The organism is Roseobacter cerasinus (genome assembly GCF_009811755.1).
GTDB classification, from domain to species: domain Bacteria; phylum Pseudomonadota; class Alphaproteobacteria; order Rhodobacterales; family Rhodobacteraceae; genus Roseobacter; species Roseobacter cerasinus.
The window spans coordinates 114149-344834 of sequence record NZ_BLIV01000003.1 but is presented as its reverse complement, the minus strand read 5'-3'; the positions used below and the strand labels follow the sequence as shown (position 1 = coordinate 344834).

Here is a 230686-nt window from a genome sequence, read left to right as displayed (position 1 = left end):
CAGCGTTAAAGATAAACAGCGTCTCGCCATTGATCGTGTAGCCGTTGATGAGATCCGCTGCGCGTCGGCTGGTGAGCCAGCCTTCCAACTGCACGGCCAGATCATGACGCACGTGGCTGTGCCGTTCGGGGTTCACCGCGAGAAAGGCGTATTGGTTGAAAAGCGCGGGGGCTCCTGAATAGAGCAAAGCCAACCCCGCCGGATTGCCGAAGTTCAGCCAGCTCGCGCGATCCGCGAGGATATAGGCGTCAAGCCCAGCGGCGGTGTTGAGGCTGGCGCCCATGCCTGCCCCCACTTCTCGGTACCACGCGCCAAACGTCTCAGGTGACAGCCCGGCCTCCGCCCACAGCGCGCGCTCTTTCTTATGCGTGCCGCTTTCATCACCACGGCTGACGAAGGCGGGCTCCGCCGCACTGATCCGCTGCAGCGCCTCGGCGGCAGAGCCCGCCACAGCGATCCCCGCCGGATCCCCCGCTGGCCCGATGAAGACAAAGTCGTTGTACATGATCTCGCGGCGATGGGTGCCATAGCCCTCAGCCACAAAGGCCTCTTCTGCCGTGCGGGAGTGCACGAGGATGGCATCCACATCCCCCGCCTGCCCCAGCCGCAGTGCCTGCCCGGTTCCAACGACCAGCAGTTGCACATCAAGCCCCAGATCCTCCTTGATCGCGGGCAGCAACACATCTGCCAGACCTGAGTTTTCAAATGACGTGGTGACGGCCAGTTTCATCTCTTCGGCCAAAACTGCGGTTCCAAGCGTCACTGCCGTCGCCAAGGCGAGAATGCGGTGGATCATGCGATGATATCTCCTCTGAAAAATGCCTCTAGCTCCTCCGTGCATGGCGCGCCGAAGAAACGCGCGGCAGAGCCTGCTTCATGCACCACGCCGTGCAGCATGAAGATAGCATCGCTGGCCAATCGTCTGGCTTGACCCAGATCATGTGTGGTCATGATAATGCGGGTTTTTTCATCAAGGGCGGCCTGTAACAGCGCCTCAATGGCCCGGGTCGAGGCGCCATCGAGATTGGCGCAGGGTTCATCGAGAAACAGCACATCCGGCCTGCGGATCAGCGCCCGGGCGATCGCCAGCCGCTGTTTTTCACCGCCAGACAGGCGCGTGGCCTGCAGGCTCGCACGCTCCTCCAGCCCAATCCGGGCCAGCCAGTCGGCCACACGCGCGCCAATCTCGGCGCGCGGCAGGCGCAAAAGCTGCAAGGGGTAGCGCAGATTGTCCGCCACGGAGCGGCGCAGCATGATCGGGGTCTGGAACACATAGGCCTGCCGGTGCTGCGCCTGCTCATCTGGAACCGACCAGCGCACGGCGCCCGTGCTCAGCCGTTCCACCCCATGCATGGCACGCAGCAGCGTGGTCTTGCCGCTGCCGTTGGGGCCGATGATGATCGTCAGGCCCGTGGCCTCCAGGCTGAGATCAACCGGCCCAAGCAGCGTTTTGCCGCGTCTGCGCACGGCGACATCCGTCAGGGTCAAAGGCAGGATGCTGCTCACCACCGCCCCTCCCGTTCTGTGCGCGAGAGCCAGTGAATGGCCACATTGATCCCGATGGCGAGCGCGATCAGTACAAAGCCCAAGGCCAGAGCGAGAGCAAAGTCGCCTTTGCCTGTCTCCAACGCAATCGCCGTGGTCAGCACGCGGGTTGCATTGTCGATGTTGCCGCCCACGATCATAATCGCACCGACCTCGCCAATAGCCCGGCCAAAGCCGGCCAGCGAGGCGGTCAGCAGGTTGCGTCGCCCGTCCCAGATCAGCGTGCGGATGCGCTGCCAGCCGCTGGTGTTCAGGGAAATCAACAGATCGTGGTATTCGGCCCACAGCTCGCGCATGGCCTGATGGGTGATCGAGGCGATGAGTGGCGTGATAATGATGACCTGTGCAATGATCATGGCCGTGGGGGTAAAGAGCAGCCCCAGCACGCCAAGCGGCCCCGAACGCGACAGCAGGATATAGACGAGGAGGCCGACGACCACCGGCGGCAGCCCCATCAGCGCATTCAGCAACGATATCGTCAACCGCCGATACCGAAACCGGCGGATCGCGAGTAACGTGCCCAAGGGCAGCGCAATGGCTGAGGCGATCACCAGCGCTGTCAGGCTGACTTGCAGCGAGCGCAGCGAAATCTCCAGAAGGTCAGCGTCAAGCGTCACCACCAGCCAGAACGCGGACAGCAGCCCGTCATATATGTCGTTCATGGGTCAGGTCGGGTCATGTGCTACGCATTTTGTGCTCAGTTGCACTGTCCTACGGCATGGCCGCATGCTCTGCAATCAAATGGGGGGCAGCCTGCAACCGCTGCAATTGTCGAGGGTGCGGTCCCTCACTTGTCGGAAGGTTTGCTCAGCAGATCGACGACTTTCTGAGCAAGGCTCAGCACCGCAAAACATCCTAACGCCCAGACCAGAAGCTCAAAGGGTGCGGCATCAGTGCCACGCAGCCATTGGCCGACCAGACCGCCCTGCGGGCGCAGCGCGTCCCATCCAAATAGTCCGGGCCTGTCCCAAAGCGAGAGATACCAAAACCGCGAGAAATAGAAGAAGACAGCCGCAATCCCCGCGACCAGCAACAGCATTGGCACGCGGCGCATCACCGCAGCACCTCCAGCGTGTCCGGATCCAAGCGCAACACCAGCAGATCACCCCGCCGCTCCACCTCACCTTCCAGTGAGATGAATTGCGCCACGTAGTGATAGGCCTTCTCGGGCAGATGCTCCCCATTGGGGCCGGTGATCAGCAGGAACTCCGACCCGTCCACCGGCTGGGAGGAGACAAAGACGGGTGGCACCTTACCCAGCAGACAGAGATTGGCGCAGGCCTTATGCGCCAGCCCGCGCCCAGGGCGCATGGCGCCTGCGAGGCATTTGCCGTCGCAAATCTCGCCCGCCAGTTTCCAGCGGCCCAGCGGCACGGTCCCCATCTCCGGCACAGCACCCTCGACCGCCTGAAGGCCATTGCGCCCGCCGCGCAGTTGCAACATGTCCAGCGTTCCGCGCTCCAGCATCACACCCGACGCCTGCGCCAGCTGCCCCTCAAGCGGGATCGCCCGATCCTCCACATTGGTCTTGCCGCCCCCGGCCAGCATCAACGTATGCCCCGCCGGGATCCGCTCATTCCCTTCGGTTACGCGCAACAGCGGATAGGGTGTCAGCTCCACCACCCCGGTCACGGTCTGGCGCCCATAGTCGAAGCGAAAGGCCCCCTCGCCCGGATCGTCCTGTGCCACACCAAGCGCCAGTCCGAAGCCCGCAAGGCCCGAGACAAAGAGCACACAAACCGCCAGCAACAGCCCCCGCAGCGCCTTGGGCGCGGGCAGGTAGCCAACGAAGAAACTGTCCTTGTCGCTCATCCGGTGGCTCCTTGCGGGACGGGCACCGGCTCCACATAGGTCCCCGGCACATTGGCCCGCGGGTCAACCAGCACGGCGGTGCCCTCCAGTTTCAGATTGTAGGTCGGGACCTTCTCGGTGAAGGGTGCGGGTGAACGCCCATTGGTCACATCGTATTGGAAACCATGCCAAGGGCAGGTCACCAGGCAGTCGATGATACGCCCCTCCCCCAGCGGCCCGTTCTGATGCGCGCAGGCATTCGAGATCGCGCTGAGCTTGCCGGCGTTGAGATAGACCGCAACACGTTCACCACTCGCCAGAAGCTTGATCTTGGCAAAACCGTCCTTCATCTCGGCGATGTCGCAGACGGGCACCCAGTCGGCAGCCGCTGCCAACAGCTTGGCATCCGTGCTGCGCTCCTGCAGGGCGGCAAGCAAATGCAGGAGGCCCACTGCCGCCGCCCCTCCGATGAAGATCACCGTGACCGCGTGGTTTTGCTGGTCCTGCAGAATGCCGAAGGACACATGCGCCACGACAGACAGATAGGCGGGATAGATCAGATAATGGATGCGCTTCCACACCGGCGGGCTGAGGAACTTCATCCAGAAGTCATGGCTTGTCGCCGCCAGCAGGATCAGCGTGACGAGCGCAAAGAGGCCAAAGACCTCAAAGGGAAAGCCCGCCAGTTGCCCGTAGCTCGTGTTGGCAAAGAGCAGCGCCTCGTATTTGTTCGATGCGGAAAAGGCGAAGTACCAATCCACGATATAGCCCGCATGGGTGGTCGCCACAAAGGCCGTCATCACGCCAAAGTGCCGCCGGTTGTAAAGCAGCGGCAAAACCCGCGGGTCGAGCCGCGCCAGCGGGCCGATGCACAAGATCACCGTCAACATCACAAAGGCGCAGGCGCCAAAGGCGCGCGCGTTGTGGATTTGCGGGTTGATCGGTCGCTCGTGGCTCAGAATGCCGGGGGCGACATAGAGGAACACATAAAGGAACAGACCCACGCCCAGCAGCATTACCGCATCGTAGATGTATTTATTCGTATTCCACTGGACGGGGATGTACTTCACACTCATTGGGCAGCCTCCACTTGGCCGGAGAGCTGCAGCGGTGCGATGTCGGTGGGCCAGGTTTGCCGCTGGCTAAGGCCAATGACGATGATTGCGCAGATGCCAATGGGCAGCAACCAGCCCACCACAAAATGCGCCCGGCGCGGCGGGTCATAGCGGCCGGGCCAGCGTTCGCGCCCGCTCTCGAAGAGATACCAACGCCACAGCACGAGCGGCCAGATCACAAGAACGCCCGGGATCAGAAGTGGCCGAAAGATGTAGGCCTCACGCGCATCCTCATCGATGCGGTCCATGCCGATGGTCAGGAAGATCGCCGCAACCACAGCGCCGATGCTCCCCCAGATGCGCAACCCCATGAGGATGGCTTCGGCTTGGGTCATGTTTCTGGCGCTCCGATCCTCGACACAGTCTTGCGCTCCAAGGTGCACGCGGCTCACCCTTTCGACCAAATCACATTTTTGGTTATTTTTCAGTTACCGCTGAAATGTCTGCCCGTGTGGCCTTTGCATGTCACCCCTGCGGCGGCTGGCCCAACAGCGGGCCCGCTTTCACCGCGCGGATGCCCGCGCGCGCAATGGCGATGATTGTCAGCAGGGTCATTGCCCAGAAGAACCATGTGATCGGCCCACGCACGAGGATGGCCGGATCGCTGCCGGACATCAGCATGGACTGGCGGAAATTATCTTCCAGCAGCGGCCCAAGGATGAAGGCAATGAGGAAGGGCGCGGCAGGCACCCGGTAGCGCATCATGGCAAAGCCGATCCAGCCCATCACGAACATCACGCCCACGTCGAAGATATTGTTGTTCACCGCAAAGACCCCGTAGATGCAGAGCACCAGCACGGCGGGGATCAGGATGCGCTTGGGCACATCCGCCACGTATTTGAAGCCGCGAATGGCGATGGACCCGATGAGGAACAGAAAGACCGAGCTGACGATCAGCCCGATGAACAGCCCATAGATGATGTCGACGTTGAGGATGAACATCATCGGGCCGGGTTGCAGCCCGTGGATCATGAAGGCACCGATGATGATGGCGGTGATCACGTCTCCCGGCACGCCAAGGGCCAGAAGCGGGATCAGCGTCGCACCGGCCACCCCGTTGTTGCCGGCCTCTGAGGCCGCGACGCCTTCGATCTCACCCTTGCCGAAATTCTCGCGGTTCTTTGAGGTCCGGCGCGCTTCGGAATAGCTGAGGAAGGCCGATGGGGCTGCGCCAATGCCGGGGATGGAGCCGAGGAAAACCCCGATAAAGCTGCCCCGCACAATGGATTTGAAACTGCGGCGGTACTCCCCGAAGGTGACCCAGTTCTTACCCAAAGAGCGCGCCTTGCCCACATGCGCGGTCGGGTGCCGGACCATGGCGAGGATTTCGGGGATGGCGAAGAGCCCGATCAGCACCGCGATGAAGTTCAAGCCCCCCATCATATTCGGGTCACCAAAGGTGAAGCGGTTGGTGCCATAGACCAGATCCAGCCCGATGGTTGCCAGCAGCAGGCCCAGCAACGCCGAAAGCGCGCCGCGCAGCAGGCTCTCGCCTGAGACACCGGCGATGATGGTCAGCGAAAACAGGATCAGCGTGAAGAACTCCGGCGGGCCGAAGCTGAGCGCGAAAGACGCAAGCCACCCGGCAAAGAGGATCAGCGAGAGGTTCGAGATCACATCCGCCGTGCAGGACGCCCAGAGCGCCATGCCAAGCGCGCGCCCCGCCTCACCCTTCTCAGCCATCGGGTAGCCATCGAGGATGGTGGCGGAGGACGCAGGGGTGCCCGGCGTCTTGATCAGGATCGCCGGAATCGACCCGCCGAAGATGCCGCCTTTGTAGACGCCCAGCAGCAAAAGGATGCCCGTGATCGGCTGCATCGCAAAGGTGAAAGGCAGGGTCAGTGCGACGGCCATGGTGGCCGACATGCCGGGGATCGCCCCACCAATCACGCCAATGGCCACACCGAGAAACAGCGCCAGAAAGGCTTCGATATTGCCGACCAGGCTGAGGCCAGCGGCGAGGCTGTCGACAAAGCTCATGGCAGCCTCAAAACCTCACCCTGCGGGATCGCAACGCCCGCCACATGGGCAAAGAAGGCGTAAAGCACCAGCGGCACCAGGACGGCGCAGACCAGCGCGGTCATCGGATGACGCGTGCGCACCAGAAAGGCGGTGGCCGCGAATATCAGCATTGAGGTCAGCACCATGCCCAGACCCGGCAGCAAAAGCATGGTCAGCACCATGATCACCGCCATCAGGGCCAGCCGCACCCAGGCGGCACCGGCCTCGTCGCTCGGCTCTTCCAGCGGCGCGCCACTCTGGTCCAGCCGCAGGCCCGAATAGATCAGCCCAAAGCCCGTCAGCCCGGTGAACCCCGCCAGGGCGTAGGGCCAAAACAGCGGCGACAGGATGATGTTGCCCACATTGCTGGGCGAGGACACCCAGGCCGGAATGGCATAAACCGCCAGAAAGAGCGCGGCCAGCACCGCGCCCACCCCCAGCCGCATTTGCACCTGTCGCTGTGTCATCGGCCCCCTTCCCCGGTCACGCCTGACGCAAAGCGCCGGGCGATCTGAACGCCCGGCGCGTGTCTCTATCGACGGGCGGTCCGCCTAGCCTTCAATCCGCATGCCCAGATCGTCAACAAGTTTCCGGAAGGTGTCGTATTGGCCCTGAATGAAAGCGTTCGCGTCTTCAGGAGACATCAATTCGATGACAGAGCCGCGCGCGGTCATCTTTTCCAGGAAATCGGCATCCTCTGTGGCGCTGGCCATCCAGGTGCCCCATTTGTCAGCCACCTCGTCCGGCAACCCGTCCGGGCCCGCAATCCCGGTCCAGCCGACCAGCTGGTGCAGCGCGGGCTTGCCCAGATCCGCTGCTGTCGGCACGTCGAACCCTGGGACCGGCTCTGCCGTGGTGACCATCAGCGGCACGAGCTGCTTGTTGGCCACAAAGCTCGCGATAGAGGAGGAGTTGGTGCAGAGAAACGTCGCGGTGCCGTTCAGCACCGCTGTGGCTGCGGCGCCACCGCCCTTCTGCGGAATATGCGTCGTCTGGGTCAGCGGTTCCTCGACCCCGAACTCCGACAACACCATGACAGCAGCCAGATGCAGCAGCGATCCGACGCCCGAGGAGGAATACGTCACGCCGCCCTGGTCCACCTTGGCGATCAGTTCCTCCATCGAGGTGATGCCCGAGGACGAGCTGACTGCGCAGGCCACCGGGTTGATCTCGTAGACCGTGACAAAGCGGAAATCTTCCAGCGTATAGGGCAGCGTCGCCTTCATCGCCGGGTTCACGGAATGCGAGCCGACGCGCGCAAAGAGCATCGTATAGCCGTCTTCCTTGGCGTTCTGCACCGCAACCGACCCGGTCGCCCCTCCGGCGCCTGTGACATTCGCCATGACCAGCGGCTTGCCCACCGCCGCCCCCAACGGTTCGGCAATCGTGCGGGCCGAGATGTCCGTGGCGCCACCCGCGCCATAGGGGATCACCATATTGATGGGCCGTTCGGGGTATTCAGCCAGCGCCAACCCGGCCAAACCAAGGCTCAGCGCGCAGGCCGCGCCAAATGTCTTGCCAAATGTCTTGAAAGTCATCGTTGTCCTCCCAGTCGTCTTGTTTCGGAGCGTTCCGGGCCAAGCCGACCGCGCCCTTGACAATTGGTAACGTTAAGACATGCTTTATAGAAGTAATAATAAATTACACCTCTAGTAAGGCCAAGTGACGAAAAGGACGGTCGCCACATGTCCATCCGCACCCTGCGGACCCTGATCGCCGTACATGATCACAAGACCTTCAGCGCGGCCGCAGGGGCCGTGCATGTAACCCATGCCGCAGTCAGTCAGCAGATGCGCACGCTGGAGGACAGCTGGGGCGTTCAGCTCTTTGATCGCTCGCGCCGCACGCCGGAGCTGACACCGCTGGGCCGGGCGCTGGTGGCCAAGGCGCGCGATGTGGTGCAGGCCTATGACCAGATGCTGCCCTCGGTGCTGGGCGACAGCGGGGTCAGCGGCGAGGTCAGCCTCGGCGCGCTGCCCACGACGCTGACCACGCTGGTGCCCTCCGCGATCTCGATGCTGGTTGCCGCCTCTCCGCAGGTGCGTGTGCGGCTCTTTCCCGGCCTCAGCAATCAGCTGGTCTCGCAACTGGAACGCGGCGCGCTGGATGCGGCGATCATCACGCGGCCTGACCTGCTCTCAGCCCGGCTGGCCTTTCTCGACATTGCGGAAGAGCCGCTGCAGCTGCTTGCCTCACCCGACATCGCCTGCGACGACCCGTTTGAGCTGTTGGCCAAATACCCTTTCATTCGCTTCAACCGCGATGCCGTGGTCGGCCATATGATCGAAAGCTGGCTGCAAAAGAAAGGCATCCGCGTGCATGAGGCGATGGAGCTGGACGGGCTCGAAGCCATTTCCAGCATGGTCTATGCCAAGCTGGGCGTGGCCATCGCGCCCCGACGCTCGGTGCAAAACGGCAGCCCCCTGCCGCTCAAGCGCATCTCGCTGGGAGAGGACGCGCCGATCCGCCGCCTAGGCCTTGCCTTCCCGCAGGAAAGCGCCCGCCGCCCGGTGCTGACCGAATTGCACCGCGTCTGTCTGCGCGCCGTCGAGATCGGCGCCTTTGGCCCCGCGCACGAATGACCAACAGTGACATCCTCTATCTGGTCATCGGTGCCTTGGCGGGCGGCTTCATCAACGGGCTGGCAGGCTTTGGCACCGCGCTTTTTGCGCTGGGATTTTTTCTCAGCGTCATGCCCGCGCTGGAGGCCGTGGCCATCACGCTGCTGATCTCAGTCCTCAGCGGGCTGCAAGGGCTCTGGATTGTCCGCCGCGCCATTGCCGATAACCCCCGGCGGCTCGCGCGCTTCCTTCTGCCCGCGCTTATTGGCATCCCGCTGGGGGTCGCCTCGCTGAAACAAGTGGATGTCTCGACCCTGAAGCTGCTGATTGCCGCCTTCCTGATCCTCTACGGCGGGTTTTTCACGCTGCGCCGGACCTTGCCGCAAATCGACCGCCCCACCCCGGTGATCGACTGCGTGGTGGGGTTTTTCGCGGGCATCCTGGGGGGGGGCGCCTCGCTCTCCGGCGCGTTACCGACCATGTGGTGCTCCATGCGCGCCTGGCCGCGCTATGAGACCCGTGCGGTGCTGCAGCCTTTCAATGTGGTGGTCTTGGGCCTCTCGGCGCTGATGCTTGCCTGGAATGGGGCCTATCACGCACAAACCATGCTCTACGCGGCCATTGCCTTGCCCACAGCGCTGGTGGCGGCGCAGCTCGGCATCGCGGTCTTCAAACGGCTTGAGGATGCGGTCTTCCGCAGGCTGTTGATTGCCGTGTGTTTTCTCTCGGGCGCCGTGCTGCTGGTCCGCGAGCTGCTCTAGGCTCAGGACTCATACCCAGTAAATGACGAGAGCTGCGAGGGCGATTGCCGACAGGAATACTTTTGGGCATCTGTCGTAACGGGTTGCCACACGCCGCCAGTCCTTCAGCCTTCCGAACATGATCTCGATCCGGTTGCGACGTTTGTAGCGGCGCTTGTCATATCGGATTGGTGCCTTCCGCTGTTTCCGACCAGGGATGCAGGGACGTATCCCTTTGTCTTTCAACGCTTCTCTGAACCAGTCGGCGTCGTAGCCACGGTCTCCAAGCAACCAATCGACCTTCGGCAAACTGCCTAGCAATGCCCGCGCGCCGATATAGTCGCTGACTTGCCCGGCGGTGACAAACAGGTTCAGAGGTCGGCCCTGGCTGTCGCAGATGGCATGCAGCTTGGTGTTCATACCGCCCTTTGTTCGGCCGATTAGGCGGCCACGCCCCCTTTTTTGACGCCTAAACTGGACGCCGTGCGGTGAGCTTTGAGGTAGGTGGCATCGATCATTACGGTTTTAGTCTCGCCATGATCTGCGGCCAATCCGACCAGCATCTGAGCGAAAATACCCTTCTCACTCCATCGCTTCCAACGGTTGTACAACGTCTTGTGCGGACCGTATTCTGTGGGCGCATCACGCCATCGTAAGCCATTGCGATTGATAAAGATAATACCACTCAACACCCGCCTGTCATCCACACGTGGCTTGCCGTGAGACTTTGGGAAGAAGGGTTCCAGACGCGCCATTTGCTCGTCGCTCAGCCAGAAGAGATCAGACATGTTCACCGCTCGTTTTCGGACCGTGAAGCACGCAGCCAGTCGAAAATCAATGGGTCCTGAGCCTAGCCGATCACCTCATCCGAACGGTCATCCGTCTCGCCATAACGCTTGAGCACGGCGGGTTTGGTGCCTTCATAGACCCGCTCCAGGTTCTCGGCGATCTTGACGTTTTCGCGCTCGAAGAGGCACTCGCCCTCAAGGTTCGAGGCCACAATGAATGGCCCCATGCGCCGGGCGCGCATCACCCACATGGCTTGCGCGATGCCCAGCTCCTCATGCCAATGCACCGCCTCGACCGTCTCGACCCCGCGGCCCAGCAGCGCGCCGGTGCCATAGCCCACGGTCGAAAGGTACACCGCACCATTCGGCACGAAATACTCCTTATAGTCCTTCGACGACATGCCGCCCTTGCCGATGATCAACCGCGCGCCTGTCTTTGCCATCCACTCCGGCAGCCACTTGGCAAAGCGAAAGCTGGCCGTGGCCGTGACTGCGCCCAGATCGAAGGAGCCGTCCTCGCGGATCACCGCCGCAGGGGAACAGTGGAAGTTGGCCGCGCTCTCAGAGGGCAGTTCCATCGGGATGTTGGCCTTGTCCTCCAGCGCACGCATGTAAACCCCTTCGCGCGCGGTGTAGATTAACCCGTCAAGGTAGACGATATCACCGAGCCGCAGGTCCGCCACAGCCTCCGCCGTGGGTGTGGTCGACAAGGTGACCTCGCGGATCTTCATTCCGCCGCCTCCCGCTGGGGATTCCACTCAATGGTCTCGCGGCGCTGATAGGGCGTGAACCAGTCCGGGTCTGTCCGGTGTTCAACACGCCCATCGGGGAAGAGCCGTGCCACTGCCCTACGCGACGACAGACAAAACGCATGCACCGACATCTGCATGCCGCCTGTGTGGCAATATCCCACTTCAATATTGCAGTCTATCACCATGTTTTTGCCAACAAATCCCATAGCACCCATGCCAATGGAATTGCCCAGTTCCTTGAACTCATCCTCCATAGCCGCGATCTTCGGATCAGAGTTGCGACTGCCCACGGTGCGCAGCACCGAGGCGCGTTTGCCCAGCACCATGCAGGTGTCCTTGGAGCCCCCCAGCCCAATCCCGATGATTGCGGGCTGGCAGGCCAGCCCCCGCTTGCCGAAGGCCACAAGACTGTCCAGATAGAAGCGCTTGATCCCTTCAATCCCGTCCGACGGAAAGAGCATCCGGTAATCCGTGCCAAAAAGCCCACCCTTGTGCACGGTGATGAGGTCAATCCACGCACCCTCCGGCTCGAATCCGTATTCGATCTCAGGCGCGCCGATGCCGACATTGTTGTTGTGGTCGGTCCGCCAGAGCGGGTGCACGCGGTTCGGGCGCAAGGGTACGCCGGTCGTCGCCGTGGCCGTGGCACGGCGCAACGCCGCCTCAAGTGCTACAAACCCACCCTCGATGCGGGCCTCATTGCCCAGCTTCACGAACCAGCGCGGCACGCCGGTGTCGCCGCACATCGCACGACGGTCTTCCTTGGCGGCCTCGTAGTTTTCCAGCATGGCCTTGAGCACAAAGGATGACAGATCGCCATCTTCGGTCCTGGCCGCTGCCTTCAGCCCGTCGAGATAATCCTGCGGGATCTCAATGGCGGCTTTGTCCATCAGTGTTTCCGCCGTGGTCTCTATCAGATCAATCGGGATCATTGGGCTGCCACCAGTGTCTCAGGCTCACCCTCGGGAAGGATCGTCCCCCCGGGGAGAACAATTGAGAAATCAACATCTTCTCGGGTGACATTGATGTTATCTCCATCTGTCTTGGCGACCGTGAAATAGGAGGCTTCCATCGCACCCGCCTCTGGAAAATCCTCGCGGTAATGCGCGCCGCGCGAATTCTCCCGCGCCAGCGCCGCCTTTGCGATCACCTCAGAGATGTCGCAAAGGCTCGCCATGTTCAGCCAGTCGTGCCAGGTCAGATTGAACGCCAGAGTGTCCGGCGCCACACCCACCTGCATCAACTCCTCCCGAATGGCGGCAACCCGCTCCACCCCACGGCGCATGCCCGTCGCCGTGCGCATCACACCTACATCTTCCCACATGGCGTCCTGCAGCTGCGTGCGCAGCGGCTGCACCAACCCCGGTTTGCGAGACAGCGGATGCATCGCCCGGGCAACTTCCGCCGCCAGCACATCCTCGTCCGGTTCGCGCAGGCTGGGCATTGCCCGGATATCCACGCCCATCACATCACCTGCGATCCCACCGTAGACCGTTGAATTTGCGACACCATTGCCGCCCAGCCGGTTGGAGCCGTGTGCCCCGCCCGCATCCTCGCCCGCCACATAGAGCCCTTCGAGCGCCGTGCGCGTATCCACATCAACGACCACGCCGCCCATGAAGTAATGCGCGGTCGGCACCACCTCGACCAGCCCGCCCGCCAAATCGAACCCACAGTCTTCGCAGCGCTTGACCATGCCCTTGAACTTTGCGCGCACGTTCTCCGGCCCCAGATGCCCCATGGAGATGAACATGCCGACCTGATCCGGGTCATTGCTCTTGCGCATCTCGGCATAGATCCCACGGCTGACCACATCGCGGGTCGCGCGCTCGCCCTTGGCATCATAGTCGAACATGAAGCGCTGCCCGGCGGCGTTCAGCAACTGCCCCCCGGCCCCGCGCAAACCTTCTTCGAGCACCGTGCCCGTCATCCGGCTGTGCGGACCGGCAAGCAGCCCGGTGGGGTGGAATTGTACCATCTCCATATCGCGCAGCGGCAGGCCTGCGCGCAGCGCCATGGCGAGGCCATCCATCGTCTTGTCGCCCGATGGCGTGTGATAGCGGTACATCGTCGGCCCGCCGCCCGTGGCCATCAGCACCGTCTTGGCGCGCACAAACCGAAAGCGCCCCGTGAGCATGTCGATCATCAGCACCCCCGCAAGCGCGTGACCGTCCTGCGTCGGGATCAGCCCAATCGCACGATGCTCCTGCAACTTCTCGACCGGGCGACTCAGGACCTGCTCCATCAGGCGGTTGATGATCTCGATGCCGGTCAGATCACCCTTGTGCACCGTGCGGTCAGCCGTCTGCCCGGCGAAGGCCTTCTGGTGCAGCGTCCCGTCCGGGTTGCGGTCAAAGAAACAGCCGATCTCATTCTCAAGCTCGCGAATGCGCACGACCGCCTGCTCGCATAGCCGCCAGGCCATGTCCTGATTGGGCAGCCACTTGCCGCCCTCGATCGTGTCCATGAAGTGTCGCTCGACCGTGTCGCCGCCGCCCAAAGCGACGTTGTAGCCGCCCTGCACCATGCGCGTGCAGCCGCATTTGCCGATCAGCCCTTTCACGGCGATGGTGATCCTGGTGCCCTCGGGCGCAGACTGCTGCGCGTGCAGCGCCGCAAAGAGGCCTGCACCCCCGGTGCCCAGGATCAGAATGTCGGTGTCATGCCGGTCAATCTGCACTGTCACACCACCTGCAAAAAGAATGTGCCTGAGATCAAGACCGCGACCCCGACCGCACCGGCGGCGAGGGTTTTTTGCGGCACCGACCAGGGCAGCCACTCCAGAGCCATCAGGCGCAGCCCACCAAACGCGTGTACAGCGAGCAGGAACACCAATCCAAACTCTGCCAATTTTACAACAGGTTGCTCGGCAAAGCTGAGAAACTGATTGAGCGTTTCAGGCCGCGTCAGCGCCAAAGACAGCACCCAAAAGTGCAGCGGCAGGAACAACGCCAGTGCAATGCCAGACACACGATGCAGCACAAAGGCCAGCCAGAGCGGATGGGCGCGGGCCGGCCTCATGCGGCCCCGCTCCAGGTGACGGCGATGACCGCCTGTCCGCCCATGGCGAGCAGCAGCGCCGCGATGCCCCATGTGACCCCGCGCAGCGCGAGGCCCGTCAGCCCGAATGTCTCGTGCAGGATCACCCGCAGCCCGATGGCGGCATGGATCGACACCGCGACCACAAAGCTTCCGTAAAACAGAAACCAAAAGACGGAGCCCTGCGTGCGGCCCAGAATCTCTTCAGCAGTCAGCCCGCCCTGTACCGCATAGATCATCACCGCAATGTGTCCCAGCACCAGCGGCGCCATCACCAGCGCGGTGATCCGCTGCAGCATGTAGAGACGCAGATCGAGCATTAGCGCCCGCCCCGCAGGAAGCGCCGCGTGGTGGCGCGCTTCAGCCCCGCGATAGCTGACATCGGGTCAAGATCGTTCGGGCAGAACGCCGTACAGCTACCCATCGAATGGCAATTGTGGCAGCCACCGCTGCCAGAGACCGCATCAAGGATCTTGTCTTTGGCGTCGTGCTTGGCGTCGTTCAACAGGGTCCACGCACGCTGCAGCGCTGCAGGCCCCAGATAGTCCGAGTTACCCGCCACCGTGTCGCAGGCCGCATAGCAGATCGAGCAATTGATGCATTCAATCCCCGCGCTGGCCTCAACGCGGATCGGGTCCTGCGGGTCAACCGGCGGGATCGGCTCGGTGCGCGATGCACTGGGCTGATGCGCGCCGCCTGCTGCCACCCATTTGTCGAAAAACGGGTCCATATCTGCCGCCAAGTCCTTGATAACCGGCAAATTTCTCAGCGGTGCGACCTTCAGCTTGCGACCTTTCAGTACCTTCTTCACATGCGTGCGGCAGGTCCAGCGGGGCTGGTCATTGACCATCATCGCACAGGAACCGCACATGCCAACACGGCAGGCAAAGCGGTAGGTCAACGAGGCGTCCGCGTAGTGCTGGATCCAGGACACCACATCGAGGATGGTCTGGTTTTCATAGGCTGGCACCTCGAAGTCCTGATAGGCGCCGCCTGACGTCGTACCGCGCCAAACCGAAACCTCCAGCATCGCGTCCGACCCGTTCACACCCGTATCCTGACTTGTGGCTGTTCCCATTGGCCGTATGGTATAGCTGCGAGATGTTCTAACGAAAAGGAATATGTCCTAATGATTTCTGTAAGAAATCTTTACGTTTTGGTGGTGACCTTCGATGTCTGAAAAGACGCTGGACTCGCGTCTGTCGGATCGCTTTGGCAGCAGCCCTCAGATGCCTGAAGAGCTCGCGACCATACCAGCGCTGACGCAATTGGCGGCGCGCGGCTCCTGCCGGTCGTTCAGGTCCGACCCGGTTGATCTGCCGACCCTGCAGACGCTCTGCGCCACCGCGCTGTGCGCACCGTCGAAAAGCGACCTGCAGCAGCGCGACATCCTCATAGTGACCGACCCGGGTTTGCTCAAGGCGCTCAAGACCCTGCTGGGGGCGCAGGCGTGGATCGCCGATCTCCCCTCGATGGTGGTGTTTCTGGCCAATAATCGGCGGCAAAGGCAGATCCAGCATTGGAACAGCCAGCCCTTTGCCAACGATCATCTGGACGCCTTCTTTAACGCCAGTGTCGACGCCGGGATTGCCTTGGCGACCTTCATGATCGCGGCTGAGGCGGCGGGGCTGGGCTGCTGCCCGATCAGTACGATCCGCAACCATCTGCCGCAGGTGCAGGAGCTGCTACAGCTGCCGGATCACGTTTTCCCGGTGGCGGGCATGGCGGTGGGGCATCCTGAAGCGCCACCTCAGACCAGCGCCCGCCTGCCGCTGGAGAATACGGTGCATCTGAACCGCTTTTCCGACATCAGCGAAGCGGAGGTGCGCGCCTATGACGACCGCAGGCGCGCCGGAACCGATGCGCCCGCATGGTCCGAAGCCAAGGCGAAGATGTATGCCGAACCGCAGCGCACCGACTTTGGCGCATTCATGCGCAAGATCGGGTTCAACCTCGACTAAAGCACCGCGTCGAAGATCTTCTTAAGCTTGCTGACAACCTCATCAACCTGATCATCTTCCATGATGAAGGGGGGCGCTAGAAGCACGTGGTCGCCGTGCTGTCCGTCGACCGTACCGCCCATGGGATAGCAGGCCAGACCATTGGACATGGCCGTCTTCTTGATGAGCTTGTTGAGGCCCTTCGCGGGGTCGAAGGGCGCTTTGGTTGTGCGATCCTCAACAATCTCCAACCCGCGAAAGAGCCCGCGCCCGCGAATGTCGCCAATATGCGGGTGTTGACCAAACTCGGCCTCCAGGGCTGCTTGCAGCTTGTCCCCCATGACTGCGCAGCGTTCCACCAGCCCACCGGTAAGCTTTTTCACCACCGCATTGCCTGCCGCGCAAGCCGTCGGGTGACCGATATACGTGTGCCCATGCTGGAAAAACCCCGAGCCATCGGCAATCGCCTGATGGACCCTGCCGGTGCACATCATCGCTCCGATGGGCTGATAGCCCGCGCCAAGCCCCTTCGCGATGGTCACAATATCAGCCGTGATCCCCTCCTGCTCATGCGCAAAGAGCGTGCCGGTGCGCCCCATGCCGCACATCACCTCATCCAGGATCAGCAGGATGCCATAGTGATCGCAAATCTCGCGGATGCGCTTGAAATAGCCCTCCACAGGCGGCACCGCGCCCAATGTGGCACCGACAACCGGCTCAGCCACAAAGGCGATCACCGTCTCCGGCCCAAGCCGCTGCAGTTCCGCCTCCAACTCGTTGGCGACGCGCTGGCCATAGTCGAAGGAACTCTCGCCATTCTGCTGACCGCGATAGGCGTAGCAGGGCGAAATCAGGGAGGTCTCGACCATGATCGGCGCGAAGGCCTGTTTGCGCCAGACGTTGCCGCCCGTGGCGAGTGCGCCCAGCGTATTGCCGTGATAGCTCTGTCGCCGGGCAATGAAATGGCGCCGCTCCGGCTGGCCGACCTCGACAAAATACTGCCGGGCGAGTTTCAGCGCAGCCTCCACCGCCTCCGACCCGCCGGAGACGAAATAGACCTTGTCCAGATCGCCCGGGGCTGCAGCCACCAACCGGTCGGCCAATTCCTCGGCGGGCTGGGAGGTAAAGAAGCTGGTGTGCGCATAAGCCAATTGCGCCACCTGCGCCTGCACCGCCGCGATCACATCCGGATCGCCATGCCCGAGACAGGACACTGCCGCCCCGCCCGATCCGTCGAAATACTCTTTGCCATCAGCATCATAGAGATACGCACCTTTACCTATAGACGCCTGTCGAAGATCGGTTCTAGAGTGTCGTGCAAACACGTGTGACATTGGGACTCTCCCCCGTTTTGCTGCCAATTGTGAAACAAATGGAGCCTTTGTCGAGAATGTATCGAAATTGGTGATCCGTGGCGACGGGGTTTACAACGATTTTGGGGGCATGAGTGATCAAACCACTCGTCAGCACACCATCAGCGGGTCTCGGCGCGCCTCGGTCTGCCGGGAACGGTCGCCTTGGCGCACAGACAGGCGTCGCGGCACAGCCTCCGCGCGCATCATCTCTGGCCTTTTCGCCCGGCAAGCTGCGCCGGAAGACCTGCGGGAAAAGTCACAGAAGTGGCGCCCACCCTACGCTGAAAAACCGATCACCGGCGCAGACTTCTGCGCGCCGGTGCAGGCAACAGCCGTTTACAAGAGAGTCTGGACGGCTGATAAATAATCCATAAACCAAATAAGGGAGACAACTATGTTCAATGGATTGAAGATGACAGTCGCTGGTGCAGCGGTTGCGGTTCTGACCGCGCCGGTGGCCATGGCTGAGGAATTCATCACCATCGGCACCGGTGGCGTGACCGGTGTCTACTACCCCACCGGCGGCGCGATCTGCCGTCTGGTGAACAAGGGCCGCAAAGAGCACGGCATTCGCTGCTCGGTCGAATCCACGGGTGGCTCCGTCTACAACATCAACACCATCCGCGCAGGCGAGCTGGAGTTCGGTGTGGCGCAGTCCGACTGGCAGTACCACGCCTACAACGGCACCTCGCGCTTTGAAGAGCAAGGCGCGTTTGAAGACCTGCGCGCGGTGTTCTCGGTGCACCCCGAGCCCTTCACTGTTGTGGCACGGGCCGATGCGGGCATCTCCACCTTTGCCGATCTCAAGGGCAAGCGGGTCAACATCGGCAACCCCGGTTCGGGCCAGCGTGGCACCATGGAAGTGGTGATGGAGAAGATGGGGTGGGAGACCTCCGATCTCGCACTCGCTTCCGAGCTGAAGGCGGCGGAGCAGTCCGCAGCCCTCTGCGACAACCAGATCGACGCGATGATCTACACCGTGGGTCACCCCTCCGGTTCGATCCAGGAAGCCACAACAGCCTGCGATTCCGTGCTGGTTGAAGTCTCCGGCGCCGAGATTGACGCGCTGATCGGCGACAACTCCTACTACCGCTCGGCCAAGATCCCCGGCGGCATGTACCGCGGCACCGATGGTGACGTGGCAACCTTCGGCGTGGGCGCAACCTTCGTGACCTCTGCTGCCGTATCCGAAGATGCGGTCTATGCGGTGGTGTCGGCTGTCTTCGACAACTTCGAAGACTTCAAGAAGCTGCACCCGGCCTTTGCCAACCTGACCGCCGAAGAAATGGCGACAGCCGGTCTGTCCGCCCCACTGCACCCCGGTGCAGAGAAGTACTACAAAGAAAAAGGCTGGATCGAATAATCTGATCCGATGCCGAACCAGAGGGCGGTGCGCCGCCCTCTGACGCCCACCAACGGGCACCACACGACATAAGCCACACCTTCAAAAAACAGTGGCACGTCAGGGAGACAGTTACATGACAGAGAATACCAGCGGGGGCCGTGCGCTCACCGAAGAAGAACTCCAAGACCTCGTCTCGTCCTCTGACGCGGGCGCGCGCAACCCGGCCGGGTCCGTCGGCACCTTCCTCGCCATCGTCGCGATTGTCTGGTCACTGTTTCAGGTCATGCTGGCCTCGCCGCTCTCGAACCAGTTGCTGCCCGGCTCTGTCATCAACAACTCGCGCCAGATCCACCTGGCCTTTGCCATTTTCCTTGCCTTCATGGCCTACCCGATGCTCAAGTCGAGCCCACGCCATTACATCCCCATTCACGACTGGCTGCTGGCGCTCGGGGGCGCGTTCCTCGCGCTTTACGGCTATATCTTCTACGACAAGATCGTGAATTCCGGCGGCCTCGCCGATGACACCGACAAATGGTTCGCGCTCATCGGTCTGGTGATCCTCTTCGAGGGCGCGCGCCGCGCGCTTGGCCCCGCGATGGCGATCATCGCCACGATCTTCCTGCTCTATGTGTTCTTTGGCTCTTCGCAAGCCGTACCGGACGTGATCCGCTGGAAAGGCGCCTCGCTGCAAAAAGCGATGAGCCATATGTGGATCACCTCTGAAGGGGTCTTCGGGATCGCCTTGGGCGTCTCCACGAAATTCGTCTTCCTCTTCGTGCTCTTCGGCGCCCTGCTCGATAAGGCGGGCGCGGGCAACTACTTCATCAAGATGGCCTTTGGCGCGCTCGGTCACCTGCGCGGTGGCCCTGCGAAGGCTGCCGTCGTGGGCTCAGCCGCGACGGGTCTGATTTCAGGGTCCTCCATCGCGAATGTGGTCACCACAGGCACCTTCACCATCCCGCTGATGAAGCGCGTGGGTTTTTCGTCTGAGAAAGGCGGCGCGGTTGAGGTGGCCTCGTCCGTGAACGGTCAGATCATGCCGCCCGTCATGGGGGCCGCCGCCTTCCTGATGGTGGAATATGTGGGCATCTCCTACGTCGAGGTGATCACCCACGCCTTCCTACCTGCGGCGATTTCCTACATCGCGCTGGTCTACATCGTGCATCTGGAAGCGGTGAAGAACAACATGCCCACGATTGGCGATCGAGAAGTCGTACTAACCCGAACGATCCTAGGCATGTTCTCGTTCTTCGCGGTCTTTGCGGGTTTGTGCTACGGTTCTCAATTTCCAGTTCAGGCCGTCAATGCATGGCAACCGAGCCTTGCGGGCGTGATCATGTCGCTCCTCATTTTCGCAATCTATGTCGTTCTCGTTGGGATGGCCGCTTCTGTGCCGGATCTGGAACCAGATGATCCCAATGCCGAAGAAGTGCACTTGCCGGTGATTGGCGAGATCTACAAGGCAGGCCTCTACTTCCTGCTACCGATCATCGTGCTGGTCTACTTCTTGATGATCGAAAAGAAATCACCCGGGCTGTCCGCCTTCTGGGCGACGACACTACTTTTCGTGATCCTCGTAACTCAAAAACCGTTAAAGGCGATGTTCCGCGGAGAAGGAAGCGCGTTGGCTTCCAGCATCGCAGGTGGAGTTGGCGACCTCATCGCAGGCCTAATCGACGGTGCACGCAATATGATCGGCATTGGTCTCGCCACAGCAACTGCCGGCGTGATTGTGGGTACTGTGACGCTGACAGGTATCGGTCAGGTGATGGCAAATCTTGTCGAAAGCATGGCTTTCGGTTTGACCTATCTTTCGGCAGCCGTGGTGCAAATGGCCCATCCGCTAACCGGTTTCATTGGAATGACGTCGGATTTTGCAACCATCGCCGACCGCGCATCTGATATGACCGGAACCATCCTTGTTTTTGTTCTCATGTGCGTGGGGCTCTTGAGCCTTATCCTCGGCATGGGCCTGCCCACCACGGCGAACTACATCGTGGTGTCCTCGCTGATGGCAGGTGTGGTTGTGGAACTGGGCGCGCAGTCCGGGCTGATCGTGCCGCTGATCGCTGTGCACCTCTTTGTATTCTACTTCGGGATCATGGCGGATGTGACGCCACCCGTGGGTTTGGCGAGTTTCGCCGCCGCCGCCGTCTCAGGGGGCGATGCGATCCGCACAGGCTTCGTGGCGTTCTTCTACTCCTTGCGCACGGTCGCCCTGCCCTTCGTCTTTATCTTCAATACCGATTTGCTGTTGATCGATGTGACCTGGGCGCAAGGCATACTTGTCTTCGTCACGGCGACCATTGCCATCCTGGTCTTCACAGCAGGCACCATGGGCTACTTCCTGACCCGCAACCGGATTTATGAGAGCATCGCGCTGATCTTCATCGCCTTTGCGCTCTTCCGTCCGGATTTCTTCATGAACCGCATCCAACCGCCGTTCGAAGACATCGCCCCGGCGCAGTTTGCCGAAACGGTGGAAGCCGCAGAGGCGGGGCGCGAGTTCCGCGTCGTGGTGAGCGGGCCGGATTTCGACACTAGCGAGATCACCGAGACCACGCTGCTCGTGGCCATTGGTGATGAAGAGCAAGGCACCCGGATGGACGCCTTCGGTCTGCTGACGCTGGAAGAAGGGGATCAGATCGTGCTGGAAGAGCCACTCTTCGGCACGCCCTATGCCGAGACCTTCCAGGACTATGATTTCTACGGCGATGACTTCGTCACCATCAAGGAAGTCAAAGCGCCTGCGGATCAGATGCCCAAAGAGCTGATCTTTATTCCCGCCCTGCTCCTGCTCGGTCTCGTGGTGCTGCTACAACGCGGTCGTATGGGCAAAGAAGACACCCCGGAAGGAGCCACAGCATGAGCCGCCCCGTTCTCTGCGCCATTGACGTCAGCCACAAGGGGCAGGACGCGGAGGTCCTGCGCGTGGCCAAGAAGCTGGCCGATCTGGATGGCGCATCGCTCGACGTGATGACGGTGGTGCCCGATTTCGGCGAAAGCCTCGTGGGTGGGTTCTTCGAGAAGGACCATCATGAGAAAGCAGTGGCCGAGGCGCGCCAGTTGCTCAGCGATGAGGTCACCGCGGCGATCGGAGCAGATGTCGATGCGATGGTCCGTCATGTGGTGGCGACCGGCAAGGCCTATGAGGAGATCCTGCATGTGGCGCGGGAGACCGGCTGCGGGCTGATCGTGATCGGCGCGCATAAGCCGGACTTCAAGGACTATCTGCTTGGCCCAAACGCGGCCCGGGTTGTCCGGCATTCCGATTGCAGCGTGCACGTCGTGCGCCCCTAGTCTGGTGCGACGCTTAGGTCAGGCGCGTCCGGCAACGGGCGCGCTTTTTTTTGGGTTAGGCCCGGATAGCGCCACGCTTCAACATCAATGGACCATCACTATAGCACCCACGTGTCGCACAGGGCAGCACGTGTAAGAATATTGCGATTTCGAGCTGACTCAATCTTGTGTCGCTCATTAATTCATATATTCATGAAATATGGAAAAAGATTCGATTCTGCGCCTGTCCACCCTCAGCCACCCGCATCGGTTGGCCGTCTTCCGGCTGTTGATGCGGCGCTATCCGGACAAGGTGCGCGCAGGCGAGATTGCCAGCGTTCTGACGCTGAAGGCCTCCACAACCTCCGTCTACCTCTCGGCGCTGACCGATGCGGGGCTGATCCGGCAAGAACGTCAGGGCACCTCCCTGCGCTACAGCGCAAATACGGGTGCTGCGGCGGAACTCATCGACTTTCTCTTCATTGACTGCTGCCGCAGCCGACCCGACCTTTGCCCCCCTCTGACCAAAGGAGCACAACCGATGACTGACACGACCTACAACGTCCTTTTCATCTGTACTGGCAATTCCGCCCGCTCGATCTTTGCTGAGGCCATCCTGCGCGATCTGGAAGGCGGGCGATTCAAGGTCTTTTCCGCCGGGACAAACCCGGGTTCCAAACTGAACCCGCTGGCGGTCGAGATGCTGAAAGGTAAGGGACACGACACATCGCTGTTACGCTCCAAGCATATTTCGGAGTTTCAACAGCCCGAAAGCCCCCAAATGGATTTTGTCTTTACCGTCTGCGATCAGGCCGCAAATGAGGACTGCCCAGCCTGGGACGGCCAGCCGATCAGCGCGCATTGGGGTCTGCCGGACCCTGTAAAAGCAGACGGCAGCCTGGCCGAGCGGCGGCTCGCCTTTCAGCAGACCTATGGGGCCTTGCGGAACCGGCTGAAAGCCTTTGCCGCGCTGCCCATCGACACACTCGACGCAATCTCTTTGCAAGCCGCCGTGGACAGCATCGGCCAAGACCACCTGGAAGGAACACCTGCATGACCACCTACGCCCTGAACGGTTTGGGCCGGATCGGAAAGCTCGCTCTGCGCCCGCTGCTGGAGCGTGGCGCCAGGATCGCCTGGATCAACGACGCGGTGGGCGATGCGGCGATGCACGCGCATCTGCTGGAGTTCGACACCGTGCACGGGCGTTGGCCTGCCGCCTTCAGTGCGGATGCAGACAGTATTACCATCGACGGTGTGCGGCTGCCCGTACACGGGGCCCGCGATCCCAGCACCCTGCCGCTGGAGGGTGTGGATGTGGTGATCGACTGCACGGGCGCCTTCAAGAGTGAAGCTGCGCTTGCGCCCTACTTCGCGGCGGGCATAAAAAAGGTTGTTGTCTCGGCACCTGTCAAGGACGGCCCAACCGCCAACATTGTCTATGGCGTGAACCACGAGATCTACGACCCGGCGCAGCACCAGATCGTGACAGCGGCCAGTTGCACCACCAACTGCATCGCGCCAGTCGTGAAGGTCGTGCATGAAAACCTCGGGATCAAACACGGCTCCATCACCACGATCCACGACGTGACCAACACTCAGACGATTGTGGACCGCCCCGCCAAGGATCTGCGCCGCGCGCGCTCGGCCCTGAATTCGCTGATCCCCACCACCACGGGCAGCGCCACGGCCATCACGCTGATCTACCCCGAACTCACCGGGCGTCTCAACGGCCACGCCGTGCGCGTGCCGCTGCTGAACGCGTCGCTGACCGATTGTGTCTTCGAGCTGGAGCGCGAGACCACCGTGGAGGAGGTCAACGCCCTCTTCAAAGCCGCCGCAGATGGCGAACTGAAGGGCATTCTGGGCTATGAGACCCGCCCGCTGGTCAGCACCGATTACACCAATGACCCACGCTCCGGCATTGTCGATGCGCCCTCGACCATGGTGGTGAACGGCACGCAGCTGAAGGTCTACGTCTGGTATGACAACGAATGGGGCTATGCCAACCGGCTGGTGGACGTGGCTCTCATGGTCGGCGGGAGCCTCTGAGCATGCAACGCGCGGGCGCGGCTTATGTGGCGGTGACGGCGGCCTATTGGGCCTTCATGCTGACCGATGGCGCCCTGCGCATGCTGGTGCTGCTGCACTTTCACACGCTGGGGTTTTCGCCGGTGCAACTGGCCTACCTCTTCGTGCTTTATGAGATCGCAGGGGTGGTCACCAACCTCAGCGCGGGCTGGATCGCGGCGCGGTTCGGTCTGACCTCGACGCTCTATGCCGGGCTGGCGCTGCAGATCGGAGCGCTGATTGCCCTCGCGCAACTCGACCCCGCGTGGACTGTCGCGACCTCGGTGATCTTTGTGATGGCCGTTCAGGGTGCGTCGGGCGTGGCCAAGGACCTCTCTAAGATGAGCGCGAAGTCCGCCGTGAAACTGCTCGCGCCCTCCGAACAGGGCGGACTTTTTCGCTGGGTCGCCCTGCTGACCGGGTCCAAGAACGCGGTGAAGGGGCTGGGCTTCCTGCTGGGCGCGGTGCTTTTGGGTTGGGTCGGGCTGAAAGCTGCAGTGCTGGGTATGGCGGCGGTGCTCGCGCTGACCCTCGTGCTCATCGTCTGGAAGATGCCTGCAGGGCTGCCCACGGGCCGCAAGGATGCGAAGTTTCGCGAGGTCTTTTCCAAGAACGCCAATGTGAACTGGCTGAGCTTTGCCCGCGTCTTCCTCTTTGCCGCCCGCGACGTCTGGTTTGTCGTCGGCATCCCGATCTACTTCTACGCCGTGCTCTCGGACGGCACGCCCGAGGGCAACCGCGCGGCCTTCTTCACCATCGGCAGCTTCATGGCGCTGTGGATCATCCTTTACGGCGCGGTACAGGCGGCGGCGCCCAAGCTGCTCAGCGCCAAGGACCGGCCCGAAGCCGACATCATCCGCGAAGCCCGCCTGTGGGTCGTTTCGCTGATCGCCGTCCCCGCTGGCCTGGCCTTGCTCAGCTTTGTCACACCTGCGCCCACCACATGGCTGACCGTCACCCTGATTGTCGGGCTGTTGATCTTTGGCGGGCTTTTCGCGGTGAACTCGGCGCTGCATTCCTATCTCATCCTGGCGTTCAGCACAGGTGATCGGGTTACGATGGACGTGGGCTTTTACTATATGGCCAATGCAGCTGGCCGCCTGCTTGGGACTGTCCTGTCCGGGGCGAGCTACCAACTCGGTGGCCTGCCGCTTTGTCTGGGAACAGCCGCTGTTCTGCTTGCGCTCAGCACCATCGGGGCGGCCAAGCTACGGTCCACCTCCGCTCAAACGGAAGAGCGCGCCAGCTAGCCGATGCTGGTGGCGAGAATCCGGCTGATCTCTGTCAGCGACCGGCCCGAGCTCTGATGCCACTCCAGAAACGCGGCCTGCACCGCGCGCATGGCGCTTTTGGAGGTCGGCTGTTTGTCGATGACGCCTTCGGCAATCAAACGGGCCACCACATCACGCGACAGCAGGAACCCATCAACGCCCATGACGCGCAAGACATACTGCCCCGTGGTCCCGCCCAGACGCGTGCCTTCGGATTTCAAATGCGCCAGTAGATCGACAAAGCCTTCGGCGGGCCAACTGGCCATGAAGGCCCCAAAGCTACCATGTTCCGCGGATTGTTCCTGCACATAGACCGCGTTTTCCTGCACGGCGCGGATCTTGGGGCCATGGCGCACGATGGACGTGTCGGTGACCAGACGATCAAACCACGCGTCATCCATCATCGCGCAAGCCGCAGGGTCAAAGCCTTTGAACGCCGTCTCGAAACCCGGCCACATATTGTCGACCACTTTCCAGTTGAACCCCGCACAAAAGATCGCCTTGCTCATCGCAGAGAGCCAGCGGTCATCCGGTATGGCGGCCAAAGCCTCCGCTGATTTCGGGGGGTCAATGTCCTGAAGGATCGCCGCTTCGGAGCCCTTCCGCTCCACACTTATGGCAAGGATCTCGTCGAGGCTGCGCATGTCTCTCCCCTCCGGTGCTGATTTGATACAGTTCTATACCGTCATACCTCCGGGACATAGGATCAATCGGGCACATCGGGCTGTGCGAAAATTGAAGTCTATGCACCGATGGTCCTCTTGCAACGCCCCCGCAGGTGGCGGAATGTGTCGGCATGACGCTCCGCTCTCACCGCCGCCGCCACACGCGACACGCCGTCCAACAGGCCCACCATGGGTAAGAGCGTCCGGTTCTGGGGCTGGGCTACAGCCCTTGTCCTCAGTCTGTCCGGCCCCGCGATGGCGGAGCGGATCACAGTCTTTGCCGCCGCGAGCCTGAAGACCGCGCTCGACCAGATCGCAGATAGCTACGCTCTGACAAGCGGGGATGAGGTGGTGATCTCCTATGCCGGAACCCCGGTTCTGGCCCGGCAGATTTCCCTGGGCGCCCCGGCGGATATCGTCGTGACCGCCAGCACGGAGTGGATGGACTGGCTGGAGGCGCGGGGCGCCATCGCGCCTGAAAGCCGCTTTGATCTGGCCGGAAACCGGCTTGTGCTGATCGCACATGACAGCAGTCATCCAGCCGTTGCACCTGAGCACGCAGCCCTGGACAAGGCGCTTGGCGAGGCCCGGGTCGCCATGGCGCTGGTAGAGGCTGTGCCCGCAGGCATTTACGGCAAGGCCGCGCTGTTGCATCTGGGCCTGTGGGAGCGTCTGTCCCCGCAGGTCGTACAAACCGACAACGTGCGCGCAGCCCTGGCGCTTGTGGCGACGGGCGCCACGGCCTTCGGTGTGGTCTATGACAGCGATGCACGGGCAGAGCCGCGCGTATCGCTTGTGACCACCTTTCCAAGCGAGAGCCACCCCGCCATCACCTACCCCGCCGCACGCGTCGACAGTCGCGACACCCCCGCAGCGCAGCGCTTCTTCGCGCATCTGCGCTCCCCTGAGGCTCGCGCGCAGCTGCGCGACATGGGCTTCACTGCCCCCCCGGGCGCACCATGACAGACTGGCTCGGCCCCGAGGAATGGCGCGCGGTTGCGCTGTCCCTGAAAGTGTCAATTTGGGCGACGCTGGTCAGCCTGCCCCTTGGGCTCTGGGTGGCCTATCTTTTGGCGCGCAAGGAATTCCCGGGCAAGCAGCTGCTGAACGGTCTGGTGCATCTGCCGCTGATCCTGCCTCCCGTGGTCACGGGGTACCTTCTGCTGGCCAGCTTCGGCCCGCAAACCGGCTTTGGCCGCCTGTTGGAAAGCTTTGGCATCGTCTTCGCCTTCCGCTGGACCGGTGCCGCGCTGGCCGCCGGGGTCATGGCCTTTCCGCTAATGGTGCGCGCCATCCGCCTCTCCATCGAGGCGGTGGACCAGCGGTTGGAGCAAGCCGCCGCGACCCTGGGTGCCTCGCGCATCTGGGTGTTCGCCACCGTCACCCTGCCCCTGATCCTTCCGGGGCTGACCGCCGGCGCCATTCTGGCCTTCGCCAAGGCGATGGGGGAATTTGGCGCCACGATCACTTTCGTCTCCAACATCCCCGGCCAGACCCAGACGGTGCCCTCCGCCATCTACGCTTTCCTGCAGGTGCCCGGTGGCGAGGCCTCCGCTTGGCGGCTCGTGATCGTCTCCATCGTGATCGCCATGAGCGCGCTTTTGCTGTCCGAGTGGCTGGCCCGCCGGGCGGCGAACCGGGTGCGCGCAACATGAGCCTGTCGGTCACACTGCAACACCAGCTGGGCGCCTTCACGCTCGATGCCAGCTTTGAGGCACCTGAAGGCCTCACGGTGCTCTTTGGCCGCTCCGGCGCGGGCAAATCGACCATCGTGAATGCGGTGGCCGGGTTGCTGCGCCCGGACGCTGGGCAGATCACCTGCGACGGCGCACCCCTCTATGACAGCGCCACCGGGCGCCACGTGCCCCCGCACCAGCGACGCGTCGGATACATCTTTCAGGACGCGCGGCTCTTTCCGCACCTGACCGTGCGGCAAAACCTGCTCTACGGTCGCTGGTTTGCACCGAAATCCACCCCCGGACCGGAGTTTAACCGGATTGTCGATATGCTCGGCATTGGGCCACTGCTCGGGCGCCGACCCGATGGTCTTTCTGGCGGTGAGAAGCAGCGCACGGCTATTGGCCGCGCCCTGCTGGCCAATCCGCGCATCATTCTGGCGGATGAGCCGCTCGCCGCGCTTGATGAACCGCGTAAGGCGGAGATCCTGCCTTACTTCGAGCGGCTGCGGGATGAAGTATCGACGCCCATCCTTTATGTCAGCCATGCCGCCAGCGAGGTGGCGCGGCTGGCCACAACGGTGGTGGCCCTCGACGCAGGCCGCGTGATCCGTCAGGGGGCGGCATCGGACGTGCTGAGCGATCCGGCGGTCACGCCGCTGGGCGTGCGCGCCGCCGGCGCCATGCTGGAGGCGCGGGTGCAGGCGCATCACGACGATGGCCTGAGCCAGCTGGACGCGGGCGGCGCGTCGCTGCTGCTACCCCGCGTCGATCAGGCGCCCGGCACAAGGGTGCGCGTCTGGATCGAAGCACAGGACGTCATGCTCGCCACGGAGCGGCCCCAGGGCATCTCAGCGCTCAACGTGCTGGAGACAACCGTGCGCGCGCTGCGCTTTGGCGCGGGTCCCGGTGTTCTGGTGCAGTTGTGCTTTGGCGACACACTGCTTTTGTCCCGGATCACCCGGCGCTCCGCCGATGCGCTGTCGCTGCAACCGGGCCTGCGGGTCTTCGCAGTGATCAAGGCTGTCTCGGTCGCGCGGGATGCGGTGGGAGACCAGCCCCGTCCTGAGCTATGACTGGGCCAGCAGTGCGTCTACCTCTTTGCGCGTTGGCATCGCAGGTGCTGTGCCCGGTCGGGTCACCGAAATCCCGGCAGTGGCACAGCCAAGCCTGACCGCCTCCAGATCCGACTTGCCTTCGGCCAGAGCGGCCGCAAAGCCGCCGTTGAACGCATCGCCTGCGCCCGTGGTCTCAACCACTTCACCGGCCTTGACCGCAGGCACCAACCCGTGCCCGTCGAGATACGCGCCCTGCTCGCCCATGGTGATGATCGGTGTCCGCACACCCAGATCCCGCAGCGCGGAAGTGGCCCGGGCGGCCTCCTCTTCCGTCTCGACCGCAATGCCGGTCAGGGCCTCGCACTCGGTCTCGTTCGGTGTGACATAGTCGCAAAGCGCCAACATCCCGTCCGGCAGGTCCGCAGCCGGTGCGGGGTTGAGGATCGTCCTCACCCCGGCCTCCCGCGCGATCTGCAGGGCGCGCAGGGCGGCGGGCATCGGTTGCTCCAGCTGCGTGACAAAGACATCCGCGCTGCCAATCAGCTCCGCCTGTGCTTCAATGTCTGCCGCGCCGATCAGCGCCGCTGCTCCGGGAGCGATAATGATCGCATTGTCGCCGGAGCTTTCCTCAATGAAGATATAGGCCGCGCCGGTGTAGCTGTCAGCCACCTGATCCACATGCGGCGTGACCCCAGCCGCCGCCCAAGTATCGAGTGCCAGCTTGCCAAAGTCATCGCGCCCCAGTTTCGAGATCATATGCGTGTCGGCCCCGATGCGCGCACAAGCCACCGCCTGGTTGGAGCCCTTGCCCCCCGGCCCCAGCGCGAAACTGTTGCCGAGGATCGTCTCCCCCATGCGGGGCATCCGGTCCGCCCGGTAGGCTGTGTCCGCCACAAACACGCCGAGGATCACCACCTTGCCCATGGCTTAGCCCTCCTCATCCGGCGGCACCACGCCCTTGCGCAACGCAAAACAACCGTAGAACCGCCGCTCCCCCGTCTGGATCACCGCATAGGCCTGCTTGGCCCGGTCATAGAAAGCAAAGCGCTCGATCCCCAGCATCTTCGGGCCCTCAACCGCGTCAACCTCCGCCTGCACCTCCTGCATCACCGGCAGAACAGTGTCGGGCTCGCCCACCACCTCCATGCGCGCGGCGGCATCCTCAACAAAGGTGTCAATCGGATAGACCGACAGCACCGCGCGCACGACCTCCGCCGCCGGGCGATCAATGCGCAGCACCTCGCCCAGAACCGTCTCCCGCGCAACACTGTCGGAGGGGAAATTCGTGTCGGCAATGATCAGGTCATCGCCATGGCCCATCGCGCGCAGCGCATAGAGCACATCCGCATTCAGGATCGGATCCAGTCCCTTGAGCATGTCTTGCCTCCTTGCTTTTTCACTCTTCAAAGATGTCGCGCACGGCTTGGGCCATCGCGGCGCCCATCGCCGCATGAGCGTCGGCCGACAGATGTATCCCATCCACCGGGTCGACCTCGGCCACCGTATTCATATCCGCAAAATGCACCGCCTCGCGCGTTGCCACCGCCGCCAAAAGCGCAGGCAGCGCCGCAGATTTTGTCGCGGCCCCCGCAAAGGTCTCCGCCAGAACGCCGCGCTCCTGCGCGCAGACAGGGGCCACCAAAAGCACACGCGGCGCGGCACCACCCGGCCCGCTGTCGCAGCGCAGAATATCCAGCACCAGCCGCCGTAGCCCCAGCGCGATATCATGCGCCGACTGATTAAACCGCGCCTTGAGGTCATTCGTCCCCAGCAGCACGATAGCCAGATCGAGAGGCCGGTGGCTCTCCAACAGCGCCGGCAGCGCAGCCTGCCCGTTTTTGTGCGGCCCCTCGATGGGGTCGTCAAAAACAGCTGTGCGCCCCGGGTGCCCCTCGGCGATCACCTCCCAGCCGGGGCCAAGCGCCGCCGCCATGACATTCGGCCAGCGATGCTCTCGTGGATGCCGCCGCCGGTCATCGGCTGTGCGCATCGCACAGGTGCCATGGGTGTTGCTATCCCCAAAACACAGGATCGTCCGGGCCTGCATCGGCCTACCCGATCCGCTGGCCGGTTGTGGCATCGAAGCAATGCAGATGCGCCGGATCAGTGCGCAAATGAATGGTCTGCCCCGGGGCAAAGGCATGCCGGTCCCGGAACACCGCCGTGATGTCCTGCCCGGCAAATGTCAAAAACACCATGGTCTCGGACCCTGTGGGTTCCACCACCTTGACCTGCATGGGCAGCCCCTCACCCTCCCCCACAAGCGCAAGATGCTCCGGTCGTACGCCCAGCCGCACTGGCCCGGAAGCCGAATTGCCCGGAACCGGCAACTCATGCCTGCCGAGGTCCACCACACCGGTCTTCAACCGCCCGTCGAGCAGGTTCATCGACGGCGCTCCGATAAAGGTCGCCACAAACTCATTGGCCGGGTTGTCATAAAGCTCCAGCGGTGTGCCGATCTGCTCGATCCGGCCCGCCTGCATGACCACAATGCGGTCCGCCAGTGTCATCGCCTCGATCTGATCATGGGTCACAAAGACAGTCGTGGTCTTGAGCCGCTGATGCAGCTCCTTGATCTCGGTGCGCATCTGAATGCGCAGCTTTGCGTCGAGGTTCGACAGAGGCTCGTCAAACAGAAACACCTGAGGGTCCCGCACAATCGCACGCCCCATCGCCACCCGCTGCCGCTGGCCCCCCGATAGATGCCGCGGCTTGCGGTCCAGATATTCGGTCAGGCTCAGGATCTCGGCTGCCTCTTTCACGCGCCGCGCAATCTCCGCCTTGTCGGTCTTTGCGACCTTGAGCGCAAAGCCCATGTTCTCGGCCACGGATTTGTGCGGGTAGAGCGCATAGGTCTGGAACACCATCGCAATGTCGCGCTTGGCCGGGGGCAGGTTATTCACCACCCGACCGCCAATAGAGATGGTTCCGCCATTGATCGGCTCCAACCCCGCAATCATGCGCAGCAGCGTGGATTTCCCGCAGCCGGACGGCCCCACAAGAGCCACGAATTCTCCATCCGCGATGTCGACATCAACACCATGAATAACCTGTGTCGCACCATAGGATTTTGTGATGTCCGCAATTGTGACACCGGCCATGTGCTGCCTCCCCCGCCTTCGGATTTGGATGCTAGAGAAAGGGGTTTGCCTTGTCCACGCCCGGCATCATGCATTTGTTGACTTGAGGTAAATCTCAACCATAGTGGCTTCTCGTGTGGGTTTATCTGGCATTGCGATCAAGAACGCGGGACGCCAAAACCGCGCGGCCATCTGCCCACCGACAAGATTTGTCACGGAAATCCAGGGAGGATGGATATGAAAGTAGAGCTCTATAATTACATCAGAGCAGCCCAGAAAATGAACCGCCGCCAGATGCTGAAAGGCAGCGCGGCCCTTGGCGCCGTGGCGATGATACCAAAAGCGTCAGCGCAGGCCGCAGCCCACGGCAGCGTGCGCGCCGAGATCCTCAAGATCCCAGGTGTGGGCGCGGGCTCCCCGACCGACAGTGATTGGCAGAAAGTCGGCGAGATGTGCCTTGGCGCCACCAAGGAGAATGTGGCTGAGGGTGAATTCGCAGGCGTTGAGTTGACCTTCATGGGGCTCAACAACCAGAACCTGCACAACTTCCTGTTCCGCGGTTTCCTGAAGCCCTGGGAGGCCTACACCGGGGCCAAGATCAACTGGATCGACCTGGCGCAGGCCGACTACAACGCGCGGCTGCAGCAGTCGATTGCGACGGGCACCGTAGACTTCGACATCATCGAGATGGGCGCACCCTTTGAAGGCGATGTGCTGGGGCGCGGCATGGCCTCGGAAATGCCCGATTGGGTGAAAGAGCAGATCGACATGGACGACTATGTCGACTACCTCAAGGATCCCGTGGGCACCTGGGACGGCAAGACCTACCGCGTGTCCATTGATGGCGATTGCCATACGTTTGCGTATCGTAAGGACTACTTCGGCCCCGACGGCATCGGTGGCGCAGAGGTGCCAACCACCTGGCAGGACATCAACGCCGTCACCAAAGAACTTGTCGGCAAGGAAGACCCGCTGACCGGGCTGCCCGCGCACGGCTATCTGGACCCGTTGAAAGGCTGGGGCGGCTTCGGCTTCTACTTCCTGGAAAACCGCGCAGCGGCTTACGCCAAGCATCCGAACAGCCCTGCCTGGCTCTTCGATCCGGAGACCATGACGCCGATGGTCAACAACCCCGCCTGGGTGCAGGCCATTCAGGACGTGATGGACCTGATCGAGGCAGGCGCCTATCCCGCCGATCAGATCAACGCGGACCCAGGCACAACCGCCTTCCAGCAGTTCCTCGCAGGCACCGGCTCCATGCTGATGTGGTGGGGCGACGTGGGCTCGTCCGCACGCACCTCAGACACCTCGGTGGTGGGCGATGTAGTCGGCTTTGGCATCAACCCGGCCTCTGACCGCGTCTACAACGCGCAAGCCGGTGCTTGGGAAGAGACCCGCAATGAAGCGCCCAACATGGCCTACATCGGCTGGGGCGTTTACGTCATGGCGACCGTCGAAGGCGACGAGAAGAAGAAGAAAGCGGCCTGGTCTGCAGCAGCGCATCTGGGCGGCAAGGACCTGTCGCTCTGGGCCTCGGCCTACCCGTCGGGCTTCCAGCCCTACCGGCAGTCACACTTTCAGTTCGAGGAGTGGGAAGAGGCCGGTTACGACCGCGCCTTTGTCGAGGACTACCTTGGCTCCAATGCGGACAGCTACAATCATCCGAATGCCGCGATTGAGCCGCGCATTCCGGGCATCTTCCAATACTACTCCGTCGCCGAAGACGAACTCGCCAAGGGTTATGCAGGGCAGTATGGGTCGGCACAGGAAACGGCAGACGCCATCGCTGCAGCCTGGGAGAAGATCACCGACCAGATCGGCCGCGAAAATCAGATCGCGCTCTACAAGGCGTCGCTTGGAATTTAGTCCGGCAAAAAGAAGACAGGTGCGCCCTCCGGGGCGTGCCTTTCAGCAAACCGCAGATGTCCGCTTGGCGGACCAAAGTTAGCTGTCGCTGCGGCTGTGCCAATGTCTGCTTTGACCAGCCACGGCGGGGCCAAAACTGTCATTTGAACCGTCGTGGTACACCAAAAAAATGGTCGTCTCTTGACCTGCCCAGAATGACTTTTTCAAAGGACGTAGTGCAGAGCTAGAGATGGCATGCTGTCGGTTCTGTGGGTCCCGAGACAAGGGGTTTGTGAAACTGAGGAATCCAAGTCGCAACAAGAAGGTTTCACCGCGAATCCAAGCGGACGCGGTGAAATTGGTGACGACGCGTGACGTTGGCACGGCATAAGCAACACAGGATCATTGAACGACCTTTTTGCCCGGGCTCAAGATTCAAACTGTCGCATCAAGGCAGCCTTGTCCTCCGCCCCCGGGCCTCTCGCTGTCAGGCTTTCCAAAACACTTGTTGCCGTTTTCAGGCAAGGCATCGTCAGGCCATTTGTACATGCAAGTTCCATTGCGCCATTCAAGTCTTTCAACATGTTGCCCAGCCGGCCCGTTGGCGAGAAATCGCGACGTGCCATCTTGCCCATGAACTCCTGCATCAAGACTGAGTCTGCACGCTCTCCGCTGAGCGCCGCCGGGGTTTTCTGGGCGTCGACACACTGGCTGAGCGCAAGTTGCGTCGCTTCGGCAATTGCCTTGAAGGCGATCCCCGCCAACACCTGATTGACAGCCTTCGTCACCTGGCCTGCCCCGCTGGGCCCCATGTAGCTGTCGTTCGAGCCCAAGGTCGTCATGATCGGTTTGGTTTCGTCGAAGTCCTTCACAGCCCCCCGGCAAACAGTGCGAGATCTCCGGTCGCGACGCGCGGGACACCACCGGAAAGCGGGCAATCCAGCCAACGAAGGCCTGCCTTTGCTGCATCCTCTGACAAAGCGCGGGTCGATACAGGATCAATCGAGGACATGTCGATAATCAACGTGCCCGTGTTTGCACCCGATGCGATCTCATCCGGGCCGAAAACCGCACATCGCACGATGTCAGCGGGATTCAGGCTGAGGATAACGGCATCGCCCCCCGCGCAGGCTTCGGCTGCAGAGCCAACAAGGTGTTCCCCACCTTCAACCAACGACATGGTTTTGCTGCTGTCCGCGTCAACGGGCCGAACAGACAAGCCGACAGACAAAAGACGCCTGCCAGTCAATTTGGGACGACTGCTATGCTGATCGCCCCCTTGCATACAGCCTCGTCTGTAGGCAATTGGTGTGGGCCTAGACCCCGTCGGACGCCGCGAACGGCATCTCAAGAAACACACGGCGCTTACCAAAGGAGCCGTCTTCCTGCGGATCATATGCATAGATCGCCTGTGTGTCCTCGATGTAGGCTGGCGTGGCCCCGTCGCCTTCCGGCACGCGGATGAAATCGTAGGATCCATTGCCCCAAGCCCCGACATAAAGCGTCTTTTGATCGAGTGAGACCAGAACGCCATTGATTTTACCGGCGTCCGAAACCAGCCGTGTGACGGAGCCATCCAGATCGATCCGAAAGACCGAATGCGGGGCCTGTGTCATTGGCTCATATGTCTAGCCCCCTATTTCGGGTCGACGAACTAAATGCGACCTGCCTCGTCAATCGTCAGATCGTTCGGGCCATTGTATTCGCGACCTTCGAAAAGATGGGGCAGGATGAAGCTGCGGCCTGATCCGCTGTGCACGCCATAGATGCTGTCGGTCATGCCCGCAGGGTCATAGATCTTCTCTTTCAGCACATTGGCGTGGTCTTGCCCTGTCACCTGCTCAATGAGCTTTTGCAGCAGCAGGAAATTGGTGTTCGGATACTCATAGGCCTCGCCGGGAGCAAAGGACGCTGCCTCTCCGGTGGCAATGGCCAATATCTCATCCGGGCCCAGGGGCCGCGGCGGGTCATCCATGATCAACTCGATGAAGGCTGGCAGGTCGCCATCCCCCGGGACAGTGTCATAATCAAGGATGCCAGAATGGTTCGACAACAGCTGGTGCATTGTCACGGTGTCGATATTCGCGATCTCCGGCAACGCGGATACATCCATCTGCGCGCTCATTGGGGCGTCGAAATTGATCGGTCCCTCCGCCACCAGGTCGAGCACCAGCACCCCCACCATCATCCCGACCTGCGATCCGATCTGAAACTGATGGTCTGTGGTCACGGGGTCGCCGGTTTCGGTATCCTCGACGCCGCGCGCATCTGTGATGGACAGCCCGCCTCGGGCGATCTCCATCAAGGCGGCTGGCGCTGTCTTCTGGCGATCAAAGGCGTCAAGGTCGGTGTCCGGCGCGGCGGGGGTAAATGTCGACATTGTCGGTATCCTTATTGGCATTTGAATCAGGGGGCGCAGCCCCGAGGTCGGCTATGGCAGGAATGCTCCTGTTCTGGCGTCCTCTTCGACCGGGCAGGACAAAATTCACCGCAAACGCGCAACGCCGGTCCGGCATCACCCATTGCGGCCCGAGTGGCAGAACAAAGCCACCACCAACAATTGTTGTGTTTTGACCGCAAAGCAGAAACCATGTGAGGTGTCGGCAAAGGCAAAGCCCATGGCTCCGACAGACCGCGCAGCACCGGTGGGATGATCCACCACACGCGCACTCTAGAAGGGAGGACCTGTCATGACATCATCCACCATAAGGCGCACCAGGGGCCGGGGCCGCCTGTTCGGCTCGGTGCTCGACACCGTGGGCGATACGCCCACCATTCGCATCAACCGGCTCGCCCCTGAGGGCGTGGAACTTTATGTGAAGGCGGAGTTCTTCAACCCAGCTGCCTCGGTCAAGGACCGGCTGGCGCTGAACATCATTGAGGCGGCAGAGCGTGAGGGCCTGTTGCAGCCCGGGCAAACCGTGGTCGAAGCCACCTCCGGCAACACCGGTATCGGCCTTGCGATGGTCTGCGCGCAGAAGGGCTATCCGCTGGTGGTGACCATGGCCGACAGCTTCTCCATCGAGCGGCGCAAGCTGATGCGCATGCTGGGGGCCAAGGTGGTGCTGACACCCCGCGCCGAGAAGGGCTTTGGCATGTACCGCAAGGCGGTTGAGCTGGCCCACGCGAACGGCTGGTTCCTCGCCAGCCAGTTCGAGACAACGGCCAATGCGGACATACATGAGGCCACCACCGCGCAGGAGATCCTCGGCGATTTCGAGGGCAAGCAACTGGACTATGTGGTCACTGGATACGGCACCGGCGGCACGGTCACCGGTCTGGGACGGGTTCTGCGCAACGCGCGTCCTGACACCAAGATTATCCTCAGCGAACCGGCCAATGCACAGCTTGTGGGCAGCGGCATCGCGCAGGAGCGTGACGCCAATGGCGCCCCCGCGGTGGGGCACTCCGCGTTTGAACCGCATCCCATTCAGGGCTGGACGCCGGACTTCATCCCCGCCGTGCTGCAGGAAGCGCTGGACAAAGACTACTATGACGAGCTGCGGCCCGTTGCGGGCAGCGACGGCATTCACTGGGCGCGTGAGCTCGCCAGCAAGGAAGGCATTCTGACAGGCGTCTCCGGCGGGTCCACCTTCGCCATCTCGCAGGAAATCGCGAAGGCCGCAGCTCCGGGCACCGTGATCCTCTGCATGTTGCCGGACACGGGTGAGCGCTATCTCTCCACCCCGCTGTTCGAAGGAATCGCCGAAGAGATGGACGCAGAGGAAGTGGAGATCTCCAAATCAACCCCAGGCTATCAGATGCCCTGATGGCGTGGCGGGTGCCCCGTGCAGGTCATGCTTACGCAGCGAAATGCTGACGGAAGGCCGCTTCTCCTGAGGGCGAAAAAAACACCGCGCGGCTGTCCGTTGCACGCCGGGCCCAACCACGCACCTCGAAAGCGGCCAAAAGCGCGCGGCCCAGGCTGCCCGCCAGGTGTGAGCGGCGCTCGCTCCAGTCCAGACATTCCCGGCAGAGGGGCGATTTTCCACGTCTCAGCCCGTCCACATCAACGCCCAACTCGGTGACGAAGGCCACCCCATCTGGCGTCAGGTGCAGATCATCGTCTTGCCCCATCAAAAAGCCGCGCTGCTGCAACCCGTCAAACATCTGAATGCCCATATCTCCAGCCAGATGGTTATAGCACACGCGGGCTTTGCGCAGCGACGCGTCGCGCGGCCCGGTGCGGGTCCGCAGGTGGCCGGTTTTGGCGGCCAGCCCCATCAACCCTTCGAGCACGGCGGCCACATCCTCGCTAGCCAGCGACACATACTTGTGCCGCCCCTGTTTGCGCATACGCAAGAGCCCGCCTGCGTCCAGCTTGGCCAGATGAGAGCTTGCGGTCTGCTGGGTCACCCCGGCCTCTGCGGCCAGCTCGGTCGCGGTCAACGCCTTGCCGCTCATCAGCGCGGTCAACATATTGGCGCGCGCGGGGTCACCGATCAGCGCGGCGATGCGGACGATATCAGGACCTTCTTTCATAGTTCGATGTTAGCCGAAGCATGAGGCGCAGGCAATGCGCTATCCCTTGGGTGAAACCAAAGGAGACCTCATGCTGACCTGCATCATCAAATATCACATCGACCCCACCAAACGCGAGCAATTCGACCAATACGCCCGCACCTGGGGCCAGGCCATTCCGCGCTGCGGCGCCGATTTGATCGGCTATTTCTCTCCGCACGAAGGGTCATCGACCCTCGCCTACGGGATTTACAATACCCCCAGTCTCAGCGCCTATGAGAGCTACCGCGCGCGGCTGGCGGCGGACCCGCTGGGTCAGGAAAACTATGCTTTTGCCCAGAAGGAGAAGTTCCTGCTGCGTGAAGACCGCACCTTTTTGACACTGGCCTCTGCGCCGCATGGAGACCCCGCGTGATTGCTGTGATTTTCGAAGTCGAACCCGCAGAGGGTCGCCAACAGGACTATCTGGATATCGCCGCCAAGATGCGGCCCATGGTCAATGAGGTCGAGGGCTTCATCTCGGTGGAGCGGTTCCAGAGCCTGACCGACCCGAAAAAGATCCTGTCTCTATCGTTTTTCGAGGATGAAGCCGCCGTTGAGCGCTGGCGTGCCCTGAGCGCACACCGCGCGGCGCAAAGCGCGGGTCGGAAGGGTATTTTCGCAGGCTACCGGCTGCGCATCACTCAAGTCATCCGAGACTATGGCATGTTCGATCGGGCACAAGCGCCGGATGACAGCAATGTCCATCATGGCGTGACGCGGGGCCCCGGCGCGAAATAGGCAAAATCTGTCATAAATGCAGGCGCTTATCTGGGTTGGCGCTATCAATGTATTTACCCGATAAGTGGAGACTGACGGGCACTGCTTGATTGACTGCCGGCCCCTGATGAACCGACTTATTGACTGCCTGACACAGGATCACGACTACAAGCTGGTTGCGCTGGCCGCGACGATCTGTCTGATCGGCAGCTGCCTGAGCGTTCTGCTGTCGCGACGGCTGCTGTCGGCCAGAGGCACCCGCCGGCTGATCCAGATTGCGTTGAGCAGCATGATCGCGGGCGCCACCATCTGGACCACGCATTTTGTCGCCATGCTGGCCTATGATCCGGGTATGCGGCACGGCTATGAACCGATCGCGACGGGGGTGTCGCTGCTTATCGCAGTGCTTGGCCTGTTGGTCAGCAACGCGATCTTTACCTTTGCGCCAAAAGGCATCTACACGCTGGTCGCGGGGGCGATCTTTGGGCTGACAGTGGCTGCGATGCACTATGTGGGCATGTCGGCCTATCTGCTGCCGGGGCAGATTGTCTGGGATCAAACCTATGTGATCGCATCGGTCCTGCTGGGCGCGATCTTCGGCGCGGGCGCTTATCACCGCATGGCCTTTCCGATCACACGCTATTGCTGGCTCGGCGGCGCAACCCTCATGGTACTGTCCATCTGCGCGATGCATTTCACCGGCATGACAGCGGTGACCATTGAACTCAGCCCGCTCTACCGGGTGCCTGCACAAGTGGTTTCGGACGAGACCCTTGGCCTTTTGATCATCGGGATCATGGCCGTGGTGCTGCTGGTGGGCTTTGCGGCCGTCAGCATTGAAACCGGAATCGAGCAGGAGGCGCGGGGCAAGCTGGAGCAAGCCGCACTGCAGGATCCACTCACCGCTCTGCCGAACCGCATGCACCTGAACGAGAAGATGACCGAGCTGTCAGCGCGCCTGACCGCGGATGAGACGGAGCGTCTGGCCGTGCTGACCATCGATCTCAACCGTTTCAAGGAGATCAACGATATCTACGGCCACTCGGCGGGGGATGCGGTGCTCTCGGCTGTGGGCAAACGATTTTGCGCAACGCTGGAGGAGGATGAATTTGTTGCCCGCTCCGGCGGGGATGAATTCGTAGCATTGAAGCGCGGGGTGCGGCGGCAGGAACAGGTCATGGCCTTTGCCAAGCGGCTGCACGCGCTTTTGATCGAGCCCATCCAGATCGATCAGGCCTCTGTCGTGGTTGGCGCCTCCATCGGCATTGCGACAAGCATGCACGATGGGCGTGTGCTGCATGATCTGCTGCACAAATCCGACCTCGCCATGTATCGTGCCAAGATGGAGCCTGAGCGCCACATCTGCATATACAACGCGGAAATGGATCAGCAGAGCCGCGAGCGCATTGTGATGATCAACGACCTCAGGGAGGCGGCGGCCAGGGGGGAGTTCGAGTTGGTGTACCAGCTGCAAAATGACATCGGTTCGCTGGACCCGATCGGCTTTGAGGTTCTGCTGCGCTGGCACCACCCTGATCGTGGGATGATCCCCCCGGATGTGTTCATTCCGATTGCAGAGGAATCCGGTCTGATCCGCGACATCGGGCTGTGGGTGCTGCGCACCGCCTGCTTCGAAGCGATGACCTGGCCCAAGCCCTTTAGCGTCGCTGTGAATGTCGCACCGCAGCAGCTGGTGCAGCCCTCCTTCCTCGAACATGTGTCGGATATACTGATGGAGAGCCGACTGCCTCCGGAGCGGCTTGAGCTTGAGGTCACGGAGGCCAGCATCATCGATGATCAGGCGCATACGCTGCGTGTCATGCACCGGCTCAAGGATATGGGGGTTCGCATCGCCATGGATGACTTTGGAACCGGGTATTCCTCGCTGGCCACGCTGCAGACCTTCCCCTTCGACAAGATCAAGATTGACCGCAGCTTTGTCCAGAACGTGCATCTGGATCAGCAGCGCGCGGCCATTGTGCGCTCGACACTGCTCCTGGGCGCGGCTCTGAACATCCCGGTTCTGGCTGAGGGCGTCGAGGTTGAAGACGAGTTGGCCTTTCTGAGGGCGGAGAAGTGCAATTCCGCCCAGGGTTTCTATTTCGGGCGCCCGATGAGCCGCGATGACGTGCAAAGCCTCTTTGACGCAGACCGCCGCGACAAAGCCTCCTGACATCCACCATTGCAAAATCCCGTGCAGCGCGGGCAGGATATCCTGGGCCAAGGGAATAAGGGAAGACGGATGCGCACTCAGGTTGTGATCATTGGCGGCGGGCCGTCGGGTCTGCTTTTGGCGCGGCTGTTGCACACCAAAGGGATCGATACGGTTGTTCTTGAACGCAGAACCGAGGCGCATGTGCTTGCCCGGATCCGCGCGGGGGTGCTGGAGCGCGGGCTGGTTGATCTGATGGCGCAGGCGGGTTTGGACACCCGGCTACGCGCCGAAGGCATACCTCATGACGGCACGCTGATCAGCTATGACGACACGCTCTTTCGCATTGATTTCAAGGCGCAGACCGGCACCTCCGTGATGGTCTATGGCCAGACCGAGCTGACCCGCGATCTCTATGCCGCACGCGCGGCCTGTGGTGGAGGGATTGTGTTCGAGGCGGAGGCGGTCCAGATTCATGAGGCTGACGGGCACGCGCCCTATGTCACCTACCACGTCGACGGGCAGCAGCGGCGGATCGACTGCGACTTCATCGCCGGATGCGACGGGTTTCACGGGGTGAGCCGCAGATCCATCCCCGATGGGGTCCGGCGCGACTATGAGAAGGTCTATCCCTTCGGCTGGCTGGGTGTGCTTAGCGAAACGCCGCCTGTCGCGGACGAGCTGATCTATGCCAATTCCAGCCGGGGGTTTGCCCTTTGTTCCATGCGCAACCCGCAGCTCTCGCGCTACTACATCCAATGCAGCATGGCCGACAGCCCCGACGATTGGAGCGACGCGGCCTTCTGGGCGGAGTTGCGGCGGCGCATCCCGACAGCGCAGGCGGACGCGCTTGTGACTGGCCCCTCCATCGAGAAATCCATCGCGCCGCTGCGGTCGTTTGTGACCGAACCGATGCGCTGGGGGCGTCTGTTTCTCTGTGGCGATGCCGCCCACATCGTGCCGCCCACCGGCGCCAAGGGCCTCAACACCGCCGCCTCAGACGTGCAGTACCTCTTCCACGCTTTGGTGCGGCACTACGACGACAAGGATGACAGTGGCCTTGACGGCTACTCCGAAAAGGCCCTGGCACGGGTCTGGAAGGCGGAGCGGTTCAGCTGGTGGTTCTCGTCCCTGATGCACCGCTACCCCGACCAGTCGGAATTCGACCTGCGCATCCAGCGGGCCGAGCTGGAGTTTCTGCGCAGCAATGACGCCGCGCAGAAGGCCTTCGCCGAGAACTACGTGGGGCTACCCTACTAGCCCGCGAGCGACGGCAGGAAGAGCACGATCCCCGGGAAGGCCACCAAAAGCGCGATGGTGATCGCATCCGCCACAAAGAAGGGCGACACGCCTTTGAAGACGTCCTGAACGGTCAGGTCTTCGCGCACCCCGGCCACCACAAAACAGTTGAGGCCAATGGGCGGCGTGATCAGACAGAACTCCGCCATCTTCACCACCAGAATGCCGAACCAGATCGCACACATCGGCCCCGACATGCCAAAGGCACTGTCGGCGGCACTCACAAACTCGCCTCCGTTCAGCGCCATGACCGCCGGGTAGACGACCGGGAGCGTCAAGAGCAGCATGCCGATGGCGTCCATGAACATGCCCAAGACCGCATAGGCCAACAGGATGCAGATCAGGATTAGCATGGGTGACATCTCCAGCCCCGTAATCCAATCGGCAAAGGCCTCCGGCAGTTCGGCAAAGCCGAGGAACCGCACGTAGATCAGCACACCCCAGATGATGGAGAAGATCATCACGGTGAGCTTGGCGGTGTCCAACAGCGCGGTCTTGAGCTGCCCCCAGCGCATGCCACGATAGAGCGCCATCAGGAAGATGATGAACGCCCCGATGGCGCCGCCTTCGGTGGGTGTGCCCCAGGCATCGCCAAAGGGATTGTAGACAAAGAAAATGATGATCACGACCACCGCCACGATGGGCAGCGCGGGCGGCAAGGCTTCGAACTTCTCCCGCCAGGAGAAACCGCCCACGGGCGGACCGACCGATTTGAAGATCACCGCGATGCCGATGATCAGCGTGGCGTAGACCACCGCCGAGAACATACCTGGCAGAAAACCCGCGAGCAGCAGCTTACCCACGTCCTGCTCCACAATGATGGCGTAGATCACGAGGATCGCCGAGGGCGGGATCAACGAGGCCAACGTGCCGCCCGCCGCCACGACGCCCGCTGCGAATTGCTTGTTGTAGCCGATTTTCAGCATCTCGGGTATGGCGATGCGCGCAAACACCGCCGCCGTGGCCACCGACGCGCCCGAGACGGCGGCAAACCCCGCCGTGGCAAATACGGTGGAGACGGCCAGCCCCCCCGGCACCCAGGCGATCCAGCGTTTCGCCGCCGTAAAGAGCGCCGTTGTGAGCTTCGCGTGATAGGCCAGATAGCCAATCAGGATGAACACCGGGATCAGGCTGAGCACCTGCGCCGAGACCTTGGAATGTGGCGTCAGCCCCGCGACCTTCACACTGATCTCAACCGCTTTCCAGAACCGCTCCGGGTCATAATCAAACCCATTCCAGCGCAGCCAGACCAGCCCGACAAAGCCCGCAAGCCCGGCCGCAAAGGCCACGCGCATGCCCAAAACGACAAAGACGAGCAGGCCGCCGCTGACCCACAATCCGATTTCAATGGGTTCCATCAATCCGCCCCGTCCAGCGCTTCGGCTTCAAGCCGGGCCTGTTCGGCCACCGAGAGGTTCAGCGGCACGGCGACAGGGCTCTCCAGCCCCAGGATCAACGCGCGCCCATAGCCCCAGGCCTGCAGGACCAGCCGCAGCGCCAGCACAGCAAAGGCAATGGGCACCACCAGTTTTGATGGCCAGATCGGCAGGCCGATGTCGATGGAACTGTCGCGGCTGCACAGGGGTCGTGCGCAATCAAAAGAGCGGTCAAAATGCTCCCAAGCGCCCCAGGTGAGCGCCACGATCAGCAGCAGGATCAGCAGTACCGAGACCAGCTCGAAGAACCACAACACCCGCCCACGCAGGGCGCTGACCAACATGTCCATGCGCACATGGCTGCCGTCGCGCTGCACGTAGGCCACACCCATGATCGCGATGATCGGCATCGCGGCCTCGATATAGTCCACATATCCGGCCATCGGCGCGCCGAAGAACTTACGCCCGGTGACCGAATAAGCCGCCAGAAACATCAGCGAGAAAATTGCAAACCCGCTGAGCAGCGCGCAGAATTTCTCGATGGGTAAAAGCGTGCGGTCCAGCCTGCTGAGCAGACTGGAGTCTTCAAGCACGGCGGCTGATCCGGCCATACCCCTGCCCCCTGTTTGTTATGGATTGGGGCCGCGCCGCAGACCGGCACGGCCCTGATGGGTCAGCTGCCGCCTTTGGCGTCCGCCAGTGTTTCGACGACGAGATCATAAAGCTCCTGACCTGGGAGGCCCTGGGCTTCCATCTCGGCGATCCAGGCGTCTTTGGCCGGGTCTGCCGCAGCGGTCCGGAACTCCGCGATCACGGCAGGATCGATCTCGACCTTGGTCACGCCCTTCTCTTCCAGCACGGCATCCCAGCGCTTGATCAGCTCGGCGTAGTTGGCGAGGTAGTGATCAATTGCCTCCGACACCGAACTGTCGAGCGCTTCGCGGTGCGCATCCGACAGAGACTCGTAGGCGTCAATATTCACAACCACAGGGCAGTTCACTGTGCCGGGGTTCAGGTTCGCCGTCCACCAGTCCGCCTGATTGATGGTGCCAAAGCTCAGATGCGCGTGCTGGGCAAAGGCCACGGTGTCGACCACACCGCCTTCCATCGCCTGATAGGCCTCGGTGGCCGTCACGGAGGTGGGCACAGCGCCCACGGCCTTGAACGCCTCGCCCAGACCACCGGTGGCACGCACGCGCATGCCTTCGAACTCGGCCAGCTCATCGCGCGGCTCGCCGGTGCCCACAAGATTATACTGCGGCATGGGCGAGGTCATCAGCAGCTTGGCATTCCACTGCGCCATCTCTTCGGTGGCGGCGGGGTGGCTATATACAGCGGCGGAGACCGCCACTTCTTGCTCCAGATTCTCAACGCCCAGGAACGGCAGCTCCAGCACAGTGATCACGCGGTTCTTGTCGGGGTGATAGCCTGCGCAGAACTGCGCCATCTCAAACGCGCCGATGGAGATACCGTCGAGGTTTTCGCGGTTCTTTGACAACCCGCCATAGCTGACGTTCATCGTGAATTCGCCACCGGTTTTTTCGGCGACCAGCTCAGCCAGCTTTTCCACGTGCTCGGTGAAGGCGCGGCGCTTGCCCCAGACCGATACGTTCCATTCGGTGGCCGCGGCCTCCGAGACAAATGCAAAGCTGATGGCGGCGACAGCGGCGCCGGACAGATATGTGTTCATGTGAGTTCTCCCTTATGACGTACCCTATATGGGGCACGCTTGGCGCAAGGCTACCCAAGCGGATCGGGCCTGCCAAGCCCAGAAAGCCCGCCGCCCATCCACATCCCTCAGAGCGGCGCAGGCTATTGTCCTTTCGGCTTATTCCCTTCCATCACGATCCCGCTATGATCCGGGCGTGGGAGGAGTCGCGTTCGGGCCGGGAAGACGAACGCAGGACGGCTTCTTCGCAAGATGACGACCCAAGAGAGGAGCCTTCATGTCCGACGCCAGCACCACTGCAAAGACCTATCCGCCGTCCGCAGACATGGCCGCAAAGGCGCATGTGAACGCCGCGAAGTATGCGGAGATGTACGCGCGGTCTCTTTCTGATCCCGAGGGGTTCTGGCGCGAACATGCGGGGCGCGTCGACTGGATGACGCCCTTCACCAAGGTCAAGGACGTCGACTATACGCTGGGTCAGGTCTCGATCAAATGGTTCGAGGATGGCACGCTGAACGTGTCGGCCAACTGCATTGATCGGCATCTTGAGACGCGCGGCGATCAGACGGCAATCATCTGGGAGCCAGACAGCCCTAGCGACCCGGCGCTGCATATCACCTACCGCGAACTGCATACCTCCGTCTGCAAGATGGCAAATGTGCTGAAAGATCTCGGCGTCAGCAAGGGTGATCGGGTGATAATCTACATGCCCATGATCCCCGAGGCCGCTTATGCGATGCTGGCGTGCGCGCGGATCGGTGCGATTCATTCCATCGTCTTTGCTGGGTTCTCGCCGGATGCTTTGGCCGCACGGGTCAATGGATCAAACGCCAAAGTTGTCATCACCGCAGACGAGGCGCCGCGCGGCGGGCGCAACACGCCGCTGAAATCAAACGCGGATCAGGCGCTGTTGCACACGGCTGACGATGTGAAGCTGCTGGTGGTCAAGCGCACCGGCGGTCAGACCACCTGGATCGACGGGCGCGACTTTGACTACAATGCTCTGGCAGCGGAGGCCTCCGCCGACTGCGTGCCTGAGGAGATGGGGGCCGAAGACCCGCTGTTCGTTCTCTACACATCAGGCTCAACCGGGCAGCCCAAGGGCGTGGTGCACACCACCGGTGGCTATCTGGTCTATGCGGCGATGACCCATGAGATCACCTTCGACTATCACGACGGCGACATCTATTGGTGCACGGCGGATGTGGGCTGGGTCACGGGCCACAGCTATATCGTCTATGGCCCGCTCGCGAATGGCGCGACCACGCTGATGTTCGAGGGTGTGCCCACCTACCCGGATGCGAGCCGCTTTTGGCAGGTGTGCGAGAAGCACAAGGTGAATCAGTTCTACACGGCACCGACCGCCATTCGGGCCTTGATGGGTCAGGGCAACGAGTTTGTGGAGGGGTGTGATCTGAGCGCTCTGCGCCTGCTCGGCACCGTGGGTGAACCTATCAACCCCGAGGCCTGGACCTGGTACAATGAGGTTGTCGGCAAGGGCACATGCCCCATCGTCGACACCTGGTGGCAGACGGAGACGGGCGGGCATCTGATGACCCCCCTGCCCGGCGCCCATTCGATGAAACCCGGGGCCGCGATGAAGCCCTTCTTTGGCATCAAGCCGGTGGTGCTGGAGCCGGCCTCAGGCGCGGTGATCGAAGGCAATGATGTAGAAGGCGTGCTCTGCATCGCTGACAGCTGGCCGGGGCAGATGCGCACGGTCTGGGGCGATCACGACCGGTTTGAGAAGACCTATTTCAGCGACTACGCGGGCTATTACTTCACGGGCGATGGCTGCAAACGCGATGCGGATGGAGACTACTGGATCACCGGCCGCGTGGACGACGTGATCAACGTCTCCGGCCACCGCATGGGGACGGCGGAGGTGGAATCAGCACTGGTCGCCCACGCCAAAGTGGCTGAGGCCGCCGTGGTCGGCTACCCGCATGACATCAAGGGTCAGGGCATCTATTGCTACGTCACGCTGATGAACGGGGAAGAGCCCACCGAAGAGTTGCGCAAGGAGCTGCGCACCTGGGTGCGCACCGAGATTGGCCCGATTGCCTCACCTGACCTGATCCAATGGGCGCCCGGCTTGCCAAAGACGCGCTCCGGCAAGATCATGCGGCGCATCCTGCGCAAGATTGCGGAGGATGATTTCGGGGCCTTGGGTGACACTTCAACACTGGCCGACCCCTCGGTAGTCGATGATCTGATCGAAAACCGCATGAACAAGAGCTGACCAACCTGCAGTCAGTGGCCAAGGCCGGTGCGCTGCATCGGCCTCTTTGTTATGGTCAGGTCACCTTGTCACTTGTACAGCGCGCTTTAGATCACTCCCCAACACAAGAGATGTGACGGCACCCATGACTGCTGAGCCCAGAAATTTCACTCCAAGTGCTGACCGCCACGCGGAGCTGCGCCGCGCCTTCGGGTGTTTTGGCACCGGGGTGACCGTGATCACCACGCAGACCGCTGACGGCCCGCTTGGCATGACGGCGAATTCCTTTTCATCGGTGTCGCTGAGCCCGCCGCTGGTGCTCTGGTCCCCCGCGCTGTCGTCCGGGCGTCACGATGCGTTTGCGGACGCGGAAAGCTTCTGTATCCACGTGCTCGGCGAGACCCAGCTTGCAATGGCCAGACACTTTGCAAAACACGGCGATGGGTTTGACATGTTCCCGTGGGACACAGGGCCATTTGGCGCGCCCCGGCTGCAGGGCTGTCTGGCCGAGTTCCACTGCCGTACACATGCGGTGCATCCGGCGGGCGATCATTCGCTGATCCTCGGAGAGGTACAGCATGTTGCGCAATCCGCAGAGGATCAACCCGGGTTGCTGTTCGACCGTGGCCGATTTGGACGGTTCACAGCAGATCTCTGAGGGCTGCTCAGTAGTCCCGCTCGAAGAAAATCCCAAGGCCGGTGTTGCCGTCTTGACCAACGGTACCTTTGGCGGTCAGCGCATCCGTCACATCGAGGTTGATCGACAGCTCCGTCTCTCCGCCACCCGTTGTGACGTCAGTGTAGACGTTTTCCGAGATGTATTTTCCTGCGCGCAGGGCAGCCTCTCCATCATCGGTGGTTGTGATGTCGAAATCATCCAGCCCAAAGCCCTCACGCAGATTTCCGATCACATCGGATCCTTGCCGCCCAGCCAGAACCGCCACGGCATTGGCCAGCTGCAGCGCTTGAAAGGCGCTGATGTCACCAATGTCCCGCCCGAAGAGCAGCTGCGACAGCACCTGATCCTGCGGCGAATCCGGCGTCGAGACAAAGGAGACATCCGGCGTCGTGGCCGGCCCGTCGAGCACAACGCCCGCTGTGCCGCTTTCGGTGCTGGTTGAGGTCACGAACCGGATGTAGGGCACCAGATCCCCCTGGAACTGGATCGACCCCTCGACCAGATCGAAACGTTTTCCAAGGATGTCCAGACGCCCGCGCACCAGATCGAATTGCCCGACCGATATCACCCGCGCGGTGGTTCCACGGATGTCCAGCGCGCCGCCCAGCTCCGCATCCACGCCGCGACCACGCACGAAGATCTGCCGGGGGGCGTTGATCCGGATGCCGAGAGCATAGGCGTTTGCCGCGCTGTTGCTGGGCCCGGACGCCGCAGGTCCAGGGATCACATCGGCACGCCTGCGCGTCGCGGTCACAGCCGCCGGGGCGTTGACATGCACGATATCGGGGATCTCGCCGATGCTCGTCACACCGGAGGATGGCACCGTGATCAGCGTCTCACCCACGTTGATCTCACCGGCGATGCGCGCCCCGCCTGTCAGCGGACCATTGACCGTGATCGCCCCGTCCAGCACCGTCGAAAACAAACTCGGGTCTGCAAAACCCATGCTCTGCAGCGCAACCTCCAGATTGGCCGCCAGCGTGCCGAGGTTCAGCGACCCCGAGGCGGCGATGCGCCCGCCGCTTTCCACCGCACTTTGCGCATCGATGCGCAGGGTGCCGTCCGCCAGGTCCAACGTGCTGTCGAGATCCGACAGAACAAGCCGCAGGTTCGGAGCGGCAAAGCTGGCCCCGTTGGTTGTGATACGGCCAGAAACCGCGTCCAGCCCGGGTGCCCCCTGCACCGCCAGATCGAACCGGGCCTGACCTTGCAGGCTGCGCGGTGCCAGGAACGGCTCCGCCAGCCCCAGCGGCAAGGCGCCTGCAACGTCAAGATCCAGCGTGCCATCCTGCGCCACCCGCCCGGCGATCGTGGCATCCGTGCCAGCAGGACCTGCGGCAACCGTGTCAATCTGCCAGTCCGTTCCGGCCCGCGCGGCCTCCCCTTCGATGGAGAATGGCCCCCGGATCTTGGGCACAAAGACCCCGATGTCCGGCAAGGCGGCGGCAAAGGTGACAGCGGCCTCCGGCCCGGTGGCCAGCCCCGCAACGCTCACGTCTGCGCCATAGGGGCCGCTGGCATCCACATCCACGTTATAGCCCTCAGGGGTCAGCCAAAGGCGCCCCGCTGCCTTTAGAGGCCCCTGCACGCTCTCCACAAGCGGTTTGATCTCGGGCACCGACAGATCGAAGGTCACATCGGTCTGTGGCCCGGTGGCGCGGCCCTGAACCGCCAATTGGCTATCGTAAGGTGCATCCGCATCCAAATCCACGCTCCAGCCCAGAGCGTCCTGCGTGGCCTCCGCCACAAGGGTTACCGGCCCGTCGTATTGCGGCAGCACCAGGGCGATGTCGCGCAGGGCCGCACGCAGGGCGACCTGACTGTCGTCGGTGCGCAGGCTGGCATCCGCCGTGACCTCCAGCGCGTCATTGCTGAGGTCCAACCCGTCTACAAAAGTGCCCGAGACATCGCGGCGCGTGCCCAGCGACAGCTGCGTCCGTCCGGCGAGCACCGCGTCCGCTTGCGGCACGCCCACGGTCAGGTCGGTGGTGCGGCCCGAAATAGTCAGATCGAACATGCTGCTGAGCGGTGTCACATCCCCCGCCACGTCCAGCCGCGCCGCCCCCGAGAGGGGTCGCCCGGCCACGGCGGCAAAGCGGGCAAGGTCTTTCGCCTCGACCAGCAGGTCGAGCGCCATGGGGAACCCGCTGCTCAATCCGTCAATGGTCACATCCCCCGCGAGGCCATAGTCTTCGCCGTCAAGCGTTAGGGCTGTGATGCGGATGGGCTCATCCTCCACATAGTCGACCCGCGCCTGGCCCGTCAGATCCTGCCCCACCGCCTGCGCGGTGGCGGGATCGGCAAACTCCAACCCGCGCGCCGCAAAACCCACATCCCCCAGGAAACGCCCAACAGTGCCGACGGCGCCTTGCAATTTACCATCAAGGTCCAGCTGCGCGGACGCGACACTCAGATCCGGGCGGTCCAACCCGGTGACATCGAAGCGGCCCAGAAACGCGTCGCCGTTCTCTGCATCATAGTCGACACTCAGCAGCACGCGCCCCACGGTTGTCGGCACATCGCCACCCGGCAGGGTGACAGGCTGCGTGTCGCCGCGCCCGATCTGCCCGTCGACATCCACAAACACCGGCCAGTTGTCAGCGTTCAGCCGCAGCTCCCCCGCCAATTGAGCGGATTGCGCCGCAAGGCTAAAGGTGCGCACATGCATACCACCACTCGCGATCAGGATCGTATCGGCCTGGACCTGCACGTCCGGTCCAAAGAAATCACGCGACTGCGGGGCCACAAGCGCGGTGATATCGCCGCCGATATCCGCCTGTATGCGGCGATCAGGCGCGGCCCCTTCCACATCCACGGGCAGTGCGCTCAGCATGACCTGCCCGGCCACCCGATCGGTGCCGTCCGTGGCGAGCGCAATGTCGGCAGTAAAGTCATCGAGCGGCCCGGTGCCCGCCACCGTTAGATCCAGCGCCGGCTGGCCCGGCAGATTCAGAATCCGCCCCGCCAGACCGCCTGCCGCCTCGTCCAGCTGAATCTCGACCGAGATGTCGGAGCTGTCGCGCGCAAAGCTGCCCTTGAGCACATAAGTGCCCGCGCTGCCATCCAGGCGACGGGCGTCCAGATCCAGAACCGCCCCGTCGTCATCCAGACGCGCGCTGGCCGCGATGCCCAGCTCCGCCGCCACACCCAATATCGGTTCCCCCAGCGCAATGCGTTCCAGCGCGATCTGCTCGATATTGATCGAGACGGGCAGATCGGGCAGGGCAAACTCCGTGGCCTCCGCCGAGGGGATCTCGACCGTCTCCTCCACCTCAGGCAGGCGCGGCAGCTCCAGCGCGGCGGCGCTCAGGCGGTTGACCTCAAGCCGCCCGCGCAGCAACGCCAGACGGCTCCAGTTCAGCCTGACGTCTTCCAGCGTGAGCCAGATGCCCTGATCATCTGCGATTGTCATCCGCGCAAAAGACGCCTCCGAACTCAGCGCCCCTTCGAATCCTTCGATGTTGACCTCCCGCCCCGCACCCGAGAGCAGATCCTCGATGGTGCGGGTCAGAAAGCCGCCGTCATCGTCCTGCGCGGCGGACAGCTGCGGCAGGTGGAGCAACGCGAGACAGAGAAGAAGAACCCTGAGAGACCGCATCAGAACGCTTGCCCTATGCCAATGTAGACTTGAAGCGAAGACCCATCATCATCGCCCGATGTGGGCACCCCGACGTCCAGCCGGATAGGCCCGACGGGCGTGTTATACCGCAGGCCGACGCCCGCACCGCTTTGCCATTCGCCTGACCCATCCGGGAACACCTCCTCGCCAATGTAGCCTACATCAAAAAAGCCCACATATCCGAGGTTTCCGTTGCTGCGTATGCGAAGTTCAGCCGACAGCCCAAGAAAGGACCGCCCGCCCACGATCTGCCCGCCCCCCACATCAACGCCGAGCGATTGAAAGTCATGTCCGCGCACGGTATCGCTGCCGCCGGAGTAAAACAGGAAATCGGCAGGGGCGACCGACAGGCCCGGCCCCACAAGCGAGCCGAGTTGCCCCCGCAGCGCCAGCGTCGTCGGTCGGGTCTGACCAAAGGTGCGGTAAGCGCGCACATCCACTGAGGTGAGCGCCCCATCGGCCGCGCCGTCAATGGCCAGAAACGGGCTCACCTCAGCATTGAAATAGTAGCCTTCGCGCGCATCCAGCGCCGCGTCGCGGTAGTCAAACGTGGCGCCGAGCGGGACAAGAAACAACGTATAGTTGTTCTCGCCAAAGGCATCGCGGGTGTTGGCCCGGCGCAAGCTTACGCCCAATCGGTACCGCCGCTCTTCCGAGGCAAACCGTTCAATCCCGGTGCCTATGGTGCCCTGCCGGGAGAAAAAATTGAGCTCATCCTGCTGCTCAATCTCGGCCAATAGGAAGAAGTTGGTGTCCTCATTGAATGTCGCGGGCCGTTCAAAACGCGCGCCCAGTCGAAAGTCGGTGCCGCCGGTGTCGCCACCGATGCCTTCGATCTCCGCATCCAGACGCAGACGCTCCGCCCCGCCAAAGAGGTTGCGATGCATCCAGAAGGCGCTGACCGACACCCCCTCGACCGTTGAGACCTCAGCCCCGAACCCAAAGCGCCTTGGCTTTTCCTCATTCACACGCGCAGTGATAGGCAGCGTGCCTTCGGCGGTTGGCGTCTCGGCTTCCAGCATGGCGACAGAGCGGAACGCCCCGGTGCGCCGCAGCCGTGCGGTGGCCCGCTCAAGCTCTTCGGGCGAATAGACCGTTCCGACCGGCAGACCGGCGATCTCCAGAATGCGCGCTCCTCGCACGGCGTTGTTGCCGGTGACAGACAACGGCCCGAACCGCAGCCTAGGGCCCGGATCAACCTGCAGCCGCGCATCTAGCTGCCGATCCGCATGCCGCGCGGTGATGGTTTGATCGCTCAGCGCCGCCTTGGCATGGCCCCGATCGCGCCACGCCTCTGTGGCCGCGCTGCTGGCGTCGCGCAGCAGGCTCAGCCGGGCAGGCTCTCCCGTCCGAAACCCGTCGGGCAGCTCGGTGCCGGGGGCCAGTGGGGCGACATCCGCCGTGCGAAAGCGGAACGGGTTGCCCGGCTCAATTGTGATCTCGGCACGGTTGACTTGCGGCGGGGGAGACACGGATTTGATGGTGGACGCCTCGCGCCCGTCCAGCCGGATGCGGATCACGGCGCCATAGTAAGCGTGGTCATAAAGCACGGCCAGAAGCCGCTGATAATCCGCCTGCGCAACGGCTACGATTTCCTGAGTGGAGGCCTCTGTCTCTGACCGTGACTGCTCAAACAGCAATGAGCCGCCTTCAAGATCACTTCGCAGATCGTCTTCCAGCGTCCCGGTCAGGACAACATCCAATGCGTGACCGCTTGTTCCCACGCACATCAGCAAGACGGCAAGCAAACCGCGCGTGCAGGCCAGAGTCAGTCTGCCCGTGGTCATGATGTGTCATCCCCCGTCACGCGCCTGATTTAACGCATATGTCCAAACAGGCAACCGGCGCGCTACAGACTGTTGTTACCCACCGTCTTAGCGGAAAAGCCGGGCTGCCTGCAAACGGACAAACGCGCAGCACGCCAAAGGCCGCACATCGGCGAGGTCATAACCACACCAGGGGCCAGCCTCCCTACGGCCAAAATGCACCAAAACCGACATCCACGTTTCACGTTCAAACGCGACACAAAGCTACGGATGATTGACACCTCAGCAAAGCCGGTCCAACCCTGAAGACAGCCAGATGTCGATAAATCTCTGATATTTTGCGGAAAAAATGAGCTTTAGCGAGTCAAGGCAATCCAAATGCCCGCAAATCAGGCTCTGCTCCATCGCCAGAGGTTCAGCATTCCTTTATCACTTTGAAGGCAAACCCATGTCGCAAACAGACATCATATCCTTGAAGTGCAGGCCGATCCGGTTACGTCTTTTCATAAGCAAACCTTCAACTTTGGATGGTTTAACCACCCTCGACCACACGATTGGAATGCCCAGATGACACTGCCCGAGCCGACCCAAGGGTCAGACCTTCACAGCGCACCCTACGGTCGCATCGCCGTTGTCGGTGCGGGGGCCTGGGGCACTGCGCTGGCCTGCGTGGCTGCAACGGCGGGCCGTCAGGTGCGGCTGTTCGGGCGTGACGCGGCGGTGGTCGCGGCAATCAACGCCGGGCAAGGCAACCCGGCGTATCTGCCTGATGTGACCCTGCCCGCCGCATTGGTGGCGACCACCCAGATCTCCGAAGCCGTGACAGGCGCTGATGCGGTGCTGCTGGTCGTGCCCTCCGGCGCTGTGCGGAGCGCGGCGACCAGTCTCAAATCCTTCCTGCTGCCGGGAACGCCCGTGGCGGTTTGCACAAAGGGGATTGAGCCGCAGAGCGGGCTGCTCATGTCGCAGGTTGCCGCCGAAGAGCTGGGGGATGTGCCGGTTGGGACCATATCCGGCCCGACCTTCGCCCGCGAAACCGCGCTTGGCCATCCCACCGCCGCAACCGTGGCCTTTGATTTCAGCCATGCGGACCGGCTGTCGCCCACGCAAAGCCCCGCCGCCCGACTGGCCGTGTCGATGAGCACGCCGTCATTCAAGACCTTCATTTCCGACGATCTGGTCGGCGTGGAAATCGGCGGGGCGATCAAGAATGTCATTGCCATCGGCTGCGGTATGATGACCGGCGCGGGCTTTGCCGAAAACACGCGCGCGGCGCTGATCACCCGGGGCATGGACGAGATGAAGGCACTGGCCGAGGCGCTTGGCGGACGACGGGAAACCGTCACCGGTCTCGCTGGTGCGGGCGATCTGACGCTGACCTGCTCCAGCCAGACCTCGCGCAACATGTCGCTTGGCGTGCAGCTGGGCCAGGGCACGCCGCGCGCCGCCTGTTTTGACGGTCAGGCCGTTGTCGTCGAAGGTGAAGCCAATGCCGCCTCCATTGTCGATCTGGCCCGGCGCGTTGGTGTCTCGATGCCAATCTGCGAGACCGTGCATGCCATCCTGCATGGTGGTGCGGAGCTGCATCAGGCCTTCGCCGATCTGTGGACACGACCCATTGAGGCGGAACCCCGCGCGTTGGAGATATCGCTCAACAACCCCGCACAAAGGCCTGTGTCATGACTGCAGACTATGCGAACCGCCGGTTTGTGCTGGCCACCGATCTTGACGGCACCTTTTTGGGCGGCAGCGAAGCCGACCGCCGCACGCTTTACGATTGGATCGAAGCGAACCGTGCCACGGTCGGGTTGGTCTTTGTCAGCGGGCGTGATCCGGAGTTCATCACCGAGCTGTGCACCGGCGGTGTCCCCTGGCCGGAATACGTGATTGGGGACGTCGGAACCACCATCGCCCGCGTCACGCCGGACAAACAGATCGCCCCGATCCACCCGCTGGAAGCTGAGATCGCCGCAAAGTGGGACGAAGCCGGACCTGCTGTGAGGGACGCGCTTGCAGATGCGCCGGGCCTGACACTACAGCCCACGGCATTCCGCTACCGGATGAGCTATGACTATGATCCCGACGCGTTTGACCCGGACGCCCGTCGGCAGATCGAAGCCATGGGCTTTGATGTGCTGATCTCGGACAACCGCTATTTCGACGTGCTCCCCAAAGGCGTCAGCAAGGGCCCCTCGCTTTTGCGGTTGATGGGCCACCTGCACCTCTCGCGGACCGCTGTTCTGGCTGCTGGCGACACGTTGAATGACCTGTCGATGCTGGTCGCAGGCACACCTGCCGTGGCTGTCGGTGGCTCCGAGACACCTTTGCTGGAGGCTTTGCCCACCGCCCCGCATATCTACCGCGCCAGTGGGATCGGCACGGCCGGTATCCTTGAGGCCATCGCCCATTTCGACCTTCACCCCACACCAGAGAGAGTTTGATCCATGCCGTCTGACCTTGTGATCGTCTACCACCGCCAGCCCTATGAAGAGGTGGAGGAGAACGGCAAGATTGTCTTCCGCGAGAACAAGAGCCCAAACGGCATTGTGCCGACGCTCAAAAGCTTCTTTGGCACCGCAGAACACGCCGCCTGGATCGCCTGGAAGCTCGCCGATGATCCGGCGAACCCGGACTTCGAAAAAGTGGTTGAAATCAGCGATGCCCACGGAGATTACACCGTTTCAAGGCTGCCGCTGACCGAAAAGCAGGTCAAAAGCTTCTATCACGTCTCCTCGAAAGAGGCCTTCTGGCCGATCCTGCACAGTTTCAAGGAGAAGTTTAACTACGACCCGGTCGACTGGCCCACCTTCCGCGAGGTGAATTGGGCCTTTGCCGAAGCCGCCGCGCGGGAGGCTGCGCAAGGAGCACGGGTGTGGATTCATGACTACAACCTGTGGCTTGTGCCGGGGTATCTGCGGCAGCTGCGCTCCGACGTGACCATCTCGTTCTTTCACCACACCCCCTTCCCCGCCGCAGACATGTTCAACGTGCTGCCCTGGCGGCGCGAGATCGTGAAAAGCCTGCTCGATTGCGACATCGTCGGGTTTCACATTCCCCGCTACGCCTCAAACTTCGTCTCGGTGGCGCGCAGCCTTTTTGATGTGAGCGTCAAGACCCGCGAAACCGTCGTAGACGAGCTGGTCTCGGACGGCACCGCCCTTAGTGAACGCACGTTGCCGACGCTGTTGTCTTTCGAAGGGCGCGACGTGGCCATCAGCTCGGCCAGTGTCGGCGTGGCGGTGGAGTTCATAGAAAGCCGCGCCAATGACCCGGCGGTCAAGGCCGATGCCGCGCAGATCAAGGCCGATCTTGGGGAATGCCGGTTGATCCTGTCGGTCGGGCGCACCGATTACACCAAGGGCGGCGTCGATCAGCTGGAAAGCTTTGAGCGGGTTCTCACTGAGAATCCGGACCTGCGCGGCAAGGTCAAGCTGATGCATGTCTCGGTCAGTGCCAATCGCAACATGTCGGCCTACGCCCTCACGCAAACCGGCATTGAGGAAACCGCCGGGCGGATCAATGGCCGCTTTGGCACGCTGCACTGGCAGCCCATCGCGCTGATCTCGCGGGCGATCCCCTTTGATGACCTCATCAAGTATTACCTCGCCGCAGATGTCGCCTGGATCACCCCGCTCGTCGATGGCATGAACCTGGTCTGCAAGGAGTACCTTGCCGCGCGCACCGATGGGGACGGCGTTCTGGTCCTGTCGGAGTTTGCAGGCGCCGCGGTGGAGCTGCACTCCGCGGTGATCACCAACCCGTTTTCGCATCGCTCCATGGATCAAGCCATCCTGCAGGGGCTGGAGATGCCCGAGCGCGAGCGTCGGGACCGCATGGCCGAACTGCGCCGGGTGGTGAAGAAGTACTCGGTCAAAGCCTGGGGTGACGCGCAACAACGGCAGTTCAGCGCGGCGATTGCGCGCAAGGACACGGCCGCGCAGCCCGAGCCAGAGGCTGTCAGCTGACCGTCACGGCCCCCGTCACCTCGATCTCGGTGTCGACCCCAAGCGTGGCAAGCACATTGCCGCCCTCGATGTAGGAGTAGATGTCGAGCGTATTTCCTTTGCCGTCCGAAACAGGCGCCTCCGACGTTTTCTGAAACGCGCCGCCCTCACCGCTGAGAAGCACAAGGCTGTCAGACGCATCGCCATAAATCACGGCGCTTTCCGGCAGGGCCTGATCCAGCAGTGTCTCCAACTCGCTGTCGCTGGTCGAGGACAGCTCGATCACATCCTCCAGTGAAATCTCAAGTGTATTGGCCTGCGCATTGTCCAGATCAATCGCCTCGATATCCCGCAGCTCCAGCACGGGGATCAGCTCGTCCGAGACGTTGCCGCCCAGATCAATCTGCAACACATCGCGGCCTGCGCCACCATCCAGCAGCTCACCGATCTGCGGCACATCCGCCACGCGCAGAATGTCATCCCCGTCTCCGGCGAGGACCACATCGTCGCCCGCGCCGCCGTCCAGCGTGTCATCGCCATCGAACCCAAGCATCACGTCATCGCCTGCACCGCCCTCGATGCGGTCGCCTGCGTCACTTCCAAAGAGAAGATCCGCGCCGTCCTGTCCGCTGAGGTTCTGAGCCGTCTCCGCCTTACCAATCAAATCGGAAGAGAAATGCTCGACTTCGCTGGTCGCGTCGTTGCCGTCGGTGTCAAAGCGGGCCGTCACGTTGATCCGGTTGCTCTCACCCAGCAACGCTTCGATATTCTGAATGCTGGCCAGCGGCAATTCATAGCCCGCGCCGTCTTCGGCAAAGCCCATGCTGTCTTGATCGGCGATGCTGCCCTTGTCCGCGCCATCCGCCTCCAACGTGACGTCCAGCTCAATCAGACGGGGTGAGAAGACCGGTGCCTGCGTCACCGCCCCAGCCAGATCCGCGCCGGTCGCCGCAAACGTCGGATCCGCGTCGATTTGCTGGAGCAGCGCGAGGTCGTCGCCACCTCCCAATGCAAAGGCCTGGATATCCAGATTGGAACCGCCTGCGGACCCGGTCAACTCTTTCAGCGCGCTGCGCCAGCGCCCGTCGGGGGGCAGGCCCTCCGTGATGAACAGCATCAGGTTTTCTTCGCCGGCTGGCTGGGTTGCCAGGAACCTGTTGGCCTCATCAAGCGCCTGATCCCAGGCCGTGGCACCTTCAAGAAACGGCAAAGACAGGATGGCTTGCGGAAGGGCTGGATCCTGCAAGTCAAAGGGCTGCAAGGCGCGCGCCGCATCGGCGTATTGGATGATCTGCACATCCACCGACACCTCGGACCCGTCGAATTGCTCTGCCAGTGAAACGACGGCGTCGCGGACGGCTTCGCGCTGCGCAACCCAACCCGCAGCTCCGGTGCTGTCTGAGCTGTCCATGGCAATGACAAGATTGATCGCCACGGGTGCGGCGGGCACGGTCTCAACCTCGATAACCCCTGCCGTCACTTCCCCGCCTTGCGGGGTCAGAGCGACCGTCACCTCCGCCCCGTCAGACGCCCCTTCAACCGCCGCGCTGATCTGCCCGGTGGAGACACCGCCCTCCTCATCCGTCACGGAGTAACTGAAGCGGTCGATCCCGACAAACCCCTCTGCAGGCGTGTAGGTGAAGCTGCCGTCGGCCGCGATCACCACAGTGCCATGCGCAGGGCCGTCTCCGCTCAGCGCAAAGTTCAGCGGGCCGGTGCTGTCGATGTCGGTTGCGGCAAGCTGGCCCTCGACAGTGCCATCGCGCGGCACCTCGATCACGGTGTTGGGGGCGACCGTCGGGGCATCATTTGTGCCCTTGACGGTCACTTCAATGATCTGCGTGACCTCGGCGCCAAACTCATCGCGTGCCGTCGCGGTCATGGTTTCGACCACAGTTTCGCCCGCACCCAATTCGTCCGCCGCCGCGTTGTCGAGCACGTAGCGCCACGCCCCCGATGCAGAGATGACAAAGGTGCCAAAGAGGGCGCTGGAGGTCCCGCTCCAGGTGATCGTGCTGCCCGGGTCAGGGTCGACTGCGGTGAGCCGTCCTTTCACGCTTGAGGGCGCCACGTCTTCAACAACCGTGCCGCGGTTGCCGCCGGGCGCCGTGGTGATCACCGGCGCATCGTTCACCGGGGAGACGGTAATGGACACGGTGGCCTCTGCGCTCTCACCCGCTGGATCGGACACCAGCACGGTGAAACTGTCCGTGCCAAAGAAATCGGCATCCGGGCGGTAGCTGTAGCTGCCATCCGGCAGCAAGGCCACTTCTCCCGAAGACGGGGTATCACCCAGCACATATGTGAGGGTGTCGCCGTCCACATCGCGCGCGGCAATCTGCCCGACCAGCACCCCATCTTCTTCGACGCTTGCGGTCTGATCGTCGGCAACCGGCGCATCGTTGACCGGCAGCACCTCGACCACGACCGTGCCCTCGATGGTCTCGCCGCCGGGCACAACCGCCTCGAAGGTGAAGCTGTCGGTCCCATTGAAATCCGGCGCGGGCACATAATCGAACTGCCCGTCGGCGCCCAGCACAACTGCGCCGTTCGAAGGGCCATCCAGAAGCGAAAATACGGTGCCCGCGCCGCCGCCGATGGCATCTACGCTGCCACTGATCGCGCCCTCTTCGCCCGCATCCTCTGGGCCGCTGACAACGATGACTGGCCCCTCCTCCGATCCATCCTGCACCGGCGGTGTGATCAGGCTCTCGTCCAGGCTGTCAGGCGCCTCCACATCGCCGGTTCCCTGATCCGTCTCCACCGGAGGCGGCGCGGGCACGGCCTCGACCCCATCGGAGCCGTCAGGCGTGGCATCGGGATCAAGCTCCTCGATCTCGGCAGGGGCCTGCGGTGGCGCAGGGGAGGCACCGGGGGCTGCGGGCGCATCCGGGCCACCCGTCTGGCCAACGGTGCTGCGGTAGGCTGCAAAGGCCTCGGCGATGAGCAGATTGTCCCCCGCCGCATCCGCGAAGCTGCGCGGCACCTCCTGGGTCTCGCCACTTGCCGCAGAGACAATCCATTTGGTGTCCGTATCCGTGATCGTGGCCACCAGGTTGCCATCCACATCGCGGACTTCAACACGGCCTGTGCTGCCATCGGGGTCGCTCGTCAGCGAAATTTCGGTGGTGTCGACCCCATTGACCGTGCCGATCTGCACCACCACTGTGGTGCCCCGGATGCCCATGGTGGAGGACGGGGTGTTCACCTCCATGCCGCCGGTCTTGGCCACCTGCCCCGCGATAAAGACAAAGCCCCCCTGGATCAGGCTGAAGGTGCCCGAATTGTCGGTGCCCGCAGGATCGTAGATGAGCGCGTCAATCACCATCCGGGATGAGGCGGACAGGCTGAAGATCGTGCCATCGGTGAACGTCACCGACAGTGACGCATCCTCTGCCGTGACAATCACATCGTTCTGATAGATCGGGCTGCCCGGTTCCAGCAGCTCCTCTGTCCCGTCGGTGCGCTGCACCGTTGCTTCCCCTTGCGCGGCTTCCACCTGGCCGATGGGGGCCGCACCCGAGGTGGTGCCCGCTTGGGCGTATTGCCCGGGTGCGATGGGCCCCGCCAGGCGCTCAACCAGATCGCCGCGCAGGATCGCCCCGTTCGGGTCGCGCAGGTCGACGGCCTCTCCCCCGGCAAAATAGTCGGGTATGCGATAATTCGCGGCCCCATCATTCACGATGTAGAGATCCGGCCCAAGCCGGTAAAACGCACCGTTGAAGAGCAAGGCGCTGTCGGGCACAAGAACAGCCTCCGGCGCGTCACCCCAAAGGGTCACGACATCATCGGTCTCTTCATCCTTTGCCTCGTGGTTCAACGACACGCAGACAGTCCTTCGTCGGCAAGTTTCATCTTGTCTTAACCCAAAACCTCCGGTGGGTATGTGATCCAACGCACGTTTTGCCCAATTATCGCCACAAATCGGCCTTATTGCGACCAACTACAAAAAAAATCCGAGATTATCCTGAGATGAGCAACAATCTCAAGTAGAAGCAACCTCTTGATCCGCGAGGCGATTCGGCCAGAATGATCTGCGGGGCCGGCTATCCGGGCCGGAACAAGGCGAGGCCGCGCGAACCATCGGCCAGGGGGCGGGTGACTGGCGCGATGCATCAGTGGTTTTCAAGATGGGTCGGGTGGATTCGCATCGTGGCTGTTATCGGGCTGCTGTGCGGGCTGACCATTCGCTACGGCGACCCGCTGCCCATATCCATGCTGCGCCACGCCTCGTTTGATTTCTATCATCAGAGCAAGCCACGCGATCTGACGTCTTTGCCCGTGAGCATCCTGGACATCGATGATCGCAGCATCGAGGAGATCGGCCAGTGGCCTTGGCCGCGCAGTCAGTTTGCAGACCTGGTGGACCGTGCGACTGCGGCGGGTGCGATTGCCATCGGCTTCGATATCGTCTTTTCCGAACCTGACCGGCTGTCGCCGGGCCAGATTGCTGCGGACAATACGGACATGCCGGATGAGTTGGCCACCCAACTGACACAGCTGCCTGACAATGACGACCTTCTTGCGGCGGCCTTCGCCCGCTCCCGCGTGATTGTAGGGCAAACGAGCGTCCGGACGTTGGCCGGCAACCGGCGCGAAAAGCGCGAGATGGCGCTGGCCCCGCATGCGCTGATCGGGCCGGACCCGATGCCCTATCTGACCCAGTTTCCAGACATTGTGCAGAACCTGCCCCAGCTTGAGGCCAATGCGGCAGGACGCGGCATGTTCAGTACGCGACCGGATGCAGATGGGGTCTACCGCCGCGTGCCGCTGGTCATGGCCGTCCAGGGTCAGCTGCGCCTTGGGTTGGCGGCAGAGGTGTTGCGCGTCGCCACCGGCGGCGCCCCTTTTGCGGTGCGCACAAATGAGGCGGGTGTGGAGGGGATCGTGCTCGCCCGGCAGCTGGTGCCGACTGCACAGGACGGCACCGTATGGCCTTACCTCACACCCTCGTCGCAAAGCCGCTACGTTGCCGCAGCGGACCTTCTCAAAGACCGGCTGCCAGGGGGGCGCCTTGCGGGGCATCTGGTGTTGGTTGGTACATCGGCCATCGGGCTGGAAGATTTTCGCGCAACACCGCTCGGCGTGGCGATGGCCGGGGTCGAAATCCATGCGCAGGTGCTTGAGAACATCATGGCGCAGACCCTGCTGGTGCGCCCCAACTATGCCATTGCGGTTGAGCTGGTGGTCACGTTTCTGCTGTGCCTGCTAGTCATCATCTTTGCCCCGGCGCTGTCGGCGCGGGTGCTGATCGTGTCATCACTTGTGCTGATGGTCAGCTACGTCGGCACCTGCTGGTATCTGTTCTACGACAAGCGCATCCTGCTGGATCCGTCCTTCCCGGTGCTGGCCATGGTGCTGACGACAATCCTGATTTCCACGGTCAACTACCTGCGCGAAGAACGGAGGCGCCGCGAGATTCGCAGTGCGTTTGGCCAATATGTCTCCCCCGATCTGGTGGACCGGCTCAGCCGCGATCATGGGCAGCTGACGTTGGGCGGCGAGTCGCGGACGCTGACGCTGCTGTTCAGCGATGTGCGCGGCTTCACCGCCATTGCCGAAGAGTTCCGGGATGACCCGGAGGCGCTCACCACGCTGATGAACCGTTTCCTGACCATCCTGTCGCGGGCGATCCTCGAACAGAAGGGCACAATCGACAAGTTCATGGGTGATGCGGTCATGGCGTTCTGGAACGCACCGCTCGATCATGATGACCACGCCCGCGCCGCCTGCCGCGCCGCGCTCAAGATGATCGCAAATGTGGAGGCCTTCAACGCCAAGCGTGACGCCGCCACCAAACGCCGGGGTATGGCCCGCAAGGGCGGCGCGGCGCGCGCGCACCGCCTCAACGTCGGTATCGGCATCAACACCGGCCAATGCGTGGTTGGCAACATGGGCAGCGACATGCGCTTTGACTACACAGCGCTTGGCGATCCGGTGAATGTGGCCTCGCGACTGGAGGGCCAGTCGCGCTACTACGGCGCGTCGATCATCCTCGGTCAGGCCACGGCGCGTGAGGTCATGGAGGATTTTGCGGTGCTGGAACTGGACCGGATCACCGTGGTTGGAAAGGCCCTGCCGGAGACAATCTTTGCGCTTCTGGGAGATGACACGCTGCGCCAGTCCTCCGCTTTTCAAGCCGCTTTTGACCGGAACGCCAAGATGCTGGCAGCCTATCGCGCGCAAGACTGGGATACGGCAGAAGCTGCCCTACCCCACCTGCGCACCGACTTCAGCGCGCTGGCTTTGCCCCTGGACGACTACCTTGATCTCTACGCCGAGCGGATTGCAGGGTTACGCCTCGCGCCTCCCGGGCCGGATTGGGATGGCGTCTTTGCCTCAACTAAGAAGTAGTCACCGCTCACGCAGCGCTTCGGCCTGTGCGCGCAGGATCGGCTTGGCGAGGTAGGACAGGACCGTGCGCTCCCCGGTCTGGATATCGACGGAGGCGACCATCCCCGGCGTGATCGGCAGCGGGTTGTCCTCCGTTCCCAGGTAGGAGGTGTCAGTGCGCACCACAACCCGGAAAAATTCGGTGCCACCTTCGCTGGCGATGCTGTCCGCACCGATGCGCACGACCTCTCCGTCGAGCGCGCCATAGATGACGTAGTCATAAGCCGAGATCTTGACCGACGCACGCTCCCCCGGGCGCACGAAGGCGATGTCGCGCGGTCCAAGATCCGCCTCGATCAGCAGGCTGTCGTCGATGGGCACAATCTCGACCAGCGGCGCCCCGGGCTGCACCACGGCGCCGAGGGTCGTGGCGTTGACCCGGTTGATCGTGCCGCGCACCGGCGCGCGCAGCTGCGCGCGTGTGACCCGATCATTGGCGCTGCGCAACGTCTCCTGCACCACGGCCAGCTCCAGTTGCAGCTGCGCCAAGCGCTGACGAGCAGAGAGCACATAGGCGGAGCGCGCCGCGTTGATCTGGTTCTCCGCCTCCGCGATGGCGGCCTCAAGGCGCGGCGTGCTGGCGCGACCTACCGCCAGGTCGCCATTCAACTCCGCCAGCCGCGACTGCAGCCGCAAAAGCTCGATCTCGGGCACCAGTCCGCGATTGAACATGTCTTCGGTCAGCGCAATCTCGGAGAGAAGCGGCGCGATGATGCCATCGGTGCGCGACTGCTGCGCCTTGACCTCCTCCAGCTCAGCGCGCCGTTGCAGAAGCTGCGCGCGCAGCACCTCCAACTCCCGCGTCAACTGCTCGCGCCGGGAGATGAACACCTGCTGCTCCGCCGCAACCGCAAGCGGGGCGCGCGCACGCAGATCCTCGTCAAAGTCCAGATCTTCGGCAAACTGCGCCTCGGCGCGCAGCCGCGCCGCTTCGGCCCGCCCGGCGGCCTCCCGTTCCCGCAGCTCGCCCCGTTCGGCGGCAAAGCGGGTGTCGTCGATCTGCATCAACACGTCGCCCTGCTCCACGATATCGCCTTCGGCGACGGCAATGTCGCGCACGATACCGCCCTCAAGGCTCTGCACAATCTGCACTTGCTGCGACGGGATCACGCGGCCCGTGGCACGCGCGGTCTCTTCAATCTCGTAGGTCGCGGCCCATGCGACGAAGGCCGCAAGCCCCGCAGCAATCGCCAGCAACAATCGCCATGGCCCACCTCGGCGCAAGGCCGCATTGGCGCCAGCGATATCATTCACGAATTGGTCTTCGATCCGGTTGCCAAACATCCTATGCCCCGCCCCTCGCCGCACCCATGGCGCGCAGCTTGTCCAGCACCTCGCTGCGCGGGCCATCGAGCACCGCGCGTCCCTGATCCATCACGATCAACCGATCCGCCATCGCGGCGAGCGACTGGCGATGCGTGCACACGATCAGGCCGACACCTGTGGCGTTCAGCTCCTGAAACCGCTCAATGATCTGCCCCTGCATGCGTTGGTCCATGGCGTTTGTCGGCTCGTCCAGAAACAGCGTCTTGGGTTTGCGCAACAAAAGACGCGCCAACGCCACGCCCTGCTTCTGCCCGCCCGACAGCCGCTGCCCCTGCTCACCGATGAACATGTCCAGCCCGTCGGGCGCCTCTGCCATGAACTCATCCATGGCCGCGAAATAGAGCGCCTGCGCGATCTCGGCATCACGCGCATCCGGCTGCCCAAGGGTGAGGTTTTCGCGCAATGTGCCGGTGAACAGCTCCGGCGTTTGCGGCAGATACCCAATGCCCCGGCGCAGCTCCGCCGGATCATATTGCGACAGGGCCACGCCGTCGACAAGCACGTTGCCGCTGTCCGGCGTGATCAGCCCGGCCAGCAGTTTGCCCGTGGTGGTCTTGCCCGAGCCCACCCGGCCCAGAAGCGCGACAGATGCGCCAGCGTCCACCGAAAAGCTCAGGTCTTTCAATGCGGGGCGTTGCGCTTCGGGGTAGCTGAAGGTCACCTCCTCCAGGCGTACCGCGCCCGCGCTGACCCGCGCATTGCCCCGCAGCACAGTCTCCTGCTCGACCGGCAGCGCCATGAAGCGGTTCAGCGCAGCCAGCGATTTGACGGCATATTGCGCCCGGAAAATGGTCTGCGCGATGGCGCCCAGCGGGGCCAGAACACGCCCGGCCAGGATATTCGCGGCGATCAGCGCACCGATGCTGATCTGACCCTCCGCCACAAGAAACACACCCCAGACGATGATCAGCACCGACACCATCTGCTGGATCAAGGCGGTGCCCGTGGTGGCGACGTTTGACCAGAATCGCGTGCGGCCATTGATCTGCGAGGAAGCCGCGACCGCTGCCTCCCACTCCCGCTGCATGACCGGTTCGGCGCCCACGCTTTTGATCGTCTCCACGCCACCCAAAGCCTCAACCAGCACCACATGCCGCTTTGTCGCCATGCGCTGCGCGTCAGCCGCACTGCGCCCCAGTGGAAGCTGCGCGATCACCGCCAGCAACAACACCACCGGCACGGCCAGCAGCGGCACCAGTGCCACCGGCCCCACCACCCAGAACAGCGCGGCGACAAATATTCCGATGAACAGCATGTCGATCACGGCGACAAAGGAGGCGGAGGCAAAGAATTCCCGCACCACCTCGAAATCGCGGATCGTGCTTGCAATGCCAGCCGCGCCACCGGGGCGAGACAGAAGCTGCGCGTTCATGGCTTGGCGGAACAGGCTGGCGGCCACGGTCATATCCACGCGGCGCCCGATGTTTTCGAGAATATTGGCGCGCAGGATCCGCATCACGAAATCGAGCGCCAGCGCAATCCCAACTCCGATGGCCAATGTCCAAAGCGTGACATAGGCGAGATTGGGGATCACCTTGTCATAGACGTTCATCACAAACAGCGGCAGCGCCAGCGACATCACGTTCAACAGCAGGGCCGCCACCAGGATCTGCATCCAGCTGCCCCAATTGGCCCGAACCGGCCCCCAGAACCAGCTGCCCCGATCAGGCGCAGGGGCGCTGTCGGGTGCCATCATACGGCGGGCGTGATCCGCGTCGCGGGTGACAAGCATCACCTCGGGCTGCAGATCGCGGCGCAGCTCTTTCAGGGGCACCTCCTGCACCAACGGGCTTTGGGACGGGTCAATGATCTGGGCCAGCTTACCCCCCTGCGCAACGGCCTGCACCACCACCGGCGCGCCGGATTTGCGCCAGACCAGCACGGGCAGCACCGCAGGGTCGATGCTCCGGATGTCCCGTTGCAGCAGCCTTGTTTTCAACCCTATGGCCCCCAACGCGCGCGCCAGAGGATGCGGGTCTGACAGGTTCAGCTGTGACGGCAGGCGCGCCATGACTGCATCCGCTGAAAACGGCAAGCCAAACCGCTGGGCCATCCAGACCACCACCGCCAGATCCGAACCCGGCTCCGGTGTATTTTGCGGGGGGTCTCTCCGCGCTTCGGCGTCATCTGTCTCTGGAGGCCGAAGATCGTCCGGTGTCATTTCAGCGGCTCGATCGTCACGTCAAAAATCGCACCGGGCTTGTTGTCGACCCGGCTCTGAAACGCAGGCTCCAAGGCGAGATCGCTCTTGGCCAACCCGAAATGCGCCGCCAGCAGGCTTTGCGCTGCAAGCGCGCGGTAGCCGCTAAAGGCCAAGCCAGCGCGCGCGCCCACCGCTTCGAACTCAACATTGAACCGCGCGCGTTCCACATCCAGCAGATCCAGAAGGGTACGTTTGGCGGCCAGAAACTCATCGCCATAGACTTCCACGATCAGCCGGTTGATGCGCAGCTGGTCGTTCAGCTGTGCCGAGCGGTCTGCATTGGTCCGGTAGCTGTTCCAGCTGCGCGCCGCCAGCTCCCTCACGTCACGCACGGCAACCGCCTGCTGCGCCAGCGCCTTGCTGTTCCGCTCAGCCAGGGCGCGGCGTTCAGCGGCACGACCGCCCTGATACAGCGTCCAGCGCAACCCCAGACCAAGGGTCTGATCCGTGCGCGTGCCATCCACACCGTTGCGGTTGATGTCCCGCACCACACCGGCGTTCAACGACAGCTCCGGCAGACGGTCCGACAGCGTGACCTCAGCCTGATAGCGGGTCTGGTCGATCTGCGTCCGGGCAAACTGCACCCGGTAGCTGTTTTTGACCGCAATCCGCGTGAGCTGATCAAGCGACGGCGGCGGGCCCGGCATCGGCACATACATACCCGGGCCTGGCCTCCGTCCGATCACCCGTTCGTAGCGGGCATTGGCGTCCCGCAGCGCGCGTTCCACATCCAGCTGGGCCAGCCGGGCGGCACGCACCCGGTCGTCAATGGTCAGCTCGTCGCTGTAGGGCAGACGGCCGCCCTGCACCAATTCCCGCACCTGCGTGCCGATGTCCTCGTGCGTGGCGACATTGCGTTTCGCAACCTCCAGCAGCTGCCGGTGCCGGTGCACGTCGATATAGGCTTCGGTCGCATTCAGTGCCATGGTTTCGGAGGCATCCAGCAAACTGAAGATGCTGCCATCGACGCGGGCCGCGTTGGCATAGACAAGATTGGCCCGCCGAAAGCCGTCAAAAATCACCAGCTCCGCACGCAGCCCCAATTGGTGCCGCGAGGTGGTGCGGTCATTTTCAGCCGCTGACAGAGAGGTCGGGTCATCGACGCGTTGCCGACCGGTCTCACCCTGCAAAACCACCCTCGGTTCAAACTCACCGCGCAATTCGAGCAGCTCATAGGCAGAGGCGCGCATCTCGGCCCGCGACGCTTGAATAGACGGGTTGGTCGTGACCGCGTGGCGCACGGCATCCGCAAGCGGCTCCGCGCCCCCATGTCCGGCGGCCCAGATAAATCCCAAACCGACCCACAGCACTTCGCGCATGCGTTTCACGCCAACATCCCCAAACCACCCACAACTCTTTGAAAAAGAGTAATCCCAAGTTACCTAGATCGTTTCAAAAAGCAATGTGAGACGGTATCTGTCCCAGACCGTAAAACCGATGCAAATGATTTGGCCAGCCGGCCCCCACGATCTCAACCGCCGGTCTGAGACAGCAGCCAGACCCAGATCATCCCGATATAGGTCAGCTGGTGCAACGCCTGATCAATGCCCGACGCGCGCCAATAACCCGCATCCGCAGGCGTGAGATTCTGATCGGAGGTATGGCGTCCTTTCCACCAGTCGATGTGGAAATGGATCGCCCATTCCGCCAGCACGGCGGGCACCACAAACGCCAAAGAGGCACCGACAAGACTAAAGGCAATCAGCGATCCGAGTGCATGAATACCTGCATGCAAAAACGTACCCCAGTGCAAATAGCGGCCCCGGCCTTCCAGCATCGACCTGGTCTGCAGGAAGTAATCCGCCAGCATGTGCTTGACTTGCAATAGACACAACACGATCAGCAGTGTGCTGTAACTCGCTACCAAAACGTTCCCTTTCACCCCCCGGCGATGCGGATGAGCCTACTGCGGCCGGGGTTAACCTGTAAATCCGGCATTTGCGCAAAAATGCCGGTTGGCCACCAAATCTGTCCCACCCGGACCCGTGACCGACCCAGCCGGGCCCTACTCGCGGTAAAGCAGCGACCGGCCGTTTGCAAAGAGATGCACCTTTGCGGGGTCCGCCGTCAGCTTCAGTGTCTGGCCCCGCATGTTGGTGTGAATACCCGCCAGCTTGGCGATGACGGTATCCGTGTCCTTGGAAGAGCTTGGCGCCTCGAAGTAAAGCTGCGTGACCTCCCCCAGCGCTTCGACGATGCTCACCTGGTGGGCGAAGGCATAGTTCTCACCGTCGGTCGGCACCATGTCTTCGGGCCGGATGCCCACATTGACCTTCATGCCCTTGTCTGAGGCCTGCGTTGGCACATTCGACTGGAAAGTGCCGCCGCCCTCGGGGCAGGACACGGTGGTGACCGCGCCAGTCTCGACAATCTCGGCCGCCAGGAGGTTCATCGCCGGGGAGCCGATGAACTGCGCCACAAATTCGTTTTCAGGGCGTTCGTACAGCTCCAGCGGGGTGCCGACCTGCGCGATGCCCTTGTTGGCCAGGACGACGATGCGGCTGGCCAGCGTCATCGCCTCCACCTGATCGTGGGTCACGTAGATCATGGTCGAGTTCGGCATGCTCTCTTTCAACTGCGCAATTTCGATCCGGGTCGCGACCCGCAGGCTCGCGTCGAGGTTCGAGAGCGGTTCGTCAAAGAGATAGACCTTCGGGTCGCGCACGATAGAGCGCCCGATGGCCACCCGCTGCCGCTGTCCCCCCGACAGCGCCTTGGGCAGACGGTCGAGATATTGGTCAAGCTGCAGCACCTTGGCCGCACGGCCGACGGCCTCGTCAATCTCCTGCGGCGATTTCTTGGCGAGCTTGAGGGCAAAGGCCATGTTGTCGCGCACCGTCATATGCGGGTAGAGCGCGTAAGACTGGAACACCATCGCGATGCCGCGTTGCGCGGGTGGCACGTCGTTCATGCGAGCCTCATCAATGGTCAACTCGCCCGAGGTGATCTTTTCCAGCCCCGCGATCATGCGCAGCAAGGTCGACTTGCCACAGCCCGAGGGGCCCACAAAGACGATCAGCTCACCGGTGGTGATGTCCAGATTGATGTTCTTGAGCACCTCGACGTTGCCGCCATAGGCCTTGCCCACATCCGTCAGTTTCAGATTGGCCATATGCGTGTCCCTCCCAAGACGTGCGGCTTAGTCCTGTTTCAGCGCGAGGCAGACCTGCCACGGCCCCAGGTGCAGTTTGAAATCCGGCGACGGGGTGGCCCCGCCCAGCTCATGCCCGATGGTGACCCAATCCCCCGGTGGCATCCCGTGCAGTGACGGCGTATCCGACAGGTTGAAGGCGCAAAACAGCGTCTCATCCCCGTGTTGGCGGGTGAATTGCAGCACGTCGCCATAAGCAAAGACACCGCCGTGTTCGCCCTTGATCAGCGAGGGGTGCTCCTTGCGGAAGGCGATGGCACGGCGGTAGTGGTGCAGGATCGCGCTGGGGTCGTCCTCCTGCAGGCCGACGGAGCGGTTCAGGTGGTCATGGCTGACCGGCAGCCAGGGGAACCCTTCGGAAAACCCCCCGTTCTGGTTCGAGGACTCCCAGACCATCGGCGTGCGGCACCCGTCGCGGCCTTTGAACTCTGGCCAGAACTGTTTGCCGTAGGGGTCCTGCAGATCTTCAAAGTCCACGTCCGCCTCCGGCAGGCCCAGTTCCTCGCCCTGATAGAGGCAGACCGATCCGCGCAGGCACATGATCAGCGTGGCAAACAGGCGCTGCGCCGCGGGCGGCAAATCCCACCGTGAGGCGTGGCGTTCCACGTCGTGGTTCGAAAACGCCCAACAGGGCCAGCCATTTTTGGCCACCCGGCTCAGCTCGTCGAACACTTGTGCAACGCGCGTGGCATCCAGCTTGGTTTTGGCCAGGAACTCGAAGGCATAACACATATGCACCATCTCGGGCCCGCTGGTGTATTCCCCCAGCAGCTCCAGCCCGCGTTGCGCGTCGCCAACCTCACCCACACAGGCGGCGGCGGGGTACTCGTCCAGCAGCGCGCGGAAGCGTTTCAGGAACTCAAGGTTCTCCGGCTGGTTCTTGGAGTAGATGTGCTCTTGGTGGTTATACGGGTTCACCGAGGGTGCGATATTGGCGTTGCGCCGTTCCGGCGGGAGTGCGGGATTGTCGCGCAACTCCTTGTCCGCATAGTAGAAATTGATCGTGTCCAACCGGAAGCCATCGACGCCCCGATCCAGCCAGAACCGCGTGGTGCTGAGGATCGCATTCTGAACATCTTCATTGTGGAAATTCAGGTCGGGCTGCTCCACCAGGAAGTTGTGCAGATAATACTGCTCGCGGCCCGGGTCCCACTGCCAGGCAGGCCCGCCAAAGATCGACAGCCAGTTGTTGGGCGGCGTGCCATCTGGCTTGGGGTCGGACCAGACGTACCAATCGGCCTTGGAGTTGGTTCGGTTCGACTGGCTTTCCGCAAACCACGGGTGCTGGTCCGACGTGTGGCTCAGCACCAGGTCGATCATAACCTTCAGCCCGTGCTGATGCGCGGCCTCGACCACCACGTCGAAATCCGCCAGCGTGCCGAACATCGGATCGACGTCGCAATAGTCGCTGACGTCATAGCCGAAATCCTTCATGGGTGACGTAAAGAAGGGCGAGATCCAGATCGCGTCGACGCCGAGCGAGGCGATATAGCTCATGCGCTGCGAGATGCCGATCAGATCGCCGATCCCGTCGCCATTGCTGTCCTGAAAGCTGCGCGGGTAGATCTGGTAGATCACCGCGCCGCGCCACCAGTCCTTGTCGATCACGGGCAGGTGCAGATGGTGTTCCATCTTTGTCATTCTTGTTGCACTTTCCTATTTCACCGAGCCGGCCAGGAGACCGCGCACCAGGTAACGTTGCATGGTAAAGAAAACGATGAGCGGCACCGCGATGGAGATAAAGGCCGCAGAGGCCAGAATACCCCAGTCGCCACCACGCGAGCCCAAAAGATCATCAGCGATCTTGACGGTCATGACCCAGCTTTCCGCATTCGAGGGCAGGAAGACCTTGGCCACCAGCAGGTCATTCCACGTCCAGAGGAACTGGAAGATTGCGAACGACGCCAGTGCGGGGAAGCTGAGAGGCAGCACGATCTTGGTGAAGACCTGAAAATCCGTAGCGCCATCGACCTTGGCGCTCTCGATGATATCACGCGGCAGGCCGACCATGTAGTTTCGCAGCAGGTAAATCGCGAGCGGCAGTCCAAACCCGGTATGCGCCATCCAGATGCCAAGGAAGCTCTGCCCGATGCCGATCTTGTTGTGAAACTGCAAGAGCGGCACCAGCGCCAGTTGCAGCGGCACCACGAGCAATCCGACCACCACGGCGATCAGCAACCCCCGGCCCGCAAAATCCATCCACGCGAGCGCATAGGCGGCAAAAGCCGCGATCAGGATCGGGATGATCGTCGCCGGGATCGTCACCGTCAGCGTGTTGATGAAGGCGATATCCATGTTGTTGGAGAAGAGGATGGTCTGGTAGTTGTCGAGCGAGAAGTCCGGTGGCGTGGCGGTCGAGTAATAGACGCTCGGATCGCGTTTGATCTCCGCCGGTGACCGATAGACGAAATCGCCGTTCTCCTGCACTGTCAGAGACCGGTCCCGCGTCAGCTCGGCGGTTTCGCCCGCTGCCGCCGCAGTCGGGTTAGAGCGCGCGCCGCCAAAGCGGATCACCTCGCCTTCGCCGCCCGAGAAGATATTGCCTTCGATCACGAAAAACGCGCCATCCTGCCGAACCTCGCCCGCCGGGATCTTGGCCTGGAAGTTCTGTTCGACCGCGAAGGGCGACAGCCACCAGCCGGAGGCCGAGATTTGGTCACGATCCCGGAAGGAAGAGACCAGAAGACCCACCGTGGGGATCAGCCAGAGCACCACAAGGAATATGACCGAGAGGTTTACGGCCCAGGTCAGTGCGGGTTTTGTACCGGCAATATTGTCCATCACTTCATCTCCGCACGGGCTTGGCGAATGTTCCAGATCATCACCGGCAGCACTACGATCATGATCACGAAGGCCACCGCCGTGGCGCGCCCGTCGTCACGGAACATATACGACATCATGTAACTGGGCAGGATATCGGTGCCGAAATTGCCGCCCGTCATCGTGTAGACGATGTCAAAGACCTTCAGCACAAGGATCGTGATCGTCGTCCAGACAACCACAATGGTGCCCATGATCTGCGGCACCTTGATCTTGAAGAACACCTGAAACGGGTTCGCGCCGTCGATGATGGCCGCCTCGATGGTCTCTTCCGGGATGCCCCGCAGGGCAGCCGACAGGATCACCATGGCAAAGCCGGTCTGGATCCACACCAGAATGAACATCAGGAAAAAGTTGTTCCAGAACCGCACCTGCAGCACATCCAGCGGCTCCGACGCACCGAAAAAATCGCGGATCGCGTTGATCAGACCAATATCGGCGTTGTTGGCATAGACGAACTTCCAGATCAGCGAAGCGCCCACAAAGCTGATCGCCATGGGCATGAAAATCAGCGATTTCGCGATATTGCCCCATTTCATCCGGTCGGTCAGCTGCGCCACCAGCAAGCCAAAGAAGGTCGCTGCGGCGGGCACAAAGAGCACCCAGAGCATGTTGTTGAAAAATGCGATGCGGAACCCATCATCGGCGAACATGGTGGTGTAGTTGCCCAGTCCGATAAACTCTTCGCCAGATCGGTTAAAGAGCGAGCGGTAAAACGACCCCACCACTGGATAAACCAGATAGAGCCCCAGCGCCGCCATCGCCGGAAACAGAAAGAGCCACGGGCGCACCAGATTGGCGCGGTTGATGTTCTGGCCCGGATTGTCCGCGCGCGGCGGAAAGATCACCTTGTCAAGGATCAGATTGGACAGGAAAAAATAGCCAACGCAGCCCCCCACGCCGAGGACGACGGTCAAAATTCCCTGAAGCAGCGGTGACATGGCGATCCCTCCCCAGACGCATGTGCGGGTTCGACCCGGCGGTGATCACCGCCGAGCCCGGTGTCAAAAGTCTACTGGATCGTATCCCAACGCTCTTGGATGCCTTTGGCGACGTCCTCGGCACTTGCCCCGGTGGTGTAGTCGACCATACCGGTCCAGAAGGCACCTGCGCCGATTTCACCCGGCATCAGGTCGGACGCATCAAAGCGGAAGGTGGTTGCGTTCCGCAAGATGTCGCCCTGCGCGCGCAGGCTGTCTTCTACATAGGTCTCAGGGTTCACGCCTGCATGGGCTGTCAGAAAACCGCCCTGCGCCATCCAAAGCTCATGCGCGATGGGCGCCTTCATGAATTCCAAAAAGGCCGTGGTCGCCTCAGATGGGTTGGTGATCGCAAAGAGCGTGCCTGCTCCCAGCACCGGTTTGCCGAGGTCCTTGTCGGCAAAGGCCGGGAAGTAGAAGAAATCCGCATCCTCGCCCAATTCGGTGCCTTCAGGGAAGAAAGCCGGGATGAAGGACGCCTGACGGTGCAAGTAGCACTTCGGCGGGATCGAGAAGAGGCCCGTCGGGCTGTCGCGGAAGTCGGTGTTGGCCACAGCGGAGGCACCGCCATCCACATAGGCGTCATTCCGGGCGAAGGCGCCGAATTCCTCGATGGCCGCGATCACCTTGGGGTCGTCGAACTTCATCTCATTGGTGACCCAGGCGTCATAGTCCTCGGGTGCCTGGGTGCGCAGCATCATCTCTTCGACCCAATCGGTGGCTGGCCAGCCCGTCGCCGCCCCTGATCCCAGACCGATGCACCAGGGCGTGCCGCCCTCCTCTACGATCAGGTCGGTGAGGTCTTTGAGCTCTTCCATGGTCTCGGGAATGTCGTAGCCCGCTTCGTCAAAGGCCTCGGGGGAATACCAGACCAGCGACTTCAGATCCACGCGGTAGAAGAGGCCAAACATCTGATCTTCACCGTTCTGATCCGCATAGGTGCCCAGATCGACCCAGGATTGACCGGCTGCATAGTTATCACGCACCCAGTCCGCCGTGCCATCTGCAAGAGGCGTCAGCAGGCCCTGGCTCGCCATGTCAGCGGCCAGACCCGGCTGCGGGAAGACCGCGAGGTTCGGAGCCGAGCCGGAGCGCGCCGAGATCACGATATCCTGCTCAAAACTGTCGGACCCGGAATAGTTCACCGTCGCGCCGGTCGCGCTGGTGAAATAGGAAAAGACTTTGTCGGCTTTTGCCTTCTCATCACCGGTCCACGGGCCAGTGATCTCCACCGTCTGGCCGCTCAGATCATAAGCGTCCGCAATCTGGTTATAGCTGTCCCAGTTGAACGCACCTTCGCCTACGGCGAAAGGTTGGTGCCCATCCGCATGGGCTGTCCCGGCGAAGAGAGCCAGTGCAGCCGCACCCGCGTAAAAACGTGCCTTCATGATGTCCTCCCGTAGCAATGCCTGTTTTGGCATCATCTTGATCATTTTTTATGCGCAAAGAATCACTTCAAAGCGCTTTGAATGGCGGAAAACTGGAGGAAGGCGGCAATTGTGTCAACTCGGGGTTGGGTTTGCAGATCATATTTCAAGGGGCTCGGGTGCCGGCGGGCGAAGAGATGCTTTCCGCTTTGACCTGGCCCGCGCGCCTGCCTAGGCTGGCCGGTGTTTCGAGGATAAAAATGACACCACAAGTCTTATGAATCTACGCGAGCTTTCCGAACGGCTGAACCTGTCGCAGACCACGGTCAGCCGGGCGTTGAACGGATACCCGGAAGTCAACGAGCAGACACGCGCCCGGGTGGCCGCCGCCGCCGCGAAGTTCAACTACCGCCCCAACGTGCGCGCCCGGACGCTGGCCACGGGTCGCGCCATGGCTATTGGGCACATCATTCCGTTCTCCAACCAGAATGAGATGGTGAATGTCGTCTTTGCGGATTTCATCGCCGGCGCGGGGGAAGTCTATGCCGGGCACGGCTATAGCATGAGCCTGGCGCTGGTCCGGGACGAGGATGAGTTGAGCGCCTATCGCGGTGTCGCGGAGAAAGGTGCCGTGGACGGAATCATCGTGCACTCCCCGGCGCGGGATGACCCGCGTATCGCTGTGCTGGCCGATCTCGATATCCCGTTTCTGGTGCACGGGCGCGTCTCCGAAGTGAAAACGCCCTACGCGTGGCTCGACGTGAACAACACCTGCGCCATCGCAACGGGCACAGGCCATTTGCTCGACCTTGGACATCGCCGCATCGGGCTGATCAATGGCGAAGAACGGCTGGATTTTGCGCAACGGCGGCGCGATGGGTATCTGGCCGCCCTCGCGGCGGCAGGCCTCGCGCCGGACCCGGCCTTGATGCACTCGGCAGAGATGAGCGAGCCGCGCGGCCATAGTGCGGCTCATCGCATGCTCGATTTGCCCCAGCCGCCCACAGCGCTTGTGGCCTCCTCTCTTGTGCTGGCGCTTGGGGTCCGGCGCGCCATCGAAGAGCGCGGGCTGCGCATGGGGCGCGATGTCTCCGTTTTGTGTTTCGATGATGAGCTGTCCTACCTGCCCAACGGGACAGACCGCCCGCAGTTCACAGCGATGCGCTCCTCCGTCCGCGCGGCTGGGCGGCGGTGTGCGGAACTGCTGATGGGGCAGATCGCGGAGCCTGACCAACCCCTGCCGACTGAACTCTGGGAGGCGGATCTGGTGATCGGCGCCTCCACCGGCCCCTGCCCGCAAAGGGACCTGTGATGGATTTCAAACGTTCGGATTTTCCCGATGGCTTTCAGTTTGCCGCCGCCACCTCCAGCTATCAGATCGAGGGACACAGCTTTGGCGGCGCGGGCCCGACGCATTGGGACAGTTTCGCGGCCACACCGGGCAATGTGGTCCGGGCGGAAAATGGCGCGGTGGCCTGCGATCACTATCACCGCTGGGAGGAAGACCTCGACCTCATGCAGGCGCTTGGATTGGATGCCTACCGCTTTTCGACGAGTTGGGCGCGGGTGCTGCCGGAGGGGCGGGGCACGGTGAACGAAGAGGGTCTGGACTTCTACGACCAGCTGGTCGACGGGCTGCTGGCGCGCGGGCTGAACCCGATGGTCACGCTCTATCATTGGGAGCTACCGGTGCCGCTGGCCGATCTGGGCGGTTGGCGCAACCCGGACATCGCACATTGGTTTGCCGACTACACCACTGTGATCATGCAGCGGATCGGAGACCGGATCTTCAGTGCTGCCCCCATCAATGAGCCTTGGTGCGTCGGCTGGTTGTCGCATTTCGTGGGGCATCATGCGCCCGGTCTGCGCGACATCCGGGCGACGGCCCATGCGATGCACCACGTGCTGACAGGCCATGGCCGGGCCATTCAGGCGATGCGGGCCTTGGGCATGAAAAACCTCGGCGCCGTCTGCAACTTTGAATACGCGCATCCCGCCGATGACACACCCGAAGCGGCGCAGGCAGCGCAGCTTTACGATGGCTACTACAACCGCTTCTTTCTTGGAGGTCTCTTCAAAGGCGCCTACCCCGAGGATGTGATGCAAGGTCTCGGCCCGCATATGCCAAAGGGTTGGGAGCAGGACTTTGACCTCATCGGCCAGCCGCTCGACTGGTGTGGGCTGAACTACTACACCTGCAAGCGGATTGCGCCGGTGGGTGGCCCCTGGCCTGCGCATGAAGAAGTCGACGGCCCCCTGCCCAAGACACAGATGGGCTGGGAGATTTATCCCAAGGGGCTGCACCACTTCCTGACCTGGGTGCATGACACCTACACCAAGGGCCTGCCGCTCTACGTGACAGAGAATGGCATGGCCAACGCGGATGAGGCGGGCGTACCCGATCAGGCGCGTATCGACTATCTGGACGCCCATATCGCGGCTGCGCAACAGGCGATGGCCGAGGGTGTGCCCTTGAAGGGCTATACCTTCTGGTCGCTGATGGACAACTACGAGTGGGCGCTGGGGTATGAGAAGCGCTTTGGCCTCATCCACGTGGATTTCGACACGCTGGAGCGGACCCCGAAAGCCTCCTATCATGCGCTGGCAAAGGCGCTCAGGGCGTAAACCCCTCCGGCACGCCAAAGGGCGGGTGGGTCACGCTGCGGGTGCCCGTGAGGCTTTCCAGAAAGGCGATGATCTGGGCGATTTCCACGTCATTCAGCTCGGGGCCTTTGGCGGGCACCACGCGCGCCTGACGCGCCATCTCACGCACGTCCGACCGGATCACGAAATCCGCCGCCGCCAGCCAGGGCACCTCAGGCAATCTCGCATCCTCGGGCTGCCACGCGGCGCGCGACTGCGCCGGGTCGAGGTGGTGGCGCAGGATGCCCTCCAGCGTCGCAAAGGCACCGTTATGCCCGTAAGGCGCCGTCAGCGCCACATTGCGCAGCATCGGGGTGCGGAAGGCGTAGGCGTCTTCCAACCGGTTGCTTTCGCTCATCCGGCCCACATCCCGTGCGTAAGGGTCAAAGAGCCGCGTGCGCCCCGGGCCAAAGGCTGGCAGACCCAGCGCATGGAACTTTTGGTCACTCATCAATGACCCGAAGTGGCATCTGGCGCAAGCGGCTTTGCCATAGAAAAGCTGCATCCCCGCGCGTTGGTCCGGCGTCAGAGCGGCGTGGTTCCCGGCCAGATACTGGTCAAAGGGGCTGTCAAAGCTGGTCCACTCCAGGGCCATGAAAGCGGCAAGCGCATTGGCGATCTCGACAATAGTGACCTCTTCGGATGCCTCGATGTGATCGAAGGCGGCCACAAAGCGCGCACCATAGTCATCCTCCGTACGGACCCGTTTGGCGAGGATTGGCCAGGCGTTGTCGATGCGGTCATGCACCGCGCCGATGACCTCATTCTCGCCAGGGTTGCCCGCCATCTCGAACTGCGCCACCAGCGGAAACAGCGCCTGTGCGGCGAGCAGCGTCTCCAACCCCTGCGGCAGCCATTCCTCCGCCGGAGAGTTGAAGCCATTGCCGAAGAGATCAGACTGGCTGAGCCGCCCATCGTGGAACATCACCGTCAGATCTCGCGCGCCGAGGTTCCACAAGCCCGGCGCGTTGCGCGGGATGCGTTTGGCGATGCGCGATAGGCCGATGCCCGGCGTGCGCTCCGGCCCCAGCCCCTGCCCGCCTTCGCCAATCCCCAAAGACAGCCCGTCGCCTGTGCCAAACTCCGGATGGTGGCAATGCGCACAAGAGATATTCCGGTTGCCCGAGAGGATGGTATCGTAGAACAAGTACTGGCCCAGTGCGGCCTGCTCCCGGTCGAAGTCGAGAAAATCCGCCTGGGTCAGCGGCGGCGGCAGATCGCCCGCAGCCGCCCATGTCGCGAAGCAGGAGAGAAGAACCCCATGCGCAATTTTTGCCTTGCCCTTGCGCTGCTGACCGGCCCGGCCTTTGCCGAGATCGAAGAGGCGCGCGACATGATGGAAGAGGGCCGCTTTGAAGAGGCCTATCAGGCGCTTTGGCCCGCCGCGCGGTCCGGCAACGCGGATGCCGAAGAGCTGATTGGCGTGATGTATGCGATGGGCCTTGGCCTCCCCCGCGACGATATCCGCGCCTTCGAGTGGTACCTGCGTTCGGCCATGAAAGGGCATCCGGGCGCGCAGTCGGGCGTTGGCTGGTACTATGAGATCGGGCGCGGCATGCCTGCCCCGGACCTTGTGCGCGCCTATATGTGGTACACGCTTTCGGCCATCGGCGGCGACCCGGACGCCGCAATCAGCCTGGAAGAGGTCGTGAAGAAGATGACCAAGGCGGAGATCGAAAAGGCGCATGAGTTGGTGGCCGACTACAAAGTGTGGATGTATCCGTTTCGCTGACTGTGGCACGGGCGCACAGCGGAAAAAAGCCCGGATGTTTCCGGGCGCCGACGACCGGCACGAACACAGCTTTGTGATCCGGTCGGTTGGGCTTGTGTCGTGGCACCGGGTCGATAAACCTTGGAAGGTGCGTCGCCACGTTGGCGACACCAATAAGGGAGAAATCATGTTTTTCAGAGTTTTGACGCACAGGCCGCTTCTGGCTACGATCACGGTCACCGCAGTTGCAGCCCAAGCGGCCTATGCGGCCTCGGATGTCTCGGACGCAGTGATCGCGGAGCAACGCGCGGCGCTGGCCGCCGCCACCAAGGATGCTGGCTTTGGCCCGCAGGCGCCCCGCGATCTGGGCACCGTTACGGGCGAGAACCAGCGGATCTTTGCGACCGCCCCGGCGCATACGGAGATGAATCTGTGCAACATCCACTTTCATGAAGGGGCTGAGCACAAGGGCGGCAACTTCACCACCTACGCCGGGAACGGCGACGGCAAGGGGTATGGCACCGGGTTTCTCTATGATGGCGAACTGACGGACGCCGAGCTTGCACCGCTTGATGCGCCCATCGGCGATCTGGCCCATGGCGGGCTGGAGCCGGGCGACACCATCGAGATCCACTTCGTGCATTCCTCGGCCAAGGTGACCCCGGGGCCGACGCTCGGCTCCTGCATCAGCGAGGCCATCGGCAACCCGCAGCTGCGCGTCGAGACGGTTGTGGCGGTGCTGGTAAACGACGATGCGGCAGCGGATTTCACCGAAATGGCGACGATCTCCACCGATGCCGGCCTGGCACAGGTGCCGAATCTGCCGACCGATCTGGGGGATCCAATTGTCTATGCAGGCTCCACAACCGGCCCCAGCTTCAACGAGAAAGGCTCACCCTTTCAAGTGACCTGGAGCGTGCGGCCCGATGTGGTCAAGCTGGATATTGCAAGCGTCGATGCGTGGTTCAAGGACAATGTCTTTGATGAGAATGCCGCCCATGGCGTGCGCAACCTGGTCATGAACCCTGCGCTGCTGTCTACCATCGAATAGACTGGACAGACGAAAAACGGGCCGCCACGGTGGGCGGCCCGTAACATTTACGGATCTGAAAGATCAGTTCAGATCAGCTGCCCGTGCCGCGCCTATCTCTTCTTCGGCTTCGGCCACCGCAGAGGTCAACGCGTCAAAGATTTCTTCCCCACGGCCCACGTTGCCTTTGAACCAGTCAAACACCGGCGCGGCACCTTCTTTAAAGGCAGCTTTCTGTTCAGGCGTGGGCACGTAGAGGTCACCGCCTTCGGTTACGAACTGCTCATAGGCCGCGATGGACTTGCGCTTGGGCGAGGCAAAAGTCGCCTGTTGCAAGGCATAGAAGCCATCGACCACCACGCGGCGCAGGTCTTCCGGCATCTCCTGGAAGCGGGCGTTGTTCATCCACCACAGCGCGCCCATGTAGGCGTGGCCGTCGAGTGTGACGTACTTCAGCCCCGCGTCGGGGAATTTCATGCCCATGATGTCGGTGATGCCATTCTTGGAGCCTTCTACCACGCCGGTCTGGAACGACGTGAAGAGTTCAGGCCATGGGATCGGCGTGGGGGCAGCGCCAAGCGCTTTCACAAGCTCTTGCGGCAGGTCGGCCACGACGGTGCGGATTTTCAGGCCTTCCATATCGGAGGGCTCTGCAATGCGCCGCTTGGTGTTGGCGAAGTTGCGCCAGCCACCCGTGTTGCCGATGGTCATCAGACGGATCGCGTCACCGGAGTCCTCCAGCGCCATCTGCCGCATTTTGCGGGTGAAATCGCCAGAGAGCACATGCTCAGCAATCCGGTCATCTGCCATGAGATACGGCAGGTCGAGCACCTGCACATAAGGGAAGATGCCCGAGGCGCCACCTGAGGTGGAGACATAGATGTCGATGGTGCCGTCGGCCACGCCCTGCAGACACTCCGCGCCGTTGCCACACAGCTGTGTGCCGATGAAAAGCTCCACCGCGATGGCACCGTTGGACGCGGCCTCAACGTAGTTCTTGAAGACCACGAGGCCGTCGTAGTCTTCATCATTCTCGTTGGAGTTCGCCGTGGCGCGCAGCGTGTAGTCCTGCGCCGCCGCCGCCATCGCGGACCCGGCCAGCATGGCCGCCACGGTCAGCGATTTCAGGGTGTTTTTGATCATGATTTTCCTCCCATTGGATGTTGTCTAGTTTGCAAAGCCCGTCAGACGCGGAACCGTCATGGAGATGGCCGGTATGTAGGTGATCAGGAATATCACCAGTATCTCTACCGCCAGAAACGGCAGGATCGCCTTTGAGATGGTCTCGACCCGTTCGCCCGAGACCGACGAGGCGACAAAGAGCACCAGCCCCATGGGCGGCGTGGCCAGCCCCACGGTCAGATTCACGCTCATGATGATCGCAAAGTGGATCGGATCGACCCCAAGGCTCACGAAGATCGGGCCCAGGATGGGGCCAAGGATGATGATCGCGGGGCCTGCGTCGAGGAACATGCCCACGATGAACAGCAGCAGGTTGATTAGGAACAGCAAGATCAGCGGGTTGCTTGTCAGGCTGAGCACAAACTCCGCCATGGTCTCGGGCGCATGGCTGAGGCTGACCACCGTTTTGAAGGCCATCGCGGCGCCCACCAGCAGCAGCACCACGGCCGACGTGATCCCGGCCCGGTTCAACACATCCGGCAGGTCGCTGAATTTCAGTGTGCGCATGACAAAAAGCCCGATGATCAGCGCATAGGCCACGGCCACAGCGGCCGCTTCGGTGGGGGTGAAGACGCCGGCGAGGATGCCCCCAAGGATGATCACCGGGGTCAGCAGCGGGAAAAATGCCTTGAGGCTCGCCTGCCCGCGTTCGCCCCAGGAGTGCTTTTTGGTGGCGACCGGGAAGTCGTATTTGTCGGCCTGGAACTTGACCATCAGCATCAGGCCAAGGCCCACCATCACCCCCGGCACAATGCCTGCAAGAAAGAGGGCCGCGACGCTCTCGCCCATCACATAGGCATAGATGATCATGATGCCCGACGGGGGGATGATCGGGCCGATCACCGAACTCGCTGCCGTGATCGCCGCTGCGAAGCGGCGCTTATAGCCCTGCTTCTCCATCGCCGGGATCAGCATGGACCCCAGCGCAGAAGTGTCGGCCACAGCCGAGCCTGACAGGCCCGCAAAGAGCATAGACGATAAGATGTTCACATGGGCCAGACCGCCCCGGAAATGGCCCATCATGGCCTGGGAGAACTCCACCAATCGCATGGTGATGCCGCCCCGGTTCATCAGCTCGCCCGCAAGCATGAAGAAGGGGATCGCCATCAGCGGGAAACTGTCCATCCCGTTGTAGAGGTTGCGGTAGAGCAGCGTGATATCACGCTCCTGCCCGTTCAGCCACAGCAGGATTCCGGGCGCGGCCAGCAGGCCGAAGAACACCGGCAGGCCGATCATCAGGAACAACAAGAAAAGCGGAAGAAACCAGACCAGCATTACTCCGCTCCCACTTGTTCTTCGACCGTGATCGCGGGCAAGTGATCCGCCCCGCCCATCATCTTGATAACCGCCCGCAGGATCAGCTCGATATTCACCGAAATCAGCGCGATCACCCCAAAGAGCAGCGAGGCCATCATCCAGCTGCGTGGCACGCGGTACCAGTTTTCAAAGCTCAGATTTGTCGGCAGATACAAGGACGCAGTTGCGAATTTCCCAGCAAATCCAGTCACCTCAGACCAGCCGATTTGCACGGCCACAACGAGCACACCAAGGCTGAGAAACAGGAGCATCAGAGAAATCAGAGCGCCCAGACGCTCTGGCAGAAGGCGAACCACTGTGTCAATGGCAACAAACCCGCCGCGCCGGAACGCCGTCGGCGCCATCAACCCGGTCATCCACAACATGCAAAACCGCGCCGCCTCATCGGGCCAGGGCAGCGCGTTGTTCAGCACATAGCGGTAGAACACCTGAATGAGGATCGCGGTGACCATCAGTGCCACAGCCACCACCCCGAGGCTCCTGCCCAGCTTGAGCACGACCTCGTTGACCAGCCGGAGCGGTGTCATCACCGCCAGCAATGCCCCCATTCCGGAGCCTCCTCCCTTGTGCCCGGGTACTCCAGGTCACGACGTGCGGGTTTTCCCCGCACGCTTCATTGGTTGGCCTTTTAGGCCGGTTTGTCAAACCGTCCGAAGCGGCCTTGGCAAAAAATCAGCGCGTCCCCCTCCCGGAACGCGGCTGACCCGACACGGCCCACGACAATTGCGTGGTCGCCTGCGTCATGAATCTGGTGGGTGGTACACTCGAAGCGCGCCAGACAATCGCCCAGCAATGGTACGCCATGGGCGTTGTGCGTCACGTCGAGCCCATCAAAGGCCTGCCCCGATTTGGCAAAGCCCATGGCGATGCCCTCGTGCTCTGCGCCCATGACATGGATTGCAAAATGCTCGGCGGCGGCGAAATGCGGATAGCGGCTTGAGGATTTCGCCGGGCACCAGAGCACAAGGGCGGGGTCCACCGAGACACTGGAAAAAGAATTGGCCGTCATGCCAATCGGGCCCTCCGCCGTCTGAGCCGTCACCACCGTCACGCCGGTGCTGAATTGGCCGAAGGCGCTGCGCAGCTGCCGCTGCGTGTCCGGGCCGGGTGCAAAGCTGTGAAGCTGGGCCATTTGCCGTGTTCCGTCCGCCATCATGGCACCTCCTGGCCGTTTGCGGCCTCGTAAAGCTCAAACCAGGTCTGCCGGTCCATCTCGACCTTGAAGGCATCTGAGAATGCGGCAATGCGCGAGAGCGTGTTCGTGCCCATGACCGGCAGGATGCCCGCCGGATGCGCCAGCAACCACGCCACGGCGACTGCCGCCCGGTCCACGCCCTGCGCCTGCGCCACCGCGTCCATCTTCTGTGCCACAGCGCTGCCTTCGGTCATCAGGCTGCCACCGCCCAGCGGGGACCAGGCCATCGGACTGATGTGATGCTGCTGCAAATGCGCCAGATCGCCGTTGGTGAAACAGTCGCGCGCGGCGAGGCTGATCTCGATCTGATTGGTGCCCAGTTTGTTGGTCATGCAGGATTGCAGCAGGTGCCAATCCCACGGGCGGAAGTTCGAGACACCCGCCGCCTTGATCTTGCCGCTCTGGATCAGCGCATCGAGCGCACCACCCGTCTCTGCCGCGTCCATCATCGGATCGGGGCGGTGAATGAGTAACAGGTCAATCTGCTCGATGCCCATGTAGGTCAGCGAGGCCTCGACACTCGCCTGAATATGCGCCGCCGAGGTGTCGTAGTATTTCACCCGCCGGTCGGCATATTTGCCCATGGGCGCGATGATGTCGCATTTGGTCACGATCTCTAGCTGATCACGCAGGCCAGGGCTTTCCTTGAGTGCCGCACCCAGCACCTCTTCGGCCGCGTAACCACCGTAAATGTCGGCCTGGTCCATCGTCGTGATGCCCTGCGCAAGGCAAGCGTCGATCTTGGAGCGCACATGGGCGGGCGAGGTGTCGCTGTCATCGGCCAACCGCCACATGCCATAGACAATGCGGCTGAACTCCAGCGTGTCGGAGAGGGCTACGCGGTCCATCAGCGACGCTCCCCTGCGGCAAGGGGCGTGGCAGGAGCCGCTTGCGGGACACGTCCGTAAGCCTCCGGCAGAGAACAGGTTTTCAAATGCGGCATGACCAAGCGGCCAAAATGCTCCGCCTCTTCCTTGTGAGGATAACCCGAGAAGATGAAGGCGCGAATGCCCATCTTCTGATAGGCTTCGATCTCGGACAGAACCTGATCGGCAGAGCCCACAAGCGCCGCGCCACAGCCCGAGCGCGCACGGCCCACACCCGTCCAGAGATGCGGCTCCACATAGCCGAACTCATCGGCGATATCGCGGTTCTTGGCTTGGTGCGAGACGCCCAACGACGTTGCATCCAAGGCCCGCTCGCGGATCTTGCGACCATACTCGTCATCAAGCTTCGAGACGATATAGTCCGCGTATTCCTTGGCCTCAGCCTCGGTGTCCCGCACGATCATGTGCACCCGCAGACCATAATCCAGCGTGCGCCCCTTCTCTGCCGCGCGGTCATGCACGGCCTGCATCCGGCCCACGATAGCCTCTTTTGGTTCCGGCCACATCAGGTAGACGTCGCAATGCTCAGCACACAGATCGAGCGCGGCGGGGGAATAGCCACCAAAATACAAAAGCGGCCCGCCGGTCTGATAGGGTTTCGCCGGGTCGGTGGTCAGCCCCTTGAAGCTATAGACCTCTCCCTCATGGTCGATCTCATCCCGCGTCCATGCCTGTTTGAGGATCTCGACCACCTCGCGCGAGCGCTGATACCGGTACTCACTCTCGGCCTTCTCGCCCGGGAAGTCCGAGCTGATGATGTTCACCGTCAGCCGCCCCTGCAGCATGTGATCGAGCGTCGCGATGGTGCGCGCCAGCATGATCGGCTGCATCTCGCCACAGCGCACAGCCGCCAGCAAATTGATCTTTTCCGTGATGGGCGCGCAACCAGCCACAAAGCTCAGCGTGTCCTGCCCCACCTGATAGGAGGATGGGCAGAGGATGTTACGGAACCCCTGCGCCTCAGCCGTCTTCACAATCTCCGAACAATGCGCCCAGCTAGAGCGCAGATCCCCATCCGGCACCCCAAGAAACTGGTAGTCATCCGAACACAAAGCGGCGAACCAGGAAACTTCTGCCGCATCGAGATCAGCAGAGGTGACGGGCACAACGGTCATGGGGATCCTTTCGCATGTCTCGCACTGAATTTCCTGTTGCATAGCATCGGCAAATCAGTAGATCAATGGTGTATCAATTTTCAAAAGACGCCACCCAGCATGACCACCCCGCCCGCCCGCGGCACAACGCTGCCCAAATACATACAGCTGAGTGAGTTGCTGATCCGCGACATTGATGCCGGGCGGTTGCTGGAAGGCGAACGCTTGCCGCCTGAGCGGCAGATGGCCGTCGACATGGGCACCTCCATCGGCACGCTGCGCAAAGCCCTTGCCGATCTGGAGCAGAAAGGCCTGTTGGAGCGGGTGCAGGGCTCCGGCAACTACATCCGCAAGCCCGGCAAGGCGGCGGGCGTCTATGCGATGTTCCGGCTGGAGCTGCTCTCGGGCGGTGGGCTGCCCACAGCAGATGTCATCGACGTGAGGGGCTTAGGCAAACCCGACGACCTGCCCACCTTCGGAACCAGCACGCAGGCCACACGTATCCGCCGCCGTCGCTACCTCAATGATGTACCAATTGCGGTGGAGGAGATCTGGCTGGATGGCAACGCCGGCACGCTCAGTGCCGATATGCTCGCCGAATCCCTCTACCAGACATACCTCAAGCGACTTGGATTCTGGATCACCCGCGCCGAAGACCGCGTGAGCATCGGCACCCTGCCCGCCTGGACGCCGGATGATTTCGGTGCCTCAGGCACGCCTTGCGGCTTTATCGAACGGTTCAGTTGGGCTGCCGGGCCGGAGCCTATTGAGTTTTCCCGCACCTGGTTCGATACGGGCAAATCCGTCTACGTACAGCGGCTCAAATAAGGACACGACCATGGGACAAACCACCCGCTACGGCATGATCGGCTGCGGCATGATGGGGCAGGAGCACCTGAAAAACATCGCATTGCTGCCGGACACCGCCGTCACAACGATCTTCGAGCCGGATGCCGCCATGCGCGCCACCGCCGCCAAGATTGCCCCGCAGGCCCGGTTTGCCGACAGTTTGGACGACCTTGTGCGGGATGACGCGGTGGATTGCCTTGTGGTCACCAGCCCCAACCACTGCCACGCGGCGCAGATGACCCAGATTGCGGCGCTGCGCCCCCTGCCCTTGCTGATGGAAAAGCCGCTGCTGACGGATCCGGCGGATATTCCGGCTCTGACGGCCTGTGCCGCCGCGTATCCCGCACCGATCTGGGTTGCGATGGAGTACCGCTACATGCCGCCCATCGCGGCACTTCTGGAGGAAGTCGATCAGGTCACTGGCGGCATCAAGATGCTGACCATCCGCGAGCATCGCTTTCCGTTTCTGCATAAGGTCGGCAACTGGAACCGCTTCAACGCGCAGACGGGTGGCACCTTTGTGGAGAAATGCTGCCACTTCTTCGACTTGATGCGGTTGATGATCGGCACGCGACCTGTTCGGATCATGGCAAGTGCTGCGCAATCGGTGAACCATCTGGAGGAGATCTATGAGGGCGCAGTGCCCGACATCCTCGACAACGGCTTCGTGATTGTCGATTTCGAGTGCGGCGCGCGCACCCTGCTTGAGCTGTGTATGTTTGCCGAAGGTGCGCGTTATCAGGAAACCATCTCGGCTCTCGGCGCCTCAGGCAAGATCGAGGCCTTCGTGCCCGGGCCCACCCGGTTCTGGCCGGAGGATCTTGGCCCGGCGCCCACGCCACTGCTCGAAGTCAGCCCCCGCATGCCGAAACGGCCAGAAACGCGCGCCATTCCTGTGGACCCTGAATTGCTGGAGGCCGGAGACCACAACGGCTCGACCTTTTACCAACACCAGAAGTTTCTGGAGCTTGTACGCGGCGGGCGGACACAGCCGGAGGTCTCCTTTGAGGACGGGCTTTGGGCTGTAAAAATGGGGATGGCAGCGCAGGAGTCGGCGCGGACGGGACAGGCCGTTCTGCTCTGAGAGAGGGTCATATCCGCCACAGGACGGCCGGGGCATATCGGACAATACACGCCGATCTGAGCATACCTTAAGCTGATCAGGGCAGAATCACACGCACCCCCGGCAGCCGCGCAATCTTGTCGACGTCCGCGTCATAGGCCGCAGTCAGATCATCCACATAGGCTGCTGTCCAGCCGGGCATATCGAGCTCTTCCTCGATGGCGTCCTGAAGCGCGAATTCCTCCAGGCAGGCGATCATGGCGCGGCGGCGGTGCACCTCCGCCGCATCTGGGTTGCGTTCCAGAAACCCCTCAAGGGCGGCCATCCCCTCTGGAGCCATGATATCGCTCAAGAGTTCATGGGCCCCCTGTATCTCCTCCGCGTCGGTGACTTGGCCAATCTCGCGCATGACCTCAGACCAGATCAGGGGCGCATCCTCGCTGCACCAGACCGTGATCGCGATACCCGGAACAGCCTGAAGAATGCGAATGAACACCTCCGACCATTTGAGCTGTTCCAGATCGTCCCCCTGCATCATGCTCTCAAACGCGCCTTGCCCAACCTGCTGGCGGAGCGCTGGCAAAAAACTGGCTGGATTCTTGACGGCCATGAAGAGCTCGATCTCGTCCGCGTCGAAAACGCGCTGCATCTGTCGCAGGCTTGTATCCGCCGCAGGGTAGAGAACCCCGCGCCCGAGCGCGTCTTTGTGCGGGCCAAAAAAGTCGCCATCAGAGAGCACCACCCGGTCGGCGGTGGCATCATCAAGGATCACATCCAGAAGGACATCACGTGCATTCTCGGCAGGCGCATTCGCCTGCAGCGCGCGAATGGTGTCTTGCAGCAACCTGCGGTACTTGCCCGGCCCCGGCACCGCAACGCTCTTGGCGCTGAGCATGGCCTTGTTCTTGAGCAGGCATCTCAACAGGCGCTCCTCCTCGGTAAAATGCGCGCCTGTATGAAAGACCAGTTGCATGTCGTCTCGTGCCCATCAAAAGCGTCCGGAGGCGCCATCCTTCGCGCCACTGCCCGTCAAATGCAAGAGGGCTCGACATCTTCGCGCCCACGCTGGTGGAATGGAACTAAGAGGGGTGCCCCAATGCTCCAAGATCGACGTGGCGGGTGCGGTGTCATCGACCAACACAACTACGCAGCGGTGTTGCTGCACGTGAGGACATGGCGTATCCATTGAAGGCGACGCAATCGCCCGAAATCGGTTGAAATTGCGGAGAATCACAGAAATGGACATGTCCTCTGGACTGAACCTGAAGGGCAGCGTTGCTCTGGGAGAAATCCGCAGTTTTTGCTTGGAGGACGAAGAGTTGCCCCCGCCGAGCGGGCGAGCGACTATCCGCAGACCCAAAGCCGCACAGGAGCCGGGTGTCTTGTCCGATAAGTCGGTCGAAACGAGAAAGAAGGCTGTGGACCGGGCATGTAAGGCTCTGATCGAAGGTGGCTTGATGGTGCAGGATGGCGATTCCTACCGCATCCCCGGCCAAGGCAATGATGAATGGGCCGAAATAGTGGAAGAGCCCAGCACAGCCGACTTGGTGGCCGCATCCGTTGCAAACCATGGCCGTGTGAGCCAAAGGCAACTGCGTGGCTCTGTGGACGGTCTGACCCGGGCCATGCTTGAAGAGTTGGTTGATAGGCTCAAAGCCGAACCGCTGGGAATTTCGACCCCATCAGGCGTTCTCATCGCCGCAAAGGGGCGGCAGGCGGGCGGCGTCGATTTGATGATCGAAGAACCCCTTGACTACAGCATGGTCTAAATCATGGTCGAACTTTGAAATGGGGAAAGGGGGCCATGTGTCCCCTTTTTCATTGCCAAACGAGTGGGCAGACGAGTGGGCAGCAGATTTTGACCTGCCCACTCGTCTGCCCACTCAGTTTCTTTACAGTTGTTTCCCACAAGACAAAGCCGGGCAAACTATGCCCACTCATGCTGCCCACTCGAATTGCATGAAATCAATGATTTACGGGCGCATCAGACAAGCGGACAAATCCAGACATTTGTTACCCACTGACTTGTCCGTCCAAAGACATTTTACAGATGCGGCCCGGACAGACAGGACAACACCCTAAGGGTTGTCCATGTCGGGCGCGCTGTATGTCCGAATTTCTGAATTGATTGATATGGTCGGGATTGTTCGATCTATCCCCCCGCTTTGTCCTCGACACACTTTTCCCAGGCTGCTACCGACATGGCAATTAACTCTTTGATTAGGTACTTTAGATGAAATTGAAATCAGTCCTGTTTCCCGTCTTGTCGTTTCTGGCAATTGCCGGATGCCAAATTACACACGAAGTCGAAAACCCAGTTGAGCGCAGTTCCGTTTGGTATAAGGAAACGGCTGTCGCGACAGTGCAGCAAAGACTGCGCGACCCGGAGTCTATGAGATTGATTTCTGTTTCAGAGCCATTCGCAATACAGGCAGCTCTGCAAGGACAGACAGGCGTTTGTGTGACTTTGAATGCTAAGAACGCCTACGGCGGCTATGCGAGCGCTAGCACCTACTTGGTGAGCTTCCTAGGCGGTCATTTGCGTACTTGGCAAGGCACGAGCCCCGTTGAGGACATATCAGCTTCCGCAGGCCTCATCTGCCCTTAGCTTTGGTCTCAGTTCCAAGCGGGCTTATGCGCGATGCGTGGGCACCGTTGCGCCGAGCAATTCGAAAAGTAAACTCCCCCCGTGGCTGTGCGTCTCTTGCTTCACTGGTGGGGTCGGTTTGCATCGGTCGGGGCTGTTTTATGTAAATCGGATTCACATTGACAAACGATACATTTTTTGCACCGAATCATATTTATTTTATAAAATAACTTGACTCTATTTCGAATTACTTTCGGTCAAATCGAATCGAGCGAATGATATATAGTCAAGCGGTTTTTTGCCATTGTCGTTTAATATCAATGACTTGAAGTCTTCTAGGTTCAAGCTGGGTTCTGACATCTCGCGAATCGTCGGGGCGCACCCCCAAAATTCTGTCAAGCTCTATTTTACCTAGGGCCCTTCAATCTTTGAACGCGAGACGCCTTAAAAGACGCTTAGAAGTCCCGATTTAGCGACACTTTAAGCCGTGCTGGCCCCTCAAATCCGCCAAATCTCGACCCAGATTCGCTATTTTGTAGCTCGGTTTGGTACGATGTGCGCAAGTTAAATAGAGGCCTACATGCCACGTCATCGACACTACACACAAACCGAACGCAATAAAATAGTTCGAGCAGCCAAACGTGGCGCGCCAATTGCTCATTTGGCCGAAAAGTATGGGGTGACCCGTGTTTCCATCCATGGCTGGGTCCGGGATCATGACGAATGGCACCGTCTAAAGCGATCTGGACAGATACCCCCGGCCATTTCCCGGCACCTTGCCGCGATCAAAGCCGAAAACCGGGCGCTAACCGCAGAAATTTCCGAATTGCGCGCTTCCTTGGCCGAAACAGAAGCAATGGAGCTGATCTGATGGCCAGACCCCGCACAAAACTCGATTCACGTTTGTTAAAGAAAGTCCGCAAATGGTTGCTGACCGACGAAAAGCCGCTTTCTTTCGTGCTGAAAGAAATTGGCATGACAGTGAAGGCTTGGGACGCACTGGTGAAGACTGACACCGCGCTGCAAGATAGGGGCTGTGATGGCGGTTCACTCTGGTGGTTCTTGCGGAACGGTGACACTCATGACGTGAACACGTTTTTGGGAGCTAAAAGATGAGCAACGACTATCCGCGCGAAAAATACCAGGCAGCAATCTCGGAACTAACGGGGCTTGGAACCATCCACAAGCGCCTCAAAAACGCCTACGGTTGTTTTCATCCGGTGAGGGAAGATCACTTTTCCGATGAGCAACTCAAGGGAAGGCACAATGCTATCATTGACGCACTGACAGCGCACGAGACAAAAGACGTGGAAATTGGACACGTAAACAATACACTAGCAAAAATCAGCGAGGACGAAGCTTTGGATATCGCTACGATGATTGTCGAGCTTCACTACGATTTGATGCGGCGATAGAGGGAGACGAGGCATGGCAGATTACAATGATTTTTCAGAGTTCTATGAGATCACTAAAACGCTCGAAATCGTGGCAAAGACTGATTTTGACGGCGGCGGGGGGCCGTCCACCCTTCGGCTCGAAATAATTCAATGTCTCCATACAGGCAACTACAGCGTTCGCTGGAGTCAGCACACAAACTTCCATTTGCAACCATCCTACCCGGTCACTCACGGAGAGTTTGCCACTGCTGCTGGGGACTTCTCGGTTTGGGTGCCGTTCGAGGATATGCCCTATGTGCATGAAAAAACTGAGAAGCAGGCGGTTCAACGTGCTCTCGGCTGGCTGAAAGATCGTGGTGGGTAGCGTTGACTTCAGAGTCCCGGTGACATCTTTTCCAGCAGCTTATTCAAAGCTCGTGGTGAATGTCTGGTTGGTTCAGAATTGCTTGAAGTGTAGGCCAATATTGGGTAACGCACCCTGTTGAAAGGATTTAGAAAACCGCTGTATCGAGCCGAAAGTGCGAGACGGTCCGCATCTGTGGAACTCGTTAAAACCTTCTGCGCTTTTGATAACCGCGCCCGGTGGGTTCAGCAAACTGGACCACCGGCAACGATCTCCCTTCACTGATCAATCTGGCGAACTCCACTTTCGGAAAATCGAATAGATATCGGCTTCTGCCCTGTGCGGCTGTAAGTAAGCACAGATTATCACCGCCAAAGTCAAACCCGATAATCTTGCCTAATGATCCCCATTCCTTGAGAAGCCGGGTTTCCTCGCAATAAACGGTGTAGATGTCCACGCCATCGAAACGTTCGGGGTGGTTTTCTAAAAGCATCCGTTCATATTGGATCAGATCAGTTGGGCGGCGGGTTCCATCGATGATCCAGATCACCTGACCATAGAATCTAGTGCGCTTTTTTACTTCGTCCGGCTTAATAGCAGAGTGCTGAAACTCGATCACAAGGCCATAGGGTGTTTTGATATCGGCTATATGAAGCTCATCGGTTTCATCACGAGCTGGCACCTCTTGCCATTCAACAACAAACCGGTTCTTCCAGTCGCGGTGCCATTCGGTTTCATTTTCCCACCAATGGTCACAGTGACGGCGGCCTTTATGTGCCCAGTGCCAGACCTTCTTAGTGCCGCATCGGGCGACCATGTCTGCATTGCAGCCTGGACAGACACCGAGGGCACCCGGCGTCGCCTCGACTCGTCGACCGTTCAAAAGTGCAAAACGCATCTTGAATAGTTAGTAGCTCAGTTACGCAATACAATTGCGAAAACAAATATAATGACCGACGGTACAGACAACCTATTGCCGATTGGACAGTTGATGTTCAAACAACGTCTGAAGAGCCGAAATTGCCTTTTCGTATCGATAGGTGGAATGCTGCCCGCACAGAATTTCCCTGATGAAGCGACCGAACCGGCTTGCGCGCTCAAATTCCTCCTGTGTTTCGGCCTCGCTCACCGTATTGGGGGTATTACATACTTGACCATCTCGACCGATCCGAACATACAGCGCATCTTGTTTGCGGCGATCCTTTTTGCCGCGCGCAATTTGCAAGGCTTCTGTGTCGTACTCGGGGTCTTCGGCCCAAGACCAATTGTTGGCTTCCCAGCGTCCGATCTTCTCGTAGCGAAGCAGTTCAATTGCACTTCCGACGTCATTGGGAAGTCGGTCTCCAAGTTCAACATCTCTTTTGACCGCGGCCTCCAGCTCCTCGTATTCCTCCCAATGCATGATCATGTAGTCCATGATCATCCCGACCAGCTGTTTGCATGAGTGATCGCGGATCGCTCTTAGTACCGCGCTGCTAAAGGGGGCAATGTTCTCCCTTACAAGAAACAAGATGAAGGCCTTCGCGAATTCTTCCTGCGCGATCATGATAAGATAGAAGCGCGACGACGGTGGGTCGGCGTCGATCCCAGAGAGATAAAACAGGTCTTTCAAGATGCTTGGGCGCAATCTGATGATCTGAAATCCCTCAAGCATGCCCTTTCAGACAAAGGCCTGTATCTGGCCAAGGGCGACCGGCGCGGTGTTGTCGCCCTCGACATCAACGGCAATATCTATGCCCTGGCACGTTGGACCGGCATTAAAACCAAAGAGCTCAAAGCCCGGTTGGGCGACACACCCGGCTTAGAACCCGCCGCCGATGTTGGCGCATGGCTACAATCGCGCAAAACGGATCAGGTGAAGGGCTACATCAACCAAGTCAAAGACCAGCACCGCAAAGACCTGCTGCCGTTCATCAATGAACGCGCGCAGATGGTGATGGCGCAACGGCAAGAGCGCGATGATCTTAAAACCAAACAATACCAACGTTGGATTGCAGAAACCAAAGCGCGGCAAGAGCGCCTCAACAAAGGTCTACGCGGTATCTTTGACCGCCTGACCGGCGCGCACAGCGCTACCATCAAGCTCAATGAACGCGAAGCGCTTAACTGCCTTCACCGCGATCAGGAGCAGCGTGACCGTCTGATCCTGGCGCAAATGACAGAACGCAAAGACCTCCAAACCCGAGCCCGCACCATCCGCGATAGACACAAAGTCGAACGCCAACACCTCGCCAAGACTATCGCCACGTACCTCAAACGACCAAAGCCGAATATCCCTGGCCTCGACCATGCATCGAGGCAGCGCAATCGTTCACCCGGATTGAGCTTTGATCGGTGATGAGGGTGTAGAGTTCAATCTGCTAGAATATGAATGTCTCAAATAGAATTGGTCTAAATTTGCTTAGCTAACGCAAGGTCAACTTTGTGATCTGCAGACCAATTTTGACTGCCGTTAACCATGATTCAAATTTTTTTGTTTTTGTTAACCATTTCACTTGCTGCACGCATCAGTAGCATGTTTATGTCCACTTGTGGTTGAGGTGATCTCGTAACGAACAAGGGTCCTCAATAGCTTACATCAATTCGTCTGGTAGACGCTGGTCAACAGGGGTGCGGGGGCATTTTTGTGCGCAATAGGGTTTTGCCAACTATCATCTTTGAGTCGGCAATTTCTCCGTTTGGGGAAACTGTCAAAATTGTTCACGCCATTCGCGCTCAACTATTGAGAGAAGCTGTAGATGCATCAGTTTTCGTATAGCTCCCCAATCTTACTTAAGAGACGGTTCGCTCAGTTCCTAACGGCGGTGTTTCTTACTGCATCACAATCCTCCGCCAGTGAAGATTTGCCGAACTACCTTCGTTTTTCTGGCGATCAATGCCCCTCTTGGATAACCGAAGAGAAAAATATCCAAAGATTCTTGGTTAACCGAACAGGAAACCATCGGTATTCTTCATCCCCATTTCGGCTCGATGATACAATCGTTTTGGTTGTCAATGGGGTGCGTTACGCGTTGCCTTTAGGCCATCAGGCCGGAAAATCAGACCTTACTTTTTATGAAGAAGCTCTTAGTGCCGATGGCGTTGAAGTCTCGGGGATTTATGGCCTTCAGTTCTGGATGCCGTCGCTACGCTATCCTGAAGCGCCTGGAAATAGGTATCAAAGGCATTGTGAAGCAGGCCGCGAGGCGCCTGGACCCGATGAATATACTATTGTCGCTAATGTTCTCCCGATGAATACACCTGCTGCTAGTGAACTAAGGATGGAGCGACTGCGGTGGCTGGATCGGACTGAGGACGCTCTTAGTGCGGAGTTAGAGGACGTAATCTCGGGGAAATCTCAAGAGCATTCTGGTCGCCTTGTCCAAGGCATAGGTGATGTCATCGTCTATGACGGCCTAAGCTGGATCCGAGGTGTGGAAGAAACAGATCCAAGTTCTGATGCACTTGAGTACGCTAGCCTGCGTGCTTGGGACGGCGAACTCTTCGCAGTCATACGATGTACTGCTCCTAGCATCGCAGCACGCTCTGACAGAGTGCGAGCCTCATATGAGCCTTGCCGCAGTCTCAGCGTTGGCCCACTGGATCCTGCGTCAGATCTACCTGAAATGACATATTCGCTTCCTCGTCGCAGCCTAGCTGATTGGAGCGAAGTATACTGGAAAATCATAAAGTTAATGGGCGATTGGAGAATGACTCGTGACTGAGCAAGCAATTTCAATTTCAGATCAAGAACTTTTGAGCGAACTAAGCTCAATTGCAAATAGCAATACTGATCTGCATGTCGGTTACGATTTGATAGCTCAACATCTTCGTGGGCAAGGGCTTGATGAAAGCGATGCCCGTGTATTTTGGCTGGAGAATGCATCAAAAGTTAACCAGTTCATTCACGGTCGAGAACTACCCACCAATCAAGATGCTGAAGCTAAATTTATTTATGCTGCTGCAAGTATATCGCATGTTTGGAACTCAGCCTCAGGTCAATCCATTCAAGACATCTCCGATCAGATAGCGAAGAACGCATTGAGAGATATCGTTGAAAAAGGTAGAGTTCCGAAATTCAATGAGTTAATTCAAAATGACATTCAACCAGCGATCGATGCTGGCGGCGGCACAAAGGAAGGGGCTGTCAGGGCTCTTGCAGGCTGGGGTGGGTCGCTGTTTTATCAGAATGTAGAGGTGGAGATCGAAGGCGAAACCCGTTCAATCGGCCAATGGATTGAATCAGACGCAGTTGCGCAAGATCGGTATACCACGACTGTTGCCTTTGCCGCCGGACAGACAGCAAAGTCGGAAGTCTTTGGCATTACGTCGTTCGTGGAAGGTAAGCGTTTTATTCAAGAAGGTGAGCGTGTTCTGCAAACGGCTTTCGACTCCTTGGGTGCCGGAGCCCTATCTCAAGTGCGAGATATCATTCCCAGCCTGTATGATCCAACGAAACCTCCAAATCAAGTTGGACTCTACTCCTATTCAGAGACCGAGGATGCTTGGTTTAGGCGACCAGATGATTTCTTCAGTAACCGGTCTATGATACAAGTGTCGGAGGGCGATATTGTCAACGACCTGAATAGTATTCGTAATGAACGCCTGCGAGTAAATGATAGTATTGATGTATTTCGCGGAAATTTTTCCTTCGACAATCGCTCACAGAATGAGCAAAGCTTTAACTCTTTTAGACTAAATGACCTCGAGGAGGCCGCTCGCAGTTTTGGCCTGAGTTTTGATCAAGCAAGCTTTGCCCCAGGTTCATCGCAAAGTGTAAGCGGCATCTCGGCATTTAACCTCGGAGGTGAGACGGTCTTTCTGGGGAATAGCGATGCAGCGCTAGACTTTGGTCTTGATGCTGATCTGCTCGACGACAATCCCGCTAACCAACTCAACTTTTCGTTTGGTGCGGTCCAGTTTTCATCTGGTGAAGAGGTTGAAGTTCGTCCGACATCAACGATTGATGCATCGTTGCAATTTTTTGGCGGGGCGATGAACCATGTTTCTCCGCTGGTGTTGGACCTTGATGGCGATGGCGTAGCAGCGGACCTTCGGCACATTTACGATGACGGGACTGTGTTCTTTGACATTGATGCGGATGGGTTTGCGGAGCGTGTCGGTTGGGTTGGCGCTGATGATGGTCAGTTGGCCATGGATCACAATGGCAATGGCACCATCGATGACATCACCGAGCTCTATGGCGACGATCAGATGCCAGCCTTCGTCAAACTTGGGTTGCATGACAGCAATGGTGACGGACGCATCACAGCTGCCGATGATGATTGGGGTGATTTCCTTGTTTGGCGTGACCTCAACCAGGATGGCGTTAGCCAAGCTGACGAGCTCAAGTCACTTGATCACTACGGCATTACGTCCATTGACTACACGGAGACATCCGATAACCGGTATGTGAAGGAAAACTATATCTCCGGCATATCGACCTTTGTCATGAACGGGCAGACCCGAGAGGTGGCGGATGTCCACTATCTCAATGATAACGTCAACACGTGGGAGCTGGGTGCACAAAGCCAAGTTTTTGGCGCGACAACTGAGCTGAACGTCGAGGCTCTTCTGCTGCCGTTGTCACGCGGCTATGGCTCGATGCCTGCACTGCATCTGGCGATGACCAGGGATGACGAACTCCGGGACTTGGTCCGCGAACTCGACCGCTTGCCGCTTGATCAGTTGGGCCGGGCTGCAGAGCTCACCCGAGACATTCTTTTGAAATGGGCGGGCGTTCTCGATAACGATCCTGATGCACGTGCGACAGGTGACGGGTCGAACATTGATGCTCGTTTGGTCGACTTCATGGAGGTCTTTTCTGGCGTCGAGTGGGCGCAGCGCGGTAGTGGAGGTTTTGTCGGAGAAAACGCCTCCTTGGGCATCAAGGTTGCGTGGCAAGGCATCCACGCCACTCTCACAGCACGTCTAGTGGCGCAGGGGCCGCTAGAGCGCGTCATTGGCGAAACGAGCTATGATTTTGCGACCGATACACTCAATCTCACGGAAGATCTCAATAGCATCGCAGTCCGGGCGGCGGATTGGGCTGGCCTGCTGACGACTGATGAGGCGAATGCGTTTTGGACGTTGCTGGGCGATACGCTCGTTGCACTGAGGGAGAGCCTTGGCGAGACGGTTTCAGACATTAACACAGCTCTTTCCGATGCTGCTGGTTTTGACCTGCTCCTTGGAAGCCGGGCGCTCGCTGATGAAGGTGGCGTCTTGGGTGGACTTGAGACCGAGACTGTCAGCGATCTTTTCGAAGGCGTACGCGTTGGGACAAGTCAGGGCGACTCGATCTCAGGCGGTGGCGGCGGGGACGCTATCTTTGCGGATGGTGGAAACGACTCTGTCGATGGCATGGGCGGCGACGACATTATCGTCGGAGGCGCCGGTTCCGATACATTGAATGGCGGTATTGGGGATGACGTTATCGATGGCGGAGATGGCGCAGACCTCATTACCGGCGGAGTTGGCAACGACGACCTGGATGGAGACGCAGGCAGCGATACGCTGATCGGTGGCGCGGGCGACGACGATCTTGGCGGTGGAGCCGGGGCAGATAGTCTATCAGGTGGAGAGGGTAAGGACCGACTTGCCTATGGGGCGAGCAACGCAGGCGTGTCCGTTGATCTGGCGCTTGGAACTGCGAGTGGCGGTCATGCAACGGGCGATACCTTCTCTGGATTTGAAAATATTCAAGGCTCCGAGCACGCTGATACTTTGCGAGGCGACGCAGAAACGAACCTTCTAAATGGCGAGAACGGTGCTGATCTCCTTGAAGGCAGAGGCGGTGACGATATCCTGTTTGGTGCCACAGGGAACGACACACTCCGAGGTGGGGCTGGTGATGATATTCTGGCTGCGTTGCAGGGGCGAGAGACTTTTGACGGGGGCGATGGGGTTGATCTCGTCACCTATGAACACGGGTATCTGAGCACTGGCGTGCATGTGGATCTGTCGCAAGGCCGAGGTTTTGCGGGAGAAGCTCATGACGACACCTATACGAATATCGAGAACGTCACGGGCTCACGTCACAATGATATTTTGATTGGCAACTCCTCAGCGAACGTCCTGAGCGACGGTGGCGGTCATGCGAACGATGTCTTGCGCGGCGGCGGTGGCGCTGACTGGCTGATCAGCACGGGCGGTTTTGACCGCTTGTGGGGTGAAGGTGGTGGGGATCGATTTAGAATCCAACGTGAGGATGGCGATGGCATTGCTCCTGGCCCCCGCGCGGCGATCATTGTTGACTTCGATGGATCGACCGGTGACCGGATCGATTTAAGGGATTTGCCTCTTTCGACGCTTGTCTTGCAAAGAATGGGAAGCGACACCTACGCCGATATTGGGGGCGGTCGCGCGCTTGTCATCAGAGATGTAATACCGGCAGCTTTGAATGTCGCGCATATTTGGCTGCCTGATGGTGCCAGCGTGCAGATAGGTGCTGATAAGACGTCAGTGCCAGCATTCTTGACCAGCCCAGATGTCGCAACCCCATATGCGGCCCCTGGGCGGTTGATCGAAGGCAATCCTTACTCAAACACGCTGGGTGGTGACGGAGGTGCAGATACGCTCATTGGGCGCGGCGGAGATGATGTTCTCATCGGCAATGGCGGTGCAGATATTTTGGACGGAGGCGCAGGGAATGACAGCGTCGATTATCTGAGCAGCTGGGCGGGTGTTACCGTCGATCTGTCCACTGGAAGTGCCTCTGGCGGCGATGCGACCGGGGACACGTTGGTCTCTATCGAGAATGTCGTTGGTTCGCACTATGCTGATCGGATCACAGGGAATGCCGCAAACAACAGCCTTCAAGGCTTGAGTGGATCTGACACGCTCATCGGGCTTGACGGGAACGATACGCTCCGGGGTGGTGATGGCAACGACACATTGAACGGTGGTGCGGGCGATGATTTTCTCATTGGTGGTGCGGGCGCAGACCATTTTAATGGAGGCGCTGGGACAGACCAACTGACCTATGACGGCGCGTTGTCAGGCATTACACTTGATCTACTGAACTCCAGTCTGAACCGTGGTGATGCGGCTGGCGATACCTATACTGGCGTCGAGGTCTTTGGCGCATCAGCGCATGGTGACAGCCTCTCTGGCGATACCGGAGACAATACGTTCTTCGGTCTGGATGGCGACGACAGCCTTGCTGGTCGTAACGGCAATGACGGTCTTTTTGGCGGCAGAGGGAACGACAACTTGCACGGCGGCGGCGGTGATGACTTTCTGATTGGAGGAGAGGGTGCGGACGCCTTTGATGGTGGATCAGGATCCAACGACATTGTCCAATATAATACCGCGACCTCTTCCGTTGTTGCGAGCCTTCGCGACGCCTCAGTAAATCGTGGCGAGGCGACAGGCGATACATACGTTAACGTTGAGCATCTTCTTGGATCTTCCTTTGATGATGTTCTCTACGGCAATGGAACAACCAACCAGCTCCTCGGCGGTGACGGCAACGACACGCTCGATGGCGGTGCAGGCCAAGACTTCCTGGCTGGCGGTTCCGGGGCAGATTGGTTTGTCTATGACACTGGACGTATTCAGGACGTTGTGTTCGACTTCAATCCTGAAGAAGGCGATAAATTGTCCTTCTTTGGAGAAGCAGCGATCACATCGCTCTCAGACCTAAAAAGCAATCACCTCCATCAAAGTGGAGCGCATCTGCTCATCGTCATCGGCTCTAAGGTTGTCTGGCAACTGAACAATACAACCGCATCGGACCTGACCGCGACATCTGTTACGTTCAATGCACCGACGCTACCCAGCTTCACGGATACATTTGAGGGGACGGATGTCGCTGACCATCTGATTGGCAGCGCATATGGGGACATTCTGAAGGGTCTGGACGGCTCCGACCTCCTGGTTGGAAAAGGCGGGAACGATACTCTGGAAGGTGGTACTGGTGTTGATACGCTGTCTGGTGGAGCCGGAGATGACATACTTGATGCCGGGGAAGGGTTGGATAGTGTTGACCTCTCCCAAGCACAACATCTGCGCGGCGGCGCGGGAAATGACACATATCTAATCAGTGCCTCAGCTGGCGATGTCCTTGTTGACGGAACAGCGGAGAGCGCAGGCGGAGGTCAAGACCGCGTCGAGTTTACGGATCTTTCTGTATCTGACGTGAAGTTCTCAAGATGGGTGTCTGGCGACGCGTCAAACGGCGAGATGTTGACCATCAGTTGGCAGGGGAACGGACAATCGGGCACAGCATACTTCGCTCACCTGGGCGTGCACATAGAGGCCTTCGCATTTGCAGATGGTATCGTATTCGCATCAGGCGCGTTTACAGCAGCGGGCCTGATGAGACCTGGGACGACGGGTGCTGACAGTATCGGTGGTAGCGCAGGCGCAGATAATCTCGCTGGCAATTCTGGAAATGACACCATCGAAGGGTTCTCTGGGGCCGACACTCTCAGTGGTGGCGAAGGCAATGACAGCCTTGATGGAGGTGCTGGGTCCGATTCTCTGAACGGGGATTTTGGTGACGATACCCTCCTTGGAGGCGACGGACACGATACACTTGATGGTGGCGATGGGTTTGACAGCATCGAGGGCGGTGATGGCAACGACCAAATCCGTGGCGGCGCACAGGCTGATGTGATCCGCGCAGGTGATGGTGATGACATTGTTTGGGGAGATAATGGTCTCGATACTGTTCATCTTGGCTCGGGCGCAGACATCTTCAACGACAATGAACAAACCGGCATCAATGCACTGGACGTCGTCTATGGCGGAGAGGGCAATGACACGATTAATGGTGGAGGTGGCGACGACACATTCTTCGGTCAGCAAGGCGAGGACGTTATCCTTGGTGGCGATGGCGATGACACCATCGACGGTGGCTCGGGTAATGACGTTTTGACCGGTGGGTCCGGGGGCGACACCTTTGTGCTTGCGGCGGGTGACGGACAGGATGTGATCGAGGATTTCTCGGTTGCAGAGGACCGACTCCAGTTTGCGGGTATCCAAGGTCCCATTGAGGCCAGTGATGGCCCCGATGGGGTCGTTCTGAAGCTCGGGGGGGACAATCAGGTCCTTCTGCGCAAGGTGAGTTTTGCAGAGCTAGAGGGATCAGCCGCACTTGGTGGCGTTCAGATTGTTCTGGAGCAGACGGCTCCGACAACCTCCTATGTGCAGATTGGCAGCCTTCCGGTAACGCAGGCGAGCAGTGCTGATTGGTATACGGTCGCCTTTGATCAGACCATCGAAAACGCTGTTGTCGTCATGGGGCCGCCGTCGTCGGAAGGGGATCAGCCGCTAAACATGCGAGTCCGCAATGTGACCGACCAAGGTTTTGAGTTCCAGGTGGACGAGTGGGACTATCTTGACGGGGCGCACACGGAAGTCTCGGTCAGTTGGATGGCGGGCAGCCTGGGCAGCCACACGCTGTCGGACGGCACGCGGGTGACCTTTGGTCAGCAGCAAATGAGCTCGGCGGCGCCAACCACTGTAGCGTTGAGTGGCTTCGCGTCGGCACCGATTGTGATGGCTCAGCTGAGCGGGAACGCCGAATCGCGGGCACTCACGCATCGGCTCGAAGTTGGTACAAATGGCTTTGATGTCACCTTGCAGGCTGAGCAAGCGCAAAACGCCGGGTTGTCCACCATCGCGCCCGAGCAGCTTTATTGGGTGGCGTTGGACATTGCAAACGGCAGCTCGATCTTCCAAAGCGGGCGGCTGGATGTCACGCATGACTATGCGGGCACTGGCACCAGTCTGGATGCGCCCGAAGCCTTCTTTGCAGATATGCAGTCCTTCAACGGGATCGACCCGGCGGCGCTGCGATATGACCTGGGCACAGGTGGTGCGGTATCCGTGAAGGTGGAAGAGGAGCTGTCAGGAGATGATGAGACCCATCACATCCCCGAAACCGTCGCTTGGTTCACGGCAGACACGGGTGTGTTCCAAGTCGGCGGTACGGGTGCGCCCGTCCCACCGGTTGGCGTGAATGGAACGGCTGCTGATGACAACATAGTCGTCGGGTTCACCGACGGGGACGGCGATAGTGTGACCATCGGGGATGACACGATCTACGGAAATGATGGCAATGACACACTTGACGGCGGCGCTGGTGACGATGTTCTGACCGGCGGTCAAGGCGCGGACACTTTTGTGTTCTCGGTTGGCAGCGGGCAGGACGTGATCGAGGACTTCTCGTTGGCTGAAGACCTCATCCGGATCGACGGGCAACTGCCGTCCTTCGAGATCACCGACGGTGCCAATGGGGCAGTGCTGCGGATTGCTGATGCTGATCAGGTGGTGGTCAAAGGCGTCACGGCGGCAGAGCTGGAGGGCTCCTCCGCGCTAGCACCGGTTGATGTAGTAACCTCGGGCTTGATGCAGATTGGGGATCTGAGAGTGTCCCAAGCGGACAGCACTGAATGGCACACAGTGCTCTTTGATCAGACGATTGAGAACGCAGCCGTCGTCATGGGCCCGGCTTCTTCGGAAGGCGACCAGCCGCTCAATCTCCGGGTCCGCAATGTGACCGACCAGGGCTTTGAGTTCCAGGTGGACGAGTGGGACTATTTGGATGGTGGGCACACAGAGGTTTCAGTCAGCTGGATGGCGGGCAGCCTTGGCAGCCACACGCTGTCCGACGGTACAGAAGTGACCTTCGGCCAGCAGCAGGTGAGTTCAGCGGCGGCAGCCACCGTTGCGTTAAGCGGTTTTGGCTCGACACCCATCGTGATGGCTCAGCTGAGCGGCGATGCGGAGGCGCGAGCGCTCACGCACCGGTTGGAGAACGTCAGCACCACGAGCTTCGACTTCACACTGCAGGCGGAGCAGGCACAAAACGGGGCGTTGTCCACGATTGCAACGGAACAGCTCTACTGGGTGGCGTTGGACATCGCGGCGGGCAGCACGATCTTCGAGACCGGGCAGCTCGATGTCACCCACGAGTTCGCCTCCACGGGGACAACTCTAGATGATCAAGAAGCCTTCTTCGCAGAGATGCAGACCCTGGTTGGTCCTGATCCAGCAGGGCTGAGGTATGATCTGGGTACCGGTGGTGCTGTCTCGGTCAAGGTTGAGGAAGAGCAGTCGGCAGACGACGAAATCAACCACGCCGTTGAAACCGTCGCCTGGTTTACGGCAAATGAAGGGGTGTTCGACTTTTTATAGGTCTGTATCCCCATCGTTTGTCCTGCCCGGCATCCTTTCGGTGCTGGGCAGGAGCGTGAGCTTGGTGCGGCTAGCTTAGAGAGGGTGTGTCTTGTCTTGGCGATGTTTCCGACCAATTCCAGCAATACCAATATCCCCGGTGCATGTTTATGCGCCGTCACGAAGTGATGGTCCTGCAACCAGTCATAGATCGCTTTGGCGCGCACATGTGAGAACTGGCCGCTGCGGATATTTCGTTTGTAGTCCGGGCTTCTTGCCCAAGGCTGATCAGAAGACAAATCTAGCACATCCTCATATCGCAGGTCAGTCAACTGCGCGACGGCGATGATAACCGGGTGAAGCTGCGCTTTGTGCGCTGTGTTTTTCGGATCGAATGCCATGCACTCTGGCTACCGCGTGAACTGCTGTCAGCCAAGGCATTGCTTGGATTTCCACCCGCATTCACCCTCTGAACACCCGGCATTTCGCTGGCGTGGCATGCTACCTTTCCCGCAAGCCTAGGAAAATATTCACAAATTTTCCTTGTGCTGTGGCGGAAGATGTGAGAACATGTTCTATATTTGTTCTGATTGTGCGCCCGATTTCGGAGAACGCCAATCGAACCACATTTTCCCAAAATCTATAGAAGAAAGGAGCGCCCTATGCCCGCGCCAACCAACAGCTGTGATGATTTGCCATCACGCCCAACCTTAAGCATCGACTGGGAAGTCTATGCCGCAATGCTCAAAGAGAGCGACATACCTCTGGATCAACAGAAAGAGCTGATCGAAACGCTCTGGTCCATTGCTGTGATGTTTGTGGACTTGGGCTTTGACCTCAATCCCGTGACCCAAATCTGTGGAGAACCGGATGATCCTTTGTCCGATGATCCGCCCGATCTGCTATACTTGCTGGAGCAAGACACCACCCATCAAGACAAACACGAGGAGGCCCCATGGACGGATCAGTAAACACCACAATCAAACCCACTAAAGCGGTGATCTACACCCGTGTCTCCGGCGCAAAACAGGTGCGGGAGGGGGATGGTCTGGCGTCTCAGGAAAATCGTTGCCGGGAATACGCGACCTACAAAGACTATGACGTTGTTGAGGTCTTTTCTGACGATATGTCCGGCAAGTTCGAACGTCGCCCTGCCATGGATCGCATGTTATCCTTCCTGCGTCTGAACAAGAAAGACAGCATTGTCGTCATCATTGACGACATCAGCCGCTTTGCCCGGAACGTGCAGGCCCATATCAAGCTGCGCGAAACCTTGGCCGATGCGGGTGGCATCCTGGAAAGCCCGTCGATTGAATTTGGTGAAGACAGCGACTCGCGGCTGGTCGAGCATATGCTGGCCTCGGTTGCGCAACATCAACGTGAGAAGAACGCAGAACAAACCTCCAACCGCATGAAAGGCCGTATGATGAACGGCTACGCCGTATTCTATTGCACGGTAAGCCTCGCCAAGGTCTATGAAGACCGCAACGGCAAGCTACAGGAGACCAACTCGTTCTCCGATAGCGAGCTTCCGCGGGTCAAGGATCTGATCAGCGAAGTCCGCGCCCATGCGCTGCATCTACGCCGGGAACAGGCTCTGACACGCAACCAGCAACAGTCTTACGACCAGGGCGAGTCGCGCCAGTCTGATCGTCGCGGTGGCGGTACGCCAGAACGGTTTCGTGAACGCTCCGGGCAAAACCACTCTCAGCCGCGCATGGAACGCTGAAGCGTGCCCATCATGACCTTAAGCAGGCGCTGTGCTCTGAAAACGGGCCAGCGCCTCTTTTATGAAAGGACCGATCCATGACAGATAAGGAACAAAACAACGATGTGGGCTGCCCATCAGAGACGCCCGCGCAAAGGACATTGGAAGATGAGCTTCTGGAAGAGTTTGGAGACGATCCGCTTTGCGGTGATCTGGATGAAGAGCAGGCGCGCGCGTTTTTGATGACCTTCTGGAACATCGTCACCATCTTCGCCGAACTCGGCGTTTCCGTCGCACCGATTAACGGTGAGGCTGTTGATAACACATCAAAAAATCTTCGCGCACTCCGCGTCGATGTGCTATCGTTGCTTACCAAAGAAGATACAGCGCATGAAACAGTTGCACCCCGTTCAACCCAAAACGATGAGGCGCATCCATGCAGAACTCCCAACGACAGATAAAGCCTGAACAGGCCGCTCTGATATATTGCCGGGTCTCAGGTACCAAGCAAGCCACGCAGGGCCACGGGCTCGAAAGCCAGGAATCCCGCTGCCGTGAGTATGCCGCCCAGAAAGGCTACGCTGTCGAGGCTGTCTTTCCCGATGATGTCTCCGGCGGCGGCGACTTCATGAAGCGTCCCGGCATGGTGGCCCTGCTGAGCTATCTCGATGCGCAGAAGGGCAAGCCTTATGTCGTGATCTTCGATGATCTCAAGCGCTTTGCTCGTGACACCGAATTCCATATCAAGCTCCGCAAGGCCTTCGCGATGCGCGGCGCAAAAGTGGAATGTCTGAACTTCCGCTTTGAAGACACGCCCGAAGGCAAGTTCATCGAAACCATCATTGCAGCGCAGGGCGAGCTGGAACGCGAGCAGAACGGGCGCCAGACCCTGCAGAAGATGAAAGAGCGCATGAAGCGCGGCTACTGGGTGTTCCCGGCACCCATGGGCTACAAATATGAGAAGGACGGCTCGCACGGCAAACTGCTGGTCCGTGACGAGCCTCTGGCGAGCGTGATCGAAGAAGCGCTCAATGGCTACGCTTTAGGTCGCTTCGGTACGCAAGCCGAAGTCCAACGCTTCTTACAAGATCAGCCGGTCTTCCCAAAAGGCCGCAACGGCGCGGTCCATCCACAGCGCGTGACCAATCTGCTCACCCGCCCGATCTATGCCGGCATGATCGAGCATCCGCCCTGGGGCATTACACTGCGGCAGGGACACCATGCAGGCCTGATCAGTGCATCTACCCTCCAGCGCATTCAGGAGCGCCGCACAGGCGTGGCAAAGGTGCCCATGCGCGCCGACATCAACCGCGACTTCGTCCTGCGCGGTGCTGTGTGCTGCGGTGATTGCGGCGTGCCCTACCGCTCGGCTTGGTCGCAGGGCAAACGTAAGAAGTACGCCTATTACGTCTGCCAGACCAAAAACTGCGCCAGCTACGGCAAGTCGATTGCCCGTGACAAGCTGGAGGGCGAGTTTGAGGAATTATTGCAGAACATCACACCGACGAAGCCAGCCTTTGCACTCGCGCGAAGGATGTTCCGGATAGCCTGGGACCAGCAGATCGAAAGCGTAGAGCAGGGCCGCAAAGAACTCCAGACGCAGATCAAGGCCACAGCGCGCAAGTCAGAAGAGATTCTCGACAAGATCGTTGGAACGACGAACGAGCGTCTCGCGACCAGCCTTGAAAAGCGCTTCAACGAACTGGAGTTGAACAAGGCTGCACTCGAAGAAAAACTGCAAAATCAGGGACAACCACGCCGGTCGTTCGAGGAGGCGCTCGAACACACCCTCAAGTTCCTCGCAAACCCCTGGAAAGCCTGGGAAAAAGGCAGCTTCGAATTACGCCGTGCGATCCTCAAACTGGTCCTCACAGCCCCCCTTCACTACCACCGAGACAAGGGACCTCGAACACCAGAAATAGCGTTTCCGTTCAATGCCTTAGCTGAAAACCACGCTGGAAAATTAAATATGGTGCCCCCACACGGACTCGAACCGCGGACCTACTGATTACAAATCAGTTGCTCTACCAGCTGAGCTATAGGGGCAAACGCTTGAAAATGTTATATTTTTTCGCGTTCAACGTTGATTGAAGTTTTGGCTATGCAATTGTTTTGCAATTTTGCCGATTTTCACCAACGCTGGTGGGCGGTCGTGTAATTGCAAAATGCGATGAGTGCAAGACCCATTCTGCTGGAAAGTCAGACGAATTGAGTGGTTTAGGCGGTCGTGTCAATGCCCGCCTAAACCTTTGCTCTACCGATTGCTTATGCTCCTGTCGCTGGGCGCACGTGGTCGCGCATTGTCTTGAAGGCCAAGTGGTTGTGTTGAAGGTTTGGGTCTCCAAGTGCTGCGGACAAACGTTGGTAGTGAAACGCCAACTCTTCAATGATCTTGTTCACGATCTCCTCGCAGTCTTTGAGCGGGTAGTAGCCGTGCCCGTCCACAAAAAGTTCCCAGCCTATAACGTCGTCATTGATCAGTTCTGGTTTTTTACCACAACGTAGTTGGTAGAGGAACTCGTCAATGATTGCGCGGTCACGTCGCCACTCTTCGTGATACGTTTCGATTGGGTGTTGGGTAGTCATGTTGGTTTGCTCCATAAATTTGCCACCTTCACCGTGAAGAGTGGTGTGGGAGACAGGTAGGAACAGCGTGTTGGTGAGTCAGTGAAGTTAGAAATAAGATTCTCAACTCGACGGCAGAAGACGGAAACGACGCCTATGACGCGTGGGCGCACCTCCGTGCGCACCTCAACACTATGCCGCCCAACGTTCGCGCCTACTTCTCAAAGCTCTGCGATGCGGTCGTGGAATTCAACCCGCATGAAGACGAAGAAATCGCGCTGACCAAACACCTCGAAACACCAGTGGTAAGGCGGAAGAAACGTAAGGTATTAGGGTCGAAGTCGAAACTCGACTACGCCTCCATTTTCGATTGGTTGAGTTGTCGGCAGCGAGCGGAAGACATGAGTCTCGATCAGGCGTTCCGTGACTACGTGCGGATTTTTGAACTGGAGCCGGACCAATATGAAACGGTCAAATCTGCCTACAATAAAGTCAGGCGCGCCCGTCTTAGCCACATGCTACCAGCCGAGCGTACCAAGGATATATGATAAGTCTGGCGCTTCGATCTTGGGCAATTCGAGCTGGTAGCGGTTCACGGCTGGGTCGCCCATCCAATCCTCACCGACATGCACGGCAATGGTCATGTGTTTCTTTGTGATATTGATGCCCCGGATCTTATGCAGGTTTTTGATTGGCAAGCATCCACGACCTGAACCGCTGCAAGTTGTCTGGCTGGAAGAACGCGACCGCCTCGTGCAGGTAGTGATACGATGAACGGGCAAGTCCTTGCCTTCGACTTGGTGCTCGCGACTGGCGCGCTCTCCAACCGGCGGGTCTTTGTCGACCTGAAGCCGTTCGGTGGGCTCTGCGACGGTATGGCCGTCGACGCCGAAGGCAATCTTTGGGTGTGCCAGATTACCAAGGGTCGGATCGGCTGTTTCGCGCCGGACGGGGCGAAGCGGCACAGTGTTGCCTTGCCTGTGCCAATGGTGACGAGCTGCTGTTTCGGGGGGCAGGATCTTACCGATCTCTATGTGACAACGGCCCGGATCATCCTCGATGATGCAGAGCTTGTCGCCTACCCCGATAGCGGCTCGCTCTATCGCATTTCCACGCAGAATGAAGGCCTCGCCCCACATGTCTTTGGGGCTCAGGGGGCAGTTGGATCATGACTGACGAGAAAAGAAAACGCCGCTCGCAGGCCTGGTTTGGCGGGACCGACAAGGACACGACGATCCACCGCGCCTGGATGCTCAACCAAGGCACGCCGCCTGATAATTTCGATGGGCGCCCCGTGATTGGGATTTGCAACACGTGGTCAGAGTTCACTCCCTGCAACGGTCATCTGCGCGACCTCGCCGAAAGGGTGAAGCGCGGCGTGCTGGAGGCCGGTGGGGTCCCGTTCGAATTCCCGGTCATGTCGCTTGGTGAAAACAACATTCGCCCCACGGCGATGCTGTTCCGCAATCTGGCCAGCATGGACGTGGAAGAGAGCATTCGCGCCAATCCCATGGACGGTGTGGTTCTGCTGTGCGGATGTGACAAGACCACCCCCTCGCTGGTGATGGGGGCTGCCAGTTGTGATTTGCCGACTGTCGTCGTCTCTGGCGGGCCGATGCTGAACGGCAAGCACCGTGGTTGCGACATCGGCTCAGGCACGGCCGTGTGGAAGATGTCGGAAGATATGCGTGCCGGTGAGATGACCCTCGCGGACTTTATGGATGCCGAACAGGCCATGTCGCGCAGCCCTGGTGCCTGCATGACAATGGGAACCGCCTCGACCATGGCCAGCATGGTGGAAGCGCTCGGGTTGGGTATGCCCCAGAACGCCGCAACACCGGCCGTGGATGCGCGCCGTCGCACGCTGTCGCAATATGCCGGGCGACGCATCGTTGAATTGGTGCGTCAAGACATCAAGATGAGCGATGTTGTCACGCGCGAGAGCTTTGAAAACGCAATTCGCGTGAACGCGGCTATCGGTGGGTCAACCAACGCGATCCTCCACTTGATCGCGATCGCCGGGCGTCTGGAGGTGCCGCTTACGTCGCAGGATTGGGACGCGCTTGGTCGGGACGTTCCCACAATTTTGAACCTACAACCGTCTGGCCAGTATCTGATGGAGGATTTCTATTACGCGGGGGGATTGCCCGTCGTGATGAAGCATCTTTTGGACAAGGGCTTATTGCACGGCGATGCCGCCACTGTCTCAGGCTCGACGATAGCCGAGCAGATCGCCAAGGCAGAGAATTTCAACCCTGACGTCATCCGCACCACGGATGCGCCGCTAACGCAGAGCGGTGGCATCGCGGTCTTGAGCGGCAATCTCGCCCCCCTGGGTGCGGTCATCAAACCAAGCGCGGCAAGTCCCGAACTGATGCAACATTCCGGCCCTGCCGTCGTGTTCGAAGACATCGATGACTATAAAAATCGAATTGATGACCCCGATCTTGAGGTCACAGCCACATCGATCCTTGTGCTGAAAAATTGCGGGCCCAAGGGCTATCCCGGCATGGCGGAGGTGGGTAACATGGGGTTGCCCGAAAAAATCCTCAAGCAGGGTGTCCGCGACATGGTGCGGATCTCGGATGCGCGGATGTCGGGTACGGCATTTGGCACCGTCATCCTTCACACTGCGCCTGAGGCCGCCGCCGGTGGGCCCATCGCGCTTGTCAAAAACGGGGACCAGATCACCGTTGATGTGGCAAACCGGACGTTGGAATTGCTTGTGTCCGACGAAGAACTGGCAAAACGGCGCGTGGCGTGGCAGCCCAATGATGCGCACATGACCTCTGGCTATCAAAGGCTCTATATCGACCATGTGCTGCAAGCCGACCAAGGGGCCGATTTAGACTTCCTCGTTGGCAAGCGCGGCGCCGAGGTCCCGCGGGAATCCCATTGAATGACGGCACTGACTTTGCAATCTGCAGGCTATCGTGTGTCGATCTTGCCGGACGAGGGCGGGCTTATCGCGTCGTTGCAGTACTGGGACGGGGCGGATTTCATAGACCTCTTGCGCTCCAATCCCGGTGCAGAAGGAACACTGGATGGCCTCCCGCTTTACGGCTGTTTCCCAATGGTGCCCTTCGCAAACAGGCTCTCAGAGCCTTGGTTGCCCGCGGGGGACGACCGCCGCGCGGTTCCGGTGAACTGGCCCGCGCAGGGGCTCGCGATGCATGGCACGGGCTTCATGGGACCCTGGATCGTTGGCGCATGCGGCGATGCGAGTGCGTTGCTCACCACGTTCATCTTGGATGCCAACGGCCAAACTTTGGGCGCTGCGCGCCAAACCATAGCCCTTGGTGACGACGGGCTTGCCGTGAGCTTGGCATTCGAAAGTGCTTGCGACACGCCGCTCAGTTCCGGGCTCGGCTTTCACCCCTGGATCGCTGCCCCAGGCGATGAACTGCAAACAACCGCTTCCTTCGCCGCCAAGGGCCAATTTCAAATGGATGCGAATAATCTGCCTGTCGGTCATGTGGCCTGCACCACAACGCAGACAGACCTGGATTGGCGTGATGCTGGCCTCGACACCTGTTTCACGGGTTGGTCTGGCGAGGCCCAAATTGTCCGACCCGCGAAAGATCTAGTCGTCCGTGTCCGGTCTGCGGTGCCAAATCTGCATTGCTTTGTGGCCAAGGACTTTGATGCAATCTGCCTCGAACCTGTCAGCCACGCACCCAACGCGGCCCATGCCGCCCTGGCGGCGGAGATTGCGCCCATGGCGCCTGTGGCACCGGGCGAAACCATATCTATTGAAATGCACATCGGCGGCGAGCCGCTTTCTCGCCAAGAGACAACAAGGACATCATGAGTATGGCAACTTTACCGGATACTGCCGGGGCATTTGTCGGGCGCGTTTGGGACCCGGCGGTTGAGGGCCCTTGCGTCGTAAAAGTATCGGCCGGACGGCTTGTGGATATCACGACGCGCGCAGCACCGACCATCCGCGACATCTGTGAGATGGACGACCCTGCTGCGTTTGTTGCTGCGGCGCAAGGCCGGGATCTCGGCGCGGTGGAAGACCTTGCAGATGCGCGCCTGGACCCCGATAAACTTCACCTTCTCGCCCCCTGTGATCTGCAGGCCGTGAAGGCCTGCGGCGTTACATTCGTCGGCTCTATGATCGAGCGGGTGATTGAGGAACGTGCGGCGGGCGATTTGAAAGCCGCCGATGCGATCCGCGGCCGGATCTCTGCAGCAATTGGTGAGAGCCTCCGCAATATCGTGCCAGGCTCAGCCGATGCCATGACAGCCAAAGAGGCGCTCATCGCCTAAGGACTCTGGAGCCAGTATTTGGAAGTCGGCATCGGACCGGACGCCGAGGTGTTTTCCAAGGCGCAAGTGCTGTCTGCCGTGGGCTTTGGTGCAGAGGTCGGACTGCACCCGATTTCAAACTGGAACAACCCTGAGCCTGAGGTTGTCTTGGCAGTGTCCTCCAAAGGCCGCATCGTCGGGGCAGCGCTTGGCAACGATGTGAACCTGCGCGATGTGGAGGGACGATCAGCCCTGCTTTTGTCAAAAGCCAAAGACAACAATGCCTCCTGCGCCATCGGCCCAATGATCAGGCTCTTTGACCCGAGCTTTGGCCTAGATGACGTGCGCCAGGCAGAGCTTGATCTGACCGTGACTGGCGAGGACGGATTTGTCTTGAACGGCGCGTCGTCCATGTCCCAGATCAGCCGCGACCCAGAGGACCTAATACGCCAGACCATCGGGCCGCATCATCAGTATCCGGACGGCCTCATGCTCTTCCTGGGTACACTTTTCGCCCCAACGCAGGACCGCAACGGGCCGGGAGAGGGGTTTACACATCGCCTGGGCGACGTCATCGAAATCACCTACGGTCAGCTCGGCACGTTGCGCAATGTCGTGCGTTTGTCGACCGAATGCCCCCCCTGGACCTTCGGGGTCAGCCATTTGATGCGCAACCTCGCGCAACGAGAACTCATTTAAGGATAAAGCCGACGCTCAAGGGAAAACACCTGATTGCTGGCGAATGGGTCGGCCATACCGAAAGCTTCGAAAACGAGCCGGTCGAAGGGCCAGCCGATACATTCTCAGCTGGTACACCCGAAATGGCTAGCGCGGCCTGCATTGCCGCAGAAGAGGCGTTTTGGTCTTATGGCTATTCCAGTCAGTCCGATCGGGCGGCCTTTCTGCGGGCCATCGCGGATGAGATTGAGGCGCGCGGTGACGCGATCACCGCCCAAGGCGTCAAGGAAACCGGCTTGCCGGAGGCGCGTCTGCAGGGTGAGCGGGGACGCACCACCGGGCAACTCCGCCTCTTTGCCGACCACATTGAGACAGGGGAGTATCTCGACCGGCGTAATAACGCGGCCCTCCCCGACCGCGCGCCCTTGCCGCGCCCGGACCTGCGCGTGATGCAACGGCCCATCGGCCCAGTTGTCATATTTGGTGCCTCGAATTTTCCCCTGGCCTTTTCAACTGCAGGCGGTGACACCGCCGCCGCCTTGTCCGCTGGCTGCCCCGTCGTGGTGCGCGGACATTCTGCGCATCCTGGTGTGTCGGACCTTGTCGCCCAAGCCATTGATGCCGCGCGGGCGATTTGTGGTTTACATCCCGGTGTGTTTAGCCAAATCCAAGAGGGCGGCAACGAAATTGGCGCAGCCTTGGTGCAGCACCCCCTTGTAAGAGCCGTGGGCTTTACGGGGTCGTTACGCGGCGGGCGCGCGCTCTTTGATCTCTGCACCTCTCGGTCCGGGCCAATCCCGTTTTACGGCGAGTTGGGATCCGTAAATCCAATGTTCCTTTTACCCGACGCGCTTGAGAAACGCGCGGGCGAGATCGCAGCAGGCTGGGTCGGCTCCCTCACCCTTGGAGCGGGACAATTCTGCACCAATCCCGGGGTTGTCGTCGTGATCGGTGGCGAAGCGGCGGACACCTTCCAAAAGGCGGCAGCCGAAGCTGTCGAGAATGTAGGAGCTCAAGCTATGCTCACCAAAGAGATCGCGCTCGCCTATCGTGACGGGCGCAACCGGGTCGCCGCCGCTTTGGGTGGGGGCCTAGAGGAGGCATCAACTGATGATCTGCGCACTGCCACACCATACCTCTTTGTCACACCGGCAAGGGACTTTTTGGCAAAGGCCGAGTTACACGACGAGGTCTTCGGCCCGCTGGGTCTCATCGTTGTGGCACAAGATTTCGACGAAATGCTCGCCGTCGCACGGTCTATAGAAGGGCAATTGACTTACAGCCTGCATCTGCAGGATGCCGACACCTACCTTGCAAAGACGCTCCTGGCGATTTTTGAGCGCAAAGCTGGGCGCGTGCTCGCCAACGGGTTTCCAACGGGTGTCGAAGTTTGCGACGCAATGGTCCACGGCGGCCCCTATCCGGCGAGCACAAACTTTGGAGCAACCTCCGTTGGCACCTTGGCGATCCGGCGCTTTTTACGACCCGTTTGTTATCAAGGACTACCAGAGACACTGCTGCCAACCGATTTAAGGTGACCTGGATAGAACGTGTTTTGGTTCGGCGAAGCGAGTGAGTACCGTATCCACTTGGCTCTAGCCCAATCGCTGTGACCCAATCACGCACCAACCGACCATATTGGCGGGTTGAGATGTGTGGCCGATCATGGAAGCGGCTGGGGAACATAAACCGACACGCAAACATCTCGGGTGATTTTACCCAGACAAAGACGGTTTCACATGTGTTTTCCGTAAGTTCAAACTGGACCGGCCGCTTGGTCTTGCTCTGGATCACCGAAACGCGTTCTCGCACGCGGTCATCTTTTACCAGGTCAGAAACAGTCAACTTGACGAGATCACAGCCGCGCAGCTTGCTGTCGATGGCGACGTTGAACAGCGACAGATCGCGTAGATAACCTGCCAGTTCGAGCCGCGCCCGGATCGCCCAGACCTGCTTTGGCAGCAAGGGCCGTTTTTGACCGATGATCCGCCTCTTGTTCCAGGCTTTGCGTTTCGGGGTGGTCGCGGGAAGTTGGACTCTTGGCATGATATGCCCTCCGATCCTCCCTCCGCACCCAATCATCAGCACCGCGCTGACTTGCCGATTCTACAGTTTGATCGAAGGGCCGGTGTCAAAGATGCCGGATCTTGGTCGTTCCCGCGCAAGCATTGGGCGGCTCAGAGCCCACAGCGGAAGTTCTGATTTTGTACCGCGTGCGCTCGCGGCATGATGTCTGCTGCTGTTGCGCGGGGCGAAGTGCCGCTGCGCAGCGAGGGAACCAGTCATTCAGGAGCGCCACAGCAAAGACGGGCTGCCTGACTTTCTTGTTTGCTGACAACCTGGTCCGTTGGGATCAGACTTCGGTTGTTGCTCTCCGTATCGGTGTCACACGAAGAGGAAGTCTTCCTCGGTCAGGGTGATCCCGGCACCGACAATGGTGAGGCTGTCGGTTGTGCCGCCTATGTCAATGCGCACGTTGTTTTGGCTATGTGTGAGCGTGAGGTCGCCCCACGTTACATCACCGGAAAACGCAATTGTGTCGAGACCGTCTTCGTAGCCAAAGAAACTCTGCTCACCTTGGCCGCCATTGAAGACAAAAGTGTCCGCCTCCGTGTTATAAATTTCCTGTGTGATCGTGCTGTAAACGTGCAGGCCATCGACATTCGTACTCCAGATCAGATCGTCGATGCTGTCCCCGTTCACGTCATCTGCATGTGTCGCATAGTAAATCGTGTGGTCGTATTCGGCTTGCGATACGGAACCGCCGACAGCCTCCGAGAATGTTCCGTCACCGTGTGAGAAAGCTATAACCCGGTAGAGCCCGCTACTGAATGCTCCCATCCAGACCGCGTCATCGAACCCGTCTGCATTGAAGTCCGCCGAGAGCTTTTGATAGTTGTCCCAGCTACCGGTGTTCTCGGGAAGTGTTACTGTGCCCTGGGCTTGCGCAAAAGTGCCGTCGCCGTTGCTCAGGCCAACATAGACCTGAAACCCGTTGCCGTTTGAATGCATGAAGATTGCGTCATCGAAGCCATCCCCGTTCACATCACTCATAACCTCCTCGAATCTGTCATCAAAAGCGCCCGTACTGATGTTCGTACCGGTGGCTTGCTGGAAACTGCCCGAGCTTGTGCCAAGAGCGGTGTAGACCTGCAAACCCGTCAGGTCCGCCTTGGTGTAGACAAGATCGACTTGCCCATCCCCATTGACGTCAGCGGTGTGCGCCTCGAAGTCCCCGAAATTACCGGAATGAACCACTTGCCCGGTTGCGGCGTGGAATGTCCCATCCCCTTTTCCGAGAGCGGAATAAACCTGAATCCCATTGCCCACTTTGGTCCACAGGACATCGGTTTTGTTGTCTCCATTAATGTCGGCGATCAAGCGATCAAATGTGCCAAAACGCGACGCACTGGGCTGGGAACTGATGGCAGTCCCAAAGCTGCCGTCGCCGTCGGAAAATGACACCCAGACCTGGAGACCTCCCAGATTGGAAATCGACCAGATCGTGTCATCGAAGCCGTCGCCGTTCACGTCGTCGATATGGGAGGCAAAATTTCCAAAGGCTCCGGTATGGACCACGTTGCCCACCGCGTCTTGATAAGTTCCGTCACCATTGCCAATCGACGTGAAGATCTGCAGGCCATTCAGATCTGATTTGGTCCAGACCGCATCGGCAAGCCCGTCTCCATTCACGTCGCCGACGTGCTTGTCAAAGTCTCCGAAGTTCCCATTGTGAACCTGCCCTCCCGTCGCGGGAGAGGTTATTGACCAGTTTCCTGCAAAGAGCGCGGCGCTTTCCGAAGCATCGAAATCGATTGAGCTCACGTCAAAGGAATTGGCGACTGCGACCAGCATTTGCAGGCCCGTGATCGTCCCATTGTTCAGATGGGTTGCCCAGGTACTATGCTCTTGCGCTGTTGGCGCGCGACCAAAGGCATTCACAAAAACCCTGTCGATAAAGGCACTTTGGCTGAGCCCCAAGGTGGAATCGGGTTCGTCGGGAAACGCGGTTTGCTGGGTCCATATCAAGTAAGCAACATCCTGAACGGAATGAGTACCGCCAATCAGATAGTCGTCATAGAGATCCAGTTCAGCGTTGCTGGCCCTGCGGCCATGCGCGACTCGGATGATATCGCCAATCTGATCGCGGACCTCATCAAGGTCCATGGATCGGTCAAATTGAACCCCGTTGAGGAACACATCATAGTTATTGGTGCTGTTCTGCGTGTTCCCTTCAAAGGTATGTTCTGCCGAGCGCGCTATTTCGACGGCCAGTTCCGCAGCGCTCACGGATCCATTGCCGAGGCCTGTCAGCCGCGTATCCAATTCGAACAGGCTGACTTTGCGATCATAAGAATTCCGGTAGAAGAGCGTGATAAGCTCGACATCCAGCATTGTGCCGTTTCGGACCTGAAATTCATCGCTGGCCAGCAAATCGCTCGCCAGGGCGTGCATGTCGAGTTGACCGTCTTGCACAAAGCGAACCAATTGCTCGACCTCGGTAAAATCCATCGCCCGGTCGAAGATCGTGTCATAGAGTTGCGCCGCCTCATTGAGGATGCGCGCTTTGGCGATGTCATCAATACGGGTGCTGTGCTGAACGGTTTGAAGCACACCTGACCCGTCGACGAAACTTCGCGTGCCCGCAGCGAAGCGCACACGATAGTGGCCCGGCGGCACCAGCACCCGGAAGAACGCGCCACCCTCCACATAGGCGAGACCGTCTCAGTAGCAGCTCAAACTTTGCAGTTTTGCAATGTCCGTTTTCTGCGCTTCGCCGCCTTTAATGTCCAGGGCGGCATCGGTCGAATTGGGTCCTTTTTGGCGGTTCACGTGGATATGCGCAAATTGTGCGTGGTCATCTCGACTGGTCAAAGGCGAAATCCGGCACCGGGCAGATGAACGAACGAAGCCTGCGGAAATCGAAGCCGGTTATTAGTGCGACAGAGATTAGAGCGCTTGAGTTTGACGCGGATATCACACTTACGCTATCCGACTTTCTGTAGCTTCATTGGAGTGTTGGTCGACATTCCCCCCAACCAGGCAAAGCGACAGGAAGGACGATAGGGCATGACCTGCAAGCGGATTTGGGTGAGTGAATAGTGGCCGACAAACGTACCCTGCAAGCATTCAACGATGCCGTAACCAACCTAGAAAGTGATGCTCGCAGCTATGATGAGAGTGATCCATTCGACCTCGCAGGCAGGTGGCGGCTTGCAAAACGAATGACCGGAGAGATTTGGCTCATAGCAATCACTCACAGGCGAAATCAGACCAGTTTGATTGATACGCTGGGTTTGACAGACCGGGCGCATATCCCGTCTTGCGCGGGGAACGGTGGAATACATGGTGCCCCCTTACTCCACTTATGCCTTGATCCCGTCAAAAAAATGGCCGTGTTTACTGCGCCACGGGTAATCGACGATGCTATGCCGAAACTGTCGGCGACTGACTGGTTGAAGGAAGAAATCTATCGGTCGGAGACGTTTGGCCTTACACGTTTCGACGTGCTGAAGACTATCAGAAACAAGGAAGGTGTGGGTCACTTTGACGCCAAGATCAACCAAGCATCGGGCTACTCGGCTTTGCGCAATGCCGGGCACGAAGACTGCTATTGGCGTCGCTGCAAGGATCGTGGTTGCATTGCCTTGTTTATTTTTGGAACGCCGTTCTACTCCGTAGCTGTGGCTCCGCCTGATGGCACCCCACCACCACCATTGGAGAGCAAAAAGCATCCATTGCTAGGTGGTGTCGATGGATCTGTTCGGACAATGGCGGAGGAGTTGATGTGCTGGCTACGCTCTTACGGGGCCATACCTGCTCAAAAAGCCCGAGACAGTCAAAAACTTCGAACGCCATTCAATAACCGTTTAAATGTTGTTCGAACATCGCAGCCATCAGATCGTCAAAAACCGTTTGCTGCAAAACTTGGTGTCATTCACTGAAAAAACCCGGTCGCGCTACATGGGTCAAAACCTCGCGTCGTGCAGCGGCTCTTTACTCGACCCACAACAAATCCTATCTAAACAGTAAGAAAACGAGAGAGGCCCTCGATGACCAACGCATCCGAACAGCTTGAAGGCGCGCCGCTGATCGCACCTTCCTCGACTGATCACCCGCTTTACGAGCCGATCGTCGAAGCCTGTCGGACAGTCTACGACCCCGAAATACCCGTCAATATCTACGAGTTGGGCTTGATCTATACCATTGACATCAGTGATGAAAATGAAGTGGCGATCAAGATGTCGCTGACCGCGCCAGGTTGTCCGGTGGCAGGTGAAATGCCCGGCTGGGTCGCCGATGCGGTGGAGCCCCTGCCCGGCGTGAAGCAGGTGAACGTCGAACTTGTCTGGGAGCCGCCTTGGGGCATGGACATGATGTCCGATGAGGCGCGGCTCGAACTGGGCTTCATGTAAGGCCACATGACCACCGAAAAAGGCAAGATGATCGCCGGGCAACTCTATCGCCCCGGCGACCCCCAACTGGTGCGTGACCGTGCCGCGAGCCAAGCGTTGCAGCGTCGCTATAACGCCACAATTGTATCAGACAGTGACGACCGCAAAGATATTCTGGATCAATGGCTCGGGACCATGGGGGGTGGATGTGCGATCCGGGCGCCCTTCTACGTCGACTACGGCTACAACATCCATCTCGGCGAGGATGTGTTTTTCAACTACGGCTGTGTGCTGCTCGATGTCTGCCCGATCCGTATTGGCGACAAGACTCAAATCGGCCCGATGGTGCAGATCCTGACTGCTGATCATCCGCGAGACGCCGAAACACGCGATGCGGGGCTGGAGTTTGGACGTGCGATCGAGATCGGCCGCAATGTCTGGATCGGTGGCGGCGCCATGATCCTGCCGGGTGTCACGATCGGAGATGACGCGGTGGTGGGTGCAGGCGCAATTGTCACGCGCGACGTCCCTGCCAGAACAACAGTGGCGGGAAATCCCGCGCGGCCGCTTGTCCCCACGCCCAAGACTGACTAAATTACTCATCAAAGGAGCGCTGTTATGTTTGGTATTCCCGGCAAGCAAGCTGTCACATTGACACCCAAGGCCGCCGCACAGGTGAGTAAACTGATGACCTCGGCGGGTCATGCGGGGCTGCGCATTGGCGTCAAAAAAGGCGGCTGCGCAGGCATGGAATACACGATGGAATATGTCGAAGAGACCGACCCCAACGACGAAGTCGTCGAACAAGACGGCGCGCGCGTGATGATTGCACCCATGGCGCAGATGTTCCTTTTTGGCACCGAAATCGACTATGAAACTTCGTTGCTCGAAAGTGGGTTCAAGTTTCGCAACCCAAACGTGACCGAAGCCTGCGGCTGCGGCGAGTCGATCAAGTTTGGCTGATCATCCCTGCTTTTGCAGATGGACATAAGTTTCGTTGAACCTCTGCGTCAAATGATCCCCGGCGCTGATCACGTCGCCTGATCCCATCGGGGCAACATTCGTGTCGTAAGATGGATTGAAGAACAGCGGCACCGACAGACGCTCATCCTCGGTGCCGATCACCCGATGCGGCGTCGCGCGCACACGCCCGCCCGTCCACATCTCCATCATTTCGCCGAAGTTGATCATGAAGTCGCCGGGCGGCGCGGCTGCCGGAATCCAACCTCCGCCGCGCTTGCGGACTTCCAGCCCCGGTGAGCCATCCGTGGCCAGCAGCGTCAGGCATCCGTAGTCGGTGTGCGTGGCAATACCAAAATCGCGCGCCGTGGCCCCCTCCGGACGCGCCGGATAGTAGTTCCCACGCAGAAGCGCCATCGGCCTGTCGAATGCAGCGTCAAAGTAGTCCGCAGGTGCGCCAATCGCACAAGCGATGGCGCGCAGCACCTGCATCGCCACGGCGCAGGCGTCCCGATAGTAACTCTCGACCTCCGTCCGAAAGCCTGCGGGCGCTTCCGGCCAGCGGTTTGGCGCATAGACAGACAGATCACTGCCCGGAACCTCGAACCCGCTGTCATAGAATTGCTTGAAATCGGGATTGGCGGCTGGATCGACCTGCTCGGATCCGGACGCACCCCAGCCCCGGTTGGCGCCGGTCCGCGCCATATCCACCTGCGCCTTGTCGGCCTCTGGCAATTGAAAAAACGCACGATACATCGCCAGAACGGCTTGCGCCCTCTGAGCAGAGATCGCAGTGTTGGTTACAGAGAAGAACCCGATCTCGGTTGCGGCTTGCTCAAGCTGTCTCAGAGGAGCCGCATCGCCGCGGATAAGGGCCTTGGCATCCAGTCTGGGGATCACGGGCCACCTCCTCCAACACCGACCAATCCGACACCCGGATGCCACGCAACACGTCATCCCGCAAGTCTCAGGCCAATTGCCGACACCGTCCACCCCTGCTACCAACAGAAAAAATCACCTTCAGGAGGATCATATGCGGCGCAAACTGGCAGCAGGCAACTGGAAGATGAACGGCTCGGTCTCCGCGCTCGACATGATCGGCGCGCTGAAACTGAAGCACCCCGAATGCCCCTGCGACGTGCTCCTCTGCCCACCCGCACCGCTGCTCACTCATGCGCTCCAGAATAGCGCCAGCAACCCGATTTTCATTGGCGCACAGGATTGCCACGCCAAGGAAAGTGGCGCCTTCACCGGTGACCATTCCGCCGCCATGATCGCCGAGATCGGCGCCACCCATGTGATTGTCGGCCACTCCGAACGACGCGAGGCCTATGGCGAAACGGACGTCCAGGTCGCTGCCAAGGCGCAGGCCGCGCAGGCTGCAGGTCTCACCGCCATCGTCTGCATCGGCGAAAGCCTTGAGCAGCGCGAAGCCGGTGACGCACTTGATGTAATCACATCCCAGCTCGCAAGATCCGTGCCCGACGGCAGCAGCGGCAAAACTCTGGTGATCGCCTATGAACCGATCTGGGCCATCGGCACGGGCAAAATCCCGACAATGGAGCAGATCGCAGAGGTGCATGGCCTGATGCGCATCGAGCTACGCGCCCGTTTCGGCGCGGATGCCGACAACATCCGCCTGCTTTATGGCGGCTCGGTGAAACCGGGCAATGCTGCCAAAATCTTTGCCCTCGACAATGTCGATGGTGCGCTGGTGGGCGGTGCCAGCCTGAAGGCCGAAGACTTCTCCCCAATCATTGAGGCACTCGCTGCAAGCTAACGCCTTCTTCTGGCCCAAAATATCCCGGGGGAGCGCGCAGCGCGGGGGCAGCGCCCCCACCCTCATTTGATAATGATCTCCGGTCCCATAACCATCGTCGGCAGCCAAGTGCTGATGGCCGGAATATAAGTCACCATGATCAGGAAAACAAAAAGCACAGCCGTGAACGGCAGCGCCGCCCTTACTACCTTCATCATTGGCATATTGGCCACGCCCGAGGTCACAAAGAGATTCAATCCCACCGGCGGCGTGATCATCCCGATTTCCATGTTCACCACCATGATGATGCCCAGATGAATGGGGTCGATCCCCAGCTCGATGGCAATGGGAAAGACCAAAGGCGCCACAATCACCAATAACCCTGACGGCTCCATGAACTGCCCGCCGATCAGCAAAATCACATTCACGATGATCAGGAACACCACCGGGCCAAAACCCGCATCCAGCATGGCGCTGGCGATATGCTGCGGGATCTGCTCATCCGTCAGCACATGTTTCAGGATCAGCGCATTGGCGATGATGAACATCAGCGTGACCGTCAGCTTGCCCGCCTCAAACAGCGTATCGCGCGTGTCGCGGTGAAAAAACACAGTCAGCAGCGCAATGGGCTTGCCCATCAGCGTCAGGTTACGGCTCCCCTCGCCTTTCACATGCAAAGGCCCCATGTCGCGATAGACAAAGGCCGCAATCAAAAACGCATAAACCGCCGCCACAGCCGCCGCCTCGGTAGGTGTGAAGATGCCCCCATAGATGCCGCCCAGAATGATCACGATGAGGAACAGGCCCCAGCCCGCCTCGCGCCCGCTCTCAAAGACTTCGCCCCAGCCCAGCCATTCACCCTTCGGCAGATCGCGCATTTTCGCAATGACATAGATGGTGACCATCAACATGGTCCCCGCCAACAACCCCGGGATCACCCCCGCCAGGAACATCCGCCCCACGGACACATCCGTGGCGGAGGCATAAACCACCATCACAATCGACGGCGGGATGAGAATGCCCAAGGTCCCTGCGTTCGCGATCACCCCGGCGGCGAAATCCTTGGTGTAGCCCACCTGCCGCATGCCCGCGATCACGATGGAGCCGATGGCAACCACAGTCGCGGGAGACGACCCGGAGAGCGCCGCAAACAGCATACAGGCAAAAACCCCCGCAATCGCGAGCCCACCGGGGAAATGCCCCACAAGTGCAATGGAAAAGCGGATGATCCGCTTGGCCACGCCCCCTGTGGACATGAAGCTCGACGCCAGAATAAAGAACGGGATGGCCAGCAGCGTATAATGCCCCGCCATCGCCTGAAACAGCGTCTGCGCAATGGAGGCGAGCGAGGTGTCGCTGAGCATCAGCAAGAAGATGATCGACGACATGCCAAGGCTCACCGCAATCGGCACACCAATCAGCATCAGGCCAATGACCATGGTGAAAAGAATTGCAACTTCCATGGCTTAGCGCTCCGCGTTCAAGTGCTTGACGTCTTCAATCGCATCTTCCGCCTCATGGCTCACGATCAAACTTGTCTGATCACCACGCCAGATCCGCCAGGTTGCCTGAACAAAGCGAAAAAGCAGCAGCGCCATGCCAAAAGGCAGCATCGCATAAGGAATGAATCGCGGGATTTTCTCATATTCCTCGCCCTGGTTAAACACCGGCTCGATCCAGCGCAGCCATTCGGGCATGGGCATATCGACCACTTCGTACCAGGCCTGATCGCGGCTGTTCTCAAACCCCGTGGGGAACCACCGCCCCGAGGTCGCATCAAGGCCCGCAAAGGGCGCCCAATAGTCCCAGGCGCCTTTCAACACCAGCGCCGCATAGGCCAGACAGACCGCCGCCGCCAGCAACGCAAAGACCCGTCGCAGCGGCAGAGAAAAGAGGTTGATCACCGCATCCACACCCAGATGCGCCGTGACCTTGACCGCATAGCTCACCCCAAAAAGCACCAGCCAGGCAAAGAGGAAGGTGACCGCCTCCAGCCCCCAGATGATGCCGGTGTTGAAACCGTAACGCAGCACCACATTGATGAAGGTCAGAATGGTCATCAGCCCGAGGATCAGCGCAATCGCCGTCTCCTCGATCTCATTCACGATCCGCCCCAGCAGCGTCTCTGCTTCGTAGGACTGCGACATGCGCCCCCTCCCCGAAATACAGATCGTCCGGCCCGCACATCGGGGCCGGACGACAGGATGGTTTGAGTTTAGAACCCGGCGTTGATCGCTTGGGCCGCGTCTATGTTCTCTTGCCCGACATCGTCCTTGAACTGTTCCCAGACCGGCTTCATCGTGGCAACCCACTCAGCCCGCTGGGCCTCGTCCAATTGGCGCACAACGCCGCCTGCCTCGACAATCGCGGCCTTTGCTTCGTTGTTCACGGCCGTCGACTCGGCATTTCGAATCGTGGTCACTTCGGTCACGATGCTGGCCAGCTGATCGCGCACATCCGCATCCAGCGCATCCCACCAGTCGACCCCCACAACAACCATATAGTCGATGATGCCGTGGTTGGTCTCGGTGATGCCGTCCTGCACCTCAAAGAACTTCTGGCCATAGATGTTGGACCAGGTGTTCTCCTGTCCATCCACAACCCCGGTCTGCAGCGCGCCATAGACCTCCGAGAACGCCATCGGCTGCGGCGAGCCACCAAGCGCCGCCATCTGGGCCTTCAGCACGTCCGAGTTCTGCACCCGGAATTTCAGGCCATCGGCGTCTGACGGGCTGTTGAGCGGCACATTCGCCGACATCTGTTTCATCCCGTTGTGCCAGAACGCCAGGCCCAGCAGGCCACGACGCGTCATGGATTCCTTCATCGCCTGCCCGGTGTCAGAGTTCTGGAACGCATCAACCGCGTCGATGTTCTTGAACATGAAAGGCAGATCGAAAATGCGGAACTGCTTGGTGAACTGCTCGAACTTCGACAGAGAGGGCGCGGCCATCTGCACATCGCCCTGCAGCAGCGCCTCAAGCACCTGATCATCGTTGTAAAGCGTGGAGTTCGGGAAGACCTCCATACAGGCCTTGCCGTTCATCTCGGTATTCACCCGGTCTTGCAACATACTGGCCGCGATGCCCTTGGGGTGGCGGTCGGTATTGGTCACATGGCTGAACTTGATCACAACCTCGCCATCGTCACAAGCGGCGGCGACGGCGGACGCGCTGACGGACAGGGTCAGCGCAGTTAGAGCGGCGGTAAATGCTTTCATTTGGTTTCCTCCCAGAAACGGATTGTTCTTGTTTGACTGCGCATGGCTGCGCGCAGTGCTGCCGATATCAAATCCCGAGCGCAACGCAAGAGCAAGCGTTTTGAACCTGCGCCGCACCGTTTCGCCGACCCCACGAAAGGCGCAGTCGGCCGTCCCCCCTTGCATCTACGCCCGCGCAACCTCTTAAAGGGGACATGGACGTGCTTCATCAATCCCCCCTCGATCCGGATTTCGTGCAGGACCCTTACGCACTCTACGCACAGGTTCTGGCAGGCGATCCCGTGCGCTATTGGGCCGACTACGGTATGATGGCCGTCTTCGATGCTGCCACCGTGCAGGCGCTGCTGCGTGACCGGCGCCTGGGCCGCGCGGTGCCGGAGGATCAGCGCGCCGAGGTCCCACCCCACCTGGCCAACTTCAACGTGGTGGAGCAGGTCTCGATGCTTGATCTCGAACCGCCGCATCACACGCGCCTGCGCGGCCTGGTGCTGCGGGCCTTCACCTCACGGCGGATCAAGGCGCTGGAGCCGGACATCCATGCCATCTGCGACGACCTGCTGGCCGGGCTACCGGATGGACCTTTTGATCTGATCCCCGCCTTCTGCACCGCCTTGCCCGTGCGCATCATCGCCCGTCTGCTCGGCGTGCCCGAGGAGATGTCAGACCAGTTGCTGCGCTGGTCCAACGCCATGGTCGCGATGTATCAGGCGGGTCGCACCCATGAGACGGAATTGGCCGCTGATGCCGCCGCCACAGCCTTCACGGGGTTTCTGACGGGCTACATCGAAGACCGGCGCAGCGCCCCGCGCGACGATCTCATCACCCATCTGATCACTGCCGAAGAACAGGGCGAGACCCTCTCCCACGCCGAACTGATCGGCACCTGCATCCTGCTGCTGAATGCGGGCCATGAGGCCACGGTGCACACGCTTGGCAATGCGGTCAAAGCCCTGCTGGAACACGACGCGCCGCTCACCGCCCTCGCTCCCGACACCATCACCGCGACGGTGGAGGAGGTGCTGCGCTACGACCCGCCGCTGCATATGTTCACCCGCTACGCCTATGAGGATATCGAGGTCGGCGGTCACCCTGTCGCCAAAGGCCAGCAGGTGGCCCTGATGCTTGGTGCAGCCGGGCGTGATCCCGCGCGCTATGACCATCCCAATCACTTCGATCCCAGCCGCACCCCGACCCCGCATGCGGCATTCGGGGGCGGGTTGCACTTCTGCGTCGGCGCCCCGCTGGCGCGGCTGGAACTGCAAATCGGGCTTGCGCGCCTCTTTGAACATGCCCCCGACCTGCGGCTTGTCGACCCACCGCGTTACGCCAACAGCTACCATTTCCACGGGCTCACCGGGTTGCGTGTCACCCTTTGATCCGCCGCTAGACCCGGAATAGATATGCGGCGCAGCCGCGCCTTCGGATCACGCCCTCACAGCGGCAGCATCGTCGTGGACTTGATCTCCTCCATCGACAGCAGCGCCGTCACATTGTGCACCCGCACCTCCGAGATCAGCGCCTGATAAAAGACGTCATAAGCGCGCGCATTCTTCACCCGCACTTTAAGGATATAGTCGATATCCCCCGCCAGCCGGTGCGCCTCCTGCACCTCGGGCCGGTCGCGCAGGGCTTTGAGAAACGCCGCCTGCCACTCGGCCTCATGCTCGGAGGTGCGGATCAGCACAAAGAAACAGGCCTCGAACCCCAATGCCTCCGCATCCAGCACCACGGTCTGCTGACCGATCACCCCGCCCTCGCGCATCTTGCGAATGCGATTCCACACCGGGGTCTTGGAAGAGCCCACTTTTGCAGCAATTTCATCCAGCGACTGGCTGGCATCGCGCTGCAGCTCCCCAAGGATTTTCCGGTCCATCTCATCAATTCGGACGCTCATTCCATCAAGTCCCCGTCTGCTGGTCCAATGTTCCTACTCAGAGATAATTCAGAACACACGTCCTTATCAACAGCAGAACCTAGCGTATATGCAGAACTTTTTCCTATATTGAGGCTCAGACTTGTCGAGAGGCCCGACCCGAATGGACCATTTCCCGATCTTCCTGCGCGTCGAAGGACGCCGCATCGTGCTCTCCGGCGGTGGAGAGGCCGCGCTGGCCAAGCTGCGGCTGCTACTCAAGACCGCCGGACACATCACGGTTTTCGCGCAGGACCCTGCGCCAGAGATCGTCGCCTGGGCGGACGCAGGCAAGCTCGCCCTGATCCGCCGCCACATGACTCCGGGAGATACCCTCTGTGCTGCGCTCTTCTATGCAGCCGATGAGGACGACGCCGAAGACGCGCGCACCTCTGCCATCGCGCGGGCCGACGGTGCTTTGGTCAATGTGGTCGACAATCTTGAAGACAGCCAGTTCATCACCCCCGCCATCGTGGACCGTGATCCCGTCACCATCGCCATCGGGACCGAGGGTGCGGCCCCCGTCCTCGCCCGCGCGATCAAGGCAGAACTCGAAGAGCGCCTGCCTGCGGCCCTCGGCCCCCTAGCCCGCATCGGCAAAGCCTTCCGCAAGGCGGCTGAGGCTCTGCCCTTCGGGCGCGCCCGCCGCGACTTCTGGCGCGACTACTACTTCAACGCGGGCCCCGCCGCGATCACCGGCGGTGAGACGGCAGTGCAAGGCGCGCTGGACGATCTGCTCACGGACCACCTCGCCCGCAAGGCCCGCCCCGGCCATGTGCATTTCGTCGGCGGCGGTCCGGGCGACCCCGACCTGCTGACCATGAAGGCCCGCCGCCTGCTGGATGAGGCCGATGTGGTGATCTACGACCGGTTGATCAGCCAACCGATCCTTGAACTCGCCCGCCGCGAGGCGGTGATGATCGACGTTGGCAAGGAAGCTTATGGCCCGTCGACGCCGCAAGAGACCATCAACGATCTGATCGTGGAGCACGCGCAACAAGGCGCGCAGGTCGTGCGGCTGAAATCCGGCGATGCCACCGTCTTTGGCCGTCTCGACGAAGAAATCGACGCCTTGGACGCACACAACATCGCCTGGAGTATCGTGCCCGGCATCACCGCCGCCTCCGCCGCCGTGGCCGAGATTGGCCAGAGCCTGACCAAACGCGGGCGCAACGCGTCCGTGCGGTTCCTCACCGGCCACGACATGAAAGGCTTTGCCGATCACGACTGGGCCACGCTGGCCCAGCCCGGCCAAGTCGCCGCGATCTACATGGGCAAGAAATCCGCGCGCTTCATCCAGGGCCGCCTGATCATGCATGGCGCCGACCGGCACACGGCTGTCACGGTCATCGAAAACGCTTCCCGCCCCGAACAGCGCATCCTGGAAACCACACTCGACGCGCTGCCGACCGCGCTGGCGGCGGCAGAGATGTCCGGCCCCGCGCTCACCTTCTATGGCCTCGCCCCGCGTGAGGCGGCGCAGGTGCAGGCTGACAACCCCTACTCTCCCCCCATCACAGCACAGGAGGCGCGCTGATGCCCCGCGCATTTACCCCCAAAGTCGTGACTGCAAACGCCCTGCTCGAAGGCGATGTCATCTACCAGACCGCCACGGGCTGGAGCCGCGATCTGGCAGAGGCCGAAGTGCTGACCGATGAGGCCGACGCCGACCTGCGCCTGATCGACGCCGCTCAACAAGTGGACGCGGTGGTCGGCGCCTATCTGGCGGATGTCGACGCCTCCGGCCCGACCCCGAAACCTACCCATTTCCGCGAAGACTTTCGTGCAACAGGCCCCTCCAACTACGCCCACGGCAAGCAAGAGGCACAGGCAAATGTATAACTACACCGACTTCGACACCGCCTTCATCAAAGAGCGCAACGCTCAGTTCCGCGCCCAGGTCGAACGCCGCATCGACGGCTCGCTGACCGAGGATGAATTCAAGCCGCTGCGCCTGATGAATGGCCTCTATTTGCAACTGCACGCCTATATGCTGCGCGTGGCGATCCCCTATGGCACGTTGAATTCCCGCCAGATGCACGTGCTCGCCGATATCGCCGACAAGTGGGACAAGGGCTATGGCCATTTCACCACGCGCCAGAATATCCAGTACAACTGGCCCCAGCTGCGCGACGTGCCGGATATGCTCGACGCCCTGGGAGAGGTGCAGATGCACGCGATCCAGACCTCCGGCAACACCATCCGCAACGTGACCGCCGATCACTTCGCCGGGGCCGCCGCTGATGAGCTGGCCGACCCGCGCCCGGTGGCAGAGCTGATCCGGCAATGGTCCACCGACCACCCGGAATTCCAGTTCCTGCCGCGCAAGTTCAAGGTCGCCGTGACCGGCTCCCCCAACGACCGCGCCGTCACCAAGGCGCATGACATCGGCCTGCGCATGGTCGAGCGCGACGGTGAGATTGGCTTCGAGGTCATCGTGGGCGGGGGCCTGGGCCGCACGCCGATGATCGGCAAAGTGCTGCGTGACTTCCTGCCGCGCGAAGACCTGCTGCCTTATCTTGAAGCCATCGTGAGCGTCTACAACCTACTGGGCCGCCGCGACAACAAATATAAAGCGCGCATCAAGATCACCGTGCATGAGAACGGGCTCGACGATTTCAGAGCCCGCGTGGAAGAGCGCTATGCCCTGATCCGCCCGCAGTTCACCGGCGTCGATCAGCAGCTGCTGGCGGGGATCGAAGAAGACTTCGCGGCACCCGAATTCAAAACGGCGCCCGAAACGGCCTATCACGACGCGCGCCAGAACTACCCGGCGTTCCGTGCCTGGTCCGACACCAACCTCACCGAGCACCGCGCGCCGGGCTATGCCATCGTGACCATCAGCCTCAAAGCCCATGGTGCCACGCCCGGCGATGCGACCTCGGCCCAGATGCGCCTGATGGCGGATCTTGCCAAACGCTACGGCCATGACGAGCTGCGCATCAGCCACGAGCAGAATGTGATCCTGCCCCATGTGCACAAGAGCGATCTGCCCTCGATCTACTCCGCACTCAAGGCCGAAGGTCTCGGCACCGCAAACGTCGGTCTGATCTCAGACATCATCGCCTGCCCCGGCATGGATTACTGCGCGCTGGCAACGGCCCGCTCGATCCCCATTGCGCAAGAGATCGCAACCCGCTTTGACGAGCTGAAGCTGGAGCACGATGTCGGCCCCCTGAAAATCAAAATCTCGGGCTGCATCAACGCTTGCGGGCACCACCACGTAGGTCACATCGGCATCCTCGGCCTCGACCGTGCGGGCGTGGAGAACTACCAGATCACGCTGGGTGGCGATGGCACCGAAGACGCAAGCATCGGCGAGCGCGCGGGCCCCGGTTTCTCGGCAGAAGAGATCATTCCAGCCATCGAACGGCTGGTGCTGGCCTATCTCGACCTGCGCGACGAGCCGGGCGAGACCTTCCTGCAAACCTACCGCCGTCTCGGCTTGGCCCCCTTCAAAGCCGCTCTCTATCCCGAGGCACAGGCCAATGCCGCTTGATCACCCGGCTCCCCAGGTCGACGATCACGCCCTGACCGCTGAGGTGGCCCGGCTCAATGCCGCACTGCGCCACCACAGCGCGACGGATGTGCTCCGCGCCGCCTTCCGCCACGTGCCTGATCTGGCGCTGGTTTCCAGCTTTGGTGCCGAGTCGGTTGCCCTGCTGCACCTAACAGCCATGGTGAACCGTGACGCGGCAGTGATTTTCATCGATACGGAGATGCTCTTCACCGAAACGCTGGTCTACCAGCAGGAGGTGGCAGAGCGTTTGGGCCTGCGTAATTTGACCATCGTGCGCAGCGGCAGCAGCCATCAACACGATCCGGACAGGACCCTGCACCAGCGCGACACAGATGCCTGCTGCGCTTTGCGCAAGGTGCAGCCGCTCCAGAACGCGCTTGCGGGTCGGGGTGGCTGGATCACCGGACGCAAGCGGTTTCAGTCAGGCCGCCGGGCCACGCTTGATTTCTTCGAGGTCGAAGAAGGCACGGCCCGGATCAAGGTCAACCCGTTGGCCTATTGGCAACCGGGCGATGTTGCCGACTACATCGCCGAAAATCGCCTGCCGCGCCATCCTCTGGTGGCCCAGGGCTACCCCTCCATAGGATGTGCACCCTGCACCTCCCCCGTTGCCGCTGGCGAAGACCCCCGCGCGGGCCGCTGGCGCACTTCAGACAAAGACGAATGTGGCATTCACTTCGTAAACGGCAAAATGATCCGCACAGGAGCCCCCTCATGACCACCCTTGTGACCGACAGCGGCTTTGGCCCTGATGACTGGAGCGAACCCTTCATCACACTGGAGGCCGCCAATGACGCCAGCGCGCTCGACGTGCCCTCGGACACTGACCCGGCCCAGATCCCCCTCTGCGACGGGCTGCAGATTATCCGCGTGGATTTCCCCTCCTCTGCCGATGGCCGCGGCTTCACCATCGCCAAGCAGCTGCGGCTGCGCGGGTTCACCGGCCGGTTGCGCGCCAAAGGCCACGTGCTGGCCGACCAATACGCCATGGCGCGGCGCGCGGGCTTTGACGAGGTGGAAATCTCCGACGAGCTGGCCGCCCGACAGCCCGAAGACCAATGGCTCTTCCGTGCGGGCTGGCAACAGCATAACTATCAGGCGCGTCTGCGCGGACCCGCCCCGCACGCGGCTGATTGACGCTTTCTCACAGAACAACCCTTTCTTATCAGGAGGCGCAGGTGTAAGCCTGCGTTGACACGTTTATGACCGAGCAAACCCCCGTGACCGAAGCTTCCGCCGTCAAAGTCCCCACCCTGCCCGATGCGCAGACCGTGACCTCCGTTCAGCACTGGACAGACCGTCTGTTCTCCTTCCGCGTGACGCGCCCCGCCTCGCTGCGGTTCCGCTCGGGCGAATTTGTGATGATCGGGCTGATGGGCGACCCGCACCCCGAGACCGGCAAGCAAAAACCGCTGCTGCGTGCCTATTCCATCGCCTCGCCGTCTTGGGACGAGGAGCTGGAATTCTATTCCATCAAGGTGCAGAACGGCCCGCTGACCTCGAAACTGCAGCACATCCAGCCGGGTGACGAGATCATCCTGCGGCCCAAACCCGTCGGCACGCTGGTGCATGACGCGCTGCTGCCCGGCAAGCGGCTGTGGTTCTTTGCCACCGGCACAGGCTTTGCGCCCTTCGCCTCGCTGCTGCGCGACCCGCAGACCTATGAGGATTACGATCAAGTCATCATCACCCACACCTGCCGCGATGTGGCCGAGCTGGAATACGGTCGCCAGCTGATCGAAAACCTGCGCAAGGACGAAATGATGTTGGAGCTGCTGGGCGAAGAGAACCTCGCCAAGCTCACCTATTACCCGACCACGACCCGGGAGGAGAGCCCGAAGATGGGCCGCATCACCACGCTTTTGAAAGACGGCACCGTTTTTGCCGATCTGGGCATCGAGGGCATTTCAGCGGAGACGGATCGCGCGATGGTCTGCGGCTCCATGGATCTGAACATCGACCTGAAAGAGATCCTCGAAGGGTTTGGCCTCGAAGAAGGCGCCAATTCCGACCCCAAGCATTACGTGGTCGAAAAAGCTTTCGTCGGCTGACCAGCCTGAACAGACCAAAAAAAGGAACGCCCGGAGCCATGCTCCGGGCGCTGCGCGTCTGAGGCTGCTATGCCTTACTGGACACCAAGGGCGTCGCGCAGCTGCTCCAGCGCTGCTTTCAGAACGTCGGGGTTGTTCTGCGCGTCACGAACGGCATTGGTCAGCAACAGCTTCTGCGATGTGCCAAGATCGGAATTTGCGATCATCTCCAACACTTCGGCAAGATCAAAACCGTCCACCGTCAGCGCCTCGGACGCCTTGGCCTCATCCACCGCGATTGCCGCATCTTCTGTGGCAGCTGTGACAGTCTCATCCGCCGCCCTTGTGGCTTCCTCTGCCGCATCGGATCCGCTCTCCGCCGACACGCTATCGGGTGTCTCGGCAGCCTGTTCAGCTGCCTCTGACGCATCAGACACCGCAGCCTCGGACGTTCCTTCGATGGCTTGCGCAGCGCTTTGCTCCTCGGCTTCAAGCGTTGGGGCCGCGGCATCCGTGGCCTCGTCTGCAGCGCCCGTGATCGCACCAATGGCATCATTCGCGGCCTCGGCGGCGGCCGATGCTGCGTCTTCTGCCAGGTTTGCCGCACCCTCCGCAGCCTCTGTCACCGCGTCGGTCACCGTCTCGACAGCCTCACTGGCGGCATCCGCCACCGCGCTGGCAACCTCATTTGCAGTCTCGGCGGCATCGCCGATCGCCTCTTCGGCGGCCTCAAGCGGCTCGGCCTCTTCGATGGTTTCAGCCGACTGCTGGACGATCTGCGACGGGTTTTGCCCGGAATAGAGCATGTAGCCCCCCGCGATGATCACCACAGCCAGCAGGAGCCATATCAGATTTCGCATCACAGTTTTCCTTTTCATGGCGCGCATTGCCCTGACATGGGCGCGCGGTTCTGCGGGATGATGGCAGTTGCCTATCCGATAAGAAACGCTCAAGGGGGAAAAGCGTTCCCATTGGCCCGATTGAGCTTATTTTGCGGCTTGAAGAAGACCGGCGCGACAGTTAACTTGCCACTCCATATTTATCAACAAATCAAGGACCATCACCATCGCTCGCAGACCCCATAACGCGCCGCCGCAACGAGACACCGGACCGCGCGTAAACGAGAAAATCCGAAGCTCCGAAATTCGCCTGATCGGCGCCGATGGCGAAAATGTCGGGGTGGTTTCCCCGGATCGCGCCATGGCCATGGCGGATGACGCCGGCCTCGATCTGGTTGAGATCTCGCCCAATGCCAATCCGCCCGTGTGCAAGATCATGGACTTTGGCAAGTTCAAATATGAACAGCAGAAACGCGAGAGCGAAGCGCGCAAGAAGCAAAAAATCATTGAGATCAAAGAGGTCAAGTTCCGCCCGAACACGGACACCAATGACTATGATGTCAAGATGCGCAACGTGTTCAAGTTTCTCGAAAACGGCGACAAGGTGAAGGTCACGCTGCGGTTCCGAGGGCGCGAAATGGCGCACCAGAACCTCGGTCGTGAGCTGCTGGAGCGTGTGGCCGAAGACACCAAAGACAAGGGCCGTGTCGAGAACTTCCCCAAGATGGAAGGGCGGCAGATGGTCATGCTGATCGGGCCGCTGCCCAAGTGAGCACCTGACACGCGCTTGAGATCAAAACGTCCTCCGGATCGTGAGGGCGTTTTTTTGTTACATATGCCCCGTATGGGAAAGGCAAAGACGCCCGGCAGAAAGGCACTGGCATGGCTTTGGACGATATCGAGAAGTTTTCCGCCCAGCACAATATGGCCCCGCCAGCGCGGCTGGGGCAGCGCTATGACCAGCGCCGCTTCCTGCCGGAGGGCGGCAACACCATCGTATGCCATCTTGACCAGGACGCACCCACCCATGCGGCTGTGCTGGAGGCGCGGGCGCGGCTGATGGCGCTGCCCGGGGCGGATCGGTTTCTCTATACGCCGGTGTCCAGCCTGCATATGACACTTTTCGAAGGCGTGATCGACACGCGACGCACGGCAGACGCCTGGCCAGCAGGTCTTGATCGCGACGCGCCGGTGGACGAGGTAACGGCGGTTGTAAAGGACCGTCTGCAGGGTTTTGCACCGCCACCTGCGTTTTCCGTACGCGCAACCGGCGTGGTGCCGACCGGCCTCCGGCTTGCCGGAGCGACCGCAGAGGACGAGGCGCAGATGCGCGCCTGGCGCGAGGCGCTGACAACGCCCTTTGGCTATCGGCATGAGGATCACGACAGCTATGTGTTTCACATGACCTTCGCCTATCCCATCGGCTGGCTGCCGGAGGAGGTGCTGCCCACGTGGCGGCACGCCTGTGCGGAGATCCTGAACGACCTGACGGCAGCGGCTCCCATACTGCCTCTGAAGCCTGCGGCCTTCTGCACATTCGCAGATATGACCGCCTTTCCGGAGCTGCTTGTGCTGGCCCCCGGTGCCGAGAACCTCTGACGACAGGCGTGACACATCCCTTCACGCGGCAAAATCTCTGATTTCGGGCAGCGCTATGTGCTTCAGGTTTTTCGCATAATACTTTAGAGCGCTGACCTTGAGACGCGATGGCGAATAGGGTCAGCGGGGTTTACGGCCCGCACGGGGCTGCGGCCGGGTTGGGATCTCTTTCAGCAAGCCGCCCACGCCCATCGCGGCGATGTCTTCGCCTGTCACATCGATCCCGCAGAGCACCCGCGCCAGCACCCAATCCGCCCCGTTCAGCGCTGGTGAGCGGGCGCATCCCGGCAGGCCGATCACCGGTCGTGCGCCCAACTGGCCCAGAAACAGCAGGTTGCCGGGATCGACCGGCATGCCGAAGCGCATCACCTGCCCGCCCGCCATGCGCACAGCAGCCGGGGCCACATCATCGACGTCAGAGGTGGCTGAGCCGGTTAGGATCAGGATCAGCCCATCCCCTGCGGCATCCAACGCCTTCGACAAAGTGTCGGCATCATGCGCAATCACAGTCGGCGGCGGCAACATCAGATCAAAGGCCGCCACCCGGTCGGCGATGGCCTTGGCGCCCTTTGTGCCCGCCCCCCCGGGGATCTCGGTGATGATCAGCTCTGCTGCCTGGACCACGGGAGGAGCCAGACGCAGGGCGCGCTGAGCACGGGCGCAGGCCTCGTCCAGCGCGGCGCGCGGCACGGCGTAGGAGATGATCTTGATGGTGGCAACCATGCCGCCTGCGGCCATCTGCTGATAGGGTGCCACGGTGGCCAATGTGATCATTGGATGCACGCGGTTCACCTGCTCCAATGCGGCCACGTCAAGCACGGCAACCCCTGGACCCTCCGCCAACAAATTGACCCGCCCGGTGAAAGCATCCGTAACGCGCAGATGTTGCGCGCCTGGGTCGGGCACCAGGGCTGTGGCCAATGCGCGTGCAGCGTCATCTTCGATCACATCCTCCGCATCGAGACGCGCGACGATAACCTCCGCCAGACCCGCCTGCTCCAGTGCGGCCAGGTCGTCCGCGTCCAGCACACGCCCCTTACGCAAACGCCCCGCCGCGCCCAGCGAGACGGAATGCGCGAGGATCGCGCCCGCCGCCTGCGACACTGCAACCGGGCCAAACTTCACGCGCCGCGCCTCAGCACCCGGGTCATTTCCGCCAGAATCGCCACCGCAATCTCGGACGGGCTGGCAGCCCCCAGATCAAGCCCGACGGGTCCGTGAATGCGGTCCAACTGATCCGCCGTGAATCCCGCCTCCCCCAGACGCGTCAGTCGCGAAGCGTGGGTCCGTTTGGACCCCAACGCGCCGATGTAGAAGGCCTGCGACCGCAGGCCGATGTGCAGCGCCGGGTCATCCAGCTTGGGATCATGTGTGAGCAGCACGAGTGCGGTGCGGCTGTCCACGCCGATGCTCTCCAGCGCCTCGTCGGGCCAGTCGGGCACGATGCGCTCTCCGGGAAAGCGCGCGTCCGACCCGAAAGCCGCGCGCGGGTCGACCAAATAAGGGTCGTACCCGGCAATGCGCGCCATCGGCACCAGCGCCTGCGCGATATGCACGGCACCGACCACCACAAGGCGCAGCGGCGGGTTGTGAATGGCAACAAAGACCTCGCCCTCCGCCTCAAAGCCGGAGCGATCCATGGCAAACCGCTCCGCATAACCGTCGCGCACCAGCTGACGGGTACCGCTGGCGAGGTTGACCTCATAGGCCACCGGGTTGCGACCGGCCCGCGCCTCGACCAGCGCGCGCAAGACCTCAGCGGGCAGCACCGTGCCCACCGGCTCCACCAGAATGCGGATTGTGCCACCACAGGCGAGGCCGACAGCGAAGGCGTCACCATCGCTCACCCCATACTCCAGCAGCCGCTGCTCACCCTTTTCCAACGCCTCCGTCGCCTCCAGCACCACAGCGCCCTCGACGCAGCCGCCTGAGACGGAGCCCTGCATTTCACCATCACCTGCAATCATCAGCTGCGCCCCAACCCGGCGCGGGGCGGAGCCCCAGGTCTCCACCACGGTCGCCAGAACGGCGCCGCGCCCGGCCTCATGCCAGGCCAGTGCCTGTTCGGGGGCGTTTTCGAATGCGTCCATGACACTCCTCCTTTGCGCTGAACTATTCCTGATGGGGCCGGGCTTGTCTGCCTAAAAAGCATCCGCCCGCGCTATTGTCAGGATCGACCATTTGGCATCTTGCCCAAGCGCCACCTGTTCCTTACATCTGGTCCAAGACTGGAAGGACATCTGCCATGCCCATGCAAGCTCAAGAAATCGAAGACCTTCTGCGCCTCAGCTTTCCTGATGCGATCATCGAGGTGCAGGGCAATGATGGCGTTCATATGGCGGCCATGGTGGTGGATGAGAGCTTTCGCGGCAAGAACCGGGTGCAACAGCAACGTGCCGTCTATGCGGCCCTCAAGGGCAAGATGGACGGCTCTGACGGAGAGCTGCACGCGCTGGCGCTGACCACACGGGCGCCGGATTGAGACATGCCGCTCTGGGATCGGATCACATGGCTCTTTCGCCCTGAACCACGCCGCCCGCTGGCGCACCGCCAGCCCGCGCGCGCGCCGGGGCCGCAGGACGACGTGCCGCTGGGCCTCGAAGCGGTTGACCTGTCGCAGATCGACGCCGTCAACCGCAAGAATGCGTCGCTGGAGCGCGTGAACACCTTTCATGCCCCCTTTCGGACGCAAAAATATTCACTTGAGGGCGCGGAGACCGCCGTCACCACGCTCCCGGACGACGAAACCTATGCGGCGCGGTATCACCGGGCCTACAACCGAAAAGAAGGCGAAACGCCATGACTGATACAAATACAGAAATCAAACAGACCATTGATGCCAGCAACGTCGTGCTGTTCATGAAAGGCACCAAGGAGATGCCGCAGTGCGGGTTCTCCAGCCGCGTGGCGGGGGTGCTGAATTACATGGGTGTCGAGTATGCGGATGTGAACGTGCTGGCGAATGAAGCGATCCGCCAGGGCATCAAGGACTTCTCCGACTGGCCCACGATCCCGCAGCTCTACGTGAAAGGCGAGTTTGTGGGCGGCTGTGACATCATCACTGAGATGACGCTATCGGGCGAGCTGGACACGCTCTTTGAAGAAAACGGTGTGAGTTTCGACAAAGACGCTGCTGACAAAATTCGGGAAGCCAACGGCTGAGACCCGGCGCGCAGGCCGAAATTGGTAAGGGGGGTCTGCCCCCTTTTTGCCTTTTCGGGCGGCACAGCTTTTGCGGAAAACGGAACGCGCGTCGATCCGTCGCCGCACATGATCGCTTATGGGTCGCCATTCTCTCGCCTACAAAAATGGATCAGTCCGCAGACACATATGCCACGCGATTGCAGGGACCGCATCGCAGCATGGGTTTGCCAATTGAAGCAACCATCCAAAGCACACCGACGGGCTGCACACCCTTGCAACAAGCCCGAATGAATCGGCAGCACAAGCCCGGGCTTTCTCGCGCGGGCGCTGCGTCTCTTCCGGAAAAGCTCAGGCTTTTGCTTTTTCCTCGACGGACGCTGCCAGAGCCTCTGCCCGGGCCGCAAGCTCAGCCAGTGTATCCGTGACCGACTGCGGCACCACAGGCACCTCGACCCGCTCCGGCTCGGCGCGGCTTTCGCGCAGGTTGGCAAGCTCCGCCTCGCAGGTGGTCAGCTTGGCCTGCACCTCGGCGACCTGATCTTCGACATTGGCGGTCTTGTCAGCCAGCATCAGCCCCGCCATCAGCAGCATCCGGGCCTCAGGCATGCGGCCAACCTGATCGGCCAGCACCTGCGCCTCGTCATCCAGCATCTTGGCTGCGGTCTGCAGATAGTGCTCTTCACCCTGCTGGCAGGCCACCTGGAACTGCCGCCCGCCGATGTTGATGGTCACTTCGGGCATATCACTGCGCCTCCTCTTGCTCGGCAGGTGCGCCCTGCAACAGGGGCGTCAGCTTGGCGATGATCTCATCGACCTCCGAGGCCTCGGCGGCACGCGCGGCGCGCAGCCCGTCCAGCTCGGCCATCATCGCCTGGTTGATCAGATGCGGCTCGCCGACGCCTTCAGCATTCGCCGTGCGCAGCGCCTCGCAGGCTTCGGTCAGCTGTGCATTGGCGCGGCGCAGCCGCTGCAGCTCCAGATCGAAAGCCTTGAGCCGCTCATCAGCAGCCGCTGCCTTGGCTTCCATCCCAGCCAGCGCCTGTTCCTGCCGCTCTCCCAGAGCGCGCACACGTTCATTTAACTGCGCATTGGCCGTCTTTTCATCTTCGAGAGCCTGTTTCAGCGCGTCGACCTCCGCGCCGCCGCCGCTGTCGAGACCATCCACGCCGCGCGCCACCCGGTCCATCGCGGCCATGATCCGGCTGTGCAGGTCTTCTATCTCACTCATGCCCACCTCTTTGTCTCTCTGCGGTCCGGTCTTCTGCCCGAATCGCCCCGATTTACCCCAAGGTTAAACGCATTCACCTGGCGCAACAAATAGCTCTGCTTTGGGATCAAGCGCTTGGCAGGCGCTCTTGAGCCGCACCGGCCAGACAAAGGCGCGGGGCGGCTCTTGAACTTTACGGGCTGGCTGATATGCAGCCTTCAAAGGCCGTAGAACCGGCCCAACAGCGCCCCTGCAGGCGCACGCCTGACGGACAAAGGATACCTTCTTCGTGGATCTCAAAGCTCTCGCTGCTGCCAACCCCGATCACTGGGCCAAAGCCACCGCCATCCGGGCCCTGACGCTTGATGCGGTTGCGGCGGCGAACTCCGGCCACTCCGGCATGCCGATGGGCATGGCAGATGTGGCCACCGTGCTGTTCGAAAAGCACCTGCGGTTCGACCCGACCCAGCCAAAGTGGCCCGACCGCGACCGGTTCATCCTTTCGGCGGGCCATGGCTCCATGCTGCTCTATTCCCTGCTCTATCTCACGGGCTACGAGGACATGACGCTGGAGGAGATCAAGAACTTCCGCCAGTGGGGGTCGCGCACAGCCGGGCACCCGGAATACGGCCATGCCTCGGGCATCGAGACGACAACCGGCCCTCTGGGTCAGGGGATCGCCAATTCGGTCGGCTTCGCCATGGCCGAGGAGATCCAGCGCGCGACCTACGGCAAGAAGGTCGTCGATCACTATACCTATGTCATCGCTGGTGACGGCTGCCTGATGGAAGGTGTGAGCCAGGAGGCGATCACGCTGGCCGGGCGGCACCAGCTGTCAAAGCTGATCGTGCTTTGGGACAACAACAACATCACCATCGACGGGCCGGTCACTCTGGCCGACCGCACCGATCAGGTGCAGCGCTTCAAATCCGCCGGTTGGGCGGTGCTGGAGATCGACGGGCACGACCCCGAGGCCATTGACGCGGCCCTGACGCAGGCCAAGAAGGGCAACAAGCCCACCATGGTGGCCTGCAAAACGCACATCGCCCTGGGCCACGCGGCGCAGGACACCTCCAAAGGCCACGGCGCGCTGACAGATGCGGATCAACTGCGTGCTGCCAAAGAGGGCTATGGCTGGAAAACCGGCCCCTTCGAGGTGCCTGCCGAGGTGAAATCCGCCTGGGGGGCCATCGGCGCGCGTGGTGCCGAGACCCGTCGCGCCTGGGAAGAACGCTTCGACACCCTGCCCCGCGGCAAGCGCGAGACCTTCAACCGCGCCTACGCGCTGGAGGTGCCGAAAAAGCTCAGCGCCGTGATCAAGGCGTTCAAGAAACAGACCTCCGAGGCGGCGCCAAAGCTCGCCACCCGCGCAAGCTCCGAGAAGGTGTTGGAGGTGATCAACCCGGTGATGCCGGAAACCGTGGGCGGCTCCGCCGACCTCACCGGCTCCAACAACACCAAGACGGCGGATCTGGGCGTCTTTGACGTCGACAGCCGTGCCGGGCGCTATGTCTACTGGGGCATCCGCGAGCACGGTATGGCGGCGGCGATGAATGGCATGGCGCTGCATGGCGGCATGCGCCCCTATGGCGGCACCTTCATGTGCTTCACCGACTACGCGCGCCCGGCGATGCGCCTCGCCGCCTTGATGAAGATCCCCACGGTCTTTGTCATGACCCACGACAGCATCGGCCTCGGCGAAGACGGCCCCACCCACCAGCCGGTCGAGCATCTGGCCATCAGCCGGGCGACGCCAAACACCCATGTGTTCCGCCCCGCAGACACCATCGAGACGGCGGAGGCCTGGGAACTGGCGCTGACGTCCAAAGAGACACCGTCGGTTCTGTCGCTCACCCGCCAAGGCCTCAGCACGCTGCGCACGGAGCATAAGACCAAGAACCTCACGGCCCAGGGCGCTTATGTGCTCGCGGACGCGGAGGGCAAACGCCAGGCGATCCTGATGGCCACCGGCTCCGAGGTCGAGATTGCCATGGCCGCGCGCGACCTGCTGCAGGCCGAGGGCATCGGCACACGCGTTGTCTCCATGCCCTGCTGGGAGCTCTTTGAAGAGCAGGACGAGGCCTATCGCAAACGCGTCCTTCCCGGCGGCCCGGTGCGGGTCGCCGTCGAAGCGGGCATCCGCTTCGGCTGGGACCGGTGGCTCTTTGGCGAGCGCGGCAAGCGCGAGAAATCCGGCTTCGTCGGCATGCATGACTTTGGCGCCTCGGCGCCTGCGGCCAAGCTCTACGAAGAATTCGGCATCACAGCTGAGGCCGTCGCGGCAAAAGCCAAATCGCTGATCAAATAGGCCACCTCACAGCAGGCAGGTAGGGTGGGCTTTCAGGCCACCCTCTTAATACGGGACCCGCTCCTTGCCGGTCACTGCGGCGACGAGCGGGGCCAAGACCCGGGTGACAACAGGGATCAACAGCATCCCCAGCACCAGACCAAAGATCCCATCGAAAATCGCCGTCACCGCCCATTCTCCAAACCCCGAGTTTGGCGAGACCGCCACGGCGATGTGGTGGATCTCATCGTAGAGCCAGGGCAGACCCAAGACATCCAGCCCGTGGATGATGATCGACCCGCCAACCCAGAGCATCGCGGTCGTGCCCACGATGGTCAGCAGCGTCAAGAGCTTCGGCATCCCCTTGACCAACCCGCGCCCCAGCGCCCTGCCCGGCGCGCTCACCCCGTTGGCCGCCATCCAGACGCCCACATCATCCATCTTCACGATCAGCGCCACGGCCCCATAGACAAAGACCGTAACCGCCACCCCTGCAAAGGCCAGCGTTGCCGCCTCGAACCAAAAGCTGTCCGCCTCGATGTTCGACAGGATGATCGTCATGATCTCTGCTGAGAGAATAAAGTCGGTCTTGATCGCGCCCTTCACCCGCGTCTCTTCCAGATGCAGCGGGTCCCCGACGGACATGTCCTTCTCCACATGCGCGTCCCCATGCGGATAGAGCCAGTGAAAGACCTTCTCAGCCCCTTCGAAACACAAATACGCCCCACCCAACATCAGCAAGGGCGTGATCACCCAGGGCGCAAAGGCATTGAGCAGCAACAGTGCGGGCATCAGCACAATCAGCTTGTTGAAGAGCGAACCCTTGGTGATCTTCCAGATGATCGGCAACTCGCGGTCGGGTTTGAAGCCCGTTACATACTTCGGCGTGACCGCCGCATCGTCAATGACCACGCCAGCCACCTTGGAGCCCGCCTTGGCCGCCTGCCCCACCACATCGTCAACCGAGGCCGCCGCGACCTTCGCAATGGCGGCCACATCATCCAGCAAAGCCAGTAAGCCGCTCATCTCGATCTCCCCTCAAAAGTCGCAGACCAACGCAGAGGTAAAGCGATGGTTCCGCTTTGGCAATCCGCTCATGATTGCGCTCACATGACAGTTTCGCAACAGAGCGTGACCCAGGTTTATCGCTAACACGCGGAAAACACGTCATTTTAACCATGACGCAGCGCAGCATTTCGGGTTATAGAGCGCTCAAATGTTGGGTTTGGAGAGTGAGCATGACCATCAAAGTCGGTATTAACGGGTTCGGACGCATCGGGCGCTGCACATTGGCGCATATCGCAACTTCGGGGCGCAATGACATCGACGTGGTCGCGATCAACGCGACGGGCCCGCTGGAAACCTCCGCCCACCTCATCAAATACGACTCGGTGCATGGCCGCTTCCCCGGCAATGTGGTGGTGGGCGCCAATTCGCTTGATCTGGGCCGCGGCCCCATTCGCATGATGTCGACCTACGACATGAACGAGCTCGACTGGACCGGCGTCGACGTGGTGCTGGAATGCACCGGCAAGTTCAACGACGGCGACAAGACCAAGACCCACATCGCGCGCGGCGCCAAGCGGGTGCTGATCTCGGCCCCCGCCAAGCGCGTCGACCGTACCATCGTCTACGGTGTGAACCACCGCGATCTGCTGCCAAGCGACGCGGTTGTCTCCAACGGCTCCTGCACCACCAACTGCCTGGCCCCGCTCGCCAAGGCGCTGGATGAGGCCATCGGCATCGAACGCGGCATCATGACCACAATCCATTCCTACACCGGCGACCAGCCGACGCTGGACCGTCGCCACGATGACCTCTACCGCGCCCGCGCCGCCGCCATGGCCATCATCCCGACCTCCACAGGTGCTGCCAAAGCCCTTGGCGAGGTGCTGCCCAACCTGGCTGGCAAACTTGACGGCACCGCCCTGCGCGTGCCCACACCGAATGTCTCCGCAGTCGATCTGACCTTCGAGGCCAAGCGCGACGTGACCGTGGACGAGGTGAACGCCGCCCTCGAAGAGGCCTCCAAAGGCCCGATGTCCCGCGTGCTGGCCTATGACACCGAGCCCAAGGTCTCCATCGACTTCAACCACACCGAACACAGCTGCATCGTGGCCCCCGAACAGACCAAAGTGGTCGGCGGGCGCTCCGTGCGGGTGCTGGCGTGGTATGACAACGAATGGGGCTTCTCCGCGCGCATGGCCGATGTCGCCGTGAGCCTCGGTCACCTGGGCTAACCTGCACCCCCGCTTGCGGGGCCTGACACCTCCTGTCATACCATGCCGCAAGGGGCTTCGGCCTCAGGGTTCGGGTCGCGCAGGGAAGGCTGTCATGACAAACCGCATCGCGCTTGTCCTGGGCGTGTTCATCATCGGATTTGTGATGGTGGACATGCTGCTGTTCGGGACAGAGCATGTGGTGTTTCTGGGCAAGAAGCTCGCCGATCTGATAGACTGGCTGGCCTTCTGGCGATGAGCTGCGCACGAAGTTCGAAAGGCGTCACATGACACTCAGACTTGGGATAAACGGGTTTGGCCGCATCGGGCGCACCGTGCTGCGCGTGCTGATGGAAAGCGGGCGCGATGACATGCAGGTGGTGGCCATCAACGACCCCGCATCAGCGGAGACGCTGGCACATCTCTTTGAGTTCGACTCAGTGCACGGTCCCTATCGCGGGCCGCTGAGCTATACCGACGCCGGGCTGGACCTCGGCTATGGTGCCATTCACATGACCTCCGTGCCGGACCCGGAGATGATCACCTGGCCGGATCTGGATATCGTTCTGGAATGCAGCGGGCGGTTCACCGACCCCGTGCGCGCCCGCACGCACCTGCGGCGGGGCGCGCGCCGCGTGCTGCTTTCAGCGCCCGCCAAAGGCGGGGCCAAAACCATCATCCGCGGTGTGAACGATGATCTGATCCTGGGTGACGATCGCCTGATCTCAAACGGCTCCTGCACCACCAATTGCCTGGTGCCCATCGTGAAGGTTCTGCACGACGCCTTCACAATCAAACGCGGCATGATGACAACCGTGCATTGCTACACCAGCAATCAAAGCCTGCATGATGCGCCGCATGCCGATCTCTACCGCGCGCGGGCAGCGGCGCAATCGATGATCCCTACGACAACCGGGGCCGCGCAGACCCTGGGCGAAGTGCTGCCCGAGATGGTTGGGCGCATCACCGGCCAGGCGATCCGCGTGCCAGTGCTGAACGTCTCCTGCATTGACCTCTCGGTTGAGGTGGCCACGGCAACGGATGTGGATGCCGTCAACGCCGCCTTCCGCGCCGCCGCTCGCGGCCCGCTTGCCGGGATCCTCGCCACCACAGACCGGAAACTGGTGTCCTCCGACCTCAAGCAGACCGCCGCCAGCGCCACCTTCGCCGAAGACCAGACTCGCGTGCAGGATGGCACCTGGGTGCGCGTTCTGGCCTGGTATGACAACGAATGGGGGTTTTCGAACCGCCTTCTGGAGGTCACGGAGCGGATGGGCAAGCTGCTCTAGAGCCAACGGCGCGGCTGGGTGGCCTGACGAGCCTCGTCAGGCAGCGTCCGCGCCCCCTCGCATGGGGGCAAGGACGCTTCCTGCCCATCGTATTGCGCTAGGACTTTCCCAGCCGCGACAACAGCGCATCCCGCACCGGCGGCGTTACAAACTTGCTGATATCGCCGTCCAGACGCGCGATCTCTTTCACCAGCTTGCTGGCAATCGCCTGATGCTGCGCCTCGGCCATCAGGAACACCGTCTCGATCGTATCATCGAGCTGCCGGTTCATGCCAACCATCTGATATTCATACTCAAAGTCCGCCACAGCGCGCAGACCGCGCACAATGATCTGCGCGCCCACATCTCGCGCGCAATCAATCAGCAGGTTCTCGAACGGGTGCACTACGATCTCGACACCCGTCTGCTCGGCAAGGCCCGAACACTCCGCCTCAATCAGCGCCACTCGGTCTTCCAGATCAAACAACGGCCCCTTGTCGCGATTGATCGCCACGCCCACGACCAGCCGGTCCAACAGGACGGAGGCGCGCCGGATGATATCGATATGGCCCAGGGTGATCGGGTCAAAGGTTCCGGGATAGAGTCCAACGCGCATCTGGGCTCTCCTGTCGTGAGTACTGCGGGCACACGATCATTTCAGCCCGGCAAATGCAAGAGGGTAACGCGCGCGCGTTCAATGCCCCATGATCATGCCTTCCAGCGCGTTTTTCTCCATCGACAGTTCCATGAGCTTGGCCTTCACCACATCCCCCAGCGAGACCACACCGATCAGCTTGCCGCCCTCCAGCACCGGCATATGACGAAACCGCCCGTCCGTCATCTTTTGCAGCACCGCGTCAGCGGCATCATTGCTGGTGCAAGTGATGAGCTTGGTGGTCATCAGATCCTCGACGGGGCGCGACAGGCACCCCGCCCCGCGCGCCCCGATTTCGCGCACAATGTCCCGTTCCGAAAGAATGCCGTCCGCGCTGTTGCCATCCCGCGAGACAACCACCGTCCCGATGCGTTTCTCCGACAGCATCTTGGCCGCTTCGGCCACCAAGGTCGCCGGGGACACCGTGACAATGTCATGTAAAGCCTTGGTTTTCAAAATCTGGGACACCAACATGCCGCACCTCCTCTTGACGCGTTGAAGACCTCTCCAGCGTCACCGCAAACCCGCATCAAGTCAAGCCAGCGCTTCGAGTCTTACAACCTCTGCGCGCAAACCTGCGGTCAGCGCCTGCGCCAAGTGGCTCAACCTGGGGTTACGCTGATCATCTGCGTGCCGGATCAGGTAGAATGCGCGCGTGAGGCTGATCTGATCGGTCAGAATGCGCAGCACACCCGGCACGGCGGGCAGTGAAAAGTCATGTGCGATGCCGACGCCCCCGCCCTGCCGGATCCAGTTGATCTGAACGGAGACGGAATTCGACGCCAGCGGCACGCGGTTGACCCCAAGATCGCTGAGATAGTCCAGCTCCTGATCAAAGATCATGTCGGGGATGTAGCCCACCACCCGATGCTGTCGCAGATCCTGCACCCGCGCGATGTGCTCACGCGCCGCCAGATAGGCGTCGGAGGCGGCGAGGTGCAGGCGGTAGTCAGTGATCTTCTGTACCACCAGCCGCCCGGCGGTGGGGGCGCTCACAGCAATCGCCATATCCGCCTCGCGCCGCGACAGGTTGAACACGCGCGGCAGCGCCACGATCTGCAAATCCAGATCGGGGTTCTGGTCGGAAATCGCGGCGCAGACCTGCGGCAAGAGGTAGTTGGCACAGCCGTCCGGTGCCCCGATGCGGACCTGCCCGCTTAACCCGTCCGAAGCCACGGGCTGGTCCGCCACCGCCGCCCGCATCGCCCGCTCCGCCTTCTCCGCCCGCACCAGCAAGGACTGCCCCGCATCGGTCAGCGCATAGCCCTGCGGTGATTTCGCAAAAAGCGTGAGCTGCAATGCTGTTTCCAACCGCTGCATCCGCCGCCCCAGCGTCGCCGGGTCCAGCCGCAGCAGCTTGCCCGCCCCCGACAAGGAGTGCTCCCGCGCCACGGCGAGAAACAGGCGCAGGTCGTCCCAATTGGCCTCCATCGCGCATCCCTCTCCGCAAGCCACCCGGCCATTTTGCAGAAATGCAAAATGCTTTTGCCACCTTCCCTCTTTTACCCCGCTTTTTGCAAGCCTATGCTCTCTGCAAATCCCCCCAACCGGGGCCACCCCTGCGGAGAACAGCCATGCAAGAACTCACCCACTACCTCAACGGCGCGCATGTGAAGGGCACGTCGGGCCGCTTTGCCGACGTGATGAACCCGGCCACCGGCGAGGTGCAGGCGAAATGCCCGCTCGCCTCCAAGGCGGAAGTGGAGCAGGCCGTGGCCTATGCCGCCGCCGCTCAACCCGGCTGGGCTGCCGTGAACCCGCAGCGCCGCGCGCGGGTGCTGATGAAATTCGTGGACCTTCTGAACCGCGACATGAACAAGCTGGCCGAAGCGCTGAGCCGCGAGCATGGCAAGACCTTGCCGGATGCCGCCGGTGACGTGCAGCGCGGGCTTGAGGTGGTGGAATACTGCATCGGCGCGCCGCAGCTTCTGAAAGGCGAATACACCGACAGCGCAGGCCCAGGCATCGACATGTATTCCATGCGCCAAGCCTTGGGTGTGACCGCCGGGATTACGCCCTTCAACTTCCCCGCTATGATCCCCATGTGGATGTTCGCGCCCGCCATCGCCTGTGGCAATGCATTCATCCTGAAACCGTCCGAACGCGACCCCTCCGTGCCCTTGATGCTGGCCGAACTAATGGAGGAAGCGGGCCTGCCCAAGGGCATCCTGCAGGTGGTGAACGGCGACAAGGAAGCCGTCGATGCGATCCTCTATGACCAGACAATCCAATCCATCGGTTTTGTCGGCTCTACCCCGATTGCGGAATACATCTATGGCACCGGCTGCGCGCAAGGCAAACGCGTGCAGTGCTTCGGCGGCGCGAAGAACCACATGATCGTCATGCCCGATGCGGATATGGACCAGGCGGCAGATGCACTGGTAGGCGCGGGCTATGGCGCGGCAGGTGAGCGTTGCATGGCCATCTCCGTCGCCGTGCCGGTGGGCGACGAGACCGCAGACCGTCTGATCGACGCGCTGGTGCCGCGCATCGAAAAGCTGAAAGTCGGCCCCTACACGGCGGGCACAGACGTGGACTATGGCCCCGTTGTGACCGCAGCCGCCAAGGCCAACATCGAACGCCTCGTACAGTCAGGCATCGACCAGGGGGCCAAGCTGGTGGTTGATGGGCGCGATTTCAGCCTGCAGGGCTATGAAGACGGGTTCTTCGTCGGCCCGCACCTCTTCGACAACGTGACCAAGGACATGGACATCTACACGACCGAGATCTTCGGGCCGGTGCTCTCCACCGTGCGCGCGCAGAGCTATGCGGAAGCGCTGAGACTCGCCATGGACCACGAATACGGCAATGGCACCGCGATCTTCACCCGCGACGGGGACGCCGCGCGCGACTTTGCCAACCGCGTGAATGTGGGCATGGTGGGCATCAACGTGCCGATCCCGGTGCCGCTGGCCTATCACACTTTCGGGGGCTGGAAGAAGTCCGTCTTTGGCGATCTCAACCAACACGGGCCGGACGCCTTCAAGTTCTACACCCGCACCAAAACCGTCACCTCCCGCTGGCCCTCGGGCATCAAGGAAGGCGGCGAATTCTCCATCCCGGTGATGGAGTAAGAGCAAACCGGGCAGCCTCGCGGGGCTGCCCTTTGTCTTCAGCCCCAATGCGATGGCCCCTGAGATGACCGATATTCACATCCGTACCACTGGCGTTGCCGGGCGCATCACCCTGGCCCGACCACAGGCGCTGAACGCGCTGACCTACGAGATGTGCCTGGCGATCGAAGCCGCCTTGGACCAGTGGCGCGCGGACCCGGGCGTGGCCCATATTGTCATTGATGCGGAAGGTGACCGCGCCTTTTGCGCGGGCGGCGACATCGCCGAGATGTATCAGACCGGCACCGCAGGTGACTTCACCTACGGTCGCCGCTTCTGGGCGGATGAATACCGGCTGAACGCCAAAATCTTCAACTATCCCAAGCCGGTGGTGTCTTTCCTGCAGGGCTTTACCATGGGCGGCGGGGTCGGCATCGGCTGCCACGGATCACATCGGATCGTGGGGCAAAGCAGCAAGATCGCCATGCCCGAATGCGGCATTGGGCTGATTCCGGATGTGGGTGGCTCACTGATGCTGGCGCTGGCGCCCGGACGGCTTGGCGAATACCTCGGGACCACAGGTGCCCGCATGGCGGCGGCAGATGCGATCTATGCCGGGTTTGCCGATCACCACATCGACGAGGCCACCTGGCCCGACCTCATCCGCGCGCTTGAAGGCGGAGCGGCTTGCGACACCCTCGCGGAGGCAGCAACCGAGCCGCCCACAGGCGCTCTGTCCTCCCGGCAAGCGCAAATCGACCAACATTTCGGTGGCGAGCAACTGGGTGATATCACCAACAGCCTAGGCCATGATGAAGGCAGCTTTGCCGAAGACACACTCGCCCTGATGGCGCGCAACAGCCCGCTTTCCATGGCTTGCACGGTGGAGCTGATCCACCGGCTGCGCGGCCCCTCGCTGAGCATCGCCAAGGCGCTGGGGCTGGAGTATCGCTTTACCTATCGCGCGATGGAGCATGGCGATTTTCTGGAAGGCATTCGGGCAGCGATTATCGACAAGGACCGCAGCCCGAAGTGGCAGTATCCTGATCTGTCCGTGCCCGCGGCTTCGGTCAGCAAGATGCTGATGCCCCTTGGGGAAAACGCACTGGTACTGGAGGAGACACCTGTGAACGCACTCAAGATCGGCTTTGTGGGCCTCGGCAATATGGGCGCGCCCATGGCCGCCAACCTCGCCAGGGCGGGCTATGTCGTCGCCGGATATGACACGGTGGTCAAAGAGGTGACAGGTGTCCAGATGGCCAACACTGCGGCCGCGGCGGCAGAGGGCGCCGATGTCGTTTTGACGATGCTGCCCAACGGCGACATTCTGCGCACTGTGGCCGCCGAGGTGCTTCCGGCGATGGCCTCCGGAGCCCTGCTGCTGGATTGTTCCACTGTCGACGTGGACAGCGCCCGCGCAGTGGCAGCAGTGGCAGCGGACAACGGGCAGATATTTGTGGATGCGCCTGTCTCAGGCGGCATCGGCGGTGCGGCAGCGGGCACGCTGACCTTCATGGCAGGCGGCTCGGAGGCGGCATTTGCAAAGGCCCAGCCGCTCTTTGAGATCATGGGTCAGAAAGCGGTGCACTGCGGCGCGGCGGGCGCTGGTCAGGCAGCCAAGATCTGCAACAACATGATCCTCGGGGCCACCATGATCGCCACCTGCGAGGCCTTTGCCCTCGCGGATAAGCTGGGCCTCGACCGCGCGAGGATGTTCGACGTGGTCAGCACCTCCTCAGGCTATTCCTGGTCGATGAACGCCTATTGTCCCGCACCCGGGGTGGGTCCGCAAAGCCCGGCAGACAACGGGTATCAGCCGGGATTTGCGGCGGAGCTGATGCTGAAAGACCTACGGCTGTCACAACAAGCCGCTGAGGCGGTGGGGGCAGACACGCCCATGGGCGCACAAGCAATGGAGCTTTATCGCCAGTTCGTCGAGGATGAAGACGGGTTGGGTCTGGATTTTTCCGCAATGCTGCCCCGCTTCGTGAAACAGGGGCGACCTGAGTGATGCACACCGACGGGACTGCGATCATGTTGGCGCCGCAGCGACAGCCCATGCAAGCCTGCGCCAAGGGTTGATCTGGGGGTGAGGCGGTGCCGGGCGGGGCACGCGCAGCGTGCCCCGCCCGGCACCGCCTCGGCGCTCCTATTCAGCTGCCACGCGCTTGGCCTGCGTGAGCATCGGTTTGAGATATTTGCCGGTGTAGCTTTCCAAAATCTCCGCCACCTGTTCCGGGGTCCCCGTGGCCACAATCTGCCCGCCACCATCCCCGCCTTCGGGGCCGATGTCGATGATGTGGTCGGCCGTTTTCACCACGTCCAGATTGTGCTCGATCACGATCACAGAGTTGCCCTGATCGACCAACTCGTGCAGCACCTCCAGAAGCTTGCGCACGTCCTCGAAGTGCAGCCCCGTCGTCGGCTCGTCGAGGATATAGAGCGTCCGGCCCGTGGAGCGCTTTGACAGCTCCTTCGACAGCTTGACCCGCTGCGCCTCGCCGCCCGAGAGCGTCGTCGCCTGCTGGCCCACTTTGATATAGCCCAACCCCACACGCATCAGCGCGTCCATCTTCTCGCGAATGGACGGCACGGCGGAGAAGAACGCCTGCGCGTCCTCGACGGTCATGTCGAGCACATCCGCGATGCTCTTGCCCTTGAACTTGATCTCCAGCGTCTCGCGGTTGTAGCGCTGGCCCTTGCAGGTCTCGCATTCCACGTAGACGTCCGGCAGGAAGTGCATCTCGATCTTGATCACGCCATCGCCTTGGCAGGCCTCGCAGCGCCCGCCTTTTACGTTGAAGCTGAAGCGCCCGGGCTTGTAGCCGCGCGCCTTCGCTTCGGGCAGCCCGGCGAACCAGTCACGGATGGGCGTGAAGGCGCCGGTATAGGTCGCCGGGTTCGAGCGGGGCGTACGCCCGATGGGCCGCTGGTCGATGTCGATGACCTTGTCGAGGTGTTCCAAGCCGCGAATCGTCTCGCAGGGCGCGGGCGTCTGCCGCGCGCCATTGAGGCGCATTGAGGCGGTCTTGAACAGCGTCTCGATGGTCAGGGTGGACTTGCCACCGCCCGAGACGCCCGTGACACAGACGAATTTGCCCAGCGGATACTCGGCGGTCACGTTTTGCAGGTTGTTGCCTGTCGCGCCAACCACTTGAAGGGACTTGCCCTTGCCGGGGCGCCGGTCGGCGGGCACCGAGATTTCGCGGGCGCCGGTGAGGTACTGCCCGGTGATCGACTTCTTCGACGCGGCGATCTTGCGCGGGGTGCCGTGGGCGACCACCTCGCCGCCATGCACCCCGGCGCCCGGGCCGATGTCGAAGACATAGTCGGCCTCGCGGATTGCCTCCTCGTCATGTTCCACCACGATGACCGTGTTGCCTTGATCACGCAGGTTTTTCAGCGTCAAAAGCAGCCGGTCATTGTCGCGCTGGTGCAGCCCGATGGAGGGCTCATCAAGCACATAGAGCACGCCGGTGAGGCCGGAGCCAATCTGGCTCGCCAACCGGATGCGCTGGCTCTCGCCGCCTGAAAGCGTTCCCGCATTGCGGCTGAGCGTGAGATATTCAAGGCCCACGTTGTTGAGGAACCCAAGGCGCTCGCGGATTTCCTTGAGGATGGCGCGGGCGATCTCGTTCTTCTGCGCGGTCAGATGCTTTGGCACCGTCTCGCACCAGTCAAAGGCCTCGCGGATCGACATTTCGACCACCTGCCCCACGTGCAGCGCGGCGCCCGCCGGGCCAAGCTTCACCGCCAGCGCTTCCTCGCGCAGCCGGTAACCGCCGCAGGCACCACAGGAGCGGTTGTTCTGATAGCGCTCGAACTCCTCGCGGATCCAGTTGCTGTCGGTCTCGCGATAGCGGCGCTCCATATTCGGGATCACGCCCTCGAAGGTGCGCGTGACCTGATAGACACGGCCCCCTTCGTCATAACGGAAGGCGATCTCTTCCTCGCCGGAACCATAGAGGAAGACCTGCTGCACGTTTTCCGGCAGGTCCTTCCACTTGGTCGATTGCTTGAACTTGTAGTGTTTCGCCAGCGCCTCGATGGTCTGCAGGAAGTAAGGCGACTTGCCCTTGCGCCAGGGGGCCAGCGCACCATCGGCGATTTTCAGGTTCTGGTCGGGCACCACGAGACGTTCGTCAAAGAAGAGCTCAACGCCCAGGCCATCACACTCGGGGCAGGCGCCGAAGGGGGCGTTGAAGGAGAAGAGGCGCGGCTCGATCTCGGGAATGGTGAAGCCGCTGACCGGGCAGGCAAATTTTTCCGAGAAGGTGGTGCGCTCGGGGTCGCCCTCGGTGGGCGCGGTCTCAAGGATCGCAATGCCATCGGCGAGGTCGAGCGCGGTGCGCAGGCTGTCGGCGAGGCGGGTCTCCAGCCCTTCGCGCACGACGATGCGGTCAACGACCACGTCGATGTCATGGCGGAACTTCTTGTCGAGCGTGGGCGGCTCGTCCAACTCATAGAAAGACCCGTCGACCTTGACCCGCTGGAACCCCTGCTTGCGCAGTTCGAGGAATTCCTTGCGGTACTCGCCCTTGCGGTCGCGGATGATGGGCGCCAGAAGATAGGCGCGCGTGCCCTCCTCCATGGCCATGATCCGATCGACCATATCCTGCACCTGCTGCGCCTCAATGGGCTTGCCGGTGGCGGGCGAGTATGGCGTGCCGACCCGGGCAAAGAGCAGGCGCATGTAGTCGTAGATCTCGGTCACCGTGCCGACGGTGGAGCGCGGGTTCTTCGAGGTGGTTTTCTGCTCAATCGAGATGGCGGGTGACAGACCGGCGATATGATCCACATCCGGCTTCTGCATCATGTCGAGGAACTGCCGCGCGTAAGCTGACAGCGATTCGACATAGCGGCGTTGGCCCTCGGCATAGATCGTATCGAAGGCGAGCGAAGATTTGCCCGAGCCGGAAAGCCCTGTAATCACAACGAGTTTGTCGCGTGGGATATCCACGTCGATGCCTTTGAGATTGTGCTCGCGCGCGCCGCGCACCTCGATGTGTTTCAGCTCAGCCATCCGCCACCCCTCATCAACGATTTAGACATAGGCGGAATGCGGAACAGTGCCAATGAAAAAGTGAGAACGAAGCGGGAACTTCACGCCTGCTGACGTTTCCTGGCAAGAGCAAGATGCAGGCAGCCCCCAACGACAAAGGCGAGACCGGCCAGCATTGGCAGCCCGGCATAGCCGAAACTGCCTGCAGTGATGGCCATGATCGGGGTGCCCAGCGTATTGCCGATGTTGCCGGTCTGCGCCATGGCCCCGTTTGCCTGCGCCTGCGTCGCAGCCGTGTCGTTCAGCTGCGGCACGGCGGCAAAGCTCGCCCCTTGAATGAGCCCCATGGTCGCAGCCAGCGCCAGACAGGCCATGGGCAATCCGGGTGCCAGCCACAGCCAGACCATGGCCAGTACGCTGCCGCCAAAGCCGAGCACTACCACGCTTACCGCGGACACACGGCGCAGCAGAAACACTCCAAGGCTCATGGAGGAGGCGATGCTGACCAACGGCATGGCCCCCATCACAAAGGCACGCGATCCGGGCGCGATGTAGCCAGGCAGCACCGTCAGAATCGATACAAAGCAAAAGGTGTAGAACAGCCAGCCAACGGCCGGCGCAGCGACATAGGGCGAGCGATAGATCTCTACATGATCCTGCGCAATACGACTGAAAGACAGCCTGGGCGTGGCCCCCTCCGGTTCAACCGCCGTCAGCCGCACGCCAAGGACCACCGCAAAAAGCGCCATGTAGGCGCCATGGGCCGCAAGAAGTGCCGGAATCCCGGCCAGATCCACCAGCGGCAGCCCAGCCCAGGCGAGGATGGTAAAGGCCACACCAAAGAAGGTGCCCCAGAGGGTCAGCGCCAGCCCCCGATCCTCCGGTGCGCAGATCTGCGCGATCAGCGTGGGGGCCGCGACCACAATCGCCAGATGCGACAGCCCCTCCAGCGCGCGGCTGACCAGCATCCAGGGCAGCGGCGGCAGCAAGGCCTGGAACAGCGACAGCGCCGCCCCCACCCACAGCGCCCAGAGCAGCGCCCGGCGATAGCGGATGCGCGCCACCATCAGCCCTGCTGCCACGCCGAAAAAAATGCCGAGCAACCCGACAACCGACACAATCAGCCCCAGTGCGGCTCCCGCCTCCGGGTAAACCTCTGGCAGTTGGTCGAAAATCGCGCTGAACTTGCCGTATTGAGCTGCCGCCCCAAGGCCGGCACCCCAGAGCGTGAGGACAAGCCCCCAGGATGTTGTCTGCATGATCGTTCTCCTTGCCGCCTGCATGACAGAGGATGCAGACCCGTGCAATTGGCCACGCGTGTCACCACAACGTGAGACCGATCCGCCTTGGGTTTTGACCGGCTGCCCTTAGGTAGACGCAGACATCGACGCTATCTCTGGACCTTTTGCCATGATCCTGACCCTTGCCGTTTCGACCGCAGCGCTGGCTTTCGGCGTTTTGATGCCCCTGCGTTGGGGGCTGCCGGGTTTTCTGAACGCAGCTGTCACCCTCTTTTTGGCGCAATTCGTGTTGCACAGCGCCTTGGGCTTTGAAGGCAGCAGCATCGAGGAGAGCTTGCTGCTGTTCAACGGATCCTGGAGCGCATATCTGGGCTTTAACGCCCAGATAACCTATCGCGCCTTTGCCCTGCCGCTCTTGCTGCTGTCCGCACCGTTGGTCTGGCGTCTCAGCAAGGCACGCAAGGTATGGCAAAGGGCTGCGTGCCGCGCAGAGGTCAGATCACATTGACGGGCGCGCAATTGTAGCGCACCACTGTCCGACGGCGAATGGGCTGGAGACGCCTGATTCCAGAGCGGATAGGGATAGGTCTGACTGACGTACAATGAAATACAGACCTGAAATCGATAGCTTGAGGGCAGTCTCCGTTGGGTCCGTTGTCCTCTACCACTCCAGATACGTGGTTGATGGCGCGCGCATTGCGCAGGGCGGCTACCTCGGGGTCGACATTTTCTTTGTCATATCAGGCTTTCTCATCACGCGGCTCATTGCTCTGGAACTCGACAGCGGTCAGTTCTCGATCAAAACGTTCTACGAACGCCGCGCGCGGCGCATTCTACCGGCGCTGACCTGTGTCCTGCTGGCCGCAGCCATGGTTGCGCCTGTCCTTCTGTCTCCTGCAGCCCTGCGCGAGTTTTCCGGCTCCATCCTGTCTTCCATCCTCTTCTACTCGAACTTTTTCTTCTTGTTTGAGGACAGCTACACCGCCGAAATCAGCCAGCTAAAGCCATTGCTGCACACCTGGAGCCTGTCTGTCGAAGAGCAGTTTTATCTTCTCTTCCCGCTGCTTATGATCTGTTTGGCGGGTGTCAGCTTGAACGTCCGCATGTGGCTGCTGTTCAGTCTTGCCTTGGCGTCTCTGATGCTGGCGCAGTATCTGTCAGGGCGGCATTTCGACGCCAATTTCTTTCTCCCGGTGACACGCGCCTGGGAATTGCTGCTGGGGTCGCTTCTGGCTCTTGTGCCGGGCGGTCGGCTCGCTGTTTCAGGCGCGTTTGCGCGGTACATGCCGTCGGTTGGGCTGCTGATGATACTGGGGGCCATTGCAACCTTTACAGACAACACAGCACACCCCTCCCTTCTGACCCTTCTGCCGGTTCTTGGTGCTGTCTTCATCATCGGATTTGCAAACCCAAAGGACCCCGCGATCAAGTTGTTGTCCAGCCGGGCGTTCGTTGCTGTCGGGTTGATATCCTATTCGCTCTATCTTTGGCATTTTCCGATCTTCGCCTATCTCCGGGTCTGGAACGATGGGATCTCCGACCCTGTCCTTGTCTCCTTCGGCATCGTCACCTCCGTCTTGCTGGCCTGGGCCACATGGAGATGGGTTGAACAGCCGTTCAGACGGGCAAAAGTATTTTCGGTGCGGCGATTTGCAGTCATCGTCGGCACACCGCTTGCCGGATTGTGCCTGGTTGGCGCCCTCCTGTTGAACCGCAGTATCGATGAAAGCTACGACGCGATCCCGCCGGAATTCATGGCCAGCTTCAAAACCTATGAGCGACCGGAAGCGCAGGCGCCACGCTGTGTTGATCAGGACAATTTCCTGGAAATTGAGAGCTGGTGCAAGATGGGCGCCGGAACATCGGCGGTGTCTTTTCTTCTGATCGGCGACAGTCATGCAGACGCTCTGGCGGCGACCCTGCACGCCGCAGCCCTAAGGGACGGAAAAGCCGGGCTGCTGATCGCACGATCGGGTTGCCCGCTTCTATCTGACCTGGAACCGCGGCGGGGTGAGCCGCTGTCGGGGCAATGTCTGCAACTGGCCGCACGCGTTCTGGAGTTTGTCAGGGCGAATGAGATCCCAAAGGTGATCTTTTCATCACGCTGGAACTACTATGTTTGCGGCGAACCCAAGGAGGACTGCGGCTACACACAAAACATCCGCCACCCAGGGCAGGAGTGGGCCAACAGCCGGCAAGAGCGGATTGATATCCTCGGGGCCGCGTTGGATACTACTGTCAGCATGTACAACGACGCTGGCGCTCGGATCAGCTTTGTCGCGCAGGTTCCTCATCAGAGATATGACCCGAAGCAGGTCTTCAACGAACACTTTCGTCATGGCGGCGACGTTCTCCGCCTTAGCGCGGTGTCCGCTGAAGCGCATCAAGCCTTTACCGGAGAGGTCAAAGCACGTCTGACCCACACGGCCAACCTTTCCGAACGGGTGAGTCTGCACGATCCGGCAGATGTGCTTTGCGAGCCGCAAGGCATCTGTTCTTTCGGAGATCCATCATCCAGCTACTACTCGGATGATGATCATCTGAGCGTCGGCGCGTCAAAGGTGCTGATGAATTGGGCGGCGGCTCTTCTCAACTAGAGCGTCTGACGAAATACCTGAAACATCGCACATCACGTCACGCGTTGAAATCTATGATTTCAGGCAGCGTTATGTGAGTCAGGTTTTTCGCATGACGCTTTAGGTTGGACAGGCCCAGCCACGTGTCAGTTGAATGGTCCCGGTGAAACCACCATCTCGCGTCAGCAGTGTCTGAGCACACCCTGTAGCTGCGGTCGCCCAGACCACAGCGCCCATAGATACAATGCGGGGGCCTCAGGCGCAGCTACATGTGAATGACGCGCCCGTAGGCGTCGAGCACGCTTTCATGCATCATCTCAGACAGCGTTGGGTGCGGGAAGACGGTGTTCATCAGGTCTTCTTCCGTGGTCTCCAACTGCCGACCCACCACATACCCCTGGATCAGCTCGGTCACTTCCGCGCCGACCATATGCGCACCCAAAAGCTCGCCTGTCTTCGCATCAAAGACCGTCTTGATCATGCCTTCCTGCTCACCCAGCGCGATGGCCTTACCATTGCCGATGAAGGGGAAGCGGCCCACCTTGATCTCATACCCCAGCTCCTTGGCCTTGGCCTCGGAATAGCCAACGGAGGCGACTTGCGGGTGGCAGTAGGTGCAGCCCGCGATGCTCTCAGGCTTCACGGGATGCACGTCATTATGACCCGCGATCAGTTCCGCAACCATGACACCTTCATGGCTGGCCTTGTGCGCGAGCCAGGGGGCGCCTGCGATGTCGCCGATGGCGTAAAGGCCATCAACGCCGGTGCGGCAGAACTCATCCGTCACGACATGGGTGCGGTCGATCTTGACGCCAAGCGCCTCCAGCCCCAGGCCTTCGACATTGCCGACGATGCCCACGGCGGAGATCACCGTGTCGAATTCGTGTTTCTCTGTCTTGCCGCCCGTTTCGATATGGGCCGTAACCTTGCCCTTGCCCCGGTCGAGCTGCTTGACCATGGCCTTCTGCATGATCTTCATGCCCTGCTTCTCGAAGCTTTTCTTCGCAAAGGCGGAAATCTCCGCGTCTTCGACAGGCAGAACCCGGTCCATCACCTCGACCACGGTCGTGTCGGCGCCAAGCGTGTTATAAAAGCTGGCGAATTCGATGCCGATGGCGCCTGATCCAATAACCAACAGCTTCTTGGGCATGTGCTTGGGCTGCAGCGCGTGCTTGTAAGTCCAGACCAGATCGCCATCCGCCTCCAGCCCCGGCAATTCACGCGCCCGCGCACCCGTCGCCAGTACGATGTTTTTCGCAGTCAGCTCCTCGGTGCCCTTTTCGGTCTTCACCGTGACCTTACCCTTGGCGGGGATCGTGGCCTCGCCCATCACGACGGTGACCTTGTTTTTCTTCATCAGATGGCCGATCCCGCCTGAGAGCTGCCCCGCCACCTGGCGTGACCGTTTGACCACGGCGTCGAGGTCATAGCCCACATTGTCGGCCTTCAGACCAAACTCCTTGGCGCGGTGCATGAGGTGGAAGACTTCGGAGGAGCGCAGCATCGCCTTGGTCGGGATACAGCCCCAGTTGAGGCAAATCCCACCCAGATGCTCACGTTCAATGATGGCCACCGACATGCCAAGCTGCGCGCCACGGATCGCGGCCACATAGCCACCCGGGCCTGCGCCAATCACAATCAGATCAAAGGATTTCGCAGCCATGACATGTCCTCGCGTGTAGCTGTCAGAAGATAGTTTACCATTAAACTACTTCCGGCCCCGCGACAACCAGAAGAGGCGCGCGACATATGCGCGCCCCGTGATTTTATCAGATACTGTATTCGGGTTCAGGCCGCCCTGGACAGCTCCAGGCTGCGCAGCACGTCACCGTATCCACCACGCGCTGCAAATGCGGTCTCCGCAGGTGTCGGGGTGCGGGCCAATGCTTCATTGCGGAAGGGGAAGCGACCGAATTCACGGATCACAGCCCGATGCGCCTGCGCGTGCAGCAGGTTGCTCGCGCCATGCTCCGGCATCCTTTCGCACATCAGCCGCACACAGCGCTCCTGATCGCACAGGTTCTCGGAATGCATTAGGGGCAGGTAGAAGAACTGCCGCGCGGGCTCATCGATCTTGAGATCCCAGTTCTTGTCGATGGCCGATTTCGCCGCGGCAAGCGCGACCCTGTCACTGGCAAAGGCTTTTGCGGATCCACGGAACATATTGCGCGAGAGCTGATCCATCAGAATGATGTAGGCCAATGCGCCGGAGGGATATGTCAACCAGAGGGAAAAGCGCCCCTCGCAGGCTCCGTGCCAGGTCTCTTCAAACCGGGTCCGTATGGTGGCGTCCAGCGCGTCGGACTGTTTATACCAGCCGTCCGGGCCAACCTCGTCCAGCCAAAAGCTCAAAATCTCGTCAGGGCTTACCATTACATTCACTCCTCACTCACAAACACTCACGTGGATGTTAAGTTCCATTTTGCCGAAACTCCTAGTCACATTTTACATCAATGCGTCACATTCAACCCCTGCTTGCGCTATCAGGGCGTGCTGGTTGTATTTTCTTCACTCAACTCGGTCTCGATGGCATATTCCTGAGCATATTCCATCGCCAGCGGTGTGTAGGAGGGGGCGACCGCCACATAAGCGCCGGTCTCGTCCACCGGGATGGATTTGCGCACCGTCGACCGATAGGCGGCGTAAAAGACCAGCGCCACGAATAGCACGCCGGTGAACAGGTAGAACCCCGCCGGTCCGACCACATCCATCATGTAACCGGTGATGATAGGCCCCAGGATCGCGCCCAAACCATTGATGAAGATCAGCCCGCCGGAGGCTGCGGCCATATCCTCATGCTGCAGAAAGTCATTGGTGTGCGCGATGAGCAGGGAATAGAGCGGGTTGGACATGCCGCCCACAATGAAGGCTGACGCCAAGAGGAGCGTGAACTGCCCGCCCAGCAGCATGCCAAGCACGGAGCCCCCCGCCCCAACGGCAGATACGATCAGGATCAAGAACCGCCTGTCCATCCGGTCGGAGATCCAACCGATCGGGTATTGCAGCAGGACAGCGCCCACAAAGAACATGGCCACGAAGGTCGAGATTTCCGCAACGCTCAAGCCCGCCTTGGTGCCATAGACCGAGGCCATGCCGAACTGCGCGGCAAAGACACCACCCAGCAGAAACATACCCACGCAGCCCAAGGGGGAGTATCCCACAAGCTCGCGCAGGCTCATCGGTTTGGTGGTTTCAAAGGCAGGTGTCGGGCTGATCGACAACAGAATGGGTGTGATGGCGATGGACACCAAAATTGACGGGATCACAAAGAGCACATAGCCCGATGGATCCGCCGTAAGCAGCAGCGCCTGGCTGACCACAATGCCTGCCGTCTGCACGATCATGTAGAGCGACAGCGCCTGCCCGCGGTTTTCATTTGTGGCCGCGTTGTTCAGCCAGCTTTCAGCCGTCACATAGACGGCAGAAAAGCAAAAGCCGATCAGCACGCGGCCCAATGTCCAAAGCCAAACCTCGGTAATCGTCGGATAGAGGATCATCACCGCTGAGATCAGCGAGGCCAGAGCAGCGAAGACACGCACATGGCCCACCCGGCGGATCATACCCGGCGCCATGCGGGAGCCGCCAAGAAACCCGAGGAAATAGGCGGACATCACAATGGACATCTCCAGGGTCGAGAAGCCTTCGATCTCACCCCGAATGCCCAGCAGCGTGCCCTGCATCCCGTTGCCCACCATCAGCAGCGACATGCCGAGCAACAGCGCCCAAGCGCTAGACAGAACCTGAAGCATAAGACTCTCCCGCCGGGCTGGGATGACGTGGTGTCCCCTCCCTGCCGCAGGTCGCAGCGCCGGTCACGCTCATGCGCGACCTGCGACGTCGTTTTGAGCACATTGGATCACTCCGGAACAAGCAGCGACGCATCACCGTACGAGAAGAAACGATACTCCCGAGCAATGGCGTGATCGTAAATGCGCCGCACGGTCTCCTGACCCATCAGCGCAGAGACGAGCATCATCAGGGTCGATTTCGGCAAGTGGAAATTGGTCATCAACGCGTCGGTGATCTGAAACGCGAAGCCGGGGTAGATGAAAATGTCCGTGTCGCCCTCCCAGGCGGAGATCACGCCGCCGCGCGCCGCTGTCTCGATCAGGCGCAAGGCGGTGGTGCCGACGGGAATCACACGGCCTCCGGCGGCCTTGGTGGCGGCGATTTCAGCGGCAGCCTGCGCGCTCACCTGGCCCCATTCGCTGTGCATCTTGTGCGTGGTCACATCGTCGACCTTCACGGGCAGGAACGTGCCAGCCCCCACATGCAGGGTCACATGGCTAAAACTGACGCCATGATCAGCAATCGCCTGCAACAGCGCCTCATCAAAATGCAGCGAGGCGGTGGGCGCGGCCACAGCTCCGCTGTTGCGCGCAAAGACAGTCTGGTAGTCCGTCAGGTCTTGGGCATCCGCCGGTCGCTTGGCCGCGATATAGGGCGGCAGCGGCATGGCCCCCGCGGCGTTCAGCGCGGCATCGAAATCATCGCCGGTCAGGTTGAATTCCAAGTGCCCCTGCCCGTCTTCGACCCTCTGCAAAGTGGCGCGCAGATCAGCGCTGAAAATCACCTCTTCCCCCGGCTTCAACTTTTTCAGTGGTTTGATCAGCGCCGCCCAGGCGCCATCCGCACGCGGTTCCAGCAGCGTGACCTCTATCTTGGCCTGCGTGGCACCCTGCGCGCTCATCCGGTGCCGAAGCCCGGTCAGCCGCGCCGGGATCACGCGCGTGTCGTTCAACACCAGCCGGTCTCCGGGCCGCAGAAAACGGGTGATGTCAGAGACCACTGCATCGACGATGTCGCCGCCTTCCGCAACCAGGAGGCGCGCCGAGGTGCGTGGCACGGCGGGGCGCGTTGCAATGAGCCGCTCGGGCAGATCGAAGTCAAAATCGCTCAGGTTCATGGCGCGCCTTTTGGGGCAAGTCATTTTGAGGCGCAATGACACATAGGCCGCAAACTGGTCCGCCCGCGCAAAAACCTACCGGTCCGACCCCCGGATGGTTTCGCGCCGCTTTGGTTTGGGTGGGGGCGGCGGTGGGGTTTCGCCCTCGGCCAGGGGCACATCGGGCTTGGGCGCGCGAAAGAGATCGCGGATACCGGCGGGAGCGAGGCCGGTCAGCGGGTTCACAAAGACCTGCGGGTCACGCACCGAGCCGCCGATGGTGTAGTTGAAGGCAAAAAGCCCTTCACCCGGGCGCGTAAAAATGCTGCCGATGCCGTTGAGAACATAGACCGGCGTGATCACGCCCTGCATCTGGAGCTGGCCGGTGTCGGTGGCATAGACCCCATCCATGGAGAGCCCGGTCGAAGGCCCCACCGCGCTGCCCTGCCGCAGGGTGATCCGGCGCGGGGAGAGGCGGAAATCCGCATCCACATCCGAGAAGAACAGGCTGTCGCCCCCTTCCGCATTAAAGAGGCCCACAATGCTCACGGCATTCAACAGCGCAACCATCGCAGGCGCATCCACCACACTTGTGTTGCGCACCTTCAGTTGCCCGTCGAAGGCGCCGCCGGTGCCGACGGGCCGTAAGATAAGCTCGAACACCCCGCCACGCACCGTCTGAACCACATTGGCGGAGGCAAAGACCGCGCCCGCATCCTGCGCGGTCAACCGGATTGCGCTGCGCTGCCCTTGGGGCACCATCCGGCCCACAACCTGCGCGCCCCCGTTGATGCGCCCGGAAAAGCGGCCATCCAGCCCGGTGCCTGCGGCAAACTCGCCACGCAGTCCGGTGATCGCAATGGCATCCGTGACCTGCAGGCGGTCCAGCGCAACGGTGAGCGGCCCGCTCTCCCCACCGCCATTCGACTCCGGCAGATCAGACGCCCGCAGATCAAGCCGCCCGCCGCGCAGAACAATCGCGGGCGGCACCCCCGGTCCGCGCCCGATCAGATCAACCGGCGCATCGAGCCAGCGGCCCACACGCACACGGTCAAACCGCAGCCGCTCCAGCACGCCCTCTTGGGTCAGGGTGATCTCTCCGCTGGCATCAAGGCCCGGCGCGTCCAGCGCAATCCTCTCGATCACGGGTACTTCGGAGAGTTCTGCCACAAGTTCGAAACTGGCGGGCGTGGCTGCGGCTTTGCCCCAACCGAGCGACGGCGCAGACAGGCCAACGCCGCGCAGATCAGAGGTCAGACGCAGCGCCGGGGCTGCGCCTTTGACCAGTGTGATGTCGATTTCGGCGCGCCCCTGCCCGCTCAGCGTGCCGGGCGGCAGATCAATGTTGAACGCCTCCAGTGTCTGCGGTGACACCTCGACCTCTCCCACCACCTGACCGGGCGCGCCGGGGGCATTCAGGGGCTGCGACCATCCGGCATCGAAGGGCACGCCATCAAGGGTGCCCCGTCCCGAGACGCGCACCCCCTCGTCGGAGGCCACAAGATCCAAGCGCTCTGCGCTCAGCACCCGATCCTTGATCAGCGCATCGCTGCGCACATCCGTTACGCGGCCTGTCACGTTGAACTCCACTGCCTCGACCGGCAGATCCTTGATCAGCGGCAGCGCCAGAGTGCCCTGCATCTGCGCCTGCCCCTCTGCCAATGTCACCGGCAGGTCGGCCTTCCGCATGACATTGAGCGGGGGTTGATCCAGCATCGACAGGGCCGCCGTGACCGACGAGGTGGTCTGCAGGCGAACCACGCCTGGTGTGCCCTCCTTCGCCTTCACGTCCGGGACAATGAAGGAAGACCCCGCAAGACCAATAGCCCCCCCCTCCGGCGCGTCGACCCCACCGTCATCGACAACCAGCACAAAGCGGTCGCGCAGCAGCGAGGCGTGCCCCTTCGCCCCTTCGATCCGAGGCATCTCCTTGAGAAAGCGCACATCCGCCTGCTCAAAATCGAACCCCAGGTAGATCTCCGGCTCCTCCCCCGCCTGCCATCGCAAGGAGGCGCCAATATCGCGCAACTGGCCTGCAAAGAGGTTTTCACTCAGCCAACGCCGGGTCTTGGCGCCGATCTGTTCAGGCCACAACTGCAACAGCCGCCCGTGCTCATACCCATCGAGCTGCGCGTCCAGCGCAATGTCCCAGCCGCGTGCATCTGCCGTCAAACGTCCGTTGGCGGTCAACACCTGCCCCGCGTCGATGACCTGCAACCGCCCCAGCTGCAACGCAAAGGGCTCTGGGGTCAGGCGGAAATCCAGCTCAGCTTCGGCAATGCGCACCGGCTCGGCGTAGAAATCGGCCGGGTTGATCGCCAGATCGGTCAGCCGAAGCTGGCCCACAAGATCCTCGATGCGGCCCCGGCCGTCGTCAGCCAGTTGCGCTGTGCCGCTGAGCCGCCCGCTGACCCATTTGCTGTCGACCGACAGGTCGTTGAAGTCCAGAACGCGCGTGGCGGGGACGTAAGTGAAGGAGCTGAAGGCACTGGTGATCGGGATCGCGCGCGATTCCGGCGTCGGCTGGATCACGCCCTCACCGATCCGCAGCGACGCATTCAGCGGATCAAAGCTGCGGTCTTCGTTTACCCCGCCGCGCAGAGATCCGGAGATGGGCGCATCCAGCGCCTGCAGCCATCCGAAGGCGGGGCCTTGCGCGGCCACATCCGCCGCATCCACGTTCGCGAAGGTCACGCCGAAATCAGAGGCCAATGCGCCAATGCGCCCCGCATAATTGGCCGAGACCGTGGCCACCTCTGCGCCCCCACCCAGCACCGCGATATCCACAGCAACTTGCAGATCAGCGCCCGACCGGTCCAGCGTCAGCCGCCCGCCGTCAATTGTCCAGGCCCGGCCTGTGCGCTCATCCTCATAGCGCAGGGTGAGCGCCTGCACCTGCGCCCGAGTGAGCCGGGCCAGCCCGGGCCTCAGCAACAGATCATCCAGTTCCGCCACAAGCTCAGCAAGGTTGGGAGCCGCGCGCGAGGCGCTGCGCGCGCCAAGCCCGCCCGACAGGGTGACCCCCTCCGCATCTCGGTGCAGCGTCAGAAACACACCGCTGGCATCCACCGATTTCAGCTCCACTTGCTGCTTCAGCAAGCCGGTCATCGACAGGCTTGCCCGCAGCTCAGAGAAGCTGACCACTTCGGTGCCCGTCTCGGTGGAGATCCGCACATCGCGCACCCGGACGCGGGGCCGCCAGTCTTCGTCCACGATCAGCAGCAGCTCGCCAAAATCAACCCGCGTCTCAGGCGCGGCCTCGGTCAGCCGCTGCTGGATCTGCGCACGCGCCCAGTCGGGCACAATGATGTCGCGATCCTTGACCCAGAGCACCGCCCCCCCAACGGCGGCAAAAACCAGCGCAAGCGCCAGCACCGGCAGCACGTACCGTTTCTTGAGGCGCCGTCTGGGCGGTTCTGCGGGGGTGGTGCTCACTTCTCCGGGCGACCTTTGAGTTTCAATAAAGACGACAGGTAAACGGACGCATGGGCCTTTTCTGTCGCACGCTCCGTTCTAATATGTCACTGGAAAGCAATCCATTAAACCCACGAGCGTGTCATGCCTGAGATTTCCGACCCAGCCCCCGACTTCACCCTGCCCAGCACCGATGGCGGCGACGTCACCCTGTCCGACCTGAAAGGCGCGCCCGTGGTGCTGTTCTTTTACCCGCGCGACAACACGCCCGGCTGCACAAAAGAGAGCGTGGGCTTCTCCGAAAGCAAGCCCGCCTTCGAGGCCGCAGGCGCCAAGGTTTTTGGCATCTCGAAAGACAGCATGGCGAGCCACGACAAATTCGTTGCCAAGAAAGAGCTGACCGTGCCGCTTCTGTCGGACGAGCATGACTCGACCTGCGAGGATTATGGCGTGTGGAAGGAAAAGAGCATGTACGGCAAGACATTCATGGGGATTGAGCGCTCGACCTTTCTGATCGCGGGTGATGGCACGATCGCGCGCGTCTGGCCTAAGGTGAAAGTCCCCGGCCATGTGGATGAGGTGCTGGAGGCGGTCCAGTCTCTATGATGCCGCTGGCACAGATGGCTGAGGCGGTGTTGCGCACTGCGGATGGCCGCGAAAAGACGGCACTGTCGCGCCGCTATGCCGCTGGCTGGCAGGCCGCGCGTGATCGTGGAGAGACACCTGAGATCGGACGCGCCGACCCGCCGCTGCACCCTGCACGGCCCGCCAAACCCGAACTTCTGAGCCCGCGCGACGTGCCGCGCCGCCGCCCCGGCACACCTGAGGGGCGCATCGCGCTGCTGCATGCGGTGGCGCATATCGAGCTGAACGCGGTGGACCTGCACTGGGACATCATCGCCCGCTTTGCTCATGTGAAAATGCCCATGGGGTTCTATGACGACTGGGTGAAGGCGGCGGATGAAGAATCCAAACATTTCAATCTGATGTGTGACTGCCTTGAAGCACTGGACAGCCACTATGGTGCCTTGCCCGCGCATGCCGGCATGTGGCGGGCCGCCGAGGATACGGTTGACGATTTCATGGGCCGCCTGGCGGTTGTGCCCATGGTCCTTGAAGCGCGCGGGCTGGATGTGACGCCCGGAATGATTGAAGTCTTCCGCAAGGCCAAGGCCGCTGATGCGGTGGCCGCCCTTGAGACCATATATGCCGAAGAGGTTGGGCATGTGGCCTATGGCTCGAAGTGGTTCCACTTTCTCTGCGGCCGGCATGAAGAGGACCCGAAGGAACGCTTCCACGCGCTGGTGCGCACTTACTTCCACGGTGCGTTGAAACCGCCCTTCAACGAAGAGAAACGCGCCGAAGCCGGGATCCCTCCGGACTTCTATTGGCCGCTTGCAGAGGGTGTTTGAGCGCAAAAACCCCTAGATATCAGCAGATTTTTGCCGATTTGCAACAAATCAACTTCAAGTTGTCGATCCCGCGTTAATCATGCTTGCCCCATCTCTGCCCGCTCTTTAAGCAAATTGAAATGTGGTGTGAGCCCGCGACAGAATGGGTGCGCATCCGGGGAAGACGAGCAGAGGGACGACTTTGTGCGGACACGTTTGGCAATAAAGGTTCATGGGCTCCTGGAGCGCTATTTCCCCGAACGCCGCGTCTTTCTGAAATCCGACACTGACACCAGATTTATTCGCCTCAAGTCCGAAACCCAATTGGTTGCTGTGACCGGCGCTGCTGCTCTTGTCGGCTGGTCCATCATCGCCACGGCCGTTTTGCTGATGGACAGCATCGGGGCCGGGAATTTCCGCGATCAGGCCAAACGCGACCAGGCAACCTATCAGGCGCGGCTCGATGATCTGGCCGCCCAACGCGATCAACGCGCGGGTGAGGCCCTGGCCGCGCAGGAACGTTTTAACGCCGCGCTGGATCAGATCTCGGTGATGCAGTCCGATCTGCTGACGTCTGAGACCCGGCGGCACGAGCTGGAAACCGGCCTGGAGGTTGTGCAGTCCACTCTGCGGCGCACGATGGAGGAGCGCGAGGCCGCACGGGTTGCGCTTGCGGCGCTGCAAAGTGAAGCCGATGCAGACCAACGCCCCACCGCGCTGGCATCGGCAGAAACGGGCGCACCGGTTGATTTCCTTGCGGATGCTCTGGCCCGGACCGCGCAGGAACGCGACCAGATGGTCGCTGACGCGCAAGACGCGCTTGATCAGGCGGATGATCTGGCGCTGGAAATCGCATTGATGCGTGAAAACAACGACCAGATTTTCCGCCAGCTGGAAGAGGCGATGACGATCTCGGTCAAACCACTGGACAAGATGTTCCGGGCCGCAAACATGCCACCCGAACGCATTCTTGACCAGGTCCGCCGCGGCTATTCCGGCAAAGGCGGCCCGCTGACGCCGCTGTCTTTCTCCAGCCGAGGCGAGGAGCTGTCGCCCGACTTCCTGCGCGCCAACCGCCTTCTGGAACAGATGGATGAGTTGAACCTCTACCGGATCGCGGCCGAGCGGGCGCCCTTTGCGCTGCCGGTTAAACAGGCGTTCCGGTTCACCAGCGAGTATGGCTTTCGCCGCGACCCGAAAACCGGCGGTCGGCGCATGCACAAAGGCGTTGATTTCGCGGCCCCCGTGGGCACGGATCTGCACGCGACCGCAGATGGCGTCGTCATCCATGCAGGCTGGCAGTCAGGCTATGGACGGCTGATCAAGATCCAGCACGACTTTGGAATAGAGACACGCTACGCGCATCTGTCAAAAATTCGCGTCAAAGTTGGGCAAAGGGTCTCGCGCGGGGATCATATCGGTGATATGGGTGCAAGTGGACGGGTGACCGGCGTGCATCTGCACTATGAGGTGCGAGTCGGCGGGAAAGCTGTAAACCCAATGATCTATATCAAGGCTGCAAGAGATGTTTTCTAAGAGCAAAATCAACGAACCGGGCCAGAAGCAGGCGGACACCGAGACAGCAAAACCTGCGGCGTCCTCGGCGCCGGCCTCCCCTGCCCCGGCAGACTACAAGCCGGCCCCACCCAAGGCCAAACCGCCAGCCTCCGTGCTGTCGTCTGACCTGCATGTGACGGGCAATATGAAGACCACCGGCGACATCCAGGTCGAGGGCACGGTCGAGGGTGACATTCGCGCGCATCTGCTGACCATCGGTGAGACCGCGACCATCAAGGGCGAGGTCATCGCAGATGATGTGGTGGTGAACGGCCGCATCGTGGGCCGTGTGCGTGGCTTGAAGGTCCGCCTGACCTCGACCGCGCGGGTCGAGGGTGACATCATCCACAAGACCATTGCCATCGAGAGCGGCGCGCATTTCGAAGGCTCTGTGCAACGGCAGGACGACCCGCTCAGCCCCGGTGCGAAATCCGCGCCTGCGGCCAAGGCCAACCCGGCTTCTTAAGCTGCTGAAAACCCGTTGTCGTATGGAGGCGTCGCAAAAGCGGCGCCTTTTCATTGAAAGATGCCGCGATATGGTTGATTGGGTCGGCGATCTGCGCTCGGCGAGCTGTCGCCTCCTTTACTCCAGCCCTTGCCAATAGGCCCAGATCTCTTCGCTCAGATGCGGGCCGATCGCATAGTACCAATGGGTATGCCCGCGGATCATCCGAAGCTCTATTTCATGCCCGGCGTCGACCAGAGCCTGCGCACTCACCTGTGCGGCGCGGCCCGGAAACAGGTGGTCATTTGTACCAACATAGTGGCGCATCGGTGGGGCAGCCTCAGCTTGTGCGATGTTGGCCGGGTCCAGCGTGCCTGCGTGGGTCGCCACAGCCCGCCAGGGCGCGCCCACCCGGTTGCCATAGAGCGTTGCGAGCACGCCGCCTGCAGAATGGCCAAAAAGATAAACACGGCTGGGATCGAGAGGCGCGCGCACGCTCGCATCGCGCAACGTCGTCATCAGAAAGTTCGGATGATCCTCGACCGGCGACCAACCTGCGCCAAAGGAGTCCGGGGCAACAAGCACCGCGCCATGCTGATCCGCCACGTTCCGCCACATGTCGATCATCGATGCGCCGTCGCGCTGTGCTCCGTGCAGCAGCAGGATCACCGGGCGCGGGCCCGACGCGGCTGTGTCAGGCACATGCAAATAGTAGCTCCGCGCGGAACCGTCGTAGGTGATGCTGTGTCGCAGGGCCGACAGATCGGGGGCCACATAGCTCACATTGGCGCCTGGCTTCGTGACCCCGGCGGGGTAAGGCAGCGTCTCGATGCTCAAACGTTGCGGCGCAGCGCTGTCCGCAAACGCGGGCGCTGCAACCAAACTAACGGCCACCACCAGCGCAGCCAGACCCTCAGACAGTCGTGCCATGTTGCACCCCCTTACCGAAACACCGCAGGCCTTCAGCGATAGCCGCTGCATCAGCGGCGAGCAATGCTTTAATAACCATGTTTCGCTATAGCTCAGGGAGAGCCACAATCACATGGTAACATTGTGTGCGATTTAGGAAGGAGCAGACCGTGATGATACGCCCGATGATCCAGCTTGCGATCATGCTCTCGCCTCTGGTCGCCGCCGCGCAGGAGACATCCGGCCCGCCGAGGTTCGATGGCCACCGCAACACCGCAAGCTCCAGTGCGGTGGTGGGACAGGTCCAGTCGCCCGCGCCGGGTGTCACGCCACAGGCCAATGCCCTGTTCCAATCTCTGATTGGGGCTGCCATCGATGAGGCCGCGCGCACAGAAGGGCGCCTCTTTGTGGAGGAACGGCACGAGCCAGCGCCCCCCACAACAGACTGACATCATCCTAGGTGCCACACACCGTTCAAAGCTGGCCCGAAGGCGGTTGGGCCAGCCAAGGCCAGCCCAACGATTTAGACTTACTCAGTCACAGTCACCTTCTGCATCACGTCAGGCGCGCCAATGACGGCCCCATTTGGCCCGGTGCCCAGCTTGATGGCGTCGAGCACCTCCAAACCCTCGGTGACACGGCCCACAACGGTGTATTGCCCGTTCAGGAAATAGCCTTCCTTGAACATGATAAAGAACTGACTGTTGGCGGAATCAGGGTCCTGCGCCCGCGCCATGCCGACGACACCCCGGTCAAAGGGCACGTCTGAGAACTCTGCCGCCAGGTCCGGCTGATCAGAGCCACCCATGCCCGCACGACGCATGTCGTCGCCGGATTTACCGAATTCCACATCGCCGGTCTGAGCCATAAAACCCTCGATCACCCGGTGGAAGACGACGCCGTCATAAGCCCCGCTCTCCGCCAGCGCGGTGATCCGTTCCACATGGCCGGGCGCCACGTCTTCAAGCAGGTCAATGCTGATCGTCCCACTGGCTTCACCCGCGACCGTGATTTCGATGCCGGTCGCTGCGGCGGGCGTGGCGAGCATTAGGGCGGCTAGGGCAGATTTATACATCCGCCGCCACCTTGACAGAGATCATCCGGTCGGGCTCGGCTGGCGGCTCGCCCCGTGTGATCGCATCCACATGCTCCATCCCTTCGATGACCTGGCCGTAAACGGTGTATTGACCGTTCAGGAAGTCATTGTCCTTGAAGTTGATGAAGAACTGGCTGTTTGCGCTGTCCGGGTTTTGCGACCGCGCGGCACCAAGGCTGCCACGCGCATGTGGGATCTTGGAGAATTCCGCAGGCACATTCGGCAGATCAGACCCGCCCGTGCCAGCCATCGACAGGTTGAACCCGTCTTCCATATCACCGTGCTGTACGTCACCGGTTTGCGCCATGAACCCTTCGATCACCCGGTGGAAAGCGACATTGTCATACTCTCCGGCCCGGGCGAGTTCCTTCATCCGCTCCACATGTTTGGGGGCCACGTCCGGCAACAACTGGATGGTCACGGTGCCGCCCTTCAGCTCCATCAGAATGGTGTTTTCGGGGTCTTTGATCTCGGCCATGCCGCACTCCTTACCTCATAGTTTGGCCACTTCCTAATTGGTGGCGCCCTGAATGCCAAGCCGGTCATTGACGCAGGCAATGATACGCGCAACACAAAGGCGCGACGGAAATGAGAGGACCGCAGGATGGGCTGGAAGACACTGGACGACATGGACCTTCAGGGCAAACGGGTGCTGGTACGGGTCGATATCAACGTACCCGTCGAAGACGGCCGCGTAACCGACACCACACGCATCGACCGGATTGTGCCGACGATCAAAGACATTCTGGAGAACGGCGGCCTTCCGATCCTGCTGGCGCATTTCGGACGACCCAAGGGCAAAGTGGTGCCCGAGATGTCGCTGCGTGTCACTTTGCCTTCCCTGGAATCCGCACTTGGCCGGGATGTCACCTTTGTCGAGCGCCCGGATCCGGAGGCCCTCGGGTCCTTGCCCGAGGGCGCGGTGGTGCTGGTGGAGAACACACGTTTCAGCCCGATGGAGGAGGCGAACGATCCGGCCATGGCGCAATTTCTCGCCTCGCTTGGCGATATCTTTTGCAACGATGCCTTCTCAGCCGCGCACCGGGCGCATGCCTCGACCACGGGTGTGGCGCATCTGCTGCCCTCCTGCGCGGGCCGTCTGATGCAGGCGGAGCTGTCGGCGCTGGAAAGCGCGCTGTCGACGCCCAAGCGCCCGGTTGGCGCGGTTGTGGGCGGCGCCAAGGTCTCTACCAAGATTGCCCTGCTGGAGAACCTCGTGGGTAAGCTTGATCTGCTGGTGATCGGCGGCGGCATGGCCAACACCTTTCTGGCGGCCCAGGGCGCCCAGCTGGGCGCATCGCTACAGGAACCCGATTTCATCGACACGGCCAGGGCCATCATGGCGCAAGCTGAGAAAACGGGCTGTCGTATCCTGCTGCCCGTGGATGGGCTGGTTGCATGCGAGTTCAAAGCGGGCGCTGCGCATGAGGTGATCGCTCTTGGGCCAGACACCAAGCTCGACGCGGATCAGATGGTGCTGGATGCCGGGCCTGACAGCGTCAAATCCGTGATCGCCGGGTTTGCCGGGTTGAAAACACTGATCTGGAACGGCCCGCTCGGCGCCTTCGAGATCCCGCCTTTCGATCAGTCTACCAAAGCCGCCGCAATTGAGGCGGCGCAACGCACGGGCACGGGCGATCTGGTGTCCGTTGCCGGGGGCGGCGACACGGTCGCGGCGCTCAATCAGGCCAGTGCGGCTGAGGCGTTCACCTATATCTCCACTGCGGGCGGCGCGTTTCTGGAGTGGATGGAGGGCAAGGAGTTGCCCGGGGTCGCAGCGCTCTCGGCCTAAACGGCACCAAAACGCTTGTGATGCATGGCTTTGGGACAAAGGGGATTCCCTTGTCGGCTCCGCTGTGTCATAAGTAATGCACGCCCGCGAAGAGGCGACCAGAAGGCCGAGCAGATGACCCGATCCCCCCGACCCGCCCTGGGTGCCTTTGTGTTTTTTACGCTTGCTCTTGGCCTTGGCACCTATTTCACCTTCGCCGCCGTGCAAGGTGACTTTGGTCTGTTCCGCCGCGCCGAGATTAGTGCCGAGGCGACAGCGCTGAAGTCCCAGCTTGGAGACGTGCGCAAAGAGGTTGCCCGGATGGAAAACCTGACCCGGCGGCTATCTGACGATTTCCTGGACCTCGATCTGTTGGACGAACAGGCGCGCTCGGTTCTGGGCATGATCCGGGCGGATGAGATCGTCATCCGCTAGGTTGATTTGGCTATAGAAACAAAGCGTTTGACCGTATGGTTGACCGCGCGTCAGATTGCCCCTCGCAATCCGTTGTCGAATCCGATAAAAGATAGTTTAACGCTAAACTATCTGCCCCACACCGGGCGCGACGAGGGAGAACCGCTCAGATGGCACCGCGAAAATCCACCAAAAAACCCAATGTCTCTGCGGATGAGCTCAAGGCGTATTACCGCGACATGCTGCTCATTCGGCGGTTCGAGGAAAAGGCGGGGCAGCTTTACGGCATGGGTCTGATTGGCGGGTTCTGCCACCTCTATATCGGGCAGGAGGCGGTTGTGGTCGGTCTGGAGGCGGCCGCTGAAGAGGGCGACAAGCGCATCACATCCTATCGCGATCACGGTCACATGCTGGCCTGCGGGATGGACCCCAACGGCGTGATGGCCGAGCTCACGGGCCGGGAAGGCGGTTATTCCAAGGGCAAGGGCGGCTCCATGCATATGTTCTCGAAAGAGAAGCATTTTTACGGCGGCCACGGCATTGTCGCCGCCCAGGTCCCGCTGGGCGCGGGGCTGGCCTTCTCGGACAAATACAAGGGCAATGACCGTGTGACCTTCACCTATTTCGGGGATGGCGCGGCCAACCAGGGCCAGGTCTACGAATCCTACAACATGGCGGAGCTGTGGATGCTGCCCGTCGTTTTTGTCATTGAAAACAATCAATACGCCATGGGCACCTCGACGAAACGCTCGACCATGTCGCCCAGCTATTGGGAGCGCGGTGCGGCTTATGGCATCCCCGGCGAGGAGGTGGACGGTATGGATGTGCTGGCCGTGAAGGAGGCCGGGCAGAAGGCCGTCGCGCACTGCCGCGCGGGCAAAGGGCCCTACATCCTGGAGATCAAGACGTATCGCTACCGGGGCCACTCCATGTCGGACCCGGCGAAGTATCGCACCCGCGAAGAGGTGCAGAAGATGCGCGACGAACGCGACCCGATTGAACAGGTCCGTTCCCTGCTGCTCACCGGCAAGCACGCCAGCGAAGACGATCTCAAGGCGATCGACAAGGAAATCAAGGATATCGTGAACGAGAGCGCCGAATTCGCCAAAACCTCCCCGGAGCCCGCGCTCGACGAGCTCTGGACCGACATCTACGCAACCGAATTCCCGCAGGAGGCTTGATCCATGGCAACCGAAATTCTCATGCCTGCGCTCTCGCCGACAATGGAAGAGGGCACGCTTGCCAAATGGCTGGTGAAGGAAGGCGACACCGTCTCCTCCGGCGACATCATGGCTGAGATCGAGACCGACAAGGCAACGATGGAATTCGAAGCCGTGGACGAAGGCACCATCGGCAAGATCCTCGTGGCCGAAGGCAGTGAAGGCGTGAAGGTCAACACCGCCATCGCGATCCTGCTCGACGAGGGCGAAAGTGCCGATGATATCGCAACGCCCGCCGCCGCGCCGGAGGCAGCCCCCGCTGCCGACGCGGGCAACGAGGCGGCCTCCAGCGGAGGCTCCGAGGCGCCCGCCCTTGCCGCGCCGCAAACGGACACCTCGCCCGACTGGCCCGAAGGCACAACACTCAAACAGCAAACCGTCCGCGAGGCGCTCCGCGACGGCATGGCCGAAGAAATGCGCCGCGACGACAGCGTCTTTCTGATGGGGGAAGAGGTCGCCGAGTATCAGGGCGCCTACAAGATCAGCCAGGGCATGCTCGATGAATTCGGCGCCAAGCGCGTGATCGACACGCCGATCACCGAGCACGGCTTTGCCGGCATCGCCACGGGTGCCGCCTTTGGCGGGCTGCGCCCCATCGTGGAGTTCATGACCTTCAACTTCGCCATGCAGGCCATTGACCAGATCATCAACTCTGCCGCCAAAACGCTCTATATGTCCGGCGGCCAAATGGGCGCGCCCATGGTCTTCCGCGGCCCCAACGGCGCCGCCGCCCGCGTGGGTGCCCAGCACAGCCAGGACTACGCCGCCTGGTACATGCAGATCCCAGGCCTGAAAGTGGCCATGCCCTACTCCGCCTCCGACTACAAAGGGCTGATGAAAACCGCGATCCGCGACCCCAACCCGGTGATCTTCCTCGAAAACGAAATCCTCTACGGGCGCAGCTTCGACGTGCCGGAACTGGACGACTATGCGGTCCCGTTTGGCAAAGCCCGCATCTGGCGCGAAGGCACGGATGTCACCATCGTCAGTTTCGGCATCGGCATGACTTACGCGCTGGAAGCCGCGGACAAGCTCGCGGAAGACGGCATCTCCGCCGAAGTCATCGACCTGCGCACCCTGCGCCCGATGGACACCGGCAGCATCCTGAAATCAGTGATGAAGACCAACCGCTGCGTCACGGTCGAGGAAGGCTGGCCGCAGGGCTCCGTCGGCAACTACATCACGAGCGTGATCATGCAGGAGGCCTTCGACTACCTCGATGCCCCCGTGATCAACTGCACCGGCAAGGACGTGCCAATGCCCTATGCGGCCAACCTCGAAAAACTGGCCCTGGTGACCACCGAAGAGGTGATCGCCGCCGTGAAAAAAGTCACCTACAGCTAAGGAGCGCGACATGCCGACAGAAATCCTCATGCCCGCCCTCAGCCCGACCATGGAAGAAGGCACGCTGGCCAAATGGCACGTCAAGGAGGGCGACACGGTCTCCTCCGGCGACATCATGGCCGAGATCGAAACCGACAAGGCCACAATGGAATTCGAAGCCGTTGATGAAGGCACCATCGGCAAGATCCTCGTGGCTGAGGGCAGTGAAGGCGTGAAAGTGAATACCGCCATCGCGATCCTGCTCGAAGACGGCGAAAGCGCAGATGATATCGCAACGCCTTCATCAGCGCCGGAGGCAGCACCCGCTGCCGACGCGGGCAACGAGGCGGCCCCTGCGGCCTCCGAGGCGCCCGCGCCTGCTTCCGCTGCTCCGAAAGCCGCCGACGGCACTCGCATCTTCGCCTCTCCCCTGGCGCGCCGAATTGCCAAGGATAAAGGGCTCGATTTAACCAGCCTCAAAGGCTCCGGCCCACACGGCCGGATCGTGAAGGCAGATGTGGAAAACGCAACGGCGGCGCCCAAGGCAGCCGCAAGCGCGCCCGCGGCAGCAGCCCCGGCCGCCCCTGCGCCCGCCGCGTCCGGACCAAGCGCCAGCACTGTGATGGCGATGTATGAAGGGCGCGACTACGAAGAGGTCAGCCTCGACGGCATGCGCAAGACCATCGCCAGCCGCCTGACCGAAGCCAAGCAATCCATCCCGCATTTCTACCTGCGCCGCGATATCGAGCTCGACGCGCTGCTGAAGTTCCGGGGCGAGTTGAACAAACAGTTGGAAGCGCGCGGCGTGAAACTCTCGGTCAATGACTTCATCATCAAGGCCTGTGCACTCGCCCTGCAGGCGGTGCCCGACGCCAATGCCGTCTGGGCCGGCGACCGGATGCTCAAGCTGAAACCCTCTGACGTCGCCGTAGCCGTGGCTATCGAAGGCGGGCTTTTCACGCCCGTGTTGAAAGATGCCGAGATGAAATCCCTCTCTGCCCTCTCAGCGGAAATGAAAGACCTCGCGACCCGCGCCCGCGACCGCAAGCTTGCCCCGCATGAATATCAGGGCGGCAGCTTTGCCATCTCCAACCTCGGCATGTTCGGCATCGACAACTTCGACGCGGTGATCAACCCACCCCATGGTGCGATCCTCGCTGTCGGGGCTGGTGTGAAGAAACCGGTTGTCGGGAAGGATGGAGAATTGGCCGTCGCCACCGTGATGTCCGTGACCCTCTCGGTCGATCACCGTGTGATCGATGGCGCGCTTGGGGCGCAGCTTCTCCAGGCGATCAAGGACAATCTGGAAAACCCGATGACCATGCTCGCCTAAAGCCGAGGCTCAAAACAAAAAAAGCCGGGGCTCAGCCCCGGTCTTTTCAGTGTCTACAGAGCTCTCAGGCCTGAGGGCCGAGCATATGGTTCATGGAAATGGACGGCTGATCACAGCCCGCCTCGCCTACGATCCGCGCAGGGATCCCCGCGACCGTCTTGCAGGGCGGCACTTCTTCCAAGACAACCGAACCCGCCGCAATCCGGCTGCAATCGCCCACCTTGATGTTGCCGAGCACCTTGGCGCCCGCGCCGATCAATACGCCATTGCCGATCTTCGGGTGCCGATCTTCCTCTTCCTTGCCAGTGCCGCCCAGCGTCACCGAATGCAGCATGGAGACATTGTCCCCCACCACCGCCGTTTCACCGATGACAATGGAATGCGCGTGGTCGATCATGATGCCCTTCCCGATGCGGGCCGCAGGGTGGATGTCAACGCCAAAAATCTCCGAGACCCGCATCTGCACAAAATACGCCAGATCGCGTTTGCCCTGCGTCCAGAGGTGATGCCCAACCCGGTAAGCCTGCATCGCCTGATACCCTTTGAAATAGAGGATCGGCTGCAACAACCGGTGGCACGCCGGGTCGCGTTCGTAGATCGCCACAAGATCCGCGCGCGCCGCCTGAACCAGTGACGGATCGCTCGCATAGGCGTCCTCGACCATCTCGCGCACGACCACCATCGACATCTCGTTAGACGCCAGCTTGGCGGCGATCCGGTAAGAGAGCGCCTTTTCGATGTTCTTGTGATGCAGAATGCAAGCATGCAGAAAGCCACCCATCAGCGGCTCGTCCAGAGCCGCCTGTCGCGCCTCGGCACAGATCTGATCCCACGCAGGATCAACCGGGGTGATATTCGGTTTGCGTTCAGCCATCGCGCCCATCCTTCTGCTATCGGCCACTATGGTAACCCATTTAGGAGGCCGAGACCAAACGCAAACCTGTGATGGTGTATATTCCGTTTCGAAATGGTCGGGTGGCGCAGCACCCGACCCGCCCCAGGCTTATAATGTCAGGGCCAGACGAGCTGACAGCCCCGGGCCATATGCAGCGGAGATCTGCGCAATTTCAAGCTCAAGCGCGCCCGTGGCTCCGTCCGCGATCTGATCGGACATCGAATACTGCCACCGCGCGTCGCTGACCGTGGTCTCATGGATCACCTCTGCCCCGCGCAGAAGGCGCAGCAGATAGGCCTCGCTTTCCTCACCGAGCGGGACCTCCAGCACGTCCCAGCTGTCGCCGTCCACCCGGGTGCGGCGCACCCATGTCGCCACCAGATCACCACCCTGTGCCCGCTGGGCGCGCAGATGCACCGGCGCGTAAGGCCGCTCGCCGTTTCCGTTGAAGGCCAGCGTCTCCTGCACATAAGACACATCGTCCACCGGGCGTCGGGCCGGCCCCACGCGGTAGGTCTGCACAACCCGCCGCAAGTTGCGGCTGAGGTCGATCTGCTCCGGCAACCCGTTGAGCAGCACAAACCACGATCCTTCCGGCCAAACATCAGGGATCAACCCATCGGTGCCCAATTGACCCCGCAGGCGCCCCCCAAGATGATAGGTATCCTTGTCGACAATCGTGGCGTCGGCAAACTGGAACACCTCCCAGTTGTCCGGAGACCCATCGCCGATCGCCGCAAGATTTGCGCCACTGAGCATGGAGGCGATCTCAACCGAACTGAGCGTCCCGCTGATGAGCTTCACCTCCAGTCCGGGGCCACGATCAAATCGCCCCGCAGGTGCGGTGGCCAGAGCCGACTGCGTGACACCGATAATCGACCGGACCGACACCTGATTGATAAGCCGGAAGTCGCTGTCACTCGGCGAGCGGTAGACCGCAACGGAGCCTTGCCACGGCTGCGATGTCACCGCCAGATGCGGCGCATGCGGCACCTCATCGCCGGTGATCAACGGCAAATCGAGGAACAAGGGGGAAACAGGCACCGGCGGCACAAACGGTCGCGGGCTTGGCAAATCGTCGATCATCTCGGCGGAGGTATAAACATCCGGCTCGATCCGAACAGCTTCGACAATCTGCAAGGCGCCCTGCTCCACCCGGTCGATCCGGTAAAGCGCGCGGCCTTCGGTCTGATCGCCCTCGAACTCGACCACATCCCCGGCGCCCATTGTCAGACAGGATGGCGGCAAGGCAAAGCGCACCGCATCGCGGGCCACACGTGCTTCCGTCAGCCAGCGCTCAGCTGTCTGACGCCCCTCACCCCGTGTCAGAGCAATCGGGATCTCCGATGTCGAGACGGAATGCGTGCGCTCATCCGCCAGCACCGCCTCCTCTGCCAATGCATCAAACTCGGCGTCTGCCTGGACAAATCGCAACCGGACCCGCCCTGCCAGATCTGCCTGTGACGAGCGCGACTGCTCGACAACGCCGTCAAGTTCATCGCTCAACGCCAATATCTCGCGATTGAGCGGCAAGGGTGTCTGCCCGCTGCGCATCCGGAACACCAACTCGCCATCCCGCTCCACCGCATCAAAGGAGTATCGCAGCATTAAGGGCTGTAAGGACGAACGGGCATCGTTCACATCGTTGACCTGATACCCCCGAACCGTGCCGTAAAGCTTGCTGACGTCGAAGTTGTCTACCCCAGCCTTCCGGCAGATCTCGGACACCACGGACGCCAAGGACCGGGCAGAAGTGCGCCCGTTGATCCAATGCCCCCTGGCGTAGTTCTCTGAATCGCTCCAAAGCACGGCATTGTTGGGGAAGTATGGATAGGGCCGCGCATCCCACGCCCAGACATAAGCGCGGTTCATGTCGACCATCGGCCCACCGTAGACATCAGAGGTCGGATTCTCCTCGACATCCGCCCAAAATGAGACCAGCGCGCGCAGGTACTGCGCTTGAATGAAATCGTCGCGCGCGCCGTTCGAGAACTTCGGCAGGCTGCTTTCCGAGGACTTCAGGTCAAGGAACTTGTTCGGCTGGTTGGTGCCCTTGTCGATGCACGCGCACCCAATCTCGGTGAACCAGATGGGTTTCGACTGCGGGACCCACCCGGTGGCCTCCGCAGATCTGACGCCACCGATCCGCTCGTGGTGCGGGTTCAGCCACCAGTTGCGAATATCCTTGTAGCGGTAGACCCAAGGCTCGCCATGGGCACCGTCTTCAATGGGCGTTCGCACCTGATCAATCGCATCCTGTTCAGAGGCATAGTACCAATCATAGCCTTCGCCGCCGGCGATATTGGCCTTCAGATAGTCGAGATCATAGATCGAGCCGACATCCGCGTCGAGATGCTCATCGCCCTCGCGCCAATCAGAAATCGGCATGTAATTGTCGATCCCGATGAAATCGATGTTGTCATCCGCCCAAAGCGGATCGAGGTGGAAATAGCGGTCCCCCGAGCCGTCCTGCGGCTGATATCCGAAGTATTCACTCCAGTCCGCAGCATAGGTGATCTTGGTCTGGGCTCCAAGGATCGCCCGCACATCGGCAGCCAGAGCGCGCAGACGTTGTACGGCGACAAACCGGTTCCCCGCCCCCCGGATCTGCGTGAGCCCGCGCATCTCCGTCCCGATACAGAATGCCTCGACACCGCCCGCCGCCTTGCAGAGCGCGGCATAGTGCAGAATGAAGCGGCAGAATGACCACTCGCTTGGCCCGCTGTAGTTCACCGAGGCGCCAGATACCGAAAAATGGGAGGCGCGCGCCGTTCCGAAAAACGCGTCAACCTCTGTATCAGCTGCGGCCGTGCCGTCTGGCGAGCCATCGACCCCGGGTGCCCGCGACAGCGTGATCCTGCCGCGCCACGGCAGTGCGGGTTGCGTCTCTTCCGGAGCATAAGGGTTTGGCAGGCTGTTGTCGCCCAGCTGATCCATCAGGATAAACGGGTAGAACAACACCGCCTTGCCCGCACCCCTCATCGCCTGGATCGCCTGCACCACCGACTGATCTGTCGGGGTACCGCCATAGACCGGACGATCGTCTATCTTCGGCATACCCTCGGCCGTGCTCCGGGTCGCCCCGGCCACCCGCCACGGCATATTCTCGCCTTCATATTGCTTTTCCGTCACCCGGGGGCGCACCTGACAACTGCCGCAGCGCAGATCATCCCCGAACCAAGACACCACCAGCGAGGCCGCCTCGCAATTGGGCAGCTCATCGTTCAGCATATCCAGCGAAGCGGCAAAATCCGCCTTCTCCGCCGGTGTGTTGACATTTGCAGTCCACCGGCTGCCCGGCCCGCTGGTGTAGTGAACGGGTGTTGTGGCCAGCGAATACTCGCCCGTGCCCGGAATGACCGCAACGCCCTTGATCGCATAGGTCAGGGCCAGCTCTGCATCCGGCTCATCGAGTTGTTCAGGCCGGGAGACCTCGAAGGAGAACTGCGGAATGCGGTTGCCGAACCGATCCAACTGCAGGTTCTCGAAAACCACATAAGCGGTGCCGCGATAGGCGGGCACCGTGCCGGTTCCCTCGATGGCCTCAATCACCGGATCGGGCAACTGGTCTGCGCGCCCTTTGTAGATCCGCATGTTGAAGTCATCAGGGGCCACCTCTTCGCCATTGGCCCAGATGCGCCCGATCCGCGTGATCTCTCCCTCACAAACCGCCACCGCCAGATTGACGGAATAGGAATAGCTGCGCGTCGTGGTCTGCGGCTGACCACCGCCACCGCCACCCTTGCCACCACCACCGCCACTGGTCGACGTGGTCACAGTCTCGGCGAAATCAGACGCCCAGATCACCTGCCCCCCCAGGCGCATGCGCCCATAGACCTGCGCCAGCGCCTCTCCTTCACCGACACTCGAAATCCGGAACCGGTCGACCTTGCCGGTTTCCACCACTTCTGACCCTTCGCCCAGAAGCTTCTGGTCAATCACTCGGCCAAGGGTCGCCCCAACCGCACGGCCGATCACCGCCGTGGACAGACCCGCCACCGTCCCGCCAATAGAGCCACCAATCGCCGCCCCTGCCGCAGAAAGAACAATCGTCGCCATCAGAGGGTCTCCTCAGGAAATGTAAACCGGGCCACGATGCGCCGCCGCCAGGGCAGGCTCAGAGGGCTTTCGATCACGCCAAAGCGCGAATAGGCATGGATGAAGGTCGGGTAAGACCCGATCTCGCCAATGATGCCCAGATGTTTGGCCACCCCGCCGCTGCGCATGCGGAACAGCACAACGTCAGCAGGTGCGGGTTCCGCTAGCGGCTTCGGGTCGAGATGCCGCAGTGCGGCCTCCCACAGACGCTCTTCGCCCTGTGGCTCCGACCAATCCATCGAATAGGCGGGCACCGGTTCCGGTTCCTGCCCATAAAGCGCGATCCAAATGCCACGGATCAGCCCCAGACAATCGCTGCCCGCACCCTTGCGGGCGGACTGATGCACATAAGGTGTTCCCACCCAATCGCGGGCCTCCGCCAGAATGCTTTGCTGAAACGGTGTCATCTGCGGCTCCCGCCCGTGTTGGCACCAGTGGATTTCGGCACCGCGATCATCCAGTCCTCGCCCGGCACATCCGGGAAGCCCTGGAAGTTGACCAGGTTCGAAAACTTCATACGGCAGGTCTCGCTGCGCTTGTCACAGCCCGCGATCAATCGAACGGTCTGGCCCGGTGTCAGCGCACTGCGCACCGGCTCCCACAGCTCGATCACACGCTGCGACCCCTCAAAGCGGTCCTGCTTGACCATGCCCCAAAGGCCCGCCGCCGCGCCGCTGAGGATCTCCATGCGGCCCCGCGTGAACCAGCCCGCGTCAAATCCGCCGAAATCCTCCCAGCGGAAGACACGCGACTGGCTCACCTCCTCAATCGGCAATTCGATGGAGAATCCGGGCGTAGCCATGTCAAACCGGCAGCTGCTGTCACCCAGCACTGCCGTGCACGGCGTCTGATAAACTCGGCCGAGCGGACGGTTCAGCAGCTCAGTCAGCCCCCGCAGCTCCGCCTGAAAGCCACCATCGGCCCGGCGCAGCTCACCAATGGAGCCACGAAACTGCAGCCAGCGTTGATCCACATTCTGCCAATTGACCAGCCAGGCCTCGACAGCCGCCTCGTCAAACCGCCCCTGCTCGATCTCATCCTCGCGGATCGACAGATCGCTCAACGCCCCCAGCGCCTCGGTGTTGTCCACCGACAGGCCTGTGCTCTGCGACAGAGCAACCGCACTTAACCCCGTATCTGCCCGGAAGGTGATGCCATCAAAACTCAGCTCCCGATCATGATCAGTGAAACCCAGCACCACGCCGTCCTTACGCGTGATCGCCCAGGCATGGGCGACGGTGGTCAGCCCCCCCTCCAGATGGGCCTGCAGCCCTGCATCCATCCCCGGCATCAGATCCGCACCTCCACGATGGGCACATTGGGCACTTCACCCGCCTGGAAACTGGCGATGCTGGTCTGGATGCGGTCGGTGTCAAAACGCACGGGCACATCGAACTCGAACCCCGCTGTTACCGTCGCGCCCTCTGCGGGCGCAGCCGCGAGGGTCACCACCCCGGTCGTGTGGTCGATTGCGTAGTCAGAGGCCTCCACCAGCGCGGCCCCGTCCAGACCCACAAGCGCCGTACCCACCACCGGTTTGGTGATCGGCCGCTCATAAGTGTGGCTGCCGGATTCGTAGGTCTTGAGCAGTGAAAACTCCGTCTGCACCCCATCCCCGGTTCCAATCACCTGATCAAAGGCGGTGATGTCCAGCGACGGCTTGGCCGAGCGGTAGTCCGACCAATCCTTCCAGCGAAACGCAAAGAGCTGCCCGAACCGTGCCTCGAAAAACGCAATCAGCGTCTCCACATCATCGAGCGACCGCATGCCCAGCCCGGCGTCATAGCGCCGCCGCGAATGCGCCCAAGGCGAATTGCGCTCCTCGAACCCGTTGCTGATGGTTACCACATCGGTGCGCCGTTCGGGGCCACCCACCGAACCAAAGCTCAGCGTGGCCGGAAACCTCACTTCATGAAACTGCATAGGTCTGCTCCCCTAGAATTTACCGATTGCGCTGTCCGCGCCCCAGCGCCCGCGTCATCTGCGCCGCGATCTGGCCCTGGCTGCGTTGGAAGCCCTTCACGTCGGGCGTATTGATGTTCATCACGATGGTCTGCCCACCACCGCCCGCACCGCGCACGCCCAGCTTGCCGTCCGGCCCGCGCGCCAGCGGCATGATTGCCTCCGGCCCGGCCTCGCCCATCACGCCCATACCGCCGCGCATGCCAAAGGGCGTGGCCCCGCTGACAATGCCACCCGTGGCAAAGGGCATCACGCGCCCCTGGCTGAAGGGCGCGCCATCGGCAAAGGGCAGAATGCTCCCGATCAGCCCATCCACCCCCTGCGCCAGCAATCCACCGACCTGCTTGGTCACAGGAGAAATCGCCGCGCTATAGGCCGTATTCACAAGGCTATTCGCCAGCGTATCCAACGCCGTTGACAGGCTGTTTCCGTCAAACACCACCCCATCGAAGGCGCGGCGCAGCCCGCTGCTCAGCCCGCGCTCAAGCACGGCAATGTCGCGACCCGTGGCCTCCAGCGACGTCTTCATCCGTCGCAGCTCCGTGTCGAACCCTGCAACAAGCTGACCGGTCTGGCCCAGAGTGTCGTTCAGCCCCTGCGCCCGCCCTTCCAGATCGTCGAAACCGCTCTCATCCGTCATTGCCATCATCCTTGTCGTCATTGTCCGGATAAGCGGCCATCAAGGCCTCCAACCCGGTGCTGAGCAGCGGCCCTGACTGCGCAGGATCGCCCAGCATGATTTGCAGCTCGGCGGGCGTCAGCGCCCAGAACACCTCCGGCTCCAACCGCAGCCCGCGCAGGCCCACCCGCATCAGCGCTGGCCAGTCCAGCCGGCTCATGCAGGTGGCGCCGTGAAGGCGCGCGCCAAAAGCTCCGCCGCCGCGCGCGCTGCCGCAATCGGCCCGCCCTCGATGTCGCCGTGCAGCAGTCCCTCATCCGAGACGCCGCAGCCGCCGCCCTTCAGCCCGGCCCGCAACAACGCCAGGACATCACCCGCCGTGAAACTGCTGCTCTCAAAGCGCTGCACCATGGCCAGCAGCGAGTCCGCTTCCATCGCTGCTTCCAACTCGGCCAGCGCCCCCAGCGTCAGACGCATCACATGCGTCTCGCCGTCGATCACCAAGGCCACATCGCCCCTCCAGGGATTTGCCATGGTCAGATCACCGTAAAGCTGAGCGCACCCGCGCTGGCCAGCGACAGCTCATAGGTCGCCTCGCCATTGTGGCTGCCGCCATATTCGATGGAGGTGACCTGGAACGGCCCCTCGACAATCCCAAAATCAGGGATCACCACCTGAAAATTCGGCGCCTCGCCATCAAAGAACAGCTGCCGCGCGCGCTCATCCGTATCCGCATCGCGGAACACACCCGACCCGCTGATCGAGACAGACCGCACCCCGGCCCCCGACAAGAGCTCGCGCCAGCCGCCCTGGCTCTCCAATGTGGTCACGTCGATGGTCTCGGCGTTGAAACTCACCCGCGTGGCGCGCAGACCCGCAAGCGTGGTGAAGGACCCGTTGTCCGTCATGTCGACCTTGATCAAAAGGTCCTTTCCGTTCTGAGCACCCATGGGTTATCTCCTGTTTGAAATCTGTTGATTAGTCAGCGTCGACCCGCGCGCGAAAGCGCATGCGGATCTCGCGGCCCGTGTTGGCATCGACCCGGCGTGCATCGGCCCGCTGGAACTTCAGAAAGACCAGCCGCCCGCGACTTAAGGTCAGGTCTGCATCATGCAGCACGTCTGAAATGGCACCTGCGAGGTCCTTCGCAGCGGCAAATCCGGGCTGCGCCGTGATGATCGAAATCTCCAGATCATGCAGCGCGCCATCCCCTGTCTGATCAGACGCATCGCGCACCTGCTCGCGACCAAGGCTGACGTAGGTCTCGGGCACCACGCCGCTTGGCACCGCGTCATAGACGTGCGGGCCAACCAGCGCGGCAACAGCCCCATCATTGATCAGCGCGTCGTAAATGGCGGCCTGCAGCGCGCCCGACATGGCATAGCTCATACCGCTGCCTCCTCAGATGCAAAGCAGGTGAGGTAACGCCCGTCCGCGTCATGCTCGGCCACCGCTTCAATGTGAAAGAGCCGCGCACCTTCGCGAAACCGCTGGCCCGGAACCGGGCGCTGCGCATCCCCTTCCGGCGCGCCGCGCACAACCACGCGGTAGCTTGTCGCCGAGATCGCGACACCTACCAGCGCCGCCTCGCGGCCCGAGCGCGGCAGCACCTGCGCCCAAAGGGTGCCCAGCGCCTGCCAGCTTTCCACATATCCGCCCGCGCCGTCTTCCAGCCGCGACGGGGCCTCAAGCACAAGCTTCCGGTTCAGTCGCGGCGCGGTCATCGGCGTGCTCCGCCGCCGATGCGCAACGCCTTATAGCGCTCGATCAGGCTGCTCACGCCAAAGGGCATGCTGCCCTCCTGCAGCGACGTCTCGTCGCGATATTCGTAGTAATGCGCGGCCAGCAGGAACACCGCCTGGCTCAGATCCGCCGGCAACGCGCTCCAGTCCGCGCCAAACCCGGCCTCGAACTCCACCACGGCCGATCCGGCTTGGGGGATGTTCGGCAGACGCGCGCCCACAGCCCGCAAACGCGGGCGCTGGCTGTCTTGCTCCAGCCAATACTGATCGGCGGCAATCTCTGTTGTCGTTCCATCGCGAGTCACCAGCGCCAGGCGCGTCACCGCTGTGATCGGCGCCACCGGCAGCACCTGGCAATCGCGGTCCCGCCAGAAGGTCAGCGACCAGCTGAAAGTCCGCGTCATCAGTATCTTGCCGGTGCGCGATTCAATCGCGGCCATTGCCGCTCGCAAAAACCCTCCCAGGACTTCATCCTGCACGCTCTCCTGACCAAAGCCGGTGCCCAGCCGCAGGTGCGCCTTGAAGGCCTCAATCGGGAGCGCCACATCCGGCACGGTCGTTTCTTCGATCAACATCATCGTCGAATGTCTCCAAATTCACTGTGCTTCCCCACCCGGAAACCGGGCGCGCACCCATCTGCATTGCTCGGTCGGAGGGGAGCAGCTAGACAACACAAACGTCCCGGCGCGCACCCGGCCCGGCGCGAGGGGCATCCCCCGCGCCGGTATCGTCACCACCCTTAGGAGGTGCCGAATTTCAGCAGTTTGATCGCGGCAAAGTCGCTCACATCGCCGCCCACACGCTTGGTTGCATAGAAGAGCACATGTGGCTTGGCGCTGAACGGGTCACGCAGCACGCGCAGGTCCGGACGCTCGGCAATGGTGTAGCCAACAGAGAAATCACCAAAGGCAATCGCGGTCGCATCGATGGCGGCATCCGGCATATCCTCGGCGATCACCACCGGATAGCCCATCAGACGCGCAGGCTCAGCCGCAGCCAGACCGTCCGACCACAGGAAACGGCCATCATTGTCTTTCAGCTTGCGCACCAGACCGGCGGTCTTGGAGTTCAGCACAAAGGTCGCGTTGGCGCGGTATTCGGCCCCCAGCGCGTAGACCAGATCAATGATCGCATCCGCTGTCACGTCACCTGCAACGCCGGTCGGCACGTAACCAATGGTGCCCCAGGTCCAGACGTCGTTGTCGACCGAGGTGTGGTCCAGAATGCCCTTGGGCTTGTCGATGCCATCACCATTGATGAAGGCTGCCGCTTCGGCGCGGGCGAATTTGTCCGCGATGCGGGCCGCGAGCCAGGTCTCGATGTCAAAGGCGCTGTCGTCCAGCAGACGCTGCGAGGCTTTCGGCAGTGCGCTCAGCTCGTGCAGCGGAATGGTGATCCGATCAATCTGCGGTGTGTCCGTCTCAGCGGTTGTGCCCGCTTCGGTGGCCCAGCCCGCGCCCACATCGGTGTGGTCCACAAGCACGTCGTAGGATGTCGCTTCGACATTCACCACCGCCGCGATGGAGCGGATGGAGGCGGTCGCATTCAGCACCGACTTCACCGTTTCGGACGTCTGCGGATCAACCAGATAGCCGCCGTCGGAATTCACTGCCGTAGACAGCGATTTCACATCCATTTCCAGGCCGCGCAGGCCATCGTCATCACCCGAACGCAAATAGGCGTTGAACGCTTTCTGATGCGGCGCGCCCGCGTCGATGGCTCCGCCAAGGGGGCTGCGCTGTGAGGTCAATGTCTTTTTGTCAAGCATGGTCAGTCGCTCTTCTGTCTGTTGAAGTTTCATGTCGATATCGTCTTGAAAGCGTTTGAAATCAGTGACAAAGCCGGTCACGGCCTGCCTGACATCCTCAGCGGGGCTCATCGGGTCCCCGCCCGCCGCTTTGCATTCGGTCTTGCTCATGGCAAATCCTCTTGTTGGTGTGTAAGGGCCGCGCGAACGTTCCCGCGCGACCGGGACGACAGCTGCGCGTTAACGGCGCGCCAGATCGGCGCGCGCGCCTGCAAAGACGGCGGCCATGTCGCGCAGGGAACGATCAAGCTCGGTCTCACCGGACTTGCCCGCAACCCGCGCACTGGGCAGCATCGGGAAGGTCACCAGCGACACCTCCCAAAGCTCCAGTTCCTGCAAGAGCCTCTGGCCCTTGGAATTCTTGGTGGCCTTGCGCGTCCGGTAGCCGATGGACAGACCGTCAATCGCACCCGCCTCGATCAGCGCCGCCGCCTCACGGCCCTTGGCCACGCTCTCCAGCAAACGGCCTTTAACCCACAGGCCCTTGGCATCCTCGCGCACCTCATCCCAGATTCCGATGGGCTGCGCGGGGTCATGCTGCCACAGCATCTTGACCTTGCCGCCTTTGGCCGCCAGCGCACTCAGAGAGGCCGCATAAGCGCCTTCCGCCACAACGTCATTGCCCTGATCAACCGCGCCAAAGAGGCTGGCATAGCCGCTGATCACGCAGCCGTCCTCCACCTCCAGCGGGCCGCCGAAACGAGCGAACTTGCGCTCCAGTCCGGTGTCGATATCCATAGTCACTCTCCTCGTTGAGTGGGAATGCGAGGGCCGGGGCGCACCCGACCGTCATTGGCAAAAAGCAGGGCGGCGATCTCACGGCCCAAACATCGCGCCCCGCATGATGAAGGACATCAGCCCCCCCACGATGGTCGCGATGATCAACCAGACCAGCCGCGAGATATGCCCGTCGATCCGGTCCAGCCGCGTGTCCACCTGGTTGAACCGCTGCTCCACGAACTTGCGTTTCTCCTCCGCCACGGCGAGCTCCCGCTCCAGCAGGACGGTGGCGCGTTCAATCGCCGTCATGCGCTGATCAATCCGTTGAAAGACGTTCTCAAAGTCGTCAAACGGGTAGATCACATGCTGGTTGAACGACTTTTTCTCCGCGGAGCTCACGCGGCACCTCCCTCCGCAGGCAGACCCAGCAGCGCGCGTTTCTCCGCCTGCGTGAGGAAATCCGCCTGGCTCACCCGGCTCCACTGCGCATCGCGTTCCGCCGCCAACGCAGGCACCTGGTCCAGATCCGGCTTCAGCACCAGCGGCGCTCCCGTGAACCCCGCAATCCAATGCGCCAGCGCCGCCGTGACCCGCGTGGCCAGCGGCAGAACCGTCAGGCGATAGAACGCCCGGTTCGCCTCCTGATAATTCGCGTAAGTCGCGTCCCCCTGAATGCCTAGCAGCATCGGCGGCACCCCAAAGGCCAGCGCGATCTCGCGTGCGGCGGCATCCTTGCTCTTCTGGAACTCCATGTCCGAAGGCGAAAAGCCCATCGGTTTCCAGTCCAGTCCGCCTTCCAGTAGCATCGGGCGGCCCGCATTGCGCGCGCCCTGATGATGGCTCTCCATCTCATGCACCAGCCGTTCGTATTGGTCCGGCGCCATGGTGCCCTGCCCCTCAGCCCCGCGATAAACAATCGCGCCCGAAGGCCGCGCCGCGTTGTCGAGCAAAGCCTTCGACCAACGGCTGGCCGAATTATGCACATCCACGGCCATGGCTGCCGCCTGCATCGGGCTAAAGCCATAGTGGTCATCCTGCGGGTGGAAATTCTTGATGTGACACACCGGCACCCGCGCGCCCGTGACATCAAACCGGTGCTTACGCCCGCCCACGGCGTATTCATAGGCCACCGGCCAACCGTCCCCGCCGGGCACCACGCTCATCCGGTCCGAGCGCAGCACATGCAGTTCAACCGGGAGGCCCTCATCCCCTGCCACCGCCTCGACATAGCCATTCCCGTTCAGCAGCAGCTGCGCATACAGCGCCTCCAGCAACTCCGCCCGGCCCTGCATCGGGTTCGGACGCGCCACAAGGTCGATCACCGGATGAATGTCATAGCGCTGCTCGGTGTCCTGCAGCACCAGCGGCAGCGCCGCCGCCGCCTCGGCGATCAGCTTGACCGACCGAAACCCCACCGGATTGCTGGAAAACCCCGTCCGGGTCAGTGACACCGCATCGCGCGGGCTCCAGGCCACGCGGCCCGAGGTCTGATAGGCCACAACCGGCCCGGCGGCGCTCGCTTTCTGTTCGGGTGCTTCACTCACCGCACCGCGTTTTAGAAAGTCAAAAACCATGTTGTCTGCTCCTTCGTTGCTCGCCGGCGGGTCAGTTGCACCCGCGCAAAAGATCGGCGCGGGCGGCTGATCTTGCTTGCCCACAGTCTGGCGATTTCCGATTTCAAAGGTGAGAAGGCAGCGTACGCTGCCCCGTGCCCCTACAGGCTTGGCTCAACGCCCGAATGTTACCGAGCGGTTAAAGGGACCGTACGCGCGGCGCCCGCCATTTGGCCGCCGGTTCGATCATCAATTCATGCAGCGCCCAGACCAGCGCATCAACCCGATCAGGCGACCCCTTGCCCTCATAGCCCTGCAAGGTCATACGGCACATCTGGTCTTCCAGATCGTCAAGACCCGGCATATGCCGGACCCGCCCTTGCTCATAAAGCGCAGCGATGGGCTCAGCCCGCGCAACCTTGCCCCGGCTCGCGTGCACCCCCTTGTAGGGCACCAGCGGATCCACCTGACGCAGCACTTCCCCCACCATCTGCCCACCCTGGTTCACTTCCGCCACCAGCCGGTCCGCGCCAAAGCGCTCCATGGCCGAAATCGCTGCCTGCGCCCAGCCCGCAGGCGTTGCGCCCGCAACCGTACAGTCGGCAATCACCGTGGCCTTCCAATCCTGCGGCGGTCCGCTCATCCTGACACCGGCCACAACGATCCCACATTCATCAGACCCCGCATTGCCCGTCGTCGCAGGATCAAGGGCCACAACAATCCGGTCCAGCTCCGGCAGCTTGCGCACCCGGCAGCTCTCAATCCCGGCTGAGGTCCAAAGCGCCCCTTCCGCATCCTCCAGCAAGACGCCATCCAGCTCCTGCCGCCCCAGCCGCGTGCCCTCATAGCGCGCGCGCACCTCCTCCAGAAACGAGGCCGCGAGGTTCGCCGCATTGGCCTCCGTCGGCGCCTGCGTCACCACCGTCGAGGGCGACTGCAACAGTGCCTTCAACACGCCCACATTCCGCGGCGTGGTCGTCACACAAACCTGCGGTTTATCCCCCAACCGCAGTGCAAACTGCAGCATATCCCAGGTGGCCTCGGCCTTCTTCCACTTGGCTAGCTCATCGACCCAGGCCGCATCAAACTGCGGCCCCCGCAACCCTTCCGGGTCAAAGGCCGAATGCACCGTCGCAATCGCCCCATTGGGCCAGACAAGCCGCTTGCGCCCCGCCTCCCACGTCGGACAGCGATCCGGTGGCGAACACGCCAGTATCCCGCTTTCGCCAAAAATCATCACCTCGCGGACCTGGTCCACGGTCTCCCCCACAAGCGCGACCCGGCGCGCCCGTCCCTCATCCATCGGTCGCGCGCCCTCAACCTGCGCCCGCACCCACTCGGCCCCGGCGCGCGTCTTCCCCGCACCGCGCCCGCCCATGATCACCCACGACCGCCAGTCTCCCTCCGGCGGCAGCTGATGCTCCATCGCCCAGAACTCGAACAAAAAAGGGAGAGCCATAAGCTCTCCCTCATCAAGGTCATTCAGAAATTGCTCCTGTAGATCGCGTGGCGCGGAGCTTATCCAGCTTGCCGCAAATCGTAGCCCGTGCTTTTTCGAGATCGAGGGCATAGCCCCCTTGGGCGATCCCTGCATGTTTGCTTCGACATTCGACAAGGCGGTTCTCCACTTTCTGACAGGTCTCCAGCAGCGATGCAGCCTGCATCACGGTCTTGGACCCTTGCGCTGTCGCAGCTCCATCCGTTGCGCGGACCCGTTCTTTCAGGCCTTCCAGTTCTTTCCGCAAATCTCTGATGGAACCGAGGACCGAATTCAAAAGATCTTCGGTCTGCGACTCTACGTGCTCCGGGGTGATTAAGGTCATTCAGGTTCTACCTCTCATGCGCGTAGTCTCCGCACGAGAGAAACGAAAAAACGACCCAACGGGATTACTCCCGGGGTCGTTCGCCCACTTCTTCTAGCGTGTCACAAGTTATACGGATCAGCGCACGCAAAGTCAAGAAAAATCAAATTGTTAAGAGGGGACCACCGTACGGTGCCATTAACGATTTCCGTGCTGTGAGGCCGACGGGCCGTCCGCGAACACAGCGCAAACCCCGTCAAAACCAGCAGGTGCGGTGGGCTTTCAGGCCACGGCCTAGGCCTGCTTCAATTGCCCGACGACGGGGTGGCGCGCTGCCGTTCGATCTCGCGCCATTTCGCAACATTGCGGTTGTGCTCGGCCAGTGTCTCGGCAAACGCATGTCCACCGGTCCCATCCGCCACAAAGAACACATAAGGCGTCTCCAGCGGTCGCGCTGCTGCCTCAAGGCTCGCAATCCCGGGGTTCGCAATCGGCGTCGGCGGCAGCCCTTCGATCACATAGGTGTTCCACGGCGTCGCTGCCCGCAGCTCGCTCTGCCGCAACCCGCGCCCCAGCACACCCTTGCCCTCGGTCACGCCATAAATCACCGTCGGGTCGGTCTGCAGCCGCATGCCGCGATTGAGCCGGTTCACAAAGACGCTGGCCACCTGCCCGCGTTCATTCGCGACCCCGGTCTCTTTCTCGATGATCGAAGCCAGCACCAACAGCTCTTCCGGGCTTTCAATCGGCAAATCCTCGTCGCGGTTCAACCAGGCCTGCGCCACGCGCAACTCCTGCGCCTCCTGCATCCGCGCGATGATCGCCGCACGGTCATCACCCGGCTGCACCTCATAGCTGTCAGGAGCCAGAGACCCTTCGGGCGGCAGATCGTCTACAGCCCCTTCCAGCACATCCATCGCCTTCAGGCTCTCAACCACCTGCCAACTGGTCACACCTTCCGCCAGAGCCACGCGAAACCGCGTGTCCGCTGCGGCCTTCTTCTCGGTGTAGATCTCCGGCGTCTCATCCTCGGCGGGGGTAAAGCTCGCCTGCTCTTCAAACCGGTTGGTGCCCGGGTCCAGCTCGCGCACCTGCACACCCAAACGGTTCACCCCAATGCGGTAGACCACCTCCGTGCCGCAGGTGCTCGCCCCGCCGCGCGTCACGATATCGACGATCTCTTCCATCGACGCGCCAGGGTCCACCAAATAGCTGCCCGCCTTCAACTGGCTTGTTTTCTCGGCATAATCCGCGCCCATGCGGAAAATGGTCGACGAGCTCACCGCACCTCGGTCTTCCAAGTCAACACTCACCCGCCGCATGTTGGAGCCGCGCTCCACCTGCAAACAAATTGCCTGCTCCAGCGGCCCCGCCGCCTGATATTGCCCACGACCCCAAAGGATCAGACCGCCCATCAGAAACAACAGCACAATCAGCATCGTGACCGCGTTGGAGGCGATATGACGCCACATCAGCGCATCTTCCCGAAGATGACGCTCGCATTGGTGCCGCCAAAGCCAAAGGAGTTCGACAAGGCCACATTGACCTCCCGTTCGCGCTTGGCATTGGGCGCCAGATCAATCTCCGTCTCCACGGCCGGGTTGTCGAGGTTGATAGTCGGCGGCGCCACCTGGTCCCGAATCGCGAGGATCGAGAAGATCGCCTCGATGGCCCCCGCCGCCCCCAGAAGGTGCCCGGTGGCGGATTTGGTCGACGACATCGTGACCTTGCCCGCATGCGCGCCCATCAGCCGCTCCACCGCGCCAAGCTCGATGGTGTCCGCCATGGTCGAGGTGCCATGCGCGTTGATATAGTCCAAATCCTTCGGCTCCAGCCCGGCGTTCTTCAGCGCCGCCCGCATCGAGCGTTCACCGCCTTCGCCGTCCTCGGATGGTGCCGTGATGTGGTACGCATCCCCGGACAGCCCATACCCCAGCACCTCGGCATAGATCTTGGCGCCCCGCGCCTTCGCGTGCTCATATTCTTCCAGCACCACGATACCTGCGCCTTCCCCCATGACAAACCCGTCGCGGTCCGCATCATAGGGGCGGCTGGCTTTCTGCGGATCATCCGCGCGTTTGGTGCTGAGCGCCTTGCAGGCGTTGAACCCGGCAATCCCGATTTCACAGATTGCGGCCTCAGCCCCGCCAGCAATCATCACATCCGCATCGCCATGCTGAATGAGACGGCTGGCATCGCCAATCGCATGCGCGCCCGTCGAACAAGCCGTCACCACCGAGTGGTTCGGCCCCTTGAACCCGTATTTGATCGACACCTGACCGGAGATCAGATTGATCAGCGCGCCCGGCACAAAGAAGGGCGACACGCGGCGCGGGCCCTTCTCATTCATCATAATCGCTGTGTTGGCGATGGAGTTCAGCCCGCCAATCCCCGACCCGATGAGAACGCCGGTGCGCTCCAGGCTCTCCCGGTCTTCCGGCTGCCAACCGGAATCCTCAACCGCCTGCTGTGCGGCGGCCAGACCAAACAGGATGAAAGTATCCACCTTGCGTTGGTCCTTCGGCTCCATATACGCATCCGCGTTGAAGGTACCATCGCTGCCATCCCCCAACGGCACTTCGCAGGCGTATTGCGTCACCAGCTTGCTGGGGTCAAACCCGGTGATCGGCCCCGCGCCAGACTGACCATCCAGAATCCGCGACCAGCTCGCCTCGACCCCATCCGCCAAAGGCGTGACCAGACCCAGCCCCGTGACAACTACTCTGCGCATCGCAATGCCCCTTCCAAATTTGTGCCTCCCCATACAGTGACGGGAGGTTTTGATGCAAGGGCACGCAACCGCCCCCCGGCCCGACCAGCCCTATTGCGGCGGTCCCTTGCGCGCCAAAAGCCGCACCGCGCTTCCGGAGTAGTCCGCATCGCGCATCACCTGATATCCCATGGCTTCGGCAATCCGAAGCGAGGCTTTATGCTCCGGCGCGATCATGCAGACCAGATGACCTGTCACCACCCGGTCAAACCAGTCATGCGCAGCGCGCGCCGCCTCCATACCCAGACCCTTCCCATGCACACCCGGCTCCAACACCCAGCCCGCTTCGGGGTAACTGTCGAAATCCTCGCCCAAATCGCGCTTGGCATAGAAGAACCCGACCTGACCGGACATGTCCGGCACACCGTGGCGCTGAACGGCCCACTGGCCAAAACCGGTGATCTGCCAATGGCCCGCATTGCGCAGAAACGCGTCCCAGGCCTTCGACTTCGGCCAGGGCGCATCGTTGATACGCGCCACCACGTCCGGCATCGCCCAGATCTCCGCATAGCGCCTGAAATCCTCAGGGCGCATCCCGCGCAACGTCAGGCGTTGCGTGTTGATCGTCGGTATGGTGCGGGACATCGCTCGGCCTCTGCTCACAGATCGGGGCTTGGCGCCCTCTTGGTTCAGATTTGCGCAAACTGCCCGGTCAATTCAACCCCCGAGCGAGCGCCCCATAGCAAAAGGCGCCTCTCCCGCAGGAAAGACGCCTTTCAGTGTCACATGGTCGTGGACGAGGCCGCGCTTCAGGACGCCTCGGTGATGAACTTCACCGCGTCGCCAAACGTCTGGATCGTCTCAGCCGCGTCGTCGGGGATCTCGATGCCGAATTCCTCTTCGAACGCCATGACCAGCTCAACGGTGTCGAGGCTGTCTGCGCCAAGATCGTCGATGAACGACGCGTTCTCGGTCACTTTATCCTCTTCAACACCCAAGTGCTCCACCACGATTTTCTTCACGCGATCTGCGACGTCGCTCATAATAGTCCCTCATTCGTTCGGGCCAGTTGGCCCTTTTCGGTTGCCCGCCGCCCGCCGTCTCTGGCAGATCAGGGGCCTGTGCCCCAAAGGGGGCGGCTCTGTCCGGCTCAGCACGCCTGTCGCTGTGCCGTTTCGGATCAATTCACATGCCAACACCGGCAGGTGAGGTCAAGAATCTGCGCCCCCTTTAGCACACGCGACACAGATGGCAAACGCATTGTGCACGCTCTGGTTGGGGGGCGCAAATGTGAGCTACAACATGGCCATGCCGCCATTCACATGCAAGGTGGTACCAGTCACATACGCGGCCTCGGGGCTTGCCAGATAGAGCACCGCTGCGCTGATTTCCGCAGGTGTACCCATACGCCCGGCAGGAATTTGTCCCATGATTCCAGACTTTTGATCATCAGTCAGCTTATCGGTCATCGCCGTCTCAATGAACCCCGGCGCGACGGCGTTCACGGTGATGCCCCGGCTTGCCACCTCATACGCCAAGCTCTTGGACATGCCAATCATGCCCGCCTTGCTCGCCGCGTAATTGGCCTGCCCCGGATTGCCGGTGGCCCCCACAATTGAGGATATATTCACGATCCGCCCCCAGCGCGCCTTCATCATGCCGCGCATCACGCCTTTGCAGAGTTTGAAGGTGGCCGTCAGGTTCACGTCGAGCACCGACTGCCACTCATCATCCGACATGCGCATGAACAGGTTGTCGCGGGTGATACCGGCGTTGTTGACCAGAATATCGACGCCCCCCATGGCCTCCGCCGCCTGCTTGGGCAGCGCCTCGACAGCCGCCATATCGCTGAGGTTGCAGGGTAGCACATGCGCCCGCTCGCCGAGCTCAGCAGCCAGCGCCTCCAGCGGATCCACCCGTGTGCCAGACAGCCCCACCGCCGCCCCCGCGCCATGCAAGACCCGTGCGATGTCGGCCCCAATGCCACCCGATGCGCCGGTGATCAGCGCGCTCTTGCCTGTCAGATCAAACATGTCTCAGCCTTCCAAAATTGCCTTGATATCTTCGGGCGCGCCCACGTTGCGCGTCTCTGCGCCCTTGGCGATGCGCCGGATCATGCCCGTAAGCGCCTTGCCTGCGCCGATCTCCCAGAACCCGGTCACGCCATTTTCGGCCATCCACTCCACCGAGGTTTTCCAGCGCACCTGCCCGGTCACCTGTTTGATCAGCAGCGCCTTGATCTCCGCCGGGTCTGTCACCGCCTCCGCCGTCACATTCGCCACCAACGGAACAGCAGGCGCCTTCATCTCGGCGCTGTCCAATGCCTCAGCCATCTTCTCCGCCGCCGGCGCCATCAGCGCGCAATGGAACGGCGCGGAGACCGGCAGCATCAGCGCCCGCTTGGCACCCGCCTCCTTGGCCAGCACGCAAGCCCGTTCCACCGCCGCCTTGTCGCCCGAAACCACATTCTGCGCCGGATCATTCTCATTGGCGACCTGGCAGACCTCACCTTCCGCGGCCGCCTCCGCCACCTTGGTCACCGTGTCAAAGTCGAGCCCCAGCACCGCCGCCATCGCCCCCTGCCCCACGGGCACGGCCTGCTGCATCGCCAACCCGCGCGTGCGCAAGAGCCGCGCTGCATCCGCGACCGACAATGCACCTGCGGCCGCCAGCGCCGAATACTCCCCCAGCGAATGCCCTGCCACATGGCTCGCACGCTCCAGGCCGAACCCTTCCGCCTCCAACGCGCGCAACGCTGCCATTGATGTCGCCATCAGCGCCGGCTGCGCATTCTCGGTCAGGGTGAGCGTCTCGACCTCGCCCGCCCAGATCAGCGTGCTCAGCTTTTCGCCCAGTGCCTCATCGACCTCGTCGAAAACCGCCCGCGCCGCCGGATAGGCCTCGGCCAACGCCCGGCCCATGCCGATCGTCTGTGCGCCCTGCCCTGGAAATACAAATGCCGTGCTCATGATATGCCCCCGTTCCGGTTCTTGGCTCCCCGCTTAGCCTGCCCACAGCGAGGGCGCAACGGCAAGGCGCGCGAAAGCGCGCAGCGCCTGTGCAGCGAACGCCATTGTCCCGCGAGCCCAAGCATCTACTCTAAAGACCACACCAACAGCCTTCGGAGACGGCAGATGGCCCTGTCCAACACATCGACCCACTACGGCGGGGTCACCAAGACCTTCCACTGGCTCACCGCCCTGCTGATCCTCACGCTGATCCCGCTGGGCATCTACGCCAACTGGCTGCCTTACGACACCTCCGAAGAGCTGGCCCGCAAGGCCTGGCTCTTCTCGCTGCACAAAACCCTCGGCGTGACCGTCTTCTTCGTGGCCCTCGCCCGCATCGTCTGGGCGCTACGCCAGCCGAAACCCACGCTGCTGCACCCCGACCGCAAGCTCGAAAGCCTTGCGGCTGAGACCGTGCACTGGCTGCTCTATGGCTCCTTGCTGCTGGTACCGCTGTCCGGCTGGATCCACCACGCCGCCACCGACGGCTTTGCGCCGATCTGGTGGCCACTGGGGCAAAATCTGCCCTTCGTGCCCAAATCCGAAACGCTCGCCTCCACCGCCGCCGGGCTGCACATCGTCTTTGAACGGGTGCTCGCCGGATCGATCCTCCTGCATATCGCAGGCGCCCTGAAACACCACATCATAGACAAAGACGCGACGCTCCTGCGCATGCTGCCGGGTCGTCCCGCCATCACCGCCCCCCTCACCCCGCACCACGTGGCGATGCCCCTGATCAGTGCGCTGGTGATCTGGGCTGGGGCCTTGGGCATCGGCAACGCACTGGGCTTATACGAAAAACACACGGTCGCCGTGGCCGCCGCCGAACTTGAAGCGGTGCAATCCGAGTGGGCCGTGCAGGAGGGCGACATCGCCATCACTGTGAAGCAGCTCGGCTCCGATGTGACTGGCAGCTTCGCCGACTGGACCGCCGCCATCACCTTCGACGACAGCGTCACCGAAGGCCCCGCAGGCACCGTTGATGTCACCATCGCCATCGGATCGCTGACGCTTGGCTCTGTCACCGGTCAGGCCCTGGGCGCCGACTACTTCAACGCCGATGCCTTCCCCACCGCCCGCTATACCGCCGAGCTGATCCGCAGCCCCGAGGGCGACCGCGCCGAAGGAACGCTGACCATCAAGGACCAATCCGTGCCGGTCTCCTTCGCCTTCGATCTGCAGATTGCCGATGGCGAGGCCACTGTCACCGCCGAGACCACACTCGACCGGCGCAACTACGGCATCGGCGAAAGCCAGACCGACGAATCCTCGGTCGGCTTCTCTGTCGGTGTCACGATCTCGCTGACCGCAGCCCAGGGCGGCTGACCCCGCCCCTTCACCCTTCCAAAAATACTCATCCGCGCAGCAGCCGCCACAAACACACCATCAGAAACGAAAAAGCCGCGCCCTGAAACCAGGACGCGGCTCTCTCATAGGTAACGCGCAGACTTACTCCGCCTTGCTGGCCTCGATGGAGATGCGCACCTCCACCTCGTCACTCACGGCAGGCGCGATGGCGCCAAGCCCAAAGTCCGAGCGCAGCAGTGTTGTTGTTGCATCAAACCCGGCCCAGGCCTTGTTGGCCATCGGGTGCGTGCCGGTCTGGTTCAGCACCGCGTCCAGCACCACCGATTTCGTCACGTCGTTCATGGTCAGATCGCCGGTGATCTTCGCGGTATCCTCGCCCGTCACCTCAATCGCCGTTGACGTGAACGTGATCAGATCACCATCCTCGGCCCCGAAGAAATCCGCGGAAAAGAAGTGCTGCTCGCGCTTCTCCCAGCCGGTGAACATGCTCTTCACAGGCATCGAGACCGTCACGGAAGAGGCTGTGGGGTCCTCCTGATCAAACATGATCTCCCCCTCAAAACCGGAGAACATGCCAAAGGTGGTCGAATAGCCCAAGTGGTTATAACTGAACAAAACCTGGCTGTGGCTGGAATCCAGAACATATTTCTCCGCCGCAGCAGAGGCCATGGTTGCGGATGCAGCCAAAGCGGCGGCAAGAACAAAGGACTTCATTGAGGGAACCTCCGGTTTGTTGAAAACATGCACTTAATGTGGGGCTTTGAGCGGGTGAGACAATTCCACAGGTTCGAACAAATGCTGCGCGCCAGCGAACATCGGCCCAGTGACCTCTTGCGCCACAGGCCTAGCCGTGTATACGGACGCATCCTTTTGCAAACACATGAACCGCGCAGTCTCTCGTGGTGGGGCCGCAAAAGGCCATCGCCCCTCCTTTGAAATGCGCCTTGATAGAAATGAGGACCACACATGCCTTTGTATGAGCATGTCATGATCGCGCGTCAGGATCTCTCCAACACGCAAGCCGAAGGGCTGATCGAACACTTTGGCGCCGTCCTGTCGGACAATGGCGGCAATCTCGTGGATCACGAGTACTGGGGCGTCAAGACGATGGCCTATAAGATCAACAAAAACCGCAAGGGCCACTATGCCTTCCTGCGCTCGGACGCCCCCGCGCCGGCCGTGCAGGAAATGGAACGCCTGATGCGCCTGCATGACGACGTGATGCGCGTTCTGACCATCAAGGTCGATGAACACGCCGAGCTGCCGTCGGTGCAGATGCAGAAACGTGACGAGCGTGAAGGCCGTCGCGAGCGCCGTTGATCAGCTTTAGGATAAGGACATAACCCATGGCCGCTAAACCATTTTTCCGCCGCCGCAAGGTCTGCCCCTTCTCGGGCGACAACGCGCCGAAGATCGACTACAAAGACACACGTCTGCTGCAGCGCTATATCTCCGAGCGTGGCAAGATTGTGCCCTCCCGTATCACCGCAGTCTCCGCCAAGAAGCAACGCGAACTGGCCCGTGCCATCAAGCGCGCCCGCTTTCTGGCTCTGCTGCCCTACGCCGTGAAGTAAGGAGCTGACCATGCAAGTTATCCTTCTCGAACGCGTCGCAAAACTGGGTCAGATGGGCGAAGTCGTCGATGTGAAACCCGGCTACGCCCGCAACTTCCTGCTGCCGCAGGGCAAGGCGCTGTCGGCCTCCAAGGCCAACATCGAAGCCTTTGAGGCGCAGAAAGCCCAGCTTGAAGCGCGCAACCTGGAAACCAAGAAAGAAGCCGAAGCCCTGGCCGAGAAACTCGATGGGCAGCAGTTCATCGTGATTCGCTCCGCCTCCGACGCAGGTTCGCTCTATGGCTCCGTCACCACCCGTGACGCGGCTGAGGCGGCCACCGCCGCTGGCTTCTCCGTCGATCGCAAGCAGGTTGTCCTGCAGCCGATCAAAGAGCTTGGTCTGCACGAGGTGACCGTCGTGCTGCACCCCGAGGTAGACGCCACCATTCAGCTGAACGTCGCCCGCTCCGAAGAGGAAGCGGAACTGCAAGCCTCCGGCAAATCCATTCAGGAACTGGCCGCTGAAGAAGAAGCCGCAGCCGAATTCGAAATCGCCGAGCTCTTCGACGATATCGGTGCTGCGACATCCGATGACGACGATCTGGCGGAAGCCGTTGCCGAAGACAGCGACGCCGCCTCCGGCGACCAGGAAGACACCGCCGGCCGCAGCTGATCTTCCCGCTCTAGAGACAAGAAAGGCCGGTCGCATTTGCGCACCGGCCTTTTTTCTTGGGCGCACGCCCGGCGTTACGTCATTCCGGGCATCCGGCAATCAGCTGCATCCAGTTGCAACACCGGATCTTCGGGCCCGCAGGTCTCGCCACTGACCGGATAGGTCTCGGGCTGCGTGCAGGCGGCCAGCGCAACCACCCCAAACGCAAGCATCATGTGTCTCAGTGTCTTCATCATGGCCTCTTTCCTGACTGTGATGCCCCTACCTAAACAGCCTGTTCCTCGCAGGACTTGACCCACATCAACAGACCAAAGGCGACGTCACGTCACGCTGGCCACAGAGGCAGATGCCCCGTCGCCGAGCCACGTTCACTCTGCAAATATCAGGCGGTATCACCCCCAACCCTGCGCGCCGCACCGCGTATTCGGCGCAGGTGACATCCTTGTAGAGGCCGGATTGGCCCTCGGATGCGTGGATGATCAGCAATCCGCCGCCCTGCGCCTCGGCCCCCTCTTGCGGTCCACGCGACGATGGCCGATATCCCGTCACTGACTGACAAGGACCGCCCCCATATGCTGAACCGCCGCCATTTCTTTTTGCTCTGCGCCGCACCGCTCGCCGCCTGCGGGGCGTCCGAGCCTGCCGACCTCAACCCACCGCTCTATCCCAATGAGACGCCCGAGCTGCGGCGGTTGATCAACCAATATGCGGATCTCTACGAGTTGCCGCGCCCGCTGGTGCACAAGCTGGCGATCCGCGAAAGCACGCACCGGCCCTGGGCGCGCAACGGCCCTTACTACGGGCTGCTGCAGATCCTGCCTCAGACCGCCCGCACCATGGGCTTTCGCGGCCAGCCCGAGGACCTGCTCGATGCCGAGACCAATCTGAAGTACGCGCTGAAGTACCTGCGCGGTGCCTGGCTGTTGTCGGATGGCGATCACGACACCGCCATCATGTGGTACGCGCGCGGCTACTACTACGAGGCCAAGCGGCGCGGCATGCTGGTGGAAACCGGCCTGCGCCCGGGCTGACCAAAAAGGGCCGCGGCAGTCTCCTGCGCGGCCCTTTTTTGTATCTGCCTGGTCGGCTTACTCGTCTTCGAGCGCCTCAACCGCCTTTTGCAGATCGTCCTTTGAGACCTCTTTCTCGCTCACAGTCGCCTGCTCAAAGACGTGGTCCACAACCTTGTCTTCAAAGATCGGTGCGCGCATCTGCTGTTGCATCTGCTGGTTTTGCTGCACAAACTCAAAGAACTGACGCTCCTGGCCCGGGTACTGACGCGCCTGTGCCATGATCGCTTGGGTCATCTCTGCGTCCGTCACTTCAACCTCAGCCTTCTGACCAATCTCGGCCAGCAGCAGGCCCAGACGCACACGGCGCGTGGCCAGCTTGTTGTGCTCGTCCGTGGCTTCGATCTCCGGGTGGTCGTGGCCTTCCACATCCGGGTTCTCCTCGTGCCAGAGCTGATGCGCGATCTGCTTGGCCTCCGCCTCCACCAGCGAGGGCGGCAGGTCGAAATCAACCAGACCGTCCAGTTCATCCAGCAACCCACGCTTCATGACCGCGCGGGCGGCACCGGCGTATTCCGCCTCCAAACGCTCGGAAATCTGTCCCTTCAGGGCCGCCAGATCCTCCGCACCAAACTTCTTGGCCAGCTCGTCGTCGATCTCGGCCGCAACCGGCTGTTTCACTTCTTTGATGGTGCAGTCAAAGACCGCCTCTTTGCCCTTGAGGTTCTCGGCCTGATAGTCCTCGGGGAAGGTTACGGTCACGGCTTTCTCTTCACCGGCCTTCACACCAACCAGCTGCTCTTCGAAACCGGGGATGAAGGAGTTGGAGCCCAGCACCAGCGGGTAGTCCTCGGCTGAGCCACCCTCAAACGCCTCACCATCGACCTTGCCAATGAAATCCATCACAACCTGGTCGCCGTCCTTGGCCTTGGAGCCTTTCTTGCGCGCCTTGAAGTCCTGCGCGGTCTCAGCCAGATTTCCGAGCGCCTCGTCCACCGCCGCGTCCTCGGCCTTCACCACCAGCTTTTCGAGTTTGATCTTGCCGTAGTCGACCTCCGGGATCTCGGGCAGCGCCTCGTAGGACATCGACACTTCGACGTCGTCGCCCTCTTTCCAGTCCTCATTGGTCATCTTGACCTCGGGCTGAAGCGCGGGGCGGTCGCCGGAGCTTTCAAAATGCTCGGACATCGCGCCATCAATGCTCTCCTGCATTGCCTCGCCCATGACGCGCTGGCCAAACTGCTTTTTCAGCAGTGCCATCGGCACTTTGCCCTTGCGAAAGCCCTTCATCTCTACCTCGGGCTGTGCTTCGGCCAGCTTTTCGTTGACCTTGGCCTCCAGCTCCGCCGCCGTGACGGTGATGGCATAGCCGCGTTTCAGACCTTCGTTCAGCGTCTCGGTAACCTGCATGTGTGCTCCATAGAATTAAGGCGCGCCAGGCAGGCGCGGGCAACAAATTTGCGCCGTTCTATGTGCCCAGACGGAAAGGTGCAAGAGGCGTGATGCGCAAAGCGACACGCCGTCACAACAGGGCTGCGCCTCGCAGATTACTGGACATAGAGCTGTACGGCGGCGTTCATTTCCTTGAGCACCTGATCGCTCAGATTGGACAACCGGATCTTGGTCTCCGCTGGCACCTCTGCCTCACCCTGGATATCAGCGACAAGCTGCTTGAACTCTTGCCATGTCGCGTTGGTCACCTGCAACTGCGCCAGCGTCGCCTCATTGGGCGGCGGCAGGATCCCGTCCGCTTCCGATCCGGTCATCAGCCGGGCCATGGCATCATCAAAGTCCTGGATTGTCGCCTCCACCAGGTCCGACGCGCCCAGCCCATCCAGGCCAATGATCTTGAAGCACACCTCCTTGGAAACCTTCTGGCTCAGCATCCGCTGCCGTCCGGCGACCGCCACCGTTTTCAGCAGGTCCGGCGACATGTTGTCATTGGTGTAAATATCGGCCATGGCCATCACGGTCTCGTGCATCTGTTTCAACGTGGCCATATTCAGCGAGACAAGCTGCTCCATTGGAATGGTGTGGAAGTCCCCGGCGGAGATCTGCTGTGCCGCGGGTCGAAACTGCTCCCAAAGCGCTTCGATATCATCGAGCGCCGCCAGCACCCCCGGATCCGTCTCAGGCAGAAGGCCAAGCTCGGCATCGCCATCCCGCAGCCCGACCAAAACCCGGTTGAAGTCCTCAACATTTTCCTGCGTGCGCTGCGCAAAGCGGTCAGGCGCAACACCAGCCATCACGAAACAGGCGTTTCTTGTGAGCTGTTGCGTCAGCATCCGTTCGCGGCCAGCGAGGTTCATCCGGTCCCGCGCATTGCTCTCCGCAGTAATCTGTCCGGAGTGCCCCGGGGTCGGCCAAACCAGAAAAGACATGGCAAATGCGGTGGCCAGGACGCTCATGTTGCCATTTTTAAGTAGCATTTCCTGCATATATTCACTCCAACGCCCCCGTCTGGCCCAAGTATCCCCTCAAGTATGAAGATTTTGTTACCGGTCGCAGCCGCCAGCACCGATCCTGTTACACGGAATCGATCACTCCAGGTAGAGCGCAAGCATCCCATCGGTCAGCGCAACAATGCTGTCGCCCAGTTCCGCAGCCTGCGCCAGGATCTCGCGATCAGGCGGCTCGGGCAGCAGACCACGCTCCAGCACCGGGCGCAATTCGGCCCACAGCGTCTTGATCTCCATCACCTGCTTGATCGCTGCGAGGTTTGGCGGATCAGCGATCCCAAGGTCGAAATCACCAGTCTCCATGGCTGCAAGCACGCGGTCGAACTGGTCAATGGTTGTTCGCAGATCCTGTTGCATACGGGCGCGCATCAAGTCGATGGTGATATAGCAGAGCTCCTTCATCGCCTTGCGGGCCAGCATGCTTTGACCTGCCGCGTGGATCACGGTGTTGACCATCTCCTGACGGGTCACAAGCCGCTGCCGATAGACACCATCCAAAAGCAGCAGCACGTCCTCCAGATGGCCAGTCACAACCGGATCCAGCGAGATGAGCTGCTGCACGGGCACGGCGTGGAAATCGCCGGACATCACCTGCCGGGAGGCGGGCGCGAAGACCGCCCAAACCTCGCTGATGCGCGCCAGTGCGGCCAGCGTCGACGCGTCACTCTCGGGGAGCGTGATACCTTCCGCCCCGCCAGAAAGCAGAGCCGAGGCATTGTCATCGAACATCATCGACGCCATGAACGCCTGCTCCGCCTGCATCTGCGGAGAAACCCCCGCCATCAGATAGCAGGTGGATTTTGCCATGGTCTGCGCCAGGGTGCGCTGCTGCGCCGCTGTCTTGATCCGCGCGAGGGCATCCGCATGTTGCTGCTGCAGATCAGCAGCAGCAAACGCGCTGCCAATTGTGGCCAGCGCGGCCGCAATCGCTGCCGTAAACCGGATGAACCTGCGCATCGCCTACCTCTTTGTCGCAGAAGGCGCTTATCACCCGAAGGTTAAGTTGAGGTTGCGCGGCGCGAAAACACGCCAATCTATCTGAGACAGAAGACCGGCTCAGATCGGTGCAACAGCCCTGCCAGGCGTGCACCTGCGTCTGATGTCCGGCGCAGGCAAACCCCGTCAGGCCGTGCGCGAAAAGCACATAACCCTGGTGTCGACACTCGGACGCACGGCCATCTTGCCAATACGGTCCAGAACAGAGCGATAGGAGCTCGCTGCCGCCTGCGCCAGGGCGCGCTCATCCGAGGACAGGGTTCGCGCTGTGGCTGTGTGCCGGTGTGCCGTCTGACGGGTGCTCTCGCGGCGCTGCGAAGACGCCCTGGCACGCTGTTGTGTCTGCTCGCGGGCTTGCTGTGCGGCTTTTTCTGCCGCCGCTCGGAAGGTCTCGCTTGCGGCCTTTCTCTTTGCGGCAAACTTGTCGTCCTGCGCGGCTTGCTTTGGCTTTGCCGCCTGCTCTTTGAGATGCGCCACCAGCGTGTCAACCGCTGCGTTGATCCGCGCCATGTGACGGGAGGCACTGGCCCGATCCGCCGCATGATCCGGATGATACTTGCGCGCTAAGGCCCGCCGCACCCGGCGCACATCTTCCAAGGTTGCATGATCATCAAGGCCGAGGACGCGTGCCGCATGTTCCGGTGTTGCTGCCATGTTGTCGCTCCGTGATCCGAGATAATCGTTAAACTTTTCTCCTTATACTGCCGAAAATTTTATACGAATACGTATTTACTTGTAGATGGTTAACCCGGGCGGAGGTTGCGTAGAGGTTGATCTGCCGTGATCCCTGCGCATGCGAGCGGGGTCGCCAAATGGTGCCTGACCATGGCGACAAGACCCGCGCATCATGAGATTATGCGCAGCGTTTTCTCGGACGGCCCGGAGCATCGAGGGGTGCGACCATGCCGCAACTGTCCTGCGATGCGTCATGACAAAAGACATCCGCCGCGCGCTCCCGCAGCCACCGGATAGCGGTTTGAACGCGCAAGGTCTGTACCGTGTCGGGGTGCGCGTGCAGATGCAGCACCCGGGTGAGCTGATAGTCCGGCGCATCGATCCGCTGCAGCTGCGGGTCCTGCGCGGCAAGGCACACCGGCAGCAACCCCTTGCCCAGCCCCCCGGCAATGGCAGAGCGCACAAGCCGGGCATCATTGGCGGTGACTTGCAACGTCTCCTCCGGCTTGCGCATCTTTTCGAGGAATTTGGCTGGGGCGCGCCGGGTGCTGCTCTCATCCATCATCGACAGCCAGGGGAGATCGTCGTGATTAAGCCCGCGCGGCGCATAGACCGCAAAGGGCACCTCGGCCAGTTTGATCGCAAATTCACCCATCTGGGGCGGGTCCTCAAACCACAGCGAAATTGTGGCCGCCGTCCAGGCGGAGGACATCGGCGGGCCGGACGACAGCCGCAGCGACATCTGCGGATGCGCCCGGGTAAAGGGCGGCAGAAAGCGCATGGCCAGCTGTTCCAGAACCCAGTGCTCACCCTTGATCTGCAGTTGCCCCACCGGTCCGCTCTCTGGGGCGGCGGCGACCTCGGCAATGGTATCGGCGCGCCGTTCAATCTCCATCGCGTGCACGATGAGCTTTTCGCCGACTTCGGTGGGCAGAATGCCGACCTTCGAGCGCAGAAAAAGCGTGGTGCCCAGGGCCGCTTCCAGCGCCGAGAGGCGGCGCCCGGCGGTGGACTGATCAATGCCAAGCTGCGTCGCGGCACGGGTCAAAGACCCGGAGCGGACAATGGCCAGCAGAACCCGCAGATCATCCCAGTTCAAGTTCACGATCTGACGCCCTTCCTGTCCCTCTTCGCGATTTGCGGCGCCGCGCAGTCTGGCTGACCCACCCACCTCGGATTGGGCCAAAGACATAACAAAACTTCAGCGGCCTGCGCGCAAACCCCAGATACATACTGAAATAAGCTGATCTGCCCCGGGGGCCGATCAGTCGTCAGAGCATGTCACAGGTGGTGCGGCAAATCCTGACCGAGTTCTGACAAAAGACTGACATGCCAGGCCGTCAGACTGCTGCAGGCACCCGTCCGACAGACAAAAAGCGTTCACTGATGCAGAAGTCGCGCACCAGAGCCTGACCCATCTGGCGATGTTTCTGCGCTGTCTCGACTGCCCCACCCCCTGCGTGAAGCGCAGCCAAAGTGGCGTGAATTCGAGGGGTGAAGAAGAGATCCCCCGCAGCCTCTGCACAGGTCAGCGCATGGGTCGCCGCGGATATCCCGGCCTCGACCTCGCCTGCGGACAGATGCGCTTCTGCCCGCAAACCGTACCAGTTGGCCAGCTGCACACCCGCGCCCGTGGCCTCAAAGACAGTGATCCCTTCGTCGAAGGCTGCTTCGGCAGCCTCGGAAGCTCCGGCCCGTCCGAGTGCCCAGCCGCGCATGACCAACCCTGTTCCCAGCCAGAAAGCAAAGTCATGCTCGCGGCTGATATCAACAGCGCGGTCGGCCAAGCGCAGACAACCGGCCGCATCCCCAAGAAACATATGAGGCTCCGAGCACAATGCGAAGTGGATGGCCCGAGCAAAGGGGTTGTCGAACTGCTGGCTCAGCCGCTCGGAGGTCTCGATATGCGCAAGCGCTTCCTCGGTGCGCCCCATCAGGCTGGCCGCCCAGGCTGCGTAAGACGCGCAGGCAACGGCTGAATTCTGCGCGGGCAGCGTGGTCGGGGGCGCGTTTTCCACACAGGCAAGCCCTGCCGCCAGATGCTTTTGCGCCAGTTCCGTCTTCCCCTGATGCAAAAGCACCTGGCCCAGGCTCGCCTCGGCCTGCACGGTCAGCGCCGGATCGTCGAGCCGCGCCGCAATGGCGTTCAGCTTGCGTGCAAAGCGCAGTGCCTCATCCAGCTCACCGCGCACCCAGCTGTAGATCCAGAGGCCGACGAGGCTGCGAATGTCCGACTTCAGATCGCCGATGTCAGCGTTGAGCACACGTGCCCGCCTGTAGGCCGCCCCAACGTCCGACGCCGCATACCCGCGCAAAGCCGCCAGAGCTGGCGCCAAGCAGAGCTGCAGCTCAAGCTCGCGTTGCCCGGCCTGCGGTGTGTCGGCGTCAATCAGGGCCAGACCGTTGCGCGCAAAGGCAATAGCCTCAGCGCGAGCGGAGCGGCGCAAGGCGTCGCGGCTGGCCCGTGTCCAATGTGTCAGCGCCTGGTCTGGCTGGCCGCCCTGCTGGTGGTGCCAGGCCAGGGTTTCAGGGCGCGCGTCCAGCAGCAGGCCGTCGTCCTGCAACAGTTGGGCAATCTTGCGGTGCAGTCCCGCCCGTTCCTCCGGCAAGATCATGGCATAGGCGGCATCCTGGATCAGCATGTGCCGAAACCCGTATCCCTCGCCCTCACCGCGCAGCACGCCCGCCCGCAGCAGCCCTTCCAACAGCGCCGCAACAGCATCGGGCGCGCAGCCGGTGATGGCCTCGATCAGAACCTGAGAGGCCCCCGGTCCAACCACCGCGACAGCAAAAGCCACTGCACGCGAGCGCGGCTCCAGCGTGCCGAGCCGGACAGAAATGACCGCCTGTACCGTATCCGGCAGGTCGGTCGCCGGGTTTCCGCCAGATTGCGCGGCCAGTGCCAGCTCTTCGATGAAGAACGGGTTGCCACCGGCCCGGCCCACAAGGTGATCTGCGCCGCTTTCGTCCAGAACCGCGGCACCCACGGTCCGCCGCAAAAGCGCGAGGCTGTCAGCGGTGCCCAGCGGCGGCAGATGCAACACACCTTCGGCGAGGGTCGGCATCTCGGTGGGGCGGGTGGTCATGACCACCAGCAGGCGTTTGTCGCCCAGATCCTGCAGGATGGCGTCGAGACAGGCCTGCGAGGTGGCGTCGATCCAATGTGTATCCTCCACCGCAAGCAGCAGCGGTTGCGCCTCACAACGCGCCGCGAGCATGCGGTTCAGGAGGGCAAAGCCGCGCTGGCGACGTTGATGATCGGACAGCGTTTTGAGTACCGCCTCCGCGCTGGGATCGTGATCTCTGAGGTCGCGCAGCAGGGCTGCGTCGATCTCGTCTCGCAGAATGCCATCGGGGGCCACGGCAAAGAGCGCGCGGCACAGATCCCCAATCAGGGCGCCCGGCGTATTCCGACGCGCAGGCAGACATTGCAGGGTGAGCGACCAGCCCGGCGCATCTCCAACCTGTAACAGGAACTCCGCCAGCAGGCGCGATTTGCCGATCCCCGCAGGGCCCGACAGCACCACAGCCTGCCCGCTCCCCCTTAACGCGCGCGCATGGCTTGCGTTGAGAAAGGCCATCTCCGCCTCGCGCCCGACAAAGCCAGCCGCATCGCGTTGCGGTCGCGCGGGCACGCCAGACTGCATGCTATTGAGATTAAGGAGACAATGCGCACCCCCACTCCGGCTGGTCTGCGCCTCGTCGCGCAGCTGATCCCGGGCCGCGGTGCTCAGAAGGATCTCTCCTGTATTGGCCCGTCCGGCGAGCGCGGCGGCCTGCCGCTCTACCGCGCCGGGGGTCTGCCACGGCGTGGCGTCCTGCGCCTCGCCGGACGGCGCCGGACCGGTGTCGATGCCGACACCCAACGGCAAAGCTGCATTGTCTCCGGCGGCGCGCAGTTCCAACGCGCAATGCGCGGCCCGGCGCGGACCATCCTCGCAGATCACATCAAGGCCAAACGACACCGAAAACCCATCCGTGCCCATGCGTAGAAGACGGCCATCGAAACGGGCGACGATATCCTGTGCAGCCGCGATGACCGATTTGGCCGCGGCCTCTGTCTGTGCTGTCCACCCCACATCACCGCTGTGATATCGTACAGACAGCGCGGTGATCATGCGCTGTTCACGCAGGACTGCTGTCTGCTCCGCGTGGGGCGGCGCATCCGGCCCGGTCGGCTGCTCTGGCGTGACCTCCGCAACAAACCGAAACCCAAGCCCGTGGTGTGTCCTGAGAATATCGGGGCGATCTCCGCCCCGCGCCAGGGCCTTGCGAATAAGGCTGATGGTCTTTTGCAGCGCCGCTTCGGACACCTGTGCGGACCAGAACGTATCGAGCAGCTCAGCCTTGGTGACCAGCCGATCGCGATGCTCAAGCAGAAAGCACAGCACGTCGAACGCCTTGGGGCCCAAGGCCACATGCTGCTGAGCGTCGCGCAATTCGCGACGCTCGATGTCCAATAGAAATGTGTGAAACCGGAAAATCATGGGCCGCGCGAGCATACCCCCGCCAGCCCGCTGATAAAAGCCTCTGTCCGATATGCGGCCCAGCAGCCCGGGATCCGCTGATACCGCCAGAGACAGGGCGGCGCTTACATGCCAAGCGCCTGTTTATACATGTCGAGCACCGCTTCTTCCTCGGCAATGTCGTCAGCATCACGTTTGCGCAGCGCAATCACCTTGCGCATGACCTTGGTGTCATAGCCGCGCGCCTTGGCCTCGGCCATCACCTCTTTCTGCTGCTCTGCCAGATCTTTCTTTTCCGCATCCAGCCGCTCGATCCGCTCGACAAACTGGCGCAGCTCATTGGCGGTGACGCGATAGGTGGCATCGCCCACGGCGTCCGGGGCGGCTGGATCGGGTGTGCTGTTGCTCATGAAGCTCTCCTGGCGGCTGGTGTGGTCTAGATCGCCGTGTGCCTAGCCCCGTCGCGCCCGACCTGCAAGTCGCTTTCCCATCAGCGGCCAGCCGCTTGCGCTTGGGCGCGCGATTGGGTAGCTGCAGCCTATGGAACCCACAACGACATCCGTGTTCGATTTGCTGGTCTGGGGTGGCGCAGGGCTGTCCCTGATCGGGCTTTTCGGGCTTATCTGGTGCATCATCTACGTGGCGCGGGCCCGCAAGGCCAAACTGTCGGATGACGACATGCGCAATCATTTGCGCAAAGCCCTGCCGATGAACCTCGGGGCGCTTTTTTTGTCCGTGATCGGATTGATGCTGGTCATTCTCGGTATTTTCCTGCGCTGACTGCGACGCAGCGCCCGATGCTAGAACCGATCCGTCTGGACAGCTGGCCCCGCTTTGCCTAGAGCTTGCCTATGGATATGCGCCAAATCACATCGACTTTCTTTGCCGCGCCACAGATCAGCCCCGAGGACATGCCGGACATCGCAGCCGCAGGGATCAAGCGGATCCTGTGCAACCGTCCGGATGCCGAGGTGCCCCCCAGCCACCATTGTGCGCATATGCAGGCCGCCGCCGAGGCCGCAGGGCTTGAGTTCGTCGTGCAACCGCTGACCCATCAGACCATGACACCCGATGTGATTGCCGCGAACCGCCAGTTGATCGACACGTGCAATGGGCCGGTGCTGGCCTATTGTGCCTCGGGCACCCGGTCGACAATTGCATGGGCGCTTGCAGCCGCACAGGACATGCCCGTGGAGCGGGTTATCGAGGCCGCGCGAACCGGCGGCTATGATCTGCGAAATCTGCAGCCGACCTTGATGGCGGTGGCCGCAATGGCGCGCGACGGCAACGGCTGACTCCGAGGTGCTCAGATCTTAGGCCACTGCGCGGCGCAGGCACCCTGGTGAAACCGATCTGACGGCATCTCTGTCTACATCAGATTTGGTTTTGACCACTCCTCGCGACGCCGCGAACGTTCAAACCTGTGATCCGCACATAGGGTTTGGGTCCAAACTCCCTTGCCAGCAGGCTGATCCAAACATCATGCAGTATTCAAATCAGCCAAGCCGGGTATCTCGGGCAGGGCGTCATCGCCATCACCCTCGGGCAAATCCGGAAGGTCAGGCAGATCATCAAGGTCGGGCAGATCAGGAAGGTCGGGAAGGTCCGGCAACTCGCCATCATCAGCAACAGCGACATCAGCGACATCAGCGACATCAGCGACATCAGCGACATCAGCGACATCAGCGACATCGAGATCCGGTAAATCAGGCAGATCGTCCATAGCGGGAAGGTCAGGCAGGTCTGGAAGATCATCAGCGAAGGCCGGGCTGTCCATCATTTGATCTGGAGATGGCAGGGCGCCAAGCGGTTCGGGCGCGTCGGCAAATTCCACATCCGGCAGATCGGCACCGGGCGCGTGGCCGGATTGCGGCTGCGGCTTCGACCGCGTGCCATGCCCCGCGATGCTGTCCAACTGCACCGCGCGCTGGCCGTCGACCTGCCCCATCGCGCCGCGACTGATGGTGCGGCCGTCGATGGTCTTGATCTCCACTGTCTCGAATGCGTCAGGCCGCAGGACAAGCTCGTCTCCCGGCTGCAATTTCTCCAGTTTGGAGAGCGTCATGCGGACGCGGCCAAGCACCGCCGTGAGATCCGCGTTGATCTCCATCACAGTCTTTTCAAAAGTCACCGGAGCCACCGGCCCCGTCCCCGGCCCAGCCTCCACCTGCGCCACGACGGCGGAGGCATCCTGGACCGGAAGGAACAGCGTCAGGTTCGACTGGAAGACGCCGCCCGCGACATCCAAAGTCAGCTTGAACAGGCGGTATTCGGTTGCATCAAGCGCCAGGTTGAACAGCCGCGCGCTTTCCACCCGGGCACCAAAGCGGTGCACCGGGAAGGCCAGACGGTCCTCATGGCTCTCCAGCAGCCCATTCGCGCGTTGAAACAGAAGGTCGACCAGCGGCGCGCAAAGCGAGGCATCCGTCGAGGTCAGCGGCCGCGGCTCAGGTGGTGTGGCGGATATCTTGCCGGTGGTCTGCTGCTGCACCATGGCCGAGACCAGCTCCGGCCCGATCATGGCGCCCCCAGCGCAGCTGCCCGGACCGTCAAGAACCATCATAAGCGCGGCATCATCGAGCTTGTCGGAGAGCGCGTCTGCCTCACATTTCTCCTGCGTGAGGCCTATCACCACCAGCGCCATGTCAAAAACATCATCCGCGATCTTGGCCAGGCTCACACGCAGGGCCTTGGGCACGGTCATCGCCCGTGCCTGATGTTCCTGCTTACCTGCCTGCGCCTTGCGCTGCAAAACTGACATCGATGGCCCTTGTCAAGATATTCGGCGGCTCGCCCACAGCAGCCGGTCCTTCGTAAGCGGAGATAAAGGCCAATGGTTACCATTGCCTTTATCTGTCAAAAGGCAGAGCGTTTTTCTGCGGAATTTCTACTGCGCGGCCAAGGCCTGTGCATGGGGCAGTGTCACCCGGAACGCCGTGCCGCCTGTGCCATCGAGATAGCGCACATCGCCGCCCAGCCGGGACATGATTTCGCGACAAATGGCCAGACCCAGCCCCGCGCCCGCACCGTCCTCTGCCCCGATGCGATTGAACTTCTCGAACATGACATCGCGGGCCTCCGCCGGAATACCGCTGCCATTGTCCATGAAATCCACCAGAACCGCCTCGGCGGTCTGACTGACCACGATGCGCAGCTCCGGCACCTGCGCCGCGCAGTATTTCTGGGCATTGGTGATCAGATTGATGAAGACCTGACTGAGCCGATCCAGATCGGTGTGCAGGGTCACCGTCTCATCCAGCCGCCTGCGCCGGAAGGTGATCGGGCGCGCCTCGCTCGCCTCTGCCGTGGCGACCGCATGATCAAGCAGATCCACCAGCCGCCCGGATTGCTGGTTCAAGGTCACCTGCCCGTTCTCCAGCACGCTCAGATCCAGCAGATCATCGAGCAGCCGCGTCAGCCGAATGGCCTCCACATGGATGATATTAGCGTATTTCGACTTCTCCATGGGGCCAAGCCCGTCGGTATCGCGCAAAATCTCCGAAAAGGCGCGAATCGAGGTCATCGGCGTGCGCAGCTCGTGGCTGATCTGGCTGAGGAAGGCGTCTTTCTGATCGCTCAGCTGCATCAGCTTGTTATTGGCGTCGCGCAGCTGTGCCGCCGTTTGACTGAGCTCTCGCGATTTGGCCTCAAGCTGGTTGGAATACTCCAGGATCTGGGCGGATTCGTCAGCGACCGCCAGCAGATCCTGCACCGAGACGGCGGTGCCGCCCACAATCTGGCTGATCATCGCATGGGCGGTGGCACCACCAACGGATCCAGCCAGTTCGCGTTCCAGCTGTTGCAGGAAAACGGCTGTGGGCTCAGGCAGATAACCGCCGCGCCCCTGCGCGTCGGCCGCCGTCTGAAACAGCCGCTGCGCCTCGTCCGCCCCGAGGATGCGTTGCGTCATAATCATCAGATCCTCACTCTCGGCCACAGAGGCCTGCCAGCCGCGGGTCTGGCCGGAATGCTCAAAGACATTCACAAACTGCGCGCCCTGCAAACGCTCCAGCGGATGCGGAAAGGTCACCAGGGACACCGACACAAAACCGATCACGTTCAACAACAGGCTCCAGAAGATCGCATGCACGGTCGGGTCGAGCCCCTCAATGCCAAAAAGCGCCTGCGGCCGGACCCAGACGAGGCCCCAAAGGCCGGTTTCAAAGGTCGCAAGGCTGAGCGCCGCACCGGGTCCGAAGCTCGGCAGCAACATGGTGAAGATCCAGACGGTGAAGCCAACGCCGAGCCCGACAAAGGCGCCGGCGCGCGTGGCGCCACGCCAGAAGATGCCACCCAGCATGGCGGGCAGAAATTGAGCCACGCCCGTAAAGGATATCAGACCAATCGCCGCCAACGCGCCCGACCCGCCAGACATCTGGTAATAGATGTAGCCAAGCGCGATGATGGTCAGGATCGAGAGCCTCCGCGCCATGATCACCACATTGCGCACATCACCGGACTGAGTCGCCCCGCCCTGACGCACATGCAGGAACACGGGCATGACCACATGGTTCGACACCATCGTGGACAACGCCAGCGTTGCCACGATCACCATCGAGGTGGCCGAAGAGAACCCGCCCAGAAAGCTGAGCATCGCCAGACCTTCCTGCCCCTGGCTGAGCGGCAGGCTGAGCACAAAGAAATCCGGGTTCGCACCGGCGGGCAGAAGATCGAGGCCTATCACCGCAATCGGCACCACAAAAAGGCTCATCAACATCAGGTAGAGCGGGAATGCCCAGCTGGCGATCTGCAGATGACGCTCGTCATCATTCTCCACCACCATGACCTGAAACACACGTGGCAAGCAGAGGAAGGCCGCCGCCGACACGAAGGTCAGTCCGGCCCAGCGGCTGCCATCCATCTCCCAGGTGCCAAGGTCCGAGGCATCGATCCGGGCCAGCGTCTCAGCCACACCTCCGGCGATGCCCCAGACGACAAAAGCGCCAACCGCAAGCAGGGCGATCAGCTTGACCACAGCCTCAACCGCGACGGCGATGACCACGCCGTGCTGACGTTCATTCACATTGAGGTTGCGCGTCCCAAAGAGCACCGTGAACACAGCCAGACCTGCGGCGATCCAGAAGCCCGCAGCCCGCGCCGCGCCCTCGTCAACCGGCTCCGCCAGCCCGCCCGCGGCAAAGATCGACAGCGACGCGATCACCGATTGGAATTGCAGCGCAATATAGGGTGTCACCCCAATCACAGCCATGACCGTGACCACAATCGCAAGCCCGTTTGACTTGCCATAGCGCGAGGAGATCAGGTCAGCAATCGAGGTGACCTTATGGGTGCGCCCGATCCGGACCAGCCGCCGCACGATCCACCACCAGCCGATCATGACGAGGCTGGGGCCCAGATAGATCGTCACATACTCAAGCCCCGACCGCGCCGCGTAGCCCACCGCGCCGTAAAATGTCCAGGCGGTGCAGTAGATCGACAGCGACAGCGTATAGACCAGTGGCGACCGCAGCAGCCAGCCTGCGCGCCCGCGCATACCTGCCCGTTCGGCAAAGAAGGCCACGCAGAACAAAAGCGCCACATAGGCCAGCGACACGGCCACCAGAATATGCAGGGAGGCCACTAGGCCTCTCCCCCCTCATCGTCGCCCTCCGGCAACCTGTGGGAGCGGCGCGCCAGACCATAGCACGCCAAGATCAGCAGCACCCAGACCCCAAAAATGTAAAGCAGTGCCCGTGACATGGAGATGCCCTCCCCCGTCACGGACCCGGAGGGCCAGAGCAGCGGGATCATCCAGAGCACAACTCCCAGGACCACAAGCAGACGCAATGCGTCCATCCAGCGCCGCTGCCGGTAGCTGCCCCGTTCCAGAAAGAGCGGTGAGCGGGGCTCGGCCATGGTTCAGGTCCGCTGGCCGTGCACGTAAAGCAGATCGCGCACCGCAGTGAGCACTTCGGTGTTGGAAAACGGTTTGGTCATGAAGCGGCTGACACCCGCCTTCTCCGCCATCTCGCGGTCGCGGCTTTGCCCGCGCGCGGTCAGCATAAGCACCGGCAGATCCGCCGTTGCATCATCGCCGCGCAGCTCTTCCAGAATATCGAAGCCGCTTTTGCCCGGCAACATCACATCCAGCACAACCAGATCGGGCTTGCGATCCCGAATAACGTCAATCGCGCTGGCCCCATCTGAATGTGTATCCACGTCCCAACCCTCGCGGCTGAGCAAAAACCGTATGGCTTCGACGATGTTCATCTCGTCTTCCACCAAAAGCACTTGCTTTCCCATTGCGGCCTCCTCCCAAAAGGCACAGCCCCGCCAGACCATCGGCCCGTCTCCCTCGGGGCGGAGACCAAACTATCGTCGGTTTTGAGCGACCTGTCAAAGTGTTGCAGACAGATGACCTGAGGTCACAACCCGCCGGTCAGGATCGACGGCTCACGCCGACCCGGGCAAGGCTCACGCGGGCAGACACCACAGGAGGCGCCGACCTCCAGCGCCTCACCGCTGTCAGCTGCGGCGGCAGGCAGCACCAGCATACTCGCCTGCAGCAGCGGCGCGCTGTTGTAATCCGGCTGGCCAACCGTCTCGGCTACAGCCACGCAATCGAAGGCGGCACGCCCGCGCCCCAGCTGCACCACGGGTGTCCGGATCAGACGCCCCGGCTGCGCCAAGGCCGCAAAGAGCGGCCAGAGCGCGCAGGCCGATCCAAAGCGGGGGATCACAAAGCCCGCCGCGGGCTTGCGAAACAGCAAACTGCCTGCGCGGTCACAGATCACCAGGCCGAGGTTCAGCTCCGGCAAGCTGGCCAGACGGCGCAGCACCATCGGCACCGGTACGCCAAGACGCCGGGCCAGCGCCACCGGATCCGGCCCCAGCTCCTTGACCGCGCGCCGCACCGCCGCGCGCGGGGCCTGCGCTGCATCTTCGGCCACTTTCTGCAAAATACCCCGCGCCATATGCCGCGCCGCATTGGAGCGCAGGGCCGTTGCCTTGGTTACAATGCTGTCAGGGGTATCGGCCCCGCTCTCCAGCGTTTCAAAGGCGAATTTATGGTCGGTCAGGAACGCCTCCAGCTCGTCCTGCGGGCTGGCGCCTGCGTCTTCCACACCCTGCCCTTCATCGAGATATTGCACCAGCGCGCGCGAGCTGTCGGCCAGGCGGCGGCTGTCCTGATCAAGGTTGCCGTGAAAGCGGTCGCGCCAGTCCTGCGTCAAATCCGGGTCTTCGGCCAGAATGGCGGCGGTGGAGCGGATCGCGGCAGCCGTGGTCAGCAGCTCGTGCACCGAGGTGGCCAGATGTGGATCGTGCGTCAGCCGATCCGACAGGGTTTCCACCGTGCGCTCCAGGCTGGCGATGCGGCGGTGACTGGCGGCCAGCACCTCGGCCCAGCCGGGAAAGCGACCCGCCAGCTCATCCGCGCGCTCGGCTTCCGCGGCGGGCAGATTGGCCTGGGTCGCCGCCTCGCGCAGCGTGGCCATCAGCGCGGCCTCGGCGCCTTCGGTCAGCATCGTGGGCTCCACGTCCAGCACCCGGGCAATATCCAACAGCAATTTGCCGCCGATTCTGCGGCGATTGTGCTCGATCAGGTTGAGGTAGGAGGCCGATATACCCAACATACGCGCAAGATCGGCCTGCCGCAGGCCCGCAACCGAGCGTCTTTCCCGAATGCGACTGCCGGTCATCCCTTCGCGTGCCATCGTATGCCCTCCCGCATTATCATGGGTTTTCAACGGGTTTCTGCGCCGCAATATCACTGAATTTACAAATACCCAGGCGCTTTTGTCGATTTATTTACAAAATAAGTGAGCATTTCAAGGCACTTGTTGCGCAATTTTCAGAGCCTGCGCGATAGTTCCTTTGCACGCTTGCGTGCCGCTTACATGGATCGCGGAGGAAAGATCCGGCAAGCGTATGTATCTTATGGGAGGACATTCATGTCTAATTCGAAACTGACGCGTCGCGGTCTGATCAAGACCGGTGCCGTGGCCGGGGCGGCCGGTCTGGCGCTGCCGACGTATCTGCGTGCTGACGGGCATGCGGGCTTTCTGAACGCGCCCGCGGGCAGCACCGTGACGCTGGGCTTCAACGTGCCTCAGTCCGGGCCTTACGCGGACGAGGGTGCGGACGAGCTGCGCGCCTATGAGCTGGCGGTCGAGCACCTGAACGGTGAAGGCGACGGCGGGATGATGAACACGTTCACGTCCAAGGCCCTGAAAGGCAACGGCATTCTCGGCAAGAAGGTCGAATACGTCACGGGCGACACGCAGACCAAATCGGATGCCGCCCGCGCCAGCGCCAAGTCGATGATCGAAAAAGACGGTGCGATCATGATCACCGGCGGCTCCTCCTCCGGTGTGGCTGTGGCCGTGCAGGCGCTCTGCCAGGAGGCGGGCGTGATCTTCATGGCGGGCCTCACACACTCCAATGACACGACAGGCAAGGACCGCCGGGCCAATGGCTTCCGGCACTTCTTCAACTCCTACATGTCGGGCGCGGCGCTCGCACCGGTGCTGGCCAACGCCTATGGCACCGACCGCAAGGCCTATCACCTGACGGCGGACTACAACTGGGGCTACACCACCGAAGAAGCGGTGAAGACCTCCACCGAAGCCATGGGCTGGGAGACGGTGAATGCGGTAAAGACACCGCTGACACAGACGGATTTCTCCTCCTACATCGCGCCGGTGCTGCAATCGGGCGCCGATACGCTGGTTCTGAACCACTACGGCGGCAACATGGTCAACTCGCTGACCAACGCAGTGCAGTTCGGTCTGCGCGACAAGCAGGTCAACGGCAAGGACTTCCAGATCATCGTGCCGCTTTACTCGCGTCTGATGGCAAAGGGGGCTGGTGCCAACGTCAAGGGTATCTTCGGGTCAACCAACTGGCACTGGTCGCTGCAGGACGAAGGCTCCAAGGCCTTCGTGAAATCCTTCGGCACCAAATACGGCTTCCCACCCAGCCAGGCCGCGCACACCTGCTATGTGCAGGCGCTGCTCTATGCGGATGCGGTCGAGCGGGCGGGCTCGTTCAACCCCTGCGCGGTTGTCGAAGCGCTGGAAGGCTTCGAATTCGACGGCATGGGCAACGGCAAGACGCTCTACCGAGCCGACGACCACCAGTGCTTCAAGGATGTGCTGGTCGTGAAAGGGAAAGAGAACCCCTCATCCGAGTTCGACCTTCTCGAAGTCGTCGAGGTCACCCCGGTCGAGCAGGTCACCTACGCGCCTGATCACCCACAGTTCGCGGGCGGCTCCCTGGGCACCTGCAACCCCGGCGCCTAAGCTGATCTCAGGGCGGAGCCGACGCTCCGCCCTGTCTCGCCCGGGCGAGCCCCGGGCCCCAACGCGATTCCGACAGGTGGGACCATGGACGCAATCATCCTGCAAATTCTCAACGGGCTCGATAAAGGCTCTGCCTATGCGCTGATTGCGCTGGGTCTGACGCTGATCTTCGGCACGCTCGGTGTGGTGAACTTCGCCCATGGGGCGCTGTTCATGATCGGGGCCTTCTGCGCCGTCACGCTCAGCCGCATCCTCACCTTCAGCCACACGGTGATCGACGAGACCAAGAAAGACTTTCTCGGTAACCCACTGAAAGTCGAGGTCCCCTACATTTATGACATCTTTGGGCAGGCCACGGGCGATGTGATCATCGACTGGGCCGTGCCCATTTCGATCCTCTTTGCGATTCCGGTCATGGTGGCCATCGGCTTTGCGATGGAGCGGGGTCTGATCAAGCATTTCTACAAGCGCCCGCATGCGGACCAGATCCTCGTGACCTTTGGCCTGGCGATCGTGCTGCAGGAAATCATCAAGTATTTCTACGGCGCCAACCCGATCCCCACGCCCGCGCCTGCCGCCTTCACCGGCTCCTTCGATTTCGGCGCGATGCTCGGCTTTGATCCGAACACGATCATCTACCCGTACTGGCGTCTTGTGTATTTCGCCTTTGCCGCTGTGATCATCGGCGCGGTATTTGCCTTCCTGCAGTTCACCACCTTCGGCATGGTCGTACGTGCCGGCATGGCGGATCGTGAAACCGTGGGGCTGCTCGGCATCAATATCGACAAACGCTTCACCATCATGTTCGGCATCGCCGCCGCGGTCGCGGGGCTCGCAGGCGTGATGTACACGCCGATCAACTCGCCCAACTACCACATGGGCATGGATTTCCTCGTGCTCAGCTTCGTGGTGGTCGTTGTGGGCGGCATGGGCTCGCTCTCGGGCGCCGTGCTCGCGGGCTTCCTGTTGGGCGTGCTTGAGAGCTTCGCCTCTATGGCTGTCGTGCTGGAGACCCTGCCGGGCATCAACCAGATCATCATCTATCTGGTCGCCATCATCATCTTGCTGACACGTCCCCGGGGCCTCATGGGCCGCAAAGGCGTGATGGAGGACTAAGCCATGGGCCTGAACAAGAGAGACGTCACCCTTCTGGTCATCGTGGCCATCCTCTGCCTCTTTGCGCCTTTCATCCTGAACCCCTTCCCCGAAGGCTCGGCCATGGCGCAGTTCAACGCAGGCTACCCGGATCTGATGCAGCGACTGGTGATCTTTGGCATCTTCGCCATTGGTTTCAACATCCTCTTTGGCCTCACCGGCTATCTTAGCTTTGGCCACGCGGCCTTCCTAGGCGTCGGCTCCTATGCGGCGATCTGGATGATGAAGCTGCTGACGATGAATGTGATCCCCGCGATTATCATCTCGGTGCTGGTGGCCGGTCTCTTCTCGCTGCTGGTGGGCTGGATCTCCCTGCGCCGCTCCGGCATCTACTTCTCCATCCTGACGCTGGCCTTTGCGCAGATGTCCTATTCGCTGGCCTATTCGGTGCTGACGCCGATCACCGGCGGTGAAACCGGGCTGCAACCGAAAGTGAACGACCCGCGTATCCTCGATGGGGCTTTGGCCGAAGGTCAGACCCCGCGCGCCAACCTCTTTGGTCTGCAAATGAACCAAAGCTACGAGATGGCGGTGGGCGACTGGGTCTTTACCTTCAACGCCGGCTACTATCTGGCTGCAATTGTGATGCTGATCGCCTTCTACATATCGATCCGCATTTTCCGCTCGCCCTTTGGCATGATGCTGCGGGCGGTGAAATCAAACCAGCAACGGCTGAACTACACCGGTCTGAACGCCAAACCCTATACGCTGGCGGCTTTCGTGATCTCGGGCATGTACGCCGGGCTTGCGGGCGGTCTGCTGGTCGCGATGGACACGCAGGTGGGCGCGGAGCGGATGTTCTGGACCGCGTCCGGTGAAGTCGTGCTGATGACCATCCTCGGCGGGGCTGGCACGCTGATCGGCCCGGTGCTGGGTGCGGGCTTCATCAAATACATGGAAAACATCGTGTCCAAGATCAACAAGTCGATCCTCGAGCAGTGGTTTGCCTTCATGCCCGACGGGATCGAAGACCTGCTGGTCACCCTCGTCTACCCCTTCATCGGCAAGGGCTGGCACCTGACCTTGGGCATTCTGTTCATGCTGGTGGTGATCTTCCTGCCGGGCGGCCTCGTCGAAGGCGGTCAGCGTGTGGGGCGGCTCTTCAAGCGCAAGAAGCCAGCGGGTGACAAGCCCGATGGCAAGACGACCCCGGCGGAGTAAGGAGAGACGACATGGGTATTCTCGAAGTCAAAAACGTCGGCAAGCGCTTTGGAGGCCTTCAGGCGCTGGGGGATGTGAATCTCTCGGTCAAGGAGAACTCGGTGCATGCGATCATCGGGCCCAATGGGGCGGGTAAGTCGACGCTGCTCAATTGCCTCGTTGGCAAGCTGATCCCCGACACCGGGTCGGTCATGTTCGATGGCCAATCGGTGCTGGGGCGCAAGCCTTACGAGATCAACCAGATGGGCATTTCCCGCGTGTTCCAGACACCGGAAATCTTCGCCGATCTGAGCGTGATGGAGAACATGATGATCCCCTGCTTCGCCAAGCGCGACGGAGCATTTCAACTCAACGCCATCTCCTCGATCCCGTCGCAGAAAGACATGATCGAACGCGCGGAACACATGTTGGAAGACATGAACATGGCCGACAAGCGTGAGATGCACGCCGGGTCCCTCTCGCGCGGCGACAAGCGGCGGCTGGAGATCGGCATGTGCCTCAGCCAGGAGCCACGCCTGCTGCTGCTCGACGAGCCGACGGCTGGCATGGCGCGGGCCGACACGAACAACACCATCGACCTGCTGAAACAGATCAGCGAGGAGCGCGACATCACCATCGCGATTATCGAGCACGACATGCATGTGGTGTTCAGCCTCGCCGAGCGGATCACCGTGCTGGCGCAAGGCACCCCGCTGGTCGAGGACACGCCGGACAACATCAAGGGCAACCCGAAAGTGCGCGAAGCCTATCTGGGCGAGACCCAGGAGGCCGCGTAGAGGCTCAGCCAGGGGTGTCCTGAAAGCCCACCCCACCTGCTGGCACAGACATCAGAGCAGGCAGGTACGGTGGGCCTTCGGGCCACCGCCTCGGCAGGTCAGACAAGGAGACGAACAATGAATGTGAAACCGGATTTCTCCAAACACGCCAACCACGCGGCCACCGCGCCGGCGTTCCTCTCCGTCTGGGACATGCATGCCTATTACGGCGAAAGCTACATCGTGCAGGGCATTAGCTTTAACGTGCACGAAGGCGAGATCCTCGCGCTTCTGGGCCGCAACGGCGCAGGGAAAACCTCGACGCTGCGCGCCATCGCGCGGCTGGGCGACCCGGAAGTGAAACGCGGCGAAATCTGGCTCGACCACCAGCCGCTGCACAGCATGTCGAGCTATCAGGCCAGCCAGGCGGGCCTTGGCCTCGTGCCCGAAGACCGGCGCATCATTGCGGGCCTGACCGTCGAGGAAAACCTCAAGCTCGCCCAGATCGCCCCGCCCATCGGTTGGTCGCTGGAGCGGGTCTATGACCTCTTTCCGCGCCTGCACGAGCGTCGCACCCAGGAAGGTGTGACGCTCTCGGGCGGTGAGCAGCAGATGCTGGCCATCGCCCGGGCGCTCTGCCGCGACATCAAAGTGCTGCTGCTGGATGAGCCCTACGAGGGCCTCGCCCCGGTGATCGTGGATGAGATCGAAAAGACCCTGCGCGTGATCAAGGAGCAAGGCATCACCACGATCCTCGTGGAACAGAACGCCGTGCGCGCCTTGCAACTGGCGGACCGCGCCGTCATCCTCGACACCGGCGGCATCGTGTTTGATGGCACCGCCTCCGAGGTGTTGGAGAACAAAGAGCTGCGCGAAGAGTATCTGGCGATCTAGCGCGCCTGACGAAAACCTCCGACCTGGCCCTGACCTGAGGCGTTGAAATCTTAGACTTCAGACCGAATGAGGGTCTTCGGGTGTTGTGCATGACGCTTTGGCAGTTGGCGCTACCGGAGAAGCGACAGGGCCGACCCGGAGACGCTGGCTGTCACACTGGCCGCAGCGACGTGCTGGCGGGTCTCCACAAAGACCGACACATTGTCGTTGGTCGGAGATGACACGCTGACGGTTTCATGCGCCCAGACCGTGGTCTTCGATGCCGTCACAAGGAGGCGGCCGCGCTCAATGTCCTCCTTCATCTCGGCAATCATGTCCTTGCGCATGCCCAGAAGCTCCATCTCCGTGGTGCTCCGGGAAATGGCGCGCATGCGTTCCTGCAAATCGCCACCCGTTGTGTCGAACAAGGCCAGCTTCGCCAATTCGATCTCTGCCTCCATCAATTTGGCGGCGCGGACAATGGCCAGCTTTGCGTCCGTCTGATCGGCAATGGCCTGATCGACCATAAGACCCAGCTTCTCGTTTTCCGCCTCAATCTCTCCCGCCCGGCTTGAGGCGTCCAAGGCCTTCAACGCGTCGATCGTCGAATTCAGCGCCCCGGCATAGGCCTCAGCGCCCTCTCTGACCTCTGTGGGCAGGGCCGACCAGCCGTCGGTCTGCATGAGCTGAGAGAGGTTGACGTCCTCGGGCAGCGGCTCCCCGGTGCTCGCCTCGATCACGTCGCGCAGGGAGGCGGAGAGCGCCTTGATCTCCTGCCGGAGTTGGTCCTGCACCTCGACGACAAAGGCACGCCGCATGTTGTCCGAGGATACGGGCCGTGTGGGATCGCTGTAAAACCCGGCGGCACTGGCTGAGGGCGCGCTCCCCACCGAGATCTGCGGCCCGTGTACATCCTGGCCCTCCCCAAACCGCGCAAAGCTGATGGCGGTCACCTCACGGACTGTACCGGTTTGGAACCCGCTCATCTGTGTCGAAAACTGTCTGGCAAAACCTGAAATCTGCACGGCGCTCTCCTCACATAAGCGGCAGCTGTCATGCTTTACACAAAGCTGCTGCACTGGGGGTCAGCGGGTTCTCCGGCCTCCTAAGATAGTGCCCAACATCTGTTTCGTCTTCCTTAACGCCGTCCGAAATCATGAGCGCTGTTGCGGGCGTAAGGCCTATCGACGTGCGAGGAGCTGCCGTAGGTCGGTTTTCAACACTTTGCCGTAGTTGTTCTTGGGCAGCGCGTCGATTTGGATGTAATCCTTGGGTCGCTTGAACCGCGCGATGTTCTCAAGGCACAGCTGATCCAGCCGTGCGGGATCCGCCTGCCCCACCACAAAAGCCACCACCTCCTCACCCCATTCGGCATGTGGACGGCCTACGACAGAGACTTCCTGCACTTGCGGGTCCATCAACAGCACCTCCTCCACCTCGCGGGGGTAGATGTTGGAGCCGCCGGAAATGATCATATCCTTCGAGCGGTCCTGCATCGTGACATAGCCATCCGCATCCATGACCCCCATGTCGCCGGTCATCAGCCACCCATTCACCAGCGCCTTGGCCGTCGCCTCCGGGTTCTGCCAATAGCCGGGCATCACCGTGTCACCACGGACCATGATCTCGCCCTGCGTGCCTGCGGGCAGCGGCTGGCCATCGGCATCGCCAATCGCAACCTCCACGGCGGATTGCGCGCGCCCAACCGATTGCAACCGCGCGCGCCAGTTGGGATGGGCGCGGTCAGCCACATCCGCGCGAGGGAGGGCGGTGATGCCCATGGGGCACTCACCCTGCCCATAGATCTGCACGAAGATCGGGCCGAAATGGTCGACCGCCTCGATAATGTCCGCGTTGTACATCGGGCCACCCGCATAGACGATGGTGCGCAGGCCCTCCCCCCGCACATCTGCTGCCTTGGCCGCCTCCGTCAGACGCTTGACCATTGTGGGGGCGGCAAACATCTGCACGTTGTCGAAGGCTGCGGCCAGATCGAAGATCTCCACCGGGTCGAACCCACCCGACGGCGGGCACACATGCCGCGCCCCGGCCCGCACATGCATCATGTTGTAGATCCCGGCCCCGTGGCTCATTGGGGCGGCATAGAGCGTCGTGTCCTCAGGCTGCACCACATCCGCATCATGATTGTAGCAGAGGCTCATGGCGGTCAGCATGCGGAAGGTCATCATGACCCCCTTGGGCTTGCCTGTGGTGCCGGAAGTATAGAAGAGCCAGGCGATGTCCGACGCTGCGCGCGGCACCGGTGCGGCCAGCGGATCATGCACACAGATCACATCGAAAGCGTGCCCGGGGGCAACAATCACGGGCACGGTGACCTCGGCCTCCGCCAGCGTCTCGGCCAGCCCGGCACTGGCAAAGACCACAGACGCGCCTGCGTTGCCCAGAATATAGGCGGCCTCGCGCCCATGCAGCTTGGCGTTGATCGGCACCACAACCGCGCCCGCGCACCAGATGCCGTAAAAGGCTATCAGATACTCCGGGCAATTGCCCATGAAAATCGCCACGCGGTCTCCCGGTCCGACACCCCGGGCTTTGAGCGCCCCGGCGATGGCCCGCGCCCGCGCCCAGAACTCCCCATATGTGGCCACCAGATCCCGGCCGGCATAAAGCGCGGGCCGCTCCGGCGTCGCCAATGCCGTGCGTTCCAACCAAAGCGCAAGGTTCATCGCCACCCCTCCCCGCAACCACTCTACGCGGCGCGAGTGGTGCTGCAAGAGGCGGGTTTTCATGCCCAGACCCTTCGCCTATAACGAATCCGCAGGAACAAGAGCCGCAGGCAAGAAGGCTCCCCCCGAAATGGTCGAGGACTTACATGACAAAAAAGAACCATGATGCCGATGTGGCCTTCATTCAGGCCCTGGCCGAATTGCTGCGGGAAAACGATCTCACCGAATTGCAAGTCAAGCGGGACTACGGGGCGGATGACAGTCTGAATGTTCGCGTGAGCCGCCATTTACAACAACAGGTGGTGAGCCAGGTCACTGCAGCGCCAGCCCCGGTGGCAATGGAAGCCCCGGCCGCAAGTGCACCGCCCGCCCCCGCCGCCGCCGAGACCAGCGAAGACCCCGCCAACCACCCCGGGGCCGTCACATCGCCGATGGTTGGCACCGTCTATATGCAGGCTGAACCCGGTGCGCCCAGTTTTATCTCGGTCGGCGCCAGCGTGGACGAAGGCGACACGCTGCTCATCGTCGAGGCGATGAAGACAATGAATCACATCCCCGCCCCGCGCGCAGGGACCGTCAAACGCATTCTCGTGGAAGACGGGGCTGCGGTGGAGTTCGGAACACCGCTTGTGATCCTCGAATAAGGGGGCACCCATGTTCAACAAGATCCTGATTGCCAACCGCGGCGAGATCGCCCTGCGGGTTGTACGCGCCGCACGTGAGATGGGCATCGCCAGCGTCGCCGTACATTCCACTGCTGACAGTGACGCAATGCATGTGCGCATGGCGGATGAGAGCGTCTGCATCGGCCCGCCGTCGAGCACGCAAAGCTATCTGTCGGTCCCCGCCATCATCGCCGCTTGCGAAGTCACCGGCGCGGAAGCCATTCATCCCGGTTATGGCTTTCTGTCTGAGAATGCCGGTTTTGTTCAGGTGGTCGAGGACCACGGGCTGACCTTCATCGGCCCCACGGCAGAGCACATCCGCGTCATGGGTGACAAGATCACCGCCAAGGACACGATGAAGAAGCTTGGGGTGCCTTGCGTGCCCGGGTCCGAGGGCGGTGTTGCCTCTGTTGAGGAGGCCAAGAAGATCGGCGAAGAGTTCGGCTATCCGGTGATCATCAAGGCCACGGCAGGCGGCGGCGGGCGCGGCATGAAGGTCGCGCAGAATGCCGAGGAGATGGAGAAAGCCTTCCTCACCGCGCGCGCCGAGGGCAAGGCGAACTTCGGCAATGATGAGGTCTATATCGAGAAGTACCTCACCACGCCACGCCACATCGAAATTCAGGTCTTTGGCGACGGCAAGGGCCGCGCGGTGCATCTGGGTGAGCGGGATTGCTCCCTGCAACGGCGCCACCAGAAGGTCTTTGAAGAGGCCCCCGGCCCGTCCATTTCCGCCGAAGAG

216 protein-coding genes, 1 tRNA gene and 3 pseudogenes (2 of these 220 cut by a window edge) are annotated in these 230686 nt (G+C 61.5%); 97 read left to right on the top strand and 123 right to left on the bottom strand.

What is annotated here, in order from left to right:
• From So717_RS09165 to So717_RS09120, 10 genes are all read right to left on the bottom strand, one after another.
• On the bottom strand, positions 1–796 hold the 5' portion of the coding sequence (locus So717_RS09165) for an ABC transporter substrate-binding protein (protein ID WP_159976380.1). The gene continues 11 nt to the left of window position 1, outside the view; only the first 796 of its 807 coding nucleotides appear in the window; its start codon is at positions 794–796; its stop codon lies off the left edge, out of view.
• Complete coding sequence (locus So717_RS09160) at positions 793–1509, bottom strand: ATP-binding cassette domain-containing protein (protein WP_159976377.1); 717 nt, start codon at positions 1507–1509, stop codon at positions 793–795. The genes So717_RS09165 and So717_RS09160 overlap by 4 nt, the downstream gene beginning before the upstream one ends.
• Positions 1503–2207, bottom strand: a complete 705-nt coding sequence (locus tag So717_RS09155) for an ABC transporter permease (protein WP_159976374.1) — start codon at positions 2205–2207, stop codon at positions 1503–1505. Before So717_RS09155 ends, So717_RS09160 begins: the two co-directional genes overlap by 7 nt.
• A gap of 125 nt (positions 2208–2332) precedes the next feature.
• Entirely contained in the window at positions 2333–2599 is a 267-nt protein-coding gene (locus So717_RS09150; RefSeq protein WP_174239019.1) for a hypothetical protein, read from the bottom strand.
• On the bottom strand, positions 2599–3357 hold the full coding sequence (locus So717_RS09145) for a hypothetical protein (RefSeq protein ID WP_174239018.1): 759 nt from the start codon (positions 3355–3357) through the stop codon (positions 2599–2601). The genes So717_RS09150 and So717_RS09145 overlap by 1 nt, the downstream gene beginning before the upstream one ends.
• Positions 3354–4412 carry a Rieske 2Fe-2S domain-containing protein gene (locus So717_RS09140; protein ID WP_159976368.1) on the bottom strand — a complete coding sequence of 353 codons (1059 nt, stop codon included), beginning with the start codon at positions 4410–4412 and terminating at the stop codon, positions 3354–3356. Before So717_RS09140 ends, So717_RS09145 begins: the two co-directional genes overlap by 4 nt.
• Positions 4409–4786: a hypothetical protein gene (locus So717_RS09135; protein WP_159976365.1), complete on the bottom strand. Its 378-nt coding sequence runs from the start codon at positions 4784–4786 to the stop codon at positions 4409–4411. Before So717_RS09135 ends, So717_RS09140 begins: the two co-directional genes overlap by 4 nt.
• A 130-nt stretch (positions 4787–4916) precedes the next feature.
• Positions 4917–6431, bottom strand: a complete 1515-nt coding sequence (locus So717_RS09130; protein ID WP_159976362.1) for a tripartite tricarboxylate transporter permease — start codon at positions 6429–6431, stop codon at positions 4917–4919.
• Positions 6428–6919, bottom strand: coding sequence for a tripartite tricarboxylate transporter TctB family protein (locus tag So717_RS09125; RefSeq protein ID WP_159976359.1), 492 nt, complete (start codon positions 6917–6919; stop codon positions 6428–6430). Before So717_RS09125 ends, So717_RS09130 begins: the two co-directional genes overlap by 4 nt.
• Positions 6920–7003: 84 nt before the next feature.
• A complete protein-coding gene (locus So717_RS09120) occupies positions 7004–7990 on the bottom strand; it encodes a Bug family tripartite tricarboxylate transporter substrate binding protein (RefSeq protein WP_159976356.1) in 987 nt (328 codons plus the stop codon).
• A gap of 147 nt (positions 7991–8137) precedes the next feature.
• On the opposite strand from So717_RS09120, the gene So717_RS09115 reads away from it, so the two are divergent.
• Both So717_RS09115 and So717_RS09110 read left to right on the top strand, forming a co-directional pair.
• On the top strand, positions 8138–9034 hold the full coding sequence (locus tag So717_RS09115) for a LysR family transcriptional regulator (RefSeq protein ID WP_159976353.1): 897 nt from the start codon (positions 8138–8140) through the stop codon (positions 9032–9034).
• On the top strand, positions 9031–9774 hold the full coding sequence (locus So717_RS09110) for a sulfite exporter TauE/SafE family protein (protein WP_159976350.1): 744 nt from the start codon (positions 9031–9033) through the stop codon (positions 9772–9774). Before So717_RS09115 ends, So717_RS09110 begins: the two co-directional genes overlap by 4 nt.
• A gap of 9 nt (positions 9775–9783) precedes the next feature.
• Here So717_RS09110 and So717_RS09105 read toward each other — a convergent pair.
• From So717_RS09105 to So717_RS09075, 7 genes are all read right to left on the bottom strand, one after another.
• Positions 9784–10541 (bottom strand): IS5 family transposase gene (locus So717_RS09105; RefSeq protein WP_159976347.1). Its coding sequence is split into 2 segments (ribosomal slippage): positions 9784–10205 and positions 10205–10541, totalling 759 coding nucleotides; the frame shifts between segments, so codons are not numbered across the junction.
• Positions 10542–10603: 62 nt separating this feature from the next.
• Positions 10604–11272, bottom strand: coding sequence for a fumarate hydratase C-terminal domain-containing protein (locus tag So717_RS09100; RefSeq protein WP_159976345.1), 669 nt, complete (start codon positions 11270–11272; stop codon positions 10604–10606).
• A complete protein-coding gene (locus tag So717_RS09095; protein ID WP_159976342.1) occupies positions 11269–12225 on the bottom strand; it encodes a fumarate hydratase in 957 nt (318 codons plus the stop codon). The genes So717_RS09100 and So717_RS09095 overlap by 4 nt, the downstream gene beginning before the upstream one ends.
• Positions 12222–13979, bottom strand: a complete 1758-nt coding sequence (locus So717_RS09090; RefSeq protein WP_159976339.1) for an L-aspartate oxidase — start codon at positions 13977–13979, stop codon at positions 12222–12224. The genes So717_RS09095 and So717_RS09090 overlap by 4 nt, the downstream gene beginning before the upstream one ends.
• Positions 13976–14314: a succinate dehydrogenase, cytochrome b556 subunit gene (sdhC, locus tag So717_RS09085; protein WP_159976336.1), complete on the bottom strand. Its 339-nt coding sequence runs from the start codon at positions 14312–14314 to the stop codon at positions 13976–13978. Before sdhC ends, So717_RS09090 begins: the two co-directional genes overlap by 4 nt.
• Entirely contained in the window at positions 14311–14652 is a 342-nt protein-coding gene (locus So717_RS09080) for a succinate dehydrogenase (RefSeq protein ID WP_159976333.1), read from the bottom strand. Before So717_RS09080 ends, sdhC begins: the two co-directional genes overlap by 4 nt.
• On the bottom strand, positions 14652–15410 hold the full coding sequence (locus So717_RS09075; RefSeq protein ID WP_438810643.1) for a succinate dehydrogenase/fumarate reductase iron-sulfur subunit: 759 nt from the start codon (positions 15408–15410) through the stop codon (positions 14652–14654). The genes So717_RS09080 and So717_RS09075 overlap by 1 nt, the downstream gene beginning before the upstream one ends.
• Before the next feature lie 94 nt (positions 15411–15504).
• Between So717_RS09075 and So717_RS09070 the strand changes: the two genes are divergently transcribed.
• Positions 15505–16293 (top strand): nitroreductase family protein, encoded by a 789-nt coding sequence (locus So717_RS09070; RefSeq protein WP_159976330.1) that lies wholly within the window; start codon positions 15505–15507, stop codon positions 16291–16293.
• Here the strand turns inward: So717_RS09070 and So717_RS09065 are convergent.
• Complete coding sequence (locus tag So717_RS09065) at positions 16290–17606, bottom strand: aspartate aminotransferase family protein (RefSeq protein WP_159976327.1); 1317 nt, start codon at positions 17604–17606, stop codon at positions 16290–16292. The two genes, So717_RS09070 and So717_RS09065, sit on opposite strands and share 4 nt — an antisense overlap.
• A gap of 415 nt (positions 17607–18021) precedes the next feature.
• Here So717_RS09065 and So717_RS09060 point away from each other — a divergent pair, with 415 nt between their 5' ends.
• From So717_RS09060 to arsJ, 6 genes are all read left to right on the top strand, one after another.
• Entirely contained in the window at positions 18022–18990 is a 969-nt protein-coding gene (locus tag So717_RS09060; RefSeq protein WP_174239017.1) for a TAXI family TRAP transporter solute-binding subunit, read from the top strand.
• Between the two features lie 115 nt (positions 18991–19105).
• The gene (locus So717_RS09055; protein ID WP_159976324.1) at positions 19106–21841 is read left to right on the top strand and encodes a TRAP transporter permease; all 2736 of its coding nucleotides are present in this window, start codon (positions 19106–19108) and stop codon (positions 21839–21841) included.
• The gene (locus So717_RS09050; protein ID WP_159976321.1) at positions 21838–22272 is read left to right on the top strand and encodes a universal stress protein; all 435 of its coding nucleotides are present in this window, start codon (positions 21838–21840) and stop codon (positions 22270–22272) included. Before So717_RS09055 ends, So717_RS09050 begins: the two co-directional genes overlap by 4 nt.
• Before the next feature lie 199 nt (positions 22273–22471).
• Positions 22472–23308, top strand: coding sequence for an arsenate reductase/protein-tyrosine-phosphatase family protein (locus So717_RS09045; RefSeq protein WP_159976318.1), 837 nt, complete (start codon positions 22472–22474; stop codon positions 23306–23308).
• Entirely contained in the window at positions 23305–24303 is a 999-nt protein-coding gene (locus So717_RS09040; protein ID WP_159976315.1) for an ArsJ-associated glyceraldehyde-3-phosphate dehydrogenase, read from the top strand. Before So717_RS09045 ends, So717_RS09040 begins: the two co-directional genes overlap by 4 nt.
• Before the next feature lie 2 nt (positions 24304–24305).
• Positions 24306–25571, top strand: a complete 1266-nt coding sequence (gene arsJ, locus So717_RS09035; protein ID WP_159976312.1) for an organoarsenical effux MFS transporter ArsJ — start codon at positions 24306–24308, stop codon at positions 25569–25571.
• Here the strand turns inward: arsJ and So717_RS09030 are convergent.
• Positions 25568–26236, bottom strand: coding sequence for a DNA-3-methyladenine glycosylase I (locus So717_RS09030; RefSeq protein WP_159976309.1), 669 nt, complete (start codon positions 26234–26236; stop codon positions 25568–25570). The genes arsJ and So717_RS09030 overlap by 4 nt on opposite strands.
• Before the next feature lie 210 nt (positions 26237–26446).
• On the opposite strand from So717_RS09030, the gene modA reads away from it, so the two are divergent.
• The 3 genes from modA to modC are packed head-to-tail and all read left to right on the top strand — an operon-like array spanning position 26447 to position 29009.
• Positions 26447–27220 (top strand): molybdate ABC transporter substrate-binding protein, encoded by a 774-nt coding sequence (gene modA / locus So717_RS09025; protein WP_159976306.1) that lies wholly within the window; start codon positions 26447–26449, stop codon positions 27218–27220.
• Positions 27217–27912 carry a molybdate ABC transporter permease subunit gene (modB, locus tag So717_RS09020; RefSeq protein ID WP_159976303.1) on the top strand — a complete coding sequence of 232 codons (696 nt, stop codon included), beginning with the start codon at positions 27217–27219 and terminating at the stop codon, positions 27910–27912. Before modA ends, modB begins: the two co-directional genes overlap by 4 nt.
• Entirely contained in the window at positions 27909–29009 is a 1101-nt protein-coding gene (modC, locus tag So717_RS09015) for a molybdenum ABC transporter ATP-binding protein (RefSeq protein ID WP_159976300.1), read from the top strand. Before modB ends, modC begins: the two co-directional genes overlap by 4 nt.
• On the opposite strand, the gene rbsK is transcribed toward modC, so the two are convergent.
• Genes rbsK through So717_RS08995 form a run of 4 tightly spaced genes read right to left on the bottom strand, consistent with a single transcriptional unit; the run spans position 29004 to position 32092 of the window.
• The gene (gene rbsK / locus So717_RS09010; RefSeq protein ID WP_159976297.1) at positions 29004–29915 is read right to left on the bottom strand and encodes a ribokinase; all 912 of its coding nucleotides are present in this window, start codon (positions 29913–29915) and stop codon (positions 29004–29006) included. The two genes, modC and rbsK, sit on opposite strands and share 6 nt — an antisense overlap.
• Before the next feature lie 3 nt (positions 29916–29918).
• Entirely contained in the window at positions 29919–30368 is a 450-nt protein-coding gene (locus So717_RS09005; RefSeq protein ID WP_159976294.1) for an RbsD/FucU family protein, read from the bottom strand.
• A gap of 19 nt (positions 30369–30387) precedes the next feature.
• Positions 30388–31071: a GDSL-type esterase/lipase family protein gene (locus So717_RS09000; protein WP_238840767.1), complete on the bottom strand. Its 684-nt coding sequence runs from the start codon at positions 31069–31071 to the stop codon at positions 30388–30390.
• Positions 31043–32092, bottom strand: a complete 1050-nt coding sequence (locus tag So717_RS08995; protein ID WP_159976291.1) for an ABC transporter ATP-binding protein — start codon at positions 32090–32092, stop codon at positions 31043–31045. The genes So717_RS09000 and So717_RS08995 overlap by 29 nt, the downstream gene beginning before the upstream one ends.
• Before the next feature lie 216 nt (positions 32093–32308).
• On the opposite strand from So717_RS08995, the gene So717_RS08990 reads away from it, so the two are divergent.
• A complete protein-coding gene (locus tag So717_RS08990) occupies positions 32309–33937 on the top strand; it encodes an extracellular solute-binding protein (RefSeq protein ID WP_159976288.1) in 1629 nt (542 codons plus the stop codon).
• Between the two features lie 407 nt (positions 33938–34344).
• Here the strand turns inward: So717_RS08990 and So717_RS08985 are convergent, their stop codons facing one another.
• From So717_RS08985 to So717_RS08970, 4 genes are read right to left on the bottom strand one after another with little or no spacing between them, the layout of a single operon-like run.
• Positions 34345–34788 carry an NAD-binding protein gene (locus So717_RS08985; RefSeq protein WP_159976285.1) on the bottom strand — a complete coding sequence of 148 codons (444 nt, stop codon included), beginning with the start codon at positions 34786–34788 and terminating at the stop codon, positions 34345–34347.
• Entirely contained in the window at positions 34785–35201 is a 417-nt protein-coding gene (locus tag So717_RS08980; RefSeq protein WP_275113666.1) for an NAD(P)-binding domain-containing protein, read from the bottom strand. Before So717_RS08980 ends, So717_RS08985 begins: the two co-directional genes overlap by 4 nt.
• A gap of 31 nt (positions 35202–35232) precedes the next feature.
• On the bottom strand, positions 35233–35532 hold the full coding sequence (locus So717_RS08975) for an SMP-30/gluconolactonase/LRE family protein (RefSeq protein WP_159976279.1): 300 nt from the start codon (positions 35530–35532) through the stop codon (positions 35233–35235).
• A 38-nt stretch (positions 35533–35570) separates the two neighbouring features.
• Positions 35571–36296, bottom strand: coding sequence for a serine hydrolase domain-containing protein (locus tag So717_RS08970; RefSeq protein WP_159976276.1), 726 nt, complete (start codon positions 36294–36296; stop codon positions 35571–35573).
• 310 nt (positions 36297–36606) lie between these two features.
• Between So717_RS08970 and So717_RS08965 the strand changes: the two genes are divergently transcribed.
• Positions 36607–37686 carry a PLP-dependent cysteine synthase family protein gene (locus tag So717_RS08965; RefSeq protein ID WP_159976273.1) on the top strand — a complete coding sequence of 360 codons (1080 nt, stop codon included), beginning with the start codon at positions 36607–36609 and terminating at the stop codon, positions 37684–37686.
• A 31-nt stretch (positions 37687–37717) separates the two neighbouring features.
• On the opposite strand, the gene So717_RS08960 is transcribed toward So717_RS08965, so the two are convergent.
• Positions 37718–38398: an ArsR/SmtB family transcription factor gene (locus So717_RS08960; protein WP_159976270.1), complete on the bottom strand. Its 681-nt coding sequence runs from the start codon at positions 38396–38398 to the stop codon at positions 37718–37720.
• Between the two features lie 70 nt (positions 38399–38468).
• On the opposite strand from So717_RS08960, the gene So717_RS08955 reads away from it, so the two are divergent.
• From So717_RS08955 to pobA, 4 genes are all read left to right on the top strand, one after another.
• Positions 38469–38792 (top strand): NIPSNAP family protein, encoded by a 324-nt coding sequence (locus So717_RS08955; RefSeq protein ID WP_159977111.1) that lies wholly within the window; start codon positions 38469–38471, stop codon positions 38790–38792.
• Positions 38789–39157, top strand: coding sequence for an antibiotic biosynthesis monooxygenase family protein (locus So717_RS08950; protein WP_159976267.1), 369 nt, complete (start codon positions 38789–38791; stop codon positions 39155–39157). The genes So717_RS08955 and So717_RS08950 overlap by 4 nt, the downstream gene beginning before the upstream one ends.
• A 106-nt stretch (positions 39158–39263) precedes the next feature.
• The gene (locus So717_RS08945) at positions 39264–41309 is read left to right on the top strand and encodes a putative bifunctional diguanylate cyclase/phosphodiesterase (protein ID WP_159976264.1); all 2046 of its coding nucleotides are present in this window, start codon (positions 39264–39266) and stop codon (positions 41307–41309) included.
• Between the two features lie 69 nt (positions 41310–41378).
• Positions 41379–42548 carry a 4-hydroxybenzoate 3-monooxygenase gene (gene pobA / locus So717_RS08940; RefSeq protein WP_159976261.1) on the top strand — a complete coding sequence of 390 codons (1170 nt, stop codon included), beginning with the start codon at positions 41379–41381 and terminating at the stop codon, positions 42546–42548.
• On the opposite strand, the gene So717_RS08935 is transcribed toward pobA, so the two are convergent.
• The 3 genes from So717_RS08935 to So717_RS08925 form a co-directional block, all read right to left on the bottom strand.
• Positions 42545–43945 carry a TRAP transporter large permease gene (locus So717_RS08935; RefSeq protein WP_159976258.1) on the bottom strand — a complete coding sequence of 467 codons (1401 nt, stop codon included), beginning with the start codon at positions 43943–43945 and terminating at the stop codon, positions 42545–42547. The genes pobA and So717_RS08935 overlap by 4 nt on opposite strands.
• Complete coding sequence (locus tag So717_RS08930; RefSeq protein WP_159976255.1) at positions 43945–44574, bottom strand: TRAP transporter small permease subunit; 630 nt, start codon at positions 44572–44574, stop codon at positions 43945–43947. Before So717_RS08930 ends, So717_RS08935 begins: the two co-directional genes overlap by 1 nt.
• A gap of 62 nt (positions 44575–44636) precedes the next feature.
• On the bottom strand, positions 44637–45653 hold the full coding sequence (locus tag So717_RS08925) for a C4-dicarboxylate TRAP transporter substrate-binding protein (protein WP_159976252.1): 1017 nt from the start codon (positions 45651–45653) through the stop codon (positions 44637–44639).
• A 256-nt stretch (positions 45654–45909) separates the two neighbouring features.
• On the opposite strand from So717_RS08925, the gene acs reads away from it, so the two are divergent.
• Together acs and So717_RS08915 are read left to right on the top strand one after the other, a co-directional pair.
• Positions 45910–47874 (top strand): acetate--CoA ligase, encoded by a 1965-nt coding sequence (acs, locus tag So717_RS08920; protein WP_159976249.1) that lies wholly within the window; start codon positions 45910–45912, stop codon positions 47872–47874.
• A 124-nt stretch (positions 47875–47998) separates the two neighbouring features.
• Positions 47999–48511, top strand: a complete 513-nt coding sequence (locus tag So717_RS08915; RefSeq protein WP_159976246.1) for a flavin reductase family protein — start codon at positions 47999–48001, stop codon at positions 48509–48511.
• A 7-nt stretch (positions 48512–48518) separates the two neighbouring features.
• Here the strand turns inward: So717_RS08915 and So717_RS08910 are convergent, their stop codons facing one another.
• Both So717_RS08910 and So717_RS08905 read right to left on the bottom strand, forming a co-directional pair.
• Positions 48519–52094, bottom strand: coding sequence for a translocation/assembly module TamB domain-containing protein (locus So717_RS08910; RefSeq protein WP_238840763.1), 3576 nt, complete (start codon positions 52092–52094; stop codon positions 48519–48521).
• Between the two features lie 35 nt (positions 52095–52129).
• On the bottom strand, positions 52130–53938 hold the full coding sequence (locus So717_RS08905) for an autotransporter assembly complex protein TamA (RefSeq protein WP_159976240.1): 1809 nt from the start codon (positions 53936–53938) through the stop codon (positions 52130–52132).
• Between the two features lie 546 nt (positions 53939–54484).
• Here So717_RS08905 and So717_RS08900 point away from each other — a divergent pair.
• From So717_RS08900 to ggpS, 3 genes are read left to right on the top strand one after another with little or no spacing between them, the layout of a single operon-like run.
• Positions 54485–55600: an NAD(P)H-dependent glycerol-3-phosphate dehydrogenase gene (locus tag So717_RS08900; RefSeq protein WP_159976237.1), complete on the top strand. Its 1116-nt coding sequence runs from the start codon at positions 54485–54487 to the stop codon at positions 55598–55600.
• Positions 55597–56358, top strand: a complete 762-nt coding sequence (locus tag So717_RS08895; RefSeq protein ID WP_159976234.1) for an HAD-IIB family hydrolase — start codon at positions 55597–55599, stop codon at positions 56356–56358. The genes So717_RS08900 and So717_RS08895 overlap by 4 nt, the downstream gene beginning before the upstream one ends.
• A gap of 3 nt (positions 56359–56361) precedes the next feature.
• On the top strand, positions 56362–57882 hold the full coding sequence (gene ggpS / locus So717_RS08890) for a glucosylglycerol-phosphate synthase (protein WP_159976231.1): 1521 nt from the start codon (positions 56362–56364) through the stop codon (positions 57880–57882).
• On the opposite strand, the gene So717_RS22505 is transcribed toward ggpS, so the two are convergent.
• Positions 57875–61687 (bottom strand): cadherin-like domain-containing protein, encoded by a 3813-nt coding sequence (locus So717_RS22505; protein ID WP_159976228.1) that lies wholly within the window; start codon positions 61685–61687, stop codon positions 57875–57877. The genes ggpS and So717_RS22505 overlap by 8 nt on opposite strands.
• 326 nt (positions 61688–62013) lie before the next feature.
• On the opposite strand from So717_RS22505, the gene So717_RS08880 reads away from it, so the two are divergent.
• Positions 62014–64215 (top strand): CHASE2 domain-containing protein, encoded by a 2202-nt coding sequence (locus So717_RS08880; protein ID WP_159976225.1) that lies wholly within the window; start codon positions 62014–62016, stop codon positions 64213–64215.
• Here So717_RS08880 and So717_RS08875 read toward each other — a convergent pair whose 3' ends face one another.
• The 9 genes from So717_RS08875 to So717_RS08835 all read right to left on the bottom strand — a co-directional run bounded on the left by So717_RS08875 (position 64216) and on the right by So717_RS08835 (position 76122).
• The gene (locus tag So717_RS08875; RefSeq protein WP_159976221.1) at positions 64216–65538 is read right to left on the bottom strand and encodes an HlyD family type I secretion periplasmic adaptor subunit; all 1323 of its coding nucleotides are present in this window, start codon (positions 65536–65538) and stop codon (positions 64216–64218) included.
• Position 65539: 1 nt separating this feature from the next.
• Positions 65540–67741 (bottom strand): type I secretion system permease/ATPase, encoded by a 2202-nt coding sequence (locus So717_RS08870; protein WP_159976218.1) that lies wholly within the window; start codon positions 67739–67741, stop codon positions 65540–65542.
• The gene (locus So717_RS08865) at positions 67738–69102 is read right to left on the bottom strand and encodes a TolC family protein (protein ID WP_238840834.1); all 1365 of its coding nucleotides are present in this window, start codon (positions 69100–69102) and stop codon (positions 67738–67740) included. Before So717_RS08865 ends, So717_RS08870 begins: the two co-directional genes overlap by 4 nt.
• 152 nt (positions 69103–69254) lie before the next feature.
• Positions 69255–69620, bottom strand: coding sequence for a DUF3307 domain-containing protein (locus So717_RS08860; RefSeq protein ID WP_306439503.1), 366 nt, complete (start codon positions 69618–69620; stop codon positions 69255–69257).
• A 168-nt stretch (positions 69621–69788) separates the two neighbouring features.
• Positions 69789–70895, bottom strand: coding sequence for an ABC transporter ATP-binding protein (locus So717_RS08855; protein ID WP_159976209.1), 1107 nt, complete (start codon positions 70893–70895; stop codon positions 69789–69791).
• A 27-nt stretch (positions 70896–70922) separates the two neighbouring features.
• A complete protein-coding gene (locus So717_RS08850) occupies positions 70923–72575 on the bottom strand; it encodes an alpha-glucosidase (RefSeq protein WP_159976206.1) in 1653 nt (550 codons plus the stop codon).
• A gap of 15 nt (positions 72576–72590) precedes the next feature.
• Positions 72591–73715: a carbohydrate ABC transporter permease gene (locus tag So717_RS08845; protein ID WP_159976203.1), complete on the bottom strand. Its 1125-nt coding sequence runs from the start codon at positions 73713–73715 to the stop codon at positions 72591–72593.
• A complete protein-coding gene (locus So717_RS08840) occupies positions 73715–74695 on the bottom strand; it encodes a carbohydrate ABC transporter permease (protein ID WP_159976200.1) in 981 nt (326 codons plus the stop codon). The genes So717_RS08845 and So717_RS08840 overlap by 1 nt, the downstream gene beginning before the upstream one ends.
• A 71-nt stretch (positions 74696–74766) precedes the next feature.
• Entirely contained in the window at positions 74767–76122 is a 1356-nt protein-coding gene (locus tag So717_RS08835) for an ABC transporter substrate-binding protein (protein ID WP_159976197.1), read from the bottom strand.
• Positions 76123–76378: 256 nt separating this feature from the next.
• Between So717_RS08835 and So717_RS08830 the strand changes: the two genes are divergently transcribed.
• Together So717_RS08830 and So717_RS08825 are read left to right on the top strand one after the other, a co-directional pair.
• Positions 76379–77413, top strand: coding sequence for a substrate-binding domain-containing protein (locus So717_RS08830; RefSeq protein WP_159976194.1), 1035 nt, complete (start codon positions 76379–76381; stop codon positions 77411–77413).
• Positions 77413–78726, top strand: a complete 1314-nt coding sequence (locus So717_RS08825; protein WP_159976191.1) for a GH1 family beta-glucosidase — start codon at positions 77413–77415, stop codon at positions 78724–78726. Before So717_RS08830 ends, So717_RS08825 begins: the two co-directional genes overlap by 1 nt.
• On the opposite strand, the gene So717_RS08820 is transcribed toward So717_RS08825, so the two are convergent.
• Entirely contained in the window at positions 78716–79903 is a 1188-nt protein-coding gene (locus So717_RS08820) for a cytochrome-c peroxidase (protein ID WP_306439502.1), read from the bottom strand. The genes So717_RS08825 and So717_RS08820 overlap by 11 nt on opposite strands.
• Positions 79904–80005: 102 nt before the next feature.
• Between So717_RS08820 and So717_RS08815 the strand changes: the two genes are divergently transcribed.
• Together So717_RS08815 and So717_RS08810 are read left to right on the top strand one after the other, a co-directional pair.
• Positions 80006–80476, top strand: coding sequence for a tetratricopeptide repeat protein (locus So717_RS08815; protein WP_159976188.1), 471 nt, complete (start codon positions 80006–80008; stop codon positions 80474–80476).
• Positions 80477–80642: 166 nt separating this feature from the next.
• Entirely contained in the window at positions 80643–81506 is an 864-nt protein-coding gene (locus So717_RS08810; RefSeq protein ID WP_159976185.1) for a delta-class carbonic anhydrase, read from the top strand.
• A 63-nt stretch (positions 81507–81569) separates the two neighbouring features.
• Here So717_RS08810 and So717_RS08805 read toward each other — a convergent pair whose 3' ends face one another.
• The 6 genes from So717_RS08805 to So717_RS08780 all read right to left on the bottom strand — a co-directional run bounded on the left by So717_RS08805 (position 81570) and on the right by So717_RS08780 (position 87181).
• Entirely contained in the window at positions 81570–82628 is a 1059-nt protein-coding gene (locus tag So717_RS08805; RefSeq protein ID WP_159976182.1) for a TRAP transporter substrate-binding protein, read from the bottom strand.
• A 24-nt stretch (positions 82629–82652) separates the two neighbouring features.
• Positions 82653–83942, bottom strand: coding sequence for a TRAP transporter large permease (locus So717_RS08800; protein WP_159976178.1), 1290 nt, complete (start codon positions 83940–83942; stop codon positions 82653–82655).
• Positions 83942–84532 carry a TRAP transporter small permease gene (locus tag So717_RS08795; RefSeq protein ID WP_159976175.1) on the bottom strand — a complete coding sequence of 197 codons (591 nt, stop codon included), beginning with the start codon at positions 84530–84532 and terminating at the stop codon, positions 83942–83944. The genes So717_RS08800 and So717_RS08795 overlap by 1 nt, the downstream gene beginning before the upstream one ends.
• 80 nt (positions 84533–84612) lie before the next feature.
• Positions 84613–85137 (bottom strand): flavin reductase family protein, encoded by a 525-nt coding sequence (locus tag So717_RS08790; protein ID WP_174239016.1) that lies wholly within the window; start codon positions 85135–85137, stop codon positions 84613–84615.
• A complete protein-coding gene (locus tag So717_RS08785; protein WP_159976172.1) occupies positions 85137–86027 on the bottom strand; it encodes an aldo/keto reductase in 891 nt (296 codons plus the stop codon). The genes So717_RS08790 and So717_RS08785 overlap by 1 nt, the downstream gene beginning before the upstream one ends.
• Positions 86027–87181 carry an LLM class flavin-dependent oxidoreductase gene (locus tag So717_RS08780; protein WP_159976169.1) on the bottom strand — a complete coding sequence of 385 codons (1155 nt, stop codon included), beginning with the start codon at positions 87179–87181 and terminating at the stop codon, positions 86027–86029. Before So717_RS08780 ends, So717_RS08785 begins: the two co-directional genes overlap by 1 nt.
• A gap of 99 nt (positions 87182–87280) precedes the next feature.
• Between So717_RS08780 and So717_RS08775 the strand changes: the two genes are divergently transcribed.
• Together So717_RS08775 and So717_RS08770 are read left to right on the top strand one after the other, a co-directional pair.
• Positions 87281–87988 carry a GntR family transcriptional regulator gene (locus So717_RS08775; RefSeq protein ID WP_159976166.1) on the top strand — a complete coding sequence of 236 codons (708 nt, stop codon included), beginning with the start codon at positions 87281–87283 and terminating at the stop codon, positions 87986–87988.
• Between the two features lie 10 nt (positions 87989–87998).
• Positions 87999–89093, top strand: a complete 1095-nt coding sequence (locus tag So717_RS08770) for a Gfo/Idh/MocA family protein (RefSeq protein WP_159976163.1) — start codon at positions 87999–88001, stop codon at positions 89091–89093.
• A 76-nt stretch (positions 89094–89169) separates the two neighbouring features.
• Here the strand turns inward: So717_RS08770 and So717_RS08765 are convergent, their stop codons facing one another.
• Positions 89170–90045, bottom strand: coding sequence for a hypothetical protein (locus So717_RS08765; RefSeq protein ID WP_159976160.1), 876 nt, complete (start codon positions 90043–90045; stop codon positions 89170–89172).
• A gap of 247 nt (positions 90046–90292) precedes the next feature.
• Here So717_RS08765 and So717_RS08760 point away from each other — a divergent pair, with 247 nt between their 5' ends.
• The 5 genes from So717_RS08760 (at position 90293) to So717_RS08740 (ending at position 93420) form a co-directional block, all read left to right on the top strand.
• Entirely contained in the window at positions 90293–90841 is a 549-nt protein-coding gene (locus tag So717_RS08760) for a hypothetical protein (RefSeq protein ID WP_238840761.1), read from the top strand.
• Between the two features lie 1398 nt (positions 90842–92239).
• Positions 92240–92530: a transposase gene (locus So717_RS08755; protein ID WP_159976154.1), complete on the top strand. Its 291-nt coding sequence runs from the start codon at positions 92240–92242 to the stop codon at positions 92528–92530.
• Entirely contained in the window at positions 92530–92775 is a 246-nt protein-coding gene (locus tag So717_RS08750) for a hypothetical protein (RefSeq protein ID WP_159976151.1), read from the top strand. Before So717_RS08755 ends, So717_RS08750 begins: the two co-directional genes overlap by 1 nt.
• Positions 92772–93074 carry a hypothetical protein gene (locus So717_RS08745; protein ID WP_159976148.1) on the top strand — a complete coding sequence of 101 codons (303 nt, stop codon included), beginning with the start codon at positions 92772–92774 and terminating at the stop codon, positions 93072–93074. Before So717_RS08750 ends, So717_RS08745 begins: the two co-directional genes overlap by 4 nt.
• A 13-nt stretch (positions 93075–93087) precedes the next feature.
• The gene (locus So717_RS08740) at positions 93088–93420 is read left to right on the top strand and encodes a hypothetical protein (protein ID WP_159976145.1); all 333 of its coding nucleotides are present in this window, start codon (positions 93088–93090) and stop codon (positions 93418–93420) included.
• A 184-nt stretch (positions 93421–93604) separates the two neighbouring features.
• Here So717_RS08740 and So717_RS08735 read toward each other — a convergent pair whose 3' ends face one another.
• Positions 93605–94297 (bottom strand): competence protein CoiA, encoded by a 693-nt coding sequence (locus So717_RS08735; protein WP_159976142.1) that lies wholly within the window; start codon positions 94295–94297, stop codon positions 93605–93607.
• A gap of 72 nt (positions 94298–94369) precedes the next feature.
• Entirely contained in the window at positions 94370–95053 is a 684-nt protein-coding gene (locus So717_RS08730; protein WP_159976139.1) for a hypothetical protein, read from the bottom strand.
• 129 nt (positions 95054–95182) lie between these two features.
• Here So717_RS08730 and So717_RS08725 point away from each other — a divergent pair, with 129 nt between their 5' ends.
• The 7 genes and pseudogenes from So717_RS08725 to So717_RS22635 all read left to right on the top strand — a co-directional run.
• The gene (locus tag So717_RS08725) at positions 95183–95737 is read left to right on the top strand and encodes a hypothetical protein (RefSeq protein ID WP_159976136.1); all 555 of its coding nucleotides are present in this window, start codon (positions 95183–95185) and stop codon (positions 95735–95737) included.
• A gap of 400 nt (positions 95738–96137) precedes the next feature.
• Positions 96138–97103, top strand: coding sequence for a hypothetical protein (locus So717_RS08720; protein ID WP_159976133.1), 966 nt, complete (start codon positions 96138–96140; stop codon positions 97101–97103).
• On the top strand, positions 97096–105525 hold the full coding sequence (locus So717_RS22245; protein ID WP_238840759.1) for an SPM autocatalytic domain-containing protein: 8430 nt from the start codon (positions 97096–97098) through the stop codon (positions 105523–105525). Before So717_RS08720 ends, So717_RS22245 begins: the two co-directional genes overlap by 8 nt.
• Positions 105526–106166: 641 nt before the next feature.
• A complete protein-coding gene (locus So717_RS08705) occupies positions 106167–106475 on the top strand; it encodes a hypothetical protein (RefSeq protein WP_159976131.1) in 309 nt (102 codons plus the stop codon).
• Positions 106460–107233, top strand: a complete 774-nt coding sequence (locus So717_RS22240) for a recombinase family protein (RefSeq protein WP_238840757.1) — start codon at positions 106460–106462, stop codon at positions 107231–107233. Before So717_RS08705 ends, So717_RS22240 begins: the two co-directional genes overlap by 16 nt.
• Positions 107234–107310: 77 nt before the next feature.
• Complete coding sequence (locus tag So717_RS08695; RefSeq protein ID WP_159976128.1) at positions 107311–107673, top strand: hypothetical protein; 363 nt, start codon at positions 107311–107313, stop codon at positions 107671–107673.
• A pseudogene (locus So717_RS22635) lies at positions 107649–108689 on the top strand (recombinase family protein); the annotation flags it as partial. The gene So717_RS08695 and the pseudogene So717_RS22635, both read left to right, overlap by 25 nt.
• A gap of 147 nt (positions 108690–108836) precedes the next feature.
• Here the strand turns inward: So717_RS22635 and So717_RS22225 are convergent.
• From So717_RS22225 to So717_RS08680, 3 genes are all read right to left on the bottom strand, one after another.
• Positions 108837–108998 (bottom strand): hypothetical protein, encoded by a 162-nt coding sequence (locus So717_RS22225; RefSeq protein ID WP_238840755.1) that lies wholly within the window; start codon positions 108996–108998, stop codon positions 108837–108839.
• A 184-nt stretch (positions 108999–109182) separates the two neighbouring features.
• Positions 109183–109258: transfer RNA gene (locus tag So717_RS08685), tRNA-Thr, on the bottom strand.
• Positions 109259–109477: 219 nt separating this feature from the next.
• Complete coding sequence (locus So717_RS08680) at positions 109478–109813, bottom strand: hypothetical protein (protein ID WP_159976125.1); 336 nt, start codon at positions 109811–109813, stop codon at positions 109478–109480.
• 158 nt (positions 109814–109971) lie between these two features.
• Here So717_RS08680 and So717_RS08675 point away from each other — a divergent pair, with 158 nt between their 5' ends.
• Entirely contained in the window at positions 109972–110325 is a 354-nt protein-coding gene (locus So717_RS08675) for a hypothetical protein (protein ID WP_159976123.1), read from the top strand.
• Here the strand turns inward: So717_RS08675 and So717_RS22220 are convergent.
• The gene (locus tag So717_RS22220) at positions 110296–110475 is read right to left on the bottom strand and encodes a hypothetical protein (protein WP_238840753.1); all 180 of its coding nucleotides are present in this window, start codon (positions 110473–110475) and stop codon (positions 110296–110298) included. The genes So717_RS08675 and So717_RS22220 overlap by 30 nt on opposite strands.
• Positions 110476–110547: 72 nt before the next feature.
• On the opposite strand from So717_RS22220, the gene So717_RS08670 reads away from it, so the two are divergent.
• From So717_RS08670 to So717_RS08650, 5 genes and pseudogenes are all read left to right on the top strand, one after another.
• Complete coding sequence (locus So717_RS08670; protein ID WP_159976120.1) at positions 110548–110949, top strand: SMP-30/gluconolactonase/LRE family protein; 402 nt, start codon at positions 110548–110550, stop codon at positions 110947–110949.
• The gene (locus So717_RS08665; RefSeq protein WP_159976117.1) at positions 110946–112676 is read left to right on the top strand and encodes an IlvD/Edd family dehydratase; all 1731 of its coding nucleotides are present in this window, start codon (positions 110946–110948) and stop codon (positions 112674–112676) included. Before So717_RS08670 ends, So717_RS08665 begins: the two co-directional genes overlap by 4 nt.
• Positions 112677–113588, top strand: a complete 912-nt coding sequence (locus tag So717_RS08660; protein ID WP_159976114.1) for an aldose epimerase family protein — start codon at positions 112677–112679, stop codon at positions 113586–113588.
• Positions 113585–114730 (top strand): annotated as a pseudogene (locus tag So717_RS08655) (fumarylacetoacetate hydrolase family protein). The gene So717_RS08660 and the pseudogene So717_RS08655 overlap by 4 nt, the downstream one beginning before the upstream one ends.
• A gap of 2 nt (positions 114731–114732) precedes the next feature.
• Positions 114733–116247, top strand: coding sequence for an aldehyde dehydrogenase (NADP(+)) (locus So717_RS08650; protein WP_238840830.1), 1515 nt, complete (start codon positions 114733–114735; stop codon positions 116245–116247).
• On the opposite strand, the pseudogene So717_RS08645 reads toward So717_RS08650, so the two are convergent.
• Both So717_RS08645 and So717_RS08640 read right to left on the bottom strand, forming a co-directional pair.
• Positions 116210–116755 (bottom strand): annotated as a pseudogene (locus So717_RS08645) (tyrosine-type recombinase/integrase); the annotation flags it as partial. The gene So717_RS08650 and the pseudogene So717_RS08645 sit on opposite strands and share 38 nt — an antisense overlap.
• 339 nt (positions 116756–117094) lie before the next feature.
• The gene (locus So717_RS08640; RefSeq protein ID WP_159976108.1) at positions 117095–119419 is read right to left on the bottom strand and encodes an FG-GAP-like repeat-containing protein; all 2325 of its coding nucleotides are present in this window, start codon (positions 119417–119419) and stop codon (positions 117095–117097) included.
• Positions 119420–119811: 392 nt separating this feature from the next.
• Between So717_RS08640 and So717_RS08635 the strand changes: the two genes are divergently transcribed.
• The 4 genes from So717_RS08635 to So717_RS08620 all read left to right on the top strand — a co-directional run bounded on the left by So717_RS08635 (position 119812) and on the right by So717_RS08620 (position 122067).
• Entirely contained in the window at positions 119812–120654 is an 843-nt protein-coding gene (locus So717_RS08635; protein WP_159976105.1) for a hypothetical protein, read from the top strand.
• A 108-nt stretch (positions 120655–120762) separates the two neighbouring features.
• Entirely contained in the window at positions 120763–121125 is a 363-nt protein-coding gene (locus So717_RS08630) for an SUF system Fe-S cluster assembly protein (protein ID WP_159976103.1), read from the top strand.
• Positions 121126–121131: 6 nt separating this feature from the next.
• Positions 121132–121698: a sugar O-acetyltransferase gene (locus So717_RS08625; protein WP_159976100.1), complete on the top strand. Its 567-nt coding sequence runs from the start codon at positions 121132–121134 to the stop codon at positions 121696–121698.
• Between the two features lie 24 nt (positions 121699–121722).
• Positions 121723–122067, top strand: coding sequence for a HesB/IscA family protein (locus So717_RS08620; protein WP_159976097.1), 345 nt, complete (start codon positions 121723–121725; stop codon positions 122065–122067).
• Here the strand turns inward: So717_RS08620 and So717_RS08615 are convergent, their stop codons facing one another.
• Complete coding sequence (locus tag So717_RS08615; RefSeq protein ID WP_159976095.1) at positions 122068–122964, bottom strand: isopenicillin N synthase family dioxygenase; 897 nt, start codon at positions 122962–122964, stop codon at positions 122068–122070.
• Positions 122965–123097: 133 nt separating this feature from the next.
• Here So717_RS08615 and tpiA point away from each other — a divergent pair, with 133 nt between their 5' ends.
• Positions 123098–123844: a triose-phosphate isomerase gene (tpiA, locus tag So717_RS08610; protein ID WP_159976092.1), complete on the top strand. Its 747-nt coding sequence runs from the start codon at positions 123098–123100 to the stop codon at positions 123842–123844.
• Positions 123845–123906: 62 nt separating this feature from the next.
• On the opposite strand, the gene So717_RS08605 is transcribed toward tpiA, so the two are convergent.
• The 3 genes from So717_RS08605 to So717_RS08595 all read right to left on the bottom strand — a co-directional run bounded on the left by So717_RS08605 (position 123907) and on the right by So717_RS08595 (position 127040).
• Positions 123907–125286, bottom strand: coding sequence for a TRAP transporter large permease (locus tag So717_RS08605; protein WP_159976089.1), 1380 nt, complete (start codon positions 125284–125286; stop codon positions 123907–123909).
• A gap of 3 nt (positions 125287–125289) precedes the next feature.
• Positions 125290–125970 carry a TRAP transporter small permease gene (locus tag So717_RS08600; protein WP_159976086.1) on the bottom strand — a complete coding sequence of 227 codons (681 nt, stop codon included), beginning with the start codon at positions 125968–125970 and terminating at the stop codon, positions 125290–125292.
• Between the two features lie 68 nt (positions 125971–126038).
• Positions 126039–127040 carry a DctP family TRAP transporter solute-binding subunit gene (locus So717_RS08595; RefSeq protein WP_159976083.1) on the bottom strand — a complete coding sequence of 334 codons (1002 nt, stop codon included), beginning with the start codon at positions 127038–127040 and terminating at the stop codon, positions 126039–126041.
• A gap of 194 nt (positions 127041–127234) precedes the next feature.
• Between So717_RS08595 and So717_RS08590 the strand changes: the two genes are divergently transcribed.
• Positions 127235–128416, top strand: coding sequence for a cytochrome P450 (locus So717_RS08590; protein ID WP_159976080.1), 1182 nt, complete (start codon positions 127235–127237; stop codon positions 128414–128416).
• 56 nt (positions 128417–128472) lie between these two features.
• Here the strand turns inward: So717_RS08590 and So717_RS08585 are convergent, their stop codons facing one another.
• On the bottom strand, positions 128473–128934 hold the full coding sequence (locus So717_RS08585) for an Lrp/AsnC family transcriptional regulator (RefSeq protein ID WP_159976077.1): 462 nt from the start codon (positions 128932–128934) through the stop codon (positions 128473–128475).
• 142 nt (positions 128935–129076) lie between these two features.
• Between So717_RS08585 and cysG the strand changes: the two genes are divergently transcribed.
• From cysG to So717_RS08555, 6 genes are all read left to right on the top strand, one after another.
• Entirely contained in the window at positions 129077–130489 is a 1413-nt protein-coding gene (gene cysG / locus So717_RS08580; RefSeq protein WP_159976074.1) for a siroheme synthase CysG, read from the top strand.
• Positions 130489–130794 (top strand): DUF2849 domain-containing protein, encoded by a 306-nt coding sequence (locus So717_RS08575; protein ID WP_159976071.1) that lies wholly within the window; start codon positions 130489–130491, stop codon positions 130792–130794. Before cysG ends, So717_RS08575 begins: the two co-directional genes overlap by 1 nt.
• On the top strand, positions 130787–132451 hold the full coding sequence (locus So717_RS08570) for a nitrite/sulfite reductase (protein WP_159976068.1): 1665 nt from the start codon (positions 130787–130789) through the stop codon (positions 132449–132451). Before So717_RS08575 ends, So717_RS08570 begins: the two co-directional genes overlap by 8 nt.
• A complete protein-coding gene (locus So717_RS08565) occupies positions 132441–133190 on the top strand; it encodes a phosphoadenylyl-sulfate reductase (RefSeq protein WP_159976065.1) in 750 nt (249 codons plus the stop codon). Before So717_RS08570 ends, So717_RS08565 begins: the two co-directional genes overlap by 11 nt.
• On the top strand, positions 133187–133609 hold the full coding sequence (locus tag So717_RS08560) for a DUF934 domain-containing protein (protein WP_159976062.1): 423 nt from the start codon (positions 133187–133189) through the stop codon (positions 133607–133609). Before So717_RS08565 ends, So717_RS08560 begins: the two co-directional genes overlap by 4 nt.
• 65 nt (positions 133610–133674) lie before the next feature.
• Positions 133675–134523: a ferredoxin--NADP reductase gene (locus So717_RS08555; protein WP_159976059.1), complete on the top strand. Its 849-nt coding sequence runs from the start codon at positions 133675–133677 to the stop codon at positions 134521–134523.
• A 74-nt stretch (positions 134524–134597) separates the two neighbouring features.
• Here the strand turns inward: So717_RS08555 and So717_RS08550 are convergent, their stop codons facing one another.
• A complete protein-coding gene (locus tag So717_RS08550; RefSeq protein ID WP_159976056.1) occupies positions 134598–135362 on the bottom strand; it encodes a translation initiation factor 3 in 765 nt (254 codons plus the stop codon).
• A gap of 175 nt (positions 135363–135537) precedes the next feature.
• Here So717_RS08550 and infC point away from each other — a divergent pair, with 175 nt between their 5' ends.
• Both infC and So717_RS08540 read left to right on the top strand, forming a co-directional pair.
• Positions 135538–136113 (top strand): translation initiation factor IF-3, encoded by a 576-nt coding sequence (gene infC, locus So717_RS08545; RefSeq protein ID WP_438810653.1) that lies wholly within the window; start codon positions 135538–135540, stop codon positions 136111–136113.
• 110 nt (positions 136114–136223) lie between these two features.
• A complete protein-coding gene (locus So717_RS08540; RefSeq protein WP_159976053.1) occupies positions 136224–136940 on the top strand; it encodes a DUF1868 domain-containing protein in 717 nt (238 codons plus the stop codon).
• Positions 136941–137060: 120 nt separating this feature from the next.
• On the opposite strand, the gene So717_RS08535 is transcribed toward So717_RS08540, so the two are convergent.
• Positions 137061–138065: a molybdopterin-binding protein gene (locus So717_RS08535; RefSeq protein WP_159976050.1), complete on the bottom strand. Its 1005-nt coding sequence runs from the start codon at positions 138063–138065 to the stop codon at positions 137061–137063.
• Entirely contained in the window at positions 138062–139030 is a 969-nt protein-coding gene (locus So717_RS08530; protein ID WP_159976047.1) for an XdhC family protein, read from the bottom strand. Before So717_RS08530 ends, So717_RS08535 begins: the two co-directional genes overlap by 4 nt.
• 155 nt (positions 139031–139185) lie before the next feature.
• Here So717_RS08530 and So717_RS08525 point away from each other — a divergent pair, with 155 nt between their 5' ends.
• Genes So717_RS08525 through grxD form a run of 3 tightly spaced genes read left to right on the top strand, consistent with a single transcriptional unit; the run spans position 139186 to position 140102 of the window.
• A complete protein-coding gene (locus So717_RS08525) occupies positions 139186–139422 on the top strand; it encodes a BolA/IbaG family iron-sulfur metabolism protein (RefSeq protein WP_159976044.1) in 237 nt (78 codons plus the stop codon).
• Positions 139423–139425: 3 nt separating this feature from the next.
• Positions 139426–139743, top strand: a complete 318-nt coding sequence (locus tag So717_RS08520; RefSeq protein WP_159976041.1) for a hypothetical protein — start codon at positions 139426–139428, stop codon at positions 139741–139743.
• Positions 139740–140102, top strand: coding sequence for a Grx4 family monothiol glutaredoxin (gene grxD, locus So717_RS08515; protein ID WP_159976038.1), 363 nt, complete (start codon positions 139740–139742; stop codon positions 140100–140102). The genes So717_RS08520 and grxD overlap by 4 nt, the downstream gene beginning before the upstream one ends.
• Before the next feature lie 330 nt (positions 140103–140432).
• On the opposite strand, the gene So717_RS08510 is transcribed toward grxD, so the two are convergent.
• Together So717_RS08510 and So717_RS08505 are read right to left on the bottom strand one after the other, a co-directional pair.
• Complete coding sequence (locus tag So717_RS08510; RefSeq protein ID WP_159976035.1) at positions 140433–140825, bottom strand: cell division protein ZapA; 393 nt, start codon at positions 140823–140825, stop codon at positions 140433–140435.
• Position 140826: 1 nt separating this feature from the next.
• A complete protein-coding gene (locus tag So717_RS08505) occupies positions 140827–141312 on the bottom strand; it encodes a hypothetical protein (RefSeq protein ID WP_159976033.1) in 486 nt (161 codons plus the stop codon).
• A 268-nt stretch (positions 141313–141580) separates the two neighbouring features.
• Between So717_RS08505 and tkt the strand changes: the two genes are divergently transcribed.
• Entirely contained in the window at positions 141581–143599 is a 2019-nt protein-coding gene (gene tkt, locus So717_RS08500) for a transketolase (RefSeq protein ID WP_159976030.1), read from the top strand.
• A gap of 45 nt (positions 143600–143644) precedes the next feature.
• Here tkt and So717_RS08495 read toward each other — a convergent pair whose 3' ends face one another.
• Positions 143645–144604, bottom strand: a complete 960-nt coding sequence (locus So717_RS08495) for a DUF808 domain-containing protein (RefSeq protein ID WP_159976028.1) — start codon at positions 144602–144604, stop codon at positions 143645–143647.
• Between the two features lie 212 nt (positions 144605–144816).
• Between So717_RS08495 and gap (So717_RS08490) the strand changes: the two genes are divergently transcribed.
• The 3 genes from gap (So717_RS08490) to gap (So717_RS08485) all read left to right on the top strand — a co-directional run bounded on the left by gap (So717_RS08490) (position 144817) and on the right by gap (So717_RS08485) (position 147086).
• Entirely contained in the window at positions 144817–145818 is a 1002-nt protein-coding gene (gene gap / locus So717_RS08490; RefSeq protein ID WP_159976025.1) for a type I glyceraldehyde-3-phosphate dehydrogenase, read from the top strand.
• 94 nt (positions 145819–145912) lie between these two features.
• Positions 145913–146056 (top strand): hypothetical protein, encoded by a 144-nt coding sequence (locus So717_RS22040; RefSeq protein ID WP_174239015.1) that lies wholly within the window; start codon positions 145913–145915, stop codon positions 146054–146056.
• A 28-nt stretch (positions 146057–146084) separates the two neighbouring features.
• Positions 146085–147086, top strand: coding sequence for a type I glyceraldehyde-3-phosphate dehydrogenase (gene gap / locus So717_RS08485; RefSeq protein WP_159976023.1), 1002 nt, complete (start codon positions 146085–146087; stop codon positions 147084–147086).
• Between the two features lie 97 nt (positions 147087–147183).
• Here gap (So717_RS08485) and coaD read toward each other — a convergent pair whose 3' ends face one another.
• From coaD to So717_RS08470, 3 genes are all read right to left on the bottom strand, one after another.
• Positions 147184–147681: a pantetheine-phosphate adenylyltransferase gene (gene coaD, locus So717_RS08480; protein ID WP_159976020.1), complete on the bottom strand. Its 498-nt coding sequence runs from the start codon at positions 147679–147681 to the stop codon at positions 147184–147186.
• 78 nt (positions 147682–147759) lie between these two features.
• Positions 147760–148194: a CBS domain-containing protein gene (locus tag So717_RS08475; protein WP_159976018.1), complete on the bottom strand. Its 435-nt coding sequence runs from the start codon at positions 148192–148194 to the stop codon at positions 147760–147762.
• A 60-nt stretch (positions 148195–148254) separates the two neighbouring features.
• Positions 148255–149151, bottom strand: a complete 897-nt coding sequence (locus So717_RS08470; RefSeq protein ID WP_159977099.1) for a LysR family transcriptional regulator — start codon at positions 149149–149151, stop codon at positions 148255–148257.
• A gap of 143 nt (positions 149152–149294) precedes the next feature.
• On the opposite strand from So717_RS08470, the gene So717_RS08465 reads away from it, so the two are divergent.
• Positions 149295–150794 carry a CoA-acylating methylmalonate-semialdehyde dehydrogenase gene (locus So717_RS08465; RefSeq protein ID WP_159976016.1) on the top strand — a complete coding sequence of 500 codons (1500 nt, stop codon included), beginning with the start codon at positions 149295–149297 and terminating at the stop codon, positions 150792–150794.
• Positions 150795–150858: 64 nt separating this feature from the next.
• A complete protein-coding gene (gene mmsB / locus So717_RS08460) occupies positions 150859–152784 on the top strand; it encodes a 3-hydroxyisobutyrate dehydrogenase (protein ID WP_159976014.1) in 1926 nt (641 codons plus the stop codon).
• 138 nt (positions 152785–152922) lie between these two features.
• On the opposite strand, the gene uvrA is transcribed toward mmsB, so the two are convergent.
• Positions 152923–155796, bottom strand: a complete 2874-nt coding sequence (gene uvrA, locus So717_RS08455) for an excinuclease ABC subunit UvrA (RefSeq protein ID WP_159976012.1) — start codon at positions 155794–155796, stop codon at positions 152923–152925.
• Positions 155797–155876: 80 nt separating this feature from the next.
• Positions 155877–157034 carry an MFS transporter gene (locus So717_RS08450; protein WP_159976010.1) on the bottom strand — a complete coding sequence of 386 codons (1158 nt, stop codon included), beginning with the start codon at positions 157032–157034 and terminating at the stop codon, positions 155877–155879.
• A gap of 151 nt (positions 157035–157185) precedes the next feature.
• On the opposite strand from So717_RS08450, the gene So717_RS08445 reads away from it, so the two are divergent.
• Together So717_RS08445 and So717_RS08440 are read left to right on the top strand one after the other, a co-directional pair.
• Complete coding sequence (locus So717_RS08445; RefSeq protein ID WP_159976008.1) at positions 157186–157524, top strand: hypothetical protein; 339 nt, start codon at positions 157186–157188, stop codon at positions 157522–157524.
• Positions 157525–157618: 94 nt separating this feature from the next.
• Positions 157619–159613 carry an acyltransferase family protein gene (locus So717_RS08440; protein WP_159976006.1) on the top strand — a complete coding sequence of 665 codons (1995 nt, stop codon included), beginning with the start codon at positions 157619–157621 and terminating at the stop codon, positions 159611–159613.
• A gap of 244 nt (positions 159614–159857) precedes the next feature.
• On the opposite strand, the gene lpdA is transcribed toward So717_RS08440, so the two are convergent.
• The 5 genes from lpdA to So717_RS08415 form a co-directional block, all read right to left on the bottom strand.
• A complete protein-coding gene (lpdA, locus tag So717_RS08435; protein ID WP_159976004.1) occupies positions 159858–161255 on the bottom strand; it encodes a dihydrolipoyl dehydrogenase in 1398 nt (465 codons plus the stop codon).
• Between the two features lie 125 nt (positions 161256–161380).
• Positions 161381–161965 carry a DUF924 family protein gene (locus So717_RS08430; protein WP_159976002.1) on the bottom strand — a complete coding sequence of 195 codons (585 nt, stop codon included), beginning with the start codon at positions 161963–161965 and terminating at the stop codon, positions 161381–161383.
• A 110-nt stretch (positions 161966–162075) separates the two neighbouring features.
• Complete coding sequence (locus So717_RS08425) at positions 162076–163341, bottom strand: MFS transporter (protein WP_159976000.1); 1266 nt, start codon at positions 163339–163341, stop codon at positions 162076–162078.
• Positions 163342–163448: 107 nt separating this feature from the next.
• Positions 163449–164498: a tRNA preQ1(34) S-adenosylmethionine ribosyltransferase-isomerase QueA gene (queA, locus tag So717_RS08420; protein WP_159975998.1), complete on the bottom strand. Its 1050-nt coding sequence runs from the start codon at positions 164496–164498 to the stop codon at positions 163449–163451.
• 75 nt (positions 164499–164573) lie between these two features.
• Positions 164574–167912 (bottom strand): YhdP family protein, encoded by a 3339-nt coding sequence (locus So717_RS08415; RefSeq protein ID WP_238840751.1) that lies wholly within the window; start codon positions 167910–167912, stop codon positions 164574–164576.
• A 123-nt stretch (positions 167913–168035) separates the two neighbouring features.
• Here So717_RS08415 and So717_RS08410 point away from each other — a divergent pair, with 123 nt between their 5' ends.
• The 4 genes from So717_RS08410 to So717_RS08395 all read left to right on the top strand — a co-directional run bounded on the left by So717_RS08410 (position 168036) and on the right by So717_RS08395 (position 171305).
• A complete protein-coding gene (locus So717_RS08410; RefSeq protein WP_159975996.1) occupies positions 168036–168497 on the top strand; it encodes a peroxiredoxin in 462 nt (153 codons plus the stop codon).
• Positions 168494–169303 (top strand): ferritin-like domain-containing protein, encoded by an 810-nt coding sequence (locus So717_RS08405; RefSeq protein WP_159975994.1) that lies wholly within the window; start codon positions 168494–168496, stop codon positions 169301–169303. The genes So717_RS08410 and So717_RS08405 overlap by 4 nt, the downstream gene beginning before the upstream one ends.
• 183 nt (positions 169304–169486) lie before the next feature.
• Positions 169487–170818 (top strand): M23 family metallopeptidase, encoded by a 1332-nt coding sequence (locus So717_RS08400; protein WP_159975992.1) that lies wholly within the window; start codon positions 169487–169489, stop codon positions 170816–170818.
• Entirely contained in the window at positions 170808–171305 is a 498-nt protein-coding gene (locus So717_RS08395) for a bactofilin family protein (protein ID WP_159975990.1), read from the top strand. The genes So717_RS08400 and So717_RS08395 overlap by 11 nt, the downstream gene beginning before the upstream one ends.
• A 117-nt stretch (positions 171306–171422) precedes the next feature.
• Here the strand turns inward: So717_RS08395 and So717_RS08390 are convergent, their stop codons facing one another.
• Positions 171423–172214, bottom strand: coding sequence for a CE1 family esterase (locus tag So717_RS08390; protein WP_159975988.1), 792 nt, complete (start codon positions 172212–172214; stop codon positions 171423–171425).
• A 149-nt stretch (positions 172215–172363) separates the two neighbouring features.
• Here So717_RS08390 and So717_RS08385 point away from each other — a divergent pair, with 149 nt between their 5' ends.
• Positions 172364–172642, top strand: a complete 279-nt coding sequence (locus So717_RS08385) for a hypothetical protein (RefSeq protein ID WP_159975986.1) — start codon at positions 172364–172366, stop codon at positions 172640–172642.
• 80 nt (positions 172643–172722) lie between these two features.
• On the opposite strand, the gene So717_RS08380 is transcribed toward So717_RS08385, so the two are convergent.
• The gene (locus So717_RS08380) at positions 172723–173268 is read right to left on the bottom strand and encodes a peptidylprolyl isomerase (RefSeq protein WP_159975984.1); all 546 of its coding nucleotides are present in this window, start codon (positions 173266–173268) and stop codon (positions 172723–172725) included.
• Positions 173261–173767: a peptidylprolyl isomerase gene (locus tag So717_RS08375; protein WP_159975982.1), complete on the bottom strand. Its 507-nt coding sequence runs from the start codon at positions 173765–173767 to the stop codon at positions 173261–173263. The genes So717_RS08380 and So717_RS08375 overlap by 8 nt, the downstream gene beginning before the upstream one ends.
• 126 nt (positions 173768–173893) lie before the next feature.
• On the opposite strand from So717_RS08375, the gene So717_RS08370 reads away from it, so the two are divergent.
• The 5 genes from So717_RS08370 (at position 173894) to So717_RS08350 (ending at position 179350) form a co-directional block, all read left to right on the top strand.
• Positions 173894–175081, top strand: a complete 1188-nt coding sequence (locus tag So717_RS08370) for a phosphoglycerate kinase (RefSeq protein WP_159975980.1) — start codon at positions 173894–173896, stop codon at positions 175079–175081.
• A gap of 114 nt (positions 175082–175195) precedes the next feature.
• Positions 175196–175495, top strand: coding sequence for an FtsB family cell division protein (locus So717_RS08365; RefSeq protein ID WP_159975978.1), 300 nt, complete (start codon positions 175196–175198; stop codon positions 175493–175495).
• Positions 175496–175644: 149 nt separating this feature from the next.
• The gene (gene pdhA, locus So717_RS08360) at positions 175645–176655 is read left to right on the top strand and encodes a pyruvate dehydrogenase (acetyl-transferring) E1 component subunit alpha (protein ID WP_159975976.1); all 1011 of its coding nucleotides are present in this window, start codon (positions 175645–175647) and stop codon (positions 176653–176655) included.
• Between the two features lie 3 nt (positions 176656–176658).
• Entirely contained in the window at positions 176659–178038 is a 1380-nt protein-coding gene (locus So717_RS08355; RefSeq protein ID WP_159975974.1) for a pyruvate dehydrogenase complex E1 component subunit beta, read from the top strand.
• Between the two features lie 10 nt (positions 178039–178048).
• Positions 178049–179350, top strand: coding sequence for a pyruvate dehydrogenase complex dihydrolipoamide acetyltransferase (locus tag So717_RS08350; RefSeq protein WP_159975972.1), 1302 nt, complete (start codon positions 178049–178051; stop codon positions 179348–179350).
• 64 nt (positions 179351–179414) lie between these two features.
• Here So717_RS08350 and cysE read toward each other — a convergent pair whose 3' ends face one another.
• The 24 genes from cysE to fabD form a co-directional block, all read right to left on the bottom strand.
• Positions 179415–180224: a serine O-acetyltransferase gene (gene cysE, locus So717_RS08345; RefSeq protein WP_159975970.1), complete on the bottom strand. Its 810-nt coding sequence runs from the start codon at positions 180222–180224 to the stop codon at positions 179415–179417.
• 129 nt (positions 180225–180353) lie between these two features.
• The gene (locus tag So717_RS08340) at positions 180354–184304 is read right to left on the bottom strand and encodes a baseplate multidomain protein megatron (protein ID WP_159975968.1); all 3951 of its coding nucleotides are present in this window, start codon (positions 184302–184304) and stop codon (positions 180354–180356) included.
• Positions 184304–184750 (bottom strand): C40 family peptidase, encoded by a 447-nt coding sequence (locus tag So717_RS08335; protein ID WP_159975966.1) that lies wholly within the window; start codon positions 184748–184750, stop codon positions 184304–184306. The genes So717_RS08340 and So717_RS08335 overlap by 1 nt, the downstream gene beginning before the upstream one ends.
• Positions 184747–185634, bottom strand: a complete 888-nt coding sequence (locus So717_RS08330; protein ID WP_159975964.1) for a phage/gene transfer agent baseplate hub protein — start codon at positions 185632–185634, stop codon at positions 184747–184749. Before So717_RS08330 ends, So717_RS08335 begins: the two co-directional genes overlap by 4 nt.
• Positions 185634–186266 carry a DUF2460 domain-containing protein gene (locus tag So717_RS08325; RefSeq protein WP_159975962.1) on the bottom strand — a complete coding sequence of 211 codons (633 nt, stop codon included), beginning with the start codon at positions 186264–186266 and terminating at the stop codon, positions 185634–185636. The genes So717_RS08330 and So717_RS08325 overlap by 1 nt, the downstream gene beginning before the upstream one ends.
• Before the next feature lie 19 nt (positions 186267–186285).
• Entirely contained in the window at positions 186286–186945 is a 660-nt protein-coding gene (locus tag So717_RS08320; protein WP_159975960.1) for an RcGTA-type gene transfer agent tail tape measure protein, read from the bottom strand.
• Positions 186935–187144, bottom strand: a complete 210-nt coding sequence (locus So717_RS08315; protein ID WP_159975958.1) for a rcc01693 family protein — start codon at positions 187142–187144, stop codon at positions 186935–186937. Before So717_RS08315 ends, So717_RS08320 begins: the two co-directional genes overlap by 11 nt.
• Complete coding sequence (locus So717_RS08310) at positions 187141–187458, bottom strand: gene transfer agent family protein (protein WP_159975956.1); 318 nt, start codon at positions 187456–187458, stop codon at positions 187141–187143. Before So717_RS08310 ends, So717_RS08315 begins: the two co-directional genes overlap by 4 nt.
• Before the next feature lie 2 nt (positions 187459–187460).
• A complete protein-coding gene (locus So717_RS08305; protein WP_159975954.1) occupies positions 187461–187874 on the bottom strand; it encodes a phage major tail protein, TP901-1 family in 414 nt (137 codons plus the stop codon).
• Positions 187875–187902: 28 nt separating this feature from the next.
• A complete protein-coding gene (locus So717_RS08300) occupies positions 187903–188313 on the bottom strand; it encodes a DUF3168 domain-containing protein (protein WP_159975952.1) in 411 nt (136 codons plus the stop codon).
• On the bottom strand, positions 188310–188648 hold the full coding sequence (locus tag So717_RS08295; protein WP_159975950.1) for a head-tail adaptor protein: 339 nt from the start codon (positions 188646–188648) through the stop codon (positions 188310–188312). Before So717_RS08295 ends, So717_RS08300 begins: the two co-directional genes overlap by 4 nt.
• Positions 188645–189244: a head-tail connector protein gene (locus So717_RS08290; protein WP_159975948.1), complete on the bottom strand. Its 600-nt coding sequence runs from the start codon at positions 189242–189244 to the stop codon at positions 188645–188647. The genes So717_RS08295 and So717_RS08290 overlap by 4 nt, the downstream gene beginning before the upstream one ends.
• A 161-nt stretch (positions 189245–189405) precedes the next feature.
• Entirely contained in the window at positions 189406–190584 is a 1179-nt protein-coding gene (locus So717_RS08285; protein WP_159975946.1) for a phage major capsid protein, read from the bottom strand.
• Between the two features lie 69 nt (positions 190585–190653).
• Positions 190654–191211, bottom strand: a complete 558-nt coding sequence (locus So717_RS08280; RefSeq protein ID WP_159975944.1) for an HK97 family phage prohead protease — start codon at positions 191209–191211, stop codon at positions 190654–190656.
• 78 nt (positions 191212–191289) lie between these two features.
• The gene (locus So717_RS08275; protein ID WP_159975942.1) at positions 191290–191592 is read right to left on the bottom strand and encodes a hypothetical protein; all 303 of its coding nucleotides are present in this window, start codon (positions 191590–191592) and stop codon (positions 191290–191292) included.
• Positions 191589–192767 carry a phage portal protein gene (locus So717_RS08270; protein WP_159975940.1) on the bottom strand — a complete coding sequence of 393 codons (1179 nt, stop codon included), beginning with the start codon at positions 192765–192767 and terminating at the stop codon, positions 191589–191591. Before So717_RS08270 ends, So717_RS08275 begins: the two co-directional genes overlap by 4 nt.
• A 178-nt stretch (positions 192768–192945) precedes the next feature.
• Positions 192946–194316 carry a terminase large subunit domain-containing protein gene (locus tag So717_RS08265; RefSeq protein ID WP_174239014.1) on the bottom strand — a complete coding sequence of 457 codons (1371 nt, stop codon included), beginning with the start codon at positions 194314–194316 and terminating at the stop codon, positions 192946–192948.
• On the bottom strand, positions 194225–194569 hold the full coding sequence (locus tag So717_RS08260) for a hypothetical protein (RefSeq protein ID WP_159975938.1): 345 nt from the start codon (positions 194567–194569) through the stop codon (positions 194225–194227). The genes So717_RS08265 and So717_RS08260 overlap by 92 nt, the downstream gene beginning before the upstream one ends.
• A 284-nt stretch (positions 194570–194853) precedes the next feature.
• Positions 194854–196020, bottom strand: coding sequence for an endolytic transglycosylase MltG (mltG, locus tag So717_RS08255; protein ID WP_159975936.1), 1167 nt, complete (start codon positions 196018–196020; stop codon positions 194854–194856).
• Positions 196020–197279, bottom strand: a complete 1260-nt coding sequence (gene fabF / locus So717_RS08250; protein WP_159975934.1) for a beta-ketoacyl-ACP synthase II — start codon at positions 197277–197279, stop codon at positions 196020–196022. Before fabF ends, mltG begins: the two co-directional genes overlap by 1 nt.
• 90 nt (positions 197280–197369) lie before the next feature.
• Positions 197370–197903 (bottom strand): GNAT family N-acetyltransferase, encoded by a 534-nt coding sequence (locus So717_RS08245; RefSeq protein WP_159975932.1) that lies wholly within the window; start codon positions 197901–197903, stop codon positions 197370–197372.
• Positions 197904–198067: 164 nt separating this feature from the next.
• Complete coding sequence (locus So717_RS08240; RefSeq protein ID WP_028091986.1) at positions 198068–198301, bottom strand: acyl carrier protein; 234 nt, start codon at positions 198299–198301, stop codon at positions 198068–198070.
• Positions 198302–198553: 252 nt separating this feature from the next.
• Positions 198554–199291: a 3-oxoacyl-[acyl-carrier-protein] reductase gene (gene fabG, locus So717_RS08235; RefSeq protein WP_159975930.1), complete on the bottom strand. Its 738-nt coding sequence runs from the start codon at positions 199289–199291 to the stop codon at positions 198554–198556.
• Positions 199292–199294: 3 nt separating this feature from the next.
• Positions 199295–200227: an ACP S-malonyltransferase gene (gene fabD / locus So717_RS08230; protein WP_159975928.1), complete on the bottom strand. Its 933-nt coding sequence runs from the start codon at positions 200225–200227 to the stop codon at positions 199295–199297.
• 165 nt (positions 200228–200392) lie between these two features.
• On the opposite strand from fabD, the gene So717_RS08225 reads away from it, so the two are divergent.
• Positions 200393–201592, top strand: coding sequence for a cytochrome b/b6 domain-containing protein (locus So717_RS08225; RefSeq protein WP_159975925.1), 1200 nt, complete (start codon positions 200393–200395; stop codon positions 201590–201592).
• Between the two features lie 123 nt (positions 201593–201715).
• On the opposite strand, the gene So717_RS08220 is transcribed toward So717_RS08225, so the two are convergent.
• Entirely contained in the window at positions 201716–202288 is a 573-nt protein-coding gene (locus So717_RS08220; protein ID WP_159975923.1) for a YceI family protein, read from the bottom strand.
• 252 nt (positions 202289–202540) lie between these two features.
• On the opposite strand from So717_RS08220, the gene rpsF reads away from it, so the two are divergent.
• Genes rpsF through rplI form a run of 3 tightly spaced genes read left to right on the top strand, consistent with a single transcriptional unit; the run spans position 202541 to position 203800 of the window.
• Positions 202541–202894: a 30S ribosomal protein S6 gene (gene rpsF, locus So717_RS08215; protein ID WP_159975921.1), complete on the top strand. Its 354-nt coding sequence runs from the start codon at positions 202541–202543 to the stop codon at positions 202892–202894.
• Positions 202895–202920: 26 nt separating this feature from the next.
• The gene (gene rpsR, locus So717_RS08210; protein WP_005982441.1) at positions 202921–203148 is read left to right on the top strand and encodes a 30S ribosomal protein S18; all 228 of its coding nucleotides are present in this window, start codon (positions 202921–202923) and stop codon (positions 203146–203148) included.
• Between the two features lie 10 nt (positions 203149–203158).
• On the top strand, positions 203159–203800 hold the full coding sequence (rplI, locus tag So717_RS08205) for a 50S ribosomal protein L9 (RefSeq protein ID WP_159975919.1): 642 nt from the start codon (positions 203159–203161) through the stop codon (positions 203798–203800).
• A gap of 74 nt (positions 203801–203874) precedes the next feature.
• Here the strand turns inward: rplI and So717_RS22035 are convergent, their stop codons facing one another.
• Entirely contained in the window at positions 203875–204033 is a 159-nt protein-coding gene (locus So717_RS22035; RefSeq protein ID WP_174239013.1) for a hypothetical protein, read from the bottom strand.
• A gap of 339 nt (positions 204034–204372) precedes the next feature.
• Here So717_RS22035 and So717_RS08200 point away from each other — a divergent pair, with 339 nt between their 5' ends.
• Positions 204373–204831, top strand: a complete 459-nt coding sequence (locus So717_RS08200; RefSeq protein WP_159977092.1) for a transglycosylase SLT domain-containing protein — start codon at positions 204373–204375, stop codon at positions 204829–204831.
• A gap of 57 nt (positions 204832–204888) precedes the next feature.
• Here the strand turns inward: So717_RS08200 and tig are convergent, their stop codons facing one another.
• The 7 genes from tig to So717_RS08165 all read right to left on the bottom strand — a co-directional run bounded on the left by tig (position 204889) and on the right by So717_RS08165 (position 213816).
• The gene (gene tig / locus So717_RS08195) at positions 204889–206220 is read right to left on the bottom strand and encodes a trigger factor (protein ID WP_159975917.1); all 1332 of its coding nucleotides are present in this window, start codon (positions 206218–206220) and stop codon (positions 204889–204891) included.
• A gap of 137 nt (positions 206221–206357) precedes the next feature.
• Positions 206358–207218 (bottom strand): type IV pili methyl-accepting chemotaxis transducer N-terminal domain-containing protein, encoded by an 861-nt coding sequence (locus tag So717_RS08190; RefSeq protein ID WP_159975914.1) that lies wholly within the window; start codon positions 207216–207218, stop codon positions 206358–206360.
• Positions 207219–207350: 132 nt separating this feature from the next.
• Complete coding sequence (locus So717_RS08185; protein WP_159975912.1) at positions 207351–208226, bottom strand: type IV pili methyl-accepting chemotaxis transducer N-terminal domain-containing protein; 876 nt, start codon at positions 208224–208226, stop codon at positions 207351–207353.
• Between the two features lie 165 nt (positions 208227–208391).
• Complete coding sequence (locus tag So717_RS08180) at positions 208392–208919, bottom strand: DnaJ domain-containing protein (RefSeq protein ID WP_159975910.1); 528 nt, start codon at positions 208917–208919, stop codon at positions 208392–208394.
• Between the two features lie 199 nt (positions 208920–209118).
• Positions 209119–210132 carry a LysR family transcriptional regulator gene (locus So717_RS08175; protein WP_159975908.1) on the bottom strand — a complete coding sequence of 338 codons (1014 nt, stop codon included), beginning with the start codon at positions 210130–210132 and terminating at the stop codon, positions 209119–209121.
• A gap of 148 nt (positions 210133–210280) precedes the next feature.
• The gene (locus So717_RS08170; protein ID WP_159975906.1) at positions 210281–213442 is read right to left on the bottom strand and encodes an ATP-binding protein; all 3162 of its coding nucleotides are present in this window, start codon (positions 213440–213442) and stop codon (positions 210281–210283) included.
• Positions 213443–213531: 89 nt separating this feature from the next.
• Positions 213532–213816 (bottom strand): DUF2312 domain-containing protein, encoded by a 285-nt coding sequence (locus So717_RS08165; RefSeq protein WP_159975903.1) that lies wholly within the window; start codon positions 213814–213816, stop codon positions 213532–213534.
• 130 nt (positions 213817–213946) lie between these two features.
• On the opposite strand from So717_RS08165, the gene So717_RS08160 reads away from it, so the two are divergent.
• Both So717_RS08160 and So717_RS08155 read left to right on the top strand, forming a co-directional pair.
• On the top strand, positions 213947–214186 hold the full coding sequence (locus So717_RS08160) for a hypothetical protein (RefSeq protein ID WP_174239012.1): 240 nt from the start codon (positions 213947–213949) through the stop codon (positions 214184–214186).
• 71 nt (positions 214187–214257) lie between these two features.
• Positions 214258–214701, top strand: coding sequence for a protein tyrosine phosphatase family protein (locus So717_RS08155; protein ID WP_159975901.1), 444 nt, complete (start codon positions 214258–214260; stop codon positions 214699–214701).
• A gap of 185 nt (positions 214702–214886) precedes the next feature.
• Here So717_RS08155 and So717_RS08150 read toward each other — a convergent pair whose 3' ends face one another.
• The 5 genes from So717_RS08150 to So717_RS08130 all read right to left on the bottom strand — a co-directional run bounded on the left by So717_RS08150 (position 214887) and on the right by So717_RS08130 (position 221061).
• Positions 214887–216167: a flagellar motor switch protein FliM gene (locus tag So717_RS08150; RefSeq protein ID WP_159975899.1), complete on the bottom strand. Its 1281-nt coding sequence runs from the start codon at positions 216165–216167 to the stop codon at positions 214887–214889.
• A gap of 126 nt (positions 216168–216293) precedes the next feature.
• Positions 216294–218987, bottom strand: a complete 2694-nt coding sequence (locus So717_RS08145) for an ATP-binding protein (RefSeq protein WP_159975897.1) — start codon at positions 218985–218987, stop codon at positions 216294–216296.
• Positions 218987–219262 carry a hypothetical protein gene (locus tag So717_RS08140; protein ID WP_159975895.1) on the bottom strand — a complete coding sequence of 92 codons (276 nt, stop codon included), beginning with the start codon at positions 219260–219262 and terminating at the stop codon, positions 218987–218989. The genes So717_RS08145 and So717_RS08140 overlap by 1 nt, the downstream gene beginning before the upstream one ends.
• Before the next feature lie 3 nt (positions 219263–219265).
• The gene (locus tag So717_RS08135; protein WP_159975893.1) at positions 219266–219649 is read right to left on the bottom strand and encodes a response regulator transcription factor; all 384 of its coding nucleotides are present in this window, start codon (positions 219647–219649) and stop codon (positions 219266–219268) included.
• Positions 219650–219771: 122 nt separating this feature from the next.
• Positions 219772–221061 (bottom strand): short-chain fatty acyl-CoA regulator family protein, encoded by a 1290-nt coding sequence (locus So717_RS08130; RefSeq protein WP_159975891.1) that lies wholly within the window; start codon positions 221059–221061, stop codon positions 219772–219774.
• A 237-nt stretch (positions 221062–221298) separates the two neighbouring features.
• On the opposite strand from So717_RS08130, the gene So717_RS08125 reads away from it, so the two are divergent.
• The 5 genes from So717_RS08125 to So717_RS08105 all read left to right on the top strand — a co-directional run bounded on the left by So717_RS08125 (position 221299) and on the right by So717_RS08105 (position 226613).
• Entirely contained in the window at positions 221299–222648 is a 1350-nt protein-coding gene (locus So717_RS08125; protein ID WP_159975889.1) for a substrate-binding protein, read from the top strand.
• A gap of 84 nt (positions 222649–222732) precedes the next feature.
• The gene (locus So717_RS08120; RefSeq protein ID WP_159975887.1) at positions 222733–223764 is read left to right on the top strand and encodes a branched-chain amino acid ABC transporter permease; all 1032 of its coding nucleotides are present in this window, start codon (positions 222733–222735) and stop codon (positions 223762–223764) included.
• Positions 223765–223767: 3 nt separating this feature from the next.
• Positions 223768–224964 carry a branched-chain amino acid ABC transporter permease gene (locus So717_RS08115; RefSeq protein WP_159975885.1) on the top strand — a complete coding sequence of 399 codons (1197 nt, stop codon included), beginning with the start codon at positions 223768–223770 and terminating at the stop codon, positions 224962–224964.
• Positions 224965–224975: 11 nt separating this feature from the next.
• Complete coding sequence (locus So717_RS08110; protein ID WP_159975883.1) at positions 224976–225740, top strand: ABC transporter ATP-binding protein; 765 nt, start codon at positions 224976–224978, stop codon at positions 225738–225740.
• A gap of 117 nt (positions 225741–225857) precedes the next feature.
• Complete coding sequence (locus So717_RS08105) at positions 225858–226613, top strand: ABC transporter ATP-binding protein (RefSeq protein ID WP_159975881.1); 756 nt, start codon at positions 225858–225860, stop codon at positions 226611–226613.
• Positions 226614–226723: 110 nt separating this feature from the next.
• Here the strand turns inward: So717_RS08105 and So717_RS08100 are convergent, their stop codons facing one another.
• The gene (locus So717_RS08100; RefSeq protein WP_159975879.1) at positions 226724–227578 is read right to left on the bottom strand and encodes a hypothetical protein; all 855 of its coding nucleotides are present in this window, start codon (positions 227576–227578) and stop codon (positions 226724–226726) included.
• 195 nt (positions 227579–227773) lie between these two features.
• Positions 227774–229279, bottom strand: a complete 1506-nt coding sequence (locus So717_RS08095) for a class I adenylate-forming enzyme family protein (RefSeq protein ID WP_159977088.1) — start codon at positions 229277–229279, stop codon at positions 227774–227776.
• A 146-nt stretch (positions 229280–229425) separates the two neighbouring features.
• Here So717_RS08095 and accB point away from each other — a divergent pair, with 146 nt between their 5' ends.
• Complete coding sequence (gene accB / locus So717_RS08090) at positions 229426–229923, top strand: acetyl-CoA carboxylase biotin carboxyl carrier protein (protein WP_159975877.1); 498 nt, start codon at positions 229426–229428, stop codon at positions 229921–229923.
• A 10-nt stretch (positions 229924–229933) separates the two neighbouring features.
• On the top strand, positions 229934–230686 hold the 5' portion of the coding sequence (gene accC / locus So717_RS08085; protein WP_159975875.1) for an acetyl-CoA carboxylase biotin carboxylase subunit. It continues 600 nt past the right edge of the window; 753 of the gene's 1353 nt are visible here — the first part of the coding sequence; it begins with the start codon at positions 229934–229936; its stop codon lies beyond the right edge, outside the window.

Excerpts from the sequence above, each read along its gene's own strand:
- So717_RS09155 (WP_159976374.1), bottom strand. The coding sequence starts at position 2,207 with ATGAACGACATATATGACGGGCTGCTGTCCGCGTTCTGGCTGGTGGTG.
- So717_RS09150 (WP_174239019.1), bottom strand. The coding sequence starts at position 2,599 with ATGCGCCGCGTGCCAATGCTGTTGCTGGTCGCGGGGATTGCGGCTGTC.
- So717_RS09145 (WP_174239018.1), bottom strand. The coding sequence starts at position 3,357 with ATGAGCGACAAGGACAGTTTCTTCGTTGGCTACCTGCCCGCGCCCAAG.
- So717_RS09140 (WP_159976368.1), bottom strand. The coding sequence starts at position 4,412 with ATGAGTGTGAAGTACATCCCCGTCCAGTGGAATACGAATAAATACATC.
- So717_RS09135 (WP_159976365.1), bottom strand. The coding sequence starts at position 4,786 with ATGACCCAAGCCGAAGCCATCCTCATGGGGTTGCGCATCTGGGGGAGC.
- So717_RS09130 (WP_159976362.1), bottom strand. The coding sequence starts at position 6,431 with ATGAGCTTTGTCGACAGCCTCGCCGCTGGCCTCAGCCTGGTCGGCAAT.
- So717_RS09125 (WP_159976359.1), bottom strand. The coding sequence starts at position 6,919 with ATGACACAGCGACAGGTGCAAATGCGGCTGGGGGTGGGCGCGGTGCTG.
- So717_RS09120 (WP_159976356.1), bottom strand. The coding sequence starts at position 7,990 with ATGACTTTCAAGACATTTGGCAAGACATTTGGCGCGGCCTGCGCGCTG.
- So717_RS09115 (WP_159976353.1), top strand. The coding sequence starts at position 8,138 with ATGTCCATCCGCACCCTGCGGACCCTGATCGCCGTACATGATCACAAG.
- So717_RS09110 (WP_159976350.1), top strand. The coding sequence starts at position 9,031 with ATGACCAACAGTGACATCCTCTATCTGGTCATCGGTGCCTTGGCGGGC.
- So717_RS09100 (WP_159976345.1), bottom strand. The coding sequence starts at position 11,272 with ATGAAGATCCGCGAGGTCACCTTGTCGACCACACCCACGGCGGAGGCT.
- So717_RS09095 (WP_159976342.1), bottom strand. The coding sequence starts at position 12,225 with ATGATCCCGATTGATCTGATAGAGACCACGGCGGAAACACTGATGGAC.
- sdhC (WP_159976336.1), bottom strand. The coding sequence starts at position 14,314 with ATGAGGCCGGCCCGCGCCCATCCGCTCTGGCTGGCCTTTGTGCTGCAT.
- So717_RS09080 (WP_159976333.1), bottom strand. The coding sequence starts at position 14,652 with ATGCTCGATCTGCGTCTCTACATGCTGCAGCGGATCACCGCGCTGGTG.
- So717_RS09075 (WP_438810643.1), bottom strand. The coding sequence starts at position 15,410 with ATGGGAACAGCCACAAGTCAGGATACGGGTGTGAACGGGTCGGACGCG.
- So717_RS09070 (WP_159976330.1), top strand. The coding sequence starts at position 15,505 with ATGTCTGAAAAGACGCTGGACTCGCGTCTGTCGGATCGCTTTGGCAGC.
- So717_RS09065 (WP_159976327.1), bottom strand. The coding sequence starts at position 17,606 with ATGTCACACGTGTTTGCACGACACTCTAGAACCGATCTTCGACAGGCG.
- So717_RS09060 (WP_174239017.1), top strand. The coding sequence starts at position 18,022 with ATGTTCAATGGATTGAAGATGACAGTCGCTGGTGCAGCGGTTGCGGTT.
- So717_RS09055 (WP_159976324.1), top strand. The coding sequence starts at position 19,106 with ATGACAGAGAATACCAGCGGGGGCCGTGCGCTCACCGAAGAAGAACTC.
- So717_RS09050 (WP_159976321.1), top strand. The coding sequence starts at position 21,838 with ATGAGCCGCCCCGTTCTCTGCGCCATTGACGTCAGCCACAAGGGGCAG.
- So717_RS09045 (WP_159976318.1), top strand. The coding sequence starts at position 22,472 with ATGGAAAAAGATTCGATTCTGCGCCTGTCCACCCTCAGCCACCCGCAT.
- So717_RS09040 (WP_159976315.1), top strand. The coding sequence starts at position 23,305 with ATGACCACCTACGCCCTGAACGGTTTGGGCCGGATCGGAAAGCTCGCT.
- arsJ (WP_159976312.1), top strand. The coding sequence starts at position 24,306 with ATGCAACGCGCGGGCGCGGCTTATGTGGCGGTGACGGCGGCCTATTGG.
- So717_RS09030 (WP_159976309.1), bottom strand. The coding sequence starts at position 26,236 with ATGCGCAGCCTCGACGAGATCCTTGCCATAAGTGTGGAGCGGAAGGGC.
- modA (WP_159976306.1), top strand. The coding sequence starts at position 26,447 with ATGGGTAAGAGCGTCCGGTTCTGGGGCTGGGCTACAGCCCTTGTCCTC.
- modB (WP_159976303.1), top strand. The coding sequence starts at position 27,217 with ATGACAGACTGGCTCGGCCCCGAGGAATGGCGCGCGGTTGCGCTGTCC.
- modC (WP_159976300.1), top strand. The coding sequence starts at position 27,909 with ATGAGCCTGTCGGTCACACTGCAACACCAGCTGGGCGCCTTCACGCTC.
- rbsK (WP_159976297.1), bottom strand. The coding sequence starts at position 29,915 with ATGGGCAAGGTGGTGATCCTCGGCGTGTTTGTGGCGGACACAGCCTAC.
- So717_RS09005 (WP_159976294.1), bottom strand. The coding sequence starts at position 30,368 with ATGCTCAAGGGACTGGATCCGATCCTGAATGCGGATGTGCTCTATGCG.
- So717_RS09000 (WP_238840767.1), bottom strand. The coding sequence starts at position 31,071 with ATGCCACAACCGGCCAGCGGATCGGGTAGGCCGATGCAGGCCCGGACG.
- So717_RS08995 (WP_159976291.1), bottom strand. The coding sequence starts at position 32,092 with ATGGCCGGTGTCACAATTGCGGACATCACAAAATCCTATGGTGCGACA.
- So717_RS08990 (WP_159976288.1), top strand. The coding sequence starts at position 32,309 with ATGAAAGTAGAGCTCTATAATTACATCAGAGCAGCCCAGAAAATGAAC.
- So717_RS08980 (WP_275113666.1), bottom strand. The coding sequence starts at position 35,201 with ATGCAAGGGGGCGATCAGCATAGCAGTCGTCCCAAATTGACTGGCAGG.
- So717_RS08975 (WP_159976279.1), bottom strand. The coding sequence starts at position 35,532 with ATGACACAGGCCCCGCATTCGGTCTTTCGGATCGATCTGGATGGCTCC.
- So717_RS08970 (WP_159976276.1), bottom strand. The coding sequence starts at position 36,296 with ATGTCGACATTTACCCCCGCCGCGCCGGACACCGACCTTGACGCCTTT.
- So717_RS08965 (WP_159976273.1), top strand. The coding sequence starts at position 36,607 with ATGACATCATCCACCATAAGGCGCACCAGGGGCCGGGGCCGCCTGTTC.
- So717_RS08960 (WP_159976270.1), bottom strand. The coding sequence starts at position 38,398 with ATGAAAGAAGGTCCTGATATCGTCCGCATCGCCGCGCTGATCGGTGAC.
- So717_RS08955 (WP_159977111.1), top strand. The coding sequence starts at position 38,469 with ATGCTGACCTGCATCATCAAATATCACATCGACCCCACCAAACGCGAG.
- So717_RS08945 (WP_159976264.1), top strand. The coding sequence starts at position 39,264 with ATGAACCGACTTATTGACTGCCTGACACAGGATCACGACTACAAGCTG.
- pobA (WP_159976261.1), top strand. The coding sequence starts at position 41,379 with ATGCGCACTCAGGTTGTGATCATTGGCGGCGGGCCGTCGGGTCTGCTT.
- So717_RS08935 (WP_159976258.1), bottom strand. The coding sequence starts at position 43,945 with ATGGAACCCATTGAAATCGGATTGTGGGTCAGCGGCGGCCTGCTCGTC.
- So717_RS08930 (WP_159976255.1), bottom strand. The coding sequence starts at position 44,574 with ATGGCCGGATCAGCCGCCGTGCTTGAAGACTCCAGTCTGCTCAGCAGG.
- So717_RS08925 (WP_159976252.1), bottom strand. The coding sequence starts at position 45,653 with ATGAACACATATCTGTCCGGCGCCGCTGTCGCCGCCATCAGCTTTGCA.
- acs (WP_159976249.1), top strand. The coding sequence starts at position 45,910 with ATGTCCGACGCCAGCACCACTGCAAAGACCTATCCGCCGTCCGCAGAC.
- So717_RS08915 (WP_159976246.1), top strand. The coding sequence starts at position 47,999 with ATGACTGCTGAGCCCAGAAATTTCACTCCAAGTGCTGACCGCCACGCG.
- So717_RS08905 (WP_159976240.1), bottom strand. The coding sequence starts at position 53,938 with ATGACCACGGGCAGACTGACTCTGGCCTGCACGCGCGGTTTGCTTGCC.
- So717_RS08900 (WP_159976237.1), top strand. The coding sequence starts at position 54,485 with ATGACACTGCCCGAGCCGACCCAAGGGTCAGACCTTCACAGCGCACCC.
- So717_RS08895 (WP_159976234.1), top strand. The coding sequence starts at position 55,597 with ATGACTGCAGACTATGCGAACCGCCGGTTTGTGCTGGCCACCGATCTT.
- ggpS (WP_159976231.1), top strand. The coding sequence starts at position 56,362 with ATGCCGTCTGACCTTGTGATCGTCTACCACCGCCAGCCCTATGAAGAG.
- So717_RS08875 (WP_159976221.1), bottom strand. The coding sequence starts at position 65,538 with ATGTTTGGCAACCGGATCGAAGACCAATTCGTGAATGATATCGCTGGC.
- So717_RS08870 (WP_159976218.1), bottom strand. The coding sequence starts at position 67,741 with ATGACACCGGACGATCTTCGGCCTCCAGAGACAGATGACGCCGAAGCG.
- So717_RS08865 (WP_238840834.1), bottom strand. The coding sequence starts at position 69,102 with ATGCGCGAAGTGCTGTGGGTCGGTTTGGGATTTATCTGGGCCGCCGGA.
- So717_RS08855 (WP_159976209.1), bottom strand. The coding sequence starts at position 70,895 with ATGGCCAATCTGAAACTGACGGATGTGGGCAAGGCCTATGGCGGCAAC.
- So717_RS08850 (WP_159976206.1), bottom strand. The coding sequence starts at position 72,575 with ATGACAAAGATGGAACACCATCTGCACCTGCCCGTGATCGACAAGGAC.
- So717_RS08845 (WP_159976203.1), bottom strand. The coding sequence starts at position 73,715 with ATGGACAATATTGCCGGTACAAAACCCGCACTGACCTGGGCCGTAAAC.
- So717_RS08840 (WP_159976200.1), bottom strand. The coding sequence starts at position 74,695 with ATGTCACCGCTGCTTCAGGGAATTTTGACCGTCGTCCTCGGCGTGGGG.
- So717_RS08835 (WP_159976197.1), bottom strand. The coding sequence starts at position 76,122 with ATGAAGGCACGTTTTTACGCGGGTGCGGCTGCACTGGCTCTCTTCGCC.
- So717_RS08830 (WP_159976194.1), top strand. The coding sequence starts at position 76,379 with ATGAATCTACGCGAGCTTTCCGAACGGCTGAACCTGTCGCAGACCACG.
- So717_RS08825 (WP_159976191.1), top strand. The coding sequence starts at position 77,413 with ATGGATTTCAAACGTTCGGATTTTCCCGATGGCTTTCAGTTTGCCGCC.
- So717_RS08815 (WP_159976188.1), top strand. The coding sequence starts at position 80,006 with ATGCGCAATTTTTGCCTTGCCCTTGCGCTGCTGACCGGCCCGGCCTTT.
- So717_RS08810 (WP_159976185.1), top strand. The coding sequence starts at position 80,643 with ATGTTTTTCAGAGTTTTGACGCACAGGCCGCTTCTGGCTACGATCACG.
- So717_RS08805 (WP_159976182.1), bottom strand. The coding sequence starts at position 82,628 with ATGATCAAAAACACCCTGAAATCGCTGACCGTGGCGGCCATGCTGGCC.
- So717_RS08800 (WP_159976178.1), bottom strand. The coding sequence starts at position 83,942 with ATGCTGGTCTGGTTTCTTCCGCTTTTCTTGTTGTTCCTGATGATCGGC.
- So717_RS08795 (WP_159976175.1), bottom strand. The coding sequence starts at position 84,532 with ATGGGGGCATTGCTGGCGGTGATGACACCGCTCCGGCTGGTCAACGAG.
- So717_RS08790 (WP_174239016.1), bottom strand. The coding sequence starts at position 85,137 with ATGGCGGACGGAACACGGCAAATGGCCCAGCTTCACAGCTTTGCACCC.
- So717_RS08785 (WP_159976172.1), bottom strand. The coding sequence starts at position 86,027 with ATGGACCGCGTAGCCCTCTCCGACACGCTGGAGTTCAGCCGCATTGTC.
- So717_RS08780 (WP_159976169.1), bottom strand. The coding sequence starts at position 87,181 with ATGACCGTTGTGCCCGTCACCTCTGCTGATCTCGATGCGGCAGAAGTT.
- So717_RS08775 (WP_159976166.1), top strand. The coding sequence starts at position 87,281 with ATGACCACCCCGCCCGCCCGCGGCACAACGCTGCCCAAATACATACAG.
- So717_RS08770 (WP_159976163.1), top strand. The coding sequence starts at position 87,999 with ATGGGACAAACCACCCGCTACGGCATGATCGGCTGCGGCATGATGGGG.
- So717_RS08765 (WP_159976160.1), bottom strand. The coding sequence starts at position 90,045 with ATGCAACTGGTCTTTCATACAGGCGCGCATTTTACCGAGGAGGAGCGC.
- So717_RS08755 (WP_159976154.1), top strand. The coding sequence starts at position 92,240 with ATGCCACGTCATCGACACTACACACAAACCGAACGCAATAAAATAGTT.
- So717_RS08750 (WP_159976151.1), top strand. The coding sequence starts at position 92,530 with ATGGCCAGACCCCGCACAAAACTCGATTCACGTTTGTTAAAGAAAGTC.
- So717_RS08745 (WP_159976148.1), top strand. The coding sequence starts at position 92,772 with ATGAGCAACGACTATCCGCGCGAAAAATACCAGGCAGCAATCTCGGAA.
- So717_RS08740 (WP_159976145.1), top strand. The coding sequence starts at position 93,088 with ATGGCAGATTACAATGATTTTTCAGAGTTCTATGAGATCACTAAAACG.
- So717_RS08735 (WP_159976142.1), bottom strand. The coding sequence starts at position 94,297 with ATGCGTTTTGCACTTTTGAACGGTCGACGAGTCGAGGCGACGCCGGGT.
- So717_RS08730 (WP_159976139.1), bottom strand. The coding sequence starts at position 95,053 with ATGCTTGAGGGATTTCAGATCATCAGATTGCGCCCAAGCATCTTGAAA.
- So717_RS08720 (WP_159976133.1), top strand. The coding sequence starts at position 96,138 with ATGCATCAGTTTTCGTATAGCTCCCCAATCTTACTTAAGAGACGGTTC.
- So717_RS08705 (WP_159976131.1), top strand. The coding sequence starts at position 106,167 with ATGCCCGCGCCAACCAACAGCTGTGATGATTTGCCATCACGCCCAACC.
- So717_RS22240 (WP_238840757.1), top strand. The coding sequence starts at position 106,460 with ATGGACGGATCAGTAAACACCACAATCAAACCCACTAAAGCGGTGATC.
- So717_RS08695 (WP_159976128.1), top strand. The coding sequence starts at position 107,311 with ATGACAGATAAGGAACAAAACAACGATGTGGGCTGCCCATCAGAGACG.
- So717_RS08680 (WP_159976125.1), bottom strand. The coding sequence starts at position 109,813 with ATGGAGCAAACCAACATGACTACCCAACACCCAATCGAAACGTATCAC.
- So717_RS08675 (WP_159976123.1), top strand. The coding sequence starts at position 109,972 with ATGCCGCCCAACGTTCGCGCCTACTTCTCAAAGCTCTGCGATGCGGTC.
- So717_RS08670 (WP_159976120.1), top strand. The coding sequence starts at position 110,548 with ATGAACGGGCAAGTCCTTGCCTTCGACTTGGTGCTCGCGACTGGCGCG.
- So717_RS08665 (WP_159976117.1), top strand. The coding sequence starts at position 110,946 with ATGACTGACGAGAAAAGAAAACGCCGCTCGCAGGCCTGGTTTGGCGGG.
- So717_RS08660 (WP_159976114.1), top strand. The coding sequence starts at position 112,677 with ATGACGGCACTGACTTTGCAATCTGCAGGCTATCGTGTGTCGATCTTG.
- So717_RS08630 (WP_159976103.1), top strand. The coding sequence starts at position 120,763 with ATGACCAACGCATCCGAACAGCTTGAAGGCGCGCCGCTGATCGCACCT.
- So717_RS08625 (WP_159976100.1), top strand. The coding sequence starts at position 121,132 with ATGACCACCGAAAAAGGCAAGATGATCGCCGGGCAACTCTATCGCCCC.
- So717_RS08620 (WP_159976097.1), top strand. The coding sequence starts at position 121,723 with ATGTTTGGTATTCCCGGCAAGCAAGCTGTCACATTGACACCCAAGGCC.
- tpiA (WP_159976092.1), top strand. The coding sequence starts at position 123,098 with ATGCGGCGCAAACTGGCAGCAGGCAACTGGAAGATGAACGGCTCGGTC.
- So717_RS08605 (WP_159976089.1), bottom strand. The coding sequence starts at position 125,286 with ATGGAAGTTGCAATTCTTTTCACCATGGTCATTGGCCTGATGCTGATT.
- So717_RS08600 (WP_159976086.1), bottom strand. The coding sequence starts at position 125,970 with ATGTCGCAGTCCTACGAAGCAGAGACGCTGCTGGGGCGGATCGTGAAT.
- So717_RS08595 (WP_159976083.1), bottom strand. The coding sequence starts at position 127,040 with ATGAAAGCATTTACCGCCGCTCTAACTGCGCTGACCCTGTCCGTCAGC.
- So717_RS08590 (WP_159976080.1), top strand. The coding sequence starts at position 127,235 with ATGGACGTGCTTCATCAATCCCCCCTCGATCCGGATTTCGTGCAGGAC.
- So717_RS08585 (WP_159976077.1), bottom strand. The coding sequence starts at position 128,934 with ATGAGCGTCCGAATTGATGAGATGGACCGGAAAATCCTTGGGGAGCTG.
- cysG (WP_159976074.1), top strand. The coding sequence starts at position 129,077 with ATGGACCATTTCCCGATCTTCCTGCGCGTCGAAGGACGCCGCATCGTG.
- So717_RS08575 (WP_159976071.1), top strand. The coding sequence starts at position 130,489 with ATGCCCCGCGCATTTACCCCCAAAGTCGTGACTGCAAACGCCCTGCTC.
- So717_RS08570 (WP_159976068.1), top strand. The coding sequence starts at position 130,787 with ATGTATAACTACACCGACTTCGACACCGCCTTCATCAAAGAGCGCAAC.
- So717_RS08565 (WP_159976065.1), top strand. The coding sequence starts at position 132,441 with ATGCCGCTTGATCACCCGGCTCCCCAGGTCGACGATCACGCCCTGACC.
- So717_RS08560 (WP_159976062.1), top strand. The coding sequence starts at position 133,187 with ATGACCACCCTTGTGACCGACAGCGGCTTTGGCCCTGATGACTGGAGC.
- So717_RS08555 (WP_159976059.1), top strand. The coding sequence starts at position 133,675 with ATGACCGAGCAAACCCCCGTGACCGAAGCTTCCGCCGTCAAAGTCCCC.
- So717_RS08550 (WP_159976056.1), bottom strand. The coding sequence starts at position 135,362 with ATGCGAAATCTGATATGGCTCCTGCTGGCTGTGGTGATCATCGCGGGG.
- So717_RS08540 (WP_159976053.1), top strand. The coding sequence starts at position 136,224 with ATGGCTTTGGACGATATCGAGAAGTTTTCCGCCCAGCACAATATGGCC.
- So717_RS08530 (WP_159976047.1), bottom strand. The coding sequence starts at position 139,030 with ATGGACGCATTCGAAAACGCCCCCGAACAGGCACTGGCCTGGCATGAG.
- So717_RS08525 (WP_159976044.1), top strand. The coding sequence starts at position 139,186 with ATGCCCATGCAAGCTCAAGAAATCGAAGACCTTCTGCGCCTCAGCTTT.
- So717_RS08520 (WP_159976041.1), top strand. The coding sequence starts at position 139,426 with ATGCCGCTCTGGGATCGGATCACATGGCTCTTTCGCCCTGAACCACGC.
- grxD (WP_159976038.1), top strand. The coding sequence starts at position 139,740 with ATGACTGATACAAATACAGAAATCAAACAGACCATTGATGCCAGCAAC.
- So717_RS08510 (WP_159976035.1), bottom strand. The coding sequence starts at position 140,825 with ATGCCCGAAGTGACCATCAACATCGGCGGGCGGCAGTTCCAGGTGGCC.
- So717_RS08505 (WP_159976033.1), bottom strand. The coding sequence starts at position 141,312 with ATGAGTGAGATAGAAGACCTGCACAGCCGGATCATGGCCGCGATGGAC.
- So717_RS08495 (WP_159976028.1), bottom strand. The coding sequence starts at position 144,604 with ATGAGCGGCTTACTGGCTTTGCTGGATGATGTGGCCGCCATTGCGAAG.
- gap (WP_159976025.1), top strand. The coding sequence starts at position 144,817 with ATGACCATCAAAGTCGGTATTAACGGGTTCGGACGCATCGGGCGCTGC.
- So717_RS22040 (WP_174239015.1), top strand. The coding sequence starts at position 145,913 with ATGACAAACCGCATCGCGCTTGTCCTGGGCGTGTTCATCATCGGATTT.
- gap (WP_159976023.1), top strand. The coding sequence starts at position 146,085 with ATGACACTCAGACTTGGGATAAACGGGTTTGGCCGCATCGGGCGCACC.
- coaD (WP_159976020.1), bottom strand. The coding sequence starts at position 147,681 with ATGCGCGTTGGACTCTATCCCGGAACCTTTGACCCGATCACCCTGGGC.
- So717_RS08475 (WP_159976018.1), bottom strand. The coding sequence starts at position 148,194 with ATGTTGGTGTCCCAGATTTTGAAAACCAAGGCTTTACATGACATTGTC.
- So717_RS08470 (WP_159977099.1), bottom strand. The coding sequence starts at position 149,151 with ATGGAGGCCAATTGGGACGACCTGCGCCTGTTTCTCGCCGTGGCGCGG.
- So717_RS08465 (WP_159976016.1), top strand. The coding sequence starts at position 149,295 with ATGCAAGAACTCACCCACTACCTCAACGGCGCGCATGTGAAGGGCACG.
- mmsB (WP_159976014.1), top strand. The coding sequence starts at position 150,859 with ATGACCGATATTCACATCCGTACCACTGGCGTTGCCGGGCGCATCACC.
- uvrA (WP_159976012.1), bottom strand. The coding sequence starts at position 155,796 with ATGGCTGAGCTGAAACACATCGAGGTGCGCGGCGCGCGCGAGCACAAT.
- So717_RS08450 (WP_159976010.1), bottom strand. The coding sequence starts at position 157,034 with ATGCAGACAACATCCTGGGGGCTTGTCCTCACGCTCTGGGGTGCCGGC.
- So717_RS08445 (WP_159976008.1), top strand. The coding sequence starts at position 157,186 with ATGATCCTGACCCTTGCCGTTTCGACCGCAGCGCTGGCTTTCGGCGTT.
- So717_RS08440 (WP_159976006.1), top strand. The coding sequence starts at position 157,619 with ATGAAATACAGACCTGAAATCGATAGCTTGAGGGCAGTCTCCGTTGGG.
- lpdA (WP_159976004.1), bottom strand. The coding sequence starts at position 161,255 with ATGGCTGCGAAATCCTTTGATCTGATTGTGATTGGCGCAGGCCCGGGT.
- So717_RS08430 (WP_159976002.1), bottom strand. The coding sequence starts at position 161,965 with ATGGTAAGCCCTGACGAGATTTTGAGCTTTTGGCTGGACGAGGTTGGC.
- So717_RS08425 (WP_159976000.1), bottom strand. The coding sequence starts at position 163,341 with ATGCTTCAGGTTCTGTCTAGCGCTTGGGCGCTGTTGCTCGGCATGTCG.
- queA (WP_159975998.1), bottom strand. The coding sequence starts at position 164,498 with ATGAACCTGAGCGATTTTGACTTCGATCTGCCCGAGCGGCTCATTGCA.
- So717_RS08410 (WP_159975996.1), top strand. The coding sequence starts at position 168,036 with ATGCCTGAGATTTCCGACCCAGCCCCCGACTTCACCCTGCCCAGCACC.
- So717_RS08405 (WP_159975994.1), top strand. The coding sequence starts at position 168,494 with ATGATGCCGCTGGCACAGATGGCTGAGGCGGTGTTGCGCACTGCGGAT.
- So717_RS08395 (WP_159975990.1), top strand. The coding sequence starts at position 170,808 with ATGTTTTCTAAGAGCAAAATCAACGAACCGGGCCAGAAGCAGGCGGAC.
- So717_RS08390 (WP_159975988.1), bottom strand. The coding sequence starts at position 172,214 with ATGGCACGACTGTCTGAGGGTCTGGCTGCGCTGGTGGTGGCCGTTAGT.
- So717_RS08380 (WP_159975984.1), bottom strand. The coding sequence starts at position 173,268 with ATGTATAAATCTGCCCTAGCCGCCCTAATGCTCGCCACGCCCGCCGCA.
- So717_RS08375 (WP_159975982.1), bottom strand. The coding sequence starts at position 173,767 with ATGGCCGAGATCAAAGACCCCGAAAACACCATTCTGATGGAGCTGAAG.
- So717_RS08370 (WP_159975980.1), top strand. The coding sequence starts at position 173,894 with ATGGGCTGGAAGACACTGGACGACATGGACCTTCAGGGCAAACGGGTG.
- So717_RS08365 (WP_159975978.1), top strand. The coding sequence starts at position 175,196 with ATGACCCGATCCCCCCGACCCGCCCTGGGTGCCTTTGTGTTTTTTACG.
- pdhA (WP_159975976.1), top strand. The coding sequence starts at position 175,645 with ATGGCACCGCGAAAATCCACCAAAAAACCCAATGTCTCTGCGGATGAG.
- So717_RS08355 (WP_159975974.1), top strand. The coding sequence starts at position 176,659 with ATGGCAACCGAAATTCTCATGCCTGCGCTCTCGCCGACAATGGAAGAG.
- So717_RS08350 (WP_159975972.1), top strand. The coding sequence starts at position 178,049 with ATGCCGACAGAAATCCTCATGCCCGCCCTCAGCCCGACCATGGAAGAA.
- cysE (WP_159975970.1), bottom strand. The coding sequence starts at position 180,224 with ATGGCTGAACGCAAACCGAATATCACCCCGGTTGATCCTGCGTGGGAT.
- So717_RS08340 (WP_159975968.1), bottom strand. The coding sequence starts at position 184,304 with ATGGCGACGATTGTTCTTTCTGCGGCAGGGGCGGCGATTGGTGGCTCT.
- So717_RS08335 (WP_159975966.1), bottom strand. The coding sequence starts at position 184,750 with ATGACACCGTTTCAGCAAAGCATTCTGGCGGAGGCCCGCGATTGGGTG.
- So717_RS08330 (WP_159975964.1), bottom strand. The coding sequence starts at position 185,634 with ATGCCGGGGATGGATGCAGGGCTGCAGGCCCATCTGGAGGGGGGGCTG.
- So717_RS08325 (WP_159975962.1), bottom strand. The coding sequence starts at position 186,266 with ATGCAGTTTCATGAAGTGAGGTTTCCGGCCACGCTGAGCTTTGGTTCG.
- So717_RS08320 (WP_159975960.1), bottom strand. The coding sequence starts at position 186,945 with ATGACGGATGAGAGCGGTTTCGACGATCTGGAAGGGCGGGCGCAGGGG.
- So717_RS08315 (WP_159975958.1), bottom strand. The coding sequence starts at position 187,144 with ATGAGCCGGCTGGACTGGCCAGCGCTGATGCGGGTGGGCCTGCGCGGG.
- So717_RS08310 (WP_159975956.1), bottom strand. The coding sequence starts at position 187,458 with ATGGCAAATCCCTGGAGGGGCGATGTGGCCTTGGTGATCGACGGCGAG.
- So717_RS08305 (WP_159975954.1), bottom strand. The coding sequence starts at position 187,874 with ATGGGTGCTCAGAACGGAAAGGACCTTTTGATCAAGGTCGACATGACG.
- So717_RS08300 (WP_159975952.1), bottom strand. The coding sequence starts at position 188,313 with ATGAGCTATGCCATGTCGGGCGCGCTGCAGGCCGCCATTTACGACGCG.
- So717_RS08295 (WP_159975950.1), bottom strand. The coding sequence starts at position 188,648 with ATGACCGCGCCGCGACTGAACCGGAAGCTTGTGCTTGAGGCCCCGTCG.
- So717_RS08290 (WP_159975948.1), bottom strand. The coding sequence starts at position 189,244 with ATGATGTTGATCGAAGAAACGACCGTGCCGGATGTGGCGCTCCCGATT.
- So717_RS08285 (WP_159975946.1), bottom strand. The coding sequence starts at position 190,584 with ATGAGCAAGACCGAATGCAAAGCGGCGGGCGGGGACCCGATGAGCCCC.
- So717_RS08280 (WP_159975944.1), bottom strand. The coding sequence starts at position 191,211 with ATGGATATCGACACCGGACTGGAGCGCAAGTTCGCTCGTTTCGGCGGC.
- So717_RS08270 (WP_159975940.1), bottom strand. The coding sequence starts at position 192,767 with ATGGTTTTTGACTTTCTAAAACGCGGTGCGGTGAGTGAAGCACCCGAA.
- So717_RS08265 (WP_174239014.1), bottom strand. The coding sequence starts at position 194,316 with ATGCCCTCGATCTCGAAAAAGCACGGGCTACGATTTGCGGCAAGCTGG.
- So717_RS08260 (WP_159975938.1), bottom strand. The coding sequence starts at position 194,569 with ATGACCTTAATCACCCCGGAGCACGTAGAGTCGCAGACCGAAGATCTT.
- mltG (WP_159975936.1), bottom strand. The coding sequence starts at position 196,020 with ATGTGGCGTCATATCGCCTCCAACGCGGTCACGATGCTGATTGTGCTG.
- fabF (WP_159975934.1), bottom strand. The coding sequence starts at position 197,279 with ATGCGCAGAGTAGTTGTCACGGGGCTGGGTCTGGTCACGCCTTTGGCG.
- So717_RS08245 (WP_159975932.1), bottom strand. The coding sequence starts at position 197,903 with ATGTCCCGCACCATACCGACGATCAACACGCAACGCCTGACGTTGCGC.
- So717_RS08240 (WP_028091986.1), bottom strand. The coding sequence starts at position 198,301 with ATGAGCGACGTCGCAGATCGCGTGAAGAAAATCGTGGTGGAGCACTTG.
- fabG (WP_159975930.1), bottom strand. The coding sequence starts at position 199,291 with ATGTTTGATCTGACAGGCAAGAGCGCGCTGATCACCGGCGCATCGGGT.
- fabD (WP_159975928.1), bottom strand. The coding sequence starts at position 200,227 with ATGAGCACGGCATTTGTATTTCCAGGGCAGGGCGCACAGACGATCGGC.
- So717_RS08225 (WP_159975925.1), top strand. The coding sequence starts at position 200,393 with ATGGCCCTGTCCAACACATCGACCCACTACGGCGGGGTCACCAAGACC.
- So717_RS08220 (WP_159975923.1), bottom strand. The coding sequence starts at position 202,288 with ATGAAGTCCTTTGTTCTTGCCGCCGCTTTGGCTGCATCCGCAACCATG.
- rpsF (WP_159975921.1), top strand. The coding sequence starts at position 202,541 with ATGCCTTTGTATGAGCATGTCATGATCGCGCGTCAGGATCTCTCCAAC.
- rpsR (WP_005982441.1), top strand. The coding sequence starts at position 202,921 with ATGGCCGCTAAACCATTTTTCCGCCGCCGCAAGGTCTGCCCCTTCTCG.
- rplI (WP_159975919.1), top strand. The coding sequence starts at position 203,159 with ATGCAAGTTATCCTTCTCGAACGCGTCGCAAAACTGGGTCAGATGGGC.
- So717_RS22035 (WP_174239013.1), bottom strand. The coding sequence starts at position 204,033 with ATGAAGACACTGAGACACATGATGCTTGCGTTTGGGGTGGTTGCGCTG.
- So717_RS08200 (WP_159977092.1), top strand. The coding sequence starts at position 204,373 with ATGCTGAACCGCCGCCATTTCTTTTTGCTCTGCGCCGCACCGCTCGCC.
- tig (WP_159975917.1), bottom strand. The coding sequence starts at position 206,220 with ATGCAGGTTACCGAGACGCTGAACGAAGGTCTGAAACGCGGCTATGCC.
- So717_RS08190 (WP_159975914.1), bottom strand. The coding sequence starts at position 207,218 with ATGAGCGTCCTGGCCACCGCATTTGCCATGTCTTTTCTGGTTTGGCCG.
- So717_RS08185 (WP_159975912.1), bottom strand. The coding sequence starts at position 208,226 with ATGCGCAGGTTCATCCGGTTTACGGCAGCGATTGCGGCCGCGCTGGCC.
- So717_RS08180 (WP_159975910.1), bottom strand. The coding sequence starts at position 208,919 with ATGGCAGCAACACCGGAACATGCGGCACGCGTCCTCGGCCTTGATGAT.
- So717_RS08175 (WP_159975908.1), bottom strand. The coding sequence starts at position 210,132 with ATGTCTTTGGCCCAATCCGAGGTGGGTGGGTCAGCCAGACTGCGCGGC.
- So717_RS08170 (WP_159975906.1), bottom strand. The coding sequence starts at position 213,442 with ATGCTCGCGCGGCCCATGATTTTCCGGTTTCACACATTTCTATTGGAC.
- So717_RS08165 (WP_159975903.1), bottom strand. The coding sequence starts at position 213,816 with ATGAGCAACAGCACACCCGATCCAGCCGCCCCGGACGCCGTGGGCGAT.
- So717_RS08160 (WP_174239012.1), top strand. The coding sequence starts at position 213,947 with ATGGAACCCACAACGACATCCGTGTTCGATTTGCTGGTCTGGGGTGGC.
- So717_RS08155 (WP_159975901.1), top strand. The coding sequence starts at position 214,258 with ATGGATATGCGCCAAATCACATCGACTTTCTTTGCCGCGCCACAGATC.
- So717_RS08150 (WP_159975899.1), bottom strand. The coding sequence starts at position 216,167 with ATGTCAGTTTTGCAGCGCAAGGCGCAGGCAGGTAAGCAGGAACATCAG.
- So717_RS08140 (WP_159975895.1), bottom strand. The coding sequence starts at position 219,262 with ATGGCCGAGCCCCGCTCACCGCTCTTTCTGGAACGGGGCAGCTACCGG.
- So717_RS08135 (WP_159975893.1), bottom strand. The coding sequence starts at position 219,649 with ATGGGAAAGCAAGTGCTTTTGGTGGAAGACGAGATGAACATCGTCGAA.
- So717_RS08130 (WP_159975891.1), bottom strand. The coding sequence starts at position 221,061 with ATGGCACGCGAAGGGATGACCGGCAGTCGCATTCGGGAAAGACGCTCG.
- So717_RS08125 (WP_159975889.1), top strand. The coding sequence starts at position 221,299 with ATGTCTAATTCGAAACTGACGCGTCGCGGTCTGATCAAGACCGGTGCC.
- So717_RS08120 (WP_159975887.1), top strand. The coding sequence starts at position 222,733 with ATGGACGCAATCATCCTGCAAATTCTCAACGGGCTCGATAAAGGCTCT.
- So717_RS08115 (WP_159975885.1), top strand. The coding sequence starts at position 223,768 with ATGGGCCTGAACAAGAGAGACGTCACCCTTCTGGTCATCGTGGCCATC.
- So717_RS08110 (WP_159975883.1), top strand. The coding sequence starts at position 224,976 with ATGGGTATTCTCGAAGTCAAAAACGTCGGCAAGCGCTTTGGAGGCCTT.
- So717_RS08105 (WP_159975881.1), top strand. The coding sequence starts at position 225,858 with ATGAATGTGAAACCGGATTTCTCCAAACACGCCAACCACGCGGCCACC.
- So717_RS08100 (WP_159975879.1), bottom strand. The coding sequence starts at position 227,578 with ATGAGCGGGTTCCAAACCGGTACAGTCCGTGAGGTGACCGCCATCAGC.
- So717_RS08095 (WP_159977088.1), bottom strand. The coding sequence starts at position 229,279 with ATGAACCTTGCGCTTTGGTTGGAACGCACGGCATTGGCGACGCCGGAG.
- accB (WP_159975877.1), top strand. The coding sequence starts at position 229,426 with ATGACAAAAAAGAACCATGATGCCGATGTGGCCTTCATTCAGGCCCTG.